This is a genomic window from Sporosarcina sp. NPDC096371, assembly GCF_044762865.1.
Taxonomy (GTDB): Bacteria; Bacillota; Bacilli; order Bacillales_A; family Planococcaceae; genus Sporosarcina.
On record NZ_JBIWFE010000005.1, the window covers coordinates 1 to 230,686 of the forward strand.

The window sequence follows — 230,686 nt, forward strand, 5'->3', positions numbered from 1 at the left end:
CTAAGCATGAAGCCCCCCTCGAGATGAGATTTCCCATTACGCAAGTAAGTAAGTTCCCTCAAAGAAGATGAGGTTGATAGGTCTGGGGTGGAAGCACGGCGACGTGTGGAGCTGACGGATACTAATCGAACGAGGACTTAACCTAATTTAAAAAGGGCAGGTTGGTCCTGATTTATGAAACACAATGTCTCTTTTATCCAGTTTTGAGCGAACAAAACAAAATAAATTATTTTGTAAAAAAAACGCTTGCAATTACTCATAAGACCTGATATAATAATTATTGTCTTGTGAAAACAGTCTAGTGATGATGGCGAAGAGGTCACACCCGTTCCCATCCCGAACACGGAAGTTAAGCTCTTCAGCGCCGATGGTAGTTGGGGGGTTCCCCCTGCAAGAGTAGGACATCGCTGGGCTGTTATTACCAAGTAACATATTGAGTGTATGAGTTGTAACATTATTCCGCAGTAGCTCAGTGGTAGAGCAATCGGCTGTTAACCGATCGGTCGTAGGTTCGAGTCCTACCTGCGGAGCCATTTAGGAGAGCTGTCCGAGTGGCCGAAGGAGCACGATTGGAAATCGTGTAGGCGGCTAACGCTGTCTCAAGGGTTCAAATCCCTTGCTCTCCGCCAGTTAAACTTACATAGAATGGCCCCTTGGTCAAGCGGTTAAGACACCGCCCTTTCACGGCGGTAACACGGGTTCGAATCCCGTAGGGGTCACCATTTTATCTTACAGCAATTTTACCCAGGAGGATTAGCTCAGCTGGGAGAGCACCTGCCTTACAAGCAGGGGGTCGGCGGTTCGAGCCCGTCATCCTCCACCATTATTTTTTAGTAAGTAGTATTGTCGCGGGGTGGAGCAGTGGTAGCTCGTCGGGCTCATAACCCGAAGGTCGCAGGTTCAAATCCTGCCCCCGCAACCAAATGGTCCCGTGGTGTAGCGGTTAACATGCCTGCCTGTCACGCAGGAGATCGCCGGTTCGATCCCGGTCGGGACCGCCATTTTCTTTGAAAAATGAATAATTGTATGGCTCAGTAGCTCAGTCGGTAGAGCAAAGGACTGAAAATCCTTGTGTCGGCGGTTCGATTCCGTCCTGAGCCATCATTTAAATCTTATGTGCCGGTGTAGCTCAATTGGTAGAGCAACTGACTTGTAATCAGTAGGTTGAGGGTTCAAGTCCTTTCGCCGGCACCATTACACGATATTTGGTGGGGTAGCGAAGTGGCTAAACGCGGCGGACTGTAAATCCGCTCCCTCCGGGTTCGGCGGTTCGAATCCGTCCCCCACCACCATTTACAGGGGCATAGTTTAACGGTAGAATAGAGGTCTCCAAAACCTTTGATGTGGGTTCGATTCCTACTGCCCCTGCCATTTTATATTAATATATCGTGGCGGTTGTGGCGAAGTGGTTAACGCATCGGATTGTGATTCCGACATTCGAGGGTTCGATTCCCTTCAGTCGCCCCATGATTTTAATAAAAAATATAAATACTTATAGTGGCGGTCGTGGCGAAGTGGTTAACGCATCGGATTGTGATTCCGACATTCGGGGGTTCGATTCCCCTCGTCCGCCCCATTTATTTTTGGGGTATAGCCAAGCGGTAAGGCAACGGACTTTGACTCCGTCATTCGTTGGTTCGAATCCAGCTACCCCAGTTTCGCGGAAGTAGTTCAGTGGTAGAATACGACCTTGCCAAGGTCGGGGTCGCGGGTTCGAATCCCGTCTTCCGCTCCATTATTCTACGGCGGCATAGCCAAGCGGTAAGGCATGGGTCTGCAACACCCTTATCACCGGTTCGATTCCGGTTGCCGCCTCCAATATTTTTATGTATTGTAGTTCGCGAAATGAATAGTTAGTATGCCCGAGTGGTGGAATGGCAGACACGTCGCACTCAAAATGCGATGCCGCGAGGCGTGCCGGTTCAAGTCCGGCCTCGGGTATCAAGTAAAAAAGACATAACTTCGGTTATGTCTTTTTTTGTATTCAATTTTATCGAAGCTGTGAATGTGCTACAGTGAATGGGAGTACATCGAGTGGGGGAATGATTATGCCTTTAATTGAACATCACGAATTCATAGATGCTCCTATAGAGCGCTGTTTCGATCTTGCAAGAGATGTGGAGATTCATACTCAAACAACGGCAAGTACGAAAGAGAAAGCCGTTGGCGGGGTTACGACAGGTTTATTGCAGGCTGGAGATATTGTGACTTGGGAAGCTGTTCATTTTGGTATTAAGCAGAGACTTACTGCACAGGTGACAGTAATGAATAGACCTTATTGGTTTGAAGATATCATGGTGAAGGGAGCTTTTCATTCCTTTCACCATATCCATGAATTTATCGAAAAGAATAATGGGACGCTGATGATAGACTGTTTTCACTATCAATCACCTTTTGGACCAATTGGGGTTATTGCAGATAAGCTATTTTTGGAAAGCTATATGAAGAAGTTTATTGTGAACCGTGCAATGGCTTTGAAAGCGATTGCGGAAAGTATGTAAGATCATGTGATAAAACGTCCCCTTTGCTGCATAAGGGAACGTTTTTTCTTTTAGCTGTAATATCTTACACGGTGAATCGTCTAATTAATAAAGGAGGGGGGATCGTGTGACGAATCAAGCAATCGCGGAGTGGTTTCAATTATACGAAGAGGATATCACTAGTTTTCTTATTTACTATACAGGCTCACTGGACGTCGAGGATCTTGTACAAGAAACTTTTTTGATAGCTATGAAAAAGATGTCTGGTTTCAAAGGACAATCTCATCCGAAAACGTGGTTGATTTCTATTGCAAGAAATAAGGTAATCGATGACTACCGAAGAAAGAAAGTATGGGAGAAGATCAAGTACTCCATTTTTCGAGAACAAAAGCTGTCGAATGAATTGGAAGAGAGAACAATCATGAATCAGGAAGTCAGTCATTTATACAAAGCGATTCACCAACTTTCTCCTCGCTATAAAGAGGTAGTGATCCTAAGGGGCATTTTGGAGCTGACGCCTAAAGAAGTGAGTGAAGTATTGAAAGTGAATGTGAATCATGTAAATGTCTTGTTCCATCGATCTTTAACAAAGTTAAAAGACATATTAGTAAAGGAGGGGTTTGCTGATGAAGAGTATGGGAAACTTACAAGAAAATCTGAAAACCCTTCCTAAATACACATTAAATGAAAAACAGAAAGAAAAAATCACCCTAGCCTTGCAACAGGAAATTAAGCCCAGAAAGAGAGTGCAGTTTGTTAAGCCTTTCATCGCATTTGCTGTTATATGTGCGACAGTATTTGTCCTTTTTCTAGCGACTGAAAGTGGGCTAAGACAATCATTGCAACCTCAAGTTCCATTGACTTCGCAACAAGCTGAAACCTTCACCTTAGCTGATAGTAATTATGAAGTGATTGGAATTGAAGGGAAGGTGGGAATGTTAGTTCATCAGCAATTTGTCGCAGAGGATGCGCGAAGAGGGGCAAAAATGATGCTCTACTTTTGGGGGGACCCATCAGAACTTGAAGGGAAAAATTATAGAGTAGAAGCTAGCAATACTGACAATGAAAAAATTACAATGTCTGAAGGGGTTTTTAATGGTTTTCTATTTGGTGAAGATGTTCAGCAACTATTGACGAGTTTCCAACCATTTACGACAGCGGGAGAATGGCAACTCTCTTTCCTTGTAGATAATCAGTTATTTACAGAATTCTTGATTGAAGTTCTTCCTCCTTTACCAAAGACTGAACACTATACGTTGATTGATCATCCAATGGAATTAACAGTCGGAGAGGAACATGAAATTACTATTGAAAGTACTGTGGACAGCGGGAAGGAAATACAAGTGAAGTTACTCGATGGAAAAGGAAAAATTGTTTCTGAACAAGCTTTTATTCAAGATGGCACATTTATAGGAGCCACTGGGGGAAACATTTATCATTATCGTGGAAATATAAAATTACAAGAACGGAGCACTTGGACATTACTGATCGATGGTGAGAAGACAAGGCCGTTCGAAAAATGAATATAAATAAAATCGCTCCTTGCCGTCGAAACGGAAGGAGCGATTTTCATAGAGGGAGACCAGGTGATACTCAGTTTTGGGTTGTTCATGCAATGGCCTTAGTTGGTCATTGGGGATTGGTCACAAAGTAAATGGGGACTGGTTATTGGTTTGCCAGCAATTTAAATTGTTGTCCCCTCTCTATGCCTTGGAAAGGAGTCTCACCTTTCCAAGGGAATCAATTACGCCATGGCGTAATTGCGTCCAGATTTTGAATTGTGCCCGCAGGATGCGGATATGCAGTAGGGAAGGATTGAACTGCATCCTTCCTTGTTGCGACAGGACGTCGCGAATTTAGACTGCCTTCATTAACTCCCTTCAAAATCTGTGACATCCGCCGGAGGCTCTAACTTAATTCAGTACAAAAAAATTTACTGAATTAAGTTAGAAGTATTTACTATCGTCAAATGCCAAAGTGATAGAATAGTTTTTGGCGTTGATAAGGTTGGATAACTTATGCGCATCTTTTTCAGCTTGCAAAGATTTTACCCGATAGTTTTCCGGATCGAATAAGGCGACCCGATAGACGGTTGTGCTTTCTGAGTAAGCATATTGGATCTCTTCTTTTTCAGCTGTTGACAGTTCTTTATAAAAGCGTGACTTGGCACGTAATTGTGTGGCAAATTCAATTGCTTCTACAATCGCGAGTTGTTGTCCTTGGAATTCAATTGTATGATCAATATTGGCGCGATACATGAGACGGTCGAGTACACGACTATCCAGACGTACTTCGTCCAATTCAGCTTCGACGCTTTCAAGGGTACGTGGTCCTTTGATAGGGTTGTTTCCTTTTTCTACTGTCGTAAAGGCAACGCGTCTCATTTCGTCTTCAAGCTCATGGATTCGCTTTGTTAAGACACTTTTTAGTTTTACGGCTTCGGCGAGTGTAATGTTAGCCATCTGTTCATTCCCCCGATTCATTTGCTGTATTAGTTTACTATAATGGAAGTTTGTCCCTCATGCAAAACATATGAGCAGACTTCACCCCCGCTAATACTAGTGAACATATTCCCGCATGCTGTTGTAAGTGCAAGTGCCTCCGTCGCATCCATGGATGGGCGGATAAAGAAGATATGAAGCGCTTCTGTTGTTTCTTCCGTTACAGCAGTTCGTACGGAGTCGACGAATGGGCTGCCAAATGGGCTGAAGCCATCTTTCAAGAGTAAAATATTGTGTAATGAATTGAAACGACCATTCAATCCGTCGTAGCCATCTGTATCCGTCCCTGTTGAAACGTTAATATCACCGACAATCTTTTCAAAATCGTAAATGCCGGCCGGGATTACGTGTTGCAGGGAGAAAAAGGTATTTAAGTCGACAGCTGAGTGAAATGGGGTCATATAGTTTTGCTTTTTAACACGCCGCATGAGTGCTTCTGTTGAATGACGATAGCGGTTAGGATCTGCGCCAAGTGCTTTCCATACTGTGCGCCATTCTTGAATACCTGGAAAGTCCGTCACAGATTTGTCTTCAAGCTCAAAGAAAAGTTGTTCTTGGAACAGTTGTAAGCGACCTTTCAGCATTTGAGGAGATTCTGACACGGTAATTTTGGTATAATAGTTAATGCCCAATTTTATTCCGGGCATGGCTTGTAAAAGTTTCGTATCCATTTCGATATTCAATGATATCACCCTTTATATAAGATCAATTACGCCCCGGCGTAATTGCGTCCAAATTTTGAATTGCGCTTGAGGCCTACAGGATGTAGGTCATGCAGTCGTTGCGACAGGACGTCGCGAACTTAGACTGCCTTCATTAACTCCCTTCAAAATTTGTGACATCCGCCGGAGGCTGAACTTGATTTAGCAGGAGTTTGAAACCCAACTAAGTTTAATACATTTTGGCATTCATTCGGCCACTTATAGAAGTGGGGGATTTCTGCTAAAACAAGTTAATTCCATACTAGCATAAAGGAGGCGGTAGGGTGTGAATGCTGTTCAACTGCAGCAGGCCGTGAAAGACTATGCGGCTTCCATCGGCATAGATAAAATTGGTTTTACGACAGCCGCTCCGTTCCGAGAACTGAAAAATCGCTTGAAGCGCCAGCAAGAGCTTGGCTATCAGTCAGGGTTTGAAGAGAAGGACCTGGATAAGCGAACGGAACCAACACTTCTATTAGATCAAGCGGAGAGTATCATTGCGATTGCAGTTGCTTATCCGTCCAAGATGGTGAATGCACCCAAGGGCAAGAAGGGGGAGCGCCGTGGTATGTTTTGCCGCGCATCATGGGGGACGGATTACCACACAGTCTTACGTGACAAACTGAGGCTTCTTGAGGAGTTTATCGTAACAAATGTGCCTGATGCCAAGGTACGCTCAATGGTCGATACGGGGGAGCTCGCTGATCGTGCTGTTGCGGAGCGGGCGGGGATCGGTTGGTCAGCAAAAAACTGTTCCATTATTACCCCAGAATTCGGTTCTTACGTCTATTTAGGTGAAATGATTACAAACATTCCGTTTGCGCCTGATGTACCGATGGAAGATGATTGTGGCGATTGTACACTATGCCTAGACGTCTGTCCGACAGGTGCTTTGATTCAAGGCGGACAATTGAATGCACAGCGTTGTATTGCATTCCTGACACAGTCGAAAAAGCCGATCCCAGAGGAATTTCGGGCGGAGTTTGGGAACCGGGTATACGGTTGCGATACGTGTCAGACGGTCTGTCCGAAAAATAAAGGAAAGCATAATCTACATCAACATGCATTCCAGCCCGATCCAGAACTCGCGAAACCTCAATTACAGCCGATACTTAGGTTATCGAACCGCGAATTCAAAGAGAAGTTCGGGCATGTATCTGGCTCGTGGCGTGGTAAAAATCCGATTCAACGCAATGCCATTATTGCCCTTGCCCACTTTAAAGAAGAGGCAGCGGTGCCGGAATTGGTAGCGATGCTGCATCAAGATCCTCGTCCTGTTGTCAGAGGAACCATAGCATGGGCGCTGTGTCGAATAGGTACGGAGGAAGGTTATTTAGCTATTCAAGAAGCGTTGATAAAAGAGCAAGACACAGAAGTACTTGCCGAATTAAAAAAAGCAGTGGATAATTGGAAACAATAAGTTTAGGAGGCAGTGTTGAAATGGCCATACATGTTGCATTATTTGAACCGCTTATCCCAGCGAATACGGGGAACATTGCGCGAACATGCGCAGGAACAGCAACGAAGCTTCATCTTATCAAGCCGCTTGGATTCTCGACAGATGATAAAATGTTGAAGAGGGCGGGTCTTGACTATTGGGAGCATGTTGACATTACGTATCATGAAGGTATTCGTGAAATGTTCGCAGCGTATCCAAACGCAGTATTTTACTTTTTGACAAAGCATGGGGAACAGCCGCATACATCATTTAATTACTCGGATTCCACGCAGGATATATTCTTTGTCTTTGGGAAAGAGACGACTGGATTGCCTGAGGATATCATAGAAGAGAATAAAGGGCGGTGCTTGCGCATTCCGATGAATGACCATATTCGCTCGTTGAATTTATCGAATACGGCAGCGATACTGATTTACGAAGCACTGAGACAGCAAGATTATCCAGGATTGGATTGAAAAAACGGGACAGCCATAAGGCTAGTCCCGTTTTTACATTGTATTAGGTTGGCTGATGTCCGCGGCTTTTTTTAACTTTATGACGATTGCCTTTGTCTTCATAGCCACCTGTAAAGATTGCAGCTAGGAATGCTATAGACACACCTGCGATCAGAATAAGATTCATCAGATTATACCTCCTGTAAAATCAATAGTTCTTCATGTAGTATACCCTATTTTCAAATGAATTGAAATGATTGCATGGCAGAATTGTGACAGATACGGGAAAACTAATACATCGTTATATTGCACTCATCTTCAACATGCTTTTGGGTTGTAGTATCTAATGCTTTTTTTAAGTACTCTTTAATATCCGTGGGGTGCAATCCTGTTTCCAGTGCATCTAAAATTAAATCGACCCATTCAGTGTCCAATGCTTGCTGTGTAGGTTTCTCCACTCCGTTCCCCCCAAATACTCCTAGTTGTATTGAACTTGCTTCAGCAAAAGTACCAACCCCTGCCGAAAAGTGGAACCCGGACTATGTACGCCGGGGCGTAACTGATTCGATGTAGCCGTCATACAATACACGTCAATTTTAGGTCCAAAATCAGTATGTAAGAAGTGGTAGATTGAAAGTAAATAGACATGCCATATTTTAACTATATCATTAATTCCGAGTTTTGAGTTAAATTCTTCATAGTCAAATAGAGTGATTTTTTTGTTTGAGTTTCGAACGAAAACAATACGCCATTTGGCTTACTGTTTTAATTGTATAGACCTAGATTCTTCTTCTTTAACGAAAAGTATAAGTGGGGAGGAATGTTTACTTATTTGTTGCCTACGCTGGTTGATGTGAATAAAATCTAGAATCGAAGCAGTTTTATCGATGAATGATACATATGAAGTCAAAGCATGTTAAGGAATGGAAACGTATTAGCGCTGGATGTTGAAAGGCGGAGTGAAGGGGGGTATCGATACAAATCCCTATAGGCTAATTTCTTGAACGTCATTTTGTATGCGTAGAAACCCAAAGGAGCAGCAAAAGCGGATTTTTACTTATGATTCATCTTCCACTTATTGAATTCTACAAATTCCCGAAATTCTTTTTTGGAAATTCCAGAGTTCATGGCTTGCATAACAAGTTCTTCCCATTCTGAATCAATGGTTGTTTCGGCCATTTCACCATGTACCAATGTATTAACGCTTATATCCAAAACGGAAGCTAATTTTTCTATGACAGTTATGGAAGGATTGGTTTGAAGATTACGTTCAATAGAACTTAAGTATGACTTCGCTATGTTCGACTTTTCGGCAAGCTCAGAAAGCGTCATAGTTTTTTGTAACCGATATCTCTTAATTTGATCGCCAATCATTGGATCACGCACCTTTCACGACAAATTATAACATATTTTGAAGCGCTCTATTAACATTATGACATGCTTTATGCCTATTTATCATAAAATTAAGTGAATCGAGTCGATATTTCGGCAATGGGGTGAAAAAGTCCTGGTAATAGTCATCTCCGTTTTTTTTAGGCAATTTGTTGAGGTGATATAGTGAGGTCTTTTGTATTATTTTCTAGCCTTTAATATAAAAAAGAAAACTTTGAACTTTCTGTGTACAAATACAGAATACTAGTTTATAGTCGTGGTAAGTTCTTAATTAAGAACAGTATATGTCTTTAACTACAACTAGATACTAGTAACTTCGATGTTATTTGCTAGTTACTAACCCGCATATTAAAAATGAATAGAAAGGAGTAGGCTGGTACTTCGAAAAAACGTTCTGTATATTAAAAACCACATACAAGGAGGAGAAGAAAAATGAAAGTAAATAAAAAAGTAGTTTCATCTGCTTTGGCTCTATCTCTTGCTCTTGGTACACTAGGTTCGGGCGTTTCGGCCTTTTCAATCGTCGAATCTGGCGATGCTAAGGACCTTAAAATCGAGTATAATGCTGACTTTAATACTCCATCTTTTATCGTTGGAAAATGGGCTCCGACTAAAAAGGGGCTAAGTAAAAAAGACATTGCTTTTTCTTATCTGGAAAAAAACAGTGGGGAGTTTAAATTAAAAGGTGATATGAAACAACACTTTAAAGTGACAGAAGAACAGGCGGATAAACAAACAGGCACCCATCATATTAGACTTATTGAACAGTACAAGGGAATCCCAATCTATGGATCAGATTCGACAATCGCGCTAGATGAAGACAATCATGTTACCTCTTTCTTTGGACAAGTTGTACCAGACTTAGAGACTAAAAAAATCGATGTAAACACTTCGATTTCCAAAGAGCAAGCGATTCAAAACGCCAAACAAGCGATTGAACAAGACATAGGTAAAGTAGATCAGTACGACGGTGACATTGATGTGGAGCAGTTTATCTATGAATTTGAAGGGGCTTTCTACAACACGTATCTTGTAAAGGCGTCTACTATTCAACCTGAAATTGGCTTTTGGCATTACTTTGTTGATGCAGCAACCGGAGAGGTTATTGACCAGTACAATGGTGCCCATAACGTTACCGCTTTTGGGGTAGGTTTAAATGATAATAAGCAAAGGCTAGAAGTCTCAGCCGAAGGTGCGAACTTCAAACTGAATGATACGACTCGTGGGAAAGGGATCATCACATACGATCAATCTAGCGGTAAAAATGTTGATGTGACAAGCCCATCTAAATCTTTCAGAGAGGCAGCGGCTACAGACGCGCATGCATTTGCGGCGTTGACTTTTGATTATTATAAAAAGACATTCAACCGCAATTCGTATGATGATAAAGGCGCACAATTGATTTCTCAAGTCCACGTTGGTAATAAGTGGAATAATGCATCGTGGAATGGTCGGACAATGTCCTATGGTGATGGGGATGGCGTCGTATTTAAGAACTTTGCAGGTGGAGAAGATGTGATTGCACACGAGCTCACGCACGCAGTGACATCCGCTACATCTAACTTGATTTATCGAAATGAGTCGGGTGCCTTAAACGAATCCATCTCTGATATCTTTGGGGCAATGGTCGACAGAGGCGACGATGAATGGCTAGTTGGTGAAAAACTCATGATGGATCCAACAGCGGGAAATAAAGCGTTGCGTTCTATGAGTGATCCTTCTTCTATTGTAGATGCAAGAACAGACAGCGGTTATTCTCCAGACCATTGGAGCAAAAGGTATACTGGTACCTTAGATTCTGGCGGCGTTCATATTAACAGTAGTATCAATAATAAAGCCGCATATCTAATCTCCGAGGGCGGTAAGCATTACGGGGTAACCGTGAATGGTGTTGGACGTGAAGCAACAGAACAGATTTATTACCGCGCCAATACAAAATATTTAACAACTAGCTCAAACTTCGTCATGATGAGAGCGGCTGCCATTCAATCGGCTAAAGACTTATATGGTAGTAATTCTAAAGAAGTCAAAGCGGTTGAACAAGCCTATACAGCAGTTGGTGTTAACTAATCCCTAACGCATATTGAACTTGAAAAATGCAGTGTATTCATACTGCTAATAATCAGACTAGAGGGGGAACAGAGATGGGTATTAAGCAAAAACTAGGTATGGGCGTAGCAACAGCGGTATTAGGGATCTCACTAATTGGCGGGGGAACATATGCATACTTTAGTGATCAAGAAGTATCGAATAATACATTTGCAGCAGGTACTTTGGATTTAGCACTAAACCCTACAGAACTTGTTGACGTCTCTAATATTAAACCTGGTGATACTATGTTTAGAGAGTTTACATTAACAAATGGCGGAACATTGGATATCAAAAACGTGCATTTGTTAACAAACTACAAAGTAAATGATGCAAAGGGCGACAATGCTGCTGAAGACTTTGGTAAACATATCAAAGTTAAATTCATGTGGAACTGGGACAAAGAAGAAGAGCCGATTTTTGAAACTACACTACATGATCTAAAAGCAATGTCTCCAGATCTTGTTCAAGCCAATATTATGGATCCAGCTCTAGAAGGCGGGCTTAAAGCTGGAGAAACAAACGAATTATGGGTTGAGTACGAATTCGTAGATAATGGCGCTGACCAAAATGTTTTCCAAGGGGACAGCTTATCACTTGAGTGGACATTTAATGCAACACAAGGAGAAGGCGAAGAGAAATAATAGAGTACTAAGCGGGTCTTCCAGGATGAAAATCGTGGAAGGCTCTTTTTTTATTGAATCTATAGAGATCGGCATCCGGTTATTTCCAATTATAGTCTTTCAGATAAAATAGAAAACTTAGAACTTTCTATGTACAAATCTGAAATATTAGTTTATAGTCGTGTTATGTTCTCAATTAAGAACGAGCTCTATCTACTAATAGGATATGCCTTTAACTACAACTAGATACTAGTAACTTCGATGTTAATTACTAGTTACTAACCACATATAAAAAAATGATTAGAAAGGAGCAGGGGGTACTTCGAAAAAACGTTCCGTACATTATAAAACATATACAAGGAGGAGAAGGAAAATGAAAGTAAATAAAAAAGTAGTTTCATCTGCTTTAGCTCTATCCCTTGCACTAGGTACACTTGGTTCGGGCGCTTCGGCCATCGAATCTGACGATGCCAAGGACATCAAGATCGAGTATAATGCGCAATTTAATACGCCATCTTTCATCGTAGAAAAATGGGCTCCAACTAAAAAGGGGCTAAGTAAAAAAGATATTGCTTTTTCTTACTTAGAGGCAAATAGTGGAAAGTTTAAATTGAAGGGCGATATGAAACAACACTTTAAAGTGATAGAAGAACAGGCGGATAAACAAACAGGTACACACCACGTTCGAATGGTTGAGCAGTACAAGGGAATTCCAATCTATGGATCAGATTCGACAATCGCGTTAGATAAAAATAATCATGTTACCTCTTTCTTTGGACAAGTTGTACCAGATTTAGAGACTAAAAAAATTGATATGAAAGCTGCTATTTCCAAAGAGCAAGCCATTCAGCATGCCAAACAAGCAATTGAAAAAGAAATTGGGAAGGTCGACCAATACGACGGAGACATTGATGTGGAGCAGTACATCTATGAATTTGAAGGTGCTTTTTACAACACGTATCTAGTAAAGGCGTCTACGATTCAACCTGAAATCGGCTTTTGGCATTACTTTGTAGATGCAGCAACAGGAAACGTTATTGACCAGTACAATGGTGCACATAATGTTACTGCTTTTGGGATAGGTCTAAATGATAATAAGCAAAGGCTAGAGGTCACAGCTGAAGGCGCGAACTTCAAATTGAAAGATACCACTCGAGGACAAGGTATCATCACATACGATCAATCTAGCGGAAAAAATGTGGATGTGACAAGTCCATCTAAATCATTCAAAGAGGCAGCGGCTACAGACGCGCATGCATTTGCGGCACAGACTTTTGATTATTATAAAAAGACATTCAACCGTAATTCATATGATAATAAGGGTGCACAATTGATTTCCCAAGTGCATGTTGGGGACAAGTGGAATAACGCATCGTGGAATGGTCGGACAATGTCTTACGGTGATGGCGATGGCGTCGTATTTAAGAATTTTGCTGGCGGCGAAGATGTAATTGCACATGAACTCACCCACGCAGTGACATCTGCTTCATCTAACTTGATTTATCGGAATGAGTCGGGCGCATTAAACGAATCCCTCTCCGATATCTTTGGAGCAATGGTTGATAGAAGTGACGATGAATGGCTAATCGGGGAAAAACTGATGATGAATCCAGAAGTGGGCAATAAAGCATTGCGCTCTATGAGTGACCCTTCTTCTATTGTAGATGCAAGAACAGAAAGCGGCTATTCTCCAGATCATTGGAGCAAAAGATATATTGGTAACTTAGATGCTGGCGGCGTTCATATTAACAGTAGTATCAATAACAAAGCCGCGTATCTGATTTCTGAGGGGGGCACGCATTACGGTGTAAAAGTGAAAGGTGTTGGGCGTGAAGCAACAGAACAGATTTACTACCGCGCCAATACAAAATATTTAACAGCTAGCTCAAACTTCATCATGATGAGAGCTGCGGCCATTCAATCGGCTACAGACTTATATGGCAGTAATTCTAAAGAAGTTAAAGCGGTAGAACAAGCCTATAATGCTGTGGGAGTCAACGATTCCTCAACGCATATCGAACTTGAAAATGGGATGACAAAGCCTATTTACTCTACTGATGATGCGATTATTGAGGAACTGTTTGTTGAAACGGAAATAGATAGTGACCGCGACGGAAAGTTTGACCGTGTTGCCATCAAAGTGATGCGTCCTAAAACAGCACCAGGCATTAAAGTTCCAGTTATTTATGAAATCAGTCCGTATCGTGCGGGCATCTTAAATGTCCCTGTTTATGGTGTTGATCATGAACTGACGCCAGTTCCTGATACAGGTGGTAAACCATATGCAGCAGCAACAGCTGAGCCAGCTAACCTTGGATCATATGGCAACTACTATGTGCCAAGAGGCTATGCAGTGATTCTTGCTGAAAGTATTGGGTCAGGCAAGTCGACTGGCTGCGCAACTACTGGAGATTCCAATGAGACGCTAGGTGCTAAATCAGTGATTGACTGGTTGAATGGCAGAGCTAAAGCGTATACGGCCGATGGACAAGAAGTTTCATCTGATTGGTCAACTGGTAACGTGGGCATGACGGGTGTTTCTTATAATGGAACATTGCCAAATGCCGTTGCTACGACTGGCGTTGAAGGGTTAAAAACAATTGTTCCAATCGCAGCAATTAGCAGTTGGTATGATTATTACCGTGCAAACGGTGCAGTCATCGCTCCGGGCGGTTACCAAGGCGAGGATGCGGACAATATGGCCGCGGCTGTCATGACTAGAAACCAACCGGAAGTTTGTCAACCAATTGTAGATGAATTAACAGAAGGACAAGACCGGGAGACTGGCGACTACAATCAATTCTGGGAAGACCGTAACTTTGTAAAAGATGCAGAAGGTATTAAAGCAAGTGTATTTGTCATTCATGGACTGAATGACTGGAATGTGAAGACAAAACAATTCGACCAATGGTGGACAGCGCTAGAAGACAATGACGTTCCACGCAAGATGTGGCTTCACCAAGGCGGCCATGGCGGCACATCAACAAACGATTGGACAGCAACGCAAAACAAATGGTTCGATCATTGGTTATATGGCATCGACAATGGCATTATGGATGAGCCCGCAGTCGATGTGCAACGTGAAGACAAATCATGGCACAAACAATCAAGCTGGCCGGAAGTGACTGCAGTACCTGTGAAATTCCAGTTGGGCTCCGTTGCGGATAGTGCAGCAGGTATTTTGAGCAGCTCACCTCTTTCTGACGAATTTAGCGGCAAGAAAACAATTGTCGACGATGCGATGAAAAAGGCTGATCTATTAATCGCCAATCCAGAATCGAATTCTCCGAACCGTCTCGTGTATTTGACGCCGAAGCTGACGGAAAAAGTACGTATCAGTGGAACACCTACAGTGAGTTTGAAAGCGAGCATTGACCGTCCAGTTTCCAACTTGACTGCTTTGCTAGTTGACTATAGTGGTTCTAAACCGACGATTGTCACACGTGGTTGGATGGATCCACAAAATTTACAAGGTGCTGACAAATCGCAAAGGCTTGTTCCGAATGAGGAATATACATTTACGTGGGATATGCAGCCAGATGATTATGTATTCCAACCAGGTAGCCAAATTGGCCTAGTTCTTATCGCTAGTGACTACGATTATACAATCCGTCCTGCAGCTGGAACGGAAGTCACGATTATACCAACTAGCAGTGAATTCATACTGCCAATTGTTGGTGGGATTAATCAATAATGCTAGAAATGATGTAGCTTTGATAGAGTCATGAGTAAAATCCAGCAATCCGATAAGAAGGGCTGCTGGATTTTCTCTTGTAATACTATTGACCTATTTTAATTCTGAGTGAAGAAAGAATTATTTAATTTGATAGACAAATTAGACCATTTGGTTTATAGTTTAGTCATGGTGCTTAATTAAGAACAATATCACTTGATTAAGAACTAGAGTGATTGAATTGTTTGACGGTGAAAGTAATTATCAGACTAGAGGGGGAAGAAGAAATGGGTATTAAGCAAAAACTAGGTATGGGCGTAGCAACAGCGGTATTAGGGATCTCACTAATTGGCGGGGGAACATATGCATACTTTAGCGATCAAGAAGTATCGAATAATACATTTGCAGCAGGTACGTTGGATTTAACGCTAAACCCTACAGAACTTGTTAAAGTCTCTAATATTAAACCTGGTGATACTATGTTTAGAGAGTTTAAATTAACAAATGGCGGAACATTGGATATCCAAAACGTTAACTTATTAACAGATTACGCAGTAGTGGATGCCAAAAACGACAATGGTTCTGAAGACTTTGGTAAACATATCAAAGTTAAATTCTTGTGGAATTGGGACAAAGAAGAAGAGCCGATTTTTGAAACTACACTATATGATCTAAAAGCAATGTCTCCAGATCTTGTTCAAGCCAATATCATGGATCCTGCGATAAAAGGCGGTCTTAAACCCGGAGAAGTAAACGAATTATGGGTTGAGTATGCATTCGAAGATAATGGCGCTGACCAAAATGTTTTCCAAGGGGACAGCTTATCACTTGAGTGGACATTTAATGCAACGCAAGGAGAAGGCGAAGAGAAATAATACTCGATTTCTAAATACGTAAAACGTTATCTATATAATTAATTTTGAAAAAGCCAGCCATCTGTTTTAAAGATGGCTGGCTTTTTCATAGGTTAGTGCGGTAAAAAGAGTAGTTGGTATGTGAAGAGCACTGCGAAAATATAGAGAAGAATTGGAACTTGTCTCCCTTTTCCTTTCACTACTTTCAACAAGGGATACGTGATGAATCCAAGGGCGATTCCTGTTGCAATACTCGATGTGAGCGGCATTGTCAGAATAACGAGGAATGCCGGAAAAGCTTCGTCGAATGAATCCCAATCAATATGTTTGACTGTACCAATCATAAGACTCCCGACGATTATCAAAGCTGGGGCGGTGATGGCGGACACACCTGACAGTGCACTGACGAACGGGCCGAAGAACGCAGCAATGATGAATAGAATCGCAACTGTCAGCGTCGTTAAGCCGGTACGTCCCCCGACAGCAACTCCCGAGGATGATTCGATATAAGCAGAAGTAGGACTTGTCCCAAACATTGAGCCAACTGTAGCGGCCACTGAATCAGCAAGTAAGGCATGACGCGCACGTGGCAACGTATTTCCCTTCATTAAGCCTGCCTGCTTTGCGACACCGATCATCGTACCAGTTGTATCGAATAAAGTGACGATGAGGAATGCGAAGACAACGCCATACAGACCGTGTGAGATAACATCCCCAACCGCTTGAATCGGATTCCAGACAAGAATCCCTTCTGGTAAGTGCGGCATTTGCCAAGGACTACCTTCGAATTTAAGTTGTTTAGTCAAAACCGCTACAATCCCAGTTAGGATCATACCGATAAAAATCGCTCCGTAGACATTTAATGTCATCAGGATGATTGTCACAAGCAGTCCAAATAGTGCTAACAGAACAGGTGGAGAAGTTAGATCACCAAGCTGTACGAGATTCCCAGGGTGGGGAGCAACAAGTCCTGAAAGACGTAAACCGATGAAAGCTATAAATAATCCAATCCCGGCGGTAATACCTAGCTTTAAGGACTCAGGAATGGATTGTATTAGTTTTTCACGGAAAGAGGTCATAGACAAGAGGACAAATATCAGTCCTGCGACGAATACCGCAGAAAAAGCAGTCATATAATCCAGTTGCCCATCTGACGCGATGACAATGGATGTGAAATACGCATTTAACCCCATGCCTGGTGCGATGGCAATAGGATAATTAGCAAATAGTGCCATCCAAAGTGTTCCAATAACAGCTGCGATGATTGTTGCGAGGAATACTTGTTCAAATGGCACACCCGCATCTGCAAGAATAATCGGATTGACAATAACGATATAAGCCATGGTTAAAAAAGTTGTTAAACCGGCTAACACTTCAGTTTTTATAGTTGTATTATGCTCTTTTAAACGGAACATCATAAATCTCCTTTCAAAACACGAACGAAATGAAGTACATTTACAATAATATTCGTTTTTAGCTCTAAATTCAACTGTTAGTTAAATCAGTGAATTCGTCAAAATGGAACCAGAATTGTACAATGGATATAGAAGTGACGAAAGGGGAAGATTAGCATGTCAAAAGTGTTCACTGCAACAAAGGAACTTACGAATGGAATAGCGATGCCACAGCTTGGCTTAGGTGTTTATAAAATGACCGATCCACAGCAAACTTTTGAATCGATTTCATACGCCATTGATACGGGGTATCGTGCCATTGATACAGCAACCATTTATGAGAATGAAAGAGAGACTGGCGAAGCTGTGCGTCATGCTAGTGTGCCACGTAAAGAACTATTTATTACATCGAAAGTATGGAATACTGATCAAGGCTATGATGAGACCCTTCGAGCATTTGAGGCTTCGTTGGAGCGACTTGGCTTTGATTATTTAGATCTGTATTTGACACATTGGCCTGTGCCGGAAAAGTACACGGCAACCTATAAAGCGATTGAACGGTTGTATGACGAAAAGCTAATCCGTGCGATTGGTGTTTCTAATCATCATGTGCATCATTTAGAGAAGATTTTAGCGAAAGCGAATGTCGCGCCAATGGTGAACCAGATTGAACTGCACCCACGCCTTACACAGGAACCACTTCGTGCATTCTGCCAAGCTAATGGGATTGCCGTTACATCTTGGTCGCCAATTGCACGCGGACAATTGCTGGAGGAACCAACCCTACTGGAAATTGGTGAAAAATACGGCAAGACACCTGCGCAAGTCATCATTCGCTGGCATTTGCAAAATGACCTCATTGTGATTCCAAAATCAGTCACACCTGAGCGCATCAAAGAGAATTGCGAAGTGGCCGATTTTGAATTGTCATCGAGTGATATGGAATCGGTGAATGCATTGAACCGAGATGAGCGGACAGGAACAGATCCAGATTCGCTGTGAATGTAATAGATAGCTAATAAAAATAGCATGGCTGTATATTAACCATTTATTTGCTTAATATACGGGTGGGAAGGGCTTGAAAACCTTCATTTTCACTGGATTATTTCCGGCCCGCTTTCGGCGAATTAATCACGGCAGCTTTACCGAGGGGCAAGAGAGGCTAGAAATGACTTCGTCATTTCTAGCCTCTCTCCTTTTCGGTCACTCTGTTGTGATTATCCGTCTTTCTCGGTCCTACAATGTTCAAGTGAAAAATACTGTTGTTTGGAAAGGAAAGATAGAGGGCTCTCAATATAGTTATAAGTGCCCGAAGATGCAATTTCGGGCACGCTTGTACTTAGTACTATGTGTTCTTAACTTACTTTTAGCAAAGATCATGTTTCTAATTATCTAATGCCTAGTAGGGGGAGTAACACTTTCGAAATAAGGAAAGAAAAAACTAAGCAGCTATAATTATATCTTTGGGGGGACTATCATTAAACAGATTAAGTTGATTATGGTGTTGATAACTATTTTGTTTTTAACAGGATGTGGTTCTCGTGGGAATCCTACCGCGAAAGAGATTATAAAAGGAAATAGTGATGCTGATATGATACAGATAGATGAAATCATTTTCTCGAGAACGGCTAATTCATATGGCGAATCTGAGAACGGATATATTAAAGGTGGGAAAATTGGAGAAATTAAAAAGAAGTCTAAAAACACCTTATGGTATCGAAACTTTTACGCCAGTAAATTACCAAAGGGGACAGAAGTATTTTCTATAGATGAAGAATACGAAACTGGTGACAAGTTTTATGTAATCCTAGTCGACATAGATGGGGAGTTAATGGAATATCATGCTCTAATTGAGGGATAAAACTACTAAATAGTAGCCCTCAGTCATCAAAATAAAAAATGCCATGGAGACAAAAGTTCCATGGCATTTTTATAGTCATTTCAATTCGATAGTTGTCTGTTGTTCTGTAAACGGGTGGATGAAGCTTAACGTAGTGGCGGTTAATAGGTAGTGCCCGTCTGCCGTTTCGCTACCCTCGTATAATGTATCCCCTTTAACAGGATTGCCAAGATGGGAAAAGTGAACACGAATTTGATGTGTTCGCCCTGTTTCTAGCTCCGCTTCCACAATGGTTGTATCATCTTTGCGTTCAATGACCCGGAAGTGAGTAACAGCAGCTTGTCCAGACATGGAAACCAGTCGTTTTGCTGGATGATGACGATCCCGACCAATCGGAAGTTTAATGGATCCTCTAGGTCTTTTCAAGTAGCCATCTACCTCGGCCACATATTTTCTTGTGAGGTTGTTCTGTTCAATCATCCGGTCGAAGAGTGACTTCGCAATGGGATGCTTGGCGATGAGAACAACACCTGAAGTTCCTTTATCCAGACGATGGATATGCTCGGCATAGTTACCGCCATTTTTACGGACATAGGCCATGACCCGATTCATCAGTGTGCCAGTGTCAGTTGGTCCATCGGGATGGGTTGCAATCCCGGCTGGTTTGACAGCTGCCAAAAGATGTTCATCTTCGAAAAGGACGTTTAGTTCACCTTTTTCATCCGATATATACGTGGAGATGGCATCAGGAAATGTGAAGACCAATTCTGTTCCTTCGGCAAGAGGCGCACGCCAATCATCTATTGGAGTGCCAGTTGAATCGAGCACACTCTTCGCCATTCGCATCAAGTGAACGGTCTTTTTACCGCCTTGCCATTGATCCTTGAGTAACTGTTCAACCGTTAAACCGTTTTGTTGCGTTTGATAATGAAATAACGTCATTTAACTCATTCCTTCCAGCACGTTTTTCATTATTTACCTTCAAATTCTGTGAAAAATGCTCGGATATTTTCTTCAGGCTGTTGACCAGCTAAACGTGCAACTTCCTCTCCATCCTCGTAATAGACAAGCATTGGCCATGATTGGATGTCAGCAGGATGAGGGAATTCTAACATATTGTATTGTAGGACATCTACACCCATCTCTTTTGCAATTGGCATCATGACAGGTGTCATTGCCATACAGTAATGGCATTCAGGGTGGAAATAATACGCTGTTACAGGTTTACCAGATTTGATTTTTTTAGAAAGTGTTTCTGGTAGGACGATACTGTCATAGTTTTCATCGCCAATTAAATCAATTGTTGGTTGTGCAAGTTTGTCAGTGCCATACGGGTTCTCTTTTAGTTTCGCTTCATTCGATTTATTCGACAAGAAGACGATTAGGGCAAATACGACGATAATGCTTCCGCCAATGATCAATAGTTTTTTCAAGTTATTTCGACTCCTTTTGCCATTTCAAGATAAGAATACTTGTGATGAAGATCAGTACAAATGCGACAAGAGCTAAAAATGGGATGGTGATGAATCCCAGATAGTTGATGTATTGCCCAGTGCAAGACACATTCCCACAGGATGGGGCACTATCGCTTAAAAAACTTAGCTTTTGGATGCCATAATGATAAAGAGAAATGCTTCCGCCGATGACAGCAAAAACAGCCGTTGTCAAAGCAATTCGTGCATTTTTTTGAAATAAGGCGACACCCGAAATAAGGACAATTGGGTACATCAAAATTCGTTGGTACCAACAAAGTGTGCACGGTTCATAGCCACGTACTTCCGAAAAGTATAATGAACCGAGCGTTGCAACCAACGATACAGTCCAAATGAAAATTAGGCTATTTTCCAACCGTTTGTGCATAACATCAACTCCTAAATGGTTAACTCTATATATGATTATAGGGGGTTGTTTAAAGCAAGTAAAATATTATTAACTTGTTTTTACAGAATCGCCAAATCTAAATTTACACTGTTCCGAAATTGATTCACAGGACTTGTACGCTATAATAAAAAGAAACAGGTTTGAAAGAGGTGTTTGGCATGAGTGAAGAATTTGATTTGTCGTCGTTTGAAATAAGTATGGTGATTCGTCAGATGGAATCGAATGATATCAAGAGGTTGTTGGCAATGCAGGAACTTTGTTTCCCCGGGATGGATCCGTGGGAAGAAAGTCATCTAAAAAGTCATTTGGCAATCTTTCCAGAAGGTCAACTCATTGCGGAACTCGATGGCGAGATTATCGGTTCCTGTTCCAGCCTTATTATCAACTTTGATGAGTACGACAATCGCCATACATGGGATGATGTCACGGATGAAGGTTATATTACGAACCACAATCCAGACGGCTATAATATGTACGGCATCGAAGTGATGGTGCACCCTGGCTATCGGCGAATGAAGGTCGGTCAGCGCCTGTATGAAGCTCGTAAAGAACTCGCCAGGGAAATGAACTTAAAGTCCATTATTCTAGGCGGGAGAATCCCTAACTACCATAAATATGCTGCGGAAATGTCACCACGTGAATATGTAGATTCCGTATCACGCCATAAAATTTATGACCCCGTCCTTACTTTTCAGCTGATGAATGATTTTACGCTAATGCGTGTCAATCCGAATTATTTACCTGACGATAAGGCGTCGAAGAAATATGCAACACTGATGGAATGGAATAACGTAGATTATAAGCCACTGACAAAGCGTCACTTCAAGACGAGTTATCCTGTACGGATTTGTGTCGTGCAATATTTGATGCGTAAGATTTCGTCTTTTGAAGAAATGGCCCACCAATGCGAATACTTCGTGGATGTCGCATCAGATGCCAATTCGGACTTCGTCGTGTTTCCAGAAATTTTTACAACGCAGCTCATGTCCTTTTTAGATGAACGATCACCAAGTCAGGCAGTGCGCAGAATGACGGAGTACACGCCACAATATATCGAACTGTTTACGAATCTTGCAGTTCGCTATAACGTCAATATTATCGGTGGCTCCCATTTTGTTGAGGAAGAGAATGAAGAAATCTATAATATTTCCTATCTGTTTCGTCGTGATGGTTCCATTGAGAAGCAATATAAGATTCACATTACGCCGAATGAACGTAAATGGTGGGGGATTAGTGCTGGAGATGCAGTGCGTGTATTTGATACGGACTGTGGGAAAATTGCGATTCAGATTTGCTATGACATTGAGTTCCCTGAATTGGCACGTATTGCGACAGATATGGGCGCCAATATTATTTTCACACCATTTTGTACAGAAGATCGGCAAGGTTATTTACGAGTCCGTTATTGTGCACAAGCCCGTGCAGTGGAAAATCAGATTTACACTGTTATTTCCGGCACAGTAGGCAATTTGCCGCAAACGGAGAACATGGATATCCAGTATGCACAATCAGCCATATTCGCGCCATCTGATTTCGAATTCGCGCGGGATGGCATTGTAGGCGAGACGAACGCCAACTTGGAAATGGTACTGATTGGTGATGTTGACCTTGAAATTTTACGCCGTCAACGCCAAGATGGAACCGTCAAGCAACTAAAAGACCGCCGCCATGACGTGTATCGTATTGAGTATAAGAAAGATTAACTTGATTCAGCAGAAGTCCTGTACTTCTATAAGTGGTGGGGTGAATGCAGTATTGCATTTCAAATCAGGGGAAGTTCAAACCCCTGCTGATCCAAGTTAGGCCTCCGGCGGATGTCGCAGATTTTCAAAGGAGCTTTTCGAGCAAGCTCGAAAAAAATCTGGACGCAATTACGCCGAGGCGTAATTGATTTAGGAGAGCAGCCATGTACATGGCTGTTCTTTTTTTGTAGCGGTGTGGTGGTGATAAACTCGTTCATGACGGTGATAAAAATAAAGGGGGGTGTTCTTTTAGAAAGAACAGCCCCCTATGGAATGGTACATTCAATTTATATTATTTCTTCTTCGATGGATGCTTCCGCATACTTTTCGTGATGTTTTTCCACTTGTTGCGCTCAGCAGATTGGGCGGCGCGGTCCATTTTCCGCTCAAGGAAAGCCAATTCTTTTTGAAGCTTTAAGTAGCTTGCATAGCGGTCTTCGGCTAAAGCACCTGTTGCAAGGGCCTCTTGTATGGCGCACCCTGGTTCGTTGTTATGTTGACAATCATTGAACTTACACGCATCGGCAAATGCTTCGATATCTTTAAAACCCGAATCGAGGCTGTCATTGTTCTCCCACAGCTGGAATTCCCGCATGCCGGGTGTATCAATGAGGACGCCGCCAGTTGGAATTTTAACAAGTTCTCGGTGGGTCGTTGTATGTCGTCCTTTCGCGTCATCTTCGCGAATATCTTGCACGACCATCGTTTCAACACCGCAAATCGCATTGGTAAGTGATGATTTTCCGACACCAGAAGAACCTAACAAGGCCGCCGTTTTGCCGTCTTTCAATAGCGCAGTCAGTTCATCGATGCCTTCACCGGTGACATTACTAACTGTAAACACATCGGTACCCAATGCAATATTGCTGGCTTCTTCTATATAATACGAAGGATCTTCGCAAACGTCTTTTTTAGTCAGGACGACAACAGGATTGGCACCTGAATCATAGGCGGCGACAAGATACCGTTCGAGTCGTCTGGCGTTGAAATCCTTGTTCATCGACATGACGAGGAAGACGACATCGACGTTTACCGCGATGATCTGTTCGACGATTGTTGTGCCTGCCGCCTTTCTTGAAAAGAGGGAGGTTCTCGGTAAAATCGCATGGATAATGCCACGCTCTTCTCCAGGCATTTTTTCCACTGCGACCCAGTCTCCAACAGCGGGGAAGTCGCGCCGTTCCTGTGCATCATGTTGCATGGCACCCGAACAGACAGATAACCATTCACCATCAGCAGTAATTACCCGATACATATGTTTATGTTCAAGTGTGACACGCCCTGGTGTGCATTTCTTCATTTTTTCGTTGTTGTTCAGTTCTTCCCAGTTTGCTTCATGGGATGTATTCCAACCATAGTTATTTAAATTCGTCAATTTGTATTCCTCCTGTTATGTGCGTACTAGTAAAGTGCAAGGCGTCTGGCGCCCGAAGCTAGATAATAAAAAAACCGTGAGTCCTGATCGGACACCACGGCTTTCACGCGCATAACAGAATAAGCATACTTTTATAGAAGTATGGCAGGTGAAAGTATGGGTCCGATCAAATTTACAATTTTAGGTACAATGATATAGGCCATAAAACTTCACCTGCTTTCTGAATAAGTTGAATTAACAATAACAAAGTTAGAATGGTGTGTCAATACATTTTTTAACTTATTCACCAAATAAAAAGAACAACTCTCTATTAAGAGAGTTGTTCCATGTTAGGATTCCATCGACAATTCCGTAGGGCTGCCGACTTCTTCCTCTACGTATTTGAAAACTTCCAAGTATAGAATATGGTGACCATCTACATCTTTCACCACAAACTCATAGCCTTGTTCGATAATCTTTTCACCTTGAATGGCATCGAAGCGTTGGGTCATAAACCAACCGCCAATGGTATCGATATCATCTTCGTCGATATCAATGTCAAGAATATCATTCACATTTTCGATTAGCATCTTAGCATCAAAGATATAATGATTTTCGCCTATTTTTTGAATTTCAGGCACTTCATCCGTATCAAATTCATCCCGAATGTCGCCGACGATTTCTTCCAAAATATCTTCGATTGTTACAAGTCCCGAAGTTCCACCATACTCATCCATCAGGATGGCCATATGAATCCGTTCCCTTTGAATTTTTAGCAGTAGATCGCCGATGGGTATTGTCTCGATGACGTGGATAATCGGCTGCATATATTCAATAACAGATTGATGTTCATTTTCGGGATTCTTAATAAATGCTGTCAAAAGATTCTTCATATTGACGAGCCCGATGATGTGGTCTTTATCACCATCTGTGACAGGGTAGCGTGTGTATTGTTCGACGCCGATGACATCGAACACATCGCGTAATGTCATGTCTTTTTCAATAGACATCATCTCCGTCCGAGGGGCCATGATTTCTTTGGCAATTCGGTCGTCAAATTCAAAAATCTTATTTACATACTTATATTCAGATTGGTTGATTTCTCCGCTTTTTAAACTATCTGATAAAATCATCCGAAGCTCTTCTTCCGTATGAGCAACTTCCGATTCCGAAATCGACTTGAAACCAAGAAAACGACAGATTAAGCGAGCAGAACCATTCATACCTTTAATAATTGGATACATGATGCGATAGAACAAAATCAGCGGTTTTGAAAATGATAATGTAATCTCTTCCGCTTTTTGAATCGCAATTGTTTTAGGAGCCAATTCACCTACAACAACATGCAAAAATGTTACGAACGTGAACGCGATGATGAATGAAAGTATACTGGAAAGACTAGGTGTTAAATCGTAATAAGCGAAAATTGGTTTCAACATCAATTTAACAGTTGGTTCTCCAAGCATCCCGAGTCCGAGAGCAGTAATCGTAATCCCTAATTGACAAGCGGATAAGTATTCGTCCAAATTGCTGATTACTTTTTTCGCATTGGGTGCTCGTCGATTCCCTTCCGCAACAAGCTGGTCAATCCGTGTTTTTCTTACTTTCACAATAGCAAATTCACTCGCAACAAAAAATGCGGTGAGGGCGATCAAGACAGCAAATGCTGTCAATCGTATGGCAATCTCCAAATAATGACTCTGTTCCAAACCCAAATGAGGGGGAGAACAAAGTGTACACCTCCTGTAGTGATAAAATAGTTAGTTAAGACAATGATAATTTATTTACAAGAAAAAAACAAATAGTTGAGTCTAATTTCTTATTAAAGTTGAAAAAACATAAGATTTCATCGTAGGTTGGACTGGAATTAAAAATATACTCAGAATGTATTGACATCGGCAAAATGGAAATGGTAACCTGTAATAGTTAGATACTCGAAATAGAAAGGGAGGTACGGAATATGAAAAAGCTATTCATCACTCAACAAAACTTCATGATACATCCGTCCCGTCCGACTTCTATTCAATTTTGATGTTGAATATATATGGAATGGAACGGATGACCGTTCCTTTTTGTTAAGCACACGCTTATGTCAAAAGGCGTGTGCTTTTTTTGTTTTTATTAAATACCATATTTTGGTGTTTTCACGCTTTGCGTGTCACATAAATAAAAAAAGAAAAGGAGTGTTGGTGATGTTAATCATGAAACAGCAAAGGAAACTATTGAAAAAGGAATCTCTTGAAAGCGGATAGTTAGTAGAGAAAAGGGAAGAAGGTAGATGGGTTTATGTTTTCGGTTTTATTTAAACTAAAGTGGTTTTTTAAGGAAAATAGAAAGAGATATACAGTCGCGCTTATCTTATTGATGATTACGAATGTGTTGGTCGTCATTCCGCCGTGGCTAATCGGTGAGGCGATTGACTCGATTTACTTGCAGACTTTGACGACAAAGTTATTAGTCGTCTTGCTCGGTTCGATGTTGCTAATTATGGCTGTTAACTATGCGTGTAACTTTGTTTGGCAATACCAGCTATTTGGTGGTGCCTATGTGATTGAAAGGCAACTTCGTGGAAGGCTGATGCGCCATTTCTTGAAAATGACGCCAACGTTCTATGAAAAAAATAAGACGGGCGATTTAATGGCGCGTTCCACAAATGACTTGCGTGCCATTTCGGAAACAGCAGGATTCGGAATCATGACGCTTGTCGATTCAACGCTGTACTTGCTGACGCTAATCTTGACGATGGGATTCCTCGTGTCTTGGAAATTGACGCTAGTGGCGATCATACCGCTACCTATTTTGGCGTTCATCATGCAAGTTTTGGGGAAGAAGATTCATGAAAGATATATGACGGCTCAACAAGTGTTTGGTGATTTGAATGACAATGTTCTGGAAGCTGTCGCTGGCGTTCGCGTCGTGCGTGCCTATGTCCAAGAACGTGCAACTGAGAAAGTGTTTGCGGATATGACGGAAGATGTTTTCCAAAAAAATATGCATGTCGAAAAAATTGATGCACTGTTCATGCCGATTTCAAAGGTGCTTACAGGATTGACGTATATGATTGGGCTTGGGTACGGGGCATATCTTGTGTCGATAGGGGATATGACACTTGGAAATCTCGTGACATTTAACGTCTATCTAGGAATGATAGTGTGGCCAATGTTTGCGATTGGTGAATTGATCAATGTTATGCAACGAGGAAATGCATCGCTAGATCGGGTGACAGAGACGCTTGACTATGAGGAAGATGTCAAAGACCCGGAACAGCCGATACATGTGAAGCAACCAGAAAGTGTTGGCTTCCGAGATGTGGTCTTTACCTATCCGATGTCTCATTCGGTTAACCTAGATGCGATTAAACTCCATTTGGATCGTGGCGATACACTTGGTATCGTCGGCAAGACGGGGAGTGGGAAAACAACATTCGTCAAACAGCTACTGCGTGAATATCCGGCCGGAGAAGGGGAAATTGCCTTTTCAGGGATACCCCTACAGTCGATGACGAAGGATCAGGTCAGGGATTGGATTGGTTATGTTCCACAAGACCATGTGTTGTTTTCGCGGTCGGTGAAAGAAAATATCTTGTTCGGACGACCGAATGCATCGGAAGCAGAGATTGCGGAAACGATTCGCCTGTCCTATTTTGAAAAAGACCTAGAAATGTTGCCAAACGGACTGGATACGCTTGTTGGTGAAAAAGGTGTTGCATTGTCTGGTGGCCAAAAACAACGGATTTCGATTGCGCGTGCACTTGTGAAAAATCCAGAGATTCTTATTTTGGATGACTCGCTTTCAGCTGTAGATGCGAAAACGGAAGCGAAAATCATTGAAAATATCCAGGCAGAACGCTCCGGTAAAACAACAATTATTACGACGCACAGGTTGTCGGCTATTCAGCACGCCAACTGGATTATCGTCCTTGACGATGGTCGAGTGATTGAAGAAGGAACACATGAAGCGCTGTTAGGAATGAACGGCTGGTACAAAGAGCAATTCGACCGCCAGCAGATTGGGGAGGTTGAATAAATTGAGTACTGGTAAACGTTTATTTCACTATGCACTTGAGTATAAAAAATTATTGATCACAGGCTTGCTTTTACTGGGAATCGCGGTAGGCGCGGATCTGATGGGTCCGATGATTGCGAAGCGGATTATTGATGACCATATTGCGGGTGCTGTGGGTGGCGGCATCGATTTTGAACCGATTGCCAAACTACTTGCTGTATTTTTTGGTCTTGCAGTCGTCACCGCTGTTTTTAGATATTTTCAGTATTTATTGCTGCAACAAGCAGCGAACCGTATTATTCAAAAAATGCGTAATGATTTGTACGAACATATTCAGACGTTGCCAATCCGTTATTTTGATAATTTACCGGCGGGGAAAGTCGTTGCCAGGATTACCAATGATACGGAAGCGATTCGTAATTTGTACGTAACGGTCGTTTCGCAATTCGCCATCAGTGGCATGTACATTACAGGGATCTTTATCGCCTTGTTCTACTTGGATCCTAAGATGGGTGCGATTACGCTGTTCGTCCTGCCGATTTTGTATATTTGGATGAAGATGTACAGGAAATTTGCATCCAAGGTGAACCATATCATCCGAGGTAAAGTCAGTGATATGAATGCGATGATTAATGAATCTATTAATGGGATGACGATTATTCAGGCGTTCCGCCGTGAAAAGCAAATGGAAGAGGAATTCCGCGAGCTGAACGATGAACATTATCAATATCAAAATAAGTTGTTGAAAGTGGAGGCGGCAACGTCACATAATCTGGTCGATATTATCCGGTCGCTGGCTTTTGTATTCTTCATTTGGTATTTTGGCGGGGCATCACTAACGACGGAAAGTGTGATTTCAGTCGGGATGCTGTACGCATTTGTCGATTACATTACACGACTGTTTAACCCCGTGACGGGTATCGTCAATCAGTTTGCACGACTTGAGCATTCGCTTGTAGCAGCTGAGCGTGTCTTCAAATTGTTGGACAGAGAAGGGGAACCGGTGAGCGATGATAAAATCGATCGGTACCGCGGGAATGTCCGTTTTGAAAAGGTTTGGTTTGCTTATAAGGAAGAAGAGTATGTGTTGAAAGATCTGTCATTTGAAGCGAAACAAGGGGAGACTGTGGCGCTGGTTGGTCATACGGGGTCTGGGAAAAGTTCGATTATGAACTTGCTGTTCCGCTTCTATGATGCATCGAAAGGGACCATCTCGATTGATGGCATGAATATTGTGGATATGCCACGTCAGACAGTTCGCGATCATATGGGGATTGTTTTGCAGGATCCGTATTTGTTTAGCGGTACAGTGGAGTCGAATATTAGCTTAGGCGATGCGCGTATTACACGTGAAAAAGTGCAACATTCGTTGGATGCGGTTGGCGGAGAACGGGTGTTGAAGCATTTGCCAGGTGGCATCGATGAGCCGGTCGTGGAGAAAGGGAGTACGCTATCTTCGGGGCAGCGGCAGTTGATTTCATTTGCACGGGCGTTGGCATTTGATCCAGCGATTTTGATTTTGGATGAAGCCACATCTAACATCGATACGGAGACAGAAGAAATTATTCAACATGCGATGGATGTACTGAAAAAGGGGCGGACGACATTCATCATCGCCCATAGGCTATCGACGATTAAAAATGCGGATCGTATTTTAGTGTTAGACCGCGGAGAAATTGTTGAAAGCGGCTCGCATGATGAGCTGCTTGGGCTTGGCGGACAGTATGCACAAATGTATAAATTGCAGGCGGGAACTTCGGGTAATCTTACAACAGGGTAACAAAAATATAATGAAAGGGACTTCCGGGTAAGCGGGAAGTCCCTTTTCAACTCCACTATTAAATGCTAATAACTTCACTTTCGCTCTGCGAAAGTTGAGTTAATTAGTAATTTATTTTACTTCCCGTATGTGGATCATACTGATAGTACATAGAATGTGTTTCCGCTACTTCCTCTAGGATGAGTTTGTCTCCCTTCCAGAACTTGGGGCGAACGTTGGTAAAGTCCGTTTGCTTTCCTTTTTCTAAATTAAAGATTAACATTTTCCAATCACCAGCGTCTGTCGTATAGTCTGCATAAAAATAGCGTCCAGTAGCATCCAGTGCAACTTTATACATAATGCCTCCTTCAAGTGTAGCTAACAAGTTGAAGGCTTTGGTTTCACGATTGAAAGAAAATAAGGTAACTTCACTCGTTTCATCCATTCCCTGCAAACTAAAAATAACGTTTTTTTCATCATGTGTATGGAGCAAGGAACTGAAACGAATATTCTCAGTTTGAATAAAAGATTGAGGAATGTCTTGTAAAGAAAAAAGTACCTCCCCCTTGCCATCCTTCACCAATTCAATCTCGTTCTGTTCATTTGTCAAAAGTTCTGCGGTAGATAGCTCTTTCACTGTTTCAATCATATATCGCCCATTTTCTTTCATAAGGGTAAAGTTATAGGTGGAAGCTTTGTAATAAGCAAGAGATGTGTCTGTCCAATAGACTTCAGCTTTTATGGAAGTAGACTGTTCATTTTTTGTCGTCTCCAGTATTTGAAAACCAATTTGTTTAGGATTCGAATACGTTAAAAATTCCGGAGGGTTTTTTAGTAAGCTTTTTGCAAAGTCATCATCCCGTACCATCAAAGCTTGTAAATAATTGTTCACCGTTTCAATCTCTGTACTCGATTGTTCACTCAATTCTATTTTCATAATCTTAGCAGGTCCGTTTTCACCATCGTTTTTCTTCTTCATAACATACAATGTACGTTCATCATTACCCCAAATAGGAAATTGATAACGATACATCCCTTCACCCGAAGGCTCAAAGCGTGGAGGTGGATTTGTCGTGACCTTGTTTTTTGTTTCCAAATCCATATCCGAAATCCATACATCTTCAAACCCAGAACGCTCTTTCACATACGAAATATAATTGCCATCGTTTGTAACAGATGGGTTCTTACCGTGATCCACAATGGTTTCTTTTCCACTCTTTACGTTGTAGATCATAATTTCTCCATGGCGCTCGAAGACAAGTTTTTGTTCCTTCTCTACAAAAGAGGACATTTCTCCACTTAAAATGAAGGTCTCTTCCTTTGTTTGCACATTCACTTCTACAATTTCTTTTTCCTTATCCGTTACTTTTGTTAAATAGATATGGTTCCGATCCTTCCATTCTGGATAAACATAACTAGCATCTGAAGTTCCATCTAGCACTTTTTCCGTCTTCGTAGTTTTTACATCAAACAAAAACACATCTCCATTATGCGTAAAAAGTAGCTTTTCCTCCTTAGAGGAACGGCTAAAACTATCCACAGCATCATTTGAAACTTGCTTCAATTCATTCTCATAAACAAAAATACCTCTGCCCTTTAATGAAAGATACAAACGTCCGTCATGATACGTATAGGCGGTTATCTCCCCACTCCCGATATCGAGAAACGAAATTGCATTCGTAATCTTTAACGAACTTGCTTTCACATGAGGCATTTGTTCATTCGGCAATAAAAAAGCTGAAAACAAGATAGCTGCCGCAAGTAAAGGAATCCAAGCATTCTTCCATTTCCTCGTCCTACTTTTCTTTACAAATGTTTTACGCAATTGTTTTTTTAAATCAGTGTCAACTTCAATCTCATTTCTTAACTCATAAAGTGACTTCGTTATTTTTTCATTCTCCATCATAATCCCCCCAAACACTTTTTTACTAAAACACCTAACTTTTTCGTAATACGATTGGACTTCACACGAAGAGACCCTTCCTCTTTTTTCAAAATGACCGCCATATCTTTAAATTTCAAATCTGCAAAATACCGTAACTCCGTAATTTCTAAATCTTCGTCTGATAAATGCCTTAAACTTTTCTGTAAACATTCCTTCTCCGTTGTACCATCAAACGGATCTTCAAATTGAAGCGGACTCAAATACTGTTCGAATTCATCTCCCATTAACAAACTCTTGTTTTTCCGATAGTAATCAATGACCGTATTCCTCGCGATGGTAAACAGCCAAGCCTTATCATTCGGATGCCCTTCCAACACAGAAAACTTCTCAAACGCCTTCCGAAACACATCACTAACCACATCTTCCGTATCCCATTTATTACTCGTCTTCACATACACATACCTATAAATGTCATCAAAATAAGCATCATACAATTCAACAAACTTCACATCCAACTCACTTCCCCCTTTTAATCTATCCAGTTAAATAAACGATTCGTTTCTTAAAACGTAACATTCTATTAATAATTTTTTTTATCCAACAACACTCCCACTTTATAGCAAAAGATAATTGGAAAGAAGTATTGAATTTGAGTAACTACTTGAATCAATTTCATAATTACTTATTTTGATTTAAAAGGCGAATAACTATAAAATTATCTATTTTAAATGGCATTAATATGATGTCCTACTCACGTTGATTGGAGCGTAAGGCGGCGACTCCTGCGGGAACAGCGCGAGCTGAAGACCCCGCAGAAGCGCAGCGACGAGGAGGCTGAAGCCGTGCCCGCGGAAAGCGTCCGCCTGAAGCGGAAATCAACCTTGTTCGGATTTTAGTGCTAACGGTTCTATTATGAAATTGACTCACTTAGGTGAATTGTTTCAAAACTTTCTATAATATTTAATAAATATCAGAGAGTCATGAAGGAATTCGTTGAAAAACTATTCAGAAACGATTATATTTAGAGAGTCGAAGTATTAACTTGAATCAGCAGAAATTCCTGCTGATTCAAGTTAAGCCTCCGGCGGATGTCACAAATTTTGAAGGGAGTGAATTGCACAAGCGCAATTCAAAATTTGGACGCAATTACGCCGAGGCGTAATTGATTGTGTAGAAAGTTGGAATGGGATGGGGAAATGGTTTGCGGATTGGAAGAAGAAGATTTCTTCATTCAATCAAAACGTCAGGTTGTTCATGCTAGCCAATGTGCTGATTCAAATTGGAATGGGCGTTTTTATGGTGATGTACAACCTCTATATAAAAGAACTGGGGATGCCGGAAACGGTTAATGGCAAGGTCATTTCGATGGCGGCGCTTGCGTCGGCAATTATGCTTGTGCCGGCGGGGTTTCTAAGTGATAAGTTTGGCCGTAAATGGATGATTGTTGGCGGGGCGTTGTTTGGGGCAATGACGTTGTTTTACCGTAGTGTCGCCATTGCTGAAACACCGATTATTTATGCGGCATTTTTAACGGGGTTGTTCATGGCGTTCGTGCAAGTGTCCGGTGTGCCGTTTCTGGCAGAGAACTCGACGCCAGCTGAGCGGGTGCATATGTTTAGCATTCATTTTGCCTTGATGACGGTAGCGAATGTGATCGGAAGTCTATTCGGAGGCGTTATTGCGGATGTGCTAGAAGTCGTTGGGGGGATGGATGCAGCGTCGGCGATCCGTTGGGCGTTATTGGTCGGGGCGGTTATTTTTACGGCGGGACTGCTGCCTTTATTCAAATTGCAAAATAAGCCACCCGAACCGGTACAAGTAAGAGTTGGTAAGGAAGAGAAAGTAGCGCCGGTCGATAGTAGCTTAAGGCGTAATATGATTCTTATTTTCCACTTTTCATTTGCCAGTTTGCTGATTGGAATTGGGTCGGGGCTTGTCGTTCCTTATTTGAATTTATATTTCTCGAATCGTTTTGATGCGTCGAACGCATATATTGGGCTGATTTTATCGCTTGGATCTGCAATGACGGCGGTGGCAATGCTAATTGGTCCTGTTTTGGTGAAACGAGTAGGGAAAGTAAAAGCGCTAATTATTTTTCAAATGCTGTCGATTCCGTTTCTTATATTGACGGCCTATACAACCTCGCTAATGCTGGCGTCACTCGGCTTCCTGATGCGGCAGGCGCTGATGAATGCAGGAAATCCGATTCAAAGTGCAATCGCGATGGAAATCGTTGCGGACAAATATAAAGGTCTTGCGAACTCAGTTAACCAAATGGTGTTTAACATTGGATGGGCCACCATGGGGCCGGTAGCCGCGGGGCTCGTGATAGCGAACGGCTTTTACTGGGGCTATGCCTATGCCTTCACAATCACGGCAGGTTTGTATATCGTGTCGTCTACGTACTATTTCTTCGTTTTTGGTAAGAGAAAGCTTGCTGAGGAATAGCAAAACGCCCTGCATAAGATGCAGGGCGTTTTGTCATTCGCCTCGTTGATATTGCGTTTCCTTCCAAGCGTTTTGCTCATTGGGAACCCGGCTTATATCATCAAAGACATTTTCGGTTTTCTGATTTTGTACCTGTTGCTGTTGCTTTTCCTTACGTATCTCTTCAGGTGATTTTTCTTTCGTCATACTACGCCTCCTTACTTGGTATCGGGCGTAGTATTCCCAAATAATCAGGAATCAATCGTAAACGTGGAAAGTCATCAGTTCGTGAATCATTTTTTTCAAGTTATCTTCTTCTGGCGGTGTTTCACCGTGCCAGGTAATGTCCCCGTTGGGCATATAATCGCCTGTATACCGCGTGTTACGGAAGAAAAATGCAAATGTCCAGCCGGGTAACTGTTTATTTTCATACATGGGCTTGTAACTGAAATGTTGTAGCATAATGCGACTCCTCTCATAAGATACTGCCCAATCGCATAAAATCAAAGTAAAGATAAGCGAAAGGGTGCTGACTTGTTTGTAAATAAATTAAAACAGGCCATCGAAGACGAGTACAGAGATTATTATTTTTATAAATCTATGTACGGGTTAACCACTGATCCGCTTTGGCAAGATTTTCTCAGACATATGTATGATGATGAAAAAAGTCATTACGAAATGTTCCAACAGCTCTATTATATGATGACTGGGACGTTTGTTCCAAATCCGAAGAAGCCTTTGCCTTGTTATAACTTGAAAGAGTGTGTTCAACGGGCATTGGTTGATGAGCTTGAAGGCGTTGAGACATACAAGGAAATGTTGCTGACGATTCCATTTCAACAAGCCTATAATCCGTTATTTATCGCTATGAATGATGAAATGGAGCATGCGATTCGCATGTCAACGATGTATAACGCATTATCTTGAATCAAGATAATGCGTAGGGAAGGCAACCTAAGTGCGCCACATCCTGTGGGCCCGCGGATGTTACAGATTTTTAAGGGTAGCTTAAGAAGGCAGTCTAAGTGCGCGACATCCTGTCGCAACAAGGAAGGATGCAGTTCAATTCTTCCCCACTGCATGACCTACTTCCTGTAGGCCTCTTGCCCGAAAAAAATCTGGACGCAATTACGCCGAGGCGCAATTGATTATAAGTCTTTGCATTTTTCCGTTTGGTTGCGTTCTGCTATAATTGGGACGTAGTGAAACAGAAAAAGGTGAAGCGATTGAACTTTTTATGGACATTGGTATTTATGGCCCTTATTGGCGCGCTGATTGGCGGATTTACCAATCATCTGGCGATCAAAATGTTATTCAGGCCACACGAAGCAAAATATATCGGCAAATGGCGTCTGCCGTTCACGCCCGGGCTAATTCCCAAACGGCGCGATGAACTGGCGAAGCAGCTCGGCAAGACCGTCACAAATTATTTATTGACACCTGATACGTTCCGGAAGAAATTACTGACACCTGACATGGAAAAGAAAGCAGAGAGCTTTGTTCAACAAAAACTGGAAGAGCATGTCCTTCATTCAGAAAAAACTTTGAATGATTGGCTGACAACTGCGGGTGCGACACAAGTTGCAGAAAAGGCAGAACAGAAAGTGTTGGAAGTGCTCGATGCCCAGCTTAACGCCGTTCGTAGAAAGCTGACGACCGGAACGGTAGAAGAGGTGCTACCGGAAATGTGGCGGGTGGAAGCGGAAGGGCGCATTCCGACTGTAACAACGTACATTTTGGGTCGATCAGAACAATACTTCGCATCTGATGAAGGAAAAGCGATGTTCCGTAATCTGATTGATGATTTCCTGGCGTCTAAAGGTACATTCGGTAGTATGTTGAATATGTTTTTTGGCGAATCGGAGTCACTGGTTGCGAAAGTGCAACGAGAAGCGGTCAAATTTGTCACTGCCCCGGGTACCACTGCGTTAGTCAATACGATTATTTATAATGAGTGGGAAAAGTTACAACAACGTCCTGTTGAGGAATTAGTAGCTGGTTTTAATTGGGAAGGGCTTTTCGATTCAATCAAAATCTATGCGAAAAATGAGTTGGCGTTAGAAGCGCGACTCGATAAGTCGATTCATGAGTACTGGCCGAATGGGGCGGAATGGACAGCAGTGAACGTTACGCCAAAGCTAATCGGTTTTGTCTTCAATCAGGCGGAAGTCCAATTGGAAATTTCGCTTGGAAAATTGAAATTAGATGATATGGTAAGAGAGCAAGTCGATTCGTTTCCGGTTGCTGTGCTGGAGGATCTCGTGCTAGGCATTTCCAAGCGCGAGTTCAAAATGATTACCGTTCTTGGCGCGCTACTTGGCGGCCTCATCGGAATCGTTCAAGGGCTAATCGTCTTTGCAACAAATTTATCTTAGGGGGAACTGTACATGACAGTGAATATTTATGATGACGTAAACAAATTGGAAGCAACATTCCGCAAAACGGCGGAATTCGCAGAAGTAGAACAAGCAGTAGGAGAAGTAAAGGCGGACGAAGTGGCTCTTGCACTATTCCAAAGCTTCCGTAAAATTCAAATGACACTTCAAGAAAAGCAAATGAAAGGTGAAGATATTGAAGCTGAAGAGCTAGAATATGCACAAAAAACGGCACAACTTGCTCAGCAAAATCAGAAAATCATGACGATGCTTGAAGCGGAAATGAAGTTAAGCGGTTTGATTGAAGAAGTAAACCGTGTGCTTATGAAACCTGTACAGCAATTATATGAAACAATCTAAAAACCGGCGTAAGCCGGTTTTTTGCTTTATCCCTCATGAAAATTTGGTACAATGAACGTTAATCCTCTAAAAAAGTGACTAGATTTATCAATAGAAAGTTGGTACACATACATGCAGAAAATAGTTATAAAACAGGCGTTTGAGCAGGATTGGATTCGGATGTTTACCCATTTAGCCAATCTCTTTTTCGAGCAATCGAAAATTATAGATGAGGACGAAGAAGATGTGATTAGCGTCGCGTTTACGCTTGATAAAAATGCAGATAATCTGCTGATTGGGAAAGCACTTTTGACTTGGAAGGGCGTAGAGTACGCTAGTGAGTTTTCTGAGCTGGAAGAGAATGAAGATGAAAAAATTAAAACCCGTCAGCTTAAACGAATCTACTCACATATATTACTTGAAGCGCTTGAACAAGCGACAGGTATGCAACAATCATGGGGCATTTTGACGGGCATTCGTCCGATGAAGTTGTACCATAAGTATCGTCAGCAAGGACATAGCACTAAAGAGGCGCAGCAATTGCTGATGGACCGTCATCGAATTTCGAGTGAAAAAAGTGAGTTGCTTGCTAAAATTGCGGATGTTCAGTTGCGTTCAGTTCCGGATTTGCATGACTTGAAAAACGAAGTAAGTATCTATATCGGTATTCCATTTTGTCCAACGAAGTGTGCCTACTGTACGTTTCCCGCCTACGCAATTCACAGGAAAAATGGGCGTGTGGAGTCATTCCTGGATGGATTACACGAAGAAATTCGCGAGATGGGTAAATGGCTAACGGAGCGAAATATGGCAATTACGACCATCTATTTCGGTGGGGGAACCCCAACTTCAATTGAGGCAGAAGAGATGGATGCCTTGTACGAGACGATGTATGCCTCATTCCCTAATATGGAAAACGTCCGTGAGATAACGGTGGAAGCGGGTCGTCCCGATACGATTACGCCTGCCAAGATCGATGTCTTGAAAAAATGGGGCATCGACCGTATCAGCGTCAATCCGCAATCGTATACGGATGAAACCTTGAAAGCAATTGGCCGTCATCATTCTGTCCAAGAAACAGTCGATAAGTTTTGGTTATCGCGAAATATGGGCATGAAGAATATCAATATGGACCTCATTATCGGCTTGCCGAATGAAGGGATTGAAGAATTCCAGCATTCGCTCGATGAAACAGAAAAAATGCAACCGGAATCGCTGACGGTTCATACCTTGTCATTCAAACGTGCCTCTGAAATGACACGTAATAAGGACAAGTATAAAGTTGCGAATCGCCAGACGGTTGAGCAGATGATGAAGCTCGGCGAACAGTGGAATGCAGCGAATGGTTATGAGCCGTATTATTTGTATCGCCAGAAAAATATCCTCGGTAACTTGGAAAACGTCGGCTATGCAAAACCGAAGGAAGAAAGTATATACAACATCATCATTATGGAAGAAGTACAGACAATCATTGGCGTAGGTTGCGGAGCATCGAGTAAGTTTATCGAGCCAACCACAGGCAAGATTACGCAATTCTACAATCCGAAAGATCCGGCGGCGTATATCTTGACGTTCGAAGATGCGATTGAGAAGAAGCTTGCCCATTTGGACGCTATTTTTCCTGAGGCAGTGAAGAAATAAAGGGTTAAGAGGAGAGACACCGAATATAGAGTAATGAATGGTGGTTCATTATTTCTATAAAGGGGTGTCTTTTTCTATGTATACAACTGTTGAATTGAAAAGAGAAGGACGTCTTGCGTGTCTACTATTGAATAGACCTGCATCGATGAATGCGATGGACGCGGTTATGATGGGAGAACTTGCGGACGTTTTTGAAGAGTTGAAGCGTGATCCTTCAGTACAAGTGGTATTGATCCAAGGGGCAGGTCGTGCATTTTCGGCTGGTGGGGATATTAAAGCAATGCTTGATCCGGATAACGGTATGGATATCGAAAAAGTGATGGTCGATCTGTCACGACTTGCGAAAGCACTTTATACATTGCCGCAAATTACGATTGCGGTTGTCCACGGTGCTGCTGCTGGTCTTGGATGTAGTGTAGTTCTAGGTTGCGATATGATTATTGCGGAAGAAAATAGTAAACTTGCGATGAACTTCATAGGAATAGGTCTTGTGCCGGACGGTGCGGGTCATTTCTTCTTAAAAGAACGAGTAGGTGTGCCTCAAGCGAAAAAACTCATTTGGTCGGGCAAGGTGATGAATGGATCGGAGGCCTTGGCGAAAGGTTTGATTGACGAAGTGACTCCAGAAGGTAAAGCTGCTGAATATGGCGCAGCGTACGCACAGCAACTGCTTGCCTCACCAATCGTGGCAATGATGGCGTCGAAGAAAATATTACATGCGCAGAAAATAGCTGAACTTGAAAATGTCTCGAAAATGGAAAGTGACGCACAAGCGGCCATGCGTAAAACGGCGGACCACTTGGAAGGAATCCAAGCGTTTGTGGAGAAGAGAAAGCCTGTGTTTACGGGGAAATAATAGAAGTACCGGATGCTAACTTGAGAAGGTGGACATCAATAAGTTGACTCAACGTTTGCAGTTGTACATGAATAATGAAACGCCTACTCGGTTGACGATTGAGTAGGCGTTTCGTATTTTTTTATTTATATTTATCGACCATTTCGCGCCAAGCGAAATAGCCTTTTTCGACAGCGCGGATGAGAAGTTCAGCCGTTGCAATATTTGTGGCAAGTGGGATGCCATATACATCGCAAAGTCTAAGGAGTGCACTGACGTCGGGTTCATGTGGCTGTGCTGTTAAGGGGTCACGGAAAAAGAGAATGAGGTCCAGTTCCCCTGTTGCAAGCATAGCACCAATCTGTTGGTCTCCACCTAATGGTCCTGACATCAGTCGATTAACGGAAAGATTGGTCTCCTCCATTATTCTTTGCCCCGTCGTGCCTGTTGCATATAGTGTATATTGTGAAAATATGTGCTCATAAGCGATTGTGAAATTCACCATTTCATTTTTCTTTTCATCATGGGCAATTAATGCGATTTTCATTTGGAACACCCCTTCTATTCGGATAGTAAGCAATTATCTAATTCCTATATAGATTATCACAATCAGCAGGTTTACGTATCAAATGAAACATACGAGTTCATTTAGAATAATCGTGGTGCTACCAACTCGACCTTCATTCTATCAGGGTCCTCAAAATAAACAGCATAATGCTCTGGACCTCCGGCAAATGGGTGCTTTTCGGTATAAAGGATAGGTATCCCTTTTTCCGTTAGTTTATTGGTTAATTCATCAACGTGTTGGCGAGAGCTTGCGTGAAATGCTAGATGATTAAGGCCTACACGGCACCTATGATAGGACACGTCCAAAAACCTGTCCTCTGCTTGTACGAAAACAATATAGGTTTCCCCTAATTTCCAACTCTGTCCACTGTCCCATTTCTGAAACAAGTTATATCCTAGTTCTTCTAACAGCCATCCCCAAAAATCAATCGTTCTCGCTAGATCGGAAACGTATAGCTCAATATGATGAATGAGTCCTTTTGACATCTTTTTTCCTCCCAATTATGTAAAGAAAAGTGCAGCTAAGCGTAAACATTCGCCGAGCTACACTTTTTTTATGAGTGAAATAACAATAACTTTCCAGCTGGCGATGCAAGGCGGTGCGTTTTTCCGAGCAGATCTTTTTCTTCGAGCATTGCCTGGCCTTGTGCCTTTGCAGCATCGTCTGTCTCGGCTGTGAACGTCTCTTCTGTAATTAATTTCCCCGTTAGTTCGTAGGCAGTCAGTTTGTAAGTTCTCACAACATTCACCCTTTCCATTCACTTTCACTCATTATACTACAATACGACACAAGATTCTAAAAACATTTTGTAAAGGTTGCTTGACATCGTACATATAGTAAAGTAACCTTTACGTAAAGCTACCTTTACTATTCCGCTGTCTAGACTCGGAGCGCCAGTAGGGAGGGATTGAACTCTATCCCTCTATCGCTCGAGTCGCTTCAGACTTGCGAATAAAGGCAAAGGACGCCTTTATCCTCAAGTCTTCCAGCGCTTGTCGCGTCTAGCAGGCGCCCTGCGCTTTTCATTAGAGAGGAGGAGCATGAAACTGAATAACTTGATAAAGGAAATGCGGACGGAGATGGGATTGACGCAGGATGACCTTGCGGAGAAACTGGACGTGTCGCGGCAGACGATTATCTCTCTTGAAAAAGGCAGATATAATCCGTCACTCACTTTAGCGTTCAAACTTGCGAAGTTGTTTAATTGTCAGATTGAAGATATTTTTACACCGGAGGAGGAATGAAGATGTACGAAGGATTTGATATATGGACGTTTTTAGTAGGATTGCCACTAGGACTCTTAATTGCATCAATTATCTTATTTATGAATTGGAAGAAGGGGAAGAAAGAACGCCGTTTTGACGAGCGCTATACGACAGTCCATCAACATGCTAGGTCAATTTCATGGGGAGTGACAACGGCTGCGATACTCATTGCATGGACGATTGTCATCATTGTCGAAGGTCCTGGCCTCGCTTTTTTCATTCTAACAGGGCTTTGGGTGACACATATGGTGTCGTATGGAATAGGCGCTGTCTTTGCTAATAGCAAAAACTAGAATTTTTGAAACTTCAGCCCACTAGATACGTATAGTTAGAAGGCTGAAATTTGAAAGGGGAAACGACATGACTTTACTACTTGAAAACGTCACGAAGCGGTTTGGGGATTTTACCGCCGTGAATGATTTATCCTTATCTGTTGGCGAGGGAACGATGTACGGATTTCTTGGTGCAAATGGGGCGGGCAAGACGACGACGTTCCGGATGATACTTGGACTATTGAATGCAAATGAAGGACGAATTACGTGGAATGGCAAGCCGATCTCTTATGCAACGAGCCCTGAAATCGGTTATTTGCCAGAAGAACGTGGACTTTATCCGAAAATGAAGGTGGAGGACCAGCTCATTTTTCTTGCACAGCTACGCGGGATGAGTAAAACGGGTGCGAAACAGGAACTTCATAAATGGCTGGAACGTTTTGAAGTGCCGCATTATGCCAATAAAAAAATCGAAGAACTATCTAAAGGGAATCAGCAAAAGATCCAAGTGATTGCATCCCTTCTGCATAAGCCACAACTACTGATTCTCGACGAACCATTTTCCGGACTTGACCCCGTGAATGTTGAAATGTTGAAAGCAGCGATTTTGGATTTCCGTAATGAAGGCGCGACTATCGTGTTTTCCAGTCATCGAATGGATCATGTAGAAGAACTATGTGAGCAGTTAAGCATTATTGATAAAGGCAAACAGATTGTCAGTGGGACACTCCGTGATGTCAAACGATCATTTAGTAAGCACATTGTGCGGATTCATTCGGATAATGATTTGTCGCAACTTGAATCCATTGCGGGTGTAACGTCTGTCCATCGAACGGTCGAGGGTGCTGTCTTCCAGGTTGAAACGGAAGATATAGCTCATAAACTATTGGCAGCGGCATTAAAATCGGGTCCAATTCGTCACTTTGAGATAGAAGAACCTTCACTGCAAGATATTTTCATCGAAAAGGTGGGGAAACAACATGCGTGAATTCATGATCATCTTTAAACAAGCATTTGTCACAAAAGCGAAAACGAAGTCATTCATCATTACGACAGCGATTATGATTGCGGCGGTTTTTTTGTTTGCCAATATGGGGAACATTATTGATGGTGTGAAAAGTGTCACGGGCGGCGATAGTGATTCGACACAAGTGCTGCAAGTGATTGACGATAGCGGGGTTCTAGTAGATCGTTTGACAGCGCAGTTTGAGGCTAATGGATCCGACATGACAGTAGAAAAAGCTAGTGAATCAGAACAAAAGTTAACGGAACAAGTCAAAGAAGGAGAAATCGATTCTTTTTTGACACTGTCTTTAGATGAAAAGAATACGATTCAAGCAAACTATACATCCATGAGTTCTATGGAATTCGGGACTTCGATGATGTTACAAGATGCACTCCAGTCCATTCAAACGGAAATGAAGGCGGAGGAATTATCCTTGTCTGGTGAGCAAGTGCAGACGTTGTTTGCACCGATTCAGTTTGACGAACATTCCGTATCAGCATCAGCAAAAACAGAAGAAGAATTAAGTCAGGCACGTGGACTTGTCTATGTACTGATGTTCCTTATCTACTTTGCGGTCATCCTATATGCGAGCATGATTGCGACAGATGTTGCTACCGAAAAATCATCACGTGTGATGGAAATCCTCATTTCAAGTGTATCGCCAGTTAAGCATATGTTCGCCAAAGTGGCGGGGATTGGTTCACTTGGTTTATTGCAAATGGTGCTATTTGGTCTGGCGGGTTTCATCGCGCTAAAGACCTCGGCTTCTGAAATGGCAGATGGTTTCTTCTCTGTATTCGGTTTTTCAAATATGAATGTTGGAACAATCATTTATGCAATCGTCTTCTTCCTATTAGGGTACTTCCTTTATGCGACGCTTGCCGCTTTGCTGGGCTCGCTTGTTAGCCGGACAGAAGATGTACAACAAATGATTATGCCAATGACGTTGTTAATTGTAGCAGCATTTATGATCGCGGCAACGGGCCTTGGTAATCCGGAAATGGCATATCTCAAATACGCATCGTTCTTCCCATTCTTTGCACCACTCGTCATGTTCTTACGTGTCGGCATGTTGGATTTACCCGTATGGGAGCCGGTGTTGTCCATTGCGATTATGCTTGTGACAATCTTTATCCTCGGTTGGTTCGGCGCACGTGTCTACCGCGGCGGCGTTCTCATGTACGGCCCATCCCACTCGTTGAAAGATATTAAAAAGGCGATTCAACTTGGGAAAGAATAATGGTTTAAATTTGTAACAGGTATTTATAGGGATACCAAGGTAGAACCAGCGAAGGCGCCTAACTGGGGTAGCCGGAGCCATAAGACTGACAGTGATTTTCTGTCTGGCTTATGGCGGGAGGCCTCCCCAAGCGCCGAAGTGAATTTGAAGGGAATCATGAGTTCCTACATGCCCGATCCCGTGTTTTTTTGAAGCCTTATCCTGGATTAATATAATCCGGAGATAAGGCTTTATTTTGTTGTGCTAAAAAACATCCATGTATGATAAAATAAGAACAAATATTCGACACGTGGAGGAGGGAATGTAGTTGTCAACAATTCGATTTATTCACACGGCTGATTTGCATTTAGATAGTCCATTTAAAGGGATGACGGGGCTACCGATGGATCGGCTCAATCGCTTACGAGAGAGCACATTTGTAGCGTTCGCTAACCTGATTGAGCATGCATGCCAATCAAAGCCAGATTTCGTACTAATCGCTGGTGATATTTATGAAGGTGAAGATCGCAGTTTGCGTGCGCAAATGAAATTCCATGAAGGCATGGAACAATTGAATGCGGCGGGCATTCCTGTGTTTATCTCACATGGTAATCATGATCATCTCGCAGGTAGATGGACACGCTTTGAATTACCGCCGAACGTGCATGTTTTCGGCGAAAGTGTTGAGGAAGCGCACTTGAACGTCAATGGGCAAGCCATTTCCATTTATGGCTTTAGTTATAAAGAACGGCATATTCGTGAGCGAATGGTCGACTCGTATCCAGTAGCGCAAGATCACGATGCCTTACATATTGGCATGCTGCACGGCAGTTTGGCAGGAGATGAAACGCATGCGGTCTATGCACCGTTTACCAAAAGTGAACTGCTTGCTAAACAATATGATTATTGGGCACTCGGGCATATCCATTTGCGCCAGCAGTTGCATGAACAGCCCCCTATTGTCTATCCGGGGAATTTGCAAGGACGTCATCGCAATGAACGCGGATTGAAAGGATTTTATGAAGTGGAATTATCGACAGTGGGTGCGTCACTTCAGTTCATCCCAGCATCTGCCCTTGTATTTGAACGTGTGGAAGTGTCATGTGCCGGGATCCGTCATGCCAATGAATGGCTAGCTGCCTGTACGGAGGAGCTTGAATCTTTCAAAGCACAACACGGGTCAGGAATTGTAGAGGTGTCGATGGTAGATATCGATGACGGAGCGGCGGAGTTATTTAGCCAATCGACTGAACAAGAATGGCTAGATGTGCTACGCGATATGGTTGGAGACAGTGAGGCGTTTGTATGGGTTCAGAAGCTGTCATTTGCTAGGCAGACAACTCTTTTAGCGACTTCGGGTGCACTTGCACATTCGGTCATCGGCATGATTGAAGGTTGGCAGGAAGACGAGTGGAAGGACGTTCTGAAAGAGTTATACCAACATGGACAAGGCATTAAATATTTGGATGTCTTAATGGAAGAAGATATTCAGGACATCAAAACGAGGACGATTAAATTAGTAGCGGCAGAAATAGAATGAGGTGATGAAGTGAAAATCGAGAAACTAGTCATTTACGGATTCGGTAAACATGAAAATGTCACCATTAAATTGGGTACAGGCATCACCGTTTTATATGGGGCCAATGAAGCGGGGAAAACGACGATACAGCAATTCATTCTCCATATTCTGTTTGGCTTTCCACAGAAAAATAGTACCATGCTGCGCTATGAACCAAAATCAGGTGGCAAGTATGGTGGACAAGTGTATCTTTTCGATGAAAAACATGGAACCTGTATTGTTGAACGTGTTCGTGGCAAGTCGGCGGGCGATGTCTCGGTCCATTTTGAAGACGGGACAAAGGGCGGGGAAGAGGAACTACGCGTACTTCTGCGCCAATACGATCGACCGTCATTTGAATCCATTTTTTCATTCTCTTTGCTACAGTTACAAGGATTCGAGAAGATGGATGAAGAAGAGTTAAGTCGTACACTTCTTGCTTCCGGGACAACAGGGGTTGACTCCCTGTTACAACTGGAGAAAAGAATGGACAAAGAAATGGACGAGTTATTCAAGAAATCCGGTAGAATTCCAGAGATGAACGTCAAGATGCTAGAACTTCGTGAACTGGAGAAGGAGTTAATAGATGCGAAAGGAAAAGTGGCAGAGTATGCGCCAGCTATTCAGCGATTGCAGGAAGTCGACGGTCGTTTAAGCGAGTTGTATGAGCAGCAAAAGACGCTCCAACAAGAGGCGGCGGAACTGTCGATTGCACGTCAACTTCTTCCGCTTCATCATAAAAAAGTTACACTAGAAGCGAAACTGGAGCCTTTACATGGAGCGACATTTCCTGTGGATGGCATCAGGCGCTATGAGGCGTTGTTGGATAAATGGACAGAAGCGAGCGCAACCAAACGGAGATTGACGGAAGAATTAGCAGAAATAGCTGCAAAACAGCCGCAACAGCATGCAACTGACTATCTGGCCGATATGGAGATTTTATTAGCTAAAGAAGCACAGTGGCATGGCTGGCAAGTTACAAAAGCGACTGCGACAGAGGAATTACGGCATGTAACGAGTTTACGAGGACGTTTAATCAGTCGATTGGGCATCCAAGGCGAACAAGCGGAGGAGCGTCTTCTACAGGCAAACGTATCGATGCAAAAGGAAGAAGAGATGCATCAGCTACTAAGGGGGCTTACCGACAGCGATCAGCAGATTAGCTATACGGAACGCCAACTCGTTCAACTTGAAAACGATTTAATGGACATCGAAACTAACTTGGGGGTAATGGAACAAACAGCCCCTTCACACGAAGAGCTAGAGCAAGTAGACAAGTGGCCCCAAGTTCGCCAACGGCTTGCGGAAGCCAAAGCGTACGTGACATTGGGGAAGCGTCAACAAAATAACAATGCCATGGCTATGCCAGCGTTACTTTTACTACTGGCTGCCGCGTGTATCATTTTTGGCTTTCTGCAACAAGAATGGCTAGTTGTTGTCGTAGGTGCCATCGTAGGTGCAATGGGAGCTTTCTTTTTGTCACGAAAAGAATCACAGTCTGGTGACGATGCGAAAAGGCGAGAGATGGAGCGATTCATCGCTTCATATGATGGAAAAGAACAGCAGATGGAGAAACTTGTAGAACGCATCGCCATTGCCAAGCGAGAAGGCGAGGCGCTTCGGCATAGTTATGAAAGTCTCGAACGGAAACACCACGCACTTGTTGCGGAGCTCGATGTCTTACATGACAACAGAAGGCAGGTAGAATCAGAGCTTGTCCGATTCTTACAGGTATATGGTTTTGATGGATTACCGTCGCCAGGCATCATTCCGGAATTACTTCGTTTAATACGGCAAGTCCAAGAAGTGACGCGGGACAAAGCGGAAATGGAAAACCAAAAGCGTATGGCCGAAGAGAATATTGCGATTCGGGTAGCAGAAGTTGAAAAAGTAATGCAAAAAGTCGTGCCACAAGAAGCAATTTATGAGATGCTAAGACGTGAATTCATACTGTTAAAAGAACAAAGGGAACTGCTGAAATCTATAAAGTCAGATGCTCTGCAAAAGGAAGAAGCGTTAAAAGAGATTTCTGGGCTGGTTGGCTCCCTGCAAGACAAGTTACAGCAGTTGCTAACTGAAGCAGGGGCAAAAACGGAAGAGGAATTTTATAGTGCGGATCGTGTTTATCAGGAAATGGGTCGTTTGGCAGAGCAGTTGAGTGATGTCAACTTGCAGTTAGCTGCACATGGAGCCGTGGAGTTGTCTGAAGGTGTCACGGAGGAAGAATTAGTGACGAAGACAACTACAAACGGAGAAGCACAAGTCGTGGTCGACGAACAGTTAAAGCAACTGATGAATGAGCAAGTTACCCTCATGCATAAAACGGATCGTTTGCTGACGGATGAAACGTACGGACGTAAACGACAACACTTTGAAATGAAGAAGGCCGAACTGGCAGAACTCGCAAAGCAGTGGTCTGAACGTAAGGCGATTGCCGAAGCGATTAGACGCACGATGATGGATTTGAAAGAAAAGAAACTGCCGAACGTACTGGAAGTTGCGGAGGCACTATTCCGCGAATTAACAGGCGGTCATTATGAATCGCTCCTTGTGACGGAATCGGGTCTTTTTGAAGCGGTGTCTAGGGATGGCATGCGATATCCGATTGTCGAACTCAGCCAGGCGACGAAGGAGCAGGCTTATATTGCGCTTCGTTTCGCACTCGCAGCATCCATACTTGAAACAGCACCATTTCCAATGATGATGGATGATCCGTTCGTCCACTTTGACGGACAGCGACTTTCGCGTATGATTGAGTTATTGGATCGGCTTCAAAATCAGCATCAATTCATCTATTTCACATGCCATGAAGGTATGACAGCGCATTGGCAAGATGCAACAATAGTAAACGTTTCTGCTATCGGAAGCGAACAGGAGGCAATTAGGGTATGAAAAAACTAGCGGATTATAAAGTTGGAGAACCATTAGACATTTATTTACTGATTAAGCAGTCTACAAAAGGGGTTACGACGCAAGGTAGCGCATTCATGACACTCATTTTACAAGATAAGAGCGGTGATATGGAAGCGAAACTGTGGGACACGACAGATGAGCTAGCCAAAACTTATGCCGCCGCAACGATTGTTAAAGTGGGTGGAGAAGTACATGAATACCGTGGCAAAAATCAGCTGCGTATCAAAAGCATCCGTCCGATTAAAGAGGATGAAGGGATTTCAATTGCAGACCTTGTTCCTTCATCAGCCAAAAGCAAGGAAGTATTGTATGAAGAGTTGATGCAGTATTTCTTTGAAATGCAAAATCCACAGATTCAACGAATCACCCGCCATTTATTGAAAAAGCATCAAGCGGCTTTCATGACCTACCCGGCGGCGACAAAAAATCACCATGATTATGTATCAGGTCTAATCGATCATGTAGTATCAATGTTAAAGCTCGGAAAATCACTGGCGGACCTGTATCCATCACTCAATAAGGATCTGTTGTACGCGGGCATTATTTTACACGACGTCGGGAAAGTGATTGAACTTTCAGGGCCGATTGCCACGCAATATACGATTGAAGGGAACCTTCTCGGTCACATTACAATTATGGTCAATGAAATTTCCAAAGCAGCGGACGAACTAGAAATTGTTGGTGAAGAAGTCATGTTGCTACAGCATATGGTCTTGTCCCATCATGGTAAAGAAGAGTGGGGAAGTCCAAAACGACCAATGCTGAAAGAAGCAGAGATTCTACATTATATCGACAATATTGATGCGAAGATGAATATGTTAGATCGTGCACTTGGCAAAACAGCACCGGGTGAATTCACGGAACGAATTTTCCCACTAGATAACCGCTCGTTCTACAAGCCTACGTTTGAATAAAGAAAAGCGCAAGACGCCCGCTTAGACGCGGCTGGCGGCTGAAGCTAGACAATAACGTCAAGTGATTGAAAACCTCTATTTTTACTGGACCATTTTCCGTCCGCTTTCGGCGAATTAATCGCGACAGATTTACCGGGGGACCCCAGTGTGGCAAGAAATGACCAAGTCATTTCTTGCCACATTTTTTTTCGGTTATCCTATTGTGATGAATTGCCTGTCGCAGCCCTGCAATGTTCAAGTGAAAAAAGCTTTGGCTTTGAAAGAAAAGAATAGATGACATTTTATAGGGAGTGTAAGTGCCCGAAGATACAATTTCGGGCACTTTAGCACGTTATACAATGCGTTTCTTGCTTACTTTTAGCAAAGATTATGCATCTCATCAAAGGAGGAATACAATTCAATTCCTCCCCCAGTGAAGCCTTATAGAAAGCGACACTTCTTTAAAATAAAAAAAGAAACACCCATAGAAAAAGCTTCAGCCGCCAAAATTGTATCTTTGGCGGCTTCTCACTAGGTAAGAAGCCCGGTTATTCTTTCGTCCCCAAAAGCTTTAGCACTTCGTGTATCTGTGTTTTTGGGGAGCGGCGGATGAAGGGCCACCATACGACTACCGAAAAAAGTGTGTAGGGATGCGACAAAGTCGCATCCCTACACATCCAGAAATCTCGGTATTTGTATAGTAGTCATTCAATCCAGAGCGTTCCAAACATACTATACACGCACCACTCTGTGTTTGATCAAGTTATTTACTAGTTGTTTTTGGTTAATCAATAAATAAAGCTGTCCCACAAAGGGACAGCTTTTCATATACATTATTTTTTGTCAGTCGATAAGTAGCCTTCAAGCGCACCTTTGAAATCAGCGTTTTCAATCTTGATGTCAGCAGCTTTTAGTAGGCTGGTAATTTTCTCTTCAACTTTTTCGTCTGTCAGTTTCTTTTCGACTTCTGCTTTTAGTTCTTCATCTGTCTTTTCAGATTCTGCCACGCGCGTATCGAGTAACTCGATGATGTGGAAACCGTGCATGGTTTCAACCGGTTCACTAATTTCACCTTTTTTCATAGCGAAAGCAGCTTTTTCAAATTCTGCAACCATTGCACCTGGACCGAACCAGCCAAGGTCACCTTTTGATTCTTTTGCAGCAGGTTCAATCGAATATTCTGCAGCTAGTGCTGCAAAATCGCCTTTATCCTTTAATTTTGCAAGGACTTCTTCAGCTGTTTTTTTATCTTTAACAAGAATATGACGTGCATGTACTTCTTTTTTCATATCTTCGATACCAGCTTTGATTTCCTCATCAGAGATTTCAAGGGAATCAACCAATTTTTGTTCGAGCATTTGTGATTTGATGATTTTCCCGAAGCCCTCTTCTGTCGTGTTGTTTTGAAGAAGGACTAGTTCGAAGTTATCTCCGAATTGTTCTTTTTGTTTTGCGATTTCATCTTTTAATTCTTTGTCAGTAATTTTATATTCATTTTCTAGTGTTTGTTGAAGCAGTAAGCTTTCAACAACCTGTTTACCAATTGCATCTTTCATTTCCTTATATAGCTCGGCTTGTGTAATATCCCCAACTTTAGAAGTAGCGATAATTGCATCGTCAGCGGCTTTGTCTTCACTACATGCTGACAGTGCAAGAACGGATGCGGCCATTGTAAGTGCTAGTACAGTTTTTTTCATTTTAATGTCTCCCCTAACTTTTATGTGCAACAGTAAATACTATATCATAACAACGTAGTGAAAACAAAAAGGTTCCCCGGATAATTTGCCCATAACCGTGGAAAATTTGCGCATAGGATGTAGAGAGAGAGAGGGGGTGCTCCAATGAGCGGATATAACCAAGGTTCTTCGGGCTTCGCGTTGATTGTAGTGTTGTTTATTTTACTAATCATTGTCGGTGCAGCCTTCCTGTATTAATGAATAGAAGCGTTTAACAAGGAAAAGTCCATATCCCGGAATCCCGGGATCATGGACTTTTCTTTATGCTTTAGATATTCAAAAGGATTTCGACATAAAAAGTTGAAATTAATATAGTGACAAGGATGTTAACCGTTTTATAGATTTTCGGCTGTTTTTCCTCGGGGATTTCCCGTGATTCACATAACGCATATGTCATCTTATTGATTTGGAACAAATAAAATAATGAGAACAAAATTGTGATTACAAGGATCAAGTCCATTCCTCCCCTTTAACTTAACAAAGTAATCATAGCAGAAGTCACTACGAAATGAAATTATTTTTCATCAGCAATAGGTAATGAACTGACGGCTTCAACCGTTTTTACGGGTTGACTCCCAGTGAATGAATCGCCATGGTTGGTGTCAAATGAATTCTCAAGGTTTTTAAACCCTTGTTCAAATATCTCCATGAAGTCTTCCCCGTAAATATTACGGATAACGGACATGACTTCAAGAAATTCAGGGAATTTACCATAGAGGTCTTTAATGGGAAGTGAACCTTCCAAAATATCACGCTCTGAGTTGAAATAATTCTCATTCATTTCAAGTATCAGTTTTTCTCCCTCTGTTGTTACGGAAACATATGTATTTCGTCTGTCTTCGTCTTTTTTGTAAAATACGAGGTATCCTCGTTGTTCGAGCTTCTTTGAAAAGTTAAATGCTGTAGAAACGTGCATCACTCCAAATTTAGCAATGTCTGAAATAGTAGCGGCCTGAAGATGGTAAGAGATCCATAAAATATGATGCTCATTAATATTCAAGTCATAAGGTTTGATCCAATGCTGCCAATCCTTCTCTACTGCTTTCCAAAGTGCTTTTGACATCTGTGCGACGCGTTGACTAAAGATCATTGCATCCTTTGGAGAAAACTTTTGATTTTCCATATAGACACCTTCCTTCTATTAAATTATAACTATGTTTATTATAGCAGGAAAGCAAAGCGGAGAGAAGTGAGAATTGCAAAAAAACTTTCGTCGCAATAATAAAAAAGATTGTCCAAGTTCAATTGGACAACCTTTTTATGTCTAGACTCCAGACGCCAGATGCGACAGGCGCCCTGCGCTTTTCTTATGATTTTTGTTGTGCGACTAGGGACTGTTCGAGTTCTTCAAGTGCTTTTTGAATAGCGACAATTTCCTTTTCCATACGTTCCTTGTTAGGTTCAGTCGCATGTTGCCATTTTTCAACTGATCCTTTGAGGCCATCGATGGCAGCTGGAATCGCTTCTTTTGCTTCCGATGATAGATGAGAAATGGAATCTTTTAAATCATCTACGCATCCTTTGACATCACTGAATTTACTCTTCATATCAGCTGATGCATTTCTTACCGTTTTTCGAAGTTCGTTACCTGATTGGGGAGTAGAATATAAGACTGTAACTGCGGCGGCAACTGAACCTGCCACGAGTCCGATGAAAAATGTAGATGCTTTCATGTTTTCAGCACACCTTTCTTTGTGGATCGAATGGTTTCTATATAGTCTCATTAAAACATGGAAGAGCTATCTGAGCAAATCAATTACGCCTTGGCGTAATTGCATCCAGATTTTTTTTCGAGCTTGGGGCCAACAGGGAGGGGGGAAGGATTTAATTGCTGAAGCAATTAAAAAAGCTTTCCGGATTCATCCGGAAAGCTTTTGGTCTATTATTAATTGGATAATGCAGTTTTAAACGAAGTCCGCTTCATCAACCCTTTTACAATCGGATAGATGATGAAAAATGCGATACAGTTCATAGCAATTGCCGGTAGGACAACCAATCCGAACAACCCTGTAAAAGCAGCCATTGGTGATGCGAAGCCTGGGATTGTTGCACCAAGGATAAACAGTGCAACCGATAGGAAGACGCTACCTGAAAGAATGGTTCCTAAGCCAGTCATGATTGTTGTTGCAATCATGTTGCTTGTGAACTTTTTAAATGTAAGTACAATGGCGAAAATCACAAATGCAGTTATAAACTTATCAATGATATTGGGCATAAAGCCCCCGGGAAATGTCGAGAACAGACCGGATATGACGCCCGTTGTGACAGCAAGTAAAAATACACTCTTCTTTTCTGGGAATAGCAATATACCGATAAACATCATTGTTAGCATGAAATCAGGCTTCATACCTTCCCCATAACCTGGAATGATCAAATACAATGCAGCACCAACCGCAACCAATAACGCCATTAACACAAGATTCTTCGTATTCATTTCTCATCTCTCCTCAGCTCAACTAGTAGTGTAAGATTCTCCTGACGTATCCTCATGATCGGCAGCGAAAAACTTACTATGAATCATACATGGCATTCAAAGAATAGGCAAGGTTAAATTTATCCAGCAGACGTAAAAAAAGTTGCCGAATGAAATGAAGCTCCAGCGGATACCAAACTAATTATAGCTTCGTGCGAATACCTGCAGCGAACTCTGCAATACGTTCCGCAGTAAATTCTGTTGCATTCGTCTTAACAGAAGGTTGGAATCCATCTGTCTCATCATAGCGAGGGATGAAATGCAAGTGGAAATGGAACACGGCTTGTCCGGCAAACGTTCCGTTATTTTGCAGTAAATTCATTCCCAGTGGGCTAAATTCGTCTTTGATAGCATTGGCAATTTTCGGTGCTACGGCGAATAGATGGGATGCCTCTTGTGCCGACATGTCATAGATATCGTTACAATGCGTTTTAGGAATGAGTAGGACATGTCCTTTTGTCGCTGGCATAATATCCATGAAGGCAAAAACGTGCTCATCCTCATAGACTTTCATGCTTGGTATCGTTCCTTCAATGATTTTACAAAAAATACATTCAGTCATTTTGGCACTTCCTTTCATTAATGAGACAAGTGTAGCATAATTTTAAATGATGCCAAGTGGTCCAAGCTGTGTAAGGGGTAAGCATTTTGCGACGTTTTTTGTTAAACTAAGGGAAAGAATGGGGGATGGAAATGACGATTTTGGAGATGAAAGATGTAACGGGCGGTTATACACGTAAACCTGTCCTGCATGATTTATCGTTTACGATTGGAAACGGTGAGCTTGTAGGTTTGATAGGCTTGAACGGGGCCGGTAAAAGTACAACGATTAAACATATTATTGGATTGATGAACCCACATAGCGGCGAAATCCGAGTAAACGGTGTGACATTTAGTGAGGATCCTGAAACGTATCGCAAGGCGTTCACCTATATTCCTGAAACGCCGATTCTTTATGAGGAATTGACGCTTAGGGAGCATCTTGAAATGACAGCGATGGCATATGGACTGGACGAAGAGCTATTTGAGGCCCGCTCAGAAATCTTGTTACATGAATTTCGAATGGAAAAACGATTGAACTGGTTCCCAGCGCATTTCTCAAAAGGGATGCGACAAAAAGTAATGATTATGTGTGCGTTCCTCGTCAATCCTTCTTTGTATATTATTGATGAACCATTTGTCGGTCTGGATCCACTTGGTATTAAATCTCTCCTTGAACAGATGACTGAGCGGAAAAACAATGGGGCATCCGTCCTCATGTCAACCCACGTTTTGTCAACGGCAGAAAAGCATTGTGATCGAATTATTTTGCTCCACGACGGACGGGTGCGGGCAGAAGGTACAATGGATGATTTAAGAAAAGCCTTCGGACGTCCAGGTGCGTCTTTGGACGATCTGTACATTGCGATGACAGAGGAAGCTGACAATGAATAATTTGCGTGACATCTGGGGAACACGGTTCGTCCATTACATAACCGAACTCCAAAAGTATTTAAAGTATGTGTTTACGGGTCACTTAGCGATTGTGTTCGTCTTTACAATTGGAGCGGGGGGCTATGCATACAGTGAATGGCTGAAGGAAGTACCAGCAAACTTTCCAGCAGCACTACTAACGGCAGTGATTCTTGGGGCGGCGCTCTCCTTTTCAACACCTGTAACGCTGTTGAAACCAGCAGATACCGTTTATTTTTTGCCACTTGAAAAGAAACTTCCCATGTACCTCAAACGATCTTTGAGTTGGACATTTTTTTCACAGCTGCCTTTGCCATTCGTATTGTATATCGTCGCCTTACCGCTATTGTCTGCGACTGGAACTGGGACAAAGCTTGCGTATATAGGCATCGCAATTTGCATGGTACTGATCAAGTGGGTATTTGTCTTATCTGAATATAACTTCCGGCATGCTCTTGACGGTACAAAGGTCTGGGGCGACCGTTTTGTTCGATTTTTATTGGCTGGACTTTTCATTTTTAACGGTCTTGTTGCTAGTCCGTGGAACCTTCCGATTATCGGCGTGTTAATTGGACTGTACGCCTTTTATTGGGGGAGGCGGAGAAATGAAAAACCGTTCCCATACGACCATTTTATTGAACTTGAACAAAATCGGATGATGCGCTTTTACCGTTTCGCCAACTATTTCACGGATGTTCCGCATCTTAAAGGTTCAGTCAGTAGACGTGGCTGGCTCGGACTGTTATTCGGTACTCCGAAGTTCGGACAAACGGTTCCACAAGCTTATCTAGTGAGACGCACATTTATCCGAACGGATGATATTTTCTGGCTGTGGGTTAGGCTGACTGCGTTGTCTGCGCTCGGGGCGCTGTTCATTCCATTTCCGATTGTTGTCTTCATTTTTGCTGGTGCGCTTGCATTCGCTTCGGCCGTGCAACTTATCCATGCATTGCGTGCAGGAGACGAATTCCGAATGGATATGCTATTCCCTGAAAAGGAAGACACACGTCCTGCAGCGATTAGAAAAACGGTCCGTGCGGTTCAATGGATTCAGGCGGCAGTGGTTTTGGTTAGTGCGCTATTCCTTTACGGCATTGCCACGACACCATTCCTAATAGCGGCGGTCATTCTAATCATATCTGAAGCAACCATTCGTTTGACGGGGGAAAAGAAAGAGTTCGATTGAAAGAGGCTGTTCCGATCGCAAGTCGGGACGGCTTTTTGGCTGTCACAAAAATTAAAAATAGAATATTCCCAAAAACCTTGCAACTTACCTCTGAAAATAGATATAATAAATAAAAGGCGTCAGGGGTGAGCGAGATGGAAAATAATTATTCATATGCAGAGTTTTTGAAAGCCGTTGGGAAAAATAGTTCATCACTCCAATCGGAAAAACTGTTGAATGACATTTACATGGACCTATTCCTAAACCATATTCATCGGCAACAAACCATGGAGCGACTCATGGAATTGATCGATCTTTCGCTTGATTGTCGTGATGAACAGACATTTCAGCTCTATTCGGAAAGTCTAAAAAAATTAGTAGAAGTTCAATAAAAAAGTGAGGACGCTGCATGAAGCGATATGCGGCGTTTTTTTTATACATATATCGAAAAACGTACGTTCGTTTTTATTCGTGAAAACCGGCAAGGTATGGTAAAGTAAAAGTAATTCTTCTTTGGGAGGGCATGACCATTATGGTTCAAAAATTTAACTTGCAAGCCCCTTATACGCCACAAGGTGATCAGCCTTTTGCCATTGCTAAACTAGTGGAAGGTCTTAGCAAAGGTGAAAAACATCAGACGCTACTCGGTGCGACTGGGACAGGGAAAACGTTCACGGTATCGAACGTCGTAAAAGAAATCAATAAACCAACCCTGGTCATCGCCCATAACAAAACGTTAGCGGGTCAATTATATAGTGAATTTAAAGAGTTTTTTCCAGACAATGCAGTCGAATACTTTGTGAGTTACTACGATTACTATCAACCAGAAGCCTATGTACCGCATACGGATACGTTTATCGAAAAAGATGCCAGTATCAATGATGAAATTGATAAGCTGCGGCACTCCGCTACATCTGCGTTATTTGAACGCAATGATGTGCTGATCGTCGCATCCGTTTCCTGTATTTATGGCCTTGGTTCTCCGGAGGAATACCGTGAACTCGTTGTCTCGCTTCGCACAGGGATGGAAATTGGGCGTAACGAATTGCTGCGTAAATTTGTCGACATTCAATATGAACGCAATGACATTAGCTTTACGCGCGGGACATTCCGTGTAAGAGGTGACGTGGTGGAGATTTTCCCCGCATCTCGGGATGAGCGCTGCATGCGCATCGAATTTTTTGGAGATGAAATTGATCGGATACGTGAAGTCGATGCACTGACAGGTGAAATTCTGGGCGAACGTGATCATATCGCCATCTTCCCGGCCTCCCACTTCGTGACACGCGAGGAAAAGATGGTCCAGGCCATTGACAATATTGAAGTTGAATTGGAAGAACGATTGAAAGAATTACGTGGACAAGACAAACTGCTTGAAGCGCAACGCCTAGAACAGCGGACACGCTACGACCTTGAAATGATGCGGGAAATGGGTTTTTGTTCAGGCATCGAAAACTATTCTCGTCATCTTACTTTGCGTCCTGCGGGTGCAACACCGTATACCTTGCTTGACTATTTCCCAGATGATTTTCTAATTGTTGTCGACGAAAGTCATGTGTCGTTACCGCAAATTAGGGGTATGTTTAATGGTGACCAGGCACGAAAAAATGTCTTAGTGGAACACGGTTTCCGTTTGCCTTCTGCACTTGATAATCGGCCACTCACCTTTACAGAGTTTGAAGGCCATGTGAAAGAAGCGATATATGTTTCGGCAACACCGGGGCCTTATGAAATTGAGCATACACCTGAAATGATTGAGCAGATTATTCGTCCGACAGGGCTTCTTGATCCAACAATTGACGTACGTCCGATTGAAGGACAGATCGATGATTTGATAGATGAAATACATGAACGAAGGAAGAAGAACGAACGGGTTCTCATTACGACGTTGACGAAGAAGATGTCGGAAGATTTGACCGACTATTTAAAAGACATCGGGATTAAGGTGCAGTATCTCCATTCCGAAATCAAGACGCTTGAACGAATTGAAATCATTCGGGAGCTGCGAATGGGCACTTATGACGTCCTTGTAGGCATTAACCTGCTGAGGGAAGGCATTGATATTCCCGAGGTGTCTCTCGTGACGATTCTTGACGCGGACAAGGAAGGTTTCCTTCGTTCGGAACGGGCGCTTATCCAAACAATCGGTCGAGCGGCACGTAATTCCAATGGCCATGTCGTGATGTATGCGGATCGGATGACCGACTCAATGATCAAAGCGATTGATGAAACAGACCGGCGTCGTGCTATTCAAAAAGCTTACAATGACAAGCATGGGATCACGCCGACGACCATCAAAAAAGAAATTCGAGATGTCATTCGTGCCACACAGGTGGCAGAAGAAGTTGTCTCTTATGTTGATAAAGTAACAAAAGGTAAGAAACTCACGAAAGACGAGAAGGCTAGCCTACTTGTATCGCTTGAAAAAGAAATGAAAGAAGCGGCAAAAGCACTCGACTTCGAACGTGCTGCGGAACTGAGAGATACAATTTTGGAACTGAAGGTTGAGGGGTAAGAATGATGAAAAACAATGAAATCGTCATACAAGGGGCAAGGGCACATAATCTAAAAAATATTGACGTGACGATACCGCGTGATCAATTAGTCGTGATGACAGGTTTATCGGGGTCTGGAAAGTCCTCTCTTGCATTCGATACCATTTACGCAGAAGGACAACGCAGATATGTTGAGTCACTATCGGCATACGCCCGCCAGTTTTTAGGGCAAATGGACAAGCCAGATGTCGATGTAATAGAAGGACTATCGCCGGCTATTTCCATTGACCAGAAAACGACGAGTCGCAATCCGCGCTCTACAGTAGGGACTGTTACGGAAATTTACGACTACCTGCGTTTACTCTTCGCGCGTGTTGGCAAGCCAATTTGTCCAGTCCATGGAACGGAAATTTCATCCCAAACGATTCAACAAATGGTCGATCGTTTGATGCAATTACCTGAACGTTCCCGTATTCAAGTGCTGGCCCCAATCGTTTCGGGTCGCAAAGGCACGCATGTGAAATTAATAGAAGATATCAAGAAACAAGGCTATGTGCGTATTCGAGTAAATGGTGAAATCATCGACCTAGACGATAATATTGAGTTGAATAAAAACAAAAAGCACAATATCGCAGTCGTCATTGACCGCATTGTCATGAAAGAAGACATCGCGGCGCGTTTAAGTGATTCCTTGGAATCGGCGCTACGACTTGCAGAAGGAACTGTGTTAATCGATGTGATGGACGGGGAAGAGCTGTTATTTAGTGAGCATCATGCCTGCCCATTATGTGGATTTTCAATCGGAGAGTTAGAACCGCGTATGTTTTCATTTAACAGTCCGTTTGGTGCCTGTTCAGATTGTGACGGTCTAGGAACGAAGCAGGAAGTCGATCCGGATCTTGTCATTCCTGATTCATCGAAATCATTGAAAGAGCATGCCATTGCTCCGTGGGAACCGACGAGTTCACAATACTATCCGGAATTATTAAAAACAGTCGCGGATCATTTTGGAATTTCGCTGGATGTCCCTGTCAGTGAACTACCGGATGCTGAGCTCGATAAAATCCTAAATGGCTCCCAAGACGAAAAAATCCGATTCCGCTATACAAACGAATTTGGAGGTACGCGTGATAGCAATATTTATTTTGAAGGGGTTTTGGCGAATATCGAGCGTCGCTTTAAAGAAACGTCTTCAGATTATGTCCGCGAACAAATGGAGAAATATATGGCGCAACGGCCTTGTCCGACATGTGCTGGTTATCGATTAAAAGAGGAAACACTCGCTGTGAAAGTAAATGGGGTCCATATCGGTAAAGTAACAGAACTATCGATTGTCGAGGTGGATCAGTTTTTCAAAAACCTTCAACTATCGGAAAAAGATGCGCAAATTGCTAAGCTGATTCTACGTGAAATTGATGAGCGACTAGGGTTCCTGATTAACGTAGGGCTCGATTATTTAACGTTATCGAGAGCAGCGGGCACACTATCGGGAGGGGAAGCACAACGAATTCGGTTGGCTACTCAGATAGGCTCACGTCTTACGGGCGTCCTCTATATTTTAGACGAACCATCAATCGGCTTGCATCAACGGGACAATGACCGACTCATCGGTACACTAAAAAGTATGCGTGATATCGGGAATACCCTCATCGTTGTAGAGCATGATGAAGATACAATGATGGCAGCCGACTACTTAATTGATATTGGACCAGGTGCAGGTGTTGCAGGCGGAGAAATCGTTTCTGCAGGTACGCCTGACAAAGTGATGAATGATCCCAATTCGTTAACGGGTCAATATTTAAGCGGCAAGAAGTATATTGCGCTCCCTGTAGAGCGTCGAAAATCAGATGGTCGAAAAATCATCATTAAAGGTGCTGCGGAAAATAACTTAAAAAATGTCAATGTTGATATTCCGCTTGGGCAGTTCATTGCCGTGACGGGTGTATCAGGATCAGGGAAAAGTACATTGATTAATGAAGTTCTGTACAAAGTACTGGCACAGAAATTGAACCGTTCCAAACAAAAACCAGGTGAATTTAAATCTGTCACAGGTCTTGAAGAATTGGAAAAGGTAATTGAAATCGACCAATCACCAATCGGACGCACGCCGAGATCGAACCCTGCAACGTATACGGGGATGTTCGATGATGTGCGGGATGTCTATGCCTCAACGAATGAAGCGAAAGTACGGGGCTATAAAAAAGGTCGTTTTAGCTTCAACGTGAAAGGTGGACGCTGTGAAGCATGCCGAGGCGACGGCATTATCAAAATTGAAATGCACTTTTTGCCAGATGTCTATGTACCATGTGAGGTCTGTCATGGCAAGCGCTACAATCGTGAAACATTGGAAGTCCACTACAAAGGCAAAAATATATCAGAAGTGTTAGGGATGACTGTTGAGGATGCACTCGTATTTTTTGAAAATATCCCGAAAATCAGCCGTAAACTACAGACAATCGTTGATGTAGGATTAGGCTATATCCAATTAGGGCAACCTGCTACAACGCTATCGGGTGGTGAAGCACAGCGTGTCAAACTTGCTTCCGAGCTTCATAAACGGTCGAATGGCAAATCATTTTATATTCTCGATGAACCGACGACTGGTTTGCATGTACACGATATTTCCAAGCTGTTGGTTGTCCTCCAACGACTTGTCGATACGGGCAATACGGTTCTGGTGATCGAGCATAATCTGGATGTCATTAAGACTGTCGATCACATTATCGACCTAGGACCTGAGGGGGGCGATAAAGGCGGACAAATCATCGCGACGGGGACACCTGAAAAAATTGCTAGCAGCGACAAGTCTTATACCGGGTATTATTTAAAACCAATTCTTGAGCGCGACCGAAAGCGAATGGAGGTAGCCATTAAGACCGCAGAAAATGTTGGTAAATGAAACCTTTTCGAATGCCAGTCGTATATATAAATAGCAAAACAGAGAAATCTGGATAACGATACTACTAGGAGGCGCAACGATGCAAAATGAACGAAAACGAATTTTAGCAATGCTAGAAAACGGAACGATCACGACAGACGAAGCACTAACACTTCTAGAAACTTTGGGACAAACGCAGCAAAAAGAAAAGCCGACTGAAACGGTGCAAGCATCTGAAGAAGTAACGCTTTCGAAAAAAGAACCAGCTGAACAACAACAACAACAACAACAACAAACGGATCAGCAACAATCCACAGAACAGGACTTTACGTTTGAAGAAAAAAGTGAGAAAGAGCCTTCGATGGATGACTTCCTGGACGATTTACGCAAAGACTTCTCCAATGTCGGCGATCGCTTCATGCAGTTCATGCAAACCGCTGTTCAGAAGGTGAAATCATTCGACTTTGATTCGCCATTTGGCAATGGGATTACGTTTGTCCATGCACAGACGAAACCAGCCGATGATGTTGATGAAGTAATCATCGATATCGATAATGGTAAAGTCACGATACACCACGATGAAGTGGATGAGATTCGTGCTGAGTTTACAGTGAAAACGTATAATGGCGATTCGGAAGAGAAAGCCAAAGCAGATTTTCTCGATAAATTATTATTCGTTAATGACGAGGGGAAAATTAGAATTGCCAGTGATTTAAAGATGGTCCAAGTAAACGTAGATTTATTTTTACCTAAAAAGGACTATGCAAGAATTTCTGCGCGCTTACTCAATGGTACATTCAAAATGAGAGACGCCGTAGCTGAAACCGTGCGTGTGAAGACAGCAAACGGAAAAATTGAGATTGCTGGCTTGTCGTTTAAAGAAGGCGAGTTTGAAACGGTTAATGGCGCGATTAACTTAAACAACGTAAAAGGGAATAGCATTGAAGCTGAAACATTGAATGGCCGTGTCTATATTGATGGTGCTGTGAAAGATGTAGAGGCCCATTCTTTGAATGGTCATGTTGTTGTTACAACAACAGATCCAGAGGCTACAAAGATTGATGCCAAGACGATGAGTGGATCGGTTGAAATTTATATTCCAAAGGACCTTGCTTTGTCAGGTGAAATTTCCACCAATATGGGTCGCTTGGATTTACAACTAGATGACATCAACCGTACTGCAGAGCAGGAACAGTTGTTACAACGTTCCATCCGCTTTACAAAAGATGCTGATGAGAATTCGAAGACTCTTCATATTTGGGGAGAAGCCAAAACAGGGTCTGTCCTCGTTTGTTATAATGCAAAGCACGAATAAAGATTGATGTCTTAACTGAAAAGGACTGCTCCACACCGTATGATTCGGCGAATGGAGTAGTCCTGTTTCTTTTTTTACTTAGTTTCGGGATTTTTCACGCCTGTTGATTAACCAAAAAATAACTTTATTAAACACTAGGTGCTCTGTGTACAGTCACTTTTGGGTTGCTTTGGATAGAACTACTTCTATACCATTACCGAGCTATTTTTTTGTATAGGGATGCGACTTCGCCGCATCCCTATACATGTTTTCGGTAATCATATGGTGGTCGTTCATCAGTCGCTCACCAAAGATACAAGTACACAAAGTACTAATCCTTTTGGTGAAGAAAGAATAGTTGGCTTTTTACTTAGATAAAAGCCGCCAAAGATACAATTTTGGCGGCTGAAGATTTCACCATAGGCTTTTCGATTTTTAATTTATGAAGTGTCACTTTCTATAAAGCTTGCTAAAAGTAAAGAGTGAACACCTTGTACAACGTGCCAGGGTGCCCGAAATTGCATCTTCGGGCGCTTATACTTTTTATAGAAAGTCATCTATTCTTTTCTTTCCAAGCAACTGCATTTTTCACTTAAACATTGTAGGTACGGGATAGGCAACTATTCATAACAAGATGATCGAAAAAGGCATGGCTAGAAATGACGAAGTCGTTTCTAGCCATGCATGCTCCTCGGTAATTATGTCTTGAATATTTCGCCGAAAGCGAACCGGAAATGATCAAGTGACAAAGGTGGTTTTCAAGCCTGTGCTTACCTGAGATTTATTCAAGTAAACGGTTAATCAACAGACGTGGGGATTTATAGTTCTAATTTGTGGGATTCATCTTACGGTTATTTGTCCTATTATGAACCTTCACTTCTTACCTTGATAGACCCATGCGGTTATGGCGAAGGAGATTGCTTTTGCGCATTGTTGTTGGTAGGCCTTGTCTCGTAATAATGCGGCTTCTTCTCGATTTGTCATGAAGCCACATTCGATCAGTACAGCAGCCATCCGCGTATCGCGTAAAACAGCGAAATCAGCCTTCTTCACGCCCCGATCTGCTCGTTTACAGGCTGTGATAAGTGATTGTTGTACGAGAGCAGCAAGTACTAGAGATTCTTGTCTAGCAGCCGAGTAAGCGTATGTTTCGATTCCGTTGGCTTGGTTCCAATCAGATCCATGGGCATTTGCATGAATGGAAATAAATGCATCGGCATTCAGGTTGTTGGCATACGCTGTTCGTTCGGAAAGAGGGACGTCTTTCCGTTCGTCATGGGCGAAAAAGATGGACAGCCCCTCCTCAATCAAATAATGCTTCACTAGATTTGCGACAGCACTGTTAAAGTGAAACTCCCTCAACACCCCATCTGGCGACCGCTTTCCAGCAGTTTCCGGACCATGACCAGCATCAATAATTATTTTCATCGTGTATCTCCCCCTTTACCTAATAGATAGATAAAAAGAGGGGGAAGTGGACAATCCGGGTACTAATTTTTTTCATTTGCAAAATGGAATGGTAAAATGGGGAATAGTTGATTGAAAAGTAGAAAAGGGGGAAGAAACATGTCTTATGTAACAGTAAAGGACGTTCAGGAAACATTTTTTCTTGAACTAAGTGCGGGGAAAGCAGGCATCGAGCAACCTATACATACGAGTGATATTTCAAGGCCAGGTCTTGAAATGGCTGGCTATTTCAATTTTTATCTGTCGGATCGTGTTCAACTACTTGGGAAAACAGAATTGTCGTTTTTTGCAAAGCTAACGGATGCCGAGCGAATCGATCGAATGGAAAGGCTATGTGAACCAAAACCACCCGCTATTATTGTGGCACATGAAATGGAAGTGCCGTTCGAAATGATTGAAGCGGCTAACAAATATGATATTCCGGTGTTGTCTACAGATGTTCCCACGACTCGATTTTCTGGAATGCTGACGAATTTCCTTGGCGGTCGACTTGCGCCAATGACAGCGGTCCATGGTGTGCTCGTCGATGTCTATGGGATCGGTGTACTCATCACGGGTAAGAGTGGCGTCGGAAAAAGTGAGACGGCGCTTGAGCTTGTGAAAAGGGGACATCGCCTTGTTGCGGATGACCTTGTGGAAATTAGACAGGTTGCCAAAAATGTACTGATTGGAAATCCACCAAAACTTCTTGAACATATGCTTGAGATTCGCGGTGTCGGTATTGTGGACATGATGAATTTATTTGGGGCTAGTGCTGTCAGAAGTGATAAGCGAATTTTGATTGTGATTGATTTGGAATTATGGGATCCGCAGAAGGTCTATGATCGTCTGGGAATCGATGAAGAGAAGCTGAAGATTATGGACTCGGAATTGACGAAGCTGACGGTTCCTGTACGTCCAGGCCGTAACTTATCTGTCATTATCGAGGTAGCAGCAATGGACTATCGGATGAAAAGACTGGGTGTCAATGCGGCAGAAGAGTTTACGAAAAAAGTGAATATGGCCATTCTAGAAAATCCAGATCGGACTGAAGTGAAAGGAGACAAGTAATAGATGTTCAATTTATTGGCGATTAATCCGGTCGCATTTTCACTAGGTCCTATTGAGGTGCGTTGGTACGGGATTTTAATAGCATTGGGTATTGTTTTGGCATTCATTGTCGTTCAAAAAGAAATGGTCAAACGTGGCATGCATCCAGACTTTCTTACGGATTTACTGATCTGGGCGGTACCAATTTCCATCATCTCTGCACGAATTTATTATGTTATCTTTTCATGGGATTATTATAAAGATAATCTCGGACAAGTGATTCAAATTTGGCAGGGCGGAATTGCCATTCATGGGGCACTAATTGGTGCGTTTGTGACAACGTATTTCTTTACAAAACGTCGCGGGGTTTCCTTCTGGAAAACGGTTGATATTGCGGCTGCTGGATTGTTGATTGGTCAAATTATTGGGCGTTGGGGTAATTTCATGAATCAGGAAGCACATGGCGGTCCTGTTTCAGAAAAGTTCCTGGAAACAACGATCATCCCCGATTGGATTATGAATCAAATGACAATCGACGGTGTGACTTATCATCCAACATTCCTCTATGAATCCATGTGGAATATCGTTGGACTAATCATCATCTTGCTGTTGCGAAAAGTCAGCTTGAAGCGTGGCGAAATGTTTTTGTTCTATCTCGTTTGGTATTCCATCGGGCGGTTCTATATAGAAGGCATGCGTACGGATAGTCTGTATGTGATTGGGGAGTTACGGGCGGCACAACTTGTATCGGTTACGACGATTATCCTAGGCGTCATATTGTTCATCGTCAGACGTTATGTCCAAAAAGTAAAAGAGACGTATCAAGATAAATAAAGGAGGACATGAAGATGACTAAACCAATTACGACATTATTATTTGATTTTGATGGAACACTAATGGATACGAATGAGTTGATTATTCGATCGTATCAACATGTCCTTGATAAGCATTATCCTGGAAAGTATACACAAAGCGATATCCTGCCGTTTCTCGGACCTACTTTAACGGATGCATTTAGCACAGTAGATCCGCAAAGAGTTGACGAATTTATTGAGGAATACAGGGCTTGGAATAGAGAGAGGCACGACGAGCTGGTTAGCGAGTTTGAGGGTGTCTCCGAAACGTTGCTGTTGTTGAAAGAAGCGGGAGTCAAAATGGCGATTGTCTCGACAAAGAGAAATGATATGATTTGGAGAGGCATAGATCTGCTACAGGCGAAAGGAATCTTTGATGTTGTCATAGGCATAGATGATGTGACAAATGCAAAGCCGGACCCGGAACCGATCTTCCTCGCGCTAGAACGACTAGGAGCCGCTGCGGATGAAGCCCTGATGATTGGGGATAATTATCACGATATCGAAGGTGGTAAAAATGCAGGCGTCCGTACGGCAGGCGTTGCGTGGTCTGCTAAAGGAGAAGCATTTTTACAGACATTTAATCCAGATTATATGCTACATCATTTGTCAGATTTACTACCCATCGTTAAGGGTGAAGCCATTTGAGGCGTACCGAACGATATCCAGCAAAAGGCGGGGCCAACTCACTGTGGCATATCTATAAAACGGTGCCGTTTTTTAAGGTGGCTAAAAACTTTGCAGTGATTCAGTTGTCGAGGTATACGCCTTTCATCCCGATGAAGAACTTCCTGTTCCGGACGTTTTTGAAAATGGAAGTGGGGGAAAAAACATCTTTTGCATTGATGGTGATGCCGGATGTTATGTTTCCAGAACGAATAAAGGTCGGGAATAATTCTATTATCGGTTTCAATACAACCATTCTTGCTCACGAATATTTGATTGATGAATATAGGATTGGCGATGTTGTGATAGGCGAAAATGTCTTGATTGGGGCAAATACAACGATTCTTCCAGGGGTGGAAATTGGGGATGGAGCGATTGTGTCGGCTGCATCCCTTGTCAACCGGGATATTCCCCCGGGCGTATTCGCTGGTGGAAATCCAGTGGCGATCATCTTTACAAAGGAACAGATGCTCGAACGACAACAAAATGGGTGAAAAGGAATAGCGCCGTGTAACTTATGTTATAATAGGCAACAATACGAGAAGGAACGTATCGTACGTTCCTTCTTCTTTTTTCGGGGGAATATGATTGGACAAACAACGTAAGGTGCAGGATAAAAAAGTTATTTCATTTATTCCAGATGGTGAATTTTATTATAATAAAGCACTTCAGGCGATGCAGCGTGATCGTTTTGATGATGCGCATAGATATTTGAAACGGGCAACAGAATTGAGTCCTAAGGATTCGAAAATTTTAATGCAGTATGGTGTGTTGGTGATGGAAGAAGGGCGTTTTGAAGAAGCCCATGAATTGTTGATGGGTGCCCATACACTTGATCCTGCTGAAGCGGAGATTATTTTCTATTTGGCGGAAGTACATGCGCATCTTGGGATGTTACGCGATGCAAAGCTGTATGCTGAAAAATATATCGCGATGGATCCGGATGGTCCGTTCGCAGACGAATCGATGGAAATCATCGACTTTGCAGAACAGGAAGCATCTCATTTTGACGACGATGAGATGCCAGATGGGGAAGCCTATTTTCTTCAGGAGAAAGCACGAAGCCTTATGGAAGCGGGGGATTTCACTGCTGCGGTGGAGCTGCTGGAATCGATCATTGTCGATTATCCTGAATTTTGGGCGGCCTATAATAACTTGGCGCTTGCCTATTTTTATATCGGAAAAACGGTTCGGGCTAGTGAGTTAGTGCATGAAATCTTAGAGCACAACAAGGGAAATATACATGCCTTATGCAATCTTGCCGTCTTTTATTATTACGAAAAAAAGGAAGAAGAGCTACAATCGCTTCTTGACTTGCTGGTGAAAATTAAACCGTATCAATTTGAGCATCGTTATAAGCTAGGTGCGACATTTGCGCTAGTTGGCAGGCATAAGGAAGCTTATGACTGGCTAAGAAGCCTGCAAAAACGTGGTTTCCAAGGAGATGCGGGTTACTATTTCTGGTTAGCACATTGTGCTTACTTCTCTGGACATGAGGAAGTAGCAAAGGAAGCCTACTCGGAGCTAGTTGAAATGGATCCAACGAAGGTTGGCTATGAGCCATGGAAGGATGTTCAAGCGGATATTCAAGCCGATTCGGTGGAACAGGATCGGGAATTTTTGTTGGAAAAGATTCAGAATACCTATAGAAGTGAGCGCATGTTTGGCTTTTATCTACTTGGGAAATCAGGTCATAAGCAAGAGATTATTTCACATCCATCTTATATTGATGTGGACAAACTGAGTGAGTTTGAACAACTGTTTTTGGCGAGTGGGATCGAAGAAGATTTCATGCCACAGATATCGTTCGATCCGTCATTTTTGCGGGCACTTGAAACGACGGATTTGTTGTACGCGAAATACCGACCGTTGGATAAACAGGGAACGCATCTGTTTCAAATGTGGTTCACGCTTTGTGAAACGGCGCTGAGTCGTTCGTTCTTGTTCCGTAATCCAGCGGCACTTGCAGCGGCGGCAGATTACATGTTCCAGTCATCGCGCTATTCGGGTGTAACGAAAGCTGCGATTGCACGTGAGTTTGGGATTTCAGTCCCAACGTTAACCAAGTATGTTGGCGAATTGATTGAATACCTTCCGCAATTTGATGCGTAAAGGCGTGTGACCATTTACTTGCAACAAGTATTGGTGGGCAGAGATTGAAAAGTACACTAGATTATTTTCGGTCCGCTTTCGGCAAAATAATCACGACTGATTTACCGAGGGGCAGTATGGCTAGAAGTGACTCCGTCACTTCTAGCCATACCCTTTTCGGAAATCCTATTGTGATGAATTGCCTGTCGCGTACCTACAATGTTCAAGTGAAAAGTGCAGTTGCTTGTAAAGAAAAGAATAGATGACTTTGTACAATGTGTCCCTTACTTACTCTTAGCAAAGAGTGAGCATCTAATCATATGATGCCATATAGAAAGGGACACTTCTTTAATATAAAAAAGAAACACCATAGAGAAGGCTTCAGCAGCCAAAATTGTATCTTTGGCTGCTTCTATCCAGATAAGAAGCATGCGATTCTTTCGTCACAAAAAGCTTAGGCACTTCGTGTACCTGTGCTTTTGGAGAGCGAGGGATGAAGGAACGCCATACGATTACCGAAAAGGATGTGTAGAGATGCGATTTTGTCGCATCCCTACACATCCAGACATCCCGGTAATCGTATAGGAGTCATTCAATCCAAAGGGAACCGAAAACAACTATTCACGTAGTGCCCTACGCATTTCATGGTGTCTAGCTCCTGAACAGGCGCTTCCGCTATTCATTATAGGCAAAATAGTTGAATGGGGTTAGCCAATCTTATACGATTTGGGAAGAGTGAATGGAGTCAAGGAGGAATTTGACATGACAACTGAGAAAATTTATGACGTTATTATTGTTGGTGCCGGACCCGCTGGAATGACAGCTGCTGTCTATACATCTCGTGGGAATTTATCTACACTTATGATTGAACGTGGGATACCTGGTGGCCAAATGGCGAATACAGAGGAAATTGAAAACTATCCTGGATTTGAAACCATTTTAGGTCCGGATCTATCTACAAAAATGTTTGAACATGCGAAGAAATTTGGCGCTGAATATGCATATGGCGATGTGACGGATGTCATCGATGGCGAAAGCTTTAAAACGATTATTGCTGGCGGCAAAGAATATAAAGCACGCGCGATTATTATTACAACAGGCGCAGAATATCGAAAAATGGGAATTCCGGGTGAAAGTGACTTGACTGGCCGTGGTGTCAGCTATTGTGCAGTTTGTGATGGGGCATTTTTCCGTAAAAAAGAACTAGTTGTTATCGGTGGTGGCGACTCAGCGGTTGAAGAAGGATCGTACCTTACACGTTTTGCTGATAAGGTGACGATTGTTCACCGTCGCGATGAACTACGTGCGCAGAAAATCCTTCAAGATCGTGCATTTGCGAACGACAAGATTGACTTCATCTGGAACTCAACAGTCAAACAAGTAAACGAAGTAGACGGTAAAGTAGGATCTGTTACGCTTGTTTCTACGGTTGATGGCTCAGAAAAAGTATTTGAAACAAATGGAGTGTTCGTTTATATCGGGATGGACCCATTGACAGCTCCTTTTGAAAAATTAGGTATTCTCGATGAGAATGGTTATGTGAAGACGAACGAAATCATGGAAACATCTGTGCCTGGTATTTATGCAGCTGGCGATGTGCGTGAGAAATTATTGCGACAAGTTGTCACAGCGACGGGCGATGGCAGTATTGCAGCGCAAGCCGTGCAAAAGTATGTCGAGGAATTGATGGAGAAATTGGGCGCAGAAGCCTAAGTTCTTAACGTCTAGGCTCCAGCGCCTAGGGGCTCGGGTCGTTTCGGTCTTGCTAGTAAAGGCAAAGAGCGCCTTTACTTTCAAGCCCTCCAACAGGGAAGGATTGAACTGCATCCTTCCTACCTGTCGCCCCTGAACAGGCGCTTGCGCTATTGCTTCTGGAAGGTAATGCAACCTTAATGTGGTTGTAACAGGAATGCAACATCCTTGGGCTATACTAGGAGTATCAATTGACCCCCCTTTTGATATAGCAACTTTAAAAAAGACCACCCGCTAGAAAATTCTGGCGGGTGGTCTGCTTTTTCATGTTGTTTATCACAGATACGTTGTATAATAAATGTATGTGCTTAAAGAGGTGAGGGTAGATATATGCAAAAAATTGCAAACTTAATCGTTGTGAAAGACAATCAAGTATTATTACTCAAAAAACCTCGTCGCGGATGGTATGTCGCTCCCGGTGGCAAAATGGATCCGGGCGAGTCAGTTTACGAAGCAGCGGCAAGAGAATTCGTGGAAGAAACTGGTGCCAAGGCAGTTGACCCTCATTTAAAAGGTGTCTATACCATGGTGATTACGGATGATACAGGTAGTCATGTCAAAAATGAGTGGATGCTTTATACATTTGTGGCGCATGATTTGGTCGGCAAACCGTTTGAGACAACTACTGAAGGTGAGCTCGAATGGCATCCAGTGGAAAGTTTAGAGACCCTCCCAATGGCGGAAGGGGATCGTACAAATTTATTATTTGCAGTATCGCAGATAGGGATGCAGTATGGAACGTTCTTATATACGGAGGAATTTAAGCTGTTGAAAGAGGAAATTCAAAGTTCAAAGGAAGGGTGATGGACAATGACGGAAAAAGAGACGCCAAATAGCGATGTTGAAATCGTAATAATCACGGGGATGTCGGGCGCAGGCAAGACAGTTGCGATGCAAAGTTTCGAGGATCTTGGATTTTATTGTATCGACAATTTGCCACCAGAATTGTTAGTCATGTTTCTAGATTTAATGATGAAGTCGGAAAACCGTATGAGGCGGATTGCAGCTGTGATGGATACGCGTGGTGGCGATTTATTCGATTCGCTCATCGGCGCACTTGATGATTTGCTACGTATGGAAGGTGTATCCTCTCGCATATTGTTCCTCGATGCAGATGATGAGACGCTCGTTCGACGTTATAAGGAAACGAGACGGTCACATCCTTTAGCAGAAGGTGGTTTACCACTTGCAGGTATTCGAAAAGAACGGCTACTCCTCTCTGAATTGAAAGGAAGGGCCCGCTCAATTTATCAAACATCGAGTTTGAAGCCGAGGGCATTGCGAGAAAAGATTATGGCCGAGTTTTCCTATAAGGAAGGTGCTGGCTTCAACGTAAACTTTATTTCATTTGGATTTAAACATGGGATGCCGATTGATGCGGATGTCGTATTCGATGTACGCTTCTTGCCAAATCCCTTTTATATTCAAGAATTAAAAACGAAAACAGGGCTTGAGAAAGAAGTCTACGATTATGTCCTGAAGTGGAGCGATACGCAGATCCTGATTGACAAGCTATCCGATTTGTTCAAATTTCTTATTCCGCAGTATAAAAATGAAGGAAAATCGCAAGTTGTTATTGCATTTGGCTGTACAGGCGGGCAGCATCGGTCGGTAACGCTCGCTGAATTTTTTGGGGCTCGATTTAAGGATGAATATCGAACGTTCATCACCCATCGGGATATTGAAAAGAGAAAGGATTGACGCTATGTCTCGATCCGGTAAGTTGAAAAAAGTAGTTGCCTTTGGTGGCGGAACCGGATTGTCTACGTTATTACGGGGGCTGAAATGTCATCACATTGACTTGACGGCAGTTGTGACTGTGGCTGATGATGGAGGCAGTTCAGGTAGACTACTTGATGAATACGATATTCCGCCTCCGGGTGATGTTCGTCAGGTCCTGGCAGCGCTTTCAGATGTAGAACCGCTTATTGAGAAGATGTTTCAATATCGTTTTTCGACATCGGAAGATTTGAAAGGCCATTCACTTGGCAATCTAATGCTAACCGCAATGACGGATATCACAGGTGATTTTGCACGTGCTATTGAGCAAATGAGTCATGTGTTGAACATTAAAGGGAAAGTGTTACCAGCTGCTAATCAACGGATTACATTGCATGCAGAACTGGAAGATGGCACAATCGTAACAGGAGAGTCCAAGATTCCGGTCTATGGCCGAAAGATTCGCAAAGTGTATATGTCTCCCCAGGAAGCGGAACCGCTACCTGAAACGGTCGACACCATTATGGCCGCAGACTTACTCGTATTTGGACCAGGGAGTTTGTATACGAGTATAATGCCAACCATCCTTGTTCCGGCAATCCGTGAAGCGGTTTTGGCATGTAAGGCAAAAAAAGTATATATTGGTAACTTGACAACACAAGCAGGTGAAACTTATCGTTATACGGCTTCGGAGCATGTCAAAGCTTTGTATGATCATGCCGGCAAACCGTTTATAGACGCAGTATTATTGAATGGTGCAGATATAGATGCGTTGCTTGGAAAGGAACAACAATCCGGACCTCCATGGGCCGTTATCAATGATCTGGAGAACTTGCAGCAACTTGTCCCAACAACTATAGTGAAGGATATCGCAATGGTGAGTGGGGGAAGTGTAATGCATGACCCAGCGAAAGTTGCAAACTGGCTGATGGATTATATAGATAGTGCTGTAAAAACGGATTAGACGTGATCGTCGCCGGGAAAGGGGACTTGAAGAATCATGTCTTTTGCTTCAGAAACAAAGAAAGAAATGACACAAATCGAGGCGGACGATTGTTGTATAAAGGCCGAAGTTGCGGCTTTCATTCGAATGAATGGAGCACTGTCCTTTTCAAATAAACAATGGAGTCTCGATGTGCAAACTGAAAACGCTGCAATTGCTAGGCGTCTATATTCGAATCTGAAGCGGTTGTATCCCTATAAAGTGGAACTGCTTGTACGAAAAAAGATGCGCTTGAAAAAGAATAATGTATACATTTGTCGAATTCGAGATGGTGCAAAGCCGCTTCTCGAAGACTTGCTAATATTGACGGGAACATTCCAATTTAAAAATGAGATTTCGAAGGCAATCGTAAAGACGAAATGTTGCCAACGTGCGTATTTACGCGGTGCATTTCTAGCGGGTGGTTCGGTTAATAATCCGGAAACATCTTCTTATCATCTTGAAATTTTTTCAATCTATAAGGAACATAGCGAAGCGCTCGTTGATCTAATGAATAAATACCAGTTGAATGCAAAGTCCATTGAGCGGAAAAAAGGCTATATTGCTTACTTGAAAGAAGCAGAGAAAATATCAGATTTTCTTAGCATTGTTGGAGCCCACGTCTCACTTATGAAGTTCGAAGATGTGCGGATTATACGGGATATGCGCAATAGTGTAAACCGACTTGTGAATTGTGAAACAGCGAATTTGAATAAAACAATTGGGGCTGCACAGCGCCAAGTTGAGAATATAAAGTTTATCGAAAGTACGATTGGGTTAGGTCAATTGCCAGACAGACTACAAGAAATCGCACGACTTCGAGTAGACAATCAGGATATTACGTTAAAAGAGCTCGGAGAATTGGTTTCTGGTGGAACGGTTAGTAAATCGGGCGTGAATCATCGCTTACGAAAAATAGAGGAAATTGCAGAAAATCTCCGTAACGGGGGCATTGGAAGCTGACAAATAGACAGGAGTTGGGGAATACATGGCAGAACGAACAGTGGAAGTGAAAATGAAAACAGGGTTGCAAGCAAGACAAGCGGCACTTTTTGTGCAAGAAGCAAACCGCTTTACAGCGGATATCTTCTTGAAAAAAGAAAACCGTCAAGTGAATGCGAAAAGTATCATGGGCATTATGAGTCTGGCAATTGCACGCGGCACATCGGTTACGCTCGTTGCAGATGGCATCGATGAAGATCAGGCACTGAGCACACTTTCAGGACTTGTTGAAAATGAAAATTAAATGAAAATCCCGGCCGTTTCTTATCGTCAATCGATAGTTGGAGACGGTTTTTTTTACTCGATTTTGAGGTAGTCCCCGTCGCGCAAAGACGAGTCCCCGTCGCGCAAAGACGAGTCCCCGTCGCGCAAAGACGAGTCCCCGTCGCGCAAAGACGAGTCCCCGTCGCGCAAAGACGAGTCCCTGTCGCGCAAAGGCGAGTCCCCGTCGCGCAAAGACGAGTCCCCGTCGCGCAAAGGCGAGTCCCCGTCGCGCAAAGACGAGTCCCTGTCGCGCAAAGGCGAGTCCTCGGGGCGCAAAGACGAGTCCCTGTCGCGCAAAGGCGAGTCCCCGTCGCGCAAAGACGAGTCCCTGTCGCGCAAAGGTGAGTCCTTGTCGCGCAAAGACGAGTCCCTGTCGCGCAAAGACGAGTCCCCGGCGTGCAAAGGCAAGTCCCTGTCGCGCAAAGACAAGTTACCCCCGCATAAATATGTAAACTCTCTCTCTACCATATAAAAAAACCGACCCAATAAGGTCGGTTTTCAAAATGATTATTTTGTTTCTTTCTCTTTCATATCACTGCGTGAGATAATATGGTCAATTAAACCGTATTCTTTCGCACGTTCTGCAGTCATGAAGTTATCACGGTCTGTATCTCTCGCAAGTACTTCGATTGGCTGACCCGTACGTTCTGCAAGAATACCATTTAGTTTCTCGCGTAAGAATAGAATACGCTTCGCTGCGATTTCTATTTCTGTTGCTTGACCTTGTGCACCGCCAAGTGGTTGGTGAATCATTACTTCTGCATTTGGAAGTGCAAAACGTTTGCCTTTCGTACCCGCTGCAAGAAGGAATGCGCCCATTGAAGCAGCCATCCCGATACAAATCGTCTGAACATCAGGTTTGATGAACTGCATTGTATCGTAGATTGCCATCCCAGCAGTAATGCTTCCGCCTGGACTATTGATGTAAATTGAAATGTCTTTTTCTGGATCTTCTGCTTCCAGGAAAAGAAGTTGTGCAACGATGGCATTTGACACATTGTCATCAATTCCACTACCAAGCATAATAATTCTGTCTTTCAATAGACGGGAATAAATATCGTAAGCCCGTTCTCCACGACTCGTTTGTTCAATTACTGTAGGTATTAGATTCATTCCATTTCCTCCTTCAAGGTGGATAGTCTTTTCAGTCTGCTGAAACATGGTTGCGCTTCAACTGTAATTTTATCATACATAGTATGGTCAACGAAGGTCAAATATAACGCTTTAAAATAACTATTGCATTTAGGCCGCTACATTAGTATAATAAGTCTTGTCGGCTACAAAAGCCGTTTTAATATCAGGTCCTCGTGGTGCAATGGATAGCACGCAAGCCTCCGAAGCTTGAAATGTGGGTTCGACTCCCGCCGAGGGCATATAGCTTAACGAAGCACCCGTCATTGTTCATTCAGTGGCGGGTGTTTTTGTATTCAAATCACCACGCAATAATACCACGAATGCAAAACGCACAGGTTACAGTCATCAGCGTAAATAATATACCAGGTGATCATGAACTGAAAAAACGAAATCAAATTAAATCTAGTGTTATTGAACGACATTCTAAGTATTGCCAATCAAGCCGAGTCGCAAACCATTCTATCGATTCAATCAGTCATTGACGAATTCTAACGGTTCAACATGGACAAACTCATTTTACGCAAAGGAAACAAAAACTGTCATCTGCTCGTTAGTTGGACATTAGAACGTGTCTATATTGAAAAAGTATGTACAGACACTTTTATTCGATAAGGTCAATTATCACTTATCATCACAATCGATGATCAAGGACTTGATGAAAATGGATAGATGAAAGAGATGACATAGCGCAAGGTTCCAAAATACTACAGATGGGGAATCCTGTTTTTTATAACTAAGTTACTTTTTAAACCATAAAAAATAGTCCCCCTCTGCAGTAGACGGCAGCGCTTTTTAACCGTGTCTACACAAGAGGGGGACTGATATTACTATTCATAAATTCGACTTTTTCACTTCACATCTAACTTAGTATCACATTTATTATGACTTGTAACATACTTATTCACGAAGTTTGCAATTCATACAAGTGGTTTGTCTATTAAAGTAGTGAATAAAAGTTCATGTACATGACCATCGTCAAATGTGGTGGTTCCGTTAATTAAATGGATATGCTTTCCATGCCCAACGTTAATAGCAGGTCCTGTTGTAATCCCAACTTCATGATGATGATCTAAAAAGTCGGTATTTACCAATATTGCATGAACATGACTGTTTCTCGTGGGTATAATTTCGCTTGTAACACCTGCGAAACGATGATTATGCCTATCATCATTTTCCTCTGCTAATTTAGTACTTGCAGTAAATTCATGTACATGTGTTTGGGTTTCTTGTTCAATCTGCACTTTTTGTTGGTCATTACTATCCTTATTCGGTTGTTCGTTTTGATCAAATTCTAACAAAGAAAAATACCTCCCTTATAATTGCTTACGTATCGAGACTATGATTTAAGAAGTTTACTTATGCACCTATGTAGAATTAGTGATGTTGTAAATTGGAAGTGAAAACGACGCCTTAATTCCTTGGTCCTCCTGTTGCGAATAGTTGTCTGACGCGTCCTTACATAAGTTATTTACTGGTTGTTGTTGGTTAATCAACATCTGTGAGAATGTATTATTTTATGCACGATTGATAGTACCTGAAATTTCATCGCTGATTGGAATACCGACCTATCCTCATAGCACTCAATCTATCCAGAAAAATAGTTACGCACTGACCAACTTCCGTATGCTTGTGAAAAGCATACGGATATTTTTTTACCTGTAAAGATGATGAAACGCAGCAGATCATCATACAGTAACTATTGTCGTATAAAAAAGGTTCATAAACATAAGGATAAGGGTAATTGAAGGACGACAGTGGTGAAGGAGTGGAGAGATGAAGAAGTTATTTGGCCCGATTGGAATCATCGTCATTATACTGGTGGTCCTTGGCGTGATGCTCATTACGAGTTACAACAAATTCATGACACAAGAAGAGAATGTGGATAAGGCGTATGCCCAAGTTGAAAACCAGTTGCAAAGACGACTCGACTTGATCCCGAACTTAGTCAACACGGTAAAAGGCTTTGCGAGCCACGAGAAAGCAGTGATTGGTGACATCTCGGATGCGCGTGCACGGTTGGCTGGAGCGAGAGGGCCGGAAGAACAGGCGGTAGCGGATGCAGAGTTGTCGGGTGCGTTAAGTAGGCTTATGGTAGTTGTAGAAAATTACCCTGATTTGAAGGCGAGTGCAAATTTTACACAGCTGATGGATGAACTCTCTGGTACCGAAAATCGAATTGGTGTAGCGCGGCAAGATTATAATGAAGAAGTCGCGAACTTTAATCGACAAGTGAAACGTTTCCCTGGCAAGCTAGTTGCCTCTGTTTTTGGGTTCGATGAAAAGGAATACTTCAAAGCAGACGCGGCTGCCAAGGAAGTGCCTAAAGTTGACTTCGAGGATGACAAGAAATGATCCGTAGTGCTACTCGCATCTTGGTTGTAGCATGGCTACTTGTCCTTACTTCATTTAGTGGGGCGGCGTTTGCAGCCGACGTTCCCTCTCCAGTCGGACATATTTACGTACAGGATTTTGCACATGTCTTAAGTTCCGATCAAAAAGAAGAGCTGACGAATTATGGAATGCAGTTGGATGACGCAACAACAGCTCAATTGGCAGTGTTAATCATGCCGACTATTGGTGATGAAGCAATTGATGCGTTCGCGGTGAAAGCTTTACGGAAGTATGGGCTGGGTACAAAGGACAAAAACAATGGCGCCTTGCTTGTCGTAACGACAGAAAAGAATTCGAGCGGTGATCGTCATTTCTTTTTAACAACGGGATATGGACTCGAAGGGGCACTACCTGATGGCAAAGTGGGAAGAATCATAGATGAGGTAGCGATGCCTTATTTGACTGAAGGACAGCCAGATATGGCAATTATGGAAGCTTATAAATCATTCTATAATGAAATTGCAGCCGAATATGGCTGGGATGGTGCGGTTGCGCCAGTCTCAACACTACATTCTCAAGGAAATGACTTCGGCGTTCCTTTTCCGATACTCGTACTAATCATTATCTACATCATTTTTCGCATCTTTAGCCGTCGTGGCGGAGGTGGAGGTCGTGGTGGAGGAGGCCGCAGAAGAAGTAGTTGGCCGATATTCATCCCTGGCTCCTTCGGCGGTGGCAATAATGGTGGATTTGGAGGCGGAGGCGGTTTCCGAGGTGGTGGGGGCGGTTCCGGCGGTGGAGGTGGTGCTGGTCGTAGTTGGTAACCGCCAACATGCGATGGGTGGTATGTGCAAGCGACAACTTGTGCATGCCATTCCTTTTTCATATATACTAAAACTAAAATGACCATGGATGGAATGAGGTGTTTGGCATGCATGTTACGTTCTATACAAAACCGGGTTGCCATCTTTGTGAGGAAGCCAAGTTGATGATGAAATTGGTGCAAGAGGATTTTCCGCTGACGTGGACAGAGATTGATATTGAAACGGATGATGTCAGTCATGAAAAATATATGTTGATGATTCCTGTCATTGAAAAAGACGGTCAGGCCTTGCTGTATGGCGCGATTGGCTATGTAGATATCATTGATTTATTCTGAAAATAGGTTCTTTTTGTTGAAAAGTTCAAGAAGAAGGTATATGATAATTGAGAAAGAAATATTTTTTTGCTTTACGTGGGACATTTTTCATTTTGATGGGACGTTCGGTGTCCTTGTAGACTGAAGGGGGACAATTGGACTTTATGATAGAAGCGCAAAGAAAACTTGTGCCTGAAATGATGGAACTGATGCAGCAAAGATACCGGATGTTGAAGCTTATCAAAATGTCAGGCCCAATCGGAAGGCGTCCACTCGGTCAGATCGCTGGTCTGTCAGAGCGGGAAACACGAACAATGATGGATATTCTTCGGGCACAGGATTTGATTCATGTGGCAAAAGAAGGTACATCGATTACACCAGAAGGCAGTTCGGTGTTGCAATCGCTAGAATCCGCTATGGAAGACTGGTCAGGTCGTGCATCGATTGCCAAGAAGCTAACGGAGTTTTTCGGTATTCGTGCCGTCAAAGTGGTAGCGGGTAATTGCGATATGGATGGTAACGCTACGGCGAAAAGTTTGTTGGGCATGGAAGCAGCCAAACAATTTAGTACGAACATTGGGGATGGCAAAGTTGTTGCTGTCACTGGTGGAAGTACAATTGCGTCGATACCTTCCCATATCGAAAAGTTTAGCGACACAACGGATCAGTTGTTTATCGCCGCTAGAGGCGGTGTCGGAGACGATATTGGCTTACAAGCGAATGTGATCGCGGCTTCTTTCGCAGAGGCGTGTGGGGGAATGTACAATACATTTTATTACCCCGAGACATTGAGTGAAGAAGCACAAAAAGCGTTCCGCAATGAACCATCTGTTGTCAAAATGTTGAAGCTTTACGAAACGACCGATTGTGTGATGCATGGAATTGGTAACGCGCAAAAGATGGCAGCTTTTCGTAATTCTTCGGAAGAGGAACAGTTGTTGCTCCGAAATAGTGGAGCCGTTGGTGAAGCATTCGGTTATTATTTCGATAAAGACGGCCATGTCGTCCACAGAATCCGTACGGTTGGGATTCAAACAGGCCATTTGGAGCGAATTCCGCTCATTATCTCGGTCGCGGGCGGCGGTAGCAAAGCGGAAGCAATCATGGCCTATATGGCGAGCGCACCGAAACAAACGATTTTAGTGACGGACGAAGGCGCGGCAAATGAAATGCTAAGGTTGATCATCGAAAAATAATTGTAGGGTTACAGTTAGAATTTTAGGGAATAAGTAAATGTGGATAATGGATTGAAAAAATATAAAAAACTACTCGGAGGTTATTGATATGACATTGAAACTTGCTATTAACGGATTTGGACGAATTGGACGTAAAGTATTCCGTGAGGCTTTACAACAAGAGGAAATTGAAATCGTTGCAATCAACGATCTAACGGATGCAGCAATGCTTGCTCATCTTCTGAAATATGACTCTGTACACGGTGTTAACGCTGCAGAAATCAGTGCTGAAGGCAATAGCCTCGTTGTAAACGGTAAAAATATTAAAGTATACGCTGAAAGAAACCCTGCAGATCTTCCATGGGGAGAGCTTGGCATAGATGTTGTTATCGATTCAACAGGCGTATTCACAGACCGCGAAGGACTTAACAAGCACATTGAAGCGGGCGCGAAACGTGTTATCTTGTCAGCTCCAGCAAAAGGCGATATTCCAATGCTTGTTATGGGTGTTAACCATGAATCATATGATGCTGCAAATGACACAATCGTATCGAATGCATCATGTACGACAAACTGTCTTGCACCAATTGTAAAAGTATTGAACGATAAGTTTGGTATCGAGCGCGGTATGATGACAACTGTTCACTCTTATACAAATGACCAACGCATTCTAGACTTGCCACACAGCGACTACCGTCGTGCGCGTGCAGCTGCTGAAAACATGATTCCAACAACTACTGGTGCTGCATCTGCAGTAACAAAAGTTATTCCAGCATTGGCAGGTAAATTGGATGGTATGGCAGTTCGCGTACCAACACCAAACGTTTCACTAGTTGACTTTGTTGCTGATCTTCAAAAAGACGTAACAGTAGAAGAGGTAAATGCTGCTCTTAAAGAAGCATCTGAAAATGAACTAGCTGGCGTTCTTGTTTACAATGAATTACCACTTGTTTCAAGAGACTATAACGGCAACACAGCATCTTCAACGATCGATGGCTTGTCAACAATGGTTCTTGCAAATAACATGGTAAAAGTTATTTCTTGGTATGACAACGAATCAGGTTATTCTGCACGTTGTATCGACCTTGCTCTTTACATGCACAGCAAAGGACTTTAATTTAGCCGAATTCAGTTAAATATAGCCAATAAAATAAATACCGCTTATAATAAAGTTGGGTAAGAGGAGCGGGGGATTACCCCGTTCCTCCTTTTTTTGAGGTAAATACATTTGGAGGTGGCCATGTTTCATGAAGTCAAAAAAGACGATGAAAGATCTACAGCTTGAAGGACAACGCGTATTTTGCCGCGTAGATTTCAATGTACCAATGGAAAATGGACAAGTAACGGATGATACACGAATCCGAGCGGCTATCCCAACAATTGAATACATGATTGAACAAGGAGCAAAAGTTATTCTTGCCAGTCACCTAGGACGTCCAAACGGTGAAGTGAACGAAGACATGCGATTGACTGTAGCTGGCGAGAAATTGGCTGAGCTGATTGGCAAACCAGTTGTCAAATTAGATTCTTCGATTGGACAAGAAGTGGAACAAGCGATTGCTTCGATGAACAATGGCGATATCGTTCTTCTTGAAAATGTTCGATTCCACGCAGGGGAAGAAAAGAATGATGCTGACCTAGCAAAAAGTTTTGCCAATCTTGCAGACCTATTTGTTAATGATGCATTTGGTGCTGCGCACCGTGCGCATGCCTCAACTGCTGGTATCGCAAACTACATACCTGCAGTATCCGGTCTGTTAATTGAAAAAGAATTAGATGTTCTTGGAAAAGCGTTGTCGACTCCAGAACGTCCATTCACTGCGATTATCGGCGGAGCAAAAGTAAAAGACAAAATCGGTGTCATCAATCATTTGCTCGATAAAGTGGACAACTTGATTATTGGCGGCGGCTTGGCTTACACATTTTTGAAAGCGCAAGGCTACGAAATTGGCAAGTCTTTGCTTGAAGAAGATAAAATTGATTTAGCAAAATCATTTATTCAAAAGGCAAAAGATAATGACGTTAATTTGTATTTGCCAATAGATGTTGTTGTTGCAGACGATTTTTCGAAAGATGCAAATACGAAAGTCGTGAAAAATGATGCCATTCCTTCAGATTGGGAAGGTCTCGATATTGGGACTGAAACGGCTGCATTGTATGCAAAAGTAATTGAAGAATCGAAATTAATCATTTGGAACGGCCCAATGGGTGTGTTTGAACTGGAGCCGTTTGCAGGTGGCACGAAGCGTGTTGCACAAGCAATGGCTACAACGACAGGTTATACAGTCATTGGCGGCGGCGATTCAGCAGCAGCTGTTGAAAAGTTTGGCGTTGCCGATAAAATGGACCATATTTCGACTGGTGGAGGTGCTTCTCTTGAATTTATGGAGGGCAAGGATCTACCGGGTGTTTCTGCACTAAACGATAACTGAGTAGGGGGAATCGATTTGCGTAAACGAATTATTGCGGGTAACTGGAAAATGTACAAAACTGTTGAGGAAGCACGAAGCTTTGTTGAGGAAGTAAAAGGCAAGGTTCCGGTTTCGGATAACGTGGAAGCCGTTATTTGTCCGCCATCTCTATACCTATCAGAGTTGGCACAGCTAACAAAAGGTTCTGCCCTCGGCATCGGCGCACAAACGATGCACGATGTAAAAGAAGGCGCGTTTACAGGGGAAGTCAGCCCAGCGATGCTAGTTGGCATTGATGTTGGCTATGTCGTTCTAGGTCACTCAGAGCGTCGTCAATACTTCAATGAAACAGACGAGTCCGTGAATCGCAAAGTCCATGCAGCATTCGAATACAACCTGACACCACTTGTTTGTGTGGGTGAAACACTTGAAGAGCGCGAAGCAGGCCAAACGGTTGAGCTAGTGGCAGCACAAGTGACAAAAGCATTTGAAGGCATCAGTGCGGCACAAGCGGAACAAGCGGTTATCGCATATGAGCCAATCTGGGCAATCGGTACGGGTAAAACAGCAACTGCACAAGATGCGAATGAAGTTTGTGGAGCAATCCGCGCGACTGTGAGCGAGCTGTATAGTGAAACAGTTGCAGCAAGCATCCGCATTCAGTACGGCGGCAGCGTGAAACCAGATAATATCGAAGAACTTCTTTCTATGGAACATATCGACGGAGCACTAGTCGGTGGAGCGAGTTTAGAACCGGCATCATTCTTGAAATTGGTCGAGGCTGGGGCTCATGAGTAAAAGTCCGATAGCGCTTATCATTCTGGACGGCTTCGGTCTTCGGGATGAAACACTTGGCAACGCGGTTGCGCTGTCAAATAAGCCGAATTACGATCTACTATGGAATAACTTCCCACACTCGACATTAACGGCGTGTGGCGAAGCGGTAGGGCTTCCAGATGGCCAGATGGGGAACTCAGAAGTGGGTCATCTTAATATCGGTGCAGGACGTATTGTCTACCAAAGTTTGACGCGCATTAACAAATCCATTAGAGAAGCAGATTTCTTTGATAATGAAGCACTGTTAGGCGCGATAGCCCATGCCAAGCAAAACGGTACGGCACTTCATCTCATGGGGCTGATGTCTGACGGCGGAGTACATAGCCATTATGAGCATTTGTTCGCGTTACTGCGTCTTGCAAAAATAAATGGACTCGACAAAGTGTTCGTTCATGCGTTTTTGGACGGACGTGATGTCGGACCGCAAACGGCTCTTGCTTACATCGAAAAAACGGAAAACGTCATGCAGGAACTGGGCGTTGGAAAGTTTGCGAGTATTTCAGGACGCTATTATGCGATGGACCGGGATAAGCGTTGGGAGCGTGTGGAGAAAGCCTATCATGCAATTGTCGATGGGACTGCACGAACAGCGGTAACACCTACAGCAGGTGTGCTCGCATCGTATGAACGCGGCGAGCATGATGAGTTCGTTGTACCATTTGTCATCGAAGAACTTGGCAAGCCGGTCGCAACAGTGGAAGATGGAGATGCAGTTGTATTCTTTAACTTCCGTCCTGACCGTGCGATTCAGTTGTCACGTACGTTTACGGATGCGGCGTTTGATGGTTTTGATCGAGGCGAGAAAAAGTTCACAGACTTGAAGTTTGTGACATTCACGCATTACAGTGACGAAGTCGTTGCAGATGTCGTCTTTAGTAGTCAAAACTTAGAGAACACGCTAGGTGAAGTGATTGCGCATAACGGACTGACGCAACTGCGCATTGCAGAAACAGAGAAATATCCACATGTCACGTTCTTCATGAGTGGCGGCAGGGAAGAGACATTTGAAGGGGAAGAGCGCATTTTAATCGCTTCTCCAAAAGTCGCAACCTACGACTTAAAGCCGGAAATGAGTGCATTTGAAGTAACGGAAGCACTGATTGCAGGTATTGAAGCGGATCGTTTTGATGCCATCATCCTGAACTTTGCGAACCCGGATATGGTTGGGCATAGTGGAATGCTAGAACCGACCATTAAGGCGATTGAAACGGTAGATCTTTGCCTTGGCAAAATCATCGATGCCCTTCATGCTAAAGGGGGGGCGGCTATTGTCACAGCTGACCATGGCAATGCTGATGAAGTGACAACCCAAGACGGAGGACCAATGACTGCGCATACCACGAATCCGGTACCAGTTATTGTGACAAAGTCTGATATTGAACTGCGTGAAGGCGGTATACTCGCAGACCTTGCGCCAACAATGCTAAAATTGTTGGGACTTGAACAACCGGCAGAAATGACCGGCACACCATTATTTTAAAAAGGGGAGACTGACATGCCAGTTATCACAATTGTCCAAGCTAGAGAAGTACTTGATTCACGAGGAAATCCAACGGTTGAGGTTGAAGTATTTACAGAAAGCGGTGCATTTGGTCGAGCAATCGTTCCATCTGGTGCATCAACGGGTGAATATGAAGCTGTAGAACTACGTGATGGCGACAAAAATCGTTACCTCGGCAAAGGCGTTCTAAAAGCAGTTGAGCATGTCAATGATGTGATCGCTGACGAACTAGAAGAAATGTATTCTGTTTTGGACCAAGTGACAATTGACAAAGCGTTAATCGAACTTGATGGTACACCGAATAAAGGGAAATTGGGCGCTAACGCAATTCTTGGCGTATCCATGGCTGTTGCACGCGCGGCAGCAGACTACCTCGATATTCCATTGTACCAATACCTTGGCGGCGTCAATGCGAAACAATTGCCAGTTCCAATGATGAACATTCTGAATGGCGGAGAGCACGCGGATAACAACGTTGATATTCAGGAATTCATGGTTATGCCAGTTGGCGCAGAATCATTCCGCCACGGTCTTCGCATGGGTGCTGAAATTTTCCATAGCTTGAAAGCAGTATTGCAGTCTAAAGGCTTGAATACGGCTGTTGGGGATGAAGGCGGATTTGCTCCGAACCTAGCTTCCAACGAAGAAGCATTATCTACAATCATGGAAGCAATTGAAAAAGCAGGCTACAAGCCAGGTGAAGAAGTTCTTCTCGCTATGGACGTTGCAGCATCTGAAATTTTCAATAAAGAAGATGGCACATACAATCTTTCAGGTGAAGGCATTGTGAAGACATCTGCTGAAATGGTTGATTGGTATGCTGAAATGTGCGATAAATACCCAATCGTTTCTATCGAAGATGGGTTGGACGAGAACGACTGGGCAGGTCACAAATTGTTGACTGAACGCCTTGGCAAAACAGTTCAACTTGTTGGAGATGACTTGTTCGTAACGAACACTGAGAAGTTGGCACGCGGAATTGAAGAAGGCATCAGTAACTCGATTCTTATTAAAGTGAACCAAATCGGTACATTGACGGAAACGTTTGATGCAATCGAAATGGCGAAACGTGCTGGCTATACAGCTGTTATCTCTCACCGTTCTGGTGAATCAGAAGATACAACGATTGCTGATATTGCTGTTGCTACAAACGCTGGACAGATTAAAACAGGTGCACCTTCACGTACGGATCGTGTTGCGAAATACAACCAACTCCTTCGTATTGAAGATCAGCTTGATGACACAGCTGTATATTTAGGCGCTAAAACGTTTTATAACTTGAAAAAGTAAGCTGTTGAAAATCCCACTTCGGTGGGATTTTTTTTGATGGGTCTATGAAGCTGGTCGTGCTTGTATAGATGGGGGGAGTGGGATAAGTCTTTCACTGGACGATTTTTGGTCCGCTTTCGGTAAGTGATTCGCGATAGTGTAAGGAATTGAAGGAAAGAGTAGCTAGGAATGACTTTGTCATTCCTAGCTACTCTTTTTAATTCTCTTATTGTGATTCATTACCTGTCGCGTCCCTACAATTAGTCAGTGAGAAATGCCGTTACTTGTAAAGTAGAGAATAGATGACTTTCTATAAAGGTTGTAGTGCCCGAAGATACAATTTCGGGCACTTTGGTACGTTGTATAATGATTTTCGTGATTACTTTAATCTAATCATGTGATGGCTTGTAGAAGGAGAGGATTCTTAAATTTAGGCTGTGTTAAATTTTAATGTTGATAGCTATCATAAAATTAGGGATACCCAAATGGTTCCCTAATTTTTATGATTTGGATTAAGATAATTCTTCTAAACCCCAATCATTGTAAGTGTATTTTTCATTCTCAGATATAGGTTTATAATCTTTACAAAAATCAAGAAGTTTTCTACTTCTTGTACCAAAAGATTTATCCCGCTTGGAGAAGGTTTTAACCGCATCATCCCGATTGAGAAGAGTCTTATCTTTTAAGCAAAATATCTCATTTTCTAAATCACCGAATGGGTTGAAATTACCGTGTCGGCAAGATTGACAACAAGCGATACCGATGTTGTCAGGAAGTTCTTTCTGTAAATACTTTACTGCATATTCAATAGAGCTGGATAACTTAGATTGTATTTGGTGATTATTCACTTTGACTTCAAAGCCAATATTTTGAAGTTCGTCTTCATCTAATTGCTCGTAAAACATTTTTGTTGGTATAACTGTAATTTTTCCGTCAATTATATAATTCACATTCAAAGTATCTACTTTCAATGGATAAACCTCCTAATAAACTTACATAAATAGATTTAGATAATGAATTTTGAAAGACGCAGACTATCATAAGTATCCGTCATTTCAAATGCAAGTGATGTTAATTAAAGCTCTTTTATTTTGTGTTTAGTGCTTTCATTACTTTGACTATCCACAAATAACATACTCGTAGCGCCTAGTACATGACTATGTTAATGAATGGTTGCTTTTGATTGATCAACACATGTGTTATGGGCTATCAGGACTTTATGGCTGGAGAAAAATGAAATCAATGAAACTATGGAATACGTAAGGGCTGCTTGTTTGCAAAAAATAACCAGTACTTGGAATGGAAATGTGTTATGATTATTCTGTATTCTCTTATTTATTTGTAAGAAAGTTTCAACAAAAGGTTGTAACAATAGCCTGTCTTTGGTAAAATAAAACTAGTTGCAGTTTTAATCAGGAGGTGGAACAATATGCATGAAGTATTGATGGTGTTACTTGTAATCGTCGCACTTGCGTTAATCGTAGTGGTTTTATTACAATCGGGAAAAAGTGCAGGTCTTTCAGGAGCCATCTCTGGTGGAGCTGAGCAACTTTTCGGGAAACAAAAAGCACGTGGTATTGATCTTGTTCTTCAACGTGTAACCTTGACGTTGGCGATCTTACTATTTGTTTTATCGATATTAATTATGAAATTTTAACTTGATACTTACAAACGCCTGACCTTCAGACTGGTCGGGCGTTTTTTATAGAAAGGATTTTTTTGCTATGAGAATTTCACAACCTAAACCATTTTTTATTGAAACAGGGAAACGGGCAGTTTTGCTGCTTCATGGATTCACGGGCACTTCAGCGGATGTTCGGATGCTCGGGCGCTTTTTAGAGAAGAAAGGCTATACTTCACTTGCGCCCCATTACAAAGGACATGGTGTGCCGCCAGAGGAATTGATACAAACAGGACCTACAGAGTGGTGGCAAGACGTCCTCGCGGGGTATAATCAATTGAAGGAAGCGGGCTACGATGAAATCGCGGTGGCGGGATTATCGTTAGGTGGCGTATTTTCGCTTAAATTAGGGTATAACATGCCTGTGAAGGGTATTGTAACTATGTGTGCACCAATGATGATGAAAACGACGGATTTGATGTATGAGGGTGTCCTGGCGTATGCGCGGGAGTACAAGAAATATGAAGGCAAAGATGAGCAACAAATTGAAAAAGATATGGAAGCGTTACAACAACAAGCCATGCCATCCCTTGCTGATTTACGTACCCTCATTGGAGATGTACGTGAGCATGTCGATCATATCTATGCGCCGCTACTTGTTGTGCAAGGTACACTTGATGATGTCATCGATCCAGATTCTGCACATATTATTTATAACAACGCGGAATCGGATGACAAACAGTTGAAATGGTATGAGCAATCAGGGCATGTCGTGACACTAGGACCGGAAAAAGGCCAACTGCATGAAGATATTTACGAATTTCTTGAATCGCTTGATTGGCATGTGTGAACAATAAGACAAATGATAATGCTAGAGGAATGAAGGAGTTGAGGTTTTTTGGATAAATACGGTAATTCAGAGATGTTTGATCAAGAGATGCAACAAAAATTACTGTCACTTATGAAAGATGAGTCATATAAGCCGCTCACAGTACAGGAAATCCAAGAGTTGATGGGGTTTGAGCAAGCTGCAGAATTCAAGGAGCTTGTTAAAATGCTCGTTCATCTTGAACAAAAAGGGCTAATTATCCGTTCAAGAACAAACCGCTACGGCGTACCGGAGCGTATGAACCTTGTCCGCGGGAAATTTATCGGGCATGCCAAAGGGTTTGGCTTCGTTGCACCGGAAACGGAAGGAATGGATGATATTTTCATCCCGCCGCATGAAGTGAATGGAGCAATGGACGGGGATATCGTTCTTGTGCGTGTCACAAATGGTACATCGGGTGATCGACGTGAAGGAACGATTAGTCGAGTCGTAGAACGTAAAACGACAAAAGTGGTTGGTACCTATCAGCACAATAAAGGATTTGGCTTTGTCATTCCTGATAGTAAAAAGTTACCGATGGATATTTTTATTGCCAAAGGCGACGCACTCGACGCGGTAGATGGCCATAAAGTGGTCGTTGAAATTACCGATTGGCCAAGTGATTTGAAGTCTATGACAGGTATGGTGACACAGATTCTAGGACATAAAAATGATCCTGGGGTAGACATCATTTCCATCATTCATAAGCACGGAATTGAAGTGGACTTCCCTGCAGACGTGCTACAACAGACGCAGAATATTTCCGATGAAGTGCAAGAGAAAGATTTGTTCAAACGGCATGACTTGAGGGAAGAGTTAACGATCACCATTGACGGCGCGGATGCGAAAGACTTGGATGATGCGATTTCAGTTGTGAAAAATGAAGATGGATCGTATTTGCTGTCCGTCCATATTTCAGACGTCAGTTATTATGTGACGGAAAACTCACCAATGGATGAAAATGCCTTTGACCGTGGAACGAGCGTTTATTTAACAGACCGCGTGATTCCAATGTTGCCACATAAATTATCGAACGGTATTTGTTCGTTGAACCCGGGTGTGGACCGATTGACATTGTCATGTACGATGACAATTGACCGAAACGGGAAAGTAACCGACCATGAAATCTTCGAAAGTGTGATTCGCTCGAAAGAACGGATGACCTATACAGAGGTCTATAAAATTATCGAAGAAAAAGACGAAGAACTGTGTGAGAGATATGCACATGTCGTGCCGATGATCAATGATATGGCGGACCTTGCCGCTATTTTGAAACAGAAGCGAGTAGATCGCGGTGCTATCGATTTCGATTTCAAGGAATCGAAAATTCTTGTGGATGACAAAGGATGGCCGACAGACGTTGTCATTATGGAACGTACCGTTTCAGAGCGACTCATCGAGGAATTCATGCTTGCGGCCAATGAAACGATTGCAGAGCATTTCCACTGGCTACAATTGCCATTCATTTATCGAATTCACGAAGACCCGAAAGCTGAGAAATTACAGCGATTCTTTGAGTTCTTAACGAATTTCGGTGTGGTCGTGAAAGGAACGGGCAACAAAGTCCATCCACGCGCATTGCAGGAGATTGTTGAATCGATTGCCGGATTGCCGGAAGAGACGGTTATTTCAACGATGTTGCTACGTTCTATGCAACAGGCGAAGTATCTTGACGAAAGTCTAGGTCACTTTGGATTGTCTACGGAATTTTACACGCATTTCACAGCGCCAATCCGTCGTTATCCGGACTTGATTGTCCATCGCTTAATCCGCACGTATTTGATCGAAAAAGATGTTTCACCAAAAACGGTTGCAGAGTGGGGCGGCAAATTGCCTGACATCGCGGATCATACATCTGGACGTGAACGTCGTGCAGTTGAAGCAGAGCGTGATACGGAGTCCTTGAAGAAGGCACAGTTCATGCTCGATAAAATCGGGGAAGAATTCGAAGGCGTTATTGCTTCGGTTACGAACTTTGGGCTATTTGTAGAATTGGACAACACGATTGAAGGACTTGTCCATGTCAGTTATATGACGGATGACTATTATCGCTTTGATGATCGACAAATGATGATGATTGGTGAGCACACGGGCAAACAGTTCCGTCTTGGTGATGAAGTAACTGTCAAGGTGGCTGCTGTGAAACCGGAAGAATCCGCTATCGACTTTGAAATTGTTGGTATGAAGCAATCCTTCCATCGTGCGCGTAGAGAGACACCAAAAGTGATCCATGCACAGAAAAAAGGCGGCGGTGGTGGCAGCAATGGCACAAAGTCTGCTGACAAGTTGAAAGATAATAAGAAATCAGGTACGTATAATAAAAAGAAGAAGTTTTATGAAAGCGTAGCGAAAAAAGGATCGGGTAAACCTAAAAATAGAGCTAAAAAGAAAAAGTGATACTATAGAAGTTGAATGAGTGATTTCACTGAATAACGCTGCGACGCTTGGGGATGCCTCCCGTGATAAGCCTAATAGAAAACCACTATTAGTCTTATCACTCCGGCGACCCCAGTTAGGCGCCATCGCTAGTTCGTACATAGGAATTACTACTTCGACCTATATAGGATGGTATTTGATTAAGGGGTGGAAAAGATGGCAAAAGGCCAAGGGAAAGTTGTTGCGGTTAATAAAAAAGCAAATCATGACTTTGCGATTGAAGAAACGATTGAAGCAGGTATTGTGTTACAAGGAACAGAAATCAAGTCCATCCGTAACGGGAAGGTCCAGCTACGAGACGCATTCGTGCGAATTCGTAATAATGAGGCTTGGATTTCCAATATGCATATCAGTCCGTATGATCATGGGAATCAGTTCAACCATGACCCATTGCGTTCGAGAAAATTGTTGCTGCATAAAAAACAAATTGCCACACTATATGGCGAAACAAAACAGCAAGGTGTTTCGATCGTGCCACTGAAGATGTATTTGAAAGACGGCTTCGCAAAAGTATTGATTGGCGTTGGTAAAGGGAAGAAAGATTACGATAAACGTCAGGATCTTAAGAAGAAGGAAGCCAAGCGTGAGATGGCTCGTGTCTTGAAGGATAAGCAACGGGATTGATTATTTAGTGAAAATGCGCTATGATAGGGACAGTAATACAGTTCAGAAACCTTTCAATAGGTTATCCTGACCTCCTCATAACGGGGGCGTTACGGATTCGACAGGGGTAGTCTGAGCTTGAGTTGCGCGTCGGAGGGTTCGGCTCCGTCAGAAACGACACCTTATAATAACAGGCAAAACAAACAACAACCTAGCATTCGCAGCGTAAGCTGTTGAATCTGCCTTGTAGTTCCATCGCCCATGTGGCATTGCAAGGCTCACTCTAAGTGGGATACGACGGCTGTTGCCTTCTGAGGCAGACGGAAGAGATTCGCAGAATAGCGTACATGACGCCTTGATTGCCGGCTAGTGATACGCGAAACTAATAGTCAATCTACACGCGTAGATGCTTAAGTGTTAGGGCCTTTGGACGCGGGTTCGACTCCCGCCGCTTCCATATCGAGAAATCATATGGTTTCAAACATCGTCAAAACCCTTGTATATCAAGGGTTTTTTCTTTTGCCTTGTTTCATATGATGTCATTGAATATCAATCGAACGTAGTCAAAAGCGTAGTCAAAACGTAGTCAGTAAATCTACATCTCAATATAGTTAGCAAACTTCAGTATTGCTTCTTCTTTTGCCTGCTGCGTAACATGTGTGTAGATGTTCATCGTCGTTTGTATATCAGTATGTCCTAAACGATCTTGCACTTCCTTTAAACTGGCACCCGCCTCAAATAACAATGAACAATGCGTATGGCGCAAACCGTGCGTTGTGATTGTTCCTAGCTCGTATTTGTCCTGGACATGCAGTATCCACTTACGGGTTTTTGTAGGCTGCATATGCTCGTTTAGTTCATTGCTAAAGATCAGCTGCTTTGGTTGCAACGTATTAAAGCCTAGCACTAGATAATCTTGCTTCTGCTTCTTCTTCCACACTTTTAAAATAGCCATTGTGTTGTCGTCCATTTTAATTGTACGGGCTACCCCTGTTTTCGTAGATTTCACATATAGCTTGTTATCCTTACCTCGTGAAAGGGCCTTGTTGATGCGTAGCTCGTTTGTTGTGAAGTTTAGGTCCTTCCATGTAAGTGCTAATGCTTCACCTTTACGCATACCGCTGAACGCTAACAAACGGAATAGGGTATATGCCTTGTAGTTACTTTCTTGTTCTAGGCATGATAGGAACTTGATCAGCTGCTCACGTGTGTAGAAGTTCTCGGCTTCATCTTCATCCGTTGCAGTAGCCTTCTTGGAGGCGGAGGTAGGCATATCAACGTGTGTAAAAGGATTGGTTTGTATATAGCCACGCTTAATCGCAAAGTTTAATACCTTCGCAGCATACGCTTTTACCATGTGAAACCTCTTTAACTTCGCCGCCCACTCATCCACATGCTTCTGACAAATATCCACATGGATCTTTTCAATTTTATAAGTACCCATTGATGGCAGTATATGATTTCTAAAAAGGCCTGTTGTTTTTACAAATGAGCTTTCCTCAACAGTCTTTTCATATTGCGTGACCCACAAGTCGTAAACCTCTTGATACGTTTCAGGGCGTTCCTGTTGGTACGTACCATTTGCCACATCTAGCTGAATACGAGCTAATGCTAGTTTCGCTTCCTTGAGTGTTTTAAAGCCACGTTTCGTTGTGCGCTTCTGTTTCCCAGTTAACGGATCAACCCCTAAATAAGCAGGGAACTCATATCGTAAATCACCGTTTTTAAGCTTGTAGCTTTTGATGGGTGATGCTTTTTTCTTTACCAAGATAATTCCTCCTGAATCAGTTGCGGGGGCAAATGATTAAAGAGAGGATTTACCTCTAGGGATATTATAACCGAATCCCAAGGTAAATCCTCATACATAATGACTAAAAGCTATGATCTTGTAAAAAACGGTCAATCTCTTTACGTGATACACGCTTTATCCCTTCTATTTCACACACTTGTAGGCCCATCACACGGAACCTGATAAACGTGTTGTACGAGACGCCAGCGTGCTTTGCACCGTCCTTTAAGGAAAGCCATCCGCTATCCATAAATTGATGCTGTGCAGCTAGTAACGCCTTCTGAACGGCCCTCATCACAATGTCCTCTATATCTGTGTTCGTTAACTCTACATTCATCTGTAATTGCTCCTCTTCGTTTGATCCCCGCAATGTTTTTAATTGCATATGTAGAGTTATACGAGGACGGGGGAGGGGAGTTAAATCACTTTACGGATGTATTTATTTAACAAACTGCCCCGTTATGACATGAAAAGCGCTCGAAATAGCGTGCATATAGAAATTCCGCATCAAAAATAAATGAATACAACCTCAATAAGCAGTTGTTAACAGGTCTCGTTAATAGCTGCTTTCTTACTGTTCTTGGATAACTATGTTTACACATGAATGGGAGAAATGAGGTAAGTGATAAAGAGTCTTTAACTCTGCTAAATAGGGAGAGGGTATGGCTAGCGAAAGGGAAAGGGAAAGGGAAAGGACGGTTTATAACCGCCATAAAATAGAAAAGTAAATAATAAACGGGCTGCTATCAAAACTATAACCTTTGAACACGAATTCATTACGTTATAACTTGTCAATACCGCATTACGCACATCACGAATAAAAATCAAGGGTTTGTCAGGAATATTTTAATTACCCCCCCGGTGCCTATAAATTCAACTGTTGAGGCGCCATTGGGCGGGTGTTACGTGATACCTACGGGAATTTTTTCGTGAAAGGTGGTGCGGATTCTTTTTAACTAACTAGCAAATAAGGCGTATAAAGAATATGTCCAGAACGATGGAACATAAAATCAATGAAGGGTGAGAAAAATGAAACAATTTTTAGATGACTTAATCAATAAACCATTTAGGGCTATAGTAGAGAAGGGATATAGTAAACAGGGTGAGAAGATTTTCGTACCTAATGAGCATAGTGGCACATTTACTATCGTTCCTGAAATAATAAGGAGATGCCATTTTCTTTCTTCAACTGAGAAGGAGGTGCTTTATGAATTAATTTCTTGGGCAAGCACTACTAAAGCCCACCCGGATGGCGTGTGTAAAGTAACTGAATCACATATAAGAGTTAATACCACTCTTGGATTAAGTACTGTGAAAAAAGCGATAAGTTCCTTATCGAAAAAAGGTTTTATAAGGAAGGCGGTTGATTTTGATAGACGAAACATCTATGTAATAAATGGCGCCTCAGAAAACCCTTATATAATACTAAGTGAATGGGTCCATCATTATCGTAAAAAAATGCTTTTTAGTTGGTCTGAAATGTTAATCGATGATCCGGAAACTGATTATTCACTTGGAAAAAAGCTTTTCATAGATGCTACTATGCTGTTTGTAAAAGAAGAAAAATATCATGCGAAATCAATTGTTACTATTAATGAATTGATAAATAAGATATTTGATGGAAAATCAGAATGTAATTATAGTGATGAAATATTCAAAGCATATAGTGCTATACAGGATGAAATTGATGAAATCTATGAGAATTGTCAATTAACTATAAAGTAATCACTCAAAATAACGGACTATATAAAAGCCCTGATGATCTATAAAATAGACTATCAGGGCTTTTATATTGTTCAAACGTCTAATATATAGACCAGTAATAGCTATCAATTGGCTACTATTAAATACAGTTATATACAAGAATATATTATTTACCTGTTATACTATTTTGCTTTGCAAAATAGGGGGAGGAAGGGAATAACTAAAAGCTTACAATCCAGAAAGAGTAGTAATTAAAGTTGTGTGTCTGGTGAGAAAATGCTTAGCTTCACTTTCTTTTAGGATAGTATGGTGCATGTTGTAGATTTAGCAATGCAACAGCTACAAGTAACCCTCTTGTGTGTAAGTGCTAATTAATGCACTTACATTAGTGAAAACGTTTGGTCTCCTGAGATTTGCAAATTCCGTGATTAAGCGGACAAACATATCTCAGTTAAGTAGCTAGAAAATCGGAACGGTGTTATGAGACTAACACTCAGGTGTTGGAGGGTGTTAGATATTGCCACAGAGGGTTTTTGGAAGCCGCCTCAACTACTGATATTATAAATTGACATGAAAAAGCTGTGGTTCGTTTTATACGTAGCTACAGCTTTTCGTTGTTAATATACAATTAACTTCCAACTACGTTTTTATTGGTGGGCAGCTATTATTTATATACAAACTATATTCAACCGTCATATAAAGCTTCGCAATATAATGAACCTCAATTTAAACGATTTCAGGTAACTGATAATGTGAAGGTTGAGGATACAAAATGCATAATAGATGGTGAACTATGTGGATGTACAAGGTTATGTGAAAAACATTGGTGATGTAGATTATTATTATGTGGATGTAAAAATATCATTGAGGAATGAGAATGGTGATGTTTTAGATACATACAATACATATGCAGTGGACGGAGTGGGAATAGCTACGAACGAAAGAAAATCGTTTGATGCTACACTATATCACGCAGCAGGAACCACTAGGTTGTTCATACTCTGTTGTTGGCTATAATATCTAATAAAATATGACGACGTGGCTACAGTTACAAACAATGTGCTGTAGCTTTTTTTATATACGACTTCATTTGCCGTGGTATTCCGTGATTGGTTTCTTATGTTATGTGGCGGTGTCAAATACTATAAACTTTTCTTGTATTTAGCCTGGCCTCATTCTCTCAGGAGCGCAAACCCTAGAGGTGTGGTGCGTTCTAGTGTTTGACGACGCATCCATACGCATCAAAAGAGCCTCTCCGCCTTGCAAAAGTTAATGGGTAACTTTGTACTATTATGGATTACGTAGCTTCAAAGTAGCTTGTCGGGTCTTTAGGAACGTCGATTCAATAGATGTACCACTTACTTTAATTTAAGGCTAAGTAATCTTGGCGTGCGTGTCTTATCTCTAAAAAGTTCAGTTAATGTTAGGATCCAATGCTGCAAAGACTTTAGCAAGACTTTTTATGGTAGAGTTCTTCCCTCGACGTACAAGTTGGCCAATGTATGTGTTTAGCAATGTAACGCGATAAGTTAGTTCCGGTCCTTCATGGCTTAAACCGTGGCCTTTATCGAAGAATCGTATTCTGTCGCCGCCTATATTTACTTAATCCATCGTTATAGTACAGCGGAACAAAAGCTGTGTTTACTCTAAATGTGAGTTCACACAGCTTTTTAAGTATAACTGGATGATGATTAATCAATCATTGCCTTTCCAATCGATAAGTAGATCGAGTAACCCAAGAATCGTGCGTTGGTCCTTCAGGGATCTGTTTTCTAGTAACGTGATAATTTGAGTCATTTCCAAGCTATTTGTTTTCGGACCAGTTTGGGTATTGCTAAACAACTCTTCTAATGTAATCCCCAGTGCATTAGTAATTTTTAATAGGCTCTCAATCGTTGCGTTTTTCTCCCCACGTTCTAGTTGACCAATGTATGTGTTGTGTAAGGATGCTTGATGTGCTAACTCTTCTTGACTTAATCCACGTTCCTTGCGGAAACTCCGAATTCTTTCACCTACGACCTTAACGATATCCTCCATTACCATCACCTCATAAGTCAACAATATAGAGGAGTGAAAAAACATCTATATACTATTAATATTACTTTTTTATTATGAATACTATTGATATTAATTAAGGGGGGTTATATAATATTTGGTAAGCATATTATTATCAGTTTATCTACATGCAAATTTAATAGGGGGTAAATATTATGTCTTGGTGTTTAGACACTTTAAAAGTAACGGGAATAGGACAAGCAGAAATGTCGAGCTTATGTAGTTTTGAATTTGACGCAGCTTCCGAAGAAGAACAATTTTTAGTGGTGAATGGGGAACGAAAAGTAGTTATTAATACTTTGACGTTTAAACAATCTGTTCTTGATAAAGAGCTATATGGTAAAAAAGATATCGTGCACTTTATTAAAGTTATAGATGATACTTTGGACCATTTAAGGCCTGAAGATGTCAAACTTATTTCAGAAAAATACTTTGAAAAAACAAGTCAAAAGTTAACGGTTTTACAGAACTATAAATATTGATTATTAGTATGAAGAGCAACCATTAATGATATGGAAGCTCTTTTTTTATTAGTTCGAATGAATTTAGGGATATTCCAGTTACAAGTCATAGTTTGAATGAAGTGGGACTCAGCCACTGTTCAAAAAAAAATATTGATGAATTACAATGGGATGAATAGCTAGCGCAGCAGAAACGGTTTAAGGTCGCTAGGATCGTTTTGACGAAGTTAAGGCTAGGAAGATAACAAAAGGGTATAGTAGAAGAAATAAGCCATTACAGGAGGTCTGTTCATGTCTAAGAAGGATAAGGAAGGTATGAAAGCAGCATTAGCATCTAAAAAAGCTGAAAGAAAAGACAAGATTCAAGCAATCTACAAAAAGGCAGTAAAGGTTAACGGGAAGGCTATAGAAAAACTTAGCAAGAACTAATGAATGAAGAACTCAGCGAAGAGGTGACATATCTGAAATGAGGGGGAGTATAGCATGAACGTAGAAGATTTATACAGAGTGGTTGATACTATTCCTGAAAGCGAATGGGCTGATGTTGCAAGGTATCTTAAGGTGAAAGCAATACCTACCGAAGTCCCGACAGATGGCGAAATTGAAGCTATTAGGCAAAGGTATGCGAATGGTGAATTTTACAGATATGCAAACATCGATGAGCTGAGAGCAGGATTCAAAAAAGTGAACGAAATGATTATGAATAGGAAAGAATTCAATGAAGTATTTGAAGTAACGGTATCGGAAAAGAGATGGGTGGCTTTAAAAACGTACTTGAGAAATTTGAATCAACCAGAGAATATACCAACTGCACATGAAATAGAGATTTTTAGGTTACACGATATAGAGAAGAACAGTCCAGACTATGTGTCGTATTCACATGAAGAGCTAATGAAATGTTATATTGATGATTGTGAAGAGGATAGTGTGGTAAATGTGAATAGGGAGGACTTGTTTCAATCCATAGACAGTATGTCGGTTGAACAATTAAAGCTTGTAAGCGACTATGTCATGAAACTTAGTGAGGATGAAGGACTAGACATAGATGCAAAAGGGTTAATGGATTGATGAAACATTTCGGTAGTGAGCTTATTTATGGTGTAATGATTTTTCACTGAATCATGGCGGACTATACTCCAATTGAAATGCAAGAGACATATTAGAAAAAGATAAAGTAGCTACTCCCACCAACTTTAGGAATAGCTACTTTATATACATTACTTTCTTGGCTTGAAAAGGATAACTTCATTGGTTCGCATTGTGCAAATAAATGAATACTATTTATTTGCTCTTATAAGCGCTAAATATATCTATAGCGGCGCTCAGTGTAAGGAGTACCAGCTACTCATTGAATTCAGAATCTCTTTAGAAACTGTTACCCAACAAGGATCTTCCATACTCATGAGAATTTGAACTGTTATTCTACGGCTGCATCCAATAATTTTTCCTTGAAATCCACTTTGAACTCACTTCGTTTTGTGCTGTTTTCTGAATAGAACTTGATGCCAAGAAGACGGACATTCTTATTCTCGCTCAATACTTCAATATCGTCCCGAGTAGATAATGACAAAAGGAAGTCTTCCTTCCATTGATCTGCTTCATGTAACTTGCTGTTCTTCGGTTCCAAAAACACTTGATAGGTGAACTCCTCGTCTTTTAAATACAGAAGGAAGTCAGGCATGAAGCCCCGAACGCCGCCAATCTCGGTTACCTTAACTTTGCGCTCGTTTCGGATGAGGTAAACTTCTTTGTATTTTTCCCGCAAGGTTTCCATATAGTTGTTCAGAAAATCAATCATGTCCCGTTCAAGCCCGTTGACAATTGCCTTATCATAAATGTACCAATCGTGATCCCGCATGGTCCGTTCCCGAACGACTTCGTGCATCGTATTGCCCCGCACCTGATTGACTTCCACGTAGTAATCCTTGATGAGTTCGGCGAAACGCACACCGTAGAAGACCGGTGTACCTTTCATCTTCATATAGTTCAAACGGATTCTGCTTGAAGCTTGTAGCAGGAACTTCTCTATAGCATTCAATTTTTCCACCGGTGTTAAATCATCTGCGGTTAGTCCAATCGGGACAATTAGCGTTATTTTTAAGCCACCGAGGAAATTTTCGCTGACGATGAATTCATCGATGCTTGAAATGCTAGGGACATACTCTTTCAAATTGGCAAAATGATAGAAGGGATTACGCTGAATCGCCTTCTGCAAGAGCCTCCGATCCGCCTTCATTTCCACTGCATGCGTGTGGGATTCCACCGTCTCGCTTTGTGCTCCGTATTGCTTTTCTACAGTCGTTTCATAATCCATTTCGAAATCTGATGACACATTGTAATCCTTGAATGCCTGATATTCGTCCGGTGTCGTCGGAATGACGCGATTGATATAGACTTTTCCGGTTTGATATAGATCAGTTCTTTTGAACTTCGTCTTGATTTTCGCATCGAGACGGGTGCTGCCGTCCTCTTTGATTTGGATTTTCGCGGCTTCTAGAGACTTGTTTAGATTCTGGATGTATGCATTCTCGTTTATAGTGTGGTAGTGTAGCATCTCTATTGCTTTTAGGTCGCTGTCCTCCGTGTCGAACCGGCGTTGGTATGATTTTTTTCCTTCATAGATGAACGGATTGTACCGTGCTCCCCGTCCTATTAGTTGGGCTTCGCTGTCCGTTGTACTCCGAGTACCGCTAGTGCCTTCACTGATTCGTACAATATCGAATAGGTTCAGAACATCCCAACCCTCATTGAGTTTAGCTACCGCAAATATAGTACGGATAGGATTATCCTGTTCTTCAAGCGTATTCAGTAGCAGGGTGTTTTCCTCTGAAAGAAACTTTGAATCGTTCGCATTCAAAATCGTTTCATCTGCAAAGTCCCATTGTAGATCACGGATGAGGGTTACAAGATTAATCCCTTTATAATAGTTAAACATTTTTCCCCAGATGCTTTTTGTGTCGCCGTATATGCCTACTCCTTTGTCGATCGTTATCTCTAGATTTGGCATTGTCAAATTCTCAATCATATCGGTAAATATCCGGTTAGTTTCAAGCGATTTTGCAATCGTGTTTGACTTGAACAGAATGATTGGTTTCAGGTCAATCCCATGATCCTTCGCAATGTATTTACGGTACTGGCTAAGGAGGACTGCATTGAGCATCTTCTGCTCGTCATCCTCGTTCGCTTGCAGCAATATGACATTTTTCGAGTATCCTGATTCCATGAACCGCATCAAGTCATATTGGTAGACAATCCGATTCTGGAGTTTCTCAAACAATAATTCGTTATCAAGATTGAAGGTCGCACTGAATCCCAAAAGCCGGTTCTTTGAATTTAGGGAGAGCAATTTCTCGATGGTCTTCTCCCATGAACGGGTTTCAGCTTCCTGCTTGGTAACCTTTTTTTGATTACGCCTAGTCTCAGCAAAATAGTGGTGAGCCTCATCCGCGAGCATGACGATATTCAAGTCTTCAAGTGTCTCATATGTCAGTCCGTTCTCTTTAGGTTCTGCGAGTTCTCCATGTAACTTCTGGATGCTTGTCACTTGCAGATAGATTGTGTTTGGCGCCGGTTGGTACGGGAACACGTCCACTGTTTGAATGCGGACAGCTTCTCCTTCAAGGACAATTCCAGATGGGTTAAATAGATATTTTTGGGATGCGCTGTTCGTAAGGTTGTCCTTTGTTTTCTTGACGATGGCATCACTGTCGGCAAAGAATAGGAAATTCCGGTATCCATGCTCCTTGTACAGATTCAGAATGCAGGCAGCAAGAACAAGCGTCTTACCAGAACCGGTTGCCATATGAAACAGTTGATGGTTGAACGCGATGTCCGCCTTGTCCGATTGCTGCGTGAACATAAAATGACGCAACGCCTGTTCTTGATAAGGACGCAATTCATGGTTTAGGTTGTCCGGCACATATTGCGGAATGTCCGGCGGCGATACGAATATCTTGCTGAATTCATCTTCTATCTGGGCGTGGAGGATCTCACGGCTCACTCTTCTTCACCATCCTTTTCATAGAAAGATTGATTGAATGCCTTAACGTTCTCCGGTACGTTGAATTTAGAGTCGTCAATCTCGGAATAGTTCAGATAGAGTTGGTTTGCGTCTAACACTTCAATCAATAGACGTTTCTTTTCATCGAGAGATAATTCAGCAAAGCCGTTGTTCTCATTTGTGATTTTGCCCATGTCCGCTTTGAAATTCAGATAGGCGGATTCATTCAACTGTTCCATCACAAGGTTCAATTCCATATCATCATCGGCTTTCTCAATAAGACAGACATATTGCATATTCAATTCCTGTAATTCAGCATAGATAAAACTGCCGCCGCCTTTCCAATTGACATCTTTGGAGATTCCGCCTTGTTCCCCCTCAATCACTTTTTGCAAGCGAGGAATTGAGACACTTTCGATATAGTCCATTTGCTCAATTCCGATAAATTGTCGATTCATCTTCATTGAAGCTGCTAGTGTAGTGGCAGAACCCATGAAGAAATCCAATACTATATCATTTTCGTCAGTCGCTAGTTGGATCGCTCTGCTTACTAAATCTTCTGGCTTAGGGTTATCGAACACGACTTTGTCGAATAACTTTTGTTGATGCTTCGTTCCATCGGTTGTTGTGCTTGTTTCATGCCAGACAATAGAGTCGGCATGAACATCTTTCCAAAGAGTTGTAGCGGCTTTCCCTTTGTTTTGATCCTGCGCATCCGTCAAGTAGACTTTCAATTGTGGTTTGGTCAGACCTTTAACACCAAACCGTATTCTTTTGTCGGCCAGAAATGTTTTATAATCGGCTTGAGTAGTTCTCCAACACCTACCTTCAGGGGGAGAATAGACTTCTCCTGTATTTGGGTTTTCAATAGGGTATTGAAGATTTTTTCTCACGTTAGGCGCATCGAAAGGTTCAATTTTATATTTACCTCTACCGTCGTTGTCATCCAAATCAAAACTATCAACGTCTAAAAATAATCTAAATTCATTCTTGTTGATCTGATTTTTGTTCTTAGCATATGTTAATACATGGTTGCTAGATACAGAGATGAGTCCATCACTAGATACGGATTTTCTCGATTGCCATGTAATATCTGCAATGAAGTTTTCGATGCCGAATATGCTGTCTGTTAGGACCTTCAAATAATGAGCACCTTCGGAAGAGATTGTGATATAAATTATTCCTTTTTCATCCATAAGTTCTTTTGCTACTTCTAATCTATTTCTCATGAAAACCAGCCAAGAGGAAAGTTTGAAATTCGAGTTATAAGCAAAAGTATCAGCAGGTTTTTGATCAATGAAATAATAAGGTGGATCAATGAATACCGCCTTGACCATCCCGGCATAACGCTCTTTCAAGGTATGCAAAGCAATAAGGTTGTTCCCTTTGATAATTAAGTTGTCTTTCTCGTCAATCCCAGTGATTTCATGCTCGCCTTGTTCATCGAATTTCTTCAAGTTTGTCAGCACTTTCGGCGACAGCATGACGTCGATTTCTTCTCGAGCCAACACATTATGATAGTAGACTTCTTTCTTCCCGACATCCTCTTTTGTCATGCCCCCTTCAAGGATGCAATCCTTGTATGGAAAATCCAAAACGACATCGGAATCGTACCGTAAATATTTACCTTCGCTCGATAGCCCGATTTCGTTGCTGAACCGGGTGTAGCTGTTTTCCCAATAATTCTTGGAGCGCAACATTGACACAAATTCATCCGCCTTGAAGATCAATCCGTCCTCTATTTGAAGAGAATAGGCATCTTTAATTTCCATGTTGGCAAACAGGGCTTTCATTAAGTCAGGGCGGTAATGCCGAAGATCCTCTATTACCTTTGATTTCTTCAAACCTTCTTCTTCCCAATACTCTGGAAACGTGAACAGTACCTTTTTTATTTCTGCTAATAACTTTGTATCCATACTTTTAACCTCTATTCTTTCAATAATGATTGCTATAGTGAATGGGATGTTGCTTCTAAATTATAGCATTGCTATGCAGAAGTAAAAGGGGGATTGGGAATGAAGTAAGGAGATAAGGAAGGAGTAGATCGTTTTTTTTCAAATATCGAAGGTAGCAGATAACGAAACAAGACTGCCTTTGAAATGTAGTGTTTTGAATTAAGAGGCATATGACCAAAAGATTAAGTAGCTATTTTATGTATTACTTGTGGGAGTATTCAATATTAAACTAATTTAGTTTTGACTTTTTATTAGTCATATTCATTTTAAAGCTTTAGATTTTCTTGCTCATTGATAAATTTTTGATTGCTACTTTGATCAATGTCGTATGCTTTGAGAGAAAACCGTCGCCTAATCCCATCAATTAAGGTAGATGGTTTACTTTTTTAATACTTTTTATAATGAGGCTAGTTGTACAATCAACTTAGCCACAGAAATTCAGACAAAAAAATGCCATTATAAAATTTCGTGTATCATTGAAGTTAGCAGACTAACAATGAGAGGAAGTTTTATAATGGCACACCTACAGAATACCATACAAAAACGTAATTTTAAACACCTCACTTCTTTTGAGCGTGGAATGATTTCTGCGCTGCACAAAGAAGGACATTCTAATCGGGAAATCGCTAGACGCTTAGAACGCGCTCATCAAACGATTGCGAATGAACTTAAGCGTGGAACAACGACACAACTTAAGACCGGCAGACAGCCTTACACAGCCTACTTCCCCGAGACAGGACAGGCTGTCTATGAACAGAATAGAAAAAAATGTGATGCGAAAAGTAAATTGCTGAAAGCCATCGAATTTGTTGATTTTGCTTGCGGAAAAATCATGAATCAAGGCTGGTCACCGGATGCAGTCGTTGGATTTTCGAAACAACAAAACGATTGGAAAGACAAGCCTATGGTGTCCACCAAAACCCTTTATAACTACATTGATCAGTGCTTATTAAGCGTTCGAAATATTGATTTATCCATGAAGACAAGGCTGAGCACGAAGACTAAGCGCGTTCGAAAACATCATCGTGTCTTAGGGACAAGTATTGCCAAACGTCCACTTGAAATCGAAGACAGAGAGGAATTCGGTCACTGGAAGATTGACACCGTAGAAGGTAAGAAATCCGATGACAACGCACTACTTACCATCATTGAACGTAAAACTAGATTCTATTACGCAATCAAGATTGATGAACAAGATCATGACTCAGTTGATCACGGTATAAAGCAATTACAGAACTTTTGCGGCGAAGCCTTCCCGCAGATATTCAAGACAATTACTTCTGACAATGGAAGTGAGTTCTCCATCTTATCGGTAAGTTTAGAAGGCATCACAGATGTCTATTTCGCTAGACCCTATGCATCTCATGAAAGAGGCTCCAATGAGCGTCATAACGGTTTTATTAGACGCTACATCCCCAAAGGAAAAGCAATTTCAGATTACTCTAGGCATACAATCCAACGCATTTATCAGACGCTCAATAATCTACCGAGAAAGATTCTAAACTATCAACAACCAGCAGCTGTTTTTGAACAAGAGTTAGCTAAACTAGCCTAATCTTATACATTCAAAATCAAGGTCAAAACCGACTTTCAAGGGTTGATAAAAGACACGTATTTTAATAAATATACGGAGTTTTATCTAAGTGGCTAAGTTAATATTGCAATTTAGGCTTTTTATAATGATGTAGGGTACCTGAAATGTATATATCGAAAATTCAGTCGAGAATTTGGTGAATGAATGTTACTATATATAGATGTAAATCATTTACTTTGGTAGCCGATATATTTGTTCTTTATCAATTTGCGGAAGTGAGGGAATATTATGATTCTCAAACAGTTGACTGTAAAGAATTTCAGGAACTTTGAAGATGTAGATATAGAATTAACTAATCGTAATATTGTATTTGGACTTAATGATATAGGGAAAAGTAATTTCCTAGCTGCTCTACGTTTTTTACTAGACAGGAACTTTAGAAAAAATGGTTTTGTAGATTCAGATTTCTACAATAAAGATACAGCTGATGAAATCGTTATTACTCTTAAAATAGTTATCACTGATGATGAAGATAATGATGATAACAAGAAAATTTTCACGATGATGCGTGGGGCTATTTCTTCAGGTGCTGAAGAAATCTACATTCAGCTAAGGGCAGTATATGATGATGAAGCTTTAATGGGGCACCCCAAACTTTTTTGGGGCGTGGATTTAGAAAATTTAGAGGAAATACCTAGTAGTCAATCATTTTTTGAATTGGATAAATACTTTAATGTGGTTTACATAGATTCTTCAATACAACTAGAGGATACATTCAAAAGATATTCAAGAGAAATATTAAAAGGTGAATCTAGTTTAAGCGGGGAAGAAAGACAAGTACTTAACACACATATTAGAAATCTGAACAAGAGTGTAGGGAAGTTGAAGACTATTAAGACGTTTGAAAAAGAACTGATTGATGAATATAAAAAATTTAAAAATGATAAGAAGTTCAAAGTATCTATTCAATCTGAAATTGAATTAAGTAATATTCATAGTAAACTCAGACCATATATTCTTGATGAAAAACTTGAAAATTATCCGACGTCTGGTGATGGCAGGAAGAAAATTCTCGCATATACACTTCTCACACTTGAAAATAGAAGGTTAGAGGAGAAAAAAATAAATATATTTCTAATCGAGGAGTTAGAGAATCATTTACATAGATCAATGCAGATAGCATTGTCGTATCAAATTTTTTCTGATGATATATTTAAATATTTATTTATGACGACTCACTCTTCATTAATTGTAAGTCAAATGGACGATGTTAACCTTATAAAATTGTTCAAAGAGAAAATAGTGATTGGGAAATCTTTTGTATATAAAGTTCCACAGGTTTATAAAACCTTAAAACATAAATTAAATCAAAATTTAGCTGAAGCAATATATGCTGATGTAGTATTACTAGTTGAGGGACCATCGGAGAAGATACTATTTGAACGAATACTAAAAGATAAGTGTGAACGTTATGAGAGTTTAGGTGGTTATATTCTTGAAGTAGATGGTATCAATTTCAAAGAATATTACACAGTATTAACAGCTCTTGGTATTAATGTGATAATTAAAACTGATAATGATTTGAAAAAAGTATACAAAAAAAATGAATACAATCTTTTGGGGATAAATAGATGTCAAAGACTAATTAAACGCAGGGAATTTCCTAATTTTGATAATATCGACCCTGCGAAATACGATAAAGATTTAAGTTACGTAATTGAAAGAAAGGAATTTGTCTTTAGTAAAATACCTAAAACAATAGAAAGACTGAAAGAAAACAATATTTATTTATCTAGAGTAGATTTAGAGAATGATTTGTATGAAGCTATTCCAAAAGTCATGGACAAATTATCAAGTGATAATAACAGTAAAAAAAGTGGTGTTGATTATTTACAAACTAAAAAGCTTGTTAACATGATTGAATTAAGTATTGGGATGAATAAAAGTGTGGTAGACAAGATTTATAATCATGAAAGATTTGAGTGTCTGAAAAAGTTGGTGGATATATGCTACCGTTAGATAAAGATAGTAGGAATGAGATACTCGCTACTAAAGGAAATATAGTCATAGGTGCTAGTGCAGGGACGGGAAAAACATACACAACTATACAAAGAATTATTAAAGATTCAGAGGAAAGTACGGGTCACCAAACATATGCAGCAATTACATTTACACGAAAGGCAGCAAAAGAAATTATTAATAGACTTGGTCCTAAAAAAGGAGAAGGATTTGTTGGAACTAATGATAATTTTATTAGGTTAGAGATTATTCAACCCTTTATGTATGATGCGTACGGAATAGAGTTCAAGAAAGAAATAAAACCAGACTTTAATATTGAAAATCAAATAATAACTTTTACGGATGGTATAGAAAAAATCAGGAATACTCAATTAATGTGTAAATATGATGATGCAGAAAAGAATTTTGCGTTTCAGTTGGCGTTAAATATCCTTATTCGTTCCCACTCTGCAAGAAGATATTTAAGGGCTAAGTATTATCGCATCTACATAGATGAGTATCAAGATAGTGACAAAGATATGCATAATTTATTTATGTATCTTTGCGATGAACTTGATATTCCACTGTTTATCGTTGGAGATGATAAACAATCTATATACGGTTGGCGTGGAGCATATAAAGAGGGATTTAATCAGCTATTTACTAAAATAAACTATAAGTCATTTGAACTATGGCATAATTTCAGGTCGAATAAAGTTATTCAAAATTACTCAAATTTATTTATGGACAGTGTGAGAAAATACTATCAGCAGACTGAATTTAATAATGAAATAATCGCTTATAAGTATAGTTCTGATAGTGATGCTGTTAACTATATTAAAGAGTGGATTGATATAGACAAGAAGTGTGCCTTTTTAAATTTCAGTAATCCTAACGCAGAGAAGTGGAGTAATAAATTACAATCCTTTGATCTTCAATTTGTCTTTATTCCAGCATCACCTTTAGACAATTCTAGTCTTGAAAGTGAGCATATATGGATAGCAAGAGCTATAGCTCATTATATATTACAGTGGAGATATAGTGAGTATGACTTTATGGATGAAATACCAATGCCGGAAGCTTATAGGATCTTCGAATTAAGGAAGTTGTTAGAACAAATAAAAGAGTATCAGCTTAATTATCAGAAATATGAAGAGAACTGCATTAATTTGTATAAATACCTTGGATATAGTGAAAATACAGATAAAATCAAGAAGGAAATAGAAAAGTTATTTGAAGTAGTAAATGACGATAAATATATACCTACTTATAATCAAGATAGTTATAAATTAACTTCTGGCACAATACATTCATCTAAAGGTCTTGAATTTGAGCAAGTAATAATTAATGCTCAAGATTTTAACTTAACAAGGGAAGAGGTAACATACCTACATTACGTAGCTATCTCTAGGCCAGAAGAAAGATTATTAATTATTGCACCAAGTGACTACCTTATGGATAGATATAAGGGATATGTCAATGACGCAATCTCTATAACCCGAAAAATGGGGATTGAAATTGAGGCGGAAAAGGTAATTAGTTTTATTGATTGAGATATTAATATTTAACATATTAGGTTTTCTGTGAAATAAAACATGGCAATGGCAGCCAGTAAATGCTGGTTAATAAGAAATAATATAATTATAGTTCTTAATCTTAATAATACCATCGCATGCACTAGGTATTATATTAATATTGCTCCCCGCAACTTATTTTTTGTCAAACGTAGTCAAAAACGTAGTCAATCAATGTTTGTAGTCTCTACAAACCCTTATAAACGCTGCTATTACAGCACTTTTAGAAGATGTTGGTTCGACTCCCGCCGCTTCCATATTAAGACATGGTGCAAATGCAGACGTATCTGTGATTTTAAGTATATCTTTGCAGCCTTGGGAAGGATGTACTTAAAATGATTCCACGCATTTGGTAATCAAAAAGACGACTTTACATTCAAATTCGAATGTAAAGTCGTCCTTTTTAGAAAGTCATTAAAAAGCGTAAGTTTTCACTGGACTCCTGATAGTTTTCCTCTTTTTCAAGAATGAATAGTCACTTCGTTTTTCCGAATTTCGATATAGCGTATTTGATGCCCGTCTAGCTCTTTGATGATAAAAAGGAAGCCATCTTGCTCAATTTCATCTCCTTCTTTGAGGTCGTAATTCTGCGACAAGCACCATCCGCCAATCATATCCGCAGTATCATTATTTATTGAAGTTCCGAGTAGATGATTGATTTCTTCTATCAATACTTTACCGCTGACAACATAATGATCTTCTGAAATTCTTGTGATTTCTGCAATCTCATCTGCATCAAATTCATCGTGTATATCCCCGACAATTTCTTCAAGGATGTCTTCGATTGTTACCAATCCAGCCGTACCGCCATATTCATCGATTACAAGCGATAATTGGGACCGCTCTTTTTGCATTCTTTTTAGAACTTCATCAATGGCCAATGTTTCGATTACCACTGGTATCGGATGCAACAAGTCTTTAACAGAGAATGACACTAAAGACGAGCGATCTCCGAGCGTAAAGTATAGTAAATCCTTACTGTTGATAAAACCAATGATATTATCGATATCACCCTCGTAAATCGGGTAACGTGTATATCTTTCCTCTTGGATTGTATAGGAGACTTCATCGAAAGAAACATCTGAGGAGAACGTTACCATTTCAGTCCGTGGCACCATAATCTCTTTTGCAATTCGGTTGTCGAATTCGAACATTTTGTTAACATAGTCCAGTTCGGACTGGTTAATTTCTCCGCTTTTAAAACTGTCTGACAAAATAAGCCGTAACTCCTCTTCAGTATGAGCACCTTCGTGTTCTGATGCTGATTTAAAGCCGAATAGACCTATGAGCAAACGAGCTGAGCCATTCAACACAAAGATAAAGGGAAACATTAGCTTATAGAACCACATGATTGGTCTAGAAAAAAGCAATGTCAGTGCTTCTGCTTTTTGGATGGCTATTGTCTTCGGTGCAAGTTCCCCCACAACAACATGTAGGAAAGTGATGAAGACAAAGGCAATGACAAAGGAAAGTATCTGAGAAACGGATGGATCTACATCGAACTTTTCAAACAGTGGATGTAGCATGGTCTCGACGGTTGGTTCACCGAGCCACCCAAGCCCTAAAGCGGTAATGGTAATTCCTAATTGGCAAGCAGAGAGATACTCGTCCAAATGTGTGGTTACATGCTTTGCAGATATCGCACCTTTTCGTCCTTCTGCAACGAGTTGATCAATTTTTGAGCTTCTAACTTTTACTAATGCAAATTCTGTTGCTACAAAGAAAGCTGTCAAAGCAATCAGTACTGCGACTAATACTAAATTTAATATTTCCACTATGTCAACCTTTCATCAGGCAAGGTTTCTACCTCCTGAATTAATTATTTATTACTTCAGCGTGTTGGATTATACAAGTAATTGTAATAAAGCTTGAATTACAGGCAGCGTGTCATGAGCAATGCTCTCCTTAATTGAAGAGTTTTCCTGATCAGTTCGTTCCAATAAAACCAAAAGTTCCTGAAGATCATTTTTTATTAGTTGTGCTTTCTCCAGCACCTGCTCGCTAGAATCAAGAAACGTCAGCTTTTCTTTAATTTCTTCTAGTGAGAAACCTTGTCCCTGCAAATGCGAAATCTTATTTAACTGCTCAACATCAGACAGTTCAAAAATGCGATAGCCTGTATCGGAACGTGATGGTTTTAAAAGATCCAAGTTTGTATAATAATCGATTGTTCGTTTGGACACTCCAGCAATATCGGCTAATTCTCCAATTTTTAGTTTATCCTTCCCAATTGTCCCGCCTCCAAACTATCACGTGATGGTTTTAGTGTAGCATTTTCAAGAAACAATAAACAAATATTGAATGAACAATCTTCTGTATTTTTGAAAAGGTGTTCAATAAATGTACAAATTTTTTATGGGAAGTCCTAAAAATAAGGCGCCTAAGCTATTTGCGATACTATGTACTTTTATTTTGCACTATACAGCCAAGTATATACAGACGAATTGGAAAGGGCATCGGAAAATCTCCATATCTTAGTTAGTAGTATTCTACTATACCTAAATATTATTGCCTAACTAAGTGTAGTGTAGCCTGTCCTACTTATGAATTTCTTCGGGACGACGGGTGGCGTCTTGAAACGGACTCAACTTTTTTATGTCCAAAATATTTACATAAATCCATTTAAGTCATTATGAATTTATAATGAAATTCTTTGTAAAATGCTTATTTGCATGCATTATTACTTATTTATTAACAATATGTGGGTTTTTGTTAGGTGTTTTATATTAAAAAAGTTAGTTATTTATGGAAAATGGTATTTTATCTGCATTCTCATTGTTGGAAGTGATAAGTAAATAGTCCAAAATATTCTTGGAGGCAAAATTTTAATATGCTATTGTATGAAGTGTTAAATTGAATAGGCAAACCTAGGGAAATCTGGGGACGCAAAGCTACAGGGACTACGGTTTAATACTATGTCAGCCAGTTGCCAAAGAGTACATTTTACTTTTTGTTATTATAAAGTCGCGTAAAAAAAGCAATAATCTTTTATGTAAACTTTATAAAAATAGAAGCTACTCTTTTTTAGAGTAGCTTTTTATGTGCTTCTTTGGAAATAATCCATTGGGAGGAAATGAATATGAAAGTAGTTAAAATTGTAACAGCTGCGGCTATGACGTTAAGTTTCGTCAGTGCGCCACTCAATGTATTAGCAGATCAACATCAACATCGGAAAGTGGTAACAACTCTCATTGAAAAGAGTATGGAACAAGCAGGGAATGCTACTGTTAGTAAGTTTAGTTTATATGGCAATGATTTGTTACATGCTTACAATGAAACGTTTAAAATGGCGAACGACAATATCACATCCATAACTAATAATGGTGGAAATTATGCTGGTTCTCCTCTTGATAAAGCAATCGATGGGGATATGAATACCCATTGGGAAACAGGGAAAGCGAATCATGCAACCTTCACGAATGAGGTTGTGTTTCATTTCAATGAAACAACTTCATTAAATCGCATTGTCTATGCCGCGCGTCAAGCTGGCGCGAAAGGTAAGGGCTTTGCACAAGCATTTGAAATCTACGGTTCAACGACAGATACAGGTGATGACTTTACAGTAGTGTCTTCTGGTGACTATAAAGGTTCTACAGGAGATATCATTGAAATCCAATTTAAACCGACAGAATTTAAACGTTTAAAGTTTGTCTATAAAAAAGCCGACCAAGATTGGGCGAGTGCTTCAGAGTTCCTATTCTATAAAGAAGACACGGTTTCTAGTCAAATGGAGAACTTATTTACGGATAAAAATAAAAATCAGGTTTCAGAAAAATTTAATACAGTAGAAAAATTAACAGCTTTAGAGGAGAGTGTGAAATCACATCCTTTGTATGCAATGTTTAAAGAAGATATTGAGAATGCATTCGTATTAATAAAACAAGAAGATATTGAAGCTACTGAAGCGACAACAAAACCATTTGAGCATTATTCTAATGAGGACTATTCTACGTTATTTAGAATGGATAAAGAAAACATTCGAAATGTCCGCAATAATGCTGGCCACTACGGCGGTGCTATCATTGGAAATGTTGTTGATCGAAACTTAGATACATATTGGGAAACGAACAAAAGTAATGCAGCTGATTTCTCAAATGAAGTGGAAGTAACATTCAAAGAAGCAGTTACATTAAATCGGATTATGTATGGGGCAAGAGCGTCTGACCGTAAAGGGTTTGCTGAAGAGTTCGAAATCTATGCCTCTCAGACTTCTACAGGGGATACCTATCAACTAGTCTCGACAGGTCAACATAACATGGTCGCTGGCTTAGTAGAAGCAAAATTTGAACCTACTCATTTTAAGCGAATCAAATTTAAGTTCAAAAAATCAAATCAAAACTGGGCATCTTTATCGGAATTAGCGTTCTATAAAGAAGATGTGTTAGCCGACAAGATGGCGAATTTATTTACTGATGACAATCAAAATAAAGTATCAGAGCCATTTAATACATTAGAAAAATTAGAAGCGTTAGAGCAAAGTGTTCAATCGCATCCTTTGTATGAAGAAGAGTTTAAAGAAAATCTAAAAAATGCAAAAGCATTAATTGAGCAAGAAGATATTGAAGCAACTGAAGCGACAACAAAACCATTTGAGCATTATTCTAATGAGGACTATTCTAAGTTATTTAGAATGGATAAAGAAAACATTCAAAGTGTCCGTAATAATGCTGGTCACTATGGCGGTGCTGCCATTGGAAATGTTGTTGATGGAAACTTAGATACATATTGGGAAACGAACAAAAGTAATGCAGCAGATTTCTCAAATGAAGTAGAAGTAACATTCCAAGAAGCAGTTGAATTAAATCGGATTATGTATGGGGCGAGACCGTCTGACCGTAAAGGGTTTGCTGAAGAGTTCGAGATTTATGCATCTCAGACTTCTACAGGTGATACCTATCAACTAGTCTCAACAGGTCAACATAACATGGTTGCTGGTTTAGTGGAAGCTAAATTCAAACCTACTACATTTAAACGAGTTAAATTTAAGTTCAAGAAATCAAATCAAAACTGGGCAACTTTATCGGAATTAGCCTTTTATAAGGAAGATGTTCTAGCAGAGCAAATAAACGATCTATTTACGAATGGTTTAATGAATGAATTGAAGCCGGAGTTTGCTTCAATGAGCATAATCCATCAGTTAGAGGCGGAAGTTGCTAAACATCCATTAAGGGAACAATTACAAGAAAGTGTAAATATCGCAAAAGATGTACTAAACAATGTAAATGAGGCTAATGAAGTAATCGTAACGGCATCTCAGCGAGGAAACTCTACTACAGAAGCAAGAGAGCATCAGATTGCAAGAACATCATTCTCTCTAGAAACATTTGCTAGATATGTGGTGCCTGGTGAAACCATTCAAATATTTGTTGATGCTGATGAAAAAGGTGTGATGCCTAACTTAGTTTTAGGTCAAATCGCTGATGATAAAAACGGTTGGCATAGACGATATTCATTGCATCCAGGTTTAAATACGATAACTGCTCCTTCTTATGAAAATATGAAACCGGCAGTTATTTATGTAGAAAATGCTGCTTTACCAAGCGAGCAAGCTTATGCTCCTAAAGTAAGGCTAATAGGTGGGACAGCTTTCCCTGTTTACGATCATGGAAAAACAGATCCTGCGGAGTATGAAAGAGAATTAGAAGAATATGTGGCGAAAATTAGTGTAGACGATAATGACTTTGCGAATGGTAAAGCTAAAGACGTCGTATATAACGTTACAGAACTCATTTCTGAAAACAATACAATCTCTACAAGTGCTGCTGGTGCGCTAAAAGGTATACAGGAACTTGAAGGGACAGGGAAAACAGTTTCCGATACGATGGATGAATGGGAAATTATGTGGACTGAATTCCAAAAAGTAAGTGGATACAAAGAAAATGAGCAAAGCTTTAATGCAAAGTTTACGTCACGCGTATTTACAAAAGGTCCTTATGGTTGGTCTGATTGGGGATATACGGGATATAACGGGGGGAACTCACCTAGAAGAGATGGTGGATTCTTCAAACAAATCGTTAAACCATTTAGTGTTCCTGGTAACGATGGTTGGGCTTATTATCATGAATGGGCTCATAATATCAATAACTCCACAATGGAACATACTGAGGTAACGAACAATATCTATTCTGTGATCATGAGAAAGATCTTTAATAACAGTACAGATGATAGAGTAGATTGGAATTCATTGTATAAAAGGTTTGCGGGAGAAAAAGTGAATCATGGGTACTGGACTTACTTAGGAGTACTTGAGCAAGTACAATATTACTACGGAGAAGATAGTTATGGTAAGGCTTCTCGAATTGCTCGAACAAACCCTGATGGTGTTATGGATGGTTTAGGAAGCAACCTACAAAGGTTAGTTATAGGTTTATCTTTAGCGACTGAAACAGATTTAACAGCATTCTTCGAAGACTGGGGATATGTAACGGCTACTGACAAGATGAAAGAAAAGGTAGCTCATTTACCTAAACCAGATGTTAAGTTAGAGTACATGCATAGTTTAGGACGTAGCTATGAAGGTGCTGGCTTCTCAAAAGATGCACAAGTACTTGTAAAATCTCTAACAGCTGATAAAGAAAAGAATGAGATTACATTAACATATGACATAGATATAGCTAATAAGGATGCATCGATGGGTTATGAAATACTTCGAGATGGTGAAGTAGTTGGATATACGACTAGCACTTCATTTGTCGATAAAAATGTAGATACGAATGGTTCTTATATTTATGAAATCGTTGCTTATGATAAAAAGTTAAAGCGTTTAAAACCGGTTGAAGTGAAATCGCAGCAGCCAAGATTATCTGTAGAGGAACATCTAACGCTTAAATTACATCAAGAATTCAATCCTATGAATTTTGTAAAAGCATCGTCGTATCAAGGGAATGATATAACAGAAGATGTTATTATAAAATCAAATAATGTAGATGTTACAAAAAAAGGTGACTATGAAATTGTTTACGAAGTGAAGAATGCGAAAATTACACAAACAAAAACGACAAAAATTACCGTGGTTAGTGATTTTGCATATATCTCCGATATGGATGCTAAACAAGCGAACATTGCATGGGGGGGATTGAAGAAAGACTTAGCACCTGCTGGTAGTGCTATTACACTTGTTAGACAAGGATTAGATGCTACCTATTCAAAAGGTATAGGTGCACATGCGAATTCAGAAGTTGTTTATGACATCGATGGAAAAGGCTTTGATTTCTTTGAAAGTTCTATCGGAATCGACCAAGCGGTGAAAGGAAGGCCTTCATCTGCAACGTTTGAAGTGTGGGTTGATGGTGAGAAGAAATTTAGTAGTGATGTTTTCAAAGCGGATACAGAACGTGAATTTGTAAAGGTTCCTGTCACAGGTGCAAAAGAAGTTAAACTAATAACAACTGATGCCAAAAATAATGGTAATGCATCTGACCATACAGTATGGGCGGATGCGAAGTTTACAATCGATTCTAGTAAACCAATATTAACTGTGTCTGAGGAGCTTACATTCGTGAAGTTAAACAGTGACTTCGATGTACTACAAGATGTTGAAGCATTTGATGCAGAAGATGGTAATCTAATCGAACAAGTAAAAGTAACAACTAATGGTTTTGATATTAATAAAACAGGAACGTACACGGTAGAGTACACTGTCATTGATAGCGATGATAACATAGTTACAAAATCGAGAGAGATCTATGTATACAGTGATGCTACATTCGCAAGTGATACAAATTGGAATTCTGCACAAACTGCATGGAAAACGGTAAACAAAGATAAGGCTTCAGTTGGTGAATCTATCAAATTACTTGTTAATGGGGAAACAAAAGAATTTGCCAAAGGTATTGGTACGCACGCAAGCTCTGAAATTGTTTACGATCTTGAAGGCAGAAATTATGATTATTTCGAAACGCTAGTAGGTGTAGATAGAAATATTGTAGCAAATAATAAATCGAGCGTTACATTTAAAATTTTAGCTGATGGCGAAGAAGTCTATAACAGCGGTGTTATGAATTATAATACAGAAGCTAAATTAGTGAGACTTCCAGTTAAGGACGTTAAAAATCTAACACTTATTGCAAGTGATTCTGGTAACGGCAATGAATCAGATCACGCCGACTTTGCGGATGCGAAGTTCTATATTTCAAACGGACTTCCTCAGCTGACAATCCCTAAATCGACGGCAACTAAAGTAGGGGCTCCTATTGACATCAACGAGCAATATAGTGCAACTGATGCAGAAGATGGCGATTTAACGGCCGCTGTACAAGTAAACGGAGCAGAACAAGTAAACTTCGATCGAGCTGGTAAGTATGAAATTACTTACACTGTCACAGATAGCGACGGCAATGAAATCACGAAAAAACGAACAATTTCTGTCGTAAATATGGACGATTATCATTACCTATCAGATTTCGATTGGAAATCTACTCAAAACAGCTATACCGTTCCTACGAAAGATATCTCTATTAGCGCTAAAACTTTACGTTTAACAGCAGAAGATGGCATTGAAGTAGCTTACGAAAAAGGTATTGGTGCACATTCTAATTCAACAATCGTCTATGATTTAACGGATAAAGACGCTGATTACTTTACTTCATTTGTTGGTGTAGACCGCCAAATGTATGGTAGTGTTGGCTCCGTTGTATTTCAAGTGTATGTTGATGGAGAGATGCAATTCGACAGTGGCTTAATGAACTCTAGAGATCCTCAAAAGTTCGTTGAAGTGAATATTAGTGGTGCTCAAGAATTAAAGTTAGTCGTTACTGACGGTGGTAATGGAAATGGTTCTGACCATGCGACATGGGGAGATGCTAAACTACATTTTGCTAACGCAGATCGAGTTTTTATACAGGATTTAGAAGCTACAATTGAAGAAGCGAAAGCAATCAATGTTGAAGACTATACGCCAGAAGCTGTAGTTGCGCTACAAGCAAGTATTAAAAAGGCAGAAGAAATTATAGCTGACAAGCACGCTACACAAACAGCTATTGATCAAGCTGTCGAGCTGCTTCAACAAGCAATAGACGCATTAGTAGTCATCGATTTAAGTCAAGTTATATCAGTGTCAGATAAAGATTTAAGCATGTATATTAAACAAACGCTAGGGATTACTGATGAAATAACACTTGGTGATATGTATAAACTGACAAGCCTATCTGCTGTTGGTACTCGAACAGAAAGAATTACTAATCTTGAAGGCTTACAATATGCAAAAAACCTAGTGACATTGGATATCTCGGGGAATGAAGTGACAGATTTCTCACCACTACAAGGGTTAGAGAAATTAGAAAATCTGAATGCTAATCCTCAAATAATTGAAATGCCTTCCCCACCTGGACAGAACTCTATATTCGATGTAGAGAACCTAGTAAAAGGTTTGGATGGAAAACATGTGAACCCTACTCAAATTGCGTTTAGACATAATCAAACGTTTAAAGAAGTAGTCGTAAATGTTGATCAACTAGAAGCAAATGCAGACCAATTTTCGATTGATCTTACAGAAGAGGATAAAGGTGTTTACACGCTAGTAATGGTTTATGAAGTAGAGGGTAACTTCATTCAAATCATTTCAATAATCGATAATCATTAATATGTTTTAGAATCGTTTACCCTAATGAAAAACTATATAAAAAGAAGACAGGACTGCTCAATAAAGTCCTAAAATGAAAAAACTATTCTGACCCAATAAAGTTAGGAATAGTCTGTTAATTAACTTCTAAGGCCTAAGTTCGGTATTCCACCGGGCTTAGGTCTTTTGTTTTCATAATGATCAATCCGGTAGGCGAATTGCACAGTAGATAAAGACCAATAGCAAGGACGACATCTCACCGCCATCGGAATACCCTGTTACTGTAATCATTATGTGGGTAGCCAGCCTGCACTTACTTTAGCCAATGGAGTTGATGAGGTTCGAAAAGTGGTGGGGGATGTAAGTAGGAAATTTTTTCTTCGACTTTATTATTGAAGATAACAAGTATTATTCCTAAAATAGACACGACAAAAATAGAGGCTGGTCAGAAAATACTGTCTAAGTTCAATGAAAAGTGATGATATCTGCAGTTTTGGAATATTTTATGCAGATTGACAATGTATTATTAAAATATATTATGGTTGTAACAACATGAATTTTAATACTATTCAAATTCATGTAAAGGGGTGAGTAAAAGTAGAATAGAGACTTTGAGCGAAGGGGGAGTTTCAATAAATCGACCAACTATCAAACTATATTCTATGGATAAACAATCAATACAATTTTTCACAGGTGTTGCTGGTTAGTTATTAATGATATTAAAGGGGGAAATGAAAAACATGATGAGAAAACTAAGAGGTTTTTCCGTTTTATTTATAGTCGCGCTACTGATTTCAGTAACCGGATTTGCAACGCCTAGTGCTTTTGCTGCCGAAGATTTACCGAAAACGGGATTTGAAATGCGTAATGGTGAAAGTTGGACAACCCTTGAAGAAGAGTATGATTATCTGACTAAGATCGATGAATTGTCGGATAATGTAAGAGTGACACAAGAGGGTACTTCCGTTTTAGGGAAACCAATCCACCTTATACGAGTTGGAAACCCATTGCTAACAGACGAGGAAATTGCTGATGGAAGAAATATGTTTATCATTGGTACACCACACGGAAATGAGCCAGCTGGACGAGAAATGGCTTTAAGTTTAATCCGTGATATCGCTTTTACTGAAGATCCAGAGATGTTGGCTTTATTAAAGAAGACAACGTTTTTATTTACACCAACACCGAATCCGGATGGACGTCAAGATAACAGACGTACAAATGAATGGCGTTTGGATAATAACCGCGACAACTTAAATCTTACTAGCCCGGAAAACGAATTCATTGCGGGAGTGCTAAGCTACTTTAATCCGGACATTACAGTAGATTTACACGAACGTGGAGGAAATGATCCAGACATCGAGGCTTTGTGGCCGCGGAACCTTAACGTAGATGCAGAGTTACGTGAACTAAACGTTAAATTGGTTGAAGAATATGTTTTCCCAGTTGCACAAAAAGATGGTTGGACAACAGGCTTATACGGAAGTCCTGGTGGAGCTGGTGGAGAAGATGAGCGTATTTTACGTAATATGGGTGCGTTGCGTGGTGGTTTAACGCTATTGACAGAGTCAGGAACTGGAACGACTTTCCAAAAGCGTGTGGATATGCAAAGAAGTGTTACGAATGCTGCAGTAGCGTTTTACCAAGATTATTTTGATGAGATTGCAACAGTTAGAGCGGGTGCGAAAGAACGCCGTACTGCCGATGGTATTGATCCATCCGTACCATTCTACTTAGATGGTGCTGATAACTGGGCGCCAAAGAATATTTTAGAAACAAAACCGATGGGGTATTTATTGACGAAAGACCAGACGAATGATGTAAGCAAGCACATTAAGTTCTTTAATATGGAAACTGTAAACCTTAGTAATGGTACGTTCATCTCGATGAATCAGCCAATGATGACAGTACTACCGTTTCTATTTGATGAACGTGCAAAATACAATGAAATCTCTGCGCTACCATTGTATAGTTTATCTAAACCAGGTACGGCAGCTAACATGAACGCGCAAATTACTCACTTCATAAATGAAGGTGCTTTCGCCGATCAAGTGGCTTCACGTACGTTAGTGATGCATTTATCTGCTGTTAATCTATACGAAACTAATAATGAAGTAGAGAAAGTAGTTAAACATATGAACAGCTTTAAACTACTCCTTGATCAGCAAAAAGCGACTGGCGTCATTTCAAATGAGGCCTTTACTAACTTAACGACTTATGCCGATTTCATCATTGAAAAATGGACAGCTGCTGAATAACTACAAATGGGTGTTCATGGGACCCTGTGACAAGCGAATCATTACGTTGTCTTAGGACGTTCCAAAATGATTATGTGGAACAATAGAAATCTACCAGCTTATACTAAACACATTGTGTTGTAGTGTGAGCTTTTTTTTTGCACATTTCATAGCAACACCGCCCCTCGGTAAATCTGTCATGATGAATTGCCGAAAGCGGACCGTAAATGGTCTGGTGAAAATAAAGATTCCCAAGCATTATTCACCAGTATTTCCTGCGAAAAAATAGTTCGTCAATCGGAAATCCGTGTTGTTGTATAGAAGGGATTTGACAATCAGATGATTAGTTTGTTACGATCTTCCCATCAAAGAGGAAAAGGATGAGAGCGATGGTTCGTCGTTTGAAACGGTTTAAGAATGTTGCTACGGCATTAAGCTTCTAAGTAAAAAAATGTTTAACCTACTTAGAAGCGAGGGAAAAGAATGAAACAACATCAATTTAACCACTGGTCTGAAATTAAGTATCTGAAGGATATTATCACTAATCCAATGATCGAAGTGGGGGAGTACTCCTACTACTCCGGTTATTACGATAACCATGATTTTGAAGATGGTTGCGTTAGATACCTATGGGGAGATGCAAAATCAAGAAAGTTATTTAACCCGATCGAAGATTATGGTTGGCATTTAGATAAATTGATTATAGGAAACTACGTATGCATTGCAAGTGGTGTCATTATTTTAATGGGTGGCAATCACAATCATCATCCTGAATGGATTACAGTGTATCCGTTTGTGGAGCAAATTGAAACGTCTTACGAACCAAAAGGGGATACCATCATCGAAAGTGATGCCTGGATTGGTATGAATGCGATGATTATGCCCGGTGTGACTATAGGTGAAGGTGCAATTGTTGCGGCTGGATCCGTTGTTGCAAAAGACGTCCTTCCCTATACGATAGTAGGCGGCAACCCTGCTAAAGAGATCAGGAAGCGCTTTACAGACGAAGAAATCGACAAGTTAAAGGAAATGCGTTGGTATGATTGGGAACGTGAGAAAATTGAACGTGTCAGTCAAATCTTGTCTAGCTCTTCTATTAACGAGTTATATGACTTTTATGAAAGAGAAATAAAACCATAAAGAAAGCTTCAGCCGCCAAAATTGTATCTTTGGCGGCTTTTTTTAGCTTAGGAAATTATAAAATCTCGAACTGTGGATAAGTTATGACGTACAGATTTCGCGTCTAGGCTCCAGCGCCTAGCCCCTCGAGTCGCTTCAGTCTTGCTGATAAAGGCAAAGAGCGCCTTTATCTTCAAGCCTTCCGGCGCTTGTCGGGGCTGAACAGGCGCTTGCGCTTTTGTTCTTGTAACAAACATGCTATTCTTTCATCTCCAAAAGCTTCAGCACTTTGTGTGTCTGTACTTTTGTAGAGAGTCGGATGAGGACCGCCATACGATTGCCGAAAAAAAGTGTTATAGATAGGCGAACTTACGACAGGAATGGGTTATCGAATGATTAAATCAGTGAAGAGTATCAGTTTCTAATGCAATTCTCAATTATTTTAGAACCTGGTACTCGAAACTGATGTGCTAACCCTTCTTGACTTAAATTTGGAGGTGCCTGTGCGTCACACAAAGACAAACAATTCACGCATCTGGATAAATATACAAAAAAGCAGACATTCGCCAATTTGTCTGCTTTTCATCCTTTTATTATACAATTATAGTGAAATAACTAATTAATTCTGCGCACAGGTACCTGAAATTTAATGAATAGGATATGCGATTTCGCATTCACCATCGGCATTAACAAGTACCTTTGATCGTTCCTGTATTTACAAACAAATGCTTGTTATGCTTTTGGAGGTGTTCCTTCAGCGTGTGATACAACTGCATCGATTTGGATTAAAGCATCATTAGGTAAAGCTGATACGCCAACTGTTCTTCGTGCAGGAACACCGCCTGGGAAGAATGTTTTGTAAGCTTCGTCTACAGCATCAATATCCTCGATATTTTTAAGGAAGATATTTACTTTAACCACATCGTCCATAACGTGGTCGACACTTTCTACAATTGCCATAATATTTTTCAAGCACTGTTCAGCCTGCTCTTTTACACCACCAGCTACCATTTCACCCGTTTTTGGATCCAAAGGTAATTGAGCTGAAAGGTGATTGTAATGAGAGAACGCTACAGTTTGTGTAGATAGAGCACTTTTTGGTGCATTTTCAGTGTTATTTGCCCATATAACGATTCCATGTCTGTCTTCAACAGCTTGTGGGGGTGTACCATCTCCGTGTGACACCACTGCTTCAATTTGTACCAAAGCATCCATAGGTAAAGCTGAAGCTGCAATTGTTGTGCGTGCAGGGACATAGGCTGCGGCCCTGGCGATAGCCGAGTCTGGGAAAAATGTTGTATAAACTTCGTTTACGGCTTCAATATCCGAGAAGTTTTTAAGGAAGATATTAATTTTAACAATATCGTCAAAAGGAACGTCGATACTTTCTAAAATTGCCTTGATATTTTTCAAGCACTGTCCAGCCTGCTCTTTTACACCGCCAGGTACCAATCTGCCAGTTTTCGGATCGATAGGTAATTGAGCTGAAAGATTATTGTAATGAGAGAAAGCCACAGTTTGTGTAGATAGACAACTTGTTGGTGCATTTGCCGTGTTATTTGTAAGCTTTATGAGGTCGCCTGCTTGTGGTGCGTTTGGCTTTGTACCTTCACCGTGTGAAACAAGTGCTTCAATTTGCACCAAAGCATCCATAGGTAAAGCTGCAACTGCTACTACCGTCCGTGTAGGAACATAGGTTGGGAAGAATGTTTTATAAACTTCGTCTACAGCGTCAATATCTTTGATATTCTTAACGAATACAGTGATTCTAACAACATCGCTCATAACATGATCGATGCTGTCTAAAATTGCCTTGATATTTTTAAAGCACTGTTCAGCCTGCTCTTTTATACCACCAGCTACCAATTTACCGGTTTTGGGTTCGATAGGTAATTGAGCTGAAAGATTATTGTAATGTGAGAAAGCTGCAGTTTGTGAATAGGGACCGATATTGTTTGGAGCATTTTCCGTATTTCTTGCTGATACTGTGTTATAGCCGCTAATGATAGTATTCCCCTTTTAGATAAATTATTTAATTGATAATGATAATTATACTGTTCAATATCAAGATATCGAATTAATTATATCATACTTGACAGGTTAACGAATATTTATACATATATTCCCTCAAGCACTTCATAGCGAATTTCGTTAAAAGTTCTCTTCCCTCGCACTAAAATTTAATACCAGATAATTGCAAAAAAGTGAAGGGTGTCACGTTCTCGTTGAATTCTGGATTGTTTTAGAATCTGGTACTCGAAACTATTGAAATCCTCTTATTCAGTGTCACAAGAGGTATTGTAGTTGGTGGTAGAAAAAATATATATATTAAATAAAACCTTTAAAGAACGTATTGAATGTGTTATCATAGTTTGTAGAGTAATTTTGGTCTAAGAACATGATTTGACCGGATTTCTAAAAGTTTGAAACGCACGTCTCAGTAGCTCAGCTGGATAGAGCAACGGCCTTCTAAGCCGTCGGTCGGGGGTTCGAATCCCTCCTGGGACATAAGAGGTAACAAAATGGAGTTAAGTTAGATTCAATAAAAACACCTGAAACATTGTTAATTCAATGTTTCAGGTGTTTTTGTTTTGCGGAGAACCTAGTACTCGTTATTTAACTTCTTTCGGGAAGGTGGTAAATGTGATTCTGTACGATAATGAATCTAATAACCGCAGACATTATAGCGATTCGAGAGTTCAATATGTATGTTGACATAAATAACCTTACTAACAACGCTTAGCGCTTGGGGGATGCATCTCGAGATAAGCCTGATAGAAAACCATTATCGGGGAGGGATTGAACTGCATCCCTCCTTTGTCTTATCGCTTCGGCTACCCCTGCAAGGCGCCTTCGCTGGAGATTAGATGGAAATCATAAATTCAGCAAATATAGAATAAAACCATACATACAAAAAAAGACTTGCTGTTAAAACAAGTCTTTTTTGCAGGCACACATGGTTCTGCCTCAAACTAAATCGTTATCTACTACCTGTTGTACTAAACGGCGGACTTCATCCGTTGTTTTAGTATTCATTAATTCATTGCGTAGCTCGGCTGCGCCTTTAAAGCCACGAATATAGATTTTGAAAAAGCGAAGAAGTGGCTTGAATGGACGTGGTTCGTCTTCTGTTGAATATTTATCGTGAAGATCTAATTGTAAAAGTAATAAGTTGAGATGCTCTTTTACACTATGCTCTTTCGGTTCTTTTTCAAAAGCAAATGGATTGGTGAAAACGCCGCGGCCAATCATGACACCATCCACGCCGTATTGTTCGACTAATTTTAAACCTGTTGCGCGGTCAGGGATATCGCCGTTAATGGTTAATAACGTATTTGGAGCAATTTCATCCCTTAATTTTTTGATTTCGGGGATCAATTCCCAGTGTGCATCTACTTTGCTCATTTCTTTGCGTGTACGAAGGTGAATGGACAGATTCGCGATGTCTTGTTTCAATACATGCGTTAACCAATCGCGCCATTCTTCAACCTTGACGTAGCCTATTCTTGTTTTTACACTAACTGGTAATCCGCCGGCTTTTGCTGCTTGAATAATTTCTGCTGCCACTTCAGGATGCTGTATGAGTCCAGCGCCTTTTCCGTTTGCCGCAACGTTTTGTACGGGGCATCCCATGTTTAAATCGATTCCTTTAAACCCGAGTTTTTTCATATCGATACTCATCTGTTCAAAGTATGCGGGTTTATTGCCCCAAATATGCGCGACAATCGGTTGCTCATCATCTGTAAACATTAAACGCCCACGGACACTCTCTCTTCCGTTAGGATGGCAATAACTTTCTGTATTAGTGAATTCCGTGAAAAATACGTCGGGTTTTCCAGCTTCACTAATGACGTGACGAAACACAACATCAGTGACATCTTCCATCGGTGCTAATATAAAAAACGGCTTCGGTAAATCAAGCCAAAAATTATGTTCGTTACTCATTATTATCTTCTCCTTTTGCAACATCTAAAGGTGATGTTAGCTTTTGCGAGGTCTTTTGCTCATCATAATATACTATCATTATTTTTCTGTTGTTGCACTGAATTAATGATGTGAGCGACTCTAGTGAAGGGTCCAGGTTCCGAATTGTTTTATAACCTGGCACCTGACATGAAAAAAACGGCCCTTGAGGACCGTTTTTTCATGTTAAACGTTTCTATAAAGTACAAATTAATGTACATAACAGTGCTGTGCGGGTTGGTATTTCACTTGCTAGGATATGCTCGTGTCTAGCGTGGATACCTTTACCGACAGCGCCTAGACCGTCTAGTGTCGGCACACCTAGGTTAGCTGTGAAATTGCCGTCACTGCCACCGCCTACGTACGCTTCTTGTAAATCTATGCCTAAATCCTTTGCGACTCTTTTCGCAATTGTAAAGAGCTCACTTGTTTTTTCATTACGGTTCATAGGGGGGCGGTTAATGCCGCCACTTACCTTAAGGGTAATTCCTTCTGTATGCGGTTTTAATCCCTTAATAATGGTATCGATTCGCTGCTGTTCTTCCCGAGACTTGACACGTACATCAATGCCAAACGTTGATGAATCTGATACAACGTTTAGTTTCCCACCACCAGTTATGGAGCCAACATTAATCGTTGTGCCAGTATCATAATCAGTAAGGGATTCCAAGTAGACAATTTGCTGGGCTGCTTCTTTAATCGCACTAATCCCATCCTCATGATTATTCCCTGCATGAGCAGCTTTGCCTTCAATATCAACAAAGTAGCGGGATGTCCCTTTTCTGCCTGTTTTCAATGCTCTGGATCCTTCTACTGGTGGTTCTGTGACTAAAGCAAAGTCGCTACTCTTTGCTTCTTTTTCTATCAAATCTTTGGAAGAAGGGCTACCGATCTCTTCATCACTTGTACACAGAAATACCACTTTTTTTTCTAATGGGATCTGCAAATCTTGAAGCGCTTTCAAAGACCAAATGGCTTGAACGAGTCCGCCCTTCATATCCAGAATTCCTGGTCCAAAGACTTTGTCACCCTCTACTTTAAACACTAGATCTCCTTCGTTCCAAACGGTATCAAAGTGCGATAACAGTAAAATCGTTTCATCTCCTGTGCCAAATTCAAAACGAAGATGATTTCCATAATGCTCTTGCTCGATTACTTCGGCTTTGTAGCCAAAATAGCGTTGGAATAAATGTTGGATTTTTTGATTACACATATCTGCTAATTGCTTATGATTTGATGGAGAATCGCTCTCCACTAAGTATTGAATGTCTGCAAGTATATATTCCTTATTGTCTATCATATATTTTTTAATTTGATCCATAATAACGCTCCTTCACCTTAAAATGGTCCATAATCAATGAGCACAGCGATTGTTATTAAAATAACGGCAACAATCGTCCAGAGAACGACGAGTGGGAAAATAAACTTAACCCATTTCAAATATGGAATTTTCCCGACTGCGAGTACTGCCATTAACACACCAGATGTCGGCGTAATCATATTGGTAATCCCGTCGCCGAGTTTGAAAGCAAGTACCCCTGTTTGTCTTGTGATGTCTAGCATATCAACTAATGGAACAATGAAAGGCATGACAATAGCTGCTTGACCTGTGCCAGAAGTGACGAGCAAATTAAAGAACAAGTTAAAGAAGAATATAGCTTGAGCTCCAACAATCGTCGGCAAATTACTCAATGGTGCAAACGCGGAACTTACAATCGTATCTAATATATTACCGTTTTCAAGTAGAATAATAGCAGCTCTTGCTAAACCGATAACTAAGGCTCCGTAAACGATGCCTTGAGCTCCCTTAATAAATACCTGAATAAAATCATTGGCATTAATTTTTCCGATAAATGCTGCAACTATCCCCATCATAAGGAAAATCGCAGACAGCTCACCGATACCCCATTCAAAATTAAATACACCATAAAGGAATATTCCGATGAAAACAGCGAACGTTAGTAAGACTAATTTATGTCTACCGGTAAATGGTCCATAGTCTTCTGCTTTTTCATCAAGATCATCAGCAAATGGAGTAATGCCCATTAAACTTTTTGCTGGGTCTTTGCTGATTTTTTTTACATAAAGACAAATATAAATGATTGTTACAATAAGCAATGATACAAATGCTGCAAATCGAAGGCTTGCCCCTGAGAATAATGGGAGTTCAGCAATCTTTTGTGCCAATCCAGTGATCACGGGATCAAACGTGCCAGTCGCTACTCCTACATATTGGCCTAAATAAATCATTGCCACACCAACGATTGGATCAAGTTTTAATGCTTTTGCGAGAATAATCCCAATTGGAATAAAGGCAATGACAGCGTTTCCACTTAACCCCGCCATATCCATACAGGCAAAGAGTACAATGAATGTAATGATGAGTGGATACTTCCTGCCATTTGCTTTCTGGATCATGGCATTTATACCTGTGTTGATGGCTCCGGTGTGTTCGAATATAGCCACAACCCCACCAACAATAAGTACCATGAAGATCAAATCTGCACTATCGACCATCCCTCGATGAATGGCGACAAAGATATCCAGTACGGAGGCTGGGTTTGCTTCTGTAGGAGCGTATGTACCATCAATAACGACTTGCCTGCCATCAATTTCTTTTCGCTCAAAGGACCCTGATGGGACAAGGTATGTTGCAATTGCTGATAAAACTATGATGCCAAAAATGATAATAAATGCATCTGGCATTGAAAACCTTTTTTTCTTCTTTTTCTGTTCCAATATGATTCCCCCTTTAAATTACGACAGTATGCAAAGTTTTCGCTCGAAAAGATCACCCGCTTTACGAGTAAGTTTATTTCCGAAAGTTGAATTAGTAATACGAAAACTCGCAACTAAACGTATTGCAAGAATCGTGCCAATTATTAAGGTTAGTAAATTGCTTCTTTAAAAGAGTTTTTAATTTAAGTGAGTACTTTTTAGGTTTGTTTATAGGAGGTCGGTTATCTATAAAAGAACCTAAAAGTGCAGAGGTTGTTGTTTAGCCAAATAGGGGTATTGTTTTTTCGTCATAGTACAATCCTCTTTTCAGCAGTAAATGAAACCAATAAAAAGCATCCCACTTGTTAGAGGATGTCTAACAAGTGGGATGCAGCTCATCGTAAAAGCTGTTTTTTTTCCGTGGCTTTGTTGGAATAACAGTACGTCCAACCGTTAGGATTTTAATCGATTCAGTATTTCCACGCCTAATTCTGTCATCTCTGTCCCTTGTTTTTTGATGCCGACGTTAATACATTTAGCTTTGTGCAATATCGATAATCGATGTCGCAACTGTGAATCAGACAAGAAATAGGGGAGCATTTCTTGAATGACACCTCTCCCAATACTTTTATCTCTCTTTTTACAAATCCACAGTATTTCTAAGATGGATGTATAGTCTTCTATAAAATTGCCTGTTTTTAAATAGAGAAGTGTCTCTTCAATTTCCGATAATGAATTCTCTGACGGATTAACGTTCTTTTGTGATTGCAAAATCTGATGGGGTATATGATTTTCAGTAACCACATTCCCTTCAACAATGACCAGTAAATAATGAATGAAACTTTCAAGTTCTCGGATATTCCCTGGCCAATTATAGGTTAGCAAGAGGTTTTTTATAGCTGGTTCAAAAATTAAATTTCTCTTGTTGACCTTTAATAAGGTGTCGATCAGTATAAATACATCCTGTTTTCTTTCCCGAAGTGAAGGGATCTGCAAGGGTAGAACATTTAGGCGGTAGTATAAATCTTCACGAAATGTACCTTCTTGCATCATTTGATATAAGTTTTTGTTGGTAGCTGCAATAATTCGTACATTTATCGGGATGATTTTGTTGCCACCTACACGCATGACTTGGCGTTCTTGAAGAACCCGTAGAAGGGACGCTTGAATACTTAATGAGGCATCCCCGATTTCATCCATAAAAATAGTTCCATTATGGGCTAATTCAAACAAGCCCATTTTCCCTTCTTTTCTTGCACCTGTAAATGCCCCACCTTCATAGCCAAATAATTCACTTTCGATTAACGTCTCGCTTAGTCCTGCAAAGTTAACCGCTACAAAGGGACCGTCTTTTCTTTCTGAGCTAGTATGTATAGCTTGTGCAAAGATTTCCTTTCCCGTACCATTCTCTCCCGTGATTAACACGGTATAATCACTGTTAGCCAATCGAGCCGCTTTCTGTTTTGCAGATACAATCAGAGGGCTATCTCCAATAATATTATCAAAGGTATATTTGGTTGTTAGACCTAACTCTGTACTTTTTCGTCTGATTTCTTGTTCCATTTTTTCAACTCTTGTAACATCTTGAAACGTAATGACAAGACCTACTAATTGGTTGTTAAATGTTAAGGGAACTTTAGAAACTAACAAGGAGCGATTATTTATTTGCAGTAAGGTATCCAGTTGTTCTTGTTGATCAACAAAAGTCTCATGGATCTGGAAATCAGGTAGAACTTCTTTATAGTTCTTTCCGATGAAGGATAGGGGAGGGAGTTGCAAGATTTGATAGGCATCTTCATTGATCAGTGTAATGTTCCCATTTTCATCTAGCCCTATAATGCCTTCATGTACTGCGTTCAAGACAGAATCTAATTTTTGCCGTAGTCGTTTTTCATTTTGGATGGATAATGATAAACTTCTTCCCATTTTCACAAAATCTCTAAAAAACCCTGCCGTATAAAAGTGTGCTTTTTCTAAAGAAAGATTTAAAAGACGGGCAATATCAAGCATAGTCGTTAAATCAATGGGGCGATTTTCTAAATTAATGATTCTTTTGATAGGATTTGGTACAAGTTCAGCTTGTCCAAATGTAATGGCTACGTCTAGGTTCTCTGCCTGTTCGGGATTTGTTACACCTGGAACATAAGGAATTAACGTTAAATGACCAAATCCAAAGGCATACAGAAGATCAAATGAGTCTGTAGCGACTTCTATAGAGTTAGTAACTAATAGGATTCTTGTTTTAGCAGGCAAAACTAAAAGTTGTTCTAACTTTTCAATTTGAATAGACCTTCGTGCAACCATCACAGGTGTGGTTGTATTTAATGCTCTAATCGATTTTTCAAGCGCTGGGCTCGATACTAAAATTAAATCGGCGCTATGGATACCTTCTTCCTGTAATAGAGAGGTTTCGCGACATGTATGAATATCAATTTTTGAACTAAAAAACATTCTAAGATTTTCTTCAAATGTTTTACATACTTTTTCGGTTTTTGTTACGAGAAGTATAGTAGGCTTCTTCATCATCGTCTCCTTATCCACGATTTCATTTGCACTTATTCTATCAAAATTTCACGTCGGGTTTTGCAACTTCCATTTGTAACCTATAAAAACGATTGTAGTTGTTGCAAAGTTCTTTACCCATCATACCTAGTATAAGTTCTTTTTGTTAGATATGTTGAACTTATGATTCTCACCTAATCTCCAGCGAAGGCGCCTTACTGGGGTAGCCGAAGCGATAAGACTGCTAGTGGTTTTCTAGTAGGCTTATCGCGGGAGGCATCCCCAAGCGCCAAGCGTTGTAGATAGGATTCTTTCAATCAACATATATAGATGCACAGAATTAATTGTAGGAGCGACTGTCGGCTATCCATGTTGCGAACATTTTTTGTGTCTGTCACACCTTACACTGCAAGTTGCTGAATTTGTAAGAAGTGCATGTTCATTCAGCCCTATTTTCGTTATAATGACAAGGCATGACTTTTTCGAAGAGATACACAAGCATTGTAGAAATGATCCTTCGATACATGAATTGACTGTTGAAAGGGGAATTATTCCTTGACTATTATAAAAGAAGAAACGTTTGTCGCGGAAATTGACCATTTAGATCGTAAGGGCAATGGACGATCTGCGGTTTGGATTGAGAGTGATAAAGGGTTTAATCCTAGAAAGTTGAAGCTGACGATTCCACAAACACTCCCAGGGGAGTCGGTGCAGGTCGTTGTCGATCGACCCGATAAGCGCACTAGAAAAGTAATGCCGGCAGAGATTTTAGTCGCAAGTCCTGAACGGACGGAAGCACCTTGTCAGCATTTTGAACTTTGCGGAGGTTGTGTATGGCAACACTGGACGTATGATGGCCAATTGAAGCATAAGACGCAGCAAGTGAAGAATGCATTGATAAGTGAAGGATTTGATCCTGAACTGGTACTGGATACAATCGGCATGGACAACCCTTGGCATTACCGAAATAAGATGGAATTCACGTTTTCACCCGAAGGCGACATTGGCATGCATGAACAAGGGAATTTCCGTAAGATCGTCTCACTGGAAACATGTATGATTGCAGGGCGGAATATGGTCGATGGCATGTTGGAAGTCAGTGAATGGGTAAAAGAGTTCGGCCTTAAAGGTTATGACAAAGATGCACATGAAGGACTTCTTCGCCATTTGATGGTGCGGGAATCGTTTGCAACGGGCGAAATGATGTTGGCATTGTTCGCTACGAAAACGCCTGATGGTGAATTGGCGTCTGCCGTTGAAAATCTTGTTGAGCGGATCACGAAGAAGTTCCCGAATGTGAAAAGTCTTCTATGGCTTGTCAACACAGACTGGGCGGATCGCACACAATCGGAGGATACGCATCTGCTAGCGGGGCGTGATTTCATTTATGATGAAATGGCAGGCTATCGCTATCGCCTTTGGTTCGATACATTCTTCCAGACGAACCCTTTACAGGCCAAAAAGCTTGTGGACCTTGCGCTCGAGATGGGGAAACCGAAGGAAGACGAGAAAATGATCGACCTGTTTTGTGGTGTCGGTACGTTCTCATTACCGTTCGCTGCACGCGTGAAGGAATTGGCGGGAATCGAGATTGTCGAGACGTCGATTGAATCCGCAAAACGTAATGCCATCGATAATGATTTGCATAACACGACATTCCTTGCCCGTGATGCACGACATGGGCTAGATGAAATGCATGAGCATTTCGGATTCGCTGATATTCTGTTGGTCGACCCACCACGTTGCGGAGCTGGCGGGAAAGTAATGCGCCGCATTGGACGCTCTCAACCAAAACGGATCGTCTATGTATCATGTAATCCTGACACATTTGCAACGGACATCACTGAATTGCTGCCATTTGGCTACAAGCTTCAGACTGTGCAACCTGTCGACTTGTTCCCACATACTACGCATGTTGAGTTAGTTTCAATGCTAGTTTTAGAAGATTAAGTTTGAGTGACCTTTACAAAGAACGCCCCATTATCCGAAAAGATAATGGGGCGTTTGCTTATGCACTACGTTAAGTGTTGGTGCACAGGCACTCATTCAAGCATGAAAGTTCAAGCAATCATCTTTGTTTGAGTGACTAGCACTAGATCCATAATGGAATTGTTTTTATCTACCGCCAGTACCCAACACATGTGGAGTGTGTTGCTTGGTTGGAGTTAGTATAGTTTTAATCAAAAGCGGATTCCTAAATCGGGATTCGTTATTTGATAGGAATAATTAAATTATGAGTTATTGGTAATTTTTTATATTGGAGGATTATAATCGTCAAGTAAATAATGGGACAGGTTATTTTTTAACTACACTAGACAATATATCCATTTAATAAGTATAAATAGTTGTGGTATAGAGAAATGTCGTAAGCTCCGTAGATTTACTTGCTTGACAGAAGCCTGAATAAGATGTAGGCTGTATTAGCTTTAAAAAATATAAAAACCTATTTTTTACCAAAATAATACTTTAATGTAAAATGTGATTATTATTAAACTAATAGGAAGGTGAAAAAATGGATAGTTTAAATATTAAAAAAGCTGCCTTTTTAAACAAGTTTATTGGTTTTTATTTATTTGCCGTTTTCATGTTATGGATTAAAACGTATATCACACAAGTAACACAATTTAACTTAGGGGTAGAAGGATTCCTTCAACAATTCCTTTTACTTTTAAATCCATTGGGTTCAGCTATGTTGTTTCTCGGACTTTCATTCATTTTCAAAGGACGGGCAAAATATACATTACTTGTTATAATTTACTCTCTTATGTCTATTCTTTTATATGCAAATACAGTTTATTATAGATTTTTTAGTGACTTTATTACATTACCAACGATTACTCAAACGCAAAATTTTGGAGACTTAGGTGGCAGTATTGTCTCTTTATTAAAACCCTACGATATATTGTTCTTTCTTGATGTATTTTTGTTGATTTACCTATGGTTATCTAAAAAAATACAAAAAGATAATAGTAAAATTAGATACAAAAAAGCAATTCCAGTGATTGCTTTTGCAATAGCAATATCTGCATTAAATTTAGGACTAGCTAATGCTGATCGTCCACAGCTATTAACTCGTGGTTTTGATAGAAACTATATTGTTAAGTATTTAGGAATGTATAACTATACGATATACGATGCTACTGAAACTATTAAGGCGTCTTCGAAAAGGGCTTTAGCTGATAGCGATGATATAACAGAAGTTATTAACTTTACAAAATCTAACTATGCGGAACCTAATCAAGAATATTTTGGCGCAGCTAAAGATATGAACGTCATCTATATCCATTTGGAGTCATTCCAAAACTTTTTGATGAACTATAAATTAAACGGTGAAGAAGTAACACCATTCTTAAATTCATTAATTAAAGATCCAAATACACTATACTTTGATAACTTCTTCCACCAGACAGCTCAAGGTAAAACTTCAGATGCTGAATTTATGCTTGAAAACTCTTTATTTGGTTTACCGCAAGGATCTGCGTATATTACAAAAGGTCAGAATACGTATCAAGCAGCTCCTGCAATATTAAAAGAGGATGGTTATACATCTGCTGTATTCCACGGTAATAAAGGAAGTTTCTGGAATCGTAATGAGGTTTATAAATCATTCGGCTATGACCATTTCTTTGATGCTAATTATTATAACACTAGTTCTAAGGAAGATATGGCTGAATATGGTTTATTGGATAAGCCATTCTTTGAACAATCATTAGATCTTATTAAAACGTTACCTCAACCTTTCTATTCGAAATTTATTACGGTTGGGAACCATTTTCCATATAAAATGAATCAAGACTTAACAACAATTGGTAAAGCTGATACGGGTGATGCAAGTGTAGATAATTATTTCCAAACTGCTCGTTATGCGGATGAAGCGATAGAACAGTTTATTGCTGAATTACAAAAGTCAGGTTTATATGATAACAGTATGCTTGTTTTTTATGGTGACCATTACGGTATTTCAGAAAATCATAATAAAGCCATGGAACAAGTCATTGGAAAAGAAATTACACCTTATGAAAGTGCTGATTTGCAACGTGTACCATTAATTATTCACGTTCCAGGAATGCAAGGGGGAGTCAATCATACTTACGGAGGGCAAATTGACCTTCTTCCAACTTTGTTACACTTACTGGGAATTGATACTAAAGAATATGTGCAATTTGGTACCGACATATTATCAAAAGAGCATAATGGTGTAGTAACATTTAGAAATAATGATTATGTCAGTCCTACTATCTATTCAATTGATGGGAAGTTCTATGATGCTACAACTGGTTTACCAATAGATGATAATCAATTAGAAAAAGCGAATGAGTATAAAAAAGAAGTAGAATATAAACTACAATTATCTGATAAAGTTGTGAATGGTGACTTATTGAGGTTCTATACACCGGCAGGTTTTACGAAAGTTGATCCTTCTCAGTACAATTATAATAAGGATATAACAGAGGAAACTGATAACGAAGAAAAATAGATACATTTCGAAGTTGAGTGTATGGCTTTGTTGGAGTTAGAGAATTAAAGATAGAAAATCCCAAGAATCGATGCTTGATTCTTGGGATTTTTGTATATGGAGAGATGAAAATCTAGACAGTCAATTTGAATGTTAGCTTAAAGTCAGGGGGCCAGGTGCTCATTGAATTCAGAATTAATGTAGAACCTGGTACCGGAAATGAAGTCACCGTAGACCACTTAAACTTATTTTGGAAGATTAAGCTGCCACGAGACACCGAACTGATCATTTATCCAACCAAATTTCTTACTAAAACCGTAATCATTTAACGGCATAAGTGCTTGTCCATCCGTAATCAGCTTCTCATAAAGATTATCGATCTCCTTTTCGGAATCACAAGTGAGATAGATGGAAAATGAGGGGGTAAAGGAAAACGCATGCTTTATATTACTGTCAATGCACATAAATTCTTGTCCCTTTAAGGAAAAGGTAGCATGCATAACTGTCCCTTCATCCCCAGATTCATTCGCTCCATAACGAGAGATACTCGTAATTTCTGAATCCTCGATGAGTGATGTGTAATAGTTCATCGCTTCTTCTGCCTTGCCGCCTTGAAACATTAAGAATGGGGTAACCTTTTCCATTAAAATCAATCCTTTTTAATGTTTTGTTCAGTGTTGGAACTAATCCTTAGTAGAGAATCGCGCCATTTAACTGAAGATACTTGGCTCCGTATGATTTACTCATTAGCCACACAAACATTGTATTTGCAACTGAGTAAGCATCCAATCTTATTACTGTGGTTGCTCTCCTGGGACGTTCACTTGGAAAGTAACGCCGAACTTGTCCTTTACTTGCCCATATAAGGGGCTCCAATCCGTCTTTTGAAGGGGCATAATGACTTGTCCACCGTCTTCCAAAGCGGTGAAGATTTCTCTAGCTCTAGCCTCTTCAGTAGGATGGATAGCCATCTGAATCGCATTGCCAGGCTGATATGGCATGCCTTCGTACGTATCGCTGAACATGAGATTTGTCTCTCCGACTTGCAAGTGTGCATGCATAACGCGATTCTTCATGTCATCCGTCAACGGATAATTCGGATCCTCTGGCATATCTCCAAACGTCATGATACCGATCACTTTTGCGCCAAGCGCTTTCTCGTAAAATTGGACCGCTTCTTTCGTGTTACCGTCAAAAATTAAATACGGATTCAAACTAATTGACATCATCAACAGCTCCTTAGTTCTAATTTTTATACATTGCTTAAGTAATTTCCAAGTGGCAGTAACCAACTAATTATTATTGCCATAAACATACTTTACGATATAGAACGTATGTTTGTCAATGGGGACATAGATAAAAGGGGCTAACTTGCTCCGAATTCGTATTCAATAAAATGGAATAGCCTTTCGCTTGGAACGTTTGAATATTGGTTGCAATAAATTCAAAACCCCGATATATCCCTGTTAGCACATGATTACATCTGTAACTGTCTGCTTGTTTCGAGGCTACAGAAGGATCTATTCCAATAGTATGAAAAGGTATCCCCTTGAGTTGATAATAAACATCTTTCCCCAAAATCCCCTTTATCAAATCATCGTTCCCTACGGCATGACTATTCAGTGAGAATCCTTGATAATCGACCCCGTAAAACATCGTATTCAAAGGAGTAATCCGGTTTGTATCACCATCATATTCACATACAGCCCATGAATTTCCGTCCTGAAAGGCACGTGGAAAGTAGCTAAAAGTCTTACTGCCAAAATAGATATCGTTCCCAAGGGCTAAACCAATTCTTGATAAGGGAGCAACGATTCGTAAGTCTGAAGCGCGCGAAACATAAATAGACCATCTATACGCGTAGATACTGAAGTGTTAGGGCCTTAGGATGTGGGTTCGACTGCCGTCATCTCTATATTTAAAACTGTTGTATATACAGTTGTGTCAATGGTTTGACAGCGAAAGGGATATTGAACGGGAGTTGAACTCTTGTTTAATGTCCCTTTTTTATCCATTTGTATTCAGAATTATTTTTAGAACCATTTTTAATCTACAAATACTTATAGTTTACGGTGCCATCTTTGATCCAATTAAAGGTTTCCATATAATTTCTTTGGTGTAATTCGAAACGAACAGTTGGATATTGTTCCTTGAAAGCTTTAATCGAAACAGTGGCGTGGTTAGACTTACATAATATATAAATGTATAAGCTTGAGGATTCAAAGTTGAATTTTCGAGCTTTTTATTATTTCTGTGTTTAATAAGTCGACTTTATGAATAAACAAGAAACTAAATAAACAACTTGAAATAATTGTGGAATAAATGGAAGGTATTGAAGTTTCAATTTCAACTCATCCTAAGTTACCTTGTCAAGGATCAAACCTTAACAAAATTTAACAAAAAACATATTGCTTTTAATGAAATTTACAAAACCTTTACAAAATACCCGTCTGAAATTTACACAAGATAATTATTCTAGTATTAGACAAAATACGACATAGAAAAGTTCTTAACATATTTCTTGGAGGTTACAAATGATCAGTTTAAGAAAAGTGAAAATGGGATTATTAATGCTGTCTCTACTTACTGTACTAGCAGCATGTACAAGTAATGATGATAATAACGAACAAGCGTCAAAAGGTAGTAACGCTACAGTGGCTATTTCAGGATCAACATCTGTAGGGCCGCTTGCTGAAAAATTAGCCCACAAATATTCAGAACAAGATAATACAAATATTGAAATAAACCAAATTGGTTCATCTGCGGGTATTACCAATGCAATTAGTGGTGTGTCTGAAATCGGTATGTCTTCACGTGATTTAAAGGAAGAAGAAATAACAAGTGGATTGAATGAGGTAGTTATTGCTTATGATGGAATTGTAGTAGTGACTCATCCAACTAACAAAATAAAAGATCTTACGATGGAGCAAGTAAAGAAGATTTTTACTGGTGAAGTGACGAACTGGAAAGAACTTGGTGGAGATGATATGGAAATCGTTGTTGTCTCTCGTGAGGATGGTTCAGGTTCACGTGATGCTTTCCAAGAAATTGTAGATTACAGCTCTGGTGAATTAGTAAGAAATGCAATTATCGCAAGTGGTAACGGTAATATTAAAACAACAGTTGCGAACAATAAACATGCAGTGGGCTTTATTTCATTTGAATATATCGATGAATCAATTTCTACAATTGACATTAATGGCGTAGAAGCAAATGCAGAAAATGTACTAAAAGAAGAATACAGTTTGTCTAGACCATTCTTATTTGTATATAAAGAAGGTCAATTAACAGATGCTGGTCAACGATTTATAGATTTTATCTTAAGTGAAGATGGACAACTCATTGCAGCAGAAGCAGGAGCAATTCCTGTGAAATAAAAGATTCTAAAAGGAAGACAAAACATAATTTTGAATGTGATTTTGGAGGAATATAGAGTGTCTATCCCAACAACTAACAAGCAGGTCGTAGAAATTGGTAAAGCAAATAAAAGGAAGTATATGTTGGAGAAGATGTCTTCGAGAATTTTCTTGATTTGTGCACTTCTTTCAGTAATAACTTTATTGTTAATCATTGGATTTGTATTTTATAAAGGAGCTCATCCCTTTGTAGTAGGGGGCTATAGCTTTATAGACTTTATTTTTGGTACTGATTGGGTACCGAGTGAAGATAAATTCGGTATATTCCCAATGATTGTTGCATCCATTTTTGCAACAATTGGAGCCTTAATTATTGGAGTTCCTATTGGCTTATTTACAGCAATTTTTTTAGCGGAAATTGCCTCTAAAAGAGTAGCTAAAATTATTTCACCAGCAATTCAGTTGCTAGCGGGTATACCATCTGTATTATATGGTGTATTTGGACTTGCAATCATTGTTCCGTTTTTACAAGATACTTTTGGTTTAGTGAAAGGACAAAGCTTATTAGCTGTTATTCTTGTGTTAGCAATCATGATGTTACCAACAATTGTGACTGTGGCAGAGACAGCGATTCGTGCTGTCCCTCAAACATATCGTGAAGGATCGTTAGCGCTAGGCGTATCCCATATTGGGACAATTTTTAAAGTCATTGTACCAGCAGCTAAATCAGGAATTATGACGGCAATCGTATTAGGTTTAGGTAGAGCAATTGGAGAAACGATGGCAGTTATCTTAGTAGCTGGTAATAGTTTAATTGTCCCTACGAGCCTAACAGATAGTGTTCGTCCACTGACGACAAATGTTGCTTTAGAAATGGGTTATGCATTCGGCACACATCAAGAAATGTTATTTGCAACGGGAATTGTTTTATTCTCATTTATATTAATTTTGAATTTTGTATTAGCAAAAATAAGTGCGAAGGGGGGCAACTAAGATGAGACAATTTAAAGATAACTTGTTACGTGGATTCCTATGGTTATCAGCTTTCTTATCGGTTGCTCTCCTCGTCATGATTGTTGGATTTATCTTTTATAAAGGATTTCGTTTAATTAGTTTCGATTTCATTTTTGGCGATTATTCTCCAACTGGAGGTGGTGGTATTTGGCCAATGATTGTAACAACTATCTACACAATTGTTATTTCATTAGTCATTGCAACCCCCATTGGGATATTAGCGGCCGTTTACTTGCAAGAATATGCTAAACAAGGGCGATTAGTAAAAATCATACGTTTTGCAACAGAAAGTTTAACAGGAATTCCCTCAATTATTTATGGTCTGTTTGGGGCAGTATTCTTTGTAACAACCTTAAAGTTAGGTATGTCTATTATTGCTGCTTCCTTAACTTTAACGATTATTGTTTTGCCTGTAATCATCCGAACAACAGAAGAATCATTAAAAACAGTACCTGCTTCGTATCGAGAAGGTTCGTTAGCACTTGGAAACACTAAGCTACAAACCTTATATAAGGTGATCTTACCTAATGCTATGCCGGGGATTTTATCGGGTATCATCCTCTCTATTGGACGAATTGTTGGCGAGTCAGCTGCCATCTTCTTAACTGCAGGAACTGTTGCTGCTATGCCAGAGGGTATCTTTTCATCAGCTCGAACGTTAACGGTTCATTCCTATTTAGTTACACAAGAATCTGGAGACATTGAACTTGCTGCAGCTGTTGGTATTGTCCTAATCGTTATTATTTTGGCCATCAACCTTTCAGCAACATATATATCGAAAAAGTTAAACAAAGGAACCAACAAATAAGGAGTAGTTGTCAATGAGTACAGCAGTAATGGAACGTGCTGAACAAACGATCAAACAAAATCAAGTAGGGAAGGTATTTTCGCATATGGAGCAACGTAAAGAAGGTACATCGAAAATTACTGTTAAGGATTTAAATTTATTCTATGGTGAGAAACAAGCGTTGTTCGGAGTCGATCTAGCTATTCAGGAAAAAGGGGTTACTGCTTTAATCGGTCCTTCAGGTTGTGGTAAATCAACTTTTTTACGAACACTAAACCGAATGAATGATTTAATTGATGGCGTGAAAATTACAGGTGAAGTTGTCATTGATCATGAAAGAATTTATAGTTCAACTGATGTAATCAAATTACGAACAAAAGTGGGAATGGTATTTCAAAAACCAAATTTATTCCCAATGAGTATTTATGATAATGTTGCCTACGGTCCAAGAGGGCAAGGTATAAAAAATAAAAAAGATCTAAATAAAATTGTGGAAGAGAGTTTACGCGGGGCAGCGATTTGGGACGAGGTAAAAGACCGTCTTAAAACTTCCGCACTAGGTTTGTCTGGTGGTCAGCAACAACGTGTTTGTATTGCACGTGCAATTGCGATGAAACCAGATGTTATATTAATGGACGAGCCTACTTCTGCACTAGACCCGATTTCTACGTTAAAAGTCGAAGAACTAATCACAAACTTGAAAAAAGAGTATACGATTGTTATTGTTACTCATAACATGCAACAAGCTGCACGAATCTCTGATAAAACAGCATTTTTCTTAAACGGAGAAATCGTTGAATACGATGATACAAATAACATTTTCTCTACACCAAAGGATCAAAGAACAGAAGATTATGTAACAGGTCGATTCGGATAACAGGGGGTAACAAACGGTCATGCGTGAAAACTTTGAGAAAAATTTAGAGGAATTAAAAAGAAAAATTGCCGAAATGGGTGAACTATCAATTATTGCCCTAGAAAGAGCTTTTAAAGCCTTGAAGACACAAGATGTTGAGATTGCTTTAAAAGCCATAGAGGGAGATACAGCAATTGATAATCTTGAAAAGGAAATTAACCAGTTTGCAATCTGGATTATGGCAAAAGAAGCGCCTGTTTCAAGGGATTTACGCGAGATTATTGGTGTACTTAGAATTTCATCTGAAATTGAACGGGTTGCAGATTTCGCCGTAAATATTGCAAAATCAACGATTACGATTGGTAAAACAAATTCCTTACTGGAAATGACACATTTAGAGAAAATGAAAGAAGTATCAATTGAAATGCTCCGAAAAGCACTACAATCTTTTTTAGAGGAAAATATCGCACTTGCTAAAGAAGTTGGCGACTTAGAGGATGAAGTGGATCAATATAGCGGTGAAACCTATAAAAAACTGACTACTTACCTAAGTGAACATCCAGAAGAAACAAATCAGCTTGTTCAATTATTATTTGTAAATCGTTATCTTGAGAGAACAGCAGACCATATAACAAATATCGCTGAAAGTGCAGCATATTTAATTAAAGGTCAAATATATGATTTCAATTCATAAAAATAAACTGATTGTGAACATATAACTTAGGAAGCTAGACACTGCTCTAGGTTGAAAAACTTATACTTTCTTACCTTTTAAAAAATATGAGGTATTTTAAAGTGAATAATACCCATTGAATTCCGAATTAATTTAGAATCAAAAGTTGACCAGTAAAAAGATAAAAGGTGTCACAAAAAGTAACCACTCAGCTTCGTAGTCAGTAGCGGAGAGTGGTTACTTTTTTCTATTAATATCATGCAATCATCACTACAATAGCTGTCACTGTCAATGTGAGGGACCTTCAATAATTTTATTGAATATACATCTATGCTTCGTCAATTTCATGGGATATTAAGTTGTTCACTAACAAAAGTTTCAAAGCCGTAGAATTGGTTTTTGCAATGCCTTCCCCCCATAACAAATCGGCTAACGTCATGGCCAATTCACTACCTCCAAGACATGTCTTTTCGATCATGCGTATCATGTCCTTCAAAATAATTCCGACATTTTGTTTTGTATTAATTCCAAATCATATACTGAGGGTCTGCCTTTGTTTTATTCGCTTCAGAAAATATAAACGTCCACGGCATAGACGTATTACCGGCGATTTCACAAGGTAGGCTAAACGTGGCATTGGCCAGTTGTTCACCTTGTTCATAATAGGAAATGACTGTATTGTGTAAACGGGCATTTACGTCCTCAAAATTGTGAATGAGTACGGTAATCAGCTGCTCACCTTTATGATTGCGAGCACTTATTAAAAATGACAAATGGACGCCGCCTTGTAGCCGTTTTGTTTGTTGGTGGAAATGATTTGTAATTCTTTCGCGATCAGCAGGGGCAATTGTTTTATCCCACGCAGGTTCAAAATAGAGCTTTTGCATCGTCTTAGCACCCTCGTTCAATTCGTTTTTGAGTCTAATCCAGAGCAGGTCAATCGTGACATACTCCTTCTCATTATTTTCAGTCACTCTTCCGATGTATTAATAATAGCATAATTGTTTGGAATCAAATGCCTCATGATATAACAGCTTTGTACATTCTGTATGTTACAAGGCATTGACCCATATTTTAGGTGGAGAGTGGTATACTCGTTGTATGAATTCAACTACTATTCAATCAGGTAGAACTTCCGTAATGTAGACCATTTAATGGAAGGACCAACTTGGACAATGAAAGGAGTTCAACTATGGGATTTGTCATAGCAATTGTGCCTCTGGTAATCGTTGGGGGAATTGTAGTATATGTCATTGAAAGGCTTAAACGTAAAAATAACGAAGGTACCCTAGGGAGGAAAAAGTCAAAAGGTGCTCAAGTTTTATTGGATAGTTTAATACCACTGGGAATGATTTTTGGGTGTGCAATCGGTATTATTTTGAGCATGTTTTTCCCAATATCTCCTCTAACTACGGGTAGTTTAGGAGCTGGAATAGGCTATTTATTTGGTTTTTTTGCTTATGAAATGTATAGCAAGGAAGGAAAAAATTATTCGTAAATAGCTAACTTCCGGAGGTTGGCGCTATTGCTAACAGGCCGGAATAGAAAAGTAATCAATCTAATTCAATAGGTGGTGGTAACTGTGTATGAAGTGAAAGACTCCAGTTTCGTTATTTTTAACACTCCATTTTTAATTGCTATCGGTGTTGTCGTTGGATTGATAGTAGTTGGCATTTTCTTTTTCAGAGCGAGAAAGAGGAATAATCGTTAAGCGTTCCACAATCAGGCGCAATCATTGAATAAGAAACGTCCTTTAGTATCGGAAAGGAGCAGATGAAATGGATGTGTGGTTTATGATTAAAGAGCGTTACATGCTTCTTTCTATTTTTATATTTTTAATATTGGTGAGCTTGTTTTTACTTTTAGCTACTTGGAAAAAGCGTTCTGATATGCCTAAGAGCTTAACCGTAATAATAACTATAATTTGCGCGATCATAATCACTTTATCAATATTTGCATTAGTATTTGCAGTTTCTTTTGGATATAATTCCTGACAAATTCATATTTCGATAATCGGGCGCATTTCCAGCGTATGGATCTGCGCTTATTCAGTAATCGGGCGGGATTGTGAAAGTTTGGGAAGTGGGGTTGTATGATGTTTTTCAAATCGATGAATAAAAAAGAATCACTTAACTGGGAAAAAGGAGCTATTCTTGGATTTTATACTTATATGCTACTATCTGCTATAAATTATTTTTATTATATATCAACGAATAACGGCATTTTTTCTCCGAGTAATATTTTTTGGAGTGGTCTATTAGTTGCTTTTTTGTATGATTTTATTGTGAATCTTAAAGATAAATTTGGTAAAAAAACTAGGTGATTGAATTTAGTTGCCTGCAACAGTGCAAAGGACGAGGCTTATTTTATATATAGCAGAAACTACACCGATTATTTATTCGAATGCTGAATTGCTTTAGAACTTGGCACTTCAAGGGGGGAGCAAATTGGGAAAAAAAAGAACGTTGGGGTTAACTGTACTAATATGCTTATTTTTGATGACGTTGATTTTCCCGTATTCTTTTTTTAGTATGTATAAGCCAATTACCTTTAATAAAGCGGATACTAACTATTTAAAGGACTACCGAAATGAATTGAAAGTGTTAAGGAATGTCAATGACCAAAACGAAAGTTCAGGTCGTGTAGAATACTATACTGATTTTATCCTAAACACCTATGAAATGGATTTGATGACGGCTGACAGCGTTAAAGTAAGTAAAAGCGATTTGAATGGGATGTTGAATAGTATTAGGAGTTTGAGGGATTTACTTTTAATTATGGTTTTCAAAGAAGAACTCTCGTCGGAATCTAAAAAGTATCTTGAACAAAGCTTAGGATGGTGCCTGCGAGTTGAGGAGAATATCGTAAGAATTAAAAGCTTTCCCTATTATACGAGATTCCAATTAGTCACCATCATTGAAAATATTCAAAATGATTTTCAGATGAGTTTCGACATGTATACACATTTCTATGAAGAGTATTATGGATTAAAAAGTGATTGAGAAATTGGTGAAGCTACTATTTTCAAGGGTGAATCTACATTCAGTACAAAGGGTGCGGGAATAACTTAATCGGCATACAAGCCATTTTGGAGAATTAGGATATAAAAAAGGGGGGCATCTATATGGAATTTGAGTCAATTTGGTTAGCTCTAGGGATTGCTGCTGCAGGATATTTTATAGGAAATGGATTAAGAAACTTTAAGAATCCAGATGCTAAGAGTTTTAGTGAGATCTTTAACGAAGATGATGAACACGAACTGATAGCCGAAAGTGATGTACATCACTTTATGGGGATATCAAAAGAAGATGCAAAGTCTTTCAGGTAGGAACACCCAGATGTACCATGTATTATTATTAATAATAAGGTGTACTATCCAAAAGCAAAATTGCGTTGTTGGTTAAAAAACCTAGGACAATAAACAGATGGGTGAAAGAATGAAAAAAACACTTGTGATGATGGTGGTCGTTATTTCGATTTTGTCGGCTTGTCGGTCCTCGCAATTAGGTGTTAGTAAAGTTGAAAATGTTCCTCAAAATGTGCTAGAGCTAATCGATTCTAGTCTACAACTCCAATTAGTTAATGTTGACAAAAAAGGTCCTACATTATTTTTCAGTCATATGGAGACGTTACTGTTGATTTAGAGAAAAATGGTGATACGGCGGTTCTAAAGTTTGATGTGTCTAATTTGCAGATGGATACTAAAAAACAACATGTATATTTTTGAACGACAGATAAAGAGACCGATGGTAATTGAAGTGATGGTTAATGGTGAATCTACACCATTTGATAATGTTACCGGGGTAAGTTAAATGCGATGTTATACTACTTCGCCAACTGGCAAGTGAGTTGAAAAATGAAACAATTACTTAGCTTTTTTCGTATAGCACATAAAATCATTTTCAAACAGGAGGAACTGATAGTGGGGATAAGTCATACGAATCGAAAGAAGTCGGAAGTCATATGGACGGTGTTGGGATTAACTTTTGGGGCGGCACTGGGGGCACTACTAGGAATAATAGCTTACAACCAACAGTGGTTGGGATGAAGGCTGATTTTCCAAACTAGTTTGTATAGGAATGGTTTTCATATAAAAAGAAATAGTGGTGGATGACTGACTTTTTTTTATTGTGAATTTCCACATACGAGCGTAGTTCGTGCGTTTCTTCTTTGGATAGGGCCATATTGTTGGGGAAAAGTTCAAGTGGCAGCATTCCTTTCTTAATTGTAGTAAGAAGTAGATTAGTCAATAAGGTGGCCAAACTATGTATGCAATAATAGCTGTTTTTGATGAAAAGACGGAGCAGATCATAAAAGATATTTGGAAGGAGTTAAAGGACCTTTCTATTTCCTTTTATGCATATGAGGTGGAAAATAGAAAACCACATATTACTCTTGCAAGTTATATGGATATAAACATAGCTGAGTATGTACGACAAATGGAGGTTTTTTATAAAGATCAGGAATCTATTAACGTATCTTTGAATTCAATCGGTTCCTTTATGAATTCGGGGACATTGTTCTTTTCACCTACTGTTACTAAAGACTTGTTTGAACTTCATTCTGATCATCATAAAGAGTTCAAGCAGTTTAATGATGATCCTAGTTCATTGTACTTACCTGATCGCTGGATACCTCATTGCACAATAGCGAATAGGTTATCTCCAGAAAAGTTATCTGAAGCATTTAATTACTGCTCTAAAAGAAATAACACTTTGTTTGCTCAGATAAAAGAAATAGCTTTAATTGATGTATCTGATAAAAGTAAAGCACCAATTATTTTCACAATGGAATTGAAAAAATAAGGTGTACCTTATTGAACAATTGGGTGCAATTGTTAAAGGTCATAAACCTAATGCCTCGTTAATTGCTTTAGACGCTGGTACACGAAATTTATCTCTTTATTTTACGAAATGAGTGGGTAAACAAATGATAACTGACAATCAAGAATTTCATGTGAATGGATTGAGGTACATCATTAAGTCTGCCATCGAAAACGATGCAAAAGATTTGTCCGCGTTAAGGTTACAGATTGATGGGGAAACGGAGAATTTGGACAGAGAAGCAGGGGAAAACTTCATAGACGAGCCTGGATTCGCAAAGATGGTATATACGGATACAGTGAGTCCAAGAAACGTGTTTTTGGTCGCTGTCGTTGAGAATTGTATTGTCGGATTCTCAAGATGTGAGGGGAATTATCTTAAAAGATCCTCTCATAAAGTAGAATTTGGTGTATGCGTACTCAAAGATTTTTGGGGACATCGAATCGGAAAAAATCTTCTGAAGGCATCTATCGCTTGGGCGGACTCTAATTGCATTAAAAAAATTACCCTTAATGTCCTAGAGACAAACGACAAAGCCATTGAATTGTACAAAAAGCTAGGTTTTGAAATCGAAGGCATATTAAAAAATGAAAAAATTTTATCCGACGGTGGATACTATAACACCATTGTTATGGGGAGATTCAATGAATTTATACGGGGGAAAGCAATGAAACCAACATTCCATATTACACATACCAGTACCTTAATAGATGCAACACTGAACATCCGAATCACCAATCTTCCTCGAAACGAGGTGGTGACATTAAAAGCCGAAATGTGCGACAACCTTGGCACAGATTGGGAATCCTTTGCGGAATTTATGTCTGATAGTGAAGGGGAAATTAACTTAGCAACTGCGCAACCTATATCAGGAACTTATATTACTCCTGATGTTACAGGTCTTTTTTGGTCAATGGCTCCTATATCGAATGATAAACCAAAGAGAAGGACCCCATTAAAACCATTGGAAACAAAGCTGATTCTAATAAGGGAGCAGGAAGTCCTGGCAGTCAGTACCATCTTTCGTGAAGTAGTTTCGCCTAAAGTGGATAGATTTCCTGTGCGTGAACAAGGAATGCTTGGAACATTCTTTTGCCATTCCAAGAGCGGGCCGCTGCCTACCGTCATCGTATTGGGTGGATCAGAAGGTGGATTACGAGAAAGTAATGCAGCACTATTGGCTTCACATGGATATAATACGTTTGCTTTGGCGTATTTTGGTATCGAGGATTTACCGAAAGAGTTAGTAAACATCCCCTTGGATTATATCGAAAAAGCAATAGGTTGGCTAAACGATCATCCGAATGTAGACTTTACAAAACTGGGCGTAGTTGGGACTTCTAAAGGCGGTGAACTAGCATTATTGAGCGCGTCATTGTTTCCGGAGATCAAGGCAGTTGTAGGTTATGTACCAAGCGGAGTTGTTTATCCAGGAATCGGTCCATTAGCACAAGGTGTATCTTCATGGCAATATAAAGGTGAATCGCTCCCATTTGCATATGGTGAGGTACCCAAAAAGGTTACTATGGAAATTAATCATGCGAGAGATATAGGAGAACCCATGTCTTGGCGGAAAACCTATCAATACTGGGCAGAAGGTGAGAAACAAGCAGAGATTGCAGTCGAAGATATCCATGGTCCTATTCTTTTGATTTCAGGAGGTGATGACCAGTTATGGCCATCTGATTTGTTGTCTGAAAAAGTGATAAACCGATTGAAAAAACATAACCATCCCTATTACTATGAACATATCAATTTTCCTAGAGCAGGACATTCTTTTGGAGTTCCTGGATTTCCAACCACACAATCTGTCATGTCTCCCTTTGTGAATGGAAAGCTGTTACTTGGAGGAACGCCAAAAGAAAACTCACAGGCTCAATTTGATGCGTGGCAAAGAGTGAAAGATTTCTTTAATAAATACTTAACCATTAGTTCAGATTGATTCGTGTAGGTTCTGTAATCGAGTGCGATTGCTTTAGAAGCGACTGCGTCAATATCGCACAAACGGACTATTTTTAAGATCGTTTAATGAGTAAAAATAAGAAACGGATATTACACACGGTAGCTTCGAGGAAACTCGATAAGTGATAACGCAATGGAAGGATTGTAGTGTAATGAAAAAAATCAGCGTGATTTTAGCGGTCATAGTAATCGTTCTAGGGATTCTAGTAATGTTTCTAGGGATTCATGGTATGATCACTAAAAATTATGCAGCGGTGCCTTATACGCGGCTTTTTACAGGTTTAATGTTTTTATTTTTCGGAGCCTTACTGTTCCGGGAAAATCGAAAGGGGATTGGAGTTGTCCTATTCATTGCCGCGGGATTTTCTCTTTTCGGAAGTATTACAGTGTTTTTGTGAAGCTATCTTGTGCACTAAACGGGCAGTTGTCTTCAATAAAATGCTTTAGCTAATGAGGTGAAAAATGAATAATCGTTGGAACGAAATAATATATAAATGTTGGTCTCCTGTGTACGATAACTTTTTTAATTCAGGGAAATTTCTCGAAGCTCGAAAGAAGATATTTCAAGGGGAAAAGTTTGTTGGAAATCAAAATATACTATTCGTTGGTGTAGGCACAGGTGCAGACTTGGAATTGATCAATCATAAGGAGTTAAATATTACGGCAATAGACTACTCTAACGAGATGCTTGAGAAAGCAAAAGTGAAATTTAAAGATTCTTCAATACAGTTTTTAAAAATGGATGCTCAAGATATGAGTTTTAAAAACAATCAATTTGATGTTGTTGTAGGAAGTCTGGTTTTATCAGTTGTTCCTAACGCAGATAAGTGTATCAAGGAGATGATACGCGTTTTAAAGCCAAATGGCAATATTATCATTTTTGATAAATTTTCACCTAAAGGAAAGAACCTTTCACCTTTGAAAAAAGCGATTAGACCGTTAATAAAGTTATTAGGTACTGATATCGGCGTAAACTTCGAAGCATTGTATGAGAACAACAAAGAGGCTTTATCTGTGAAAAATGATACCCCCATACTGTTTAATGGTGTGTACAGAAAGATAGTCATCACCAAAGTTAATACGTAACGTTATTACTGATGTGCTTTTCATTGTTTTGCATTGTGATATTTCAAGACACAAGTTTATATTTATTACTAAGAAAAGAAGTGATGATTTGGAAATACTTGCATTACAGGATTTAGAAGGTCACGATGTCTTTGAATTTATGAAGGGAGTTTTCGAAGGAAAACATTGGCAGTCCTATTCTATTTATTTTACAGAAGAAAGTTTTCATGGTTTATATCTACATATAGATGAAGTTGTAGAAAATTTTAATTATTTAGGTCCGAATACAGTTACAGTTGAGCAATGGGAGAAAATTAAAAATAGAGTATACTCATCAGGAAATAACGATGAAAAAACGCTGTCTTTTATAGATGCATTTAACAAAGTCGATGAATGGGTACAAGAAAATTTCAAATACCACGCATGTTTTTCTATTTGTGGTCCGTAAGATTACTCGAGTAGTAGGTTACTAAAATAAAAGAATGAAGGAGATTTACAAGGTCTATAAAAAAACTAGCTGTTGGCCTTACTACGGAAGTTGTATTGATACCTGGGAAAATTAAAGTTGTAATGGGGTCTTAAATTGTTCATGGAGTAAGTGAAATATTTTAATTCAGAACTCGGGCCAATACAACTGACATGCTTGTGAAAGAATCGGTGCAGATTAAATAAAAGAAAGACTTTAGATAGGGCAAGTTGAAAAAATTGTTAATCCAGAGATAAGGACGTGGTTACATGAATTGTGTAGGTTGTGATTTAGCTAATAAACATGAACGAGTTCATGTGGTATTTGAAGATGAATATATATGTTGTTTCTTGGACCATGACCCATTTAACGAAGGTCATGTATTAATTTTACCTAAAGAGCATTATTATGACGCTGATGAACTTGACGAAGATACTGCACTTTCAATTATGAAGGCATCTATGCTTATATCAAAAGCGATAAAAAGACTGTTTAGTCCTGATGGTATTACAATTTGTCAAAATGGTGGGATTTTTAATGAATTAACTCATTATCACATGCATGTTGTTCCTAGATATAAAGATCAATCATTCGCTACATTTTATTCAGATGAAAGTGTATGCATAGAAGAGGAAGAAAAGTTACTACATACAAAAAGCCAATTAGTTAAAGCTATTAATAGTCTTTTATAAAGGGATTAGAAGATTTTCTGAAAAACTAAACCTTTCTTCAATAATCGAACGCAATTGTTAAAGTTCAAAAGCCTAATTTCTCGTTCTAGAAACGGAGAAGTTAGGCTTTTTTATCGTGCAAATTCTTAGGCGTTGTAAATATGCACTTTCTTGATGTACAAAAAACAGGCATTCTCCACAACATTGACTGGAAATAACAAAAGCGCCCGGAGCCTAGACGAAGAGAAAGGATGAAGTGAATTTGGTATCTATACAAGAAGTGTTTCAGTTGGCGATTGAAATGGATATGACTTACCTGGCACATCGAATTTTTAAATAGGGCGAATCGGAAGTCCAACTTCAAATTTAGAAAGAACCATTATTCGACTCCATTTATAGCCTGCTGATAAATGAAGAGACCTCGTTTAATTATTATTTTGGATAGTAGGAAAACCCTGGATATGTGACGACAGGCCACTTCACTTTGCGTAGCGCATCCAATAATTCGGGTCCCACATGCAAGTTGTCTCTAACCAGGTCGCGAGGAGTAAGCGCCATCCATTGGTTTAACGACACATCAACAAACCGATCGCTCTTGAACATTTCCAAAAACCATAAAGTTTCAGTACCGGTATTCTGAATATAGTGTCCGGTAGCAAATGGTACATAGCCGACATCACCAGCTCTATAATCAAATGTACGTGCTGTGCCATTTCCGGTAAATACCGTCATACGTCCCTGTCCAGTAAGGTAATACTGCCACTCATCATTATTCGGATGCCAATGTAGTTCTCTCATTGCGCCTGGTTCAACCTCAACAAGTGCCGCTGCGATATTTTTTGATATTGGAAAATTAGAAGAGTCTACGATTCGTACGCTACCACCAGGCGTTTTAATTGGTGTTTGTGCTAGTAGCTGATGCTTGAAGGTTTGAGGAATGGTTCCGTAAGGGGACTGGACCTTCTCACTTTCCAGTGGACCGGGAACCTTGTCTTGATAGATATAGACTTGCTCAGAAGGAATGTGGTCAAAGGCACTAATTGGTACTCCGAAATTGGCAGACAGTACATCTTTTGGAGTGTGTGCAAACCAATCGGAGATGGATAAAGTATTAAGATCAGAAAAGGAACCGTCATCGAAAACGAGTAGGAATTCGCAGTGTTCCAACCCCTGTATGGAATGGGGAAGTCCAGGGGGAAAGTACCAAAGGTCGCCTGGGCCGACGTCGGCAATGAAATTTCGTCCCTCTGCGTCGATAGACGTAATTCGCGCCCGACCTACTATCATATAGGACCATTCAGCTTGTTGATGCCAATGTAATTCCCTAACGCCACCGGGAGTCAAGCTCATATTCACACCTGCCAGCGTGGTTGCAATGGGTAGTTCCCTGACGGTGATTTCCCGGGACCATCCCCCATGATTTAATGTCATAGAAGTGTCTGAGAACGAAAACCTCATGTTAGGTAGCAAGCCGGCATCCGTTTCTGGTGGAACTAACATGTCAGGGTTTTCAAGATCCCGCATAATATCCCGAGGACCGGTATCATATCCCCCGGCACCATCATATCGGATGGGCTGTGGTATATCTTCGTACATACCAGGATTTTGTTCAGGGGTATCCATTTCAGAAGCTCCTCTCGTTGAATGAAATACTTTATCAACTCTTTCATTATGAAAAATAATATAGGAAATATTTTCATGACTGTCGTAAATCAAAAGGGTACCGTTTATTACACATGGTTCTATTAATATGGTCTTTAGCAAAAAATAAGAACCTGCAGTGAACGAAACGGGATTTTATTTTTGAGGAAATTACTTATTCTTGGATCAACTAGATTAGTTGGGGAAAAAAGAATTAAATGCGATTCCGTTAAAAGTGCGACACTCCATAATGAAAGTCATGTTTATCTTCCAATTAAGGGGAGGTTCTTTGATGATCAATTACGGTGAGCGGTACCTTATGGATGGTAGGGGGCGGGGTTAAAACAATTACCTTTCCTACAAAATTGTTATTTTTACATTTTGGAATCAGTACGGTTATTTCAGTATCTCCACCGCTCTCTCTTGCGGTTTTTTTTCGGTGGAATATGTGTATGAACCTCTTAAAACGAGTGGGCATAAATTGATCATATATGTTGATTCGAAAGGATGTCTTGTACATGTTTCCCTATCTCCAAGGAATTCATCAATACCCCTATCCCGATTATTATAGCTTTATGCCTCAGGGGTATTACTACTCCCCCTATTCTGAAGGATGGTGGCTTTGGAACAATCGTGCCATCGAATCGGATGAAAGATATCATTTACCCGCAGATCAACGGCTTACCTTCGTGCTTGTGCATGGTTCTTGGGCTGACGCTCACTTCTGGGACGGTGTAGCGGCGGTGCTCCGCAGTCGAGGGCATACGGTCTATACGCCGGAATACGCGGGTCATGGCAAAGATCCGAACAAAGATGTCACGCATGCGATGATCACGAAGTCTGTCGTTGATTTTATAACAAAACTGAACCTACACAACATTGTACTCGTTGGGCATAGCTTTGGTGGAACTGTCATTCAAAAGGTTGCAGAACAGGTACCGGATCGCATAAAGCGTCTGGTCTTCTGGGACGCGTTCGTACTGAAAGACGGCGAATCGGTTGTCGACGAGTTCCCGCTCCAAATGAGGCAAGGTTTCGAGCAGCTCAGAGCCAGCTCTAAGGACGATACGCTCATGCTTCCATTTCCGCTGTTTCGGGATTCATTTGTCAATACGGCCACATTGGAGGAAGCAGAACAGATGTATGCAAGCATCACTCCAGAACCGGCTAAGCCGCTTTTTGAGAAGCTGGATCTTAAAGCATTCTACGCGCTGCCTACGCCCAAAAGTTATGTCTATTTCTACCAAGACAATGCAGTGCCACAAGGAGAGGGTTTCGGTTGGCATCCGCATATGTCCATGCGACTCGGCCAGTACCGCTTGATCGTCGGCGATGGCGATCACTTTACAACCGCACATACAAGGCCAGCTATGTTGGCGCAGAAGTTATACGAGGCGGGCCGGTACTGACGTTCTGTAAGCGCAGTTTGTTGTGTGGCCGGAGCGAAAAAGAAACAAGAGGTTTTTAAAGTGAATGGTTCTCATTGCATTCCGAATTAATTTAGATCCCAAAATGGACTAGAAAAAAGTAACCACTCTGCTTCTAGGTCGGTAGCGGAGAGTGGTTACTTTTTTCTGTTGTTACAATAGCTATTGTTGTCAATGCGTGGAAGCAAGAAGACATGTTTTTCGCTTTACTATAAAGAAAATGAAACGTTTTGTCATCCGATTCGTATTAGAGATAAAGAGTTTTCTGAAAAGTGTCTTCTAGTATAGGGAGGGATCAAATGAGACAGTTGTATATCAAACAAAAGGTATTTAGTCTGAGTGGCAAGTTTTCGGTGAAAGATGCAGAAGAGCATGAAGTGTATTTCGTAGAAGGAAGCTTCATGCAAATACCGAAGACGTTTTCGATTATGGATGTGGCTAGGCGGGAAGTTGCGATGATAACGAAGAAAACGTTTAGTTTCCTACCGACTTTTTTTGTCGAAGTGCACGGCCAAGAAACCGTCATGATCAAAAAGGAATTTTCCTTTTTTAAAGCACGTTATATAATCGACGCGGCAGGGATAGAAGTGCGGGGACAGTTGTGGGATATGGATTTTGAAGTGCTTCAAAATGGGGAACTGATTGGTGCTGTCAGCAAAAAGTGGTTCACATGGGGCGATAGCTACCAGTTGGACATTCTTGATGATGAGATGGAACCACTTCTCGTGGCGCTCGTTGTGGCCATTGACTATGTAAAAGCATCTCAATCTGCTGCTGCGGCTGGGGGGGCGTAACAGGTTCTTACTGAATTCCGAATTAATTTTAGAACGTGGTACTCGAAATTTAATGCCTTCTGGATATTGAAAGATAAAAACAATATTTTGTAAGTGGTGATGGTATACTTGTTATACAAAATTTACTGATTTTTTTGTGATCAAACCTTTGCAACGGGCCAGTAAATCAAAAATACTCGCTGATAAACTTGGTCATTCAAAGGCTTATTGTAGTATTTGATCTATTAATCCATCATTGACTTTGAGAGGAAGAAATGATTTATATTGCAGAGAAGTTTGGATTGAGTAAACCTGGATCTGAACCTAAACCTTTAAAGAACAGTCTTTTCCAAGGTGATTTTGGATTCACTATAGACCTTTCTGCTCTAATTGCAACGCTTATACTATTTTTGATAGTCACTTTTCTGATTGTTTATGCGATGAAGAAGATTACCTAATTCATCATACTTTAATGAATTGAAGTATAATCTAATAAGAATACGCACTTTCAATGGGAAGTGGTTGCCGACCTAATGTGGTCACACAATGTCGGTAAAGGTCATGCCGTTTTATATCTCTGAAACTGAAGGGATATATCAATGAGTCGAACAAGGAGTGATGACGTGAATATTAGGTTAATCAAGAAAACAGAAATTAATGAATTAGTAAAAATATGGTATGAAGGTTCTTTACTAGCACATGACTTTATTGATAAGGAGTATTGGAAATCGCAGCAAACGGAGATGGAAGAAAAGTATATCCCAATGTCTGAAACCTATGTTGTAAGTCATGAAAATGATGTAGTTGGTTTCGTATCTATGTTAGATAATTACTTGGCTGCATTATTTATTGATGTTAAGCATCAAGGTGAAGGATATGGAAAGAGTTTGTTAGATTTTGTGAAAGGAAAAAGGGAAACGATCCAATTAAAAGTGTACAAGAAAAATAGCAAAGCTGTTGATTTTTATTTGAAAAATGGTTTTGTCATAAAAGAGAAATCAGTAGATGAACAGACTTCCGAGGAAGAATTTTTAATGGAATGGGAAATGGATTAAGTGTTGTTTTAATGAGATTATTACCTGTATCAATCGGCAAACCCCTATTGTAGAAAGGGGATTGGTAAGGGACTAATGACGTTTATATACATAGTGTTCCTATGGGGGATGCCTATTCTGATTACTTGGTGGTCTTTTAGAAAAATGGATGAAGAGAAACGGATAGAAGTCATAAAAGAAATGAAAAGTATGTCTGCTTTAGGCGTTATAGCTTGTGGCATAGGTTTGCCTATATATTTTACAGGTTCTGTTTTTGCATTAGGAATAAGAGGTTTACAGCTCTTGGGAATTGGATTAATATCCTTTGGTTGGTTTTGGACTTGGGGCTTATGCTTGGTAAAAGGCAAGGTAACTGTCTCAAAAAGCATTGCTATGATTGCAGTGGGTATATTATGGATAATTTTTTATAGTTACTGATTTTAAACAATCGAGCGCATTTACAGCGTGAGGATCTGCGCCTATTCAGTGATAAGGCCAGATTGGTGAATAAGAAATTTTTTAGCTGCTGGATTACTAAAAAAGAAAGACGAGGTTCGTATGTGAAGAGTGTTAGCCAAGAAGTCCAAGATTTGTCTATTAAATCCTTGGAGTCAACTTTTAATAAACTTTCAAATGCTTATAAAAGCATGACCGAAAAAGGTTCAAACACTACCCTTGTTAAAAAGAGACGAAACGCCGTGAAAATCGGTTTAGAAAGCCTCAAAGATGCTTGGAATAGGGGAGATTTTTTCTATGACGAAGAAATCATTTTGACTTCTAAAGATATTCTACAAGGTGTCATTCCATCTATCGAAAAACAGATAGTAAAAGCAAAAGAAGGTAGTTCTCAAAAAACATTAAATGAGCGTCGCTTAACTGCGCTTAAACTGGCAATCGAATCCTTGGAGAACCGTCTTGAATAATTCTGTTCCCGCGATTTTTTAGTGTTCCAGGATTGGACGTGACTGTTGAAAGTCATAACCCTTAAGGTAGTAAATTTGCACTTTCTTGCCGTCCCCGTCATTGGTAAACTCAGTGGCAACGAGTGGTACATTTTTATCGACGTAAGCATCGTACGTCTAGGAAAAGACGTCGTACTTTCGCTGCTGGCCCCTTACTAAAGCATGAAAAAATGGCTGGCATGCATCCGGTTTAATACCGTCTACACACCAGCCAATTAGCTGCTCAAAGGGGTTTTGCCTAGTGAATTGTCGTCTAGGCTCCAGCGCTTTTGTTCTTATGATTTTGCAATTTCCATAAAACCTTCACCGAAAACGTCACGCACATCGTGAATGGCAACAAATGCATCCGGATCTGCCACTTTGACGATTTTCTTCAAGCGTATAATTTCGGGGCTGCTAATGACAATGTACAAAATCTCTTTTTTCTCTTTTGAATAATAACCATGACCAGAATAGACCGTTACGCCTCTATCCATAATTTCATTCACTTGCTGCGCAATAGCATCTGGATTTTTGGAAATAATCGTGACAGCTTTCTTGGTGTTGAACCCTTCAATAATGTATTCCATCACTTTCGTACCAATATACAGCATCAAAATCGTCAGCATCAGTTTTTCGGCGCCGATAATGAAATACGAAGAAAAAGCGACAATCAAATCGAAAAATAACAAGCCGTAACTAATGCTCCAGCCAAGATATTTATGTGTCATACTCGCAAGGATAGTAGAACCTGCTGTTGTGCCGCCGACCCGAATGATCAAGCCAATCCCAATTCCCGCAAAGACGCCACCAAAGATTGTATTCACAATGATTTCATCGGATGCAATGCGCCAATCTGACGTTATATGTAAAAACAAAGAATTGAACAGCACAGCGATAATGGTATAGATGGTCGTGTTTTTACTTAAAAAATTATAGCCGACAATTAACAAAAGACTATTGAGAATTAAGTTCACAAGTCCTGGAGACCATTCAAATAAATAATAAGCAATAATGGTTAGACCGGTAACGCCGCCTTCTCCGAGGGCATTCGGAATAACAAAAACGTTTACAGCTAATGCGAAAATAAAAGAACCTGCAATCAGAAATAATAAGTCAACCACTCTTTTTTTCATGAAATCCCACCGATCTATAAGTACACTAAGTTCTGAACGAATTCAGAAGTCGTCATTTATTTTATCATACACTAGTACTTGTCTTAATACTCATCATACTCATACTAATTTGCACAATACGTCGTGAGTATAGTCAGCGATATCGTAAGTTTCCTTAAGATTGTAATTTAGGCCCATTATTTGTTTGAGTGCCTGTCATTTTTAAAATTGGCTCTGTTAAGTGATGTTGTTGATTTACTTGTAGAACTAACTGGGCAGGTTGGTGAAATAAGAGATATAATTAGCATAGCTGTACTCGTAGACAATTGATAAAGGATTATCTCATCTTATGTTTGGTTTCTTAAATAGAGCAAAATTGAAAAAAGACGATTTAAAAGGCATTGCAAAATTAATATATCAGGATGTTTCGGATGATTCCTGGGATATAGAGAACCTTACTAAAAGAAATTTTGACTTCACTATTGAAAGCGTTCGTTATCTGGATATGTATACAAAAAGATTAATGAATACGGAGTTTGGTACTGAATTGTTGAATAAGCATTTTGATAATTTAGTGGGTCGTATAGGTGCGTATATTGGTGAGGTTATCAAAAATAATATCAAGCAAGACTTTTACTGGTATGACTCAGATTCTGTACGCGATTATTCTCCCAATCTTGATGGAGTGTATAGTAATATCGAAACACAGAGTGTTCTTTATTCTAAAAAGAGGGATATAGTTATATTACCTTTGAATGTGGTATCGCAATTTTTAAAAGGGAACTCCCCATACAGTAATTTTCTTACTTACGTAGAAGAAACGATTGAGCAAAATGCTTAATAGTATCGCTACATTTTTTCATTGCAATAATTTAAAACTCAACTCACGAGGTGCTTTAGTGAAAGATCATGTAGCTGCTTAGGCACCTCTTCTTACTTGTTGAACTAACAATGCAGGTTAAGTGAACAATCAGATTCTTTTATAGAGTATCCTTGGTCTTATTGATTAATAAAGTTAACTACTTCCATGAAAAGTAATTTGCTATCTATTTCATCATATGTATGTTATTCTTAAGAAGAATTATTTTTGTTCTATTTCAGATTAAGAATAGATTTTGTTTTTCGTCTAAGGTATTTGAGCAAGGATAGTAACATATTGTGTGGATATCCGCACTAGGAGGCAACAATTATGGAACAAGGTACAGTTAAGTGGTTTAATGCAGAAAAAGGTTTTGGTTTCATCGAGCGTGAAGCAGGAGAGGACGTATTCGTACATTTCTCAGCAATCCAAAGCGATGGTTTCAAATCTTTAGACGAAGGTCAAAGTGTAACGTTTGAAATCGAACAAGGACAACGTGGCCTACAAGCTACAAACGTTCAAAAAGCTTAATAATAGCTTAAAAAAGATCCTACATGTAGGGTCTTTTTTTTTTTTTTTTTTTGTTGTTTAAATTTTGGGGTAACTCCTTCCGTGTACAAGCCCGTTCCTTATTGAATTAAGGTGCTGGTGAGTTCAATAAGAAATCCTTTCTAGCAATATTTTTTATATAAATTTTTCTGGAAAGTAAATAACTTCCTACTTGTCAATTCTATTAAACAACTGATAGAATAAATTAATTTGTGTATTTGGCGATGACTCGCCTGACATCTCAAATTTTAGAGGGGGAGACATTTCGATGGAATTTAAAGGACCTAGCGTTTACGATCAAACGGATTTTTTTAGAAATTACATGACTAGAAGAAACAGAAACGATAGTCCGAATAATGCCATTGAAGGACCAATTATTTATGAGCTAATTGGGAGCTTTCAAGATAGTAGCGTCTTAGATTTAGGGTGTGGTGATGCATCGTTTGGGAAAGAGCTCTTACATTTAGGAGCAAAAAAATACACAGGAGTAGAAGGTTCGGAACAAATGGTGGAAGCGGCACGCTCAAACATACTTGAACAAAATGGGACAATACACTTTGAAACAATGGAATCTTATGATTATCCACAAGAGGCATTTGATCTTGTGACATCTCGATTTGCAATCCATTATGTTTCAGACATTAACCGCCTGTTTCAAGATGTTCATAAAACACTTAAAGAAAACGGGAGATTTGTTTTTAGTATCCAGCATCCACTTACAACTTCCTCTTTTGCTAGTAAGCAATCTGGAGATAAACGCGGTAATTGGATTGTCGATGACTACTTCCATGAGGGCGTAAGAAAAGAGCCTTGGATTGACCAAATAGTGGTTAAGTATCATCGAACAATCGAGAATTATTTTATGGCACTTAAACAAGCTGGCTTTTCAGTTCTAGATTTACTTGAAGGTACACCAAAGCGTGAACATTTTAGTAGTGAAGATGAATTTGTTAGAAGACAACGAATTCCTATTGTACTGGCTTTTTCTTGTGTGAAGTAAAATAAATATCCTACTATTGAATGTTGAACTAACGAGTGCATTACTTGAAAATTGTTGAGCTGATAAAACTGCTCTTTTCTTATTAAACTAAAGGGCAGGTTAGTTCAACAAGGTGGTAGTTTATCATTTAACAATAGAGATAGATGGACGAAGAAATAGAAGTCATACAGTTTACTATTAGTTTCGGAGAACCGTATCATAAGTAAATGCGTTTTTTTGAAAATATGAGTATCGAGTCTATTTATTTTAGACTTGGTACTTTTTTAATCTCGATAATAAATTGTGATTTCAATTACTCTCAAGGATTGTATCTTGTAAAGAAATTATGAGATGAATTGCAGATTGAAATTGAAGTTGAGTCTAAATATGGGAAGGAATTTGTAATTCAATTTCTATTTCCGAAAATTGAGGATCAATAGAAATTTTGAAAAAAGTGAGACGATAACAAACCTATTGAAAGGGGTGAGAGAATAAGCGAAAAAAGAACAAAATCTGGTTCTTTTTTCGCTTATTATAAGGATTCAAATCACCTTTTTGTACATATATAGAAATCCTAAGGATAGGCTGGTAATAGATATGTTAGTTTAATATTGTTACCTTTAATTGTTTTACCCCAAAATTGATTGCATCCTGTTGAGAAGGAATAAAGACATCGATTCTATTCCCTTTAATGGCTCCGCCAGTATCCCCTGCGATCGCTTCACCATAGCCTTCTACATAAACTTTACTGCCAAGTGGGATAACAGTTGGGTCAACTGAGATGACCTTTGCATTTGGGTTTGCTTTCAGGTTTATTCCAGTAGAGGTAATACCGGAACATCCCTCACATGAAGCCGTATAGGCTGAAGCTTCCACTATAATTTCCTTTGAAGCTGTATTACTTGTTGATGGAGCAGTTGCTTCAGGTGTACTATCCATCGAAGCTGTATCACTTGTTGATGGAGTAGTTGCTGAAGTTGTAGTTTCCTTTGATTTATGTGCTGCAGGCATCATTGGTTTTTCAGTTACAACCGTATTACTAGTTTTCAAACCATCCCAGATGAATAGATTTAAACCTGGATGAATGAGATCAGTTTGTAATTGGTTCCATTCTTTAATTTGCGAAACTGTTACTTGATGATCTAGGGCTATGTCCCACAATGTATCACCTTGCTTAACGGTATATTGTTTTTGCTGTGCAATGGTTAGGACATCCCCAGGGTGAATAAGGTCGGTAGTAAGATCATTCAACGTTTGGATATTTTCTACAGATGTATTATTTGCGCGAGATAGATCCCAAAGAGTATCTCCTTTTTGTACGGTAATCGTTGCAGCTTGAACATTAGCACTTAAAGTAACCGAGAGCATTGCAACGGGTACAATTGATATAATTTTTTTTAGCATTCATTTATCCTCCATATTCTTGGTTGCTAATTTAAAATAATCGTAACATAGATTTTTCTGAGAAAAAGAACAAGTAGGTGTTAATTTGTTTACATCCATGGCATTTATATTGCAATAACATTTCTTAATATTACGTGATACTAAGAAGGTATTATTATTTCTAGAGCCGCTTTCAAAGCAAAAAGCAAGTTTATGCCGTTTTAAGCACATCTTCTATTTATTTTAGTAAAATTTTATAATAAGAAGCTGTTGTTTGTAATGGTGGTAAATCGATACCAAAATGCATTTGTCTTAGGTGTGACTAATTCACTTAACTATCCAATCGGGCAAGCGTTTCAGGAGGATTATAACGGTGCCCTTAACGGCGCTAGCTCACAAAAAGGAAAACTAATAAAATGGACCAGAAAAAAGACGACTAAGTTAAAATGAAAATCTTTAGACCAGACTTCAAAATAAAAACCTCATTTAGATCCATCACGGTGAACCGAACCACAAATAAGTGCGGTTATTAATTAAATAAAAAACTAAGGCCGATTTTCTATACTACTAGAAAATCGGCCTTTATAAATCATATAAAGATTTTTTTATGTACTTTTATTCCTGTGCAGTTAATCCGGCATCGATAACGAATTCTGAACCTGTTGAGTAGCTAGCCTCATCAGAAGCCAAGAACAAGATCATATTTGAAACTTCTTCTGGTTGTGCTACGCGTTCAAAGGGAATGTGTTGAGAGAATGCTTCTATAACCGCTTTTGCATCTTCTTGCACAACCATTGGTGTTGCGATAACGCCTGGGTGTACAGAGTTCACGCGAATGCCCATTGGTGCTAGGTTGATCGAAGCCGCTTTTGTCATCCCACGTACTGGGAATTTTGTATCTGTGTAACCTACAACCTACAGCACCAGCAACTAAGCCGTTCATTGAAGAAATATTCACGATTGAACCGCCACCAGCTTTCATACCTAAAAATACAGACACATTGGTTAATGTCTACGATGCGACGATATTACGGTGTTCGATGCAGTGGACAGTCCCTTCTTCAATCCGGCCAAAAGGTGCTCTTTCTTTTTCGATATAAATAGTCATGAATTTGTGAGAAATTGGCACTAGAACAAAAGCGAATACCTAACATTACCAATCCTCATGGACTCGAAAGATGATATTACAAGATGCATTTCCTGAAAGACTCGTAATAGCTAATGTAACTGGATTCGTCCCATTCAAAACGGTATCGACCGGAAAACTTTGCTGCTCTGCATGTTGTCCTCCTTTAGCAAACCCGCTCATAAGTTTAATGCCAGTCGAGGTATTAATTGCAGTGGCAGAAACATCTGATTGACAGCATGTTTCTGATGATGGTGTATCGCTTATATTTCCAAAGGTGGCCCCGGTAAGTGTAGAACCATATCTTAATTGCCATCTTAGATCGGTACTTGAAAGGATATCGAAGCTACTGATTTGTACATTGACCGAGTTATTTCGGTTTGAACCATCAGGAAAAATTGCTTTTCGTCGGAAGCTGATGGTTGGAACAAAGGCACCGGCTCCTACTGTCAGATTTAAACGGCTTTCTGAGGTAATTCTATTTGTTGGTACAGTCGGACCGAGAACAGTATAATATCTTCCCCGAACAATTGCGGAAAATGAACCGCCAGATCCTCCATTTTCGACACGTGCACGAATGACTTGGTTTGGATCAGAAAGTAAAACTGCGTTAGTACCTTGGGTTTGACGATGGCATACGACGATTTGTTGAAAATTTAAAGTGTTCACAAATACAATCCGGAATTCAATGATTCCGTACTCATATCCAAATCGTATTTGAAACATTTTCCCTGCCGCTGTATCAAGCGTAAGTTTACTTGGTCCTGATCCATTAAGTCGATCTTCATTCCATGAAGACTGATAAACCTTGAATATTTCGACGCCATTATTGAGGACCGCGATAAATATACCTGTAGAGTCTTGACCAAAGTAGGCTCCATTACTTCCATCAAAATAACCCCAAGTGGCTTTTTGGGTTCCGGTCGGAGCCACAGGAATACGGATAGAAACACCGGCCTCGAATGAATTTCCTGGAAATAACTTTCCACGTTCAGCCGTATCTAAGATTGCTGAAGCATTTGGAGAAGTGCTAGTTGATAATTGATAGAATCCTAGTGTATTGGTAACTGTTCCACTCCCTACGGTGGAAATGACATCTCTTAATGCCGAAATACCATAGTTGGATGTATAGTTAAAAAGCGGGGTTGCTTCAGCGGTCTGTAAACGATCAAACATGGAATTTAATGTTGGGGAAATGCCCGTAAAATTAATTACGGGCCAAATGAAATCCACAAGTTAGCCCTCCCTAGTAAAAAAACAAGTTTATTAACATGTATATTCCGTTGCTATCTATTAAAGAATCAATGTGTTGCTTGATTAATAAAATGGCAGCAGGTTTAGATGGGTTCTTCTTCTTTTAACGAAATATCAACATGGACGTTTAACAGAGCCTTAAAATTAAAACGGCCCGCCTATGCAAAGATAGAGGGGCCGTTTGGGTTTATTTATTTATCAATAATCGTCAACAATTCTCGGATATCCGTTCGATCTTGAGGTGCTGGAATATGTTTTGGATAACCAATCATTAACGTCGCGACAACTTTTTCACCTGGCGCTACACCGATACCTTCTCTGAAAATCGGGTCGTAAATCCAATCATTCGATCGCCAAATCATACCGATGCCGCGCTCCCATGCAGCAAGCTGGAAGTTTTGAATCATCGTGGAAACCGCGCCGTAATCCTCATCCCATCTTCTTTGACGTGGATCTTCGGGCATAATGACGACTAGATGAAGCGGAATGCCCTTGAAATAATTGGCCTTCCTTTGTACTTTTTCAGAGATTTTCCCATCTACTTTGGGCTGCGAATCCACATAGGATTGGACAAAAGTTTCTTTGCCTTCACCTGCGTATAACTGGAAACGCCAAGGTTCTGTCAATTTATGGTTTGGTGCCCATTTCGCTACATTGAGCAATTCGATAATTTCTTCTACCTCAATCGGATCCGGTTTAAAAGCTTTAACGGTCCGTCGTCCAATAATCGCTTTTTCTACTTCATTTCTGCCTTCATAGTCCATGAAATATCCCCCCGCGGTAAATCTTTTTAAATGAAAACAATTCTCATTCTCATTACTTTTATTATAGCATTGGAAAAATTTTTGGCAAATCGCTAATCAGTTTGGATGGAGTGCCAGATTTGATAGGGGTCTGACATACATATTATGAAATGTTATATAATACAGGTGAAAGAATTTAGGTAAAGAGAAGGGGCGGGGCATATGCTGAAAAAATTTGCTTCAGACGCGCTAGGCTTGTCGGATATCGGTAAAATCATCGGACCAGAAGATTATGATAAAACGGATGCCGATGATTATATTCGACATGAAGATAATGAAAAGATTTATTTTTTGATTAAGACAAAAGCGGATGAATATTGCTTTACGAACATTGCTTTTATTCACGTCGATGGACAGAAAGCTATATCTTCGAAGCGCTTGTTAAAACGCTATCCGTATTCGCAATATCAAATTACCGATGTGTTTTTGGAAACGGCAGGAAAAGTGGATCTTGATGTTGAAATCAAATTCACCTTAGGCAATCAATCTTTCAGCATTGACGTTGATAAAAAGCAACTTGCCCAATTGAATGATCTGTACAAAGCATTAGCGTATATTTCGGAAAAAATCCACGACAACAATATCCTGTTAGAGTTAGCGAATGGAAGTCTTGATAAAGCTGTAACAGTGTTGCATAACACACGTGTGTCTGACGTCCAGCTAGCCGACCAGTATAAGCAATTGACCGAGTTCGGTTTCTCTTGGTTAACGGCTGTCCGTGATCAGTATCAAATCAAAGACTTTGGTGATGTGTTTGAGAAATATATTAACAATTAACTGATAGGTTAACTATTCAAGGTTATATGGATGAAGTTGTGATTAATGAGCTGTATTCTAATTCCTACATACTAGGAAAAACACCGGTTCCATTATTTTACCGTGCAAGATGAACTGCGATTTAACAAGGAGGCTAGGAGGTTTTCTTAACCTCCCTAGCTCTTCTAGAACTAACGGAGAGAAGTAATAATAATGCACTCAGTTTCCTCTCGCGTGATCAAGTGAACGTGGATATGTTAAACAGGGAAGACATTTAGCAACACGATGTCAGTAATGTACACTGCTAATAAAAGAATAACTATTTCAAATTGGAAATAATAATGCGGAAATATACATTGACATCTAACATTTAGACATGATAAGTTTATTGCGTATAAAACGCTTTCATAAAAATGAAACGTTTCATTTTGGGGTGAGAGAATTGGCTGCAACAATAAAAGATATAGTTGCGATGACAGGGTTGTCTTTAGGTACTGTTTCGAAGTATTTGAACGGTTATCCAGTTAAGGAGAAGAATAAGGCTCTTATTGAGGAGACTATTGAAAGATTAGACTTCAATGTAAACTTATTTGCTCGGGGTCTGCGTACGAAAGAATCAAAAAGTATCGGCTTCATCGTACCGTCTTTAGAGTTAACATTCTCGACAAAAATTGTAGCAGTAATTGAAAGGGAATTGGCTGAGCATGGCTATACAGTAATTATCTGTGTTGTAACAGGCGATTCAAAAGCGGATCAAGCAAAACTGCAAAATTTAGCCTATCAAAGGGTCGATGGCTTATTAGTCATTCCTCCTCCGAATAATCTTCTGTTACAGCAATGGCTAGAGAGAATGGTTAAGTCAATTCCTATCATTGTATTGGACCGTTTGTTCAAAAATAGTACGCTGAAGCATTTTGTTTTGGTAGATAATGCGACTGCAGCATTTAAGGCAACCGAATTATTAATAGAAGCAGGTCATCATGATATTGGGATTATTTTAGGCGATACGGGAGGCTTTACGACAGATGAACGACTAAAAGGTTATTTACAAGCATTGAGTCACTATAATATTCCAATAAAAGAGGAATATCAAGTTTACGGAAAATACCGTAAAGCGGAAGGATATAAAGCTTGTGAACAACTGTTATCGTTAACAAATCGACCTACAGCGATTTTTGTCACGAATTACGATATGACTTTAGGTATTTTAGAATGTTTAAATGAACATGATGTAAAAGTATTTGATGATATCTCGTTAATTGGCTTTGATTTAGATGAAATATCTAAAGTCATAAATCCCAACTTAACAATCGTTACACAGCCAGTAAATGAAGTTGGCTATTACACCGCGCAGGCAATATTGAAAAGTTTAAAAGATGATGCAGTCGAGCAAGAAATCAAAGTTTTTGAATGTTCTATTCAAGAAGGAGCATCTATAAAAGAAATATAATCATATTTCTTTTATAGATAAAGTGAAACGTTTCATTTTTGATGGATTGAGTAAGAGGATACATATTTTTTGTTAATAAACGACGCAGTAACTTACTTATAAAACATATGTTTTGAGAGGAGAATAATAGTGAAGCAAGGCATTAAACATGATTTCACGCTATTAGCACTTTTACTTATACCTGTAGGGGTGTCACTTAGCGTGGTAGGTTATCAGTTATCATCCATTCTTAAACTACCCGTATACTTAGATTTAATCGGAACTACGTTAGTAGCTATGATTGCTGGTCCTTGGGTTGGGCTTATTACAGGAGGTCTAGGGAGCTTAGTAAACGGGATGTTAAATCCAACGTCTATTCCATTCGCATTTGTATCGATTTGTGTTGGTTTATCAACAGGTTTTTTCTCTAAATGGAAAATGTACACGAACATAGTAGGTACTATCATTGCAGGTGCATTAGGAGCTGTTATTGCAGCAATGTCTTCTGCAGTCGTAGTTGTTTTAATATTCGGTGGTGTAACAGGATCAGGTATCGATTTTATTACAGCAACATTTTTAGCAACAGGTAAGCAAATTTGGACATCTGTTGTTTCTACTAATATTATTTCTGGAACAATCAATACCATCATTAATGTAGCCGTAGCTTTGTTCCTTATTAAGCGCATTCCACCTAGATTTTTGGTGAAGTTAAACTATGGGTGGAATTATATTCCTAAAAAATTAAGACAGGGGTTTAAGCCAAATGAGTAATGAAGTCCAAAGACTATATCCATCAACGAAAATGAGTATTGTGGTTGCTGTCATATTATTTACGTTAATGATGCCAGGCTACATTTATCAATATAGTGTTTTGCCTATTTTTATCATTTTAGCTTTTGTGTCAGGGGTAGGGACTAAATTTTTATCTGCATTTCTAAAATCAATTTTTGTTATTGTACTGTTTATTTTTATTTTCCAATGTTTTTTAATTCCTGCAGATACTGTTTTATGGTCGAAAGGGATATTAACGCTGTATAAAGAAGGACTAGATGCTAGTTTAGCGATGACCTCGAAAATTATCGCAATTAGCTCAAGCTTAATTTGGTTCTTCTTAATAACTCCAATTAAAGATATTATGTTTGCTTTAGAAAAAGCAGGTTTTTCGAAAAAATTCACATTCGTAATCTATTCTACGATTCAGTTAATCCCTCAAATGAAGGATTTATCGCACACAATTTTAGAGGCTCAAAAGTCTCGTGGTATCGAGACAGAAGGTTCTTTAATCGTAAGACTAAAAGCATTTTTACCGATGTTAGGTCCACTCGTGTTGTCTTCTATTCAACAAACGGAAGAAAAGGTTTTAGCTTTAGAGGCACGTGCATTTTCCGCGACTGTTCGTAAAACGAGTTATTATCAGATGCGTAAAAGGTCAGTCGATTATATGATTAGTATTTTAATGATAATCGCATTAGTGATATTTGTATGGTGGAGGTTTTTTAAATGAGTATTATCACAATGAAGAATGTCTATTACCAATATCCATTAGAAAAAGAACAAGTGCTGAAAAACATTAACTTATCGATTGAAAAAGGAAAAGTGTATGGTCTAGTAGGGCATAATGATGCTGGAAAAACGACACTGTGCAATGTCATTCGTGGATTCATCCCAAACTTTTACCGCGGTAAACTTACAGGTGACATTGAGCTAAATGGCAAATCTATTCAACAATATTCTATGGGTGATTTAGCCACAAAGATTGGTTATTCGTTTCAAAATCCTTTTACACAAATTTCTGGAGTAAAAGAAACTGTATTCGAAGAAATTGCCTACGGATTAGAAAATTTAGGGACTGCACCAGAAGTGATTAGTGAAAAAGTAAGTGAGCTTATTACTTTGTTTAAATTAGAAGCGATTCAAGAAAAAAATCCATTTGAATTATCGGGTGGTCAAAAACAACGTGTAGCTTTAGCGGCAATCATCGCTTTAGATCCTGAAATACTAGTTATTGATGAACCAACTTCTCAGTTAGACCCACAAGGTACAGAAGAAATTTTTGAAATCATTGATTTAATGAAGAAAAAAGGAAAAACGATTATTTTAGTGGAGCATAAAATTGATTTAATTGCTGCTTATGTAGATGAGGTAATTGTTATGAGTCATGGTGAAATTAAAATGGTTGGTAAAACTGCTGAAGTTTTTACAAATGAAGAAGTGATTACGCATGGTGGTCAGTTGCCCCAAGTAGCATTATTAAGCTTAGCGTTGGAGAAAGAAGGAATCACACTGCCAACAATCCCAATTACGCTAGAAGAAGCGAAACATGTAATCGAGAAAATCCTTCCTAAGGGGGTTCAATAATGGCTTTCCTACAGTTAAAAGACGTTAGTTATTCATACCCAAATGGTTTTCAAGCAGTTCAACATATTAATATGGAATTTGAATTAGGGGAATCTGTAGCGATTATTGGACAAAATGGAGCGGGGAAAACGACTACAGTTAAATTAATGAATGCTCTATTAAAGCCTACTTCTGGTGAAGTACTCATTAATGGGGAAAGCACAAGTAAATTTACAACTGCACAAGTTTCCAAAAAAGTCGGTTATGTTTTCCAAAACCCAGATGATCAAATTTTCCATAGTGATATTTATAGTGAAATTGCTTTTGGCCCGAAAAATCAAAAGTTATCTGCGAGTGAAGTGAGAGAACGTTCTCTCAAAGCAGCTGAAATATGTGGTTTAACTAATTGGTTGGAAGAGCATCCTTACAACCTTCCATATGCCATGCGGAAGTTTATTACAATTGCAGCTATAATTGCAATGGATACAGCTATAATTATTTTAGATGAACCTACAGCAGGACAAGATCGACCAGCAACTAAGCGATTAGTAGAAATAATTGATTATCTAACAACCCAAGGGAAAACAGTTATTACGATTACACATGATATGGAGTTTGTAGCAAATAACTTTAATCGAGTAATTGTGATGGCACAAAAGCAAGTACTAAGCGATGCAAATGCGAGGGAAGTATTCTGGGATCATGCATTACTTAGAAAAAGTCATTTAAAACAACCGTATATTAGTCAACTAGCGCATTCATTAAATTTAACAGAGCAAATTATAACGATAGATGAAATGACGTCTGCACTAAAAAGGAGAATACGTTCATGAGAAATATCATAATTGACTGTGATCCAGGCCATGATGATGCGATAGCTTTACTCGTAGCTCTAGCCAATCCGGAAAAATTAAATTTGCTAGCAGTAACGACAATCGGCGGTAATCAAACATTAGAAAAGGTCACTAAAAATGCGAAAAATATATTAGCGTATGTCAATGCAAATGTACCTCTAGCTATGGGACAAGAGGGGCCATTAGTGAAACCTTTACATACTGCTCCAGAGGCACACGGTGATTCGGGCATGGACGGCCCTTATTTTAAAGAAAACGACTATCCAATTGTTAGTGACAATGCAGTTTTTTATATGTATCAAACAATTATGGCACAAGCCGAACGCGTTACGCTAGTAGGGTTAGGACCACTGACGAATATCGCCCTTCTACTAAAAACGTTTCCTGACGTTAAATCTAAGATTGAAATGATTAGCATAATGGGTGGTGGAATACGCCGAGGGAATATGACAGCAGCTGCTGAATTTAATATTTATGTAGATCCAGAAGCGGCGAAAATTGTTTTCACTTCAGGGTTACCGATTGTCATGTCGGGTTTAGACGTAACAGAAAAAGCGTTTGTAACGATCGAAGAGATAAATGCACTTGAAAATGGTAGAGAGGTTCATCAATTAGTATACGAGCTACTTAAATTTTACAACGAATCTGGAAAACAATTTGGTTTTGAACATAGTCCAATCCATGATCTCTGTGCTGTTAGTTATTTAGTAGATCCTACAATGTTTTCAGGGAAACATTACCACGTAGATGTTGTAACAGATGATGGTACTACAAGAGGGATGACATTAGCGGATCGTCGTTTAAAGCCTGCTAAAGAACAAAATGTCTTTGTGCTTGAAGATATAAACCGAGAAGCATATGTACACACCTTATTACAGGCGCTAGCACGATTAGATAAGATGTAACCTTGACACGTTCAAACGCAGAATAAGTTACAGTTCCCAGCGTATTTGTTTATTTGATAAAAATATAGTAAAGAAGGAGGTGGAATGAAAATGGGGAAAATTACAGTAGTAGGAAGCATGTCTACTGACTTTGTTGTCTCCACTTCAAGAAAACCTGAAAAAGGGGAAACAATCATTGGCGAATCTTTTGAAATGACCTTTGGTGGAAAAGGGGCCAATCAAGCTGTTGCAATTTCCAGATTAGGTGGTCATAGTGAGTTAGTTGGACACATTGGAAGTGATATTTTCGGAAAAGGGATTTTGACGAATCTAGAAGATAATGGTGTTGGGGTTTCGGATATAAATATTGCACAAGGTATACCTTCAGGATCGGCACATATTATTCTATCAGAACAAGATAATAGCATCATTGTAGTCGAGGGGGCAAATGCCTGTACCAATAAAGACTGGATCGAAAAAAATGTAGGGAATATTATAGACAGTGAAGCTGTTCTAATTCAGCATGAAATTCCCAAAGAGGCTGTAGAAACACTAATTAATATTTGCTTCGAACATCAAGTGCTTTGTGTACTAAATCCAGCGCCAGCAAGAGAAGTATCACGTAGTGTGTTACGTAAAGTGAAGTATTTAACTCCAAATGAGCATGAAGTAGAAGCATTATTTCCAAATGTATCATTAGAAGAAGCTTTGGAATCCATGCCAAATCAACTTCTCGTTACATTAGGTGAACGAGGCGTTGTATTCCATAACGGGAAACAGGTTGTGCAAGTGAAAGCGTATGAAGCAACGCTAATAGATACTACAGGTGCGGGGGACACGTTTAGCGGGGCGTTTACCCTAGCAATCACGAAGGGAAATTCACTTCTTGATAGTATTAAGATTGGTAACTTATGTGCTGCCTTATCAATACAAAAATTTGGTGCTCAGGGTGGAATACCATTACTTGATAATTTAAAGAAAGACCCACGCTTTGAAGCGCATTGGAAGCTATAAATAACTATTTGATACGAGAGACTACCTTTCTAGGCAGTCTCTTCATTTTGTTGTGATACAAGGGCAAACGTATCAGGAAGAAAAGGAAATGTTTGAGTGCTTGTCACTTTTTTAACTTCTTTCGAAAGGTGTTAAATGTGATTCTGCACAGTTTAAATGCTAAAATGTTAAAGGTAGATTTTCATTATACATAAATAAAGAAGGAAGTAGTGAAACGTATGGCAATCGCATCACATTCAGTAAGCATTCCAACATCTGTAGGAAACGTATGGGAATACGTTAGTAAAATTGAAAACTGGGCAGTAATGGTTCCTGCCTATAAAGAGCATGAACAAATGGATGAACAAAAGTCAGTTTGGACATTCGAAGGGAATTTTAAAGGGTTTAAAAAAACTGTGCAAATGGAGTTAAACATCACAGAATTTCAGGAGCCATCGGTCATTCGCTTCGAGTTAAAAGGCTTAACGGACAATTTTACAGGTAGTGGCCAGTTTACTGCTGAAGAAACGGCAGGGCAAACAACGATGACAGGGACAGTTGAAGTAAATGCAGGCGGCTTAACAGGCGCTGTGTTGACACCTGTTATTAAAATGGTATTGCCGAAAGTGACAACTCGTTTAACAGAGAAAATTGCACGCCAAGTTAAACGGGAAGAAGTGCCGGCTCTGTAAAGAAGGTTTTGGTTATTAGGGTGACAGTGGTTAATCCGCATGAAATAAGTGCTTAAATTGTGCCACTAAGCACTCTTAAAATACGTAGTTAGAAAAGATAATGGTGATAAATGACCAAGTCTTTTCTGGCTACGTTTTTTTTGCGTAAAACACTTAAACAAAGTGGTGTCGCAACAGTTTTCTTTACGCGACATACTCGGAATTTGATGGCAATTTTATTTAGCCATGTATACATGCTTTGGACACTGATTTCGTTTATAGCAGACCAAGCCTTGATGTGAGACTCACCATTCGTCTCCTGTCATCAAAAAACCTTCTAACTATTGATGTAATGAGTTAATCACATTACATCAATAGTTAGAAGGTAGGGGGGTATTTGGCGCTTATGTTATAGATAACTATCGATTAAACCAAATAATTCCTTCGGCCTATCTACTATTTTGTCAGGAGAAATAGTGGAAACAGGTCTATTTTTTTTTCGATGGTTCATCCATATGGCATTCCATCCGACTTTTTTTGCACCAATTATATCATTTTCAAAAGAATCCCCAATATACACTGTTTTATCTTTATTTAACTGAAGCTTTCTTTCGACAATATGAAAAGCAGAGGAGCTTGGTTTAGCACTTCCAATGGCTTCTGAAATAAACATATTTTCAATTGGGATCCACCTTGTTAATCCCAATTGATTGATTTTCGTAAGTTGGTGTTGATGAGGTCCATTTGTTAGTATACCAAGTTGTTTGTTCTTTTGATAAAGTAATTCAATTAGTTTTTCCATCTCAGGAATAAGAGTTATTTTTTTTTGTTCAATTTCGTAAGTATTTTGAAACTCAATTGCCTCATTATAATCGATATCAATATCAAATTCTTTGCATGCAGCTATTATACGATACGTATGTAGCTCTAGTAATGATATTGTGCCCGCTTCACTTTTATTAAATAAAGTATCACTGTACCTTCTGCTGGAAACATAAAGTTTTTCAATTGGTACATTTGAAAGATGTTTAAAATTTAATATAAATGCTCTTTTGAAGGGGTTTAATTGATCATATAGAGTATCATCCACATCAAATATTACAGTGTCCATTTATATTCCCCTCGATTCAATAATAGGCTTTGATGTCATTAAAGATTATCCTAGCATTTCTATTGCACAAATGTAATGCTTAAAATTGCAACAATGATGTTGCAACAATCTGTTATTAACTATTTCGATTATTTTGATAAGATGAGAATCAACAGGATTGAAAGCGCTGACAATCTTGAAATTATTAATTTTTTTTACTATTACTATTTTAAGAAGGAGGGGGGAGTGTGGTTGTAATATCTAAAAGGCAATGCCATCTAATAAAAACGATGCTAAGCAATCAAAGTTATAAGACCGTAAGGAATTATGCTGATCTAATGAATGTTTCTGAAAGAACTATCCATAACGATTTAAAAGAAATCGAAACATTTCTCGGTAATTTTGATTCAAGGTTAGTCAAGAAACCAAGTATTGGTATCAAGATTAGTTGTGAAACACGAAGTAAATTACAGATACTGAAGTATATGACTACCTATATTGAAAATAATGATATGCAAGAGCTATCTCCCATAGATAGACAAATTGAAATTGTAAACATGTTACTCATAGAAGAAGAGGTATTATCCTACCAAGGGTTGTCTGACCTTTTTTTCATTAGTAAATCCTCAATAGCTGCAGACTTTGAGAACATTAATTCATACTTAAACCAATACACCGTTACGATTAAAAGTTCTCAAAAAGGAACGTATATTACGGGAACAGAAACTCAAGTACAGTATTCTTTAAAGTTATTTAATGAAAAGGTTATTAAAAGAAATAGAGTTACAAGTGATCTAGATGAAATTGATATGTTAGGAGATATTTTAAAACAATATTATCCAGGCGAAATTATCAATACATCACTTAGTATAGTTAAAAAAATTGGAGAAAAATCAGCTGAACCTTTTGCTGAGCATTACTTAATAACTTTATTTAATACATTAGTAGTTCTTTGCTATAGGGCCTCAAAGAAAAAGCATCACTCACAAGTGACAAATACCTTTATCTTTGACGAAGTTAATAATCTGAAAACATATTTAGTTGCTAAGGGTATTTTAGATGAAATACATCAGGAATTATCAATTAATTTTACGATAGAAGATATTAACTATTTAAATCAATACTTGCTAGCAATTGGTATTGAATCTAGTCATAATTCAACTTCAATAACTGAAGAATATTTTTCTCTTGTAAAAGTAATCGTTCAAAAAATGAGTAGTGTGCTTAAAGTCGACTTAACAAATGATCAGAAACTATATGAAGGATTAGTTTCACATTTAATTCCAATGATATATAGATTGAAATCAGGTATTACTGTCAAAAATCCTTTACTATCTGAAATAAAAGATCAATATTCAGTAATGTTAGGTGTTAGTTGGTTCGTTACCTCTATTATTGAAGAGAAATTTGATGTGAAATTAACGGAAGATGAAGTTGGCTTTATGATGGTTCATTTTCAAGCTGCATTTGAGAGAAATGTAGAGTATAAAAAGGTTTTAATCGTTTGTCCTAATGGAATAGGAACATCGGAACTAATTGCGAATAAAGTTAAACAGTTTTTACCAGCTTTATGTTTAATTGAAGTCGTTTCAATTGATAATCTATATCTAAGAAATATTGATAATGTTGATTTTATAATATCAGCAATACCATTAAAAATTTCCTTTAAACCTGTAATTTATATATCTCCGCTAGTTTCCAATGCAGACATCAAAAATATTTTGATTTTTTATACGGATTTATTTTTGACAGAAGATAGTAAAAAGGAAATTGACGGTGATTATCCGGAAATTAAACATCTCTCCGAATTTATTAAAGAGGATTCGATTTTCATTAAAAGAAACATGCGTGATAGGGAAGAGGTTCTGAATTTCCTAATCGAGAAACTAAAAAGTAGTAATGATATTATTACTGGATTTGAAGAATCCGTCTATAATCGTGAGAAAATGGGGTCCACAGCATTAGATTCAGGAGTTGCCATTCCTCATGGAACACCTAAATTTGTGGTTAACTCCCAAATATTAATTTTAACTACCGAAGATTTAATAGATTGGGGCGGAGAAAAAGTCGACACTATAATCCTTATTTGCATCTCGCCCAGCGATTTAAAAAAAGTAAAAGATATTTTAAGTGATATTTATAAATTGATAGAGTCTAGGAAAAATGTTAAAAGATTTCTTTCGGATAATACAAGTGAAGGAATTTTAGAGATGACGAAGGGGTGAAATTAATTGTTACAAAGGGAATTAATTTATCTAGATGATGATCTTACAAGTCGTTTTGAAGTCATAAGAAAAATGAGTGAAGATGCCTCGAATTTTGGAATGATAACAGATGTAAATACTTACGTGAAGGCTGTTTTGAAAAGAGAGGAAGAAATTCCAACAACAGTTGGCTTAAACGTAGGTATACCTCATGGTAAATCTGAAGCTGTAAAAGATCCATTCATTACATTTATGAGGACTAAGAATCCTTTTATATGGGACGAGAGAAATATGGAAAAAGTGCAATTAATTTTTATGATTGGTGTTCCAACGGATCAAACAGGAACATTGCATTTAAAAATCCTAGCACAAATTAGTAGGAATTTGATGGACCAAACGTTTAGAAATATGTTGCTTGAAGTAGATTCGATTGATGATGCTTATCGTTTATTAAAATGTATCGAAGAAAATATATATGCTGAAGAAAAGGGGAGATAATAAATGAAAATTGTAGGAGTTACAGCATGTACGACAGGTATTGCACATACTTATATGGCGCAAGAGGCATTAGAAAAAGAATGTAGAAAGAGGGGCTATGAATTCAAAATTGAAACCCAAGGTGGAATGGGAATCGATAATGAGTTAACTGAGGGGGAAATTGCTGATGCTGATGCAGTTATTCTAGCAATCGCAATTGGAATCGAAGGTGAAGAACGATTTGATGAAAAACGAGATCAAGGAAAAGTTTTAACCTTAGATCCTTCAGCTGTTATAAAGAATATAAACGATGTTGTTAATCAGTTGGAAAAGTTATAGGAGGTAGAAAAAATGGCTAATTGGAAAAATGTCGGGGGAGACCTAAAGAGGGCGTTTAGTACAGGTGTGTCTTACATGATGCCTTCTGTTGTTGTTGGTGGGATATTTTTAGCTATTGCATTAGCCTCTGGGACACCGACTGATGAAGGGATGGTTGTCACAAATCCTTTCCTTCAGAACTTAAATACAATTGGGTCTGCCGGTTTTGCAATGATGATTCCAATTTTAGCTGGATATATAGCCTATTCAATTGCAGGTAAACCAGGGTTAATTCCTGGTATGATTGCGGGCTTTATCGCTAATAATCCTGTTGGTGTAGATGGTGTTTCAACCGGTTTCATTGGGGCAATGATTTTAGGGATTGTTGCGGGTTATATTGCTAAATGGGTGAAAACCTGGAAGGTGCCAAATACAATTAAAACGGTAATGCCTATACTAATTATTCCAGTAATAACAACATTCATTGTTTGTATCGGATATATTTATATATTAGCTCAACCTCTCGCTAATATTGTGAGTGTCCTAGTTACTTTCTTATCTTCTTTACAAGGAGGTAATGCTTTAATTTTAGGATTAATACTTGGTGCCTTTACTGCCATTGATATGGGTGGTCCGATTAATAAAACGGTTACTGCTTTTACCTTAGCTTTGATGGCTGAAGGGATTTTTGGTCCAAATGGTGCTCATAGAATTGCGGTTGCGATACCACCACTAGGGCTGGCATTATCAACTTTTATTTCAAGAAGTAAATATACTCAAGACGAACGCAGTTTGGGTGTTAGCGCTGGTTTCATGGGATTAATCGGTATTACCGAAGGAGCTATTCCTTTTGCTGTAAAAGATCTGAAGCGTGTTCTGCCTGCCATTATTATTGGTAGTGCTGTTGGTGGTGGTATTGGAATGATGCAAGGCGTTGAAACTTTTGTTCCTCATGGTGGATTAATTGTTATAGGTGCAGTTGAAGGGAAACTATGGTACTTCCTAGCGATGCTAATAGGTTCGATTGTAACTGCTGCTATTTTACATTTCACAAAACCAAATGTGTTAGAGAATAAGTCTACTGAAAAGAAGGACTTAAATAATACATTAGCTAGTTAAAGAAATTACTAGGAGGGAAAAATTATGGTAAGAGTGCCTATTAAATTAACGATCAAATCCTTATTAGAACTACAGAACGAAGGTAAAGGAGCAACATTACTAGGGATAGGTCCGATGTCATCGAATTTATTGCAAGCAAGTTTTGAGTTAGCTAGAGACTATGATTTCCCTTTAATGTTCATTGCAAGTCGCAATCAAGTCGATATGGACGAGCTAGGCGGTGGTTATGTTAACGGATGGAATCAACATTCATTCGTTAAAGCAATTCGTGACACAGCAGATGAAACCGACTTTAATGGCTTATATTATGTATGTCGTGATCATGGTGGTCCTTGGCAAAGAGATAAAGAAAGAAATGATCACTTACCTGTAGATCAAGCTATGGAACTTGGTAAAAAGTCTTACCTTGCGGATATTGAGGCAGGCTTTGATTTACTTATGATTGATCCTACGAAAGATCCTTTTGAAGTAGGAAAAGTGGTTCCTTTAGATACAGTAATTAGTAGAACTGTAGAACTAATAGAATACTGCGAGAATGAAAGAAGAGTAAGGGATTTGCCGGAAATTGGTTATGAGGTTGGGACAGAAGAAACAAATGGTGGTTTAACTTCCACTGAAACATATGAAACTTTTATTACTAGACTTAAAGTAGAACTTGAAAATAAAGATCTTCCTATGCCGACATTTATTGTAGGTCAAACAGGGACATTGACAAGAAAAACAGAACAAATTGGAACATTTAATTTTAATAATGCATACGAATTGGCAGAAATGGCAAGTGAGTATGGTGTTGGATTAAAAGAACATAATGGTGATTATCTAGATGATGTTACTTTGCTGGAACACATTCCTTCTAGAGTTGTTGCAACGAATGTTGCTCCTCAGTATGGAACTGAAGAAACAAGAGCTTATCTAAAACTAGCGGAAGTAGAGCAAAGGCTAAAAGAAAACGGTGTAATTGAAGAATCATCTAGCGTAAAAGATGTACTATTAACTCATGCAATCAAAAGTGAGCGTTGGAGAAAATGGATGGTAGGCGATCAAACTAAATTAACAATAGATGAAATTATAAAAGACGATGACCTATCAGCCGAAATTTTAGATATTGCTGGTCATTATACATTCAATGATGATAATGTAAAAGTGGAAATTAATAGGTTATATGATAATCTAAATAAAGTTAATATTAATGGACAAAGATTTGTTGTAGACCATATTAAACGTCCAATTCGAGACTATGTTGAATGCTACAACCTAAAAGGATCAACCTCAAGAATCATAGATAAGCTGGAAAGATCTGAATTAGTACCGATGGGTTGAGCCCTTTACAACGGGGGGAATTTAGAAGTAGATTGATCTTTACAGCATAGATGGTTTTCTAAAAATATTGAAGTGGAGTTAGGGACAAGTATTTTATACTTCGTCCCCTAACTCCATTCCATTATTAGGTAACATTCTGATCAAGTAGTTGTTTTTGAAAATTATATTAGAACAAATCCATATTGAACTTATGCTTTTTATGTAATCTGCAACGAAGGCATCCCCAAGCGGCGAGTCTTGTTTCCAAAATTCTTTAATCCAACAGATAATGTACTTAAAATTATCAAAAAGACTTCTATTTACGACGCCTTGCTACATATATTAGCTGACGGAGGTATGCCTATGAAGAAGTCGTTGAAAGTTTGGAGCGCACTGATCTTTGTTCTTTTCATATTTCCCATTATCCTAGAATTCATCCCGAGTGAAACCTCAGGTGAAACAGCAGCTATAGGTCCATTGAATAATCAGCAATTAGTCTATGCGACTAATATCAATGAGCCGGAACCACAACCACAACCACAACCACAAATCCAAACAGCAAAGCGTGCGCTTTTATTTTCTACACATTCCCATGAAGCTTATGAACCCATCACGCAACAACATGATGGAAAAATCGCGGTTTCTCATCCAGAAGCGAATATTATGAGGCTTGATGAAACGATAAAATCCCAGTTGGAGTTCAATGGAATATCAACAGAAATACTTGATGTCGATACTACTTCGGTCATGAAGGAGCAGGGGATTGCTTATCACAAATCGTATGATGTGGTACGGCCGTATGTCCAAAAGTCGCTGCAAAAAGGCAATTATGACATCATCATCGATATTCACCGCGATTCCCTGAAAGCAGATAAAACGACGCTTACGTATGCAGGGGAAAAGTATGCAAAAATCGTTTTTGTGATTGGCGGCGAGCATAATAATTTTAAAGTAAATCAAGAGTTAGCCGAAAGATTGACGACCGAATTAGAACAAATGGTTCCAGGAATAACAAGGCCTCTTGTGTTCAAAGCAGGGCATGGGGTAGACGGCAAGTATAATCAGGATTTAGATCCAAGTCTCATACTCGTCGAAATGGGTGGGATTGGGAATAATGAAGCGGAACTAAATAGAACATCAGCTGTTCTTGCAAAAGCTGTTTCAAATGTCCTTCAGTAAGAAGAGTGTATCTTTGTGACATAATTCTCATGAAACTCTAATCTTCTTCACCTAACTTTTTAATTTGGGGTAGTTATTATAAGAACATAAGCAAAACGGAAACAAGAAATATTAAAACTAACTTATGGAATAGATTAAAAACCAATTATGGAAGGGGATTTTCATTATGCTACAAAATTTCGAGGTAATTACACCATTGTTTGAAGGTCAAGTTAACGAGCGTATTCAATTTAAATTAAACATCGAGGGAAACGACTATCGAGGTATTTTTCATGAACAGGAAGTTCAATGGTTCCAGCCACAACCTCATACTAAAATTGAAAAAAATGAACTTGACGTCGTTGAATCTAGTGTGCGCGATTTGATGACTAACCGTATCGTACACTGAAAAAGTGGCTATCTATTAGCCACTTTTTTTTTATGGAGTTTTTGTTGTTGTGAGCCTATTTTGTGCTTGGCGAAATAAATGTTCGATTTCCCCTGTTCTTGATTCATTAAGAGAAGGAAAATTACATACCCTTGTAAGGTATATATTTTCACTTTTTAATCAGAAGGCGGGGGATAAATGACTACCTATCCATTATTTATATTCGTTTCATTAATCCTATTCACTTTATTAGTCGTTATATTAGCGACAATGTGGAAGACAAAGTTGCGTCCTATGCAAGGAATGATGATTTCCATGTTCTTTGGCATGAATATGGGATTGACTGCTGGTGTACTATTGGGTGTAATTTATCAAGGTAACTTATTTCTGTCAACGATACTTTCGATAACGATTGGCGTGCTTGCGGGCTCACTGTGCGGATTGTGTTTTGGGATTCTCTCTGTATTGGAAGGTTTCATGGCTGGATTAATGGGTGGCATGATGGGGGCAATGCTAGGCGAGATGATTCGTGTAGAGCAGTCGATCCATTTGATACAGCTATTTTTATTTCTATCGCTTTGTACAATTTTCATCATGGTTATTTTAAAAACACCCCGTAATTCGAGGATACATAGTAAAAGGTGGTTAGTAAAACCTATAGTACTGTTTGGTTTTATTGGGGTTTATATAGTAGGGGGTCATTCATTTGTCGAAAAGGTTGGAGATCCAATGGCAATGGGGTCGGCAAAGAAGTCAACTGAAGTTCCCGATAATGAAAGCCAAATCATTGTTCTCGAAACCGCTAATATGAAGTACTCAACCAATAAAATTAGTGTTGAGAAGGGAAGGGCGGTCACGTTAACGCTTAGTAATCTGGATAAGATTGAGCATCACATGGAAATTAAGGCTCCATTCTCGGCAATGGATAATGGGACCCAACATCATCATGGAGCAGAAAGTGATAGGATACATCTCCAAGCATTACCGAAAAGTACGGAGACATTAACGTTTACCCCGACCGAACCGGGCGTCTATGAATTCAATTGTACAGTTCCTGGACATAAGGAATCGGGGATGGTGGGTACGTTTATTGTCAGTTAAATGAAGTAGAAATGGATTCAAGGGCACGAGGTCCTTATTAGGTTCTGCATTTATTTAGAACCTAATAAGAGTCTGGTCCCCTTATGATTTTAATTGTTTGTTCTATGCCTTGCTCCATTCCTCATTTCATGTCTCTTTCCATCCCGATCATCTCTGCGTCTTCCAACCGCTGAATATGGTCCCGTAACGCGATTTTTCGATTAATGGTGAGGTGTACGGTGTTGGGGTTCATGGTAAGCCTGCGAATTTCTTCAAAAGCTTCATTAGAGAAAAGCGCTCGCTGCCAATTATAATAAGCACAGCTGGTTTGCGCCAGCTGTGCTTATTATAATTGGCCTATTAAGAGTGCACCTGAAAATGAAAGGTAAGTAGCTATTTTAAAAACTCCTTCAGGAGGCTATCAGAAAAAGATGTGTTTTGATGAAGGTGAGACAAATGTTTCATTCCATAAGCTCCGTACTGCAAAAATAATCCTTTTTTATTTGCCTCGAAATCCAAAAGTTTATCAGGAAGGGACATTCGTTGCGCCATCGTCGCATGATAAACCCAAGATTTTAAAATGCACTTAGGACGCCAGTTTGTACGAGTCCCCATATAATAATAATATCCAAGTAATAGGCTATCGTCTTCATACCCTTGCTTCCCTTTCAAAAATTGAAGGTCGTATCCACCAATAGTCTTTAAAACCTTGGCTTTATGAATAACTGGGTGGACAAACTTCTCCCTGACCTCATCCCTACTAAAGCCTTCTAATAATGAAATCAAATCCGTCGTATTTTCAGGAAGCGCTATAAATTGATTGAGTGGTGCCAACTCTCCGCTACTTGTTAAAATCCCTGGTGATACCATTGGCTCATCTGTAGTATCTAAAAAATGGAGTAAAGATTCATACCAGTTCCTTGGAAACGCCATATCCAAATGTATTTCTGAAATATACTCCACTTCCTTAAAGTTCTCCCAAATATACTCAAAACATTGCTGCCTTGCTTGTGCAATGCCGATGTTTTCACCAAATCCTAAAACTACGTTTGGAATATTATAATGAGCAAGCATTTTTTCTAAGGTAGCTTGACTAAGATTTCCTTGGTTATAGACGACAACAAATTTCTCGTCTGATTTCCCCATGCTCTCGAAGCATTGTTCAAACAATGGTAAGTCCGAGGGCTTATACAAAAGCGGCATTGTATGAATAACTCTCACTGAAATCACACCTTCCTTCAAAACTGATTGTACTGTGAAAGACTTGATACAATTCAATAACTTAAGTGGAGTATCTGATCAAAATGAACATATACTGCCCCGCTTGGACCTATAATAATTTCTACCCCAATGGCGTTTTCCGTAATTAGCTAAATCAAATTAAAATGTAGACGAGAAGATACGTAAACAATACTCAATTAACTATATGTCCATTGTCGTATGAATGTTCTGCAATACCCCTTCAGTTTTTGCTTTTCCCTAACAATAAATAGTGCATAACAACGTGGTGAAGGACGTCGGGTTCGTTTTGAATTCGAAGTTGTTGGTCAGGGAATCCCTCGATTTTAATCGTATAGTTATAGAGCTTTAAGTTGGAAATGATACCCACACAATAGTATTTGTGGGTATTTGCGTAGTAAGAAATCATTCCCGTTCGAATTTTAATGCCAATTGTTATATGATGAAAGTGATTCTTTAAAAAAGAACGATTTGATTCACAGTGAACGACAGGAGGAAAGAAATGACTTTTATTCGCGGCCGGCTGTTAGGGTATGGAGTGGATGAGGCTTATGTTAATTTGTTGGCCTTTGTCACGTTAATTACCTTCATCATACTCGTTTGTATCATCGCGAACTTTATTACGAAAAAAGTGATTATCCGATTTATAACACATATCATTGGCAAGCATCAAATCAAGTGGGGACATATTTTACTGGAGCGGAAAGTGTTTCGCATTTTGTCTCACTTTGTGCCTGCGATCATTATCTATTTCTTCGCTGAAACTTTCCCGACCTACAAAATAGCAATTCAAACGTTGGCGCTTAGCTACATAATGATTGTGGCATTCAGTGTTATTAACCGCTTATTAAGCGCGTTCAATGACATTTATCAAACGTATGAAGTGTCAAAAACGAAGCCGATTAAAGGCTATATTCAAGTTGCTAAAATTACCATTGTTGTCCTTGGCACCATTTTGGTGATTGCCAATCTAATCGGTAAAAGCCCGCTTATTCTACTTAGTGGGTTTGGTGCTCTTTCAGCGGTGTTCATGTTAGTTTTTAAGGATTCGTTATTAGGGCTTGTGGCGGGGGTCCAGTTATCCGCTACAGATATGGTTCGAGTCGGTGATTGGATTGAAATACCGAAGTATGGTGCAAATGGGGATATTATTGATATTTCCTTGAATACGGTGATGGTGCGGAACTTTGATCGTACAGTGACAATGATTCCAAGTTATGCGCTCATTTCGGATTCATTCATCAACTGGCGCAAGATGCAGGAATCCGGCGGCAGACGCATTAAGCGGGCTTTGTATATTGATACGTCCAGTATTCAGTTTTGCACGGAGGAAATGATTGACCAGTATAAACAGATCCATTTCCTTTCCGATTATATCGTTGAACGTGAACGTGAAATTGCGGAGTACAATCGTGTGAATAAGATTGACCGCAGCAATGTTGTAAACGGAAGGGCGATGACCAATGTAGGGGTATTCCGGGAATACATCCAGCAATACATTCAACAGCACTCTGGTATTCATCAGGAAATGACGTTAATGGTCCGCCAGCTACCTTCGGGTGAGAATGGATTACCGATTGAAATTTATGCTTTTGCGAATAACGTTCAATGGACAATCTATGAAACCATTCAAGCTGATATCTTTGATCATCTTTTTGCCATTGCGGGAGAATTTGGATTGCGTATCTTCCAAAATCCGACCGGCAGCGATTTGCATCGAATGGTTTCAGAACCTGACACCCTTCACTTAGACTAAACGATATTAACTTTTGCTATTTTCATTTGCAAGACCCCTTTCATGAAGAAAGGGGTCTTGTTCGTTCTGCTATATGTTTCTTGAACGAAACACCAACAGCTCGCATGCGTATTAAAAAGGTGTCTAACACATATAGTAAATCAGAGGCTCATGGAATTCCTGATTAGTTTAGAACTTCGTCACTATTTTTTTATTATGGTTCTTTCTCTAATTAATGTTTAACTTATGGATGAATTTCATAAAAAAACCAACTATATTCTGATATGAAAAAATCATTGCGCAATTCTGAAACTGCGTGTTAAAATAAGTTATCAGTCTACTTCGAGGCGAAATAAGTACATATTGCCTCAATGGGGAGAAGTTGCTGTAGGTTATTATCATGTGAGTTTTAAGAAAGAAAAGGGGGGAATATAGTGAAAAATTTATTTGTTAAATGGAACCAAATAAGTCTAGTAAAAAGAATTGTTGTTGGTATTATTGTTGGTATTATCTTAGCGTTAACGGTTCCTACTGCCTTAAGTTGGGTATCTATTTTCGGTTCTTTATTTGTCGGTGCATTAAAGGCAGTTGCACCAGTCTTAGTATTATTCTTAGTGATGCACGCAATTGCCGCGCATAAAAGTGGTAAGAAAACAAATATGAAAACGATTCTTGTTCTATATGGGATAGGTACATTTTTAGCAGGGGCCGTTGCTGTCGCTGTAAGTTTTATATTCCCAGTGACACTGACGTTGACAACAGGGGCAGAAGGGCTTTCTCCTCCAGAAGGTATTGCTGAAGTTCTAGAGGCATTACTCTTTAACGTAGTTGCCAATCCGGTTCATGCATTATTAAATGCTAACTATTTAGGCATTTTAGTCTGGGCAGTCGTTCTTGGGCTTGCTTTAAAGAATGCTAGTCAAAATACGAAAGACGTGATTGGGAGTTTTTCGGATGCCATTACGAAAGTTGTACAATGGGTGATCAATTTAGCACCGATTGGTATTATGGGACTTGTTTTTGATGCGATTGTAACAACTGGACTTTCTGCATTACTTGTTTACGGTAGACTACTATTAGTTTTGGTTGGGTGTATGTTGTTTATCGCACTTGTCGTGAATCCCTTAATCGTGTATGTCTATATTCGCAGAAATCCTTACCCACTTGTTTTCAAGGTTTTAAAAGACAGTGGAATTACAGCATTCTTTACACGTAGTTCAGCTGCAAACATTCCGGTAAATATGAAATTATGTGAAGAGCTTGGCTTAGATGAGGATACGTATGCAGTGTCAATTCCTCTAGGTGCTACGATTAATATGGCCGGTGCAGCCGTTACAATTTCTGTACTAGCGCTTGCAACCGTCCATACGCTTGGGATTGAAGTCGATTTTGTCACTGCACTTCTGCTTTCTGTAGTAGCGGCTATCTCTGCAGCAGGTGCGTCAGGTGTACCGGGCGGATCCCTTTTACTGATTCCGCTCGCATGTAGTCTATTTGGAGTTCCAATTGATATTGCTATGCAAGTTGTTGGTGTAGGCTTTATCATCGGGGTTGTTCAAGATTCTTGTGAAACTGCTTTGAATTCATCTTCTGACGTATTGTTCACAGCTACAGCTGAATATGCTAAAGAACGTAAAGGTATTACTGTGAAATCTTAAAGGTTATGACATAAGAAAAAAGAATTTAATAGCCATGATTATCGGAGATCATTCGATGATTGTGGCTTTTTTTGTTGTGTGAAAATGGGGGGCACCTGCTTACCTGTGATTCTTGAATTTAATTCAGAAGATTGATAATTAAAAATCAATTAGGGGGAAACCCCTATACTTTGTGTGAGTCAAGTCTCCTAAAATATAGATAGCAAGGCACTATCAGCATGTAAAGTAGAGGAGGAAAAACATGAAGACTTCATACAAAGTAGTCATTGTTGGCGGGGGGTCTGCCGGTATAACGGTCGCGGCTAGATTGCTTCGTCAATACCCTTCATTGATGGAGGACGTCGTTATTGTCGATCCTGCAGATAAACATTACTACCAGCCGCTATGGACATTAGTAGGCGGAGGTGCCGCGAAGAAAGAAAGTACGGAAAGAGAAATGGCGAGTGTGATCCCAGTAGGTGCAATTTGGATCCAAGACGCTGTCGAGTCCTTCTCTCCTGAAGATAACCGATTGACAACAGCAAAAGGACAAACGTTAGCGTATGACTATTTAGTCGTTGCAGGCGGCATTGAAATCAATTGGAAAGCCATTAAAGGGTTGGAGGAAGCACTCGGAACGAAAAGTGTGTGCAGTAATTATTCCTACGACCATGTGGATTATACGTGGGAAACAATCCGTTCATTTACAGGAGGGACTGCGCTCTTTACGCACCCCGCTACGCCTGTGAAATGCGGTGGCGCTCCACAAAAAATTATGTATTTAGCGGATGACCATTTTAGTCGATCAGGCGTCCGCAACAAGTCGAACATCATTTTCGGCTCTGCGAATCCAGCTATCTTTGATGTGGCAAAATACCGATTAGCCCTTGAGAAAGTACTGGAGCGCAAGCAAATCGACACCCGCTTCCGCCGAAACTTAACGGAAATAAAAGCGGATGAAAAAATAGCTGTCTTTGAAAATATGGATACACAAAAAATAGAAGAAATCCGCTATGACATGATTCACGCGACTCCGTATATGCAAGCACCAGCCTTCATCCGGAATAGTCCCTTATCGGATGCAACTGGCTGGACGGATGTTCATAAACATACATTGCAGCATATCCGCTTTAAAAATGTCTTCGGGCTTGGGGATAGTTCGAACCTTCCTACATCGAAAACGGGGGCTGCCATCCGGAAACAAGCACCGGTTGTCGTGGACAATATCATCGCACTCATGCGTGAGCAACCCATGAACGGCTCCTATGACGGTTACTCCTCCTGTCCTCTTGTGACAGGCTATAACAAGCTAATCTTAGCGGAATTTAATTACGAAAAAGACCCAACTGAGTCCATGCCGTTTAACCAAGCTGTTGAAAGGGCAAGCATGTATGTCATGAAAAAAGATCTACTGCCGATTATGTATTGGGACGGCATGCTGAAAGGTACGATGTAGCGCGTATGATCAGGAAGGGGGATGACGGATATAGTTACCAAAACAAATTATGAAGGCGGAGACATGCTCCAACTCATAGCTGAATTGGAAAGACCGGAAGTACAAGCGTCACTCACATCTCTGTTAAATAAATTGCCTGAATTTGAAAAAAGCATCCATTCTATTGGCAACGCAGTGCAGTTTGGAAAAGCGGTCGCCACTGATCAATCTGTGATCAATCAATATGATCAATTGCTATCAACCTACAACATCAGCATGGAAACGATTACCTCATTGGTGTTGTTGCTTGAGAAATTGCCGAAGATGTTGGCGATGATTGAGCAACTTGAAAATATCATCGATTTTGCCACAGCCATCGTGAAGGATGATGAGTCAACAGCATACATGCTGACCAACTTAAAGGAGTATGCGGAACCTGTCCTTTCGAAAGGGCAAGAAGGTCTGTCTTTTATACAGGAAGTGAAAGAGCGTGCGCAGTGCAATCCGCAACAAGTAAAATTGTTTTCTTTAGTAAAGTGGCTAAAAGATCCAATGGTTCAAAAGGGATTTTGCTATGTGCAGGCCGCGCTGGAAGTCATGAATGAAAAAACGGAAAAAACTACTTGAAGAATAGGAGTTATCAATCATGCTGTTACGTTATTTTTATGATGAAAAATTAGCGCACGCCTCCTATGTAGTCGGTTGCCAAGCAACGGGCGAGGCGGCCATCGTGGATCCGATGCGCAATATCGCGCCTTATATCGAGCTTGCTAAAAAAGAGAATTTAAAAATTGTCGGCGCTCTTGAAACACATATCCACGCTGACTTCGTATCCGGCTCCCGCGAACTAGCCGATCGTTTCGGAACGAAGTTATATCTATCAGATGAAGGCGATCAAGATTGGAAGTATGAAAATATCGACCATCTTGACCATCAGCTGTTAAAAGATGGCGATGCATTTTCAATCGGTAATATCGTATTCCAAACGATGCATACAGCTGGCCACACACCGGAAAGTATTTCGTTCCTACTCACCGACCGCGGAGGCTCCGCAGATAAACCGATGGGCATCTTTTCTGGTGACTTTGTATTCGTAGGGGATATCGGACGTCCTGACCTGCTCGAAAAGGCGGCAGGCATTCAAGGCACTTCCGAGTCTGGCGCAAAAGCGATGTACCAATCTCTTAAAAGATTCAAAGCGCTGCCCGATTATTTGCAAGTGTGGCCAGCGCATGGTGCGGGTAGTGCATGCGGAAAAGCCCTTGGCGCGATTCCATCCACAACGGTCGGGTATGAAAAACAATTCAACTGGGCGATGCGTTGTGACAATGAAGAGTCGTTCGTACAAACCTTGCTAGATGGGCAACCCGAACCCCCTTCCTACTTCGCTATTATGAAACAGGTCAATAAGGTAGGCATTGAGTTGATTAAAAACCTTGTGGATGTGAACATGCTCACTTCAGTGAAAGAAGTAGAAGATATTATAGCAGCCGGACATCAAGTGATTGATACACGTAAAGTGAGCCAGTTCGCAGCAGGACATATCGAAGGGACGATCAATATACCGTTCAACAACGCTTTTACAAACTGGTCCGGCTGGATAGTGGACTATCAGCGGCCCTTATATGTGCTGGTGACCCCTACAGACCTTGATGAGGTCTTGGTTGCATTGCGTTCCATCGGCATTGACAATGTAGCGGGGTTTGCGGATATCGAAGCGGTATTGAAAGAAGCAACTATGCTGGAATCATATGACAACATAACGCCGTCTGAGGCAAAAGAAATGATCGATTCAAGTGATGTATATGTGTTGGACGTTCGGAATCAAACAGAGTTCGATGCTGGACATATCGATCGCGCCAATCATGTCATGCTAGGCACATTGCGTAATCGATTGGATGAAGTCCAAACGGATAAGAAAATTATCGTTCAATGTCAAGCAGGTGCACGCTCTGCGATTGCCGCAAGTATACTCCAAGCGAACGGGGTGAAAAACGTCGTTAATCTGACAGGCGGCTATTCAAGTTGGCGTAGGGAAATAAAACAAGACTTAAGTATTCGATAATCACACCATCAACCGACCGCCAAGACGCGACTTGGCGGTTTTGTTTAATTATTTTTCCTTCGTGTCTGTCAGATGGTATGATATGAAAAAAATGGGCTTCATTTCACGGGGGAGTGGGCATCATGTTAGGGAAAATGCTTGGCAATGAATATTTATTGCAGGTTTTTAAAAATATTCAAGACGGAATCATCATAATGGATGATTCACGGGAAATTTTGATGATGAATCCTTCAGCAGAGCGATTGACAGGTTGGGAAGTGGCGGGGCGTGTTCCTTTCTGTTCATTTTGTGAGGATCGGAAAAGAAGCGAAGGGGAAAATCGGTGTTATTTAATCGAAAATGAGGAGGTCCCTTATTTCTTATCGAAAATGCCGACCTATCATGGAAAGAAGATCGATGTCGAAATGAGTACAGCTCTGATGTACACGGATCCGCTGAATGATCGGAAAGAGTATTTACTCGTCTTACGGGATCAAACCCTACAATTAAAGGAAAAAGAAGCCCGATTTTCAAAATTGATGATTAAGAATCTGATTGAAGCAAAGGAATCAGAACATAAACGACTGGCGCAAGAGCTACATGATGGTGTCGGACAATCGTTATATTCGATTTCAGTTGCCTTGCAAGCCATTGTGTCCTATGTGAACAATCCCAAATTAAATACGTATATTGAGGAAGTCCGTCTCGAACTGCAAAAAGTGATGAACGATATCAAGTTGTATTCGTATCAATTGCGACCTCACAGCATCGACCAGTTAGGCATTGTTCCAACATTGAATACCCTTATTGATTCTGTGCGAAAAGTGCATCCAGACATCCATATCCACTTTGACACGAAATTTTTGGATCGATGCAGTCCGACTGTTGAAATTAATCTCTACCGGGTTGTTCAGGAGGCGCTACATAATATCACAAAGTATGCGCAAGCAAAACATGTACATATCACATTGAGCAAGCTCGAAGACCGGTTAACTCTACAAGTCATCGATGATGGCATTGGCTTTACGAAAGAGACCATTCAGAATGAGGGATTGGGGCTTAAGCATATGGAGGAGCGTATTGATCAAATAGGCGGAACGTTTGTGATCAATTCAGCCCGGAATGAAGGGACAAGCATCCAAATACAGATTCCAAAATGGAAGGAGGAGTCCATTTGATTAAAGTGCTAATCGTAGATGATCATGTGCTGATTAGGAAAGGGATTGTTCTATTGCTGGAACAGTATAAGGACATCGAAGTGGTCGGTGAAGCGGGAGACGGGGGAGAGGCGGTTCAACTTGTAGCCAAAACCCATCCCGATGTTGTGCTGATGGACATTTCTATTCCGAATGGCTTGGATGGATTGACAGCATCTCGAGAAATTATGAAATTACGGGACGATGTGAAAGTGATTTTGCTGACGATGCATAATGAGATTGGCTATATCCAAAGAGGTATAGAAGTTGGAGCACACGGATACCTCCTAAAGAACAGTCAAGGGGGCGAACTCTATGAGGCGATACGGGCGGTGCATAATGGACAACGCTATTACAAGGTCGGTATTCCGGACAAGCAATTGCAAAAGTTATTTAATCAAAAAGGGAAAGAACAACGTGGACTACTGACGATCCGTGAACAGGAGATTGTGGGATTGAGCATTTTAGGGTTTTCGAATATCGAAATCGGTAAAAAGCTTTATATTAGCAATAAAACCGTGGAAAACCACAAAGCCAATATCATGCAAAAGCTTGAACTGAAAAATCGGTCGGAATTGATTCAATATGGATTAAGAAATAAATACGTGTCCCCCTAAGTCACAAGCCACTTATCCTTTCGCGTCGATCACGAATTCATCGCGGAGTGGATGAGTTTTTTTGTATAAGGATACATAGATGGTGGAAACCCCCTATAGGGATGATTCGATCATCAAACTATAATGAAGGAAGAGGTAGTGGAGGCAAGTATAGAAGGAGTGAAACTAGATGGATGTAACGTTTATTATTGTTGTCTTTTTAATTGGTTTCGTTGGGTCGTTTGTTTCCGGAATGGTCGGTATCGGAGGCTCGATTATTAAATATCCGATGCTGCTGTACATACCGCCTCTTTTTGGTTTGGCAGCATTCACGGCGCATGAAGTGTCGGGCATAAGTGCAGTGCAAGTCTTTTTCGCTTCGCTTGCAGGTGTTTGGGCATACCGGAAAAGCGGTTACTTGAATACATTACTCATTCTCTATATGGGAGGCTCCATTCTAGTAGGTAGTCTCATCGGTAGCTATGGCTCGCAGTCTTTATCCGAAAATGGGGTTAATGTCGTGTATGGCGTTCTCGCGCTCATTGCGGCGATCATGATGTTCGTACCGAAGAAGAAAATCGATGATATGCCAATGAATGAAGTGACCTTTAATAAGTTTGTAGCCGCCATTTTGGCGTTCATCGTCGGTATTGGATCTGGAATTGTTGGTGCGGCGGGTGGTTTCTTACTAGTGCCTATCCTACTCGTTGTATTAAAGATTCCAACACGCATGACGATTGCGACAAGCCTGGCCATCACTTTTATATCCTCAATCGGTTCTACAATCGGGAAGCTGACGACAGGGCAAGTTGATTATTATCCCGCGGCGATTATGATTGTCGCTAGTCTACTAGCTGCTCCATTGGGCGCGAAAATGGGAGGAAACCTAAACACAAAAGTATTGCAGGCGATACTGGCGGTCCTCATTCTAGCAACTGCGATTAAGATTTGGGTGGATCTTTTATAATGGGGAGACGTAGGTGCTATGTTTTCGTTGAATGCAGGAATCGATGGGAACATAGTGTCTTGGTGATTTGATGGGAAAGTACGCTGTACAAGTGTCCGACGAAAAACGCTGAATTTCCAACAAAGAGTGCAAATCCTCCAACCACTCTCTCTAAGAAACAATAAGCTCCCAAAACAATTAGTAGCACCTTACATGCCGAGACTTACCGAAGGAAAGGCCCTTCACTCTGCGTGTCATACTCTTCGTGAGTAGTACCAGAGGTTCTGATTGAACGCTGAATTGTGTTAGAACCTGGTACTTGAAAAAATTCATTGCTAATTTTTGTTGCAATAGCAATCCCCATTATTAATTAATACAACTCTTCAGCGGCCTTCTTCATGAACTGATATGCTTCAGGGTTACGGAAGTCTTCTTTTACTATTCCAAGGCTGTCACTTGCAAAATAAAGATGCTCAAGCCAGTCGTTATCATTGCATTGAATTGCTATTTCACATTCTTTTTCAATATAGGGAACACTGATTTTCTTTCCTAGTAGCCTAAACAGCTCAATAGCCTCTAATGCCCCCGGCCAGTTTCTATCCTGAAGTAAGCCTGCCAATTTAGGTAAAGCCTTTTTATTTCTTGGGTACCCCATTTTTGTTAATATGCCTACTCCATTTTCCCAACAAGATTTTCCGTATTTGGGAATTAACATATCGGCCTTATCTGGTGAAACTCTAGAAAGAATTTCAATAGCTTCATCCTGAGTTTCTTTTGGAAGTTCCCAATTCAAATTGTAAACATAATAAATAATTTCTTCGTCTTCAAGATCTAAATAATCTGTCATACGTACACTCCTCAATTACTAGACGATACTGAAATAGCTTGTACAAGTCTAGTGAATTCTTGTGTCCTCTTATCCTTCATTTTATCCTTTGAAACGGCAGTCTAAGTTCACATTATCACAATACACTGGGCTAATCACCAGTACTTAGATAAAAAGTAATCGTTGGGAATTTGTAGTTGCTCAATGTTTATGAACTAATGATACCCTATAATCTCCAGCGAAGGGGCCTTACTGGGGTAGCCGAAGCAATAAGACAAAGGAGGGATGCAGTTCATTCCCTCCCCTGACAGCGGTCTTCTGTCTGGCTTATTGCGGGAGGCATCCCCAAGCGCCGAGCGTTGTTAGTATGATTCTTTATATCAACATATATATAGACTGAGTAGTTACTGTTTGTGAGATGAAATGTAGATATACCTGTCCTTATTAAACGGGAATTAGGCTCCTGGGCAATGTCCCTTTTTCATTTCCATATACTTTTATCGAATCTACCTGTCAGATTCTCTAATTCAACCGACGAATTAGAGTTATTTTATTTGGATAACATATAAGATACTTTTCATTTCATTCAAGAAAAAATCATAATTACAGCAAGCTTTACAATAAGCAGTTATGATAAGAATAGAAAATCGTTGAATCGCAATTAAGGAGTGTTCTATATATGCAAAGTTTCATTGTCATGCAAGGTCAGACGTATCAAGAAGAAAAAGAGTTAGGAATGATTTGGTCGCGGGAACAAGATAGTGGTGGGAGTTTACCTCATTCATGGCTACGCGTGATGGAAGTAAATGAAGGAGATCGCATATTTCATTATGTGAAAGGAGATATTGTGGCGATTAGTGTGGCTACATCCGATTGTCAGGCAGCGCGGAGACCATCAAGTAAGCCACATGATGCAGAGTGGGAAGGTAACGGCTATTTGGTGGAATTGGACTATCATGAACTTGAAGTACCTGTAAATGTACGTTCAAAATTCGATGTGATTTTACCGCTATTGCCTATCAAATATTCTCCATTTCAAGCCGATGCCAATGGTAATCAAGGCTATTTGTATCCGTGTAACGAGGAATTATCCATCAAATTGTTGGAGCTCATTAGTGATTCGAACATTTACCAAGTAGATGAAGAACAATTGGAATTAGCCATTGGCACGGTTCGTCAAACCGAGCGCAATACGTTCATTCCAATGCTTGCTGAAACAGAAACAGAAGTGAAAACAAAGATTCGTTTAGGCAAACAAAAATTTAGACAAGGTCTACTACCATTATGGGCCCAAAAATGTGCGCTCTGTGATATTGAGTTACCCGAATTACTTCGCGCGAGTTATTCGAAACCTTGGAAAGATAGTACGGATTTTGAACGAGTAGATCCTTCTAACGGTGTTCTGCTATGTTGTAATCATCATGCGCTCTATGAGAATGGATTGATCGCATTTGATGGACAGGGTAGGTTGCATATTTCATCACAAATTCCAGAAGAGGATTATGAGAAATATGGGATACGGCCTAAAATGAAAATCGCTCGAAATGAAAAGAACAAGCCTTTTTATAAGTGGCATAAAAGAAATGTATTTAAAGGATAATTGTGGTAGTATTTTTATTTGTATTGTAAAGTGAATGGTAGGGGATGTTATTCAAACATCTACGGGGGAGGGATCTAATGTTTTGGCCAAAGTTCATCCTATTTGCGGCAATTGTTATTGCCATAAACGCCTCAATCCAGTTGCTGGTTAGAAAGCTACTAAACGTAGAGAAGAAGAAATCATTTCTCCGAACCCATGTAAATCATTTACATAGAGGAATTGATTGGGGGATATGGATCGTCACCGTGATCGGCACAGCGGCGTCTTTTTATCTCATCTTCAGTAAGGATTATTCATTGTACCTATATTTGGTGGTACTTCTTTGTTTCAATATTACTTCAGATATCGTTAGAGCTTTTTTTGAGTGGAAATATTCCGAGACGCCCAAACACTCGATTCTGACAATTAGTGAGATGATTTATATTACGATTGTGGTAGTTGTTATCATTCAATTTGATTTGTTGAGTTCTTGGACTTAACAGTTACGGTGCGATATAAGTTTATCAATTGAATCCAGCGATGTAGCGGGGTTCATTGAAATATTAAATCTAAAGCGATAATTGGGCTCGGCTGCAATTATCGCTTTTTGTGTTCCTATTTTTAATGTTTTCCTATCTAGTATAGCTTACTGAGTCCAGGCATGGAGCTAGCTTTTAAGACTAGTCTGAGTAGCATGATCAATATGGACAAGATTGTCAACCTAACGTGGTTGGTAAAGATAAATCGAATAATAAAATCATTCCATTTTTCATTCTCATTTGCTTTTCCTACAATAATGGAGTGAGTAGAAAACCCCTTGAACTAATCTTATTCTCTTCAGTAAAAAGTACTAATATAGAAAAAATATTGTAAGTAGTTTATACTATTATACGGATAGGTCAATGTGATATTATGATCATACTCCTTTAAATTGAAAAAGGTGAAATTATCGATAGGTAAGGACACAAAGCTACGGGTCTAAAATCCTCTTGGATAATGATAGTCGGGTTGCCAGGATAAGAAGTGGTTATTCGGCTACCCCCCAATTTTTGATTGGGGTAGCTTTTTCATTTAAAAGAAGTACTGTAATGAACGGCAGCTTACATTGTCAGGTCTTGGAGATAGGGACAGTAGCTAAAAAATAGTAATAAAAAAGGAGGTTAAAAGATGTTAGTTGTTGATGTGCCAAAATATAAAATGGCAATTTATGAAGCAAAGAAAGAAGTACACGTTCAGGTAATAGGGTTTATTAAAGCAGAACTTGTAGAGGTATTTTTAAAGGATTTACAAGAAACTATAGCAAAAATACCAAAAAATACGTATACGTTTGTAACTGATGGAACACATCAATCACCCCTTCCTTCAAAAGTTTCAGCAGAGCTAGGGGATACGATCATGTTTTATGTTTCACTTGGCTTTAAACATGTTGTGATAGTAAATCCTAAATCTATAATTGCTAAAGTACAAGTTCGAAATGCGCTCGAGACAATTGATTTCCCAGGAACAGTAGTCGATCATGTTTCTGAAATAAATTTACGCTAGTTTTTAATAAATCGAATCTATTTTGGAGAGGAACATCACAATGCAGACAACTTTGGAGAAGAACATCACGATGCAGACAACAGAAGATTTATATACATACGAAATCCTTACAAAGGCCCAACCAGATTTAATTGAAAAGGCAGCAGCATGTTTAGCAAGCACATTTATTGGAGTAGAAGTTGCTGGCAAATGGGTGCAAGAACCGATAATCGGGTATGCCTTAGAATTACCCTACGAAGACTTCTATCAATTTACGAAGGAATATATCGAGTCAATTGCTCACCAAGGCTACTGTGTTGTTGCGCTAGATAAAGAACAAAATGTTGTAGGAGCACTAGTCGGGGATACAAATGTCCTTGAAGTTATCGAAGGCGATATTTTTAGCGGTACGTTTGCTGATATGAATATAGTAATGCGTGTATTAGAGGATATCGATACTCGATTCCTAGATGATTATAAAAAACGTTATGGAAAAGATGCGGAAGATGGAGAAGTATTACATTTATTTTTATTAGGTGTAATTGCTGAGTATAATCGTCAGGACATTGTACAAAGGTTAGGCGATATAATAATGAAAAAAGCAACAGAAGAAGGCGTTAGACTTGTGTTAGGTGAAGCGACAAATCCGAAGTCAATGCGCTTGATGGAGAAGTTTCATGGTTTGAAAAAATATGTAGACGTAGAAGGAAACTTTATTGTTCATAAATATGAAAGCAACGAGAAGCTAAGCAGTATTCCATCGACTATAGCAGATGGGATCTATATCATTGTAAAAGAATTGTAAAATATCATCGTTAATAAGTTAGTAGAATAGGAGGTTTTTTTCATGGAAGCTATCTTGTTAGGAATGATAGTCGTTTTATTATGTACATCTTTGTATTTTGCTTACCAATATTTTGCGCTTAAACGTCATTCTCATATAAATAATCAGGTTATAAACGAAATGAAGGAACTATCAGCAGGTCAAGAAGAGCCTTTTCAGTTATTTGCAAAAAATGTGTTTGAAAAAGGTGAAATACTTACTGAACATGGGGAATACGCAACTGAGAAGGCTGATACTGTAAGAGCTGCAATAGATGAGGTAGGTAAGGGATTAAAAAAGCAATTAGTAGCTACAGAAGAAAGTGCCGCATCGATGGAAGAAATGACACAGGCTATCGAAGATCTATCCGTGCGATCCAATCAAATTTCAGAGCAATCGAATACGACCTTAGAATTGACGCAAGAAGGAAATGTGAAGCTCAAGAATTCATTGGAAAAAATGGATAATTTTAATCGGACGGTAAATACAACATCCGATGCAATGAATAAACTTGGAGAAAAATCTCGCGAAATCGGCTCGATAGTCAAAGTGATTTCAGGGATTGCAGAACAAATTAATTTATTGTCATTAAATGCGGCAATAGAAGCTGCCCGTGCAGGTGAACATGGTAAAGGATTTGCAGTTGTTGCGGACGAGGTTCGAAAATTGGCCGAGCAATCACGCCTGGCGTCTTCAGAAGTATCCAATATTGTGAAGAATATACAAGAAGAAACTGAAGTAGTGGTCAAGTCCATGCAACAGGGTACAGATGAATTTAAAGATACAAATACGACCATTGTAGAGGTTGGAACCATGTTCGAACAGATTTTAGCTACGACAAAGATCATTGCTGAAAGTAATGAATATTCTTCCGCAAGTACAGAAGAATTATCTGCTACTTCTCAGCAAATCATGGCAACAATTGTTGAGATAGCCTTTATCTCTCGAGAATCAGTTGAAATGTTTGAAGAGCTAGTTGAAATTAGCGATGATGAATTAAATACAATGGAAAATTTAGTTCAAGAAGCAAAAAATCTAGTAGAGCTAAAAAATGATGAAAAACTTTTTTCCTTAGATCAAGGTGCTGAAGCTAAGGTCAGTGTGGCCGAATAAAGAAATATTTAACTCCCGCCATTTCAATATTAGAAAGCAATCCACACAACAAAAAGTGTTGTGGATTGCTTTTTTTTTCATGTAGTTACTGTATGTTGACTACCCTCAACAATAACTAACCGTAGTAAGCATACCACCCACGCCAGGTGCGCCATTGTTTGTGACGTGATGTGGCATGTGACAATGAAAAGGCCAGATACCCGGATTGTTCGCGAGAAAGCTGATATCCCACGTCTCTCCGGAAGCAACGAGTATTGTATTTTTACAGATTTGTGTATGCTCAGCAATAGGGAAACCATCTGCACCTACAACACGAAACTGATGACCATGTAAATGCATGGGGTGGTGATTCATTTGAATGTTGCCAAAACGAACGCGTACAGTATCCCCGTACTCTACAGCTAAAGGTTCCGTATACGGATAGCATTTCCCATTGATCGTAAAGAAATTGAAATCTGGTTACTCAAAAGTTAAGTCATATATGCCTTTTGTAAGGTCGCCACAAGGCAGCTCGCCAATCGCCCATTCTTGAAGTAAACAAAGATAGTCTTTAGATTGTGGGATGTTTTGCAAGTTTGGATCTTCTACAATAAAGCCACCTAACAGCCCTGCATTATCTTGTACGGCAACATTTACATGCGAATGATACATATAGGTTCCAGGTGGATTTTTAATTGAAAAATGATAATCGAAATAATGCCCCGGTTCAATGAATGGGGAAGGTTCGATTGGAGGAACGCCGTCCATGTTATTTGGTACAAGTAAACCATGCCAATGAACGCTCGTTTTTTCAGGTAAGCGGTTGATTACTCGAATACATACATGATCTCCAGGATTGACGCGAATAGTGGGACCCGGTGTAGAACCGTTGTATCCCCATGCTTTAATAAAAATCCCATCTACAAGCTCCCACGTAATTTCTTCTGCAATCAACGTGAAAAACTTTGTCCCATTAGCTTGCGTAATATAGGACAAATCCCCAATGCCCGGGGTTATAACCATATAGGCCCTCCTAAAAGTTATCATTAATAACACATTGATAAACTTATAAAATATATGTGAAGGTCGTATGAATATGAATAATCACGATTTCTTGGTGTTGCGATTACGTTGCGGGACGAAAAATGCCCCTTTTTCTACGGCATTCCCTTCAAATATACCTTCCATTTTAGGTAGATACATAATTATAGAAAAAATAAGTGAGGGTACTAAGTTCTTATCGAACGCTGAATGTAGTGTCAGTGATCTCACCCCTAATGGAATAATTGGATTTATCTGTCATGTGAGTGTAAGATAGTATCCATCTATATTGCGTTTGTATAGTAAGCTGATTAACGGGTATTTGATAGCAAGGGCACTTATTAATAGGGGAGGGATCTGATGATGTGGGGGGAATTTATCCTATACGCGGCACTTTTTATTGTCGTGGGTGCATTGATCCAGTGGCTGTTAAGAAAGCTTCTTAGCATAGAGAAAAAGAAAATATTTTCGTATAACCATGTAAATGATTTACATAAAAGAATTGATTGGACGATAAGAATCGGCACCGTGATTGGCGGAATTATTTCTGTTACTCTTGCAATCAATAATGAATATTCTATATACGTGTATATGGCTGTGCTTCTTGGTTTCGGTATACTCACTGAAGGTGTTAGAGCTTTTTTTGAATGGAAATATTCCGAGACGCCCAAACACTCGATTCTCACAATTGGTGAGATCATTTATATTACGATTGTGATAGTTGCCATCATTCAATTTGATTTATTTAGTTCGTGGACTTAACAGATACGCTGCTATATAACTTGATCAAATGCATCCAGCGAAGGCGCATTCGCTGGATGCATAGAAATAGTAAATTCAGGTACTGAATCTAATCATACTTTCTTCGATCTTTCTCCTCATCAAGATCTCCTTGGCACTATATTCATGGATTTTACATTAAAATGACGAGTAGGATATAATTAAACACTGAATGGAGTTAGAACCTACTACTCGAACTACCAACATGAAGAGATACAGCTTTTATGGAAAATACATTGGAGGTATTCATACATAGTGGTTGAAACAATAGAAGAATTACGGGTTGAACTCAAAAAGAGCGTGGAGTGGGAACAGGATCAAAGTGATTTATGGTTTTGGGAAAAAATTGGCCGACTCCCATTTAAGCTATTAGACAAGATGACGCCCGCTTTTATACAAAATAAGATTGGTACGCTTCTAGATGAACTTGGTCAATATGTTCAAACAGGGGGCAAGTACTTAAGTTCAGTATCCTCACTAAAGTCCTATTATCCAGATAACAATGTCCATACGTTGGCGGATGTGGAATTGGTCCCGATTGTCGAAATGGACGAGGCAGTCAGCAAACTTGCAAAAAATCGAAAACAATTGGCAACGTTACAAGGTGCAGGCACGGGAATCGGGGGGATTTTCACGTTATCAATCGATATCCCACTGCTTCTAGGTATTCAATTAAAGACCCTCCAGGACATCGCGATGTGCTATGGCTATGATCCGAATGATAAAGAGGAAAGAGTGTATATCGTGAAAGTGTTGCAGTTTGTTTCTTCGGATATTGTCGGAAAACAGGCGATATTACAGCAATTATCCCTCATCGATTCTTCTGATGAAGGTGTGAAACGAGAAGTGATTTCAGAACTCCAAGGGTGGAGAGAAGTGGTCATGACTCATCGTGATCAAATCGGTTGGAAAAAGCTTTTTCAAATGATTCCTATCGTTGGACTGCTAGTCGGGGCTTTTATCAATCGTTCTGCAGTTGGCGACCTAGCCGAGGCTGGGATGATGCTGTATCGCAAGAGAAAAATTACTGAACGATTAGCGATGGCATCAGAAGATATAAACAATAAAACTAATCACCATATACCTACGCTAGAGAAGTAATTCCTGCAGTCTATAAACCTAATGCTTGTCAGAATAAAAAAAGGTGCCTGATTCTCACACAATTTAGTGTAGAAGCAGGCACCTTTTATGATAGTAGCGCTAATAAAGAACCTCCAACAGCCCCAGTACCCACAACAATCCAAGGCGGTAACTTCCAGTAAGCCAGCATACTAAACAACACAGCAGCCAAAGCGAAATCGGCAGGTGCCAAGATTGAGCTAGTCCAAATCGGAAAATAAAAGGCAGAAATCAAAATCCCAATCACTGCAGCATTGACACCCATAATGGCACCTTTAATGTTCGGATTGCTGCGCAAGCGATCCCAGAAAGGTAAGGCACCTAGAATTAGCAGGAAAGCAGGCAAGAATACTGCGACTGTTGCGACCAAACCGCCTTGCCAGCCTTTCATGACGGTGCCTAAATAAGCTGCGAATGTAAAGAGGGGGCCGGGAACTGCTTGTGTAGCACCATAACCCGCCAAAAACGCTTCTTCGCTAATCCAGCCAGTTGGCACTAATTCTTGTTCCAATAAAGGCAAAACCACATGCCCCCCACCAAACACTAAGGAACCCGATCGATAAAAACTATCGAACATCGCTACCCAATAAGAACCACTGACTTCTCTTATGATTGGTAATAGAAATAACAAACCGAAAAATAATAACAGGCAAATTGCTGAAATCTTTTTGGAAATCGGAAATGAAGAATTAGCGACTTCCGTGGTGTCGTGTTGTTTAAATAATAAAAAACCAAGGAAAGCAGCAAGTAGAATAACAGCTACTTGGGTAAAGGCAGTTTGCCAGAGCAAGGTCCCAAGTAGGGCACATAAAGCGATGGTTTTACGCTTGGTATCAGGCGTCAAACTTTTAGCCATTCCAACAATCGCATGCGCAACAATCGCCACTGCTACAATTTTTAAGCCGTGCAACCATCCTGCATCTCCGATATCAAATCCCGTAAGCAGTAAGGCAAAAAGAATAAGGGCAATGACGGAAGGAAGTGTAAAGCCGATGAAAGAGACGATACCCCCTAAAACACCAGCGCGCATAACACCAATCCCGATACCTACTTGGCTACTAGCAGGTCCTGGTAAAAATTGCGCCAAAGCAACTAAGTCCGCGTAACTTTTTTCATCCATCCACTTTCTTCTACGTACATACTCTTCATGAAAATACCCCAAGTGGGCGGTTGGTCCACCAAATGAAGTGAGGCCAAGTCGGGTGGAAACGAGAAATAGTTCAATCAGTAATGTAAAGCGGTTTGTGACATTCATGGTGATCTCCTTTATCTTTAATGCTATGTACACGAATATAGCACTGATAATAGTAACCACCAAGGTAAATATAAAAATTTACGTAATCTTAACATTTCACCGAAATGTGCTACTCGGTACTGATGTACTCCAAAATAAAAACAGCAAATACAAAAACCATGAACAGACTCGTCCATGGTTTTGTAGTATCAATAGATTTATTCTCCCGTAACACCGACAGCATCATACGCAGCCATGACAGTTTGCGTTTCTTGCGAAGGTGCACCATTTCTATCTGGGTACAGGTCAGTAGCAGCTTGAATAGCCGCTTGACGCATTTCTGCAAAACCAGAAGAAGGCGTTAAATACAATGTTAAAGCACGGTAGTAGATTTTTTCAGTTTTGGAACGAGTAATCCCTGTTACATTCACTCCGTAATGCTCGCCGCCTTCAGAAATGAGGTAAGCAGCTTTGTTGTTAATGCTACTGTTAATGTGCACGCCACCATTATCCAACTCACCGAGGTAGCGATCTTGATAATTATCTGGGTAGACATTGTCCCTTAATCCATATGCCGGATGAAGCGCTTTAGTTCTTGGATTACTTAGTGAACGAAGACCGCCATCGCCATCGATATATGGCGTGTAGACTGCCTCACCAATTTCCCAATCTGCTGGGCTAGAAAGACCTTTGGAATGCATTTCAGACAGTACACCAAAAATATCAGCTAGTGATTCATTGATGGCACCAGATTCATTTTCGTAAATGAGGTCTGCTGTGTTGGTAATGACACCGTGTGTCATCTCGTGCCCAGCAACGTCCATAGAGCCAGCTAATGAACTAAATTGTACGCCATCACCATCTCCGTAAAGCATTTGTTTTCCATTCCATGCAGCGTTATTCCATTTCGATCCAATGTGAACGGTGCTTACTAATGTCATCCCTTTATCATCTAAGCTATTACGCTTATGGATTTTTTGATAGTAATCATTCACTTTCACCGAGTTTGTATGTGCGGAAACAGCGGCAGGATCTGCAAAGAAATTCGTATTCGTTTCTACTTCAAATCCTGTAAAACCTAGGAGGGCTGATAGGAGAATGAAACCAGTTTCACCCATCCGTCGCGCGTCATACGTGTTAATGCCTACTGTATTAGAGCCGGAAACGATAGTGCCGTGTAAAAGATTTTTTCCAGTTGCAGCATCTTTTGTAGCGCTAAAGGTCTGCATTTTCCCTAATGCATCTAATCCCCGACCTGTAATCGGTGTACTGGCCAATGCATCCGCTTCATGAATCGCATTGAAGCTATTAATCACTTCACCGCTCGTTGCATCGACAAAGTAATGGAAGTATCCGGGTTCTGGTAAAGAAGTAGAGGCTTTCACGAGATACGTTAAGTGATATTGTCCTTCATAAGGATAAATGGTGAGTTCAGCGTCGATGCCGTCATAGTTCTTAACAGCACCGATTTTGGATTCAATACTTTCTTTTGCAGTTGCAAGGGCATCCTCTTGCGAAATAGATGCTTCAGTTGGAATGACAGAAAGGCCTAAAGTTTGTGTGACTTCACCAAAAGATGCATAGACGTTATTGTTCGCATCTAATGCCACAGCTTGTCCAGAGCCGTAAATGGGAATGCCTTTGTATTGCTCAATCGTACGTACATGGTAAGTGCCTGTTGTACGATCCGCTTCCTCACTAATAATTTTGAATTGCTCTCCGCCAGCTGCACGTACTTTTTCAGAAGCTTCTAGTGCTATTTGTGATTGAAGAAAGTTTTTAACAACCTCTTGTTTGCTCAATCCATCAGCTTTATATAATAAAGTTGATTCGCCTGTTGGAGCGGCAAATGTAGTTACATTTGTTGTTCCAAATGCAACTGATAGGGCTAATACAGCAGGAATAATGACTTTTTTACTCATCTTTTTCTGTTTTTTCTTGTTCAATACACTCACCCCTTCTTTAAAATGCGCTAACACAATTACAATTATTAGGAAAACTGGTAGGGAAGTCAATTGATTCCGGTGGTATTCATATTGGGTTAATTTCCAAGCGGTTTTAAGCATTTATCTTCCTTTATAAGAAAATCCGACAAAATTCATCCATGTTTTAAGGTGGAATTAAACCGATTACAATTTCCAATACCATCTGGAATAATGGAGACAAGCTAGTAAAGTGGATTTGCGAAGGAGGTGACAAAGCGTGAAAAAGAAAATATGGAACTTGATGAGCCTTCTGCTAAAAAGCGTTGTCCTAATTGCTGTTGTTTTCCTTGCACTTGTTGTTCTTTCTTCTCGGATTTCAGGAGGGGAACCCACCATCTTAGGCTATCAAATCAAATCGGTATTATCAGGGTCGATGGAGCCAACCTTTCAAACCGGGTCTCTCATCGCAATTGAGCTAGACAACGCCACTTATAAAAAGGGGGATATTATTACTTTTCATATGGATGAAAAGCTAATTACCCATAGAATTACGGATGTCAAACAAGCGAATGGGCAAGTGTCCTATAAAACAAAAGGGGATAATAATGATGGCCCTGATCTATGGACAGTATCGTCGCAAGATGTCGTTGGCAAGTACACCAACGTGACCATCCCATATGTAGGATATGCAATGACTTATGCGAATACGAAAGCAGGGATGGCGCTTTTGTTAATCGTACCTGGTTTATTACTAATCATTTCAGCTTTACGTGTAATAGTGGGGGCAGTCAAAGAAGTTGAAGTGAAAAATGCAGTGTAAGGGTAGTAATATCTCCTATGTACTAAAAAAAGTATATAAGAGTTAAATAAATATAAAAACAATCATACTAAGGGGGATGTAAGAATGAGTTTCGCGAAAAAAGTAAGTAAGGGTGTCATCATGGCTACATTAGGATTATCATTAGTAAGTGGCGGAACATATGCCTACTTTAGTGATTCTGTTGTCACACAGAACACATTTGCATCAGGTACATTAGATTTGGAAGTCAATCCTAATGTGGTTGTCGATATAGAGAATCTTAAACCTGGCGATGAGATATATCGTGAGTTTATTTTAGAAAACAACGGGACGCTGGACATTAACAGAGTATTACTGGATACGAAATTTACGGTTGAAGATTTGAAATCGGATAATACCGATGACTTTGCCAAGCATATTAAAGTGACGATTATGTATAACACGAGCAGCGCAACGACTCCTATTGTTGAGACGACACTATACGACCTACAAACTCAACAGCCAGACTTAACGGCCATTGATGAATTCGTCGGCAATACAACCCGTCCAGATGGGATCCCTGCTGGAGGGAAGGAGAAGGTATTCGTATTATTCGAGTTTGTCGATAATGGCGAAGACCAAAACCAATTCCAAGGCGATAAATTACATGTGGATTGGACATTCAATGCGGAGCAAACAGAGGGTACTTATTACGACGATACGGAATGAAAACAATCGTTAAATGTATCGGAAGTCATACGTGTTGATTCACTAAAATCAACCAATCAATAACTTAATCGTACACCAGGCGAAACGTGTATAGATGCCTTGGGTTGAATGACTTCTATACGATTACCGAGATGTGGTAGGGATGCGGCAGAGTCGCATCCCTACCACACTTTTTTCTATAATCGTATGGTCATTTAATTGTAAAATTTAGTTTAGAAATCACTTGCTTTTCTGGCTCATAATATTCCTTTTCATCTTTTATTTCATCCAATATTACAAAGGTGCTTAAAATGTATTCTCCGCGATCAGCTTTTACAATTTCTTCACTTTCTTGGTTAAATAATTCCTTATTCCAAACAAACTCTTGTTCAATAGTTTCATTTGCACCTAATTCCACGAGAACATAATCATAGAACGAACGCTCTTTTATGTTTGGGATGTCTTGATTATTTTGTGGACTCAACATTTGCCATAGCATCTTGTCTTTTTTTTCAACAATTACAGCAGAGATTCCTTCTTCTGTATCTTTTGGTGTTGGTACAAAGATTTCTCTAGTTGAATCATTATGATTTGTTAAAATTACTTTAGCAATGACTTCATCATTTCGCGATAATTCTTGTTTATCGATAGTTAATTCTAATTCTATTCCATCTACTTCGTTGGATGCTGTGTTCTTTGCTGATGAACAAGCTTATAGGATTAGCAGTAAAGCAAAAATTGATAAAAGGAATTTCTTATTCACCTTCATACTTCTATCCCCCTTTATTTGTGAAGTTTTACTTCACTTGACGCAGTGGAAAGAATACCCCTCCACTAGCCTTTTTTGAACAATAACTGTCTTAATAGGGATACGTTCTAAATGAATGATAAGTTTCACTATGGTTAATCAACAGACGTGGAATTATTTTTTATTAGATAGCGTCCATAAAAATATTAGAAATTTGAACGGCTTTCTCGTACTGCTTTAACTTCACGAAGTGGTGGTATAGTTGCTTGCCGTACCTATTTGTTAACGCCGCATGATTGTTAGACTCGAAGTACGGGAGGGCTTCTTTCTCTATGAAGCTGTAATACTGGTCGAGTTCACCCTCTATCCGATAGATGAGTAGTCTAAATAATATCTTGTATAAACGGTTGTCCAATTCCTTTGCCACGGACATGCCTTCCTTGGCTTTGTTCAACATGGCCGTTTTTCGCAACAGTTTTCCTTCAAAGCAACTTCCTAGATAATTATGAAGACGTTGAAGATAGAGAACAGAAGGCTTATCCGCCATACGAAGTGCTTCTTTATAATACTTCTGAGCACCGGCATAATCTTTTCTTTTAGAATGTTCATAGCCTAGATTGTTCAGCAGCATCTCTTTTTTATCGGGGGCATGTAGGGTTTCAGCGTCATGAATCAGATTCATATAGGTTTCCGTCATCTCTTTGAAATCGACATGGATATCGTCGCCAAGCTGTAGTAGCATCAAGGATTCGGCGTTGATGGACCTTAAGTAGTTATTCGTTTCCTTGAAGTGACGCAGTGCTTTTTCTGCATAGGCGTAGCAATTCACTTTAGAATTAATCCAATAGTAGGCTACCGCCAAGTGGTAATAGTATTCAGGGTTTCGATACTCATCCTTATCGATTTTTTTTAATACCTTAACGGCTTTTTGATGATTTTCGGTGCTTGAATTGTTGTAATTGGATATATAATAGATGCCCCATATGTGTAGGAGTAAGTTTTTTTCGTAAAGAGGAAGATCTGGATCGTCTAGTTGAAATTGTTGGATAATGGCGTATGTCTTTTCCAATTCATCTTGTAAAATGTAATACCTTGCCTGTAGCAATCTGTACAGGCTGTCATAGTTGGAAAAGCCGATGAAAGTGGTTTCTTCCAGCTCTTTTTTCAATTTCTCCACTTCGATCATCTTTTGCATAATGATGGCGTTATGCCAGCGGTGGAGTAGCCTTTTTATGTCCTCAAGACGGCGGACTCCTTGTTCGATATCTATATGAAGGCGTTCTGAAAATAATTGGATGATTTCGGGAGAATAAGAGGTTTCTCCACGCTCGATTTTGCTAACGTGTGTAACGGAACAAATCCCTCTGCCTAATTGTTCTTGCGTAAGACCAGCTTTTTTGCGGTAAAATTTGATGATTTTCCCTTCTAACATATAACCCTCTCCTAACGTACCTTCGTCAAATAAGTGAATTTGTGAGTAAAGTTAGACAATAGGTAGGTATTTTGAAAACATTCCATATATAGTTATTTTTATCCCTTACCTATATCTTCAACCTTAGAGCGGTATTTCCCTTCAATTTTCAATTCTAATGTATGTCTTCCATTAATTATCGAATGAAAAGATAGTGGAATTAGGGGGGGGAATGTCATTTTTTTAATGTTAAAAGCAATGCCGAAGGAAAAGCTTGATGAAGTGTGAAATGGTAAAGTGACGCTTGCACGGCACCTGGAAAAACAGGGTTTAACCATAATTGGATATTTGTGTTAAGGTGGAAAGACTCGCTTAAACTACCTATAAATATGTTGAAGATAGTGGCTTGAAAAAGCGACTTTGCTATAAAGGACGAATATATTTATTTGCCATAGTATTAAATTTACGGAGGTGCTGTGAAATGGACTTGTGGATTGTGATTAAACAACGCTATATATTTATTTCTATTTTTATAGTCATCATGCTTCTAAGCCTATTTTTACTGGTTTGTATTTGGAAAAATCGTTTCAACATCCCTAAAACCTTAACTGTACTAATAATGGTGATTTGTATATTTTTAATAGTCTTATCATTATTGGCATTGATTTTTATAATTTCTTTTGGATACAATTTTTAATCAAGAAAAACTAACGGTTGTTATAGTAAATGATCATGGGTTGCTAAGGCAACTCCTTTTCTTATTTCACTAACGGTGCAGGTTATTGGAATAAGGAAATGTTAAAAAAGGGGTAGAAAGGTGATGAGTTTAAGTGCATGGATATCCAGAAGAAAACGAATTACTTTCGTTGTTTGAATGTGAACCTACATTGTTAGATACCACTTCATTAGATTTTTTTTATAATAGATCAACCTATCGATTTTCTAATGGAGAGGAGGACTTCATTGTTACACTCTCTCCTTCTTACGGTGAAGTGAAAATACAAGTAACCCAACGTGCTTCTAATCAATTGATATCACTTATGGATTTAAAGCGAGTAGATAAATTTGAAATAACAGCAGATAAAAAAGACCTATCAAGTGTACTTTTAATGCTTCTGAATCACGATTTCATCATACAAACAATTGAAATTGATTTTAAGCCGAAGTTTAGAATGATTTTCAGAGAACATTATAAGCCATAAACATTCCGTCTTGTATAACTAACGGCTAGTTTTTGTTGAACAAATTGTAAATTTAACATTTTAAAGTAAGAGCATTTCTTTATAATGAGAAATGCTTTTTATTTTTGTCAAAATTAAAAGGATATAACAAACATATAATAATGAAAACGATACTAATTTATTGCGTAACGATAAATAATGTGTTAAAGTCATTAAATCAGTGAGGTGCTTTAAATGAATGTTAAACAAGGTTCAACCACTTTCTTAAAGATAATTATATTTCTGGCTGGAATTGCAGTGCTTGCTTTGTGTATCTGCTTACCTGGGATAGCCATTAATGATGCAAAGGTACATCCAGATACGGCTTACTTCCTAATCCCCTTTTTAGTATGTGCATATGGATTCTGTATTACGTTTTCTGTTGCGTTGTGTCAAACGTTTAAACTACTAACCTATATCGAAAAAGACAATGCATTCTCTGAATTATCCCTTAAATCTTTGAAAATTATAAAAAAATGTGCTTTTACAGTCATTTTCCTCATTCTGCTAGGAATAGTAAGCTTAATGGTACTTGCTAAAGTCACTGGAGATGATGCAGCAGGTCCTATATCATTAAGTTTAATGGGTATTTTAGTGACAAGTACCGTTGCAACTTTTGTAAGTGTTCTTCAAAAACCAATTAAAAATTTCCAGGAAAAAAATGAAATGAAAATGTGAGGTGTTTATTTTGAGAGAAGTCACAACATTGTTTTTAAAAATAGCTGTTTTTATTATAGGACTACCGGTTCTTGCTTTATGTATATTTTTAGTACCCCATATGGCGAATTTTGCAGCAAATTTGTATCCAAATATTTCCCTAATGAAATATCTCGTTTTCATCGTGATGTATGGAGCGGCTGTGCCTTTTTACTTTGCTCTCTATCAGGCGTTTAATCTTTTGCGGTATATTGACGAGGACGCAGCGTTCTCAGGATTATCTGTAAAGGCGTTAAAGATTATAAAGCGCTGTGCGATTACAATCAGTGTTTTGTATGTATTAGGTATGCCACTCTTTAGTTTTATAGCGAAGGAAGTTGACCCTCCTATTGGATTAATGGGACTCATTATCATTTTTGCTTCGTTGGTTATCGCCGTTTTTGCTGCTATCCTCCAACGGCTTCTACAAGAAGCGATTAACATAAAATCAGAAAATGATTTGACGGTCTGAGGTGAATAACAATGGCGATTATAATCAATATTGATGTGATGTTAGCTAAAAGAAAAATGAGCGTAACAGCACTTTCGGAGAGTGTCGGAATAACAATGGCTAACCTTTCTATATTGAAAAATGGAAAGGCAAAAGCGATTCGATTATCAACTTTAGAGGCGATATGTAAGGCTTTAGAATGTCAACCTGGAGATATTTTGGAGTACAAAAGCGACGAAGATACTCAATAAAATCAACCGCCTTTTCAAAGGGCGGTTTTCTTTTGGGGTAAAAACAAGATTAAGATTTAACGTAGCCAAAAATTAAGTAATATTGATTTCAAATATTTTATTGGTCAGAAGGTTACAGAAGTAAATACAGAAAAGAACTTGTCTTTAGGGATGGCTTTTGAAACTGCTGGTTTTTACGCTTCATGGATGGCTAACGGGGTGCTTTAGTTAAATATTCCATTCACATAATATCAAAACATAAAGACAGATTTTATTCTACTCGTTTTGTAGATAAAATCTGTCTTTATGATTTAACTGAAACAATTTTAAGAAAACAGCCTTAAATAAAAAAGAATCCGTTTTTTTCATTTTTAATAAAGGGCGGTATGCTTCTATGTTTTTGACCATTAAATATACGTTCATTATTAAAATCATATATGCACTGATACCTGTAATTTGTTCTAAGAAAATATGGAACATTACCATATTTATTGAAACAGGCTGTTTTCGTAAGGATTGTTGCTTTTTAAATCATTTGTATAACCGTTTGTTTATTTTGAATTATTCGGTAAAATCACATCAAGGAGGGTGACAGTATGCTAAAAAGAAAAATTTTAACACTGATTTTCGCCTCGTTGTTATCAATCTCACTTATTTCCTCTTGGTTTGCATATGCAGATGGAGAAGAACTGAAAGCTCTTTTTCCAATGGCGTTCTTTATAAGTTGGATTGCAATTCCCGCAATATTACTATATGGACTTCCTGTGTCATTTCTGTCAGAAAAATTAACTGAACAGTTTTCAAATAATCAGCGAATATGTTGGTCTTTCGTTATCCATGTTATCTTTGGTTTTGGATTTGTATTTATCGCAGGACTTTTATTTGAGTCTCAAACGTTATTATGGGATTTCAACCAATTCTGGCGAAGTTATGAAATTATTTTTATTGCATCGATAATAACTTCTGTATGCTTTTGGGTAATAGATGAAAGTTTAAGAACTTGCCCCTTAATAAAAAAGACAAATTGAAATTTACATTGCCATAAATGACCTCATTTTAAAAGTGTGGTCAAGAAAGCAACAATCTATGTGAAAACAGCCTTTAAATAAGAAAAAACATAGAGAAAGATTCAGCCGCCAAAATTGTATCTTTGGCGGCTTTTTTTCAGGTTAGGAGCTTGCAATTCTTTTATCCCGAAAAGCTTCAGCACTTCGTGTACCTATGCTTTTGGAGCGCGACGGATGAAGGCTAAGCATCAAGGTAATCGTATAGAAGTAATTCCCTTTCTAATTGGAATTAAGGACGCTTTGAAGACTTGTCTCCTACTGGGCAATAATGTAACGTGAAGTTAAGTTGTTGCGCAATTTAGATATTTCTGGTAGGAGGTGCCTGTTTTTCAGTGGACTCTGAATTGTGCTAGAACCCGGTACCTTATAAAAATGAAAATGGGGGTGTAAGAATGAACAAGAATTCGTCTCGAAAAGCAGGTTTTTTCTTTCTTTGCATGATTATGATCATCAGCTTACTACCAGCTCTTCCTTCAATGGCTTCTGCCGAAGATACCGGTGTTGTGAATCAAGGATTTGAAATGCCTTTACGTGAAGACGGATCAATTCCTGGGTGGACTCCAGAAAGTGGAGCGCTAGGGATATCGATTAGTTCATCGATTTTTAATAAAGGTAGCCAAAGCTTGCATTTTAAGGACGGCTCAGACAAAACGGGCCTTCGTGTGTTAAGTGATAAGGTTGCGGTTATCCCGGGGAAAGCATACTTAGCAAAAGTAATGACAAATGTCGTCAATCAAACGCATAATATTGTATCTGAAATACGCTATTTTGATAAGAATGATAAACTGATCGGCGATAAAATAAAAATGGAGTTGTTCGGAAATTTACCGAGAAATCAATGGACAGAGTTAAAGGTGTTCACGGACGTTCCGAACAATGCTGCGTATGCAAGACTTGCTTTTTACTCGGGCGGTATTAGTTTAACTGAGGCTTATTTCGATGATGTGACATTCGAGTTAGCTGAGGAAGACAAATTATTAGAACGAGACTATCAAGATGCAACGAATCTTGGAGAAATGGTGCAAGTACAATTGGGACAGGCAGCTGCCATCCAAGAGAACAAAATGGGAGAAAATGAAGTGTATTATCACTCGAATGGTCTTCCAGGGACATTTTCAGTGATCGATGCCGAAACGGGTAAACTAAAATTTTCAGAAGTCATCAAAGGTACAGAAGCTTTATGGGCAATGACGGTCGGACCTGATAAGAATGTATATTTTGCGGGCACTGGCGATGGAAAACTGTATAGGTATGTACCTGAACTGAAAAAGATAGAAGAATTGGGTGTCAATCCATCCGATGACTGGGTGTGGGATTTAGAGGCGACAGCAGATGGAAAGATTTACGGATCGACGTATCCGCATGCAAGTGTCTTTGAGTATGATATTGCAACGGGAAAGTTCAGAAATTACGGGACGGTAAAAGAAGGGCAGCAATACGCTAGGGGAATAGCTGTCACAGATGACCATATCTATGTTGGCATCGGAACGACCAAGCATTTATTTAAAGTGGATAGAGTAACAGGTGAAAAAGAGGAAGTAATCCTGGAAGGACATTCCGGGGAAGACGGCATGATTGAGAACATATTTGTGGTGAATGATAAGCTTTTTGTTTCTGTGGGGACTATCAATATGCTGGTGATTGATCCGGCAACGAACAAGGTGATGCATACATTTCAATATAGCAATATGATTTCTAATCCATCCCCACATAATGCGAATCTCGTCTATTATAAATTTCAAAACCGCCTGTATCAATATGATTTTAGCACCAATCAATCGACAGTCATCGAAGGTATTCCATTGCTCCCAGATACTGTACGTGTGAAAGCTATGGAGTGGATCACATTAACGAGCGGAGAAACCGTTTTGGCTATGGTGACGCAATACGGGGAGTTCATGCTTTACGAGCCGACGACCAATGACATGAAATTTATCGAACTAGATATCTCTTCCCAAGCAGTGGCTATCCAAGCACTTGAAACAGGCCATGATGGGAAGTTATATATGGGCGGTTATCAGCGTGGGATGAGTATTTATAATCCCTTTGCAAAAGAATTGGAAGTGAATATTTCTTCGTTTGCGCAACCAGAAGGCATCGGGTTTTTAAATGGGAAAGTGTATTATGGAACGTATGTCGGTGCCATGATGTATAGCTATGATCCATTCCTAGATGTGGATTTAAATAGCAATCCTAAGTTTGAATACGATATTACAGACCAGCAAGACCGGCCGTTTGCCATTACATCCGGAGACGATAAATTATTCGTTGGAACGGTTCCAGATTACGGTATACTAGGCGGCGTTCTAGCCATCTATGATGAAAAAACAGATAAGTGGTCGCAATATCGAAATATTGTACAAGATCAAAGTATTATTGCGTTGGCTTATCAAGATGGAAAACTGTATGGTGGCACATCTGTATGGGGTGGTTTAGGAGTAGATCCAAAAGCGAAAGAAGCTAAAATATTCGTATGGGATGTAGAGACAGGCAAGAAAATAGAGGAGTTCACGCCAACGATTCCAGGAATCGATGAAACACCAAGAATGATTGGTGGGCTGTCATTTGGTCCTGACGGTAATCTATGGGGGGCTGTGGATGGAACGATTTTCGCAATGAATCCTAAAACGAAAGAAATTGTGAAAAGCAAAGTCATCCGTCCAAGCTTATATAATAGCAGTAAATGGTTTCCATATCGTCTACAGTGGGCTCCTGATGGAATGTTATATACGACATTATCACGGAAGTTGATTGCTATCGATCCAGACACATTAGCCTATCAAGTCCTTGTTGAAGATTTTATGAATAATATGTCACTTGGTGTGGATGGTAGTATTTACTATGCACTTGGCAGTGAATTGTATCAAATTGCTGTTCCGGAAACCGATGCAACGTTAACATCCATTACAGCAGATGGTGAGTTGTTGCCCGGCTTTTCACCTGGAATGACGAACTATACGATCTATTCGACAGAGAAAATGAATATAGAAGCCGAAGTGAATGTACAAGGGGCCCAAGTTGACATTGTTGAGGCTGAAACTAGTACATCCATCAAAGTTACAGCAGCAGATGGGAAGTCTGTGTTGGCGTATACAATCAATTGGGGAACAGAACCTGAGGGGGAGGATTATGTTATTTGTATTTTCCCGTAAAAGTATGGGGTAATAGATTTTACTAATAGAAAACAATGCCTACTTCCAAAACGATATGTTTTAGGAGTAGGCATTTTAATGTCATCAAAGGTAATACAGAGTCTCCAAGTACCCCAGCCACCACCACAATCCAAGGTGGCAGTTTCCAATAAGCCAGCATACTAAACAACACAGCAGCATTGACGCCGATGATGGCGTTGCAAAACAGCGGTTATACAAATGTCGTTACTATTTCAGGTATACTATTCAGCATTGGGAGAATGAAAAAAACAGTTAATTTTTATACGCCTCAAGTCTTAGTTTGAAATATATCCCAGGTCTACTAACAAGAACTCCTTCACATGGTAAAATAAACATGAAAGAGTAGTTAGATAACTAAAAGGGAGAGGAAATTATTATGAAAAGGTTTTTGGTTGGTTTCTTACTTGTTTTTATATTGAGCGCATGTTCGCAGGTAGAAAATGATGAAATTCTTCATACGCAAAACGTAGAGATTCCTAGTACAATTTTCACCTCTGAAAAACAAAATAGTGTAATTGACGAAGAAGAAATAAAATTAAGCATTAAAACATATCTAGATAGCTTTGAGGAATTATCGAATGCTAGTGAACCATTTCAAGAGATGATATATGAAGAACAAGAATTAAATACAGAAGACCTGGATAAGTTTGATAAAATTAACGCACTTACAAAAGAAAATGATGAGAACTTCTCTAACTATATCTTAAATAATACATTGCCTAAAGATTATCGAGAAGAGTCTAAGAGAATTAGCCGGTATATTACAGGTGTAAATGAGTTGCTTTATGAGATAGATGGAATGGTCGATCGTGTAACAGATGACGCAAGTAAAGGAGTTATTCCAAAAGTAAACTTTACATCAATCATTGATAAGTTTGATGGGGTGAATGGAAAAGAACAGAAAAAAATAGAGAAATTCTTGCACAAAAAGAATATTGAGACAAAGGCGTTTGAGCGGTAATATTCAAGAGCAGAAACCATTTTGATCAATCTTTGTTCAAAATGGTTTCTTTTCGTTTGCTATAAAAAATGACTCTTAAGGTTACTTTTAATCAAGTTATTTTATAAAGGAACAATTGACTGCGTCGCTACAATGAGGAAGAAGAGCCCGACTTGGTGCGGAAATCGATTCACACACTTGCACATATAAGCATTTGGTTATATGATAACTAAGAATCGGAGGGAAGCTCTATGGATCAATCGATCACTACTGATATGCAACGAGCATCACGGCTTTTAAAGTTACTTGGAGATCAAACGCGTTTGACAATGATGAAATTGTTGCAGTCACATGATTATTGTGTTTGTGAGTTTACTGCGATGTTTAACATGAGCCAGCCCGCGATTAGTCAGCATTTGCGTAAATTGAGGGATATTGAATTGGTGAAAGAAACGCGGAAAGGGAAATGGATTTTTTATTCGATTAATCGGGAGCATGAAGATTATCTGTTTGTACAAAATGTCCTTACATCGCTTCCAGGACAAGATGCATTAGTGACTACATTAGAAGCGCAAGGATTGCGTATTTGTTGTGAGTAAGGGGAGGAAGTAAGGTGTTTTTAGCGATAATGGCGGTATTGATATTCATTATTACGCTTGTATTTGTTATTTGGCAGCCACGGAATTTATCGATTGGCTGGTCAGCTTGTGGCGGGGCGATTATTGCTTTACTAGTAGGTGTTGTCAATTTTCAAGATGTTATAGATGTCACGGGAATTGTTTGGAATGCGACGCTTGCATTTATCGCCATTATTATTATTTCTTTAATTTTAGATGAGATTGGTTTCTTTGAGTGGTCGGCTTTACATATGGCGCGGTTTGCCAAGGGTAGCGGTGTGCGTATGTTCATTTACGTGAGTGTTTTAGGAGCGGTTGTGGCAGCATTGTTCGCGAACGATGGGGCTGCGTTGATATTGACGCCGATTGTGTTGGCGATGGTGCGCAATTTGAACTTTAGTGAAAAGATGATTTTCCCCTTTATTATGGCGAGTGGATTTATCGCGGATACGACGTCGTTACCGCTTGTGGTGAGTAACTTGGTCAATATTGTATCGGCGGATTTTTTCGGCATTGGCTTTGTTGAATATGCGTCGCGTATGATTGTACCGAACTTATTTGCGTTAGTAGCGAGTATTACCGTTTTGTACTTTTTTTTCCGTAAAAGTATTCCTGGAAAGTTTGATGTGGCAGATGTGAAAAAACCAAAGGAAGCGATAAAAGATCACAGGATGTTTCACTTGTCCTGGCTGGTCTTAACCGTATTACTGATGGGCTATTTTTCTAGTGGATTTACAGGGATTCCTGTGTCGTTTGTAGCTGGTATTGTGGCAATATTTTTCTTAGCAATGGCTCAAAGAAGCCCTGCTGTTCACACGAAACAAGTATTGAAAGGTGCTCCTTGGGCGATTGTGTTCTTTTCGATTGGGATGTATGTGGTTGTCTATGGTTTACGTAATGCGGGTCTGACGAGTGTGCTCTCAGATGTCATTCAACTGGCCGCGGACCAAGGACTCTTTGTCGCAACGATTTCGATGGGCTTTATTGCCGCGTTTTTGTCGTCTATTATGAATAATATGCCGACGGTTATGATTGACGCGTTGGCCATTGCAGAAACAAATACAACGGGGACCATTCGTGAGGCGTTGATTTATGCCAATGTGATTGGCTCGGATTTAGGACCGAAGATTACGCCGATTGGTTCATTGGCTACTTTGCTGTGGCTACATGTTCTGTCGCAAAAAGGTATCAAGATTGCTTGGGGTACTTATTTTAAAATTGGGATATTGTTAACAGTTCCAACGCTTTTCATTACACTGGTAGGGTTGTATGTATGGTTGTTGATACTCTAAATGGGAGGTTTCATTGTGAAGAAAAAGACGTTGTATTTCTTATGTACAGGTAACTCCTGCCGCAGTCAGATGGCGGAAGGCTGGGGGAAAAAGCTACTTAGTGAAGAATGGCAAGTGCTTAGCGCTGGCATTGAAGCACATGGTGTTAACCTTCGTGCGGTGAAGGCGATGAATGAGGTCGGCATTGATATTACGGCCCAAACTTCGGATATAATTGACCCACAAATTTTACACAAGGCTGACTTAGTCGTCACACTTTGTGGGGATGCTGCTGACAAGTGTCCGCTCACACCATCCCTTGTTAAACGTGTGCATTGGGGGTTTGATGACCCAGCAAAAGCAGAGGGAACGGATGAAGAGAAATGGCATTTTTTCCAACGTGTTCGCGATGAAATTGGTGCAAGGATTGGCCGTTTTGCTGAGACGGTGGAATGAAACAATTAGAGTGATCACTGAATTCCAAAATTGAATAGAGGAAAATAGTAAAGAAAGTGCGTATTTTTCTATGCAAGGTATTTGGAGGATTCTTTACTTTAACATAAACAGGTGTCTGCTACTAAAACAATTCAGTTTTGTTTTAGTAGCGGACACCTTATTTTTTTGAAATCAACTAGTACTCACATAAATATCACTTGTGCTAATACCGATATATGTTGACAACATTCAAAAAAGTATCTAAGATAGCAGATGAGATTGATAATCGTTATCAATTAAACACTAGAATAGTATCATAGCGGAATAACGAGATAGAAAGGAAGTCTAGAATGGCAGCTTTTACAGTTGATCAAGTGGCAATTGGTTATTCAAACGCCCTTATCATTGAGGATCTCAGTGTGGAAATTCCTGAGGGGAAAATTACAACGATTATTGGTCCGAACGGCTGTGGGAAATCAACGCTTTTAAAGGCAATATCCCGCATCCTAAAATCGAAAAGTGGCGCTGTCTACCTGGATGGGCAGGCGATTCATCAGCTGGGAACGAAAGAAGTTGCGAAGAAGATGGCGATTTTACCGCAAACAGCGGAGGCGCCAAGCGGATTAACGGTATTTGAACTGGTCTCTTATGGTCGCTTTCCCCATCAAAATGGATTTGGTTCTTTAAAAAAAGAAGATTATGACTATATATACTGGGCAATAGAGGTGACGGGCTTACAGGAGTTTAAGGATCGTCCCATTGAAGCTTTGTCCGGGGGGCAAAGACAACGCGTATGGATTGCGATGGCACTCGCCCAGGATACGAAAATTCTTATACTCGACGAGCCCACTACATATTTAGATTTAGCGCACCAATTAGATATTTTACTTCTGTTACAGCGCTTGAATGAGGAGGAGGGGCGGACCATTGTAATGGTGTTGCATGATTTGAATCATGCATCCCGATTTTCTCATTACATGATTGCGATGAGGAATGGTGCAATAATCACAGAGGGAGCACCAGAAAAAGTGATGACATATCCGAATTTACAATTGGTATTTAATATAGATGCTAGCATAGCGACTTGCCCGTTTAGTGATAATCCAATTTGTTTATCGTATCAATTGTGTCAAAGGGAAAGGTAGTCATTTTTCTGGGGGAAATTAGAGATGGAGGAGGAGAGGAATGGCTACTCCAGTAGAAGTATCTGCCGAAATAGAAGAGTTAACAAATAGTAAAAAACATTCTCGTCCGGTTATAGCTGTCGTTGTGTTATTCGGAGGGATGTTTGCATTACTACTGGTAATTGGCTTGTCCATTTCATTTGGAGCTGCAGATATTCAGTTATCGACCGTTTGGACGGCGGTGTTTCAGTTTAATCCGGAATTAACTCCACATCAAATTATCCGAGAAATACGTATGCCTCGTGTGCTGGGTGCTGCAATGGTCGGTGCATGTTTTGCGGTTGCTGGAGCGTTAATGCAAGGATTGACTCGGAATCCATTAGCTGATTCGGGACTGTTGGGGCTGAATGCAGGGGCTGCATTTATGCTTGCGATTTGCTTTGCTTTTTTGCCTGGCTTGCCTTATATGTACTTAATCATGTATTCGTTTATTGGTGCAGGTCTAGGTGTTGGGGTCGTCTATGGAGTTGGATCGATGTCAAGAGGTGGACTGACACCAATGCGACTTGTACTGGCGGGTGCAGCAGTCAGTGCATTGTTGGGAGCGCTTAGTGAGGGAGTGGCTCTATACTTCCGAATTGGTCAAGATTTAGCCTTTTGGTATGCTGGCGGCGTATCGGGGACGAAGTGGATTCATCTGCAAATTATGTCACCGTGGATTATTGGGGCTATGATCGGGGCAGTCATTCTTTCGCGGTCTATCACACTATTAAGCCTTGGAGAAGAGGTGGCGATTGGGCTTGGTCAACGCACAAAGTCGATTAAATTGATTGGTATGCTTATTGTATTGATTTTAGCTGGCGCAGCAGTTTCGGTTGTAGGCGCAGTCGGTTTTGTTGGTTTAATCGTTCCGCATCTGACGCGTTTTCTAGTGGGTCATGATTATCGGTGGATTATTCCTTGTTCGATTGTGCTAGGGGGACTTTTGGTTGTCTTAGCCGATCTTGCAGCGAGAATGATTAATCCACCGTTTGAAACGCCTATTGGTGCATTGATTGCTTTAATTGGTGTTCCGTTCTTCCTGTATCTTGCACGAAAAGGAGGAAAGGAACTATGAAGGAAAAGCAGATTCTACCAAAGGGGCAGCATCAGGCAAAGTCTAAAAATCTAGTCATTATTGGCATCCTTAGTTTGTTGATCATTTTCGTATTCATCATTAGTATGAATACCGGTTACATTAAATTATCTCCGATGGAAGTCATTCGTACATTGTTTGGATTCGGGACGGACAAGCAACAACTTATTTTATATGAATTTCGCTTGCCTCGTATTATTATTTCTATTCTGGTGGGAATGGGCCTTGCGGTATCTGGCTGTGTGTTGCAAGGAATTTCGCGCAATGCTTTGGCCGATCCCGGCATATTAGGGATTAATGCAGGTGCGGGACTTGCAGTCATGCTCTTCATCTCTTTTTTTCCATCGACTACAGCCGCACCCGTCTTTTTTCTACCTATTTTGGCATTCACGGGTGCAGGGATAACAGCCATCATCATTTACTCGTTAGCTTATAAACGACATGAAGGAATATCACCTATGCGATTGTTGCTGACAGGTGTAGCCGTTGCAGCAGGCATTAGTGCAGCCATGATTGTGTTAACGTTACGGCTCAGTCCAGAAAACTATCAATTTGTTGCGACTTGGCTAGCAGGCAGTATTTGGGGATCGAATTGGAAATTTGTCTTGGCTTTATTGCCATGGATTGTGGTTTTACTGCCGTTTGTTTTTTCAAAAGTGCGTGTCCTAAACGTGTTAAATTTAGGCGATGTAACAGCTACGGGCTTAGGTGCATCGATTGAAAAAGAACGCCGTGTACTGCTTGCGGCAGCTGTGGGACTCGCTGGGGCTAGTGTGTCTGTCAGTGGCGGCATTGGATTTGTCGGACTGATTGGTCCCCACTTGGCACGTCAATTAGTTGGCGCTAGACACCAATTTTTACTACCGGCAGCAGCTTTGACAGGGGGGCTCTTGGTGCTGATTGCGGATACAATCGGTCGCTGGATTTTACAACCATCAGAGATTCCGGCTGGGATTGTTGTTGCAGTGATTGGTGCACCGTACTTCCTCTATTTACTGTCGCGGTTGAAAGACTGATGTAGATGACCTCAAAGGATGTTGTGAAAATTATTATTAGGAGAATGAATCGATGATTACGCATAAACAAAGAAATGTAATGACTACCAGTTTTCTAGCGCTTTCCATACTGTTAGTCGGATGTAGCAATACTGATGGAGGTGCTTCGCAGAGCAATGACGAACCGTCTAAACCTGTAACAGAAGAAGTTTCAATAGAACGAACACTAACGGATGCAATGGGGCATGAAGTGAAGATTCCTGCGAATCCAAAACATATTATTGCTTCTTATTTGGAAGATAATTTAGTGGCGCTTGGCATTACACCTGCAGCGCAATGGTCGGTGAAAGAAGGGGCAGGCGTTCAAAAATATTTGCAAGCGTATTTGAAAGATGTACCAACTATTCCATCAGAACTGCCATTCGAAGTCGTAGCGAGCTTTAGTCCTGACTTAATCATTATGGGCTCTGCACAAGCAGTTGAAGGGGCAAACTACGATCAATATGCCAAAATTGCTCCTACTATTGTGGTAGAAATAGAGAATAATAGCGATTGGCGAAAAAAGTTATTGAGTGTAGGAGAGATTTTTGGAAAAACGGAAGAAGCCAAAAAAGTATTAGAAGAATATGACAAGAAGGCAAAGGAATCGAAGAACATCATACAGGAATCGATTGGTGCTGAATCAGCTGCGGCTATTTGGCTCGTCAATAATAATTTTTATATCGTTAGCGAAAATGTTTCGAGTGGAGCGGTGTTGTACGGCGACCTCAGTCTTTCAACTCCGAGCGTTGTTAAAGAAATTTCAAGCACTGCGACAGGCAATTGGTCTGCGATTTCCTTAGAGAGATTAGCGGAGCTTGATGCGGATCATATTTTCTTAATTAATAGTGATAAAGGGAATGGCGCAGAAATGCTACAGGACCCAGTGTGGAAGAACATACCTGCCGTGAAAAGTGGCCATATTTATGAATATGGGGCAGAAACTAGCTGGTTATATGCAGGAGCGATTGCGAACACGCAAATTATTGATGATGTAGTGGAATCCTTAACCAAATAAAACAAGTTACGGAGGAAGCTATTTTCTCCTCGTTCATGCTTAAAATTGTAGATTTGAATATATTTTTTAATATTTCATTGAGAATGATAATCGTTATTAATAAGGAGGGTATTCATGTTTGAGCAAAAATCAAAACTTATCTTTAGTCTGTTGATTGTGCTAGCTATGTTGCTAGCTGCTTGTAGTAGTACGGGGAGTCAATTGGCGAAAAATAAGGCTAGTAGTGAAGGAGAAAATGAGAAGGCTGAAAGTGAACAACCAGAAACAAGAATCGTTAAAACCATTCATGGTGATATTGAAATACCAGCAAACGCTCAAAGAATTGTTGTAGACGCTTATTTACCTACATTGCTTTTACTAGGAGAAAAACCAGTGGGGGCAACAAAAAGAGATCTTGAAAACGTTCATATTGTTGAGTTAATCGATGAGATTGATAGTACTGGAGAAAACGCTGTCGAGGCAAACATGAGTTTAAATCCAGATTTAATCATTAGTGCAGATGCTGAAAAAAGTACATTTGATAGTTTGTCAATAATTGCTCCGACTGTAATAATTCCTTATGAAACATATCGTGATGTTTACGAGGAAGTAAACGGAATCGGGGAGATGCTAGGCAAGGAGAAAGAAGCAAAAGCCTGGTTGACGACCTTTGATGAGAAGATGCAACAACGAGAGAAAGTCCAAGAAGTAATGACTGAGGGAGAAACTGTTTCGATCTTCGGCGCATTCGGTAAAGATACGTACATCTATGGTGATGGTATTTATCGAGGTGGGCAGGCCATCTACAAACATCTTCAGTTAACTCCACAAGAGAATATTAAAAAGACGTTAATAGATGCGGGAGAAACATACAAACAAATTTCCTTTGAAGTAATGAATGATTATGCCGGAGATTATATCTTTTTTGATGCATCAAATGGTGGCGCGTTAGACAAAGAGGATCCTGTTTGGGCATCGATTGACGCCGTGAAAAATGATCATGTTTTCTACCTTGATGCAAAACGATTTTGGCCATTCGATCCAATCGCTGTGTTAGCGCAAGCTGAAGAAGTCGCCGATATGCTGGTTGCGAAGAAAAATAGTGAAAAATAATAGGAGCGTGGTACATATTGTTAAAACAATTTTTCTCTTATTACAAGCCTTATAAAGGATTATTCATTTTAGATTTTAGTTGTGCGACCATCGCTGCATTATTAGAACTTGCTTTCCCACTAGCTGTGCATCGCGTAGTTGATGACTTGTTGCCAAGCTCGAACTGGAGCTGGATTTTATGGGGATGTATTTCATTGCTAGGGATCTATGTGATCAGTGCTAGTCTCCATTATGTTGTGACTTATTGGGGGCATAAGTTAGGAATTAGCATAGAGACGGATATGCGAAAACAGCTGTTTACGCATGTACAAAAGTTAAGCTTTCGTTTTTTTGATAACAATAAAACAGGCCATTTAGTATCCCGAATGACGAATGATCTAATGGATATTGGCGAGATTGCCCACCATGGCCCTGAAGATGTATTTATCGCACTGATGACGCTGACAGGTGCTTTTGCTTTAATGTATTCGATCAACTGGCAACTGGCTGTTCTTACTTTTATCATTGTGCCACTTATTGTTTATTTGTCTTTGTATTTCGGAAAGAAAATGTCTGCAGCATTCAGTCGCTTTTTTGCCGATATTGCCGATTTTAATGCACGTGTAGAAAATAATGTGAGCGGTATGCGCGTTGTTCAAGCATTTGCTAATGAAGAACACGAAATTGCTCAATTTAATGACAACAATGCTCGTTTTCGTCAGTCAAAATTAGTCGCTTACCGGATCATGGCGTGGAATTCATCCATTAGTTATATTTTGATGAAAATTATCACGTTGTTTGTGTTGGTTTGTGGTACATGGTTTGTGATTCATAAACACATGACGTACGGAGAGTTTATGGCTTTTATTCTATTATCGAATGTATTTTTAGACCCCATTCAGAAAATCAATTCGGTTATTGAAACGTATCCGAAAGGAATTGCTGGGTTCAAGCGTTATTTAGAGTTGCTGGAGACAGCGCCAGATGTAGCAGATGCACCGGACGCAATAGATGTCGGCCATTTGGAAGGAAATATTACGTACCAAGATGTGTCGTTTGGTTATGAAGGGAAAGAGAATGTGCTGGAAAACATCCATTTAACGATTCGTGCAGGCGAAACGGTAGCACTTGTCGGGCCTTCGGGTGCAGGGAAAACGACGATTTGTAGTCTATTGCCTCGTTTTTACGATATTACTTCCGGTTCGTTACGCATTGATGGCATCGAAACTCGCCAGATGACCCTTGCATCACTGCGCTCTCAGATTGGAATTGTTCAACAGGATGTATTCCTTTTTGACGGCACAATTCGAGAGAATATCGCTTATGGCAAACTAGATGCATCTGAAGAAGAGATATGGGACGCTGCGAGAAGGGCACAGCTTGAAGAGGTTATACTTGCTCAACCCGAAGGCTTGCATACATTAATCGGTGAGCGTGGTGTCAAACTGTCAGGTGGCCAAAAACAGCGGTTGTCGATTGCGCGAATGTTTTTGAAAAATCCATCCATCCTCATTTTGGATGAAGCGACATCTGCACTGGATACAGAAACGGAAGTAGCTATTCAACAGGCGTTAACGGAGTTATCGCAAGGACGAACAACACTTGTCATTGCGCATCGATTAGCAACGATAAAAAACGCAGACCGTATTATTGTCGTAACAAAGGATGGCATTGTTGAGCAAGGTAGTCACCAGGAGTTGTTAGCGGAACAAGGATCGTATAGCAGGCTGTATGAAGCGCAATTTAGTGTCTAGACAATCAGAGAATTACTAGGGGGATACACAGATATGCAACAACATTTCAAAACACTTTTAAGGATTACAGTATCACTGTGTTTGATTTTGATACTGGGTGCTTGTTCCAATGGAAGTGACGAACCAGCTAAACCAACAAAGCAGGAAGTAAGTAGTGATACAACCCGGATGATTTCTACAGTAATGGGAGAAGTGGAAGTGCCAGCTCATCCTGAACGTGTTGTCGTCGATTGGCATCTAGGACAAGTAATGGCTTTAGGTCTTATGCCAGTTGGGGCACCATCAACGTTAACGGATTTCGGAGCGTTTTTGAAGCCGCTCGTATCCGATGAAGTTGAAGATATTGGTAAAGAAGGCACGGTTTCATTAGAAAAGGTATTGGAACTCGAACCAGATTTGATTATTACATGGGACCAAGAAGCGGCTGAGAACTATTCTAAAATTGCGCCTACAGTTGTCTATGACACATCGAATTATGAAACCATTCATGAGGAAATCACTGCAATGGGCGATATTTTGAATAGACAAGAGGAAGCGAAGAAATGGTTGGCTGAATTTGATGAGCGGGTAGCGGCTGCCAAAGACAAGATTAAAGGCGTTATTCCAGAAGGTGCAACGGTTACCATTGCCGATTATACGTTTGAGAAAAACGTCATGATCATAGGGGATCAAGGAGAACGCGGCAGTAAAGCTGTTTATAAATTACTAGGGCTCACTCCACCTGCACGCGTTCAGAGCGATATTATTGATAAAAAAGAAGGGCGTCTAGATGTATCTTGGGAAACAGTCGGTGATTATATCGGTGACTATTTGATCGTTATGAAAAATGAAACCAGTGAATCAATGGATTTGCCTACAACGTGGACTTCGTTAGAGACGGTGAAAAATAATCATGTGTACAAGCTAGATATTAAAAAGTATTTCAATTCTGATCCGCTATCTGCGTTATATCAGGCGGAAGAAATTGCGGATGTATTGGTTAATGGGAATAAATAGAACTTATGTTTATTGTGGATAGTTTGCTTGCTACGGAGAAGCAATTGCTTACATTATAAATTAAAGGGGATTTGAATTTGCGTAAACAAAAAAAACATCATAGAGGGCGGAAGTTAAGGCTAGTTGTTCCGTTAGTGTTACTTCTGTTAATAGTTCTTACTGGTTGCGGTGCAACAGGAAAAGTTCAGGATAGTGAGACAGATGAGAAACAGGAAACAGAACAGAATTCAGGCTCCAACACGAACAGTGCTATGAAAAAAATTACTACAGTAAACGGGGAGATTGAAATTCCTGTTACGCCACAGCGTATTGTTGCAGAGGAATACCTTGGCAGTCTGATTGCTCTGGACGTTATTCCCGTAGGAGCTCCAGGACTTACAATTCAAAACTATTATTTCAAAGATGAACTTCTGGGAATTTCTGATACTGGAGTTTACGGAAAACCATCAACTGAAAGTATTCTTGCCCTTAACCCGGATCTTATTATTACAGGAAATGGGGAGAGCTATGAGATGTTAAGTAAAATCGCTCCAACGGTTGTTATACCTTACGGCGATTTGAAGAATGCCCATGAGGAGCTGACCTATTTTGGTCAATTACTCGGTAAAGAAGCGGAAGCAGAAGCTTGGCTAGCTAATTATGAACAACAAATTGCAATTGCAAAAGCTAAGGTCGATTCGGTTATCGCCAAAGATGCAAGTTTTTCTATTATGGAGGATACCGATAAGGCGATTTATGTGTATGGTGACAATTTCGGCCGGGGTGGACAACCCGTTTACCAAGCACTTGAACGTAAACTACCTAATGCTGTTGCGTCTGAAATTATGGAAAAGCAATGGGCCGAACTATCTGAAGAAATGATAGCGAGCTATGCCGGTGATTATATCATCATGACTTCCGATAGCCGAACAGTTGAAGATTTTGAGGCAGATCCTATTTGGGGGAGTCTACCAGCAGTAAAGAATGGTCATCTCTATGTTTGGCCAGAGGAACGCTCATGGTATTATGATCCGATTGCCGTCCTTGCTCAGACAGAAGAGCTTGTCACTTGGCTTACTAGTTTAGAGAAATAGGAGTAGTAACTATATTTGTTGAACTTATGATATCTACATAATCTCCAGCGAAGGCATCTACTGGGATTCTTTAATTCAACATATATAGAGAAGCACGTCTAACATAGTGAGGCACTTCGAGTATACAAAATGTTAATTAATTTCATGTTTAACAGTTCTATTATGAACTTGATTCAAGTTTGGAGGAAATGGATTATGAAAAAAAAACTAATAATCATGATGATGTCGCTGTTCTTGCTTGCTTCAATGCTAATGGCTTGCAATAAGCCATCTTCTACAGAGAAAGAATCGCAAATCATAGAAACACGGGAGTTTGAGACAGGTAAGGGAGTTGTTGAAATCCCTGCAAAGCCGTTGCGAATTGTCACAGACTTTTATGGTGGAGAGTTACTGTCAGTTGGAGCAAATGTCATAGGCGCCGAGCCAACAGCATTTGATAATCCATTTATAAAGGATTTATTGAAAGATGCGGTTGAGATTGGTCAGCCAGTCAATGTTGAAAAAGTGTTGGAGCTCGAACCTGATTTAATCGTTGTTATGTATGATGAAAACTATGAGCAGCTTTCGGAAATTGCACCAACCATCCATATACCCTATGGCACAGCCACAAATATTCAAGAAACGGTTAAATTATTTGAGGATATTACGGGTAATCATGAGGAAGCAGCCAAATTCATCAGCAAATTTGATCAAAAAGCAAAAGAGGGCAGGGAGAAGCTTGCGGGTGTGATTGCTGCCGATGCAACGTTTGGTATTTATGAATTAACGGATAAAGGCGATCTATGGATCTTTGGAGATAATGCTGGTCGTGGCGGACAGGCATTGTATAATGCACTGGAATTGAACATGCCTCATAAAAATAACAGTGCAGAACAAACACTTCAGCTATCTATGGAAGTATTACCAGAGTACGCTGCTGACTATATGTTTTTAACGTCCTATGATCCCGAAAAAAGAGGAGAGGCATTGAACACCTTAAAAGAATCACCAATTTGGCAAGGACTAGAAGCGATGAAAAATAATCAAGTGTTTTACAATGATTTCGACACGTATTACCGATATGACCCGATTGCGATTTATGAGCAGATTGACTTATTTGTAGACATGCTGATTGAAAGAAGCAATGAAAATAAGACAAAGTGAAAAGGGGTTTTATGATGAATGCGGAACAACTATATGATGTGACGATTATTGGTGGTGGCCCTGCTGGATTGTACTCTGCTTTCTATAGTGGACTCAGGGAAATGAAGACTAAAATTATTGAATTTCAACCTTATTTAGGTGGGAAGGTGCATGTGTATCCGGAGAAAATGATTTGGGATGTAGGTGGACTGACGCCTGTTACTGGAGAAAAATTGATCGAACAAATGATTCGCCAAGGACTCACGTTCAAGCCTGAACTTGTATTAGGAGAAAAAGTGACATCGATTCATAAAGATGACAATGGTCACTTTGTGATACAGACTTCTGCGTATCAAAAACATCTATCCAAAACAGTTATTTTAGCTGTAGGCGGAGGAATCTTGAAGCCAACAAAATTGGAGATTGAAGGTGCAGAGCGTTTTGAAGTAGCTAATTTGCATTATACGGTAAAATCACTGGCGCGTTTCAAAGGGAAGACGGTATTGATTTCGGGAGGTGGGAATGCTGCGATTGACTGGGCAAATGAATTAGAGCCGATTGCCAAGAAAGTCTATTTGACGTATCGCAAAGATATGCTGAAAGGTCATGAAGCGGAAGTATCGCGGCTATTCAGTAGTTCAGTGGAGTGCTTATTAAACACTTCTATTGAAAGACTGATTGCAGCAGATAATCATGAAACGATTGATAAAGTGGAATTAGTCAATACGGAGGATGGGCAAAAGATTCAATTGGCTGTGGATGAAGTCATCATCAATCATGGGTACGATCGGGATAAAGAGCTGACAGAAAACAGCGGACTGAATATAGAAATGGTAGATGAATATAGTATTAAAGGTAGTCCAATGAGTGAAACATCAGTCCCTGGGCTCTATGCGGCAGGTGACATTTTGAATCATGAAGGCAAGCTTCATTTAATTGCAGGGGCATTTCAAGATGCGGCGAATGCAGTGAACAAAGCGAAGCAGTATATCACTCCGGAAGCGTATGGACATGGCATGGTGTCCTCGCATAATGACATCTTTAAAGAAAAAAATCGTGAATTAGTGAAGCATTTGTATGCGGTGAAAGGGTAACAATCGTTTCATTAATGTTGAAATAAAGAATTTACTGTTCCTGTTAGTTGAAACAGTTATTCATGGAATTTTTCCTATGAGTAACTGTATTTTTTGTGCCTGCATACCTTTTCCATATTTACTCTCTATACTAGTAAGCAAAAGTTGAAGAAGCACTAGAGGAGAGAGTATGATGATGAAAATTAGTCAATATGCAGGGTTACTTGCAATCGTTGGTTTATTGTCGGCTTGTAATACGGTTGAGGACAATGCCTATTCGTTTGAGGAAGTCGAGACGAATACATTTGAACATTTACATGGTTTGGGGTATATCAATGGTTGGTCTGAAGTCGTCATTTCAACACATGATGGGCTTTATGCATATGGAGAGGATGGATGGAAAGAAGCAACAAGCGAAAAACATGATTATATGGGTTTTCAAGCCATACGTGACGGATTCTTTTCAAGTGGGCATCCAGAACCTGGATCTAGCTATAAAAATCCGCTTGGACTTAT

Annotated in this window: 211 protein-coding genes, 18 tRNA genes, 2 rRNA genes, 1 other RNA gene, 5 pseudogenes and 2 riboswitches (1 of these 239 cut by a window edge); of the genes and pseudogenes, 177 read left to right on the top strand and 60 right to left on the bottom strand. The window is 39.9% G+C overall.

All coding sequences use genetic code 11. From position 1 onward, the window contains the following. The 21 genes from ACIQ0H_RS13845 to ACIQ0H_RS13945 form a co-directional block, all read left to right on the top strand. Positions 1 to 145 (top strand): 23S ribosomal RNA (locus tag ACIQ0H_RS13845); the annotation flags it as partial. Positions 146 to 297: 152 nt separating this feature from the next. After that, a 5S ribosomal RNA gene (gene rrf / locus ACIQ0H_RS13850) occupies positions 298 to 413 on the top strand. Between the two features lie 45 nt (positions 414 to 458). Next, positions 459 to 533 (top strand) — tRNA-Asn (locus tag ACIQ0H_RS13855). Between the two features lie 4 nt (positions 534 to 537). Further along, positions 538 to 629, top strand: a tRNA-Ser gene (locus tag ACIQ0H_RS13860). 18 nt (positions 630 to 647) lie between these two features. Beyond that, a tRNA-Glu gene (locus tag ACIQ0H_RS13865) sits at positions 648 to 722 on the top strand. Positions 723 to 747: 25 nt separating this feature from the next. Continuing rightward, positions 748 to 823, top strand: a tRNA-Val gene (locus tag ACIQ0H_RS13870). Between the two features lie 24 nt (positions 824 to 847). Further along, positions 848 to 922, top strand: a tRNA-Met gene (locus ACIQ0H_RS13875). Between the two features lie 3 nt (positions 923 to 925). After that, a tRNA-Asp gene (locus ACIQ0H_RS13880) sits at positions 926 to 1,001 on the top strand. A 27-nt stretch (positions 1,002 to 1,028) separates the two neighbouring features. After that, a tRNA-Phe gene (locus tag ACIQ0H_RS13885) sits at positions 1,029 to 1,101 on the top strand. Positions 1,102 to 1,118: 17 nt separating this feature from the next. Beyond that, positions 1,119 to 1,194: transfer RNA gene (locus ACIQ0H_RS13890), tRNA-Thr, on the top strand. Between the two features lie 13 nt (positions 1,195 to 1,207). Continuing rightward, positions 1,208 to 1,292, top strand: a tRNA-Tyr gene (locus tag ACIQ0H_RS13895). Positions 1,293 to 1,297: 5 nt separating this feature from the next. Beyond that, positions 1,298 to 1,371 (top strand) — tRNA-Trp (locus ACIQ0H_RS13900). Between the two features lie 20 nt (positions 1,372 to 1,391). After that, positions 1,392 to 1,467, top strand: a tRNA-His gene (locus tag ACIQ0H_RS13905). 33 nt (positions 1,468 to 1,500) lie between these two features. Then, a tRNA-His gene (locus ACIQ0H_RS13910) sits at positions 1,501 to 1,576 on the top strand. An 8-nt stretch (positions 1,577 to 1,584) separates the two neighbouring features. Then, a tRNA-Gln gene (locus ACIQ0H_RS13915) sits at positions 1,585 to 1,656 on the top strand. A 4-nt stretch (positions 1,657 to 1,660) separates the two neighbouring features. After that, positions 1,661 to 1,735 (top strand) — tRNA-Gly (locus tag ACIQ0H_RS13920). A gap of 9 nt (positions 1,736 to 1,744) precedes the next feature. After that, positions 1,745 to 1,818: transfer RNA gene (locus ACIQ0H_RS13925), tRNA-Cys, on the top strand. 42 nt (positions 1,819 to 1,860) lie between these two features. Then, a tRNA-Leu gene (locus ACIQ0H_RS13930) sits at positions 1,861 to 1,941 on the top strand. A gap of 107 nt (positions 1,942 to 2,048) precedes the next feature. Beyond that, the gene (locus ACIQ0H_RS13935; RefSeq protein WP_403415762.1) at positions 2,049 to 2,501 is read left to right on the top strand and encodes an SRPBCC family protein; all 453 of its coding nucleotides are present in this window, start codon (positions 2,049 to 2,051) and stop codon (positions 2,499 to 2,501) included. Positions 2,502 to 2,607: 106 nt separating this feature from the next. Further along, positions 2,608 to 3,153 carry an RNA polymerase sigma factor gene (locus ACIQ0H_RS13940; RefSeq protein WP_403415765.1) on the top strand — a complete coding sequence of 182 codons (546 nt, stop codon included), beginning with the start codon at positions 2,608 to 2,610 and terminating at the stop codon, positions 3,151 to 3,153. After that, positions 3,107 to 4,003: a hypothetical protein gene (locus ACIQ0H_RS13945; protein WP_403415768.1), complete on the top strand. Its 897-nt coding sequence runs from the start codon at positions 3,107 to 3,109 to the stop codon at positions 4,001 to 4,003. Before ACIQ0H_RS13940 ends, ACIQ0H_RS13945 begins: the two co-directional genes overlap by 47 nt. A gap of 423 nt (positions 4,004 to 4,426) precedes the next feature. Here the strand turns inward: ACIQ0H_RS13945 and ACIQ0H_RS13950 are convergent, their stop codons facing one another. Further along, positions 4,427 to 4,942, bottom strand: a complete 516-nt coding sequence (locus ACIQ0H_RS13950) for a hypothetical protein (RefSeq protein WP_403415771.1) — start codon at positions 4,940 to 4,942, stop codon at positions 4,427 to 4,429. A 29-nt stretch (positions 4,943 to 4,971) separates the two neighbouring features. Beyond that, on the bottom strand, positions 4,972 to 5,664 hold the full coding sequence (locus ACIQ0H_RS13955; protein WP_403415773.1) for a B3/B4 domain-containing protein: 693 nt from the start codon (positions 5,662 to 5,664) through the stop codon (positions 4,972 to 4,974). A gap of 304 nt (positions 5,665 to 5,968) precedes the next feature. Between ACIQ0H_RS13955 and queG the strand changes: the two genes are divergently transcribed. Further along, positions 5,969 to 7,102 (top strand): tRNA epoxyqueuosine(34) reductase QueG, encoded by a 1,134-nt coding sequence (gene queG / locus ACIQ0H_RS13960; RefSeq protein ID WP_403415776.1) that lies wholly within the window; start codon positions 5,969 to 5,971, stop codon positions 7,100 to 7,102. Between the two features lie 20 nt (positions 7,103 to 7,122). Next, positions 7,123 to 7,596: a tRNA (uridine(34)/cytosine(34)/5-carboxymethylaminomethyluridine(34)-2'-O)-methyltransferase TrmL gene (gene trmL / locus ACIQ0H_RS13965; protein ID WP_403415779.1), complete on the top strand. Its 474-nt coding sequence runs from the start codon at positions 7,123 to 7,125 to the stop codon at positions 7,594 to 7,596. A 43-nt stretch (positions 7,597 to 7,639) separates the two neighbouring features. Here trmL and ACIQ0H_RS13970 read toward each other — a convergent pair whose 3' ends face one another. The 3 genes from ACIQ0H_RS13970 to ACIQ0H_RS13980 form a co-directional block, all read right to left on the bottom strand. Continuing rightward, entirely contained in the window at positions 7,640 to 7,762 is a 123-nt protein-coding gene (locus ACIQ0H_RS13970; protein ID WP_403415782.1) for a hypothetical protein, read from the bottom strand. A gap of 103 nt (positions 7,763 to 7,865) precedes the next feature. Continuing rightward, entirely contained in the window at positions 7,866 to 8,033 is a 168-nt protein-coding gene (locus tag ACIQ0H_RS13975; RefSeq protein ID WP_403415785.1) for an anti-repressor SinI family protein, read from the bottom strand. 595 nt (positions 8,034 to 8,628) lie between these two features. Further along, positions 8,629 to 8,949, bottom strand: coding sequence for a helix-turn-helix domain-containing protein (locus ACIQ0H_RS13980; protein WP_403415788.1), 321 nt, complete (start codon positions 8,947 to 8,949; stop codon positions 8,629 to 8,631). Between the two features lie 450 nt (positions 8,950 to 9,399). Between ACIQ0H_RS13980 and ACIQ0H_RS13985 the strand changes: the two genes are divergently transcribed. The 5 genes and pseudogenes from ACIQ0H_RS13985 (at position 9,400) to ACIQ0H_RS14005 (ending at position 16,226) form a co-directional block, all read left to right on the top strand. Further along, entirely contained in the window at positions 9,400 to 11,037 is a 1,638-nt protein-coding gene (locus ACIQ0H_RS13985) for a M4 family metallopeptidase (RefSeq protein ID WP_403415791.1), read from the top strand. Between the two features lie 74 nt (positions 11,038 to 11,111). Then, positions 11,112 to 11,699, top strand: a complete 588-nt coding sequence (locus ACIQ0H_RS13990; RefSeq protein ID WP_403415793.1) for a TasA family protein — start codon at positions 11,112 to 11,114, stop codon at positions 11,697 to 11,699. Between the two features lie 352 nt (positions 11,700 to 12,051). Continuing rightward, positions 12,052 to 13,677, top strand: a pseudogene (locus ACIQ0H_RS13995) (M4 family metallopeptidase); the annotation flags it as partial. Beyond that, on the top strand, positions 13,666 to 15,372 hold the full coding sequence (locus ACIQ0H_RS14000; protein WP_403416512.1) for a Xaa-Pro dipeptidyl-peptidase: 1,707 nt from the start codon (positions 13,666 to 13,668) through the stop codon (positions 15,370 to 15,372). The pseudogene ACIQ0H_RS13995 and the gene ACIQ0H_RS14000, both read left to right, overlap by 12 nt. 266 nt (positions 15,373 to 15,638) lie before the next feature. Continuing rightward, positions 15,639 to 16,226 (top strand): TasA family protein, encoded by a 588-nt coding sequence (locus tag ACIQ0H_RS14005; RefSeq protein WP_403415796.1) that lies wholly within the window; start codon positions 15,639 to 15,641, stop codon positions 16,224 to 16,226. A 92-nt stretch (positions 16,227 to 16,318) separates the two neighbouring features. Here ACIQ0H_RS14005 and ACIQ0H_RS14010 read toward each other — a convergent pair whose 3' ends face one another. Then, complete coding sequence (locus tag ACIQ0H_RS14010) at positions 16,319 to 17,620, bottom strand: NCS2 family permease (protein WP_403415799.1); 1,302 nt, start codon at positions 17,618 to 17,620, stop codon at positions 16,319 to 16,321. 156 nt (positions 17,621 to 17,776) lie between these two features. On the opposite strand from ACIQ0H_RS14010, the gene ACIQ0H_RS14015 reads away from it, so the two are divergent. Continuing rightward, a complete protein-coding gene (locus ACIQ0H_RS14015) occupies positions 17,777 to 18,601 on the top strand; it encodes an aldo/keto reductase (protein WP_403415802.1) in 825 nt (274 codons plus the stop codon). Positions 18,602 to 19,097: 496 nt separating this feature from the next. Then, on the top strand, positions 19,098 to 19,460 hold the full coding sequence (locus ACIQ0H_RS14020) for a hypothetical protein (protein WP_403415804.1): 363 nt from the start codon (positions 19,098 to 19,100) through the stop codon (positions 19,458 to 19,460). Between the two features lie 75 nt (positions 19,461 to 19,535). On the opposite strand, the gene ACIQ0H_RS14025 is transcribed toward ACIQ0H_RS14020, so the two are convergent. Genes ACIQ0H_RS14025 through ACIQ0H_RS14035 form a run of 3 tightly spaced genes read right to left on the bottom strand, consistent with a single transcriptional unit; the run spans position 19,536 to position 21,299 of the window. Beyond that, on the bottom strand, positions 19,536 to 20,381 hold the full coding sequence (locus tag ACIQ0H_RS14025; protein WP_403415807.1) for an RluA family pseudouridine synthase: 846 nt from the start codon (positions 20,379 to 20,381) through the stop codon (positions 19,536 to 19,538). A 29-nt stretch (positions 20,382 to 20,410) separates the two neighbouring features. After that, positions 20,411 to 20,872, bottom strand: coding sequence for a thioredoxin family protein (locus ACIQ0H_RS14030; protein WP_403415810.1), 462 nt, complete (start codon positions 20,870 to 20,872; stop codon positions 20,411 to 20,413). A 1-nt stretch (position 20,873) separates the two neighbouring features. Then, positions 20,874 to 21,299 carry a disulfide oxidoreductase gene (locus ACIQ0H_RS14035; protein WP_403415813.1) on the bottom strand — a complete coding sequence of 142 codons (426 nt, stop codon included), beginning with the start codon at positions 21,297 to 21,299 and terminating at the stop codon, positions 20,874 to 20,876. Positions 21,300 to 21,478: 179 nt separating this feature from the next. On the opposite strand from ACIQ0H_RS14035, the gene ACIQ0H_RS14040 reads away from it, so the two are divergent. Further along, on the top strand, positions 21,479 to 23,023 hold the full coding sequence (locus ACIQ0H_RS14040; RefSeq protein ID WP_403415815.1) for a GNAT family N-acetyltransferase: 1,545 nt from the start codon (positions 21,479 to 21,481) through the stop codon (positions 23,021 to 23,023). A 331-nt stretch (positions 23,024 to 23,354) separates the two neighbouring features. Here the strand turns inward: ACIQ0H_RS14040 and rsgA are convergent, their stop codons facing one another. Together rsgA and ACIQ0H_RS14050 are read right to left on the bottom strand one after the other, a co-directional pair. Next, positions 23,355 to 24,437 (bottom strand): ribosome small subunit-dependent GTPase A, encoded by a 1,083-nt coding sequence (gene rsgA, locus ACIQ0H_RS14045; RefSeq protein WP_403415817.1) that lies wholly within the window; start codon positions 24,435 to 24,437, stop codon positions 23,355 to 23,357. A gap of 329 nt (positions 24,438 to 24,766) precedes the next feature. Continuing rightward, on the bottom strand, positions 24,767 to 26,107 hold the full coding sequence (locus tag ACIQ0H_RS14050) for a hemolysin family protein (RefSeq protein WP_403416515.1): 1,341 nt from the start codon (positions 26,105 to 26,107) through the stop codon (positions 24,767 to 24,769). A gap of 595 nt (positions 26,108 to 26,702) precedes the next feature. Between ACIQ0H_RS14050 and ACIQ0H_RS14055 the strand changes: the two genes are divergently transcribed. Then, a complete protein-coding gene (locus tag ACIQ0H_RS14055; RefSeq protein ID WP_403415820.1) occupies positions 26,703 to 28,442 on the top strand; it encodes an ABC transporter ATP-binding protein in 1,740 nt (579 codons plus the stop codon). 1 nt (position 28,443) lies between these two features. Next, on the top strand, positions 28,444 to 30,201 hold the full coding sequence (locus tag ACIQ0H_RS14060) for an ABC transporter ATP-binding protein (protein ID WP_403415823.1): 1,758 nt from the start codon (positions 28,444 to 28,446) through the stop codon (positions 30,199 to 30,201). 103 nt (positions 30,202 to 30,304) lie between these two features. On the opposite strand, the gene ACIQ0H_RS14065 is transcribed toward ACIQ0H_RS14060, so the two are convergent. Continuing rightward, a complete protein-coding gene (locus ACIQ0H_RS14065; RefSeq protein WP_403415825.1) occupies positions 30,305 to 32,083 on the bottom strand; it encodes a hypothetical protein in 1,779 nt (592 codons plus the stop codon). Beyond that, positions 32,083 to 32,574: an RNA polymerase sigma factor gene (locus ACIQ0H_RS14070; protein WP_403416517.1), complete on the bottom strand. Its 492-nt coding sequence runs from the start codon at positions 32,572 to 32,574 to the stop codon at positions 32,083 to 32,085. Before ACIQ0H_RS14070 ends, ACIQ0H_RS14065 begins: the two co-directional genes overlap by 1 nt. A gap of 679 nt (positions 32,575 to 33,253) precedes the next feature. Between ACIQ0H_RS14070 and ACIQ0H_RS14075 the strand changes: the two genes are divergently transcribed. Then, entirely contained in the window at positions 33,254 to 34,513 is a 1,260-nt protein-coding gene (locus ACIQ0H_RS14075) for an MFS transporter (RefSeq protein ID WP_403415828.1), read from the top strand. Positions 34,514 to 34,546: 33 nt separating this feature from the next. Here ACIQ0H_RS14075 and ACIQ0H_RS14080 read toward each other — a convergent pair whose 3' ends face one another. Further along, a complete protein-coding gene (locus ACIQ0H_RS14080; protein ID WP_403415830.1) occupies positions 34,547 to 34,699 on the bottom strand; it encodes a hypothetical protein in 153 nt (50 codons plus the stop codon). A gap of 51 nt (positions 34,700 to 34,750) precedes the next feature. Then, entirely contained in the window at positions 34,751 to 34,954 is a 204-nt protein-coding gene (locus tag ACIQ0H_RS14085; RefSeq protein WP_403415833.1) for a YheE family protein, read from the bottom strand. Positions 34,955 to 35,026: 72 nt separating this feature from the next. Here ACIQ0H_RS14085 and ACIQ0H_RS14090 point away from each other — a divergent pair, with 72 nt between their 5' ends. The 5 genes from ACIQ0H_RS14090 (at position 35,027) to ACIQ0H_RS14110 (ending at position 39,703) form a co-directional block, all read left to right on the top strand. Beyond that, positions 35,027 to 35,419 (top strand): ferritin-like domain-containing protein, encoded by a 393-nt coding sequence (locus ACIQ0H_RS14090; RefSeq protein ID WP_403415835.1) that lies wholly within the window; start codon positions 35,027 to 35,029, stop codon positions 35,417 to 35,419. 326 nt (positions 35,420 to 35,745) lie between these two features. Beyond that, a complete protein-coding gene (locus ACIQ0H_RS14095) occupies positions 35,746 to 36,867 on the top strand; it encodes a DUF445 domain-containing protein (protein WP_403416520.1) in 1,122 nt (373 codons plus the stop codon). A gap of 12 nt (positions 36,868 to 36,879) precedes the next feature. Further along, a complete protein-coding gene (locus tag ACIQ0H_RS14100) occupies positions 36,880 to 37,227 on the top strand; it encodes a YlbF family regulator (protein ID WP_403415838.1) in 348 nt (115 codons plus the stop codon). A gap of 111 nt (positions 37,228 to 37,338) precedes the next feature. Next, on the top strand, positions 37,339 to 38,847 hold the full coding sequence (locus tag ACIQ0H_RS14105) for a coproporphyrinogen III oxidase (RefSeq protein WP_403415841.1): 1,509 nt from the start codon (positions 37,339 to 37,341) through the stop codon (positions 38,845 to 38,847). Between the two features lie 76 nt (positions 38,848 to 38,923). Then, complete coding sequence (locus ACIQ0H_RS14110) at positions 38,924 to 39,703, top strand: enoyl-CoA hydratase (RefSeq protein ID WP_403415844.1); 780 nt, start codon at positions 38,924 to 38,926, stop codon at positions 39,701 to 39,703. 121 nt (positions 39,704 to 39,824) lie between these two features. On the opposite strand, the gene mgsA is transcribed toward ACIQ0H_RS14110, so the two are convergent. The 3 genes from mgsA to ACIQ0H_RS14125 all read right to left on the bottom strand — a co-directional run bounded on the left by mgsA (position 39,825) and on the right by ACIQ0H_RS14125 (position 40,989). After that, positions 39,825 to 40,229 (bottom strand): methylglyoxal synthase, encoded by a 405-nt coding sequence (gene mgsA / locus ACIQ0H_RS14115; RefSeq protein WP_403415847.1) that lies wholly within the window; start codon positions 40,227 to 40,229, stop codon positions 39,825 to 39,827. A 101-nt stretch (positions 40,230 to 40,330) separates the two neighbouring features. After that, on the bottom strand, positions 40,331 to 40,735 hold the full coding sequence (locus tag ACIQ0H_RS14120) for a VOC family protein (protein WP_403415849.1): 405 nt from the start codon (positions 40,733 to 40,735) through the stop codon (positions 40,331 to 40,333). 68 nt (positions 40,736 to 40,803) lie between these two features. After that, positions 40,804 to 40,989: a YhzD family protein gene (locus ACIQ0H_RS14125; RefSeq protein WP_403415851.1), complete on the bottom strand. Its 186-nt coding sequence runs from the start codon at positions 40,987 to 40,989 to the stop codon at positions 40,804 to 40,806. Between the two features lie 307 nt (positions 40,990 to 41,296). Between ACIQ0H_RS14125 and ACIQ0H_RS14130 the strand changes: the two genes are divergently transcribed. The 7 genes from ACIQ0H_RS14130 (at position 41,297) to yhaM (ending at position 49,397) form a co-directional block, all read left to right on the top strand. Then, positions 41,297 to 41,494 carry a helix-turn-helix transcriptional regulator gene (locus tag ACIQ0H_RS14130; RefSeq protein ID WP_403416522.1) on the top strand — a complete coding sequence of 66 codons (198 nt, stop codon included), beginning with the start codon at positions 41,297 to 41,299 and terminating at the stop codon, positions 41,492 to 41,494. A 2-nt stretch (positions 41,495 to 41,496) separates the two neighbouring features. Continuing rightward, positions 41,497 to 41,808 carry a DUF2178 domain-containing protein gene (locus tag ACIQ0H_RS14135; RefSeq protein WP_403415854.1) on the top strand — a complete coding sequence of 104 codons (312 nt, stop codon included), beginning with the start codon at positions 41,497 to 41,499 and terminating at the stop codon, positions 41,806 to 41,808. 67 nt (positions 41,809 to 41,875) lie between these two features. Beyond that, complete coding sequence (locus ACIQ0H_RS14140; RefSeq protein WP_403415857.1) at positions 41,876 to 42,775, top strand: ABC transporter ATP-binding protein; 900 nt, start codon at positions 41,876 to 41,878, stop codon at positions 42,773 to 42,775. Then, positions 42,768 to 44,033 carry an ABC transporter permease gene (locus ACIQ0H_RS14145; protein ID WP_403415860.1) on the top strand — a complete coding sequence of 422 codons (1,266 nt, stop codon included), beginning with the start codon at positions 42,768 to 42,770 and terminating at the stop codon, positions 44,031 to 44,033. Before ACIQ0H_RS14140 ends, ACIQ0H_RS14145 begins: the two co-directional genes overlap by 8 nt. Before the next feature lie 307 nt (positions 44,034 to 44,340). Next, positions 44,341 to 45,552: a metallophosphoesterase family protein gene (locus ACIQ0H_RS14150; protein ID WP_403415862.1), complete on the top strand. Its 1,212-nt coding sequence runs from the start codon at positions 44,341 to 44,343 to the stop codon at positions 45,550 to 45,552. A gap of 9 nt (positions 45,553 to 45,561) precedes the next feature. Beyond that, complete coding sequence (locus ACIQ0H_RS14155; protein WP_403415864.1) at positions 45,562 to 48,462, top strand: ATP-binding protein; 2,901 nt, start codon at positions 45,562 to 45,564, stop codon at positions 48,460 to 48,462. Next, positions 48,459 to 49,397 carry a 3'-5' exoribonuclease YhaM gene (gene yhaM / locus ACIQ0H_RS14160; RefSeq protein WP_403415866.1) on the top strand — a complete coding sequence of 313 codons (939 nt, stop codon included), beginning with the start codon at positions 48,459 to 48,461 and terminating at the stop codon, positions 49,395 to 49,397. The genes ACIQ0H_RS14155 and yhaM overlap by 4 nt, the downstream gene beginning before the upstream one ends. Before the next feature lie 812 nt (positions 49,398 to 50,209). Here the strand turns inward: yhaM and ACIQ0H_RS14165 are convergent. Next, positions 50,210 to 51,073, bottom strand: coding sequence for a peptidylprolyl isomerase (locus ACIQ0H_RS14165; RefSeq protein ID WP_403415869.1), 864 nt, complete (start codon positions 51,071 to 51,073; stop codon positions 50,210 to 50,212). A 144-nt stretch (positions 51,074 to 51,217) separates the two neighbouring features. On the opposite strand from ACIQ0H_RS14165, the gene ACIQ0H_RS14170 reads away from it, so the two are divergent. Further along, a complete protein-coding gene (locus ACIQ0H_RS14170) occupies positions 51,218 to 51,310 on the top strand; it encodes a YjcZ family sporulation protein (protein ID WP_192598653.1) in 93 nt (30 codons plus the stop codon). A gap of 70 nt (positions 51,311 to 51,380) precedes the next feature. Here the strand turns inward: ACIQ0H_RS14170 and ACIQ0H_RS14175 are convergent, their stop codons facing one another. The 5 genes from ACIQ0H_RS14175 to ACIQ0H_RS14195 all read right to left on the bottom strand — a co-directional run bounded on the left by ACIQ0H_RS14175 (position 51,381) and on the right by ACIQ0H_RS14195 (position 54,147). Beyond that, complete coding sequence (locus ACIQ0H_RS14175; protein ID WP_403415873.1) at positions 51,381 to 51,566, bottom strand: hypothetical protein; 186 nt, start codon at positions 51,564 to 51,566, stop codon at positions 51,381 to 51,383. Positions 51,567 to 51,626: 60 nt separating this feature from the next. Then, entirely contained in the window at positions 51,627 to 52,235 is a 609-nt protein-coding gene (locus ACIQ0H_RS14180; protein ID WP_403415875.1) for an HTH-type transcriptional regulator Hpr, read from the bottom strand. Between the two features lie 184 nt (positions 52,236 to 52,419). Further along, a complete protein-coding gene (locus ACIQ0H_RS14185) occupies positions 52,420 to 52,785 on the bottom strand; it encodes a YtxH domain-containing protein (protein WP_403415878.1) in 366 nt (121 codons plus the stop codon). 212 nt (positions 52,786 to 52,997) lie between these two features. Then, a complete protein-coding gene (locus ACIQ0H_RS14190) occupies positions 52,998 to 53,546 on the bottom strand; it encodes a tryptophan transporter (protein WP_403415881.1) in 549 nt (182 codons plus the stop codon). 181 nt (positions 53,547 to 53,727) lie between these two features. Next, a complete protein-coding gene (locus ACIQ0H_RS14195) occupies positions 53,728 to 54,147 on the bottom strand; it encodes an HIT family protein (protein ID WP_403415883.1) in 420 nt (139 codons plus the stop codon). A 131-nt stretch (positions 54,148 to 54,278) separates the two neighbouring features. Between ACIQ0H_RS14195 and ACIQ0H_RS14200 the strand changes: the two genes are divergently transcribed. From ACIQ0H_RS14200 to ACIQ0H_RS14225, 6 genes are all read left to right on the top strand, one after another. Then, positions 54,279 to 55,019: an ABC transporter ATP-binding protein gene (locus tag ACIQ0H_RS14200; RefSeq protein ID WP_403415885.1), complete on the top strand. Its 741-nt coding sequence runs from the start codon at positions 54,279 to 54,281 to the stop codon at positions 55,017 to 55,019. Next, positions 55,012 to 56,223: an ABC transporter permease gene (locus tag ACIQ0H_RS14205; RefSeq protein WP_403415888.1), complete on the top strand. Its 1,212-nt coding sequence runs from the start codon at positions 55,012 to 55,014 to the stop codon at positions 56,221 to 56,223. Before ACIQ0H_RS14200 ends, ACIQ0H_RS14205 begins: the two co-directional genes overlap by 8 nt. Positions 56,224 to 56,357: 134 nt before the next feature. After that, positions 56,358 to 56,594: an IDEAL domain-containing protein gene (locus ACIQ0H_RS14210; RefSeq protein WP_403415891.1), complete on the top strand. Its 237-nt coding sequence runs from the start codon at positions 56,358 to 56,360 to the stop codon at positions 56,592 to 56,594. 140 nt (positions 56,595 to 56,734) lie between these two features. After that, on the top strand, positions 56,735 to 58,717 hold the full coding sequence (gene uvrB / locus ACIQ0H_RS14215; protein WP_403415893.1) for an excinuclease ABC subunit UvrB: 1,983 nt from the start codon (positions 56,735 to 56,737) through the stop codon (positions 58,715 to 58,717). Positions 58,718 to 58,722: 5 nt separating this feature from the next. Next, positions 58,723 to 61,596 carry an excinuclease ABC subunit UvrA gene (gene uvrA / locus ACIQ0H_RS14220; RefSeq protein ID WP_403415896.1) on the top strand — a complete coding sequence of 958 codons (2,874 nt, stop codon included), beginning with the start codon at positions 58,723 to 58,725 and terminating at the stop codon, positions 61,594 to 61,596. Between the two features lie 79 nt (positions 61,597 to 61,675). Continuing rightward, positions 61,676 to 62,890: a DUF4097 family beta strand repeat-containing protein gene (locus tag ACIQ0H_RS14225; RefSeq protein ID WP_403415899.1), complete on the top strand. Its 1,215-nt coding sequence runs from the start codon at positions 61,676 to 61,678 to the stop codon at positions 62,888 to 62,890. A gap of 852 nt (positions 62,891 to 63,742) precedes the next feature. Here the strand turns inward: ACIQ0H_RS14225 and ACIQ0H_RS14230 are convergent. After that, a complete protein-coding gene (locus ACIQ0H_RS14230; protein ID WP_403415902.1) occupies positions 63,743 to 64,297 on the bottom strand; it encodes an N-acetylmuramoyl-L-alanine amidase family protein in 555 nt (184 codons plus the stop codon). Between the two features lie 138 nt (positions 64,298 to 64,435). Here ACIQ0H_RS14230 and hprK point away from each other — a divergent pair, with 138 nt between their 5' ends. The 12 genes and pseudogenes from hprK to ACIQ0H_RS14290 form a co-directional block, all read left to right on the top strand. Next, on the top strand, positions 64,436 to 65,386 hold the full coding sequence (hprK, locus tag ACIQ0H_RS14235; protein WP_403415905.1) for an HPr(Ser) kinase/phosphatase: 951 nt from the start codon (positions 64,436 to 64,438) through the stop codon (positions 65,384 to 65,386). Between the two features lie 3 nt (positions 65,387 to 65,389). Next, entirely contained in the window at positions 65,390 to 66,199 is an 810-nt protein-coding gene (gene lgt, locus ACIQ0H_RS14240; protein ID WP_403415908.1) for a prolipoprotein diacylglyceryl transferase, read from the top strand. Between the two features lie 14 nt (positions 66,200 to 66,213). Continuing rightward, on the top strand, positions 66,214 to 66,867 hold the full coding sequence (ppaX, locus tag ACIQ0H_RS14245) for a pyrophosphatase PpaX (RefSeq protein ID WP_403415911.1): 654 nt from the start codon (positions 66,214 to 66,216) through the stop codon (positions 66,865 to 66,867). Then, complete coding sequence (locus ACIQ0H_RS14250; protein WP_403415914.1) at positions 66,864 to 67,379, top strand: acyltransferase; 516 nt, start codon at positions 66,864 to 66,866, stop codon at positions 67,377 to 67,379. The genes ppaX and ACIQ0H_RS14250 overlap by 4 nt, the downstream gene beginning before the upstream one ends. Before the next feature lie 94 nt (positions 67,380 to 67,473). Then, positions 67,474 to 68,997 carry a tetratricopeptide repeat protein gene (locus tag ACIQ0H_RS14255; RefSeq protein ID WP_403415917.1) on the top strand — a complete coding sequence of 508 codons (1,524 nt, stop codon included), beginning with the start codon at positions 67,474 to 67,476 and terminating at the stop codon, positions 68,995 to 68,997. A 741-nt stretch (positions 68,998 to 69,738) separates the two neighbouring features. After that, the gene (gene trxB / locus ACIQ0H_RS14260) at positions 69,739 to 70,689 is read left to right on the top strand and encodes a thioredoxin-disulfide reductase (RefSeq protein ID WP_403415920.1); all 951 of its coding nucleotides are present in this window, start codon (positions 69,739 to 69,741) and stop codon (positions 70,687 to 70,689) included. Positions 70,690 to 71,058: 369 nt separating this feature from the next. Next, positions 71,059 to 71,532, top strand: a complete 474-nt coding sequence (locus ACIQ0H_RS14265; RefSeq protein WP_403415923.1) for an NUDIX hydrolase — start codon at positions 71,059 to 71,061, stop codon at positions 71,530 to 71,532. 6 nt (positions 71,533 to 71,538) lie between these two features. Beyond that, positions 71,539 to 72,429, top strand: a complete 891-nt coding sequence (gene rapZ, locus ACIQ0H_RS14270) for an RNase adapter RapZ (protein ID WP_403415926.1) — start codon at positions 71,539 to 71,541, stop codon at positions 72,427 to 72,429. Positions 72,430 to 72,433: 4 nt separating this feature from the next. Further along, on the top strand, positions 72,434 to 73,411 hold the full coding sequence (locus tag ACIQ0H_RS14275; RefSeq protein ID WP_403416525.1) for a gluconeogenesis factor YvcK family protein: 978 nt from the start codon (positions 72,434 to 72,436) through the stop codon (positions 73,409 to 73,411). A gap of 36 nt (positions 73,412 to 73,447) precedes the next feature. Further along, positions 73,448 to 74,392, top strand: coding sequence for a DNA-binding protein WhiA (whiA, locus tag ACIQ0H_RS14280; RefSeq protein ID WP_403415929.1), 945 nt, complete (start codon positions 73,448 to 73,450; stop codon positions 74,390 to 74,392). Between the two features lie 25 nt (positions 74,393 to 74,417). Beyond that, positions 74,418 to 74,675 (top strand): HPr family phosphocarrier protein, encoded by a 258-nt coding sequence (locus ACIQ0H_RS14285; RefSeq protein ID WP_403415932.1) that lies wholly within the window; start codon positions 74,418 to 74,420, stop codon positions 74,673 to 74,675. A gap of 100 nt (positions 74,676 to 74,775) precedes the next feature. Beyond that, a pseudogene (locus ACIQ0H_RS14290) lies at positions 74,776 to 75,147 on the top strand (hypothetical protein); the annotation flags it as partial. A 55-nt stretch (positions 75,148 to 75,202) separates the two neighbouring features. On the opposite strand, the gene clpP reads toward ACIQ0H_RS14290, so the two are convergent. Further along, positions 75,203 to 75,808, bottom strand: a complete 606-nt coding sequence (gene clpP / locus ACIQ0H_RS14295; protein ID WP_403415935.1) for an ATP-dependent Clp endopeptidase proteolytic subunit ClpP — start codon at positions 75,806 to 75,808, stop codon at positions 75,203 to 75,205. A gap of 188 nt (positions 75,809 to 75,996) precedes the next feature. Between clpP and ACIQ0H_RS14300 the strand changes: the two genes are divergently transcribed. Beyond that, positions 75,997 to 76,068 (top strand) — tRNA-Arg (locus ACIQ0H_RS14300). 678 nt (positions 76,069 to 76,746) lie between these two features. Here ACIQ0H_RS14300 and ACIQ0H_RS14305 read toward each other — a convergent pair. Beyond that, on the bottom strand, positions 76,747 to 77,070 hold the full coding sequence (locus ACIQ0H_RS14305) for a YmaF family protein (RefSeq protein WP_403416527.1): 324 nt from the start codon (positions 77,068 to 77,070) through the stop codon (positions 76,747 to 76,749). Positions 77,071 to 77,602: 532 nt separating this feature from the next. Between ACIQ0H_RS14305 and ACIQ0H_RS14310 the strand changes: the two genes are divergently transcribed. The 9 genes from ACIQ0H_RS14310 (at position 77,603) to eno (ending at position 86,512) form a co-directional block, all read left to right on the top strand. Continuing rightward, positions 77,603 to 78,181, top strand: a complete 579-nt coding sequence (locus tag ACIQ0H_RS14310; protein ID WP_403415937.1) for a LemA family protein — start codon at positions 77,603 to 77,605, stop codon at positions 78,179 to 78,181. Next, entirely contained in the window at positions 78,178 to 78,984 is an 807-nt protein-coding gene (locus tag ACIQ0H_RS14315) for a TPM domain-containing protein (protein WP_403415939.1), read from the top strand. The genes ACIQ0H_RS14310 and ACIQ0H_RS14315 overlap by 4 nt, the downstream gene beginning before the upstream one ends. Positions 78,985 to 79,091: 107 nt before the next feature. Then, positions 79,092 to 79,319, top strand: coding sequence for a glutaredoxin family protein (locus ACIQ0H_RS14320; protein WP_403415942.1), 228 nt, complete (start codon positions 79,092 to 79,094; stop codon positions 79,317 to 79,319). Between the two features lie 143 nt (positions 79,320 to 79,462). Further along, entirely contained in the window at positions 79,463 to 80,494 is a 1,032-nt protein-coding gene (locus tag ACIQ0H_RS14325) for a sugar-binding transcriptional regulator (RefSeq protein ID WP_403416528.1), read from the top strand. Positions 80,495 to 80,582: 88 nt separating this feature from the next. After that, on the top strand, positions 80,583 to 81,590 hold the full coding sequence (gene gap, locus ACIQ0H_RS14330; protein WP_403415944.1) for a type I glyceraldehyde-3-phosphate dehydrogenase: 1,008 nt from the start codon (positions 80,583 to 80,585) through the stop codon (positions 81,588 to 81,590). Between the two features lie 130 nt (positions 81,591 to 81,720). Then, positions 81,721 to 82,905 (top strand): phosphoglycerate kinase, encoded by a 1,185-nt coding sequence (locus tag ACIQ0H_RS14335; protein WP_403415946.1) that lies wholly within the window; start codon positions 81,721 to 81,723, stop codon positions 82,903 to 82,905. Positions 82,906 to 82,920: 15 nt separating this feature from the next. After that, complete coding sequence (gene tpiA, locus ACIQ0H_RS14340) at positions 82,921 to 83,682, top strand: triose-phosphate isomerase (RefSeq protein ID WP_403415948.1); 762 nt, start codon at positions 82,921 to 82,923, stop codon at positions 83,680 to 83,682. After that, positions 83,675 to 85,201 (top strand): 2,3-bisphosphoglycerate-independent phosphoglycerate mutase, encoded by a 1,527-nt coding sequence (gene gpmI, locus ACIQ0H_RS14345; protein ID WP_403415951.1) that lies wholly within the window; start codon positions 83,675 to 83,677, stop codon positions 85,199 to 85,201. The genes tpiA and gpmI overlap by 8 nt, the downstream gene beginning before the upstream one ends. A 15-nt stretch (positions 85,202 to 85,216) precedes the next feature. Further along, positions 85,217 to 86,512: a phosphopyruvate hydratase gene (gene eno, locus ACIQ0H_RS14350; RefSeq protein WP_403415953.1), complete on the top strand. Its 1,296-nt coding sequence runs from the start codon at positions 85,217 to 85,219 to the stop codon at positions 86,510 to 86,512. 491 nt (positions 86,513 to 87,003) lie between these two features. Here eno and ACIQ0H_RS14355 read toward each other — a convergent pair whose 3' ends face one another. Then, the gene (locus ACIQ0H_RS14355; protein WP_403415955.1) at positions 87,004 to 87,462 is read right to left on the bottom strand and encodes a hypothetical protein; all 459 of its coding nucleotides are present in this window, start codon (positions 87,460 to 87,462) and stop codon (positions 87,004 to 87,006) included. 35 nt (positions 87,463 to 87,497) lie between these two features. Continuing rightward, positions 87,498 to 87,623 (bottom strand): annotated as a pseudogene (locus ACIQ0H_RS14360) (IS1595 family transposase); the annotation flags it as partial. Between the two features lie 297 nt (positions 87,624 to 87,920). Between ACIQ0H_RS14360 and secG the strand changes: the two are divergent. From secG to ssrA, 5 genes are all read left to right on the top strand, one after another. Continuing rightward, positions 87,921 to 88,148: a preprotein translocase subunit SecG gene (secG, locus tag ACIQ0H_RS14365; protein ID WP_403415957.1), complete on the top strand. Its 228-nt coding sequence runs from the start codon at positions 87,921 to 87,923 to the stop codon at positions 88,146 to 88,148. A gap of 67 nt (positions 88,149 to 88,215) precedes the next feature. Then, positions 88,216 to 88,962 (top strand): alpha/beta hydrolase, encoded by a 747-nt coding sequence (locus tag ACIQ0H_RS14370; protein ID WP_403415960.1) that lies wholly within the window; start codon positions 88,216 to 88,218, stop codon positions 88,960 to 88,962. 72 nt (positions 88,963 to 89,034) lie between these two features. After that, positions 89,035 to 91,377, top strand: a complete 2,343-nt coding sequence (gene rnr / locus ACIQ0H_RS14375; RefSeq protein WP_403416531.1) for a ribonuclease R — start codon at positions 89,035 to 89,037, stop codon at positions 91,375 to 91,377. A gap of 195 nt (positions 91,378 to 91,572) precedes the next feature. Continuing rightward, entirely contained in the window at positions 91,573 to 92,040 is a 468-nt protein-coding gene (gene smpB, locus ACIQ0H_RS14380) for an SsrA-binding protein SmpB (protein WP_403415962.1), read from the top strand. A gap of 82 nt (positions 92,041 to 92,122) precedes the next feature. Continuing rightward, positions 92,123 to 92,479, top strand: a transfer-messenger RNA (tmRNA) gene (ssrA, locus tag ACIQ0H_RS14385). Positions 92,480 to 92,614: 135 nt separating this feature from the next. On the opposite strand, the gene ACIQ0H_RS14390 is transcribed toward ssrA, so the two are convergent. Both ACIQ0H_RS14390 and ACIQ0H_RS14395 read right to left on the bottom strand, forming a co-directional pair. After that, a complete protein-coding gene (locus ACIQ0H_RS14390) occupies positions 92,615 to 93,787 on the bottom strand; it encodes a site-specific integrase (RefSeq protein WP_403415965.1) in 1,173 nt (390 codons plus the stop codon). Between the two features lie 103 nt (positions 93,788 to 93,890). Continuing rightward, positions 93,891 to 94,193, bottom strand: a complete 303-nt coding sequence (locus ACIQ0H_RS14395; protein ID WP_403415968.1) for a DNA-binding protein — start codon at positions 94,191 to 94,193, stop codon at positions 93,891 to 93,893. Positions 94,194 to 94,837: 644 nt separating this feature from the next. Here ACIQ0H_RS14395 and ACIQ0H_RS14400 point away from each other — a divergent pair. Together ACIQ0H_RS14400 and ACIQ0H_RS14405 are read left to right on the top strand one after the other, a co-directional pair. Next, positions 94,838 to 95,533, top strand: a complete 696-nt coding sequence (locus tag ACIQ0H_RS14400; protein WP_403415971.1) for a hypothetical protein — start codon at positions 94,838 to 94,840, stop codon at positions 95,531 to 95,533. A gap of 762 nt (positions 95,534 to 96,295) precedes the next feature. Then, positions 96,296 to 96,529 carry an FxLYD domain-containing protein gene (locus ACIQ0H_RS14405; RefSeq protein WP_403415973.1) on the top strand — a complete coding sequence of 78 codons (234 nt, stop codon included), beginning with the start codon at positions 96,296 to 96,298 and terminating at the stop codon, positions 96,527 to 96,529. Between the two features lie 678 nt (positions 96,530 to 97,207). Here the strand turns inward: ACIQ0H_RS14405 and ACIQ0H_RS14410 are convergent. After that, the gene (locus ACIQ0H_RS14410; RefSeq protein ID WP_342514616.1) at positions 97,208 to 97,549 is read right to left on the bottom strand and encodes a helix-turn-helix domain-containing protein; all 342 of its coding nucleotides are present in this window, start codon (positions 97,547 to 97,549) and stop codon (positions 97,208 to 97,210) included. A gap of 173 nt (positions 97,550 to 97,722) precedes the next feature. Here ACIQ0H_RS14410 and ACIQ0H_RS14415 point away from each other — a divergent pair, with 173 nt between their 5' ends. The 3 genes from ACIQ0H_RS14415 (at position 97,723) to ACIQ0H_RS14425 (ending at position 99,096) form a co-directional block, all read left to right on the top strand. Further along, on the top strand, positions 97,723 to 98,049 hold the full coding sequence (locus tag ACIQ0H_RS14415; protein WP_403415975.1) for a hypothetical protein: 327 nt from the start codon (positions 97,723 to 97,725) through the stop codon (positions 98,047 to 98,049). Between the two features lie 270 nt (positions 98,050 to 98,319). Continuing rightward, positions 98,320 to 98,457 (top strand): hypothetical protein, encoded by a 138-nt coding sequence (locus ACIQ0H_RS14420; protein ID WP_403415977.1) that lies wholly within the window; start codon positions 98,320 to 98,322, stop codon positions 98,455 to 98,457. A gap of 54 nt (positions 98,458 to 98,511) precedes the next feature. Next, positions 98,512 to 99,096, top strand: coding sequence for a hypothetical protein (locus tag ACIQ0H_RS14425; RefSeq protein ID WP_403415980.1), 585 nt, complete (start codon positions 98,512 to 98,514; stop codon positions 99,094 to 99,096). Positions 99,097 to 99,445: 349 nt separating this feature from the next. Here the strand turns inward: ACIQ0H_RS14425 and ACIQ0H_RS14430 are convergent, their stop codons facing one another. Together ACIQ0H_RS14430 and ACIQ0H_RS14435 are read right to left on the bottom strand one after the other, a co-directional pair. Continuing rightward, complete coding sequence (locus ACIQ0H_RS14430; protein WP_403415983.1) at positions 99,446 to 102,028, bottom strand: DEAD/DEAH box helicase family protein; 2,583 nt, start codon at positions 102,026 to 102,028, stop codon at positions 99,446 to 99,448. Continuing rightward, complete coding sequence (locus ACIQ0H_RS14435) at positions 102,025 to 103,944, bottom strand: DNA methyltransferase (protein WP_403415985.1); 1,920 nt, start codon at positions 103,942 to 103,944, stop codon at positions 102,025 to 102,027. Before ACIQ0H_RS14435 ends, ACIQ0H_RS14430 begins: the two co-directional genes overlap by 4 nt. 550 nt (positions 103,945 to 104,494) lie before the next feature. On the opposite strand from ACIQ0H_RS14435, the gene ACIQ0H_RS14440 reads away from it, so the two are divergent. The 3 genes from ACIQ0H_RS14440 (at position 104,495) to ACIQ0H_RS14450 (ending at position 109,068) form a co-directional block, all read left to right on the top strand. Continuing rightward, positions 104,495 to 105,538, top strand: a complete 1,044-nt coding sequence (locus ACIQ0H_RS14440) for an IS30 family transposase (RefSeq protein ID WP_403416534.1) — start codon at positions 104,495 to 104,497, stop codon at positions 105,536 to 105,538. Positions 105,539 to 105,805: 267 nt separating this feature from the next. Next, entirely contained in the window at positions 105,806 to 107,536 is a 1,731-nt protein-coding gene (locus ACIQ0H_RS14445) for an ATP-dependent nuclease (protein WP_403415988.1), read from the top strand. Continuing rightward, positions 107,500 to 109,068: a UvrD-helicase domain-containing protein gene (locus ACIQ0H_RS14450; protein WP_403415989.1), complete on the top strand. Its 1,569-nt coding sequence runs from the start codon at positions 107,500 to 107,502 to the stop codon at positions 109,066 to 109,068. The genes ACIQ0H_RS14445 and ACIQ0H_RS14450 overlap by 37 nt, the downstream gene beginning before the upstream one ends. Positions 109,069 to 109,550: 482 nt before the next feature. Here ACIQ0H_RS14450 and ACIQ0H_RS14455 read toward each other — a convergent pair whose 3' ends face one another. Next, the gene (locus tag ACIQ0H_RS14455) at positions 109,551 to 110,864 is read right to left on the bottom strand and encodes a hemolysin family protein (protein ID WP_403415991.1); all 1,314 of its coding nucleotides are present in this window, start codon (positions 110,862 to 110,864) and stop codon (positions 109,551 to 109,553) included. Between the two features lie 69 nt (positions 110,865 to 110,933). Next, complete coding sequence (locus ACIQ0H_RS14460; protein WP_403415994.1) at positions 110,934 to 111,272, bottom strand: MerR family transcriptional regulator; 339 nt, start codon at positions 111,270 to 111,272, stop codon at positions 110,934 to 110,936. A gap of 667 nt (positions 111,273 to 111,939) precedes the next feature. After that, positions 111,940 to 112,023, top strand: a riboswitch (cyclic di-GMP riboswitch). A gap of 145 nt (positions 112,024 to 112,168) precedes the next feature. Between ACIQ0H_RS14460 and ACIQ0H_RS14465 the strand changes: the two genes are divergently transcribed. The 3 genes from ACIQ0H_RS14465 to ACIQ0H_RS14475 all read left to right on the top strand — a co-directional run bounded on the left by ACIQ0H_RS14465 (position 112,169) and on the right by ACIQ0H_RS14475 (position 122,025). Further along, complete coding sequence (locus tag ACIQ0H_RS14465) at positions 112,169 to 118,669, top strand: NPCBM/NEW2 domain-containing protein (RefSeq protein ID WP_403415996.1); 6,501 nt, start codon at positions 112,169 to 112,171, stop codon at positions 118,667 to 118,669. Between the two features lie 719 nt (positions 118,670 to 119,388). Beyond that, on the top strand, positions 119,389 to 120,906 hold the full coding sequence (locus ACIQ0H_RS14470) for a M14 family zinc carboxypeptidase (protein ID WP_403415999.1): 1,518 nt from the start codon (positions 119,389 to 119,391) through the stop codon (positions 120,904 to 120,906). A gap of 462 nt (positions 120,907 to 121,368) precedes the next feature. Continuing rightward, a complete protein-coding gene (locus ACIQ0H_RS14475) occupies positions 121,369 to 122,025 on the top strand; it encodes a CatB-related O-acetyltransferase (protein ID WP_403416002.1) in 657 nt (218 codons plus the stop codon). Between the two features lie 711 nt (positions 122,026 to 122,736). Here ACIQ0H_RS14475 and ACIQ0H_RS14480 read toward each other — a convergent pair. Further along, positions 122,737 to 124,011, bottom strand: coding sequence for a RidA family protein (locus tag ACIQ0H_RS14480; RefSeq protein WP_403416537.1), 1,275 nt, complete (start codon positions 124,009 to 124,011; stop codon positions 122,737 to 122,739). Between the two features lie 427 nt (positions 124,012 to 124,438). On the opposite strand from ACIQ0H_RS14480, the gene ACIQ0H_RS14485 reads away from it, so the two are divergent. Then, positions 124,439 to 124,512, top strand: a tRNA-Arg gene (locus tag ACIQ0H_RS14485). Between the two features lie 459 nt (positions 124,513 to 124,971). Here ACIQ0H_RS14485 and ACIQ0H_RS14490 read toward each other — a convergent pair. From ACIQ0H_RS14490 to ACIQ0H_RS14505, 4 genes are all read right to left on the bottom strand, one after another. Next, positions 124,972 to 125,949 carry a tRNA dihydrouridine synthase gene (locus ACIQ0H_RS14490; protein WP_403416004.1) on the bottom strand — a complete coding sequence of 326 codons (978 nt, stop codon included), beginning with the start codon at positions 125,947 to 125,949 and terminating at the stop codon, positions 124,972 to 124,974. Between the two features lie 214 nt (positions 125,950 to 126,163). Further along, entirely contained in the window at positions 126,164 to 127,288 is a 1,125-nt protein-coding gene (locus ACIQ0H_RS14495) for a M20 family metallopeptidase (protein WP_403416006.1), read from the bottom strand. Between the two features lie 17 nt (positions 127,289 to 127,305). Continuing rightward, entirely contained in the window at positions 127,306 to 128,706 is a 1,401-nt protein-coding gene (locus ACIQ0H_RS14500; protein ID WP_403416009.1) for a YfcC family protein, read from the bottom strand. A gap of 432 nt (positions 128,707 to 129,138) precedes the next feature. Beyond that, a complete protein-coding gene (locus tag ACIQ0H_RS14505; protein ID WP_403416013.1) occupies positions 129,139 to 131,208 on the bottom strand; it encodes a sigma-54 interaction domain-containing protein in 2,070 nt (689 codons plus the stop codon). Positions 131,209 to 131,742: 534 nt separating this feature from the next. On the opposite strand from ACIQ0H_RS14505, the gene rlmD reads away from it, so the two are divergent. Then, positions 131,743 to 133,137 carry a 23S rRNA (uracil(1939)-C(5))-methyltransferase RlmD gene (gene rlmD / locus ACIQ0H_RS14510; protein ID WP_403416015.1) on the top strand — a complete coding sequence of 465 codons (1,395 nt, stop codon included), beginning with the start codon at positions 131,743 to 131,745 and terminating at the stop codon, positions 133,135 to 133,137. Between the two features lie 562 nt (positions 133,138 to 133,699). Continuing rightward, entirely contained in the window at positions 133,700 to 135,664 is a 1,965-nt protein-coding gene (gene ltaS, locus ACIQ0H_RS14515; RefSeq protein ID WP_403416018.1) for a lipoteichoic acid synthase, read from the top strand. A gap of 224 nt (positions 135,665 to 135,888) precedes the next feature. Here ltaS and ACIQ0H_RS14520 read toward each other — a convergent pair whose 3' ends face one another. Together ACIQ0H_RS14520 and ACIQ0H_RS14525 are read right to left on the bottom strand one after the other, a co-directional pair. After that, a complete protein-coding gene (locus ACIQ0H_RS14520; RefSeq protein WP_403416020.1) occupies positions 135,889 to 136,287 on the bottom strand; it encodes a VOC family protein in 399 nt (132 codons plus the stop codon). A gap of 150 nt (positions 136,288 to 136,437) precedes the next feature. Further along, entirely contained in the window at positions 136,438 to 136,869 is a 432-nt protein-coding gene (locus ACIQ0H_RS14525; protein ID WP_403416022.1) for a VOC family protein, read from the bottom strand. Positions 136,870 to 138,177: 1,308 nt separating this feature from the next. On the opposite strand from ACIQ0H_RS14525, the gene ACIQ0H_RS14530 reads away from it, so the two are divergent. From ACIQ0H_RS14530 to phoU, 5 genes are all read left to right on the top strand, one after another. Further along, complete coding sequence (locus tag ACIQ0H_RS14530; protein WP_403416024.1) at positions 138,178 to 139,020, top strand: phosphate ABC transporter substrate-binding protein; 843 nt, start codon at positions 138,178 to 138,180, stop codon at positions 139,018 to 139,020. Between the two features lie 57 nt (positions 139,021 to 139,077). Beyond that, positions 139,078 to 139,992: a phosphate ABC transporter permease subunit PstC gene (gene pstC, locus ACIQ0H_RS14535; protein WP_403416027.1), complete on the top strand. Its 915-nt coding sequence runs from the start codon at positions 139,078 to 139,080 to the stop codon at positions 139,990 to 139,992. Position 139,993: 1 nt separating this feature from the next. Then, positions 139,994 to 140,821, top strand: a complete 828-nt coding sequence (gene pstA / locus ACIQ0H_RS14540; protein ID WP_403416030.1) for a phosphate ABC transporter permease PstA — start codon at positions 139,994 to 139,996, stop codon at positions 140,819 to 140,821. A gap of 85 nt (positions 140,822 to 140,906) precedes the next feature. Further along, a complete protein-coding gene (gene pstB, locus ACIQ0H_RS14545) occupies positions 140,907 to 141,677 on the top strand; it encodes a phosphate ABC transporter ATP-binding protein PstB (protein WP_403416540.1) in 771 nt (256 codons plus the stop codon). Between the two features lie 19 nt (positions 141,678 to 141,696). After that, positions 141,697 to 142,350 (top strand): phosphate signaling complex protein PhoU, encoded by a 654-nt coding sequence (phoU, locus tag ACIQ0H_RS14550; RefSeq protein ID WP_403416032.1) that lies wholly within the window; start codon positions 141,697 to 141,699, stop codon positions 142,348 to 142,350. Between the two features lie 307 nt (positions 142,351 to 142,657). Here phoU and ACIQ0H_RS14555 read toward each other — a convergent pair whose 3' ends face one another. Both ACIQ0H_RS14555 and ACIQ0H_RS14560 read right to left on the bottom strand, forming a co-directional pair. Next, entirely contained in the window at positions 142,658 to 142,816 is a 159-nt protein-coding gene (locus tag ACIQ0H_RS14555) for a hypothetical protein (RefSeq protein ID WP_403416034.1), read from the bottom strand. A gap of 34 nt (positions 142,817 to 142,850) precedes the next feature. Continuing rightward, the gene (locus ACIQ0H_RS14560) at positions 142,851 to 143,303 is read right to left on the bottom strand and encodes an SLAP domain-containing protein (RefSeq protein WP_403416037.1); all 453 of its coding nucleotides are present in this window, start codon (positions 143,301 to 143,303) and stop codon (positions 142,851 to 142,853) included. A 218-nt stretch (positions 143,304 to 143,521) separates the two neighbouring features. On the opposite strand from ACIQ0H_RS14560, the gene ACIQ0H_RS14565 reads away from it, so the two are divergent. The 15 genes and pseudogenes from ACIQ0H_RS14565 to ACIQ0H_RS14635 all read left to right on the top strand — a co-directional run bounded on the left by ACIQ0H_RS14565 (position 143,522) and on the right by ACIQ0H_RS14635 (position 151,337). Next, the gene (locus tag ACIQ0H_RS14565) at positions 143,522 to 143,827 is read left to right on the top strand and encodes a hypothetical protein (protein WP_403416039.1); all 306 of its coding nucleotides are present in this window, start codon (positions 143,522 to 143,524) and stop codon (positions 143,825 to 143,827) included. 72 nt (positions 143,828 to 143,899) lie between these two features. Then, the gene (locus tag ACIQ0H_RS14570) at positions 143,900 to 144,040 is read left to right on the top strand and encodes an LPXTG cell wall anchor domain-containing protein (RefSeq protein ID WP_403416042.1); all 141 of its coding nucleotides are present in this window, start codon (positions 143,900 to 143,902) and stop codon (positions 144,038 to 144,040) included. A 67-nt stretch (positions 144,041 to 144,107) separates the two neighbouring features. Further along, on the top strand, positions 144,108 to 144,323 hold the full coding sequence (locus ACIQ0H_RS14575; protein WP_403416045.1) for a hypothetical protein: 216 nt from the start codon (positions 144,108 to 144,110) through the stop codon (positions 144,321 to 144,323). 116 nt (positions 144,324 to 144,439) lie between these two features. After that, positions 144,440 to 144,652 carry a hypothetical protein gene (locus ACIQ0H_RS14580; RefSeq protein ID WP_403416048.1) on the top strand — a complete coding sequence of 71 codons (213 nt, stop codon included), beginning with the start codon at positions 144,440 to 144,442 and terminating at the stop codon, positions 144,650 to 144,652. Positions 144,653 to 144,776: 124 nt separating this feature from the next. Next, positions 144,777 to 145,331: a hypothetical protein gene (locus ACIQ0H_RS14585; RefSeq protein ID WP_403416050.1), complete on the top strand. Its 555-nt coding sequence runs from the start codon at positions 144,777 to 144,779 to the stop codon at positions 145,329 to 145,331. A 122-nt stretch (positions 145,332 to 145,453) separates the two neighbouring features. Next, entirely contained in the window at positions 145,454 to 145,657 is a 204-nt protein-coding gene (locus tag ACIQ0H_RS14590) for a hypothetical protein (protein ID WP_403416053.1), read from the top strand. Between the two features lie 109 nt (positions 145,658 to 145,766). Continuing rightward, entirely contained in the window at positions 145,767 to 145,973 is a 207-nt protein-coding gene (locus ACIQ0H_RS14595) for a hypothetical protein (RefSeq protein ID WP_403416055.1), read from the top strand. A gap of 278 nt (positions 145,974 to 146,251) precedes the next feature. After that, positions 146,252 to 146,377: a hypothetical protein gene (locus tag ACIQ0H_RS14600; protein ID WP_403416057.1), complete on the top strand. Its 126-nt coding sequence runs from the start codon at positions 146,252 to 146,254 to the stop codon at positions 146,375 to 146,377. A 217-nt stretch (positions 146,378 to 146,594) separates the two neighbouring features. After that, positions 146,595 to 147,134: a 2'-5' RNA ligase family protein gene (locus ACIQ0H_RS14605; RefSeq protein ID WP_403416059.1), complete on the top strand. Its 540-nt coding sequence runs from the start codon at positions 146,595 to 146,597 to the stop codon at positions 147,132 to 147,134. A 124-nt stretch (positions 147,135 to 147,258) separates the two neighbouring features. After that, positions 147,259 to 147,801, top strand: a pseudogene (locus ACIQ0H_RS14610) (N-acetyltransferase family protein); the annotation flags it as partial. A gap of 18 nt (positions 147,802 to 147,819) precedes the next feature. Then, a complete protein-coding gene (locus tag ACIQ0H_RS14615) occupies positions 147,820 to 149,094 on the top strand; it encodes an acyl-CoA thioesterase/bile acid-CoA:amino acid N-acyltransferase family protein (RefSeq protein ID WP_403416542.1) in 1,275 nt (424 codons plus the stop codon). A 172-nt stretch (positions 149,095 to 149,266) separates the two neighbouring features. Further along, positions 149,267 to 149,512: a hypothetical protein gene (locus ACIQ0H_RS14620; protein WP_403416061.1), complete on the top strand. Its 246-nt coding sequence runs from the start codon at positions 149,267 to 149,269 to the stop codon at positions 149,510 to 149,512. Positions 149,513 to 149,576: 64 nt separating this feature from the next. Next, a complete protein-coding gene (locus ACIQ0H_RS14625; RefSeq protein ID WP_403416064.1) occupies positions 149,577 to 150,200 on the top strand; it encodes a class I SAM-dependent methyltransferase in 624 nt (207 codons plus the stop codon). Between the two features lie 88 nt (positions 150,201 to 150,288). Then, positions 150,289 to 150,627: a hypothetical protein gene (locus ACIQ0H_RS14630; protein WP_403416066.1), complete on the top strand. Its 339-nt coding sequence runs from the start codon at positions 150,289 to 150,291 to the stop codon at positions 150,625 to 150,627. A gap of 287 nt (positions 150,628 to 150,914) precedes the next feature. Beyond that, positions 150,915 to 151,337 carry an HIT family protein gene (locus tag ACIQ0H_RS14635; RefSeq protein WP_403416069.1) on the top strand — a complete coding sequence of 141 codons (423 nt, stop codon included), beginning with the start codon at positions 150,915 to 150,917 and terminating at the stop codon, positions 151,335 to 151,337. A gap of 411 nt (positions 151,338 to 151,748) precedes the next feature. On the opposite strand, the gene ACIQ0H_RS14640 is transcribed toward ACIQ0H_RS14635, so the two are convergent. After that, positions 151,749 to 152,939, bottom strand: coding sequence for an oxalate decarboxylase family bicupin (locus tag ACIQ0H_RS14640; RefSeq protein ID WP_403416072.1), 1,191 nt, complete (start codon positions 152,937 to 152,939; stop codon positions 151,749 to 151,751). Between the two features lie 707 nt (positions 152,940 to 153,646). Between ACIQ0H_RS14640 and ACIQ0H_RS14645 the strand changes: the two genes are divergently transcribed. The 5 genes from ACIQ0H_RS14645 (at position 153,647) to ACIQ0H_RS14665 (ending at position 157,114) form a co-directional block, all read left to right on the top strand. Beyond that, complete coding sequence (locus ACIQ0H_RS14645) at positions 153,647 to 154,366, top strand: alpha/beta hydrolase (protein WP_483882539.1); 720 nt, start codon at positions 153,647 to 153,649, stop codon at positions 154,364 to 154,366. A 317-nt stretch (positions 154,367 to 154,683) separates the two neighbouring features. Continuing rightward, a complete protein-coding gene (locus ACIQ0H_RS14650; RefSeq protein ID WP_483882536.1) occupies positions 154,684 to 155,178 on the top strand; it encodes an LURP-one-related/scramblase family protein in 495 nt (164 codons plus the stop codon). Positions 155,179 to 155,780: 602 nt separating this feature from the next. Further along, positions 155,781 to 156,212, top strand: a complete 432-nt coding sequence (locus tag ACIQ0H_RS14655; protein ID WP_403416075.1) for an N-acetyltransferase — start codon at positions 155,781 to 155,783, stop codon at positions 156,210 to 156,212. A gap of 144 nt (positions 156,213 to 156,356) precedes the next feature. Then, a complete protein-coding gene (locus ACIQ0H_RS14660) occupies positions 156,357 to 156,629 on the top strand; it encodes a hypothetical protein (RefSeq protein ID WP_403416078.1) in 273 nt (90 codons plus the stop codon). Positions 156,630 to 156,751: 122 nt separating this feature from the next. Continuing rightward, complete coding sequence (locus tag ACIQ0H_RS14665) at positions 156,752 to 157,114, top strand: hypothetical protein (RefSeq protein ID WP_403416551.1); 363 nt, start codon at positions 156,752 to 156,754, stop codon at positions 157,112 to 157,114. Positions 157,115 to 157,428: 314 nt separating this feature from the next. Here the strand turns inward: ACIQ0H_RS14665 and ACIQ0H_RS14670 are convergent, their stop codons facing one another. Continuing rightward, a complete protein-coding gene (locus ACIQ0H_RS14670; RefSeq protein ID WP_403416081.1) occupies positions 157,429 to 158,268 on the bottom strand; it encodes a YitT family protein in 840 nt (279 codons plus the stop codon). 355 nt (positions 158,269 to 158,623) lie between these two features. Here ACIQ0H_RS14670 and ACIQ0H_RS14675 point away from each other — a divergent pair, with 355 nt between their 5' ends. From ACIQ0H_RS14675 to ACIQ0H_RS14685, 3 genes are all read left to right on the top strand, one after another. Beyond that, the gene (locus ACIQ0H_RS14675) at positions 158,624 to 159,088 is read left to right on the top strand and encodes a hypothetical protein (RefSeq protein WP_403416084.1); all 465 of its coding nucleotides are present in this window, start codon (positions 158,624 to 158,626) and stop codon (positions 159,086 to 159,088) included. Positions 159,089 to 159,436: 348 nt separating this feature from the next. Then, positions 159,437 to 159,637: a cold-shock protein gene (locus ACIQ0H_RS14680; RefSeq protein WP_153721042.1), complete on the top strand. Its 201-nt coding sequence runs from the start codon at positions 159,437 to 159,439 to the stop codon at positions 159,635 to 159,637. A 286-nt stretch (positions 159,638 to 159,923) separates the two neighbouring features. Further along, a complete protein-coding gene (locus ACIQ0H_RS14685) occupies positions 159,924 to 160,655 on the top strand; it encodes a class I SAM-dependent methyltransferase (protein ID WP_403416086.1) in 732 nt (243 codons plus the stop codon). A gap of 579 nt (positions 160,656 to 161,234) precedes the next feature. On the opposite strand, the gene ACIQ0H_RS14690 is transcribed toward ACIQ0H_RS14685, so the two are convergent. From ACIQ0H_RS14690 to ACIQ0H_RS14705, 4 genes and pseudogenes are all read right to left on the bottom strand, one after another. After that, the gene (locus tag ACIQ0H_RS14690) at positions 161,235 to 162,038 is read right to left on the bottom strand and encodes a 3D domain-containing protein (protein ID WP_403416089.1); all 804 of its coding nucleotides are present in this window, start codon (positions 162,036 to 162,038) and stop codon (positions 161,235 to 161,237) included. Between the two features lie 594 nt (positions 162,039 to 162,632). Further along, positions 162,633 to 163,045 (bottom strand): annotated as a pseudogene (locus ACIQ0H_RS14695) (SDR family oxidoreductase); the annotation flags it as partial. Between the two features lie 125 nt (positions 163,046 to 163,170). Then, entirely contained in the window at positions 163,171 to 164,376 is a 1,206-nt protein-coding gene (locus tag ACIQ0H_RS14700; protein ID WP_403416090.1) for a hypothetical protein, read from the bottom strand. Between the two features lie 212 nt (positions 164,377 to 164,588). Beyond that, positions 164,589 to 165,161 carry a nitroreductase family protein gene (locus ACIQ0H_RS14705; protein WP_403416093.1) on the bottom strand — a complete coding sequence of 191 codons (573 nt, stop codon included), beginning with the start codon at positions 165,159 to 165,161 and terminating at the stop codon, positions 164,589 to 164,591. A gap of 201 nt (positions 165,162 to 165,362) precedes the next feature. Between ACIQ0H_RS14705 and ACIQ0H_RS14710 the strand changes: the two genes are divergently transcribed. From ACIQ0H_RS14710 to ACIQ0H_RS14750, 9 genes are all read left to right on the top strand, one after another. Further along, the gene (locus ACIQ0H_RS14710) at positions 165,363 to 165,977 is read left to right on the top strand and encodes a PH domain-containing protein (RefSeq protein WP_403416095.1); all 615 of its coding nucleotides are present in this window, start codon (positions 165,363 to 165,365) and stop codon (positions 165,975 to 165,977) included. A 421-nt stretch (positions 165,978 to 166,398) separates the two neighbouring features. After that, a complete protein-coding gene (locus tag ACIQ0H_RS14715; RefSeq protein ID WP_403416098.1) occupies positions 166,399 to 167,406 on the top strand; it encodes a LacI family DNA-binding transcriptional regulator in 1,008 nt (335 codons plus the stop codon). 129 nt (positions 167,407 to 167,535) lie between these two features. Continuing rightward, positions 167,536 to 168,156 (top strand): ECF transporter S component, encoded by a 621-nt coding sequence (locus tag ACIQ0H_RS14720; RefSeq protein ID WP_403416101.1) that lies wholly within the window; start codon positions 167,536 to 167,538, stop codon positions 168,154 to 168,156. After that, positions 168,149 to 168,889, top strand: a complete 741-nt coding sequence (locus ACIQ0H_RS14725) for an energy-coupling factor transporter transmembrane component T (RefSeq protein ID WP_403416103.1) — start codon at positions 168,149 to 168,151, stop codon at positions 168,887 to 168,889. Before ACIQ0H_RS14720 ends, ACIQ0H_RS14725 begins: the two co-directional genes overlap by 8 nt. Continuing rightward, positions 168,886 to 169,743, top strand: coding sequence for an energy-coupling factor ABC transporter ATP-binding protein (locus ACIQ0H_RS14730; RefSeq protein WP_403416104.1), 858 nt, complete (start codon positions 168,886 to 168,888; stop codon positions 169,741 to 169,743). The genes ACIQ0H_RS14725 and ACIQ0H_RS14730 overlap by 4 nt, the downstream gene beginning before the upstream one ends. Further along, the gene (locus tag ACIQ0H_RS14735; protein WP_403416107.1) at positions 169,743 to 170,555 is read left to right on the top strand and encodes an energy-coupling factor ABC transporter ATP-binding protein; all 813 of its coding nucleotides are present in this window, start codon (positions 169,743 to 169,745) and stop codon (positions 170,553 to 170,555) included. The genes ACIQ0H_RS14730 and ACIQ0H_RS14735 overlap by 1 nt, the downstream gene beginning before the upstream one ends. Then, positions 170,552 to 171,481: a nucleoside hydrolase gene (locus ACIQ0H_RS14740; RefSeq protein WP_403416110.1), complete on the top strand. Its 930-nt coding sequence runs from the start codon at positions 170,552 to 170,554 to the stop codon at positions 171,479 to 171,481. The genes ACIQ0H_RS14735 and ACIQ0H_RS14740 overlap by 4 nt, the downstream gene beginning before the upstream one ends. A gap of 90 nt (positions 171,482 to 171,571) precedes the next feature. Continuing rightward, positions 171,572 to 172,474, top strand: coding sequence for a ribokinase (locus ACIQ0H_RS14745; RefSeq protein ID WP_403416112.1), 903 nt, complete (start codon positions 171,572 to 171,574; stop codon positions 172,472 to 172,474). Positions 172,475 to 172,692: 218 nt separating this feature from the next. Continuing rightward, the gene (locus tag ACIQ0H_RS14750) at positions 172,693 to 173,145 is read left to right on the top strand and encodes an SRPBCC family protein (RefSeq protein ID WP_403416115.1); all 453 of its coding nucleotides are present in this window, start codon (positions 172,693 to 172,695) and stop codon (positions 173,143 to 173,145) included. Positions 173,146 to 173,533: 388 nt separating this feature from the next. Here the strand turns inward: ACIQ0H_RS14750 and ACIQ0H_RS14755 are convergent, their stop codons facing one another. Continuing rightward, positions 173,534 to 174,235 (bottom strand): HAD family hydrolase, encoded by a 702-nt coding sequence (locus tag ACIQ0H_RS14755; protein WP_403416117.1) that lies wholly within the window; start codon positions 174,233 to 174,235, stop codon positions 173,534 to 173,536. A 227-nt stretch (positions 174,236 to 174,462) separates the two neighbouring features. Between ACIQ0H_RS14755 and ACIQ0H_RS14760 the strand changes: the two genes are divergently transcribed. From ACIQ0H_RS14760 to ACIQ0H_RS14795, 8 genes are all read left to right on the top strand, one after another. After that, the gene (locus ACIQ0H_RS14760; RefSeq protein ID WP_403416120.1) at positions 174,463 to 176,439 is read left to right on the top strand and encodes a BglG family transcription antiterminator; all 1,977 of its coding nucleotides are present in this window, start codon (positions 174,463 to 174,465) and stop codon (positions 176,437 to 176,439) included. A gap of 6 nt (positions 176,440 to 176,445) precedes the next feature. Then, entirely contained in the window at positions 176,446 to 176,916 is a 471-nt protein-coding gene (locus ACIQ0H_RS14765; RefSeq protein WP_403416123.1) for a PTS sugar transporter subunit IIA, read from the top strand. A 3-nt stretch (positions 176,917 to 176,919) separates the two neighbouring features. Further along, positions 176,920 to 177,234 (top strand): PTS fructose transporter subunit IIB, encoded by a 315-nt coding sequence (locus tag ACIQ0H_RS14770; protein WP_403416125.1) that lies wholly within the window; start codon positions 176,920 to 176,922, stop codon positions 177,232 to 177,234. A 12-nt stretch (positions 177,235 to 177,246) separates the two neighbouring features. Continuing rightward, on the top strand, positions 177,247 to 178,332 hold the full coding sequence (locus ACIQ0H_RS14775) for a PTS fructose transporter subunit IIC (RefSeq protein WP_403416128.1): 1,086 nt from the start codon (positions 177,247 to 177,249) through the stop codon (positions 178,330 to 178,332). Between the two features lie 24 nt (positions 178,333 to 178,356). After that, positions 178,357 to 179,652: a class II D-tagatose-bisphosphate aldolase non-catalytic subunit gene (locus tag ACIQ0H_RS14780; protein WP_403416130.1), complete on the top strand. Its 1,296-nt coding sequence runs from the start codon at positions 178,357 to 178,359 to the stop codon at positions 179,650 to 179,652. Between the two features lie 342 nt (positions 179,653 to 179,994). Continuing rightward, positions 179,995 to 180,810: a stage II sporulation protein P gene (spoIIP, locus tag ACIQ0H_RS14785; protein WP_403416133.1), complete on the top strand. Its 816-nt coding sequence runs from the start codon at positions 179,995 to 179,997 to the stop codon at positions 180,808 to 180,810. A gap of 166 nt (positions 180,811 to 180,976) precedes the next feature. Further along, complete coding sequence (locus ACIQ0H_RS14790) at positions 180,977 to 181,198, top strand: hypothetical protein (RefSeq protein ID WP_403416136.1); 222 nt, start codon at positions 180,977 to 180,979, stop codon at positions 181,196 to 181,198. A gap of 177 nt (positions 181,199 to 181,375) precedes the next feature. Continuing rightward, on the top strand, positions 181,376 to 182,278 hold the full coding sequence (locus ACIQ0H_RS14795; RefSeq protein ID WP_403416139.1) for a plastocyanin/azurin family copper-binding protein: 903 nt from the start codon (positions 181,376 to 181,378) through the stop codon (positions 182,276 to 182,278). A 372-nt stretch (positions 182,279 to 182,650) separates the two neighbouring features. Here the strand turns inward: ACIQ0H_RS14795 and ACIQ0H_RS14800 are convergent, their stop codons facing one another. Beyond that, positions 182,651 to 183,403, bottom strand: coding sequence for a hypothetical protein (locus ACIQ0H_RS14800; RefSeq protein WP_403416142.1), 753 nt, complete (start codon positions 183,401 to 183,403; stop codon positions 182,651 to 182,653). A gap of 595 nt (positions 183,404 to 183,998) precedes the next feature. Between ACIQ0H_RS14800 and ACIQ0H_RS14805 the strand changes: the two genes are divergently transcribed. The 8 genes from ACIQ0H_RS14805 (at position 183,999) to ACIQ0H_RS14840 (ending at position 193,106) form a co-directional block, all read left to right on the top strand. Beyond that, a complete protein-coding gene (locus tag ACIQ0H_RS14805; protein ID WP_403416144.1) occupies positions 183,999 to 185,252 on the top strand; it encodes a mechanosensitive ion channel family protein in 1,254 nt (417 codons plus the stop codon). A gap of 413 nt (positions 185,253 to 185,665) precedes the next feature. Next, positions 185,666 to 186,889, top strand: a complete 1,224-nt coding sequence (gene sstT, locus ACIQ0H_RS14810; RefSeq protein WP_403416147.1) for a serine/threonine transporter SstT — start codon at positions 185,666 to 185,668, stop codon at positions 186,887 to 186,889. 241 nt (positions 186,890 to 187,130) lie between these two features. Next, positions 187,131 to 188,324: an NAD(P)/FAD-dependent oxidoreductase gene (locus ACIQ0H_RS14815; protein WP_403416150.1), complete on the top strand. Its 1,194-nt coding sequence runs from the start codon at positions 187,131 to 187,133 to the stop codon at positions 188,322 to 188,324. Positions 188,325 to 188,345: 21 nt separating this feature from the next. Further along, the gene (locus tag ACIQ0H_RS14820) at positions 188,346 to 188,930 is read left to right on the top strand and encodes a helical membrane plugin domain-containing protein (RefSeq protein ID WP_403416153.1); all 585 of its coding nucleotides are present in this window, start codon (positions 188,346 to 188,348) and stop codon (positions 188,928 to 188,930) included. A gap of 19 nt (positions 188,931 to 188,949) precedes the next feature. After that, positions 188,950 to 190,368 carry an MBL fold metallo-hydrolase gene (locus ACIQ0H_RS14825; protein ID WP_403416156.1) on the top strand — a complete coding sequence of 473 codons (1,419 nt, stop codon included), beginning with the start codon at positions 188,950 to 188,952 and terminating at the stop codon, positions 190,366 to 190,368. Positions 190,369 to 190,490: 122 nt separating this feature from the next. Then, on the top strand, positions 190,491 to 191,525 hold the full coding sequence (locus ACIQ0H_RS14830) for a PAS domain-containing sensor histidine kinase (protein WP_403416159.1): 1,035 nt from the start codon (positions 190,491 to 190,493) through the stop codon (positions 191,523 to 191,525). Further along, entirely contained in the window at positions 191,522 to 192,160 is a 639-nt protein-coding gene (locus ACIQ0H_RS14835) for a response regulator (protein WP_403416162.1), read from the top strand. Before ACIQ0H_RS14830 ends, ACIQ0H_RS14835 begins: the two co-directional genes overlap by 4 nt. Positions 192,161 to 192,329: 169 nt before the next feature. Continuing rightward, positions 192,330 to 193,106: a sulfite exporter TauE/SafE family protein gene (locus tag ACIQ0H_RS14840; RefSeq protein WP_403416165.1), complete on the top strand. Its 777-nt coding sequence runs from the start codon at positions 192,330 to 192,332 to the stop codon at positions 193,104 to 193,106. A 349-nt stretch (positions 193,107 to 193,455) separates the two neighbouring features. Here the strand turns inward: ACIQ0H_RS14840 and ACIQ0H_RS14845 are convergent, their stop codons facing one another. Beyond that, complete coding sequence (locus ACIQ0H_RS14845; RefSeq protein ID WP_403416167.1) at positions 193,456 to 193,932, bottom strand: hypothetical protein; 477 nt, start codon at positions 193,930 to 193,932, stop codon at positions 193,456 to 193,458. Between the two features lie 658 nt (positions 193,933 to 194,590). On the opposite strand from ACIQ0H_RS14845, the gene ACIQ0H_RS14850 reads away from it, so the two are divergent. The 5 genes from ACIQ0H_RS14850 to ACIQ0H_RS14870 all read left to right on the top strand — a co-directional run bounded on the left by ACIQ0H_RS14850 (position 194,591) and on the right by ACIQ0H_RS14870 (position 198,947). Continuing rightward, positions 194,591 to 195,511: an HNH endonuclease gene (locus ACIQ0H_RS14850; protein WP_403416170.1), complete on the top strand. Its 921-nt coding sequence runs from the start codon at positions 194,591 to 194,593 to the stop codon at positions 195,509 to 195,511. Between the two features lie 77 nt (positions 195,512 to 195,588). After that, entirely contained in the window at positions 195,589 to 195,990 is a 402-nt protein-coding gene (locus tag ACIQ0H_RS14855; RefSeq protein ID WP_403416173.1) for a DUF4181 domain-containing protein, read from the top strand. Between the two features lie 429 nt (positions 195,991 to 196,419). Then, positions 196,420 to 196,506, top strand: a riboswitch (cyclic di-GMP riboswitch). Between the two features lie 151 nt (positions 196,507 to 196,657). Then, the gene (locus ACIQ0H_RS14860; RefSeq protein ID WP_403416176.1) at positions 196,658 to 197,032 is read left to right on the top strand and encodes a hypothetical protein; all 375 of its coding nucleotides are present in this window, start codon (positions 196,658 to 196,660) and stop codon (positions 197,030 to 197,032) included. A gap of 40 nt (positions 197,033 to 197,072) precedes the next feature. Next, entirely contained in the window at positions 197,073 to 197,816 is a 744-nt protein-coding gene (locus ACIQ0H_RS14865) for a hypothetical protein (protein WP_403416179.1), read from the top strand. Between the two features lie 42 nt (positions 197,817 to 197,858). After that, positions 197,859 to 198,947, top strand: coding sequence for a methyl-accepting chemotaxis protein (locus ACIQ0H_RS14870; RefSeq protein WP_403416181.1), 1,089 nt, complete (start codon positions 197,859 to 197,861; stop codon positions 198,945 to 198,947). Positions 198,948 to 199,052: 105 nt separating this feature from the next. Here ACIQ0H_RS14870 and ACIQ0H_RS14875 read toward each other — a convergent pair whose 3' ends face one another. Together ACIQ0H_RS14875 and ACIQ0H_RS14880 are read right to left on the bottom strand one after the other, a co-directional pair. Continuing rightward, positions 199,053 to 199,385 (bottom strand): multicopper oxidase domain-containing protein, encoded by a 333-nt coding sequence (locus ACIQ0H_RS14875; protein ID WP_403416553.1) that lies wholly within the window; start codon positions 199,383 to 199,385, stop codon positions 199,053 to 199,055. Positions 199,386 to 199,406: 21 nt separating this feature from the next. Next, positions 199,407 to 199,949, bottom strand: coding sequence for a multicopper oxidase domain-containing protein (locus ACIQ0H_RS14880; RefSeq protein WP_403416183.1), 543 nt, complete (start codon positions 199,947 to 199,949; stop codon positions 199,407 to 199,409). A 378-nt stretch (positions 199,950 to 200,327) separates the two neighbouring features. Here ACIQ0H_RS14880 and ACIQ0H_RS14885 point away from each other — a divergent pair, with 378 nt between their 5' ends. Beyond that, positions 200,328 to 200,729 (top strand): DUF4181 domain-containing protein, encoded by a 402-nt coding sequence (locus ACIQ0H_RS14885; RefSeq protein ID WP_403416185.1) that lies wholly within the window; start codon positions 200,328 to 200,330, stop codon positions 200,727 to 200,729. Between the two features lie 273 nt (positions 200,730 to 201,002). Then, positions 201,003 to 201,848, top strand: a complete 846-nt coding sequence (locus ACIQ0H_RS14890; protein WP_403416187.1) for an EcsC family protein — start codon at positions 201,003 to 201,005, stop codon at positions 201,846 to 201,848. A gap of 85 nt (positions 201,849 to 201,933) precedes the next feature. On the opposite strand, the gene ACIQ0H_RS14895 is transcribed toward ACIQ0H_RS14890, so the two are convergent. Both ACIQ0H_RS14895 and ACIQ0H_RS14900 read right to left on the bottom strand, forming a co-directional pair. After that, positions 201,934 to 203,121 (bottom strand): chromate transporter, encoded by a 1,188-nt coding sequence (locus ACIQ0H_RS14895; RefSeq protein WP_403416189.1) that lies wholly within the window; start codon positions 203,119 to 203,121, stop codon positions 201,934 to 201,936. Between the two features lie 197 nt (positions 203,122 to 203,318). Beyond that, positions 203,319 to 205,022 (bottom strand): M4 family metallopeptidase, encoded by a 1,704-nt coding sequence (locus tag ACIQ0H_RS14900; protein WP_403416555.1) that lies wholly within the window; start codon positions 205,020 to 205,022, stop codon positions 203,319 to 203,321. 304 nt (positions 205,023 to 205,326) lie between these two features. On the opposite strand from ACIQ0H_RS14900, the gene sipW reads away from it, so the two are divergent. Both sipW and ACIQ0H_RS14910 read left to right on the top strand, forming a co-directional pair. Further along, positions 205,327 to 205,845 (top strand): signal peptidase I SipW, encoded by a 519-nt coding sequence (gene sipW / locus ACIQ0H_RS14905; protein ID WP_403416557.1) that lies wholly within the window; start codon positions 205,327 to 205,329, stop codon positions 205,843 to 205,845. A gap of 84 nt (positions 205,846 to 205,929) precedes the next feature. Next, positions 205,930 to 206,532 carry a TasA family protein gene (locus tag ACIQ0H_RS14910; RefSeq protein WP_403416191.1) on the top strand — a complete coding sequence of 201 codons (603 nt, stop codon included), beginning with the start codon at positions 205,930 to 205,932 and terminating at the stop codon, positions 206,530 to 206,532. A gap of 190 nt (positions 206,533 to 206,722) precedes the next feature. On the opposite strand, the gene ACIQ0H_RS14915 is transcribed toward ACIQ0H_RS14910, so the two are convergent. Both ACIQ0H_RS14915 and ACIQ0H_RS14920 read right to left on the bottom strand, forming a co-directional pair. Next, on the bottom strand, positions 206,723 to 207,010 hold the full coding sequence (locus ACIQ0H_RS14915) for a hypothetical protein (RefSeq protein ID WP_403416193.1): 288 nt from the start codon (positions 207,008 to 207,010) through the stop codon (positions 206,723 to 206,725). 433 nt (positions 207,011 to 207,443) lie between these two features. Then, entirely contained in the window at positions 207,444 to 208,691 is a 1,248-nt protein-coding gene (locus tag ACIQ0H_RS14920; RefSeq protein ID WP_403416194.1) for a helix-turn-helix domain-containing protein, read from the bottom strand. Positions 208,692 to 209,500: 809 nt separating this feature from the next. Between ACIQ0H_RS14920 and ACIQ0H_RS14925 the strand changes: the two genes are divergently transcribed. The 21 genes from ACIQ0H_RS14925 to ACIQ0H_RS15025 form a co-directional block, all read left to right on the top strand. Then, the gene (locus tag ACIQ0H_RS14925; protein WP_403416197.1) at positions 209,501 to 209,872 is read left to right on the top strand and encodes a hypothetical protein; all 372 of its coding nucleotides are present in this window, start codon (positions 209,501 to 209,503) and stop codon (positions 209,870 to 209,872) included. Positions 209,873 to 210,085: 213 nt separating this feature from the next. Next, positions 210,086 to 210,568, top strand: a complete 483-nt coding sequence (locus ACIQ0H_RS14930; protein WP_403416200.1) for a DUF2975 domain-containing protein — start codon at positions 210,086 to 210,088, stop codon at positions 210,566 to 210,568. Between the two features lie 10 nt (positions 210,569 to 210,578). Continuing rightward, a complete protein-coding gene (locus tag ACIQ0H_RS14935) occupies positions 210,579 to 211,058 on the top strand; it encodes a DUF2975 domain-containing protein (protein ID WP_403416201.1) in 480 nt (159 codons plus the stop codon). Between the two features lie 11 nt (positions 211,059 to 211,069). Beyond that, complete coding sequence (locus ACIQ0H_RS14940) at positions 211,070 to 211,288, top strand: helix-turn-helix domain-containing protein (RefSeq protein ID WP_047683465.1); 219 nt, start codon at positions 211,070 to 211,072, stop codon at positions 211,286 to 211,288. Positions 211,289 to 211,863: 575 nt separating this feature from the next. After that, positions 211,864 to 212,295, top strand: coding sequence for a hypothetical protein (locus tag ACIQ0H_RS14945; protein ID WP_403416204.1), 432 nt, complete (start codon positions 211,864 to 211,866; stop codon positions 212,293 to 212,295). A 431-nt stretch (positions 212,296 to 212,726) separates the two neighbouring features. Further along, positions 212,727 to 215,486 carry a hypothetical protein gene (locus ACIQ0H_RS14950; protein WP_403416206.1) on the top strand — a complete coding sequence of 920 codons (2,760 nt, stop codon included), beginning with the start codon at positions 212,727 to 212,729 and terminating at the stop codon, positions 215,484 to 215,486. A 397-nt stretch (positions 215,487 to 215,883) separates the two neighbouring features. After that, positions 215,884 to 216,468, top strand: a complete 585-nt coding sequence (locus tag ACIQ0H_RS14955; RefSeq protein ID WP_403416209.1) for an NDxxF motif lipoprotein — start codon at positions 215,884 to 215,886, stop codon at positions 216,466 to 216,468. 230 nt (positions 216,469 to 216,698) lie between these two features. After that, a complete protein-coding gene (locus ACIQ0H_RS14960; RefSeq protein ID WP_403416212.1) occupies positions 216,699 to 217,046 on the top strand; it encodes an ArsR/SmtB family transcription factor in 348 nt (115 codons plus the stop codon). A 29-nt stretch (positions 217,047 to 217,075) separates the two neighbouring features. Next, on the top strand, positions 217,076 to 218,356 hold the full coding sequence (locus ACIQ0H_RS14965; protein ID WP_403416560.1) for an arsenic transporter: 1,281 nt from the start codon (positions 217,076 to 217,078) through the stop codon (positions 218,354 to 218,356). A gap of 15 nt (positions 218,357 to 218,371) precedes the next feature. Further along, entirely contained in the window at positions 218,372 to 218,791 is a 420-nt protein-coding gene (arsC, locus tag ACIQ0H_RS14970) for an arsenate reductase (thioredoxin) (RefSeq protein WP_403416214.1), read from the top strand. A 329-nt stretch (positions 218,792 to 219,120) separates the two neighbouring features. Continuing rightward, a complete protein-coding gene (locus ACIQ0H_RS14975) occupies positions 219,121 to 219,915 on the top strand; it encodes an ABC transporter ATP-binding protein (protein ID WP_403416216.1) in 795 nt (264 codons plus the stop codon). Between the two features lie 40 nt (positions 219,916 to 219,955). Next, a complete protein-coding gene (locus tag ACIQ0H_RS14980) occupies positions 219,956 to 221,011 on the top strand; it encodes a FecCD family ABC transporter permease (RefSeq protein ID WP_403416219.1) in 1,056 nt (351 codons plus the stop codon). Beyond that, positions 221,008 to 222,045: a FecCD family ABC transporter permease gene (locus tag ACIQ0H_RS14985; protein WP_403416222.1), complete on the top strand. Its 1,038-nt coding sequence runs from the start codon at positions 221,008 to 221,010 to the stop codon at positions 222,043 to 222,045. The genes ACIQ0H_RS14980 and ACIQ0H_RS14985 overlap by 4 nt, the downstream gene beginning before the upstream one ends. A 52-nt stretch (positions 222,046 to 222,097) precedes the next feature. Further along, positions 222,098 to 223,081 (top strand): iron-hydroxamate ABC transporter substrate-binding protein, encoded by a 984-nt coding sequence (locus tag ACIQ0H_RS14990; protein ID WP_403416224.1) that lies wholly within the window; start codon positions 222,098 to 222,100, stop codon positions 223,079 to 223,081. 114 nt (positions 223,082 to 223,195) lie between these two features. After that, positions 223,196 to 224,173, top strand: coding sequence for an ABC transporter substrate-binding protein (locus tag ACIQ0H_RS14995; RefSeq protein WP_403416229.1), 978 nt, complete (start codon positions 223,196 to 223,198; stop codon positions 224,171 to 224,173). 17 nt (positions 224,174 to 224,190) lie between these two features. Further along, positions 224,191 to 225,906 (top strand): ABC transporter ATP-binding protein, encoded by a 1,716-nt coding sequence (locus ACIQ0H_RS15000; protein ID WP_403416232.1) that lies wholly within the window; start codon positions 224,191 to 224,193, stop codon positions 225,904 to 225,906. A 33-nt stretch (positions 225,907 to 225,939) separates the two neighbouring features. Continuing rightward, a complete protein-coding gene (locus ACIQ0H_RS15005; RefSeq protein WP_403416235.1) occupies positions 225,940 to 226,902 on the top strand; it encodes an ABC transporter substrate-binding protein in 963 nt (320 codons plus the stop codon). Between the two features lie 77 nt (positions 226,903 to 226,979). Further along, positions 226,980 to 227,975, top strand: coding sequence for an ABC transporter substrate-binding protein (locus ACIQ0H_RS15010; protein ID WP_403416237.1), 996 nt, complete (start codon positions 226,980 to 226,982; stop codon positions 227,973 to 227,975). Positions 227,976 to 228,170: 195 nt separating this feature from the next. Beyond that, positions 228,171 to 229,118, top strand: a complete 948-nt coding sequence (locus ACIQ0H_RS15015; RefSeq protein ID WP_403416239.1) for an ABC transporter substrate-binding protein — start codon at positions 228,171 to 228,173, stop codon at positions 229,116 to 229,118. Positions 229,119 to 229,132: 14 nt separating this feature from the next. After that, positions 229,133 to 230,191 (top strand): NAD(P)/FAD-dependent oxidoreductase, encoded by a 1,059-nt coding sequence (locus ACIQ0H_RS15020; protein ID WP_403416242.1) that lies wholly within the window; start codon positions 229,133 to 229,135, stop codon positions 230,189 to 230,191. A gap of 172 nt (positions 230,192 to 230,363) precedes the next feature. Beyond that, positions 230,364 to 230,686: the start of a F510_1955 family glycosylhydrolase gene (locus ACIQ0H_RS15025; protein ID WP_403416244.1), read on the top strand. It continues 592 nt past the right edge of the window; 323 of the gene's 915 nt are visible here — the first part of the coding sequence; the start codon lies at positions 230,364 to 230,366; its stop codon lies beyond the right edge, outside the window.

Excerpts from the sequence above, each read along its gene's own strand:
- ACIQ0H_RS14265 (WP_403415923.1), top strand. The coding sequence starts at position 71,059 with ATGCAAAAAATTGCAAACTTAATCGTTGTGAAAGACAATCAAGTATTA.
- ACIQ0H_RS14680 (WP_153721042.1), top strand. The coding sequence starts at position 159,437 with ATGGAACAAGGTACAGTTAAGTGGTTTAATGCAGAAAAAGGTTTTGGT.
- ACIQ0H_RS14435 (WP_403415985.1), bottom strand. The coding sequence starts at position 103,944 with ATGGATACAAAGTTATTAGCAGAAATAAAAAAGGTACTGTTCACGTTT.
- ACIQ0H_RS14425 (WP_403415980.1), top strand. The coding sequence starts at position 98,512 with ATGAACGTAGAAGATTTATACAGAGTGGTTGATACTATTCCTGAAAGC.
- smpB (WP_403415962.1), top strand. The coding sequence starts at position 91,573 with ATGGCAAAAGGCCAAGGGAAAGTTGTTGCGGTTAATAAAAAAGCAAAT.
- ACIQ0H_RS14495 (WP_403416006.1), bottom strand. The coding sequence starts at position 127,288 with ATGGATCAAATTAAAAAATATATGATAGACAATAAGGAATATATACTT.
- ACIQ0H_RS14040 (WP_403415815.1), top strand. The coding sequence starts at position 21,479 with ATGAGTGAAGAATTTGATTTGTCGTCGTTTGAAATAAGTATGGTGATT.
- rnr (WP_403416531.1), top strand. The coding sequence starts at position 89,035 with ATGTTTGATCAAGAGATGCAACAAAAATTACTGTCACTTATGAAAGAT.
- ACIQ0H_RS14620 (WP_403416061.1), top strand. The coding sequence starts at position 149,267 with ATGAAAAAAATCAGCGTGATTTTAGCGGTCATAGTAATCGTTCTAGGG.
- ACIQ0H_RS14735 (WP_403416107.1), top strand. The coding sequence starts at position 169,743 with ATGGCTTTCCTACAGTTAAAAGACGTTAGTTATTCATACCCAAATGGT.
- ACIQ0H_RS13950 (WP_403415771.1), bottom strand. The coding sequence starts at position 4,942 with ATGGCTAACATTACACTCGCCGAAGCCGTAAAACTAAAAAGTGTCTTA.
- ACIQ0H_RS14745 (WP_403416112.1), top strand. The coding sequence starts at position 171,572 with ATGGGGAAAATTACAGTAGTAGGAAGCATGTCTACTGACTTTGTTGTC.
- ACIQ0H_RS14525 (WP_403416022.1), bottom strand. The coding sequence starts at position 136,869 with ATGTCAATTAGTTTGAATCCGTATTTAATTTTTGACGGTAACACGAAA.
- ACIQ0H_RS13945 (WP_403415768.1), top strand. The coding sequence starts at position 3,107 with ATGAAGAGTATGGGAAACTTACAAGAAAATCTGAAAACCCTTCCTAAA.
- ACIQ0H_RS14105 (WP_403415841.1), top strand. The coding sequence starts at position 37,339 with ATGCAGAAAATAGTTATAAAACAGGCGTTTGAGCAGGATTGGATTCGG.
- ACIQ0H_RS13980 (WP_403415788.1), bottom strand. The coding sequence starts at position 8,949 with ATGATTGGCGATCAAATTAAGAGATATCGGTTACAAAAAACTATGACG.
- ACIQ0H_RS14020 (WP_403415804.1), top strand. The coding sequence starts at position 19,098 with ATGGTGTTGATAACTATTTTGTTTTTAACAGGATGTGGTTCTCGTGGG.
- ACIQ0H_RS14505 (WP_403416013.1), bottom strand. The coding sequence starts at position 131,208 with ATGAAGAAGCCTACTATACTTCTCGTAACAAAAACCGAAAAAGTATGT.
- ACIQ0H_RS14950 (WP_403416206.1), top strand. The coding sequence starts at position 212,727 with ATGAACAAGAATTCGTCTCGAAAAGCAGGTTTTTTCTTTCTTTGCATG.
- ACIQ0H_RS14310 (WP_403415937.1), top strand. The coding sequence starts at position 77,603 with ATGAAGAAGTTATTTGGCCCGATTGGAATCATCGTCATTATACTGGTG.
- ACIQ0H_RS14095 (WP_403416520.1), top strand. The coding sequence starts at position 35,746 with ATGGCCCTTATTGGCGCGCTGATTGGCGGATTTACCAATCATCTGGCG.
- ACIQ0H_RS14725 (WP_403416103.1), top strand. The coding sequence starts at position 168,149 with ATGAGTAATGAAGTCCAAAGACTATATCCATCAACGAAAATGAGTATT.
- ACIQ0H_RS14035 (WP_403415813.1), bottom strand. The coding sequence starts at position 21,299 with ATGCACAAACGGTTGGAAAATAGCCTAATTTTCATTTGGACTGTATCG.
- ACIQ0H_RS14195 (WP_403415883.1), bottom strand. The coding sequence starts at position 54,147 with ATGACTGAATGTATTTTTTGTAAAATCATTGAAGGAACGATACCAAGC.
- ACIQ0H_RS14205 (WP_403415888.1), top strand. The coding sequence starts at position 55,012 with ATGAATAATTTGCGTGACATCTGGGGAACACGGTTCGTCCATTACATA.
- ACIQ0H_RS14755 (WP_403416117.1), bottom strand. The coding sequence starts at position 174,235 with ATGGACACTGTAATATTTGATGTGGATGATACTCTATATGATCAATTA.
- ACIQ0H_RS14315 (WP_403415939.1), top strand. The coding sequence starts at position 78,178 with ATGATCCGTAGTGCTACTCGCATCTTGGTTGTAGCATGGCTACTTGTC.
- whiA (WP_403415929.1), top strand. The coding sequence starts at position 73,448 with ATGTCTTTTGCTTCAGAAACAAAGAAAGAAATGACACAAATCGAGGCG.
- ACIQ0H_RS14285 (WP_403415932.1), top strand. The coding sequence starts at position 74,418 with ATGGCAGAACGAACAGTGGAAGTGAAAATGAAAACAGGGTTGCAAGCA.
- ACIQ0H_RS14575 (WP_403416045.1), top strand. The coding sequence starts at position 144,108 with ATGGATGTGTGGTTTATGATTAAAGAGCGTTACATGCTTCTTTCTATT.
- ACIQ0H_RS14580 (WP_403416048.1), top strand. The coding sequence starts at position 144,440 with ATGAATAAAAAAGAATCACTTAACTGGGAAAAAGGAGCTATTCTTGGA.
- ACIQ0H_RS14120 (WP_403415849.1), bottom strand. The coding sequence starts at position 40,735 with ATGTCAAAAGGACTCATTCATCATATTGAGCTATACGTTTCCGATCTA.
- ACIQ0H_RS14975 (WP_403416216.1), top strand. The coding sequence starts at position 219,121 with ATGGCAGCTTTTACAGTTGATCAAGTGGCAATTGGTTATTCAAACGCC.
- ACIQ0H_RS14370 (WP_403415960.1), top strand. The coding sequence starts at position 88,216 with ATGAGAATTTCACAACCTAAACCATTTTTTATTGAAACAGGGAAACGG.
- ACIQ0H_RS14230 (WP_403415902.1), bottom strand. The coding sequence starts at position 64,297 with ATGAAAATAATTATTGATGCTGGTCATGGTCCGGAAACTGCTGGAAAG.
- ltaS (WP_403416018.1), top strand. The coding sequence starts at position 133,700 with ATGGATAGTTTAAATATTAAAAAAGCTGCCTTTTTAAACAAGTTTATT.
- ACIQ0H_RS14140 (WP_403415857.1), top strand. The coding sequence starts at position 41,876 with ATGACTTTACTACTTGAAAACGTCACGAAGCGGTTTGGGGATTTTACC.
- lgt (WP_403415908.1), top strand. The coding sequence starts at position 65,390 with ATGTTCAATTTATTGGCGATTAATCCGGTCGCATTTTCACTAGGTCCT.
- ACIQ0H_RS14530 (WP_403416024.1), top strand. The coding sequence starts at position 138,178 with ATGATCAGTTTAAGAAAAGTGAAAATGGGATTATTAATGCTGTCTCTA.
- ACIQ0H_RS15005 (WP_403416235.1), top strand. The coding sequence starts at position 225,940 with ATGCAACAACATTTCAAAACACTTTTAAGGATTACAGTATCACTGTGT.
- ACIQ0H_RS14650 (WP_483882536.1), top strand. The coding sequence starts at position 154,684 with ATGAGACAGTTGTATATCAAACAAAAGGTATTTAGTCTGAGTGGCAAG.
- uvrA (WP_403415896.1), top strand. The coding sequence starts at position 58,723 with ATGAAAAACAATGAAATCGTCATACAAGGGGCAAGGGCACATAATCTA.
- ACIQ0H_RS14180 (WP_403415875.1), bottom strand. The coding sequence starts at position 52,235 with ATGGAAAATCAAAAGTTTTCTCCAAAGGATGCAATGATCTTTAGTCAA.
- ACIQ0H_RS14910 (WP_403416191.1), top strand. The coding sequence starts at position 205,930 with ATGAGTTTCGCGAAAAAAGTAAGTAAGGGTGTCATCATGGCTACATTA.
- gpmI (WP_403415951.1), top strand. The coding sequence starts at position 83,675 with ATGAGTAAAAGTCCGATAGCGCTTATCATTCTGGACGGCTTCGGTCTT.
- ACIQ0H_RS14880 (WP_403416183.1), bottom strand. The coding sequence starts at position 199,949 with ATGGTTATAACCCCGGGCATTGGGGATTTGTCCTATATTACGCAAGCT.
- ACIQ0H_RS14145 (WP_403415860.1), top strand. The coding sequence starts at position 42,768 with ATGCGTGAATTCATGATCATCTTTAAACAAGCATTTGTCACAAAAGCG.
- ACIQ0H_RS14420 (WP_403415977.1), top strand. The coding sequence starts at position 98,320 with ATGTCTAAGAAGGATAAGGAAGGTATGAAAGCAGCATTAGCATCTAAA.
- ACIQ0H_RS14595 (WP_403416055.1), top strand. The coding sequence starts at position 145,767 with ATGAAAAAAACACTTGTGATGATGGTGGTCGTTATTTCGATTTTGTCG.
- ACIQ0H_RS14085 (WP_403415833.1), bottom strand. The coding sequence starts at position 34,954 with ATGCTACAACATTTCAGTTACAAGCCCATGTATGAAAATAAACAGTTA.
- ACIQ0H_RS14005 (WP_403415796.1), top strand. The coding sequence starts at position 15,639 with ATGGGTATTAAGCAAAAACTAGGTATGGGCGTAGCAACAGCGGTATTA.
- trxB (WP_403415920.1), top strand. The coding sequence starts at position 69,739 with ATGACAACTGAGAAAATTTATGACGTTATTATTGTTGGTGCCGGACCC.
- ACIQ0H_RS14465 (WP_403415996.1), top strand. The coding sequence starts at position 112,169 with ATGAAAGTAGTTAAAATTGTAACAGCTGCGGCTATGACGTTAAGTTTC.
- ACIQ0H_RS14845 (WP_403416167.1), bottom strand. The coding sequence starts at position 193,932 with ATGACAGATTATTTAGATCTTGAAGACGAAGAAATTATTTATTATGTT.
- ACIQ0H_RS14275 (WP_403416525.1), top strand. The coding sequence starts at position 72,434 with ATGTCTCGATCCGGTAAGTTGAAAAAAGTAGTTGCCTTTGGTGGCGGA.
- ACIQ0H_RS14335 (WP_403415946.1), top strand. The coding sequence starts at position 81,721 with ATGAAGTCAAAAAAGACGATGAAAGATCTACAGCTTGAAGGACAACGC.
- ACIQ0H_RS14705 (WP_403416093.1), bottom strand. The coding sequence starts at position 165,161 with ATGGACTATGAAGGCAGAAATGAAGTAGAAAAAGCGATTATTGGACGA.
- ACIQ0H_RS14470 (WP_403415999.1), top strand. The coding sequence starts at position 119,389 with ATGATGAGAAAACTAAGAGGTTTTTCCGTTTTATTTATAGTCGCGCTA.
- pstB (WP_403416540.1), top strand. The coding sequence starts at position 140,907 with ATGGAGCAACGTAAAGAAGGTACATCGAAAATTACTGTTAAGGATTTA.
- ACIQ0H_RS14405 (WP_403415973.1), top strand. The coding sequence starts at position 96,296 with ATGGTGAACTATGTGGATGTACAAGGTTATGTGAAAAACATTGGTGAT.
- ACIQ0H_RS14445 (WP_403415988.1), top strand. The coding sequence starts at position 105,806 with ATGATTCTCAAACAGTTGACTGTAAAGAATTTCAGGAACTTTGAAGAT.
- spoIIP (WP_403416133.1), top strand. The coding sequence starts at position 179,995 with ATGAAGAAGTCGTTGAAAGTTTGGAGCGCACTGATCTTTGTTCTTTTC.
- ACIQ0H_RS14690 (WP_403416089.1), bottom strand. The coding sequence starts at position 162,038 with ATGCTAAAAAAAATTATATCAATTGTACCCGTTGCAATGCTCTCGGTT.
- ACIQ0H_RS14775 (WP_403416128.1), top strand. The coding sequence starts at position 177,247 with ATGGCTAATTGGAAAAATGTCGGGGGAGACCTAAAGAGGGCGTTTAGT.
- ACIQ0H_RS14210 (WP_403415891.1), top strand. The coding sequence starts at position 56,358 with ATGGAAAATAATTATTCATATGCAGAGTTTTTGAAAGCCGTTGGGAAA.
- ACIQ0H_RS14795 (WP_403416139.1), top strand. The coding sequence starts at position 181,376 with ATGACTACCTATCCATTATTTATATTCGTTTCATTAATCCTATTCACT.
- pstA (WP_403416030.1), top strand. The coding sequence starts at position 139,994 with ATGAGACAATTTAAAGATAACTTGTTACGTGGATTCCTATGGTTATCA.
- ACIQ0H_RS14815 (WP_403416150.1), top strand. The coding sequence starts at position 187,131 with ATGAAGACTTCATACAAAGTAGTCATTGTTGGCGGGGGGTCTGCCGGT.
- ACIQ0H_RS14325 (WP_403416528.1), top strand. The coding sequence starts at position 79,463 with ATGATAGAAGCGCAAAGAAAACTTGTGCCTGAAATGATGGAACTGATG.
- ACIQ0H_RS14960 (WP_403416212.1), top strand. The coding sequence starts at position 216,699 with ATGGATCAATCGATCACTACTGATATGCAACGAGCATCACGGCTTTTA.
- trmL (WP_403415779.1), top strand. The coding sequence starts at position 7,123 with ATGGCCATACATGTTGCATTATTTGAACCGCTTATCCCAGCGAATACG.
- ACIQ0H_RS14025 (WP_403415807.1), bottom strand. The coding sequence starts at position 20,381 with ATGACGTTATTTCATTATCAAACGCAACAAAACGGTTTAACGGTTGAA.
- ACIQ0H_RS14565 (WP_403416039.1), top strand. The coding sequence starts at position 143,522 with ATGGGATTTGTCATAGCAATTGTGCCTCTGGTAATCGTTGGGGGAATT.
- ACIQ0H_RS14750 (WP_403416115.1), top strand. The coding sequence starts at position 172,693 with ATGGCAATCGCATCACATTCAGTAAGCATTCCAACATCTGTAGGAAAC.
- ACIQ0H_RS14640 (WP_403416072.1), bottom strand. The coding sequence starts at position 152,939 with ATGGATACCCCTGAACAAAATCCTGGTATGTACGAAGATATACCACAG.
- clpP (WP_403415935.1), bottom strand. The coding sequence starts at position 75,808 with ATGAATCTAATACCTACAGTAATTGAACAAACGAGTCGTGGAGAACGG.
- secG (WP_403415957.1), top strand. The coding sequence starts at position 87,921 with ATGCATGAAGTATTGATGGTGTTACTTGTAATCGTCGCACTTGCGTTA.
- ACIQ0H_RS14820 (WP_403416153.1), top strand. The coding sequence starts at position 188,346 with ATGACGGATATAGTTACCAAAACAAATTATGAAGGCGGAGACATGCTC.
- ACIQ0H_RS14865 (WP_403416179.1), top strand. The coding sequence starts at position 197,073 with ATGCAGACAACTTTGGAGAAGAACATCACGATGCAGACAACAGAAGAT.
- ACIQ0H_RS14805 (WP_403416144.1), top strand. The coding sequence starts at position 183,999 with ATGACTTTTATTCGCGGCCGGCTGTTAGGGTATGGAGTGGATGAGGCT.
- ACIQ0H_RS14660 (WP_403416078.1), top strand. The coding sequence starts at position 156,357 with ATGGATGAAGAGAAACGGATAGAAGTCATAAAAGAAATGAAAAGTATG.
- ACIQ0H_RS14635 (WP_403416069.1), top strand. The coding sequence starts at position 150,915 with ATGAATTGTGTAGGTTGTGATTTAGCTAATAAACATGAACGAGTTCAT.
- ACIQ0H_RS14055 (WP_403415820.1), top strand. The coding sequence starts at position 26,703 with ATGTTTTCGGTTTTATTTAAACTAAAGTGGTTTTTTAAGGAAAATAGA.
- ACIQ0H_RS15015 (WP_403416239.1), top strand. The coding sequence starts at position 228,171 with ATGAAAAAAAAACTAATAATCATGATGATGTCGCTGTTCTTGCTTGCT.
- ACIQ0H_RS14985 (WP_403416222.1), top strand. The coding sequence starts at position 221,008 with ATGAAGGAAAAGCAGATTCTACCAAAGGGGCAGCATCAGGCAAAGTCT.
- ACIQ0H_RS14200 (WP_403415885.1), top strand. The coding sequence starts at position 54,279 with ATGACGATTTTGGAGATGAAAGATGTAACGGGCGGTTATACACGTAAA.
- ACIQ0H_RS14730 (WP_403416104.1), top strand. The coding sequence starts at position 168,886 with ATGAGTATTATCACAATGAAGAATGTCTATTACCAATATCCATTAGAA.
- hprK (WP_403415905.1), top strand. The coding sequence starts at position 64,436 with ATGTCTTATGTAACAGTAAAGGACGTTCAGGAAACATTTTTTCTTGAA.
- ACIQ0H_RS14850 (WP_403416170.1), top strand. The coding sequence starts at position 194,591 with ATGCAAAGTTTCATTGTCATGCAAGGTCAGACGTATCAAGAAGAAAAA.
- ACIQ0H_RS14915 (WP_403416193.1), bottom strand. The coding sequence starts at position 207,010 with ATGCTATGGCAAATGTTGAGTCCACAAAATAATCAAGACATCCCAAAC.
- phoU (WP_403416032.1), top strand. The coding sequence starts at position 141,697 with ATGCGTGAAAACTTTGAGAAAAATTTAGAGGAATTAAAAAGAAAAATT.
- ACIQ0H_RS14185 (WP_403415878.1), bottom strand. The coding sequence starts at position 52,785 with ATGAAAGCATCTACATTTTTCATCGGACTCGTGGCAGGTTCAGTTGCC.
- ACIQ0H_RS14320 (WP_403415942.1), top strand. The coding sequence starts at position 79,092 with ATGCATGTTACGTTCTATACAAAACCGGGTTGCCATCTTTGTGAGGAA.
- ACIQ0H_RS14670 (WP_403416081.1), bottom strand. The coding sequence starts at position 158,268 with ATGAAAAAAAGAGTGGTTGACTTATTATTTCTGATTGCAGGTTCTTTT.
- rapZ (WP_403415926.1), top strand. The coding sequence starts at position 71,539 with ATGACGGAAAAAGAGACGCCAAATAGCGATGTTGAAATCGTAATAATC.
- ACIQ0H_RS14190 (WP_403415881.1), bottom strand. The coding sequence starts at position 53,546 with ATGAATACGAAGAATCTTGTGTTAATGGCGTTATTGGTTGCGGTTGGT.
- ACIQ0H_RS14940 (WP_047683465.1), top strand. The coding sequence starts at position 211,070 with ATGGCGATTATAATCAATATTGATGTGATGTTAGCTAAAAGAAAAATG.
- eno (WP_403415953.1), top strand. The coding sequence starts at position 85,217 with ATGCCAGTTATCACAATTGTCCAAGCTAGAGAAGTACTTGATTCACGA.
- ACIQ0H_RS13935 (WP_403415762.1), top strand. The coding sequence starts at position 2,049 with ATGCCTTTAATTGAACATCACGAATTCATAGATGCTCCTATAGAGCGC.
- ACIQ0H_RS14920 (WP_403416194.1), bottom strand. The coding sequence starts at position 208,691 with ATGTTAGAAGGGAAAATCATCAAATTTTACCGCAAAAAAGCTGGTCTT.
- ACIQ0H_RS14990 (WP_403416224.1), top strand. The coding sequence starts at position 222,098 with ATGATTACGCATAAACAAAGAAATGTAATGACTACCAGTTTTCTAGCG.
- mgsA (WP_403415847.1), bottom strand. The coding sequence starts at position 40,229 with ATGAAAATCGCATTAATTGCCCATGATGAAAAGAAAAATGAAATGGTG.
- ACIQ0H_RS14415 (WP_403415975.1), top strand. The coding sequence starts at position 97,723 with ATGTCTTGGTGTTTAGACACTTTAAAAGTAACGGGAATAGGACAAGCA.
- ACIQ0H_RS14830 (WP_403416159.1), top strand. The coding sequence starts at position 190,491 with ATGTTAGGGAAAATGCTTGGCAATGAATATTTATTGCAGGTTTTTAAA.
- ACIQ0H_RS14685 (WP_403416086.1), top strand. The coding sequence starts at position 159,924 with ATGGAATTTAAAGGACCTAGCGTTTACGATCAAACGGATTTTTTTAGA.
- ACIQ0H_RS14015 (WP_403415802.1), top strand. The coding sequence starts at position 17,777 with ATGTCAAAAGTGTTCACTGCAACAAAGGAACTTACGAATGGAATAGCG.
- ACIQ0H_RS14840 (WP_403416165.1), top strand. The coding sequence starts at position 192,330 with ATGGATGTAACGTTTATTATTGTTGTCTTTTTAATTGGTTTCGTTGGG.
- ACIQ0H_RS14110 (WP_403415844.1), top strand. The coding sequence starts at position 38,924 with ATGTATACAACTGTTGAATTGAAAAGAGAAGGACGTCTTGCGTGTCTA.
- yhaM (WP_403415866.1), top strand. The coding sequence starts at position 48,459 with ATGAAAAAACTAGCGGATTATAAAGTTGGAGAACCATTAGACATTTAT.
- ACIQ0H_RS14885 (WP_403416185.1), top strand. The coding sequence starts at position 200,328 with ATGATGTGGGGGGAATTTATCCTATACGCGGCACTTTTTATTGTCGTG.
- ACIQ0H_RS14790 (WP_403416136.1), top strand. The coding sequence starts at position 180,977 with ATGCTACAAAATTTCGAGGTAATTACACCATTGTTTGAAGGTCAAGTT.
- ACIQ0H_RS14740 (WP_403416110.1), top strand. The coding sequence starts at position 170,552 with ATGAGAAATATCATAATTGACTGTGATCCAGGCCATGATGATGCGATA.
- ACIQ0H_RS14770 (WP_403416125.1), top strand. The coding sequence starts at position 176,920 with ATGAAAATTGTAGGAGTTACAGCATGTACGACAGGTATTGCACATACT.
- ACIQ0H_RS14520 (WP_403416020.1), bottom strand. The coding sequence starts at position 136,287 with ATGGAAAAGGTTACCCCATTCTTAATGTTTCAAGGCGGCAAGGCAGAA.
- ACIQ0H_RS14605 (WP_403416059.1), top strand. The coding sequence starts at position 146,595 with ATGTATGCAATAATAGCTGTTTTTGATGAAAAGACGGAGCAGATCATA.
- ACIQ0H_RS14170 (WP_192598653.1), top strand. The coding sequence starts at position 51,218 with ATGAGCGGATATAACCAAGGTTCTTCGGGCTTCGCGTTGATTGTAGTG.
- ACIQ0H_RS14555 (WP_403416034.1), bottom strand. The coding sequence starts at position 142,816 with ATGATACGCATGATCGAAAAGACATGTCTTGGAGGTAGTGAATTGGCC.
- ACIQ0H_RS14965 (WP_403416560.1), top strand. The coding sequence starts at position 217,076 with ATGGCGGTATTGATATTCATTATTACGCTTGTATTTGTTATTTGGCAG.
- ACIQ0H_RS14410 (WP_342514616.1), bottom strand. The coding sequence starts at position 97,549 with ATGGAGGATATCGTTAAGGTCGTAGGTGAAAGAATTCGGAGTTTCCGC.
- ACIQ0H_RS14625 (WP_403416064.1), top strand. The coding sequence starts at position 149,577 with ATGAATAATCGTTGGAACGAAATAATATATAAATGTTGGTCTCCTGTG.
- ACIQ0H_RS14895 (WP_403416189.1), bottom strand. The coding sequence starts at position 203,121 with ATGAATGTCACAAACCGCTTTACATTACTGATTGAACTATTTCTCGTT.
- ACIQ0H_RS14065 (WP_403415825.1), bottom strand. The coding sequence starts at position 32,083 with ATGGAGAATGAAAAAATAACGAAGTCACTTTATGAGTTAAGAAATGAG.
- ACIQ0H_RS14100 (WP_403415838.1), top strand. The coding sequence starts at position 36,880 with ATGACAGTGAATATTTATGATGACGTAAACAAATTGGAAGCAACATTC.
- ACIQ0H_RS14615 (WP_403416542.1), top strand. The coding sequence starts at position 147,820 with ATGAAACCAACATTCCATATTACACATACCAGTACCTTAATAGATGCA.
- ACIQ0H_RS14870 (WP_403416181.1), top strand. The coding sequence starts at position 197,859 with ATGGAAGCTATCTTGTTAGGAATGATAGTCGTTTTATTATGTACATCT.
- ACIQ0H_RS14475 (WP_403416002.1), top strand. The coding sequence starts at position 121,369 with ATGAAACAACATCAATTTAACCACTGGTCTGAAATTAAGTATCTGAAG.
- sipW (WP_403416557.1), top strand. The coding sequence starts at position 205,327 with ATGAGCCTTCTGCTAAAAAGCGTTGTCCTAATTGCTGTTGTTTTCCTT.
- ppaX (WP_403415911.1), top strand. The coding sequence starts at position 66,214 with ATGACTAAACCAATTACGACATTATTATTTGATTTTGATGGAACACTA.
- ACIQ0H_RS14860 (WP_403416176.1), top strand. The coding sequence starts at position 196,658 with ATGTTAGTTGTTGATGTGCCAAAATATAAAATGGCAATTTATGAAGCA.
- ACIQ0H_RS13985 (WP_403415791.1), top strand. The coding sequence starts at position 9,400 with ATGAAAGTAAATAAAAAAGTAGTTTCATCTGCTTTGGCTCTATCTCTT.
- ACIQ0H_RS14080 (WP_403415830.1), bottom strand. The coding sequence starts at position 34,699 with ATGACGAAAGAAAAATCACCTGAAGAGATACGTAAGGAAAAGCAACAG.
- ACIQ0H_RS14710 (WP_403416095.1), top strand. The coding sequence starts at position 165,363 with ATGCTGAAAAAATTTGCTTCAGACGCGCTAGGCTTGTCGGATATCGGT.
- ACIQ0H_RS14010 (WP_403415799.1), bottom strand. The coding sequence starts at position 17,620 with ATGTTCCGTTTAAAAGAGCATAATACAACTATAAAAACTGAAGTGTTA.
- ACIQ0H_RS14945 (WP_403416204.1), top strand. The coding sequence starts at position 211,864 with ATGCTAAAAAGAAAAATTTTAACACTGATTTTCGCCTCGTTGTTATCA.
- ACIQ0H_RS14225 (WP_403415899.1), top strand. The coding sequence starts at position 61,676 with ATGCAAAATGAACGAAAACGAATTTTAGCAATGCTAGAAAACGGAACG.
- ACIQ0H_RS13970 (WP_403415782.1), bottom strand. The coding sequence starts at position 7,762 with ATGAATCTTATTCTGATCGCAGGTGTGTCTATAGCATTCCTAGCTGCA.
- ACIQ0H_RS14135 (WP_403415854.1), top strand. The coding sequence starts at position 41,497 with ATGTACGAAGGATTTGATATATGGACGTTTTTAGTAGGATTGCCACTA.
- ACIQ0H_RS14780 (WP_403416130.1), top strand. The coding sequence starts at position 178,357 with ATGGTAAGAGTGCCTATTAAATTAACGATCAAATCCTTATTAGAACTA.
- ACIQ0H_RS14395 (WP_403415968.1), bottom strand. The coding sequence starts at position 94,193 with ATGCAATTAAAAACATTGCGGGGATCAAACGAAGAGGAGCAATTACAG.
- ACIQ0H_RS14980 (WP_403416219.1), top strand. The coding sequence starts at position 219,956 with ATGGCTACTCCAGTAGAAGTATCTGCCGAAATAGAAGAGTTAACAAAT.
- ACIQ0H_RS14855 (WP_403416173.1), top strand. The coding sequence starts at position 195,589 with ATGTTTTGGCCAAAGTTCATCCTATTTGCGGCAATTGTTATTGCCATA.
- ACIQ0H_RS14490 (WP_403416004.1), bottom strand. The coding sequence starts at position 125,949 with ATGAGTAACGAACATAATTTTTGGCTTGATTTACCGAAGCCGTTTTTT.
- ACIQ0H_RS14955 (WP_403416209.1), top strand. The coding sequence starts at position 215,884 with ATGAAAAGGTTTTTGGTTGGTTTCTTACTTGTTTTTATATTGAGCGCA.
- ACIQ0H_RS14900 (WP_403416555.1), bottom strand. The coding sequence starts at position 205,022 with ATGAGTAAAAAAGTCATTATTCCTGCTGTATTAGCCCTATCAGTTGCA.
- ACIQ0H_RS14075 (WP_403415828.1), top strand. The coding sequence starts at position 33,254 with ATGGGGAAATGGTTTGCGGATTGGAAGAAGAAGATTTCTTCATTCAAT.
- ACIQ0H_RS14800 (WP_403416142.1), bottom strand. The coding sequence starts at position 183,403 with ATGGGGAAATCAGACGAGAAATTTGTTGTCGTCTATAACCAAGGAAAT.
- ACIQ0H_RS14165 (WP_403415869.1), bottom strand. The coding sequence starts at position 51,073 with ATGAAAAAAACTGTACTAGCACTTACAATGGCCGCATCCGTTCTTGCA.
- uvrB (WP_403415893.1), top strand. The coding sequence starts at position 56,735 with ATGGTTCAAAAATTTAACTTGCAAGCCCCTTATACGCCACAAGGTGAT.
- ACIQ0H_RS14930 (WP_403416200.1), top strand. The coding sequence starts at position 210,086 with ATGAATGTTAAACAAGGTTCAACCACTTTCTTAAAGATAATTATATTT.
- gap (WP_403415944.1), top strand. The coding sequence starts at position 80,583 with ATGACATTGAAACTTGCTATTAACGGATTTGGACGAATTGGACGTAAA.
- ACIQ0H_RS14590 (WP_403416053.1), top strand. The coding sequence starts at position 145,454 with ATGGAATTTGAGTCAATTTGGTTAGCTCTAGGGATTGCTGCTGCAGGA.
- ACIQ0H_RS13990 (WP_403415793.1), top strand. The coding sequence starts at position 11,112 with ATGGGTATTAAGCAAAAACTAGGTATGGGCGTAGCAACAGCGGTATTA.
- ACIQ0H_RS15020 (WP_403416242.1), top strand. The coding sequence starts at position 229,133 with ATGAATGCGGAACAACTATATGATGTGACGATTATTGGTGGTGGCCCT.
- ACIQ0H_RS14995 (WP_403416229.1), top strand. The coding sequence starts at position 223,196 with ATGTTTGAGCAAAAATCAAAACTTATCTTTAGTCTGTTGATTGTGCTA.
- ACIQ0H_RS14825 (WP_403416156.1), top strand. The coding sequence starts at position 188,950 with ATGCTGTTACGTTATTTTTATGATGAAAAATTAGCGCACGCCTCCTAT.
- ACIQ0H_RS14400 (WP_403415971.1), top strand. The coding sequence starts at position 94,838 with ATGAAACAATTTTTAGATGACTTAATCAATAAACCATTTAGGGCTATA.